Origin of the sequence: Streptomyces sp. NPDC045431 (genome assembly GCF_040646655.1) — a bacterium.
In the GTDB taxonomy this organism is placed as follows: Bacteria; Actinomycetota; Actinomycetes; order Streptomycetales; family Streptomycetaceae; genus Streptomyces.
This window is the reverse complement of sequence record NZ_JBEZAQ010000001.1, coordinates 285,645-509,101: the sequence shown is the minus strand read 5'-3', so window position 1 is coordinate 509,101 and position 223,457 is coordinate 285,645. Positions and strand designations below refer to the sequence as shown.

Sequence of the window (223,457 nt, the reverse complement as noted above, 5' to 3'; positions counted from 1 at the left end):
TGACCGGCGGCGCCCGCTCGGGCAAGTCGCTGGAGGCCGAGCGGCGTCTGGAGGCCTTCCCGGAGGTGGTGTACGTCGCGACGGGCGGCACCCGTGACGGCGACGCCGAGTGGGCGGCCCGCGTGAGCACGCACCGCAACCGGCGTCCGGGGTCCTGGCACACCGAGGAGACCTGCGAGCTCGCGCCGCTGCTGCGCGGCGAGGGGCCGCCGCTGCTGATCGACTGCCTGTCGCTGTGGCTGACGGACGCGATGGACCGGGTCGGGGCGTGGGACGACGGCACCTGGGCGGCGAGCGGTGAGCGCGCGCTGCGCGAGCGGGTCGCCGAACTGGTCGCGGCGGTGCGCGCCACGCGCCGTACGGTGGTGGCGGTGACCAACGAGGTGGGCGCCGGGGTGGTGCCCGCGAGCGCCGCCGGGCGGCGCTTCCGCGACGAGCTCGGACGGCTCAACGCGGCCTTCGCGGACGAGTGCGAGCACGTCCTGTACGTCGTCGCCGGTCAGGCCCTCGTGCTCCGCGGGTGACCGGTACTGTTCAGCGAATGAGCAGGCTGAATCTCGACGACTTCTCCGAACTGATCGAGCGCCCCGACAGCGCCACGCGGCGTGACGCCGAGGAACGCCGGGAGCGCCTCGCCGTCCCGCCCGGCCGGCTGGGCCGCCTCGACGAGCTGGGCGAGTGGCTGTCGGCCGCCCAGGGGGCCGTCCCGGTGCGGCCGATCGACCGGCCGCGCGTGGTGCTGTTCGCCGGGGATCACGGAGTGGCCGGCCTCGACGTGTCGGGCCGGCCCGCGGGCGGCGCGCACGCGCTGGTGCGCGCCGTGCTGGACGGGGCGAGCCCGGTGGCGGTGCTCGCGCGGCGGATGGACGTCCCGGTGCGGGTCGTCGACGCGGGCCTGGACTGCGACCCGGAGCTGCTGCCCGAGGACGTCGTACGCCACCGGGTGCGGCGCGGCAGCGGCCGGATCGACCTCGAGGACGCGCTGACGCCGGAGGAGGCCGAGCAGGCGGTACGCCTCGGCATGGCCATCGCCGACGAGGAGGCCGACTCGGGCACGGACCTGGTGGTGCTGGGCGACCTCAGCGTGGGCGGCACCACGCCCGCGAGCACGCTCATCGCCGCCCTGTGCGGCACGGACGCCTCCGTCGTGACCGGCCGGGGCGGCGCCGGGATCGACGACCTGGCGTGGATGCGCAAGTGCGCGGCGGTCCGCGACGCGCTGCGCCGGGCGCGCCCGGTGCTGGGCGACCAGCTGGAGCTGCTGGCGGCGGTCGGCGGCGCGGACCTGGCGGCGATGACCGGCTTCCTGCTCCAGAGCGCGGTCCGGCGGATGCCGGTGATCCTGGACGGCGTGGTGTCGGCGGCGTGCGCGCTGGTCGCGCAGCGGGCGGCGTTCCGGGCGCCGGACTGGTGGCTGGCGGGCCAGGTGAGCGGCGAGCCGGCACAGGGCAAGGCGCTGGACCGGATGGCGCTCAACCCGCTGCTGGACCACGGCGTGACCGTCGGCGAGGGCACCGGGGCGCTGCTCGCGCTGCCGCTGGTCCAGGCGGCCGCGGCGCTGGCGGCGGAGCTGCCCGAGCGGGACTGACCTCTCCGGCGGAGAGATGGGGATCACGCGGCGGCCTGGCAACTTCCCGGCCGCCGCGCCGGTCTTCGCACGTGCTCGACCTCTCGACCTCTCGACCTCTCGACCGCTCGACGCCGTGCCGACCACCCCCCTGGAGTCCCCATGCCGTTCGTCCGCCGTGCGCTGCTCCGTGAGTGGGGATCCCTGTACGCGGCGGTTCGCGCGGGGCTCGTCACCCGCGGGTGGCGGGCGATCCCGCTGACGCTGTGCGCCGTCACGCTGACCGGGCTCTTCCAGCTCGTCCAGAACCAGTCCTGGGGCTACGGCCTCATCCAGGGCATCGGCTCGGTCCGGGCCGAGGACCCGCTGTGGCTCGCGCTGCTGCGCACGCCCCTCTCCCTCTTCGTACCGGCGCTGCACCTGCCGGTGTGGGGCGCGCTGGCGCAGGTGCTGCTGGTGTTCGGCATCGCCGAGATCTGCCTGGGGCGGGCGCGCACGCTGCTCGTCGCATACGCCGCGACGCTGGCCGGGACGCTGTACGCGCGGATCGGCATCGCGCTCGGGCCGGACGCGCCGCTGGGGCTCGGGCTGCCGGCGTCGGACGCGCACGTCGTCGACACCGGCCCGTCGGCGGCGGTCGTCGGCCTGGCGGTCGTCGTGTGCCGGCGCTACGGGGCGTGGCTCACCGGCGGCCTGGTCGTGCTGGCGATGATCGTCGAGGTGATCTTCAAGAACAACCTCGCGGGCAAGGAGCACCTGGCCGCGATCGCGGCGGTGCTCGTGGCGTGCGCGGTCCGGGAGGTCCTCGCGTTCAGCGCCGCCGGTCGCCGCCCGGGCGGCGCAGTTGCTGGACGCGGTCGGGCGCTCCGGCGATCAGGTCCTGGAAGCGGTGCCTGACGGCGTTCCAGCGGCGGTCGTGGTGGTACGCGCGCAGGCCCGCCCTGGCGCGGGCGCGGGGCCTGTGGCGGTAGAGGCGGCGGGCCCACAGGGAGTCGGGGCGGGCCAGCCGGAGGGCGCCGAAGATCGCGATCGGCAGCACGAACAGGCCGATGATCGCCATCCGGAACTTCCCCTTGAAGAGGGTGACCAGCACGAAGAGGAAGTTCAGCGCGAAGTTCACGATGAGGCTGCTGCGGCTCTGCCGCTCCTCGGGGCTGACCTCGTCCACGCCGAGCGGTGAGAAGCCGAGCAGGGCGAGCAGGAGCAGCGCGGTGGTGAGGACCACGACCTCCACGCTCTTGCGGCCCTCCTCGGTCCAGTAGACGTCGTCCAGGTGGACGATGAGCGCGAACTCGTCGAGGACCAGGCCCGCGCCGATGCCGAGGACCACCGCGCAGACGATCGACGCGGCACCGTGCCGGCCGACGGCGACCGCGCCGAAACCACCGATCAGGGTGAGGACGATCCCGGGAATCACGTGGTGGATGTGGAGCCCGCCCGGGGTGACGTTGCGGAAGGGCCCCTTGCCGGCCCGGATCAGCCGGGTGACCACCCGGGTGAGCAGGAAGGTCAGGACGAAGGACGACAGGGCGAGGAGCAGGGGCAGCTTCCCCGGCTCGACGATGTTGCGGTAGAACCAGTGACCCATCCCGCTCCCTCCATGATCGCGCCTCCTAGCGACTACCCTGCGCCCGGTGACCATGCCCCGCACCCGTACACGCCTCGACGGCATACGTTTCGCCTTCGGCACCCTCACCGTGCTGCCCGTCCACGTCTCCCGCTGGGACCGCGAGGCGGCCCGCGCCGGAATGCTCGCCGCGCCGCTGGCGGGGCTGGTGGTGGGCCTGTGCGCGGCGGCGGCCGGTGGCCTGGCCCTGCTGCTCGGCGCGGGGCCGCTGCTCGCCGCGGTCGCCTCGGCGGCCGTTCCCGCCGTGCTGACGCGGGGCCTGCACCTGGACGGGCTCGCGGACACGGCGGACGGGCTCGGCAGCGGGAAGCCCGCCGAGGACGCGCTGCGGATCATGAAGCAGTCGGACATCGGTCCCTTCGGCGTCATCACGCTGCTCTTCGTCCTGCTCGCCCAGGTGGCCGCGCTGTACGAGCTGTACGGGGAGGGCTGGGCGTACGGCGCGGTCGCCGCGGCTCTGGGCGGCACGGTCGCCCGGGCCGCGCTCACCCTCGCCTCGCGCGCCTCCGTCCCGGCGGCCCGGCCCGAGGGGCTGGGCGCGGTGGTGGCGGGGACGGTGCCGGGGCGGGCCGCGCTGGGCGTGGGGGCGCTGGTGGGGTGCGCGGCCGCCGGGGCCGGGGCGCTGTTCGGCCCGTACGGCGCCCTGCGTCACGTACTGGCGGTGCTGATGGCCCTGGTGGTGGCGGAGGCGCTGCTGCGGCGCTGTGTGCGGCGGTTCGGCGGGGTGACGGGGGATGTCTTCGGGGCGGTGGCGGAGACGGCGGCGACGGTGGTGCTGGTGGTGCTGACATTGGGCTAAGGAACGTTTGAGCCACGCCGGAACCTGGTAGTCGGGGAGCGAGAACGAAGGAGAAAGATCATGGCAACCGGCACTGTGAAGTGGTTCAACGCGGAAAAGGGCTTCGGCTTCATCGAGCAGGACGGCGGCGGTCCCGACGTGTTCGTCCACTACTCGGCCATCGCCAGCACGGGGTACCGCGAGCTCAACGAGGGCCAGAAGGTTCAGTTCGACGTCACGCAGGGGCCGAAGGGCCCGCAGGCGGAGAACGTCAGCCCGGCCTGACGGGACCGCTCAGCAGGGCTCTCGCCAGGCGTCGAGCTCGTACCGCTTCAGTATCGAGCTCGTCCGCAGCCGTTCGGCCTGCGGGCAGAACGCCCGGGTCGGGAGCTCGTACTCCACGTGGAAGACGGCCTTGCCCGCCGTCAGGAAGGGGCGCAGGCGCTCGCACTCGCGGAACTGCGCGCACTGTTCATTGACCGCGAAGTCGAAGTCCTGGACCAGATCGGGGATCTGGTCCAGGTCGTTTTTCAGGCCGACGGCGAGACCGCGCTCATGGGCGAGGCGGGCGATGAGGCGGTTGTAGCGCAATTGGTCGGCGGCGGTGAGCGGGAAGCCGGTGTCGTTGGCGTACCCGTCCATGTTGTCGGGCTCCACGGCGTCGAAGCCCTTGGTCCGGCACATGTCGAGGCGGGCGGCCATCAGCGGTTCGAGGACGTCGGTGCGGCGGATGTCGAGCCAGCGCTCGCCCTTCCAGCCGTTGCCGCGCCCGATGACCTCCTGGGGGAACGTCGCGGCGTCGGGCCGCCAGTCCTCCCAGGCGCCGGTGGAGAGGTAGCAGATCACCTTGCGGCCGCGCCGGTGGAGGTCGTCGACCGTGGCGCGAGGGTGGTCGAAGCCGTCGATGTCGTACACGGGTACGTCGACGGACGGGTCGAGGCGGCCGCTGAGCTGCCACTGCCAGGGCTGCCCGGGGGCCGGCTGCCAGCGCCGCCCCTCGTGCGGTGTGGGCGGCGCCGGGTCGGAGGGGCTCGTACACCCCGTCGCGAGCAGCAGCAGCGCGGCGACGAACAGCAGGGCGCGGCGCATCACGCGCGCCTCCCGCCGCCGGCCAGGACGTGCGGCAGCGTGCCCCAGGGGTGGGAGCCGGCGCCCGGGACGGCGCACCGGACGCGCGTGGAGACGCGGGCGTCGGCGTCGGGCGGGGCGGCGTAGACGAGGTGGCAGTAGTGGTCGGCGACCGGGAGGTCGAGGGCGCGGTAGGCGTCCCAGGGGCCTTCGAAGGTGACGAGCAGGTCGGCCAGTTCGGCGTAGGCGGGGTGGGGGTGCGCCCCGTGGTTGAGGACGAGGGTGGCGGCGCCGGCCGCGCGGGCGGCCACGCCCAGGCGCCGGTAGTGCGGGGCGAGGTGCGGATCGGTGGGGACCTGGTCGAGGAAGGCGCCGTCGGCGCCGTACCAGTCGCGGTGGCGGACCAGGTCGGTGAGGACGTCGGCGTGGGGGCGGCGGCCGTAGTCGGTGTCGGTGTAGCCGAGCACGCACACCCCGGCCGCGCGCAGCCGGTCGGCGACGGTCACGAAGGCGGGGTCGGGGGCCGGGCCCGCGCCGCTCGCGGGGTTGAGCACGACGCCGTAGAGGAGCGGCGCGGCGGCGATGATGGCGTCCCATTCGGCGGGGCGGTCGGCGGGGTGCTCGTAGTAGGGCACCAGGAGGTCCACGGGCGTTTCCTTTGCGTGCTTCAGGTGCGCGTGCTTCAGGTGCGCGTGCTTCAGGTGCGCGTGCTTCAGGTGCGGTGGGTGGTCGCCCGTCCGAGCAGTACCCAGCCGAGGGCGGCCAGTACCGCGGCCGCGGCCCCGGTGACGACCGCGCCGGCCGCCTGCGGGTCGCCCGCGCCCGTCGCCAGGGCCACCGTCTGGGCCCCGGTGGCCGCCACGCACACCAGCGCCGCGCTGAGCGCCGCGCCGAACGACTGCAGCAGCAGGGCGGCCCACAGGACGGTCCCGATGAGCAGCAGCGACACCAGCCGGAGCCCGTCCAGGGCGGGCGCGCCCGGCCACAGCAGCGTCCCGCCGGCGGCGAGGGCCAGCAGGACGGTGAGGTACGCGGTGAGGCAGAGCGCCAGCGTGGTCGCGGTGGTGCGGCGGAAGGCGCGGGCGCTGGTGCTGGCCCGCAGTCCGGCGAGGCTCTCGCTGCGGAAGCGGTGCAGCAGCCATTCGGCGGGGCCCATCGAGAGCGTGAGCGCCACGGCGGAGGGCGCCGCCACCGCCGCGCCGGGCCCGTCGGCGAGGACGTCGCCGAGCGCGGCGTACAGCACGAGCCCGCCGGTGCCGAGCCCGAAGAGGCCGTACGGCAGCGACGCGGCGAGCCGGGGCGCGGCCCTCCCGGGCACGCCGGGTGCGGCGAGCGGCAGGAGCACCCGCAGCGCGAGCACCATGGCCGCGACGAGCGAGGCGAGCAGCAGGGCGGTGCGCACGGCGAGCGGCGGGTCGTACCAGAACGCGACGGGGGCGCCCGCCGCCAGCGGCAGCAGCGCGCCCAGCAGGGCCTTCTCGCGGTCGAGGACCAGCAGGACGGTCGCGGCGGCCAGGTACAGCGACTGTCCGGCCGCGAAGGCGGCGGCGCCCCACTCCCCCGGCCCGGTCGCGGCGACGGCGACGACCGCGCCCGCGAGGGCCCCGGCCGGGGCGCCGGTGAGCAGGGTGCGGGCGGCGGCCTGGCGGTCGCCGAGGCCGAGCCAGGAGTAGGCGCGGTGGGAGAGGGCCTGGTTCCAGACCCAGCCGGTGACGGCCCCGGCGAGCAGCGGAACCGTTCCGGCGGGCAGGCCCAGCGTGCCGGGCGGGCCCGCGAGGAGGGGCGCGCCGAGGACGTACGCGAGGCCGGGCAGGGCGAAGACCAGGCCGCGCAGGAGGCAGCCGCCGAGGCCGGTGTGCCACGGGTCGGTGGGCGGGCCGTCCGGTTCGGGGAAGCGGCGCTCCACGCGCGCGTAGAGGTCCTCGGCGAGGGCGAAGGAGTCGGGGCGGCCGTAGGTGAGCCGTATGTGGTCGTCCGTCATGCCGTCGGATTCGAGGATGGCGGCTATCTCGTCGGGGTGGACGGCGGCCGCTATCAAGTCCTCCAGGCGGTGGGCGAGCTCGTCGAGCGGATCGGGCGCGGCCCAGCTGGGGCGGGGGCGCGGGATCGCCGGAAGGGTGCCGGTGGCGCCGGGGGCGGGCGGGGTGAGCCAGAGGGAGCCGCTCATTCACGCCGTCCGATCGAGTTCGCGGTACCTGGGGGTCCCCCCGACGAAGGCAGGGGGCGGGTCCGGGATGCGGAGCTGGAGGGTCCAGTCGTCCGGCTCCGCCACGGGAGCCTCCGGGACCCCGGCGAGCTCCCGGTAGATGCGGCGGAAGCCGTCGACGGAGCGGTGCAGCGTGAACCGGTCGACGACCCGCTGCCGGGCCTTGCGCCCGAGCTCGGCGCGCCGTTCCCCGTCGCGCAGCAGCGCCATGACGGCCTCGGCCATGACGGCGGGTTCGCGCGGCGGGACGACGAGGCCGGTGTCGCCGACGGCCTCGCGTACCCCGCCCACATCGGTGGAGACGGTGGCGCGGCCGCAGGACATGGCCTCGATGAGCGAGAAGGGGAACCCTTCGCTGATGGAGGAGAGCATCACCACGCTGCCCGCCGCGTAGGCGGAGGCCACATCGGAGATCCGGCCCTCGTAGGCGATGCCGTCCGTGACGCCGAGCTCGGCGGCGAGCTTCTCCAGCCGGGTGCGGTAGTCCTCGTTCCCGGCCGGAACGGGCCCGAACAACCGCAGGCGCAGTTCGGGCAGTTCCGCGCGGGCGATGGCGTACGCCCGGATCAGGGTCTCCAGGTCCTTGATGGGGTCGACGCGGCCGCACCAGCTGAGGGTGGGCACGGCGGGCTCGGGGCCGGCGAGCGGGAAGGCGTGCGGGTCGACGCCGTTGTAGACGGTGCGGATGCGGTCGGCGGGGGCGCCGCCGCGCTCCTCCCAGCGCCGGTTGTACTGGTTGCAGGGCGTGATGAGGTCGGCCTTGCGGTAGCCGAGGGAGTTGAGCTCCCGGTAGAAGCCGAGCATCAGCGCCTTGACGGGCCACCGCTGGGCCTCGGTGCGGTAGCCGAGGTAACGCTCGCGGAGGTAGATGCCGTGCTCGGTGAGGAGGAACGGTACGCCGTCGAGGTGCTGGGCGGCGAGCGCGGGGAGGGTGGCGAGGCCGCTGGAGACGGCGTGGGCGACGCTGTCGGCGGGGATGCGGGCGGCGAGCGGCCTCAGCGCGTGTTCGAGGAGGTCGGTGGCGGTCAGGGCGTCGTGGACGGTGGGGCGGGCGGCGGCCGTTCTCAGGTGCGGCATGGTCCATATCCACATCAGCGACCGCAGCACCGACTCGGAGCGCAGGGCGGAGGAGAGCCGTCCGCGGCGGGCGAGCGCGGCCAGGGCGTACAGGCCCTCGCCGAAGTCGCAGCCGGCGGACGGGTCGAGTATCGAGAGCAGGAAGCGCTCGTAGGTGTCGGTGAAGCGGCGCCGCTCGCGCCCGAACAGCGGCCGCCCGCGCCCCGGCGCCGGGCCCCACAGCGGGAAGGCGGTGTGGCGGTAGACGTTGGGCGGGAGCTCCCAGGTGACGGGCTCGCGGCCGCTGCCGGTGAGGGCGAGGATCTGGAAGTCGACCTCGGGCATGCCGCGGACGAGCTGGTCGCACCAGGTGCTGACACCGCCGTGGACGTGCGGATAGGTGCCTTCGGTGAGCATGGTGACATGGCGGCCTGTGGTCGGCATTCGGTTCCCCCCCGGGAGTGAGCTCGTCAGGCGCTGGTGGCGCGGTGGCGCTGGTGGCGCGGTGGCGCTGGTGGCGCTGGTCAGGCGGTCGGCAGTGTGAGGGTGATCGCCGTCTGGAAGGTGTCGGGAGCGGTCCAGGCGGAGCGGGCCCCGGCGTAGGGCGTGCCGAACGCCGTCGTACCGAGCAGCTGCTGCTTGCGGGTGCCCCCGGGCGCGGTGACCGGGGCGGTCACGCCGGCCGGCGCCTTGACGGTGACGGTGGTGCCGATGCGGTACGCGGTGACCTTGCCGTCCGCGAGGGCCTGGTCCCAGGCGGCGCGGCGGGCCAGTTCGGTACCGATGTCGCGGTGGCGGGGGTTGACGAGCGGGGTGTTCTCCGCGAACAGGGCGCGGTGGTCGGCGAGGACCTTGTCGAGGACGGGGTAGAGGAGCCGCTCCTCGGCGAGGTTGGACTGGTGGACGTAGTGCGGGCGCGGGTCGTTGGCCATGACGTGGCCCAGCGCGGTGCGGGCCTCCTGCGGGACGATGTGCTCCGCGTACCCGGTGCGTACGTCGAGCGGCTCGTCGAGGCAGGTGGAAGCGGGGTTGGTGGCGCAGACGCCGCTGCCGCCGTCCTCCTCGGAGGTGTAGATCCAGTTGTACTCGTCGGTCATCTCCTCCGCCGTCCCGACGTTGTAGTACACGTTCATCGGGTGGCGGGGCACGGTCCTCGCGGCGCCCACGGGCCGCTGCCGGGGCTCTCGGGAGTTGTCGCTCGCGATCCAGCGGACCCCGGTGTCGGAGAGCGCCCCGGCGAGGTTCGGGTTGTCGGCGGGCTGCTGCGGCAGGGTCTTCAGGCCGGAGTGCTCGCCGGTGACGAGTTCGGCGCGGTCGACGGCGAGGCCCTTGCCGACGGCCCAGGTGTGGTTGTCGCGGATCTGGGCGGCGATCTCGGCGCGGCTCGTCCACCGGGTGTTGCCGTACGCGTCCTTGGCGCACTGCCACGGCACGGTGGAGGTGTCCTGGACGCAGCCGAGGAAGGGGTGCGTGTAGGTGTGGTTGACCCAGCGGTACTGCGCCCGGTCAGCGAGGAGCTGGGCGGTGAGCGGGTCGCTGCCGCCGTGCTCGGCCTTCCACTCCTCGCCGGAGCCCCCGTTGTAGACCATGTCGAGGGTGAGGCCGCTCGCCCGCTGCCACTGGGCGGCGTACTGCGCGTCGGCCGCGGTCATGCGGATCGGCGGCGTGCCCTCGCCGTCGCCGCCCGGGCAGTCGAAGTCGCCGGGCGTGCAGTTGCGGACGGTGTCCCAGCGGGCGTCGGGGGCGAAGACGTCGTCGACATGGACGGAAAAGTAGTTCCGGCTCTGTCCGAGGTGTACGCCCTGAGTCAGCCATTCCACGATGCCCCGGGCCAGGGCGCGGAACTGCCGCTGGTGCCGGTTGTAGGCGAAGGTGACGACGAGCTCGCGCCGCCCGTCGTGGGCGTATTCGCCGAGGAGGCTGGCCCGGCCGCCGCCGTCGCCGGTGGCCACGTCCAGGTAGCTGGTGTATCCGGCGCGGGGCCGGCCGGCGTACCCGTAACTCTCGGAGACGTCCGGGTCGTTGTCCTCGAAGACGACCGGCCCGTCGAGGTACCGGAAGGGCCCTGCCTTCCCGGCGGCGGTGAGGGCGGTCTCCACGCCGTCGAGCACGCCGGAGCGGCCGCCGTCGTCCGTGTACTCCAGGCCGACGCCGGGATGGGCCCAGGTGTACGCGTCGACCTGCGGGATCGCGTACGTCCGCTCGTACGCGGCGAGCGCGTCCCGCTCCGCCGCGGACAGCCCCTGGGGCGCCTCGTCGGGCAGCACCACGCCCTGGTACTTGGCGCGCGGGCGCCCGTCGACCGTGTCGGCGAGGAAGGCCGCGTCGATGACGGGGCGGCCCGGGTCGCCGAGGCGTACCGCGCGGTACGGCGTGCCGGAACCTTTCAGTTCGGCGGTGAGGGCCTCCACCGCGCCGCCGCCGTCGTCCACGACGAGCACCGTGAGGTCGATACGGGGCGTGGGCGCGGCCGCCGCGCCGGCCGCCGGGAGCGCGCCGGTCAGCAGCACCGCGGCCAGCAGAGCGGTCGCGGTGCGCCCGGCGCGGATTCCGTGGACGTGCATGGTCTTTCCCCCCTCGCGGGACCCGCCGGCGCGCGTGGGGGCGCCCGGGGGATCTGTGGAGATGATGCAAAGGGCCGGATCGCTCCCTTGCAGGATTGAGCAGAGTGTGACCGAGCTCTCACCCATACGGGGTGGCAAACGTGAAAGAGACACCACGGATGAGTGAATTGCCGCCGCCGTGAGCGAGACGGGAGTGCGCGCGTAGGCTCGTCCCCGGCATTCCCCGGGCCGAATTACGATGCGACGGGCAAGGTCGGCCCACCCCTCGACCGCATCTCGGCCGTGCCACGGCCGTACGCCAGCCGCACACGCCGCCCGACCACTCAAACGGAAGCGAGATTTCACCACCGTGACTGCTCTCACTCTCAGCACCGCCGGCGCGGCGACACTGCGCGCCGACGTCCTCGTCGTCGGCGTCGCCAAGAGCCCGCAGGGCGGCAAGGGGCTCGTCGTCGCACCCGGCGCCGAGGCCGTCGACCAGGCGTTCGACGGAAAGCTCGCCGACGTCCTGGAGACCCTCGGTGCCTCCGGCGCCGACGGCGAGGTGACCAAGGTGCCGTCCCCGGCCGGCCTGAAGGCCCCGGTCGTGCTCGCCGTCGGCCTCGGCCAGGCGCCCGAGAAGGACGACGAGACCTACTCCGCCGAGGCCCTGCGCCGCGCCGCCGGCACCGCCGCCCGCGCCCTCGCCGGTAAGAAGAAGGCCGCCTTCGCGCTGCCCGTCGAGGCCGTCGAGGACGCCGAGGCCATCGCGGAGGGCGCGCTGCTGGGCGCGTACGCCTTCACCGCGTACCGCGAGAAGGGCAAGGACGCCAAGGGCCCCCTCGCCGAGGTGGCGCTGCTGGGCGCGAAGCCCCGCGACAAGGCGTACAAGGCGGCGGCGGAACGCGCCGTCGCGCTCACCGAGGAGCTCAACCGCGCCCGCGACCTGATCAACACCCCGCCCAACGACCTCACCCCCGAGGCCTTCGCCGCCATCGCCACCGCGGCCGGCAAGGAGCACGGCATCAAGGTGCAGGTGCTCGACGAGCGCGCCCTCGCCAAGGGCGGCTACGGCGGCATCCTCGGCGTCGGCGCCGGTTCCGCGAACCCGCCCCGGCTGGTGAAGCTCGCCTACACGCACCCCAAGGCGGAGAAGACGCTGGCGCTGGTCGGCAAGGGCATCACGTACGACTCGGGCGGCATCTCCCTGAAGCCGGCGGGCCACAACGAGACGATGAAGTGCGACATGAGCGGCGCCGCCGCGGTGTTCGCCGCGGTCGTCACCGCCGCCCGCCTCGGCCTGGAGGTGAACATCACCGGCTGGCTGGCGCTCGCCGAGAACATGCCGTCCGGCTCCGCCCTGCGCCCCGGTGACGTGCTCCGCATGTACAGCGGCAAGACGGTGGAGGTGCTCAACACCGACGCCGAGGGCCGGCTCGTGCTGGGCGACGCGCTCACCCGCGCCTCGGAGGAGCACCCGGACGCCATCGTCGACGTCGCGACGCTCACCGGCGCGATGGTGCTGGCGCTCGGCAACCGCACCTTCGGCATCATGGCCAACGACGACGCCTTCCGCACCGCGGTCCACGAGATCGCGGAGGAGGCGGGCGAGCAGTCCTGGCCGATGCCGCTCCCCGCCGAGCTGCGCAAGGGCATGGACTCCCCGACCGCCGACATCGCCAACATGGGCGAGCGGATGGGCGGCGGCCTGGTCGCCGGCCTGTTCCTGAAGGAGTTCGTCGGCGAGGGCATCCCGTGGGCCCACCTCGACATCGCGGGCCCCGCCTTCAACGAGGGCGGCCCCTACGGCTACACCCCCAAGGGCGGCACCGGCTCGGCGGTCCGCACCCTGGTGAAGCTCGCGGAGCGGGTAGCGGCCGGCGACCTCGGCTGATCCCCCCGCTTTTTTGGGCTCGGTTCGGCTCCGGGGCGCTCAAGCCGGTGTCGACGGTCGATCGTGCTCGGTCGCTCGTCCCTCGCGACCTCCGCGCGTTCTCCCTTCCGACACCGGCGGCGCCCCTTCGCCTCACTCGCCATAGGTCCCGGGGGTGAGGCGAGGGCGTACGGCTCCGGAGCCTTGCTCCCGGGGTCGTACGCCGTCGGGGCGGGCCCGGCTCCGGGGCGACGGAATCCGTAGGTTCGTACGCGTCGGCGGCCCGGGCGCGTGGACGATCCGCCGTCTCAGAGCCTGGCCCGGCGTCTCTTGTTCCGGCAACAAGTGCGAAGATGGGTTCTCGGCAGGACAGGGCCCCCACCACAGGGCCGAAGAATCAGCGGCCGAACACCAGCCGACAGGCCGGTCATCCCCCGAGGCCGGGGGCCCGGCGACCGGCGCACATGCATGGAGGACGTGACGTGGCGAACGACGCCAGCACCGTTTTCGACCTAGTGATCCTCGGCGGTGGCAGTGGCGGTTACGCCGCGGCCCTGCGGGGTGCGCAGCTGGGCCTGGACGTCGCACTGATCGAGAAGAACAAGCTCGGCGGCACCTGCCTGCACAACGGATGCATTCCCACGAAGGCCCTGCTCCACGCCGGTGAGATCGCGGACCAGGCCCGCGAGGCCGACCAGTTCGGTGTGCTCACCACCTTCGAGGGCATCGACATCAAGGCCGTCCACAAGTACAAGGACGACGTGATCGCGGGCCTGTACAAGGGCCTGCAGGGCCTGGTCGCCTCCCGCAAGGTGACGTACATCGAGGGCGAGGGCCGGCTCTCCTCCCCCACCTCCGTCGACGTGAACGGCCAGCGGGTCGAGGGCCGCCACGTCCTCCTCGCCACCGGTTCCGTACCGAAGTCCCTCCCGGGCCTGGAGATCGACGGCAACCGCATCATCTCCTCGGACCACGCGCTGACGCTGGACCGGGTCCCGGAGTCCGCGATCATCCTGGGCGGCGGCGTCATCGGCGTCGAGTTCGCCTCGGCGTGGAAGTCCTTCGGCACCGACGTCACCGTCATCGAGGGCCTGAAGCACCTCGTCCCGGTCGAGGACGAGAACAGCTCGAAGCTTCTTGAGCGCGCCTTCCGCAAGCGCGGCATCAAGTTCAACCTCGGCACCTTCTTCCAGAGCGCCGAGTACACCGACAACGGCGTCAAGGTCACCCTGGCGGACGGCAAGACCTTCGAGGCCGAGGTGCTGCTCGTCGCCATCGGCCGCGGCCCGGTCTCCGCCGGACTCGGGTACGAGGAGCAGGGCGTCGCGATGGACCGCGGCTACGTCCTGGTCGACGAGTACATGCAGACCAACGTGCCCACGATCTCGGCCGTCGGCGACCTCGTCCCGACCCTGCAGCTCGCGCACGTCGGCTTCGCCGAGGGCATCCTCGTGGCGGAGCGGCTGGCCGGCCTGAAGCCGGTTCCGATCGACTACGACGGCGTGCCGCGGGTGACGTACTGCCACCCCGAGGTCGCCTCCGTGGGCATCACCGAGGCCAAGGCCAAGGAGATCTACGGCGCGGACAAGGTCGTCGCTCTGAAGTACAACCTCGCGGGCAACGGCAAGAGCAAGATCCTCAAGACCGCGGGCGAGATCAAGCTCGTGCAGGTCAAGGACGGTGCCGTGGTCGGCGTCCACATGGTCGGTGACCGCATGGGCGAGCAGGTCGGCGAAGCGCAGCTGATCTACAACTGGGAGGCGCTGCCGGCGGAGGTCGCGCAGCTCATCCACGCCCACCCGACGCAGAACGAGGCGCTCGGCGAGGCTCACCTGGCGCTGGCCGGCAAGCCCCTCCACTCCCACGACTGATCCGCTCAGTCCCGGGCGCGACGACCACTTACCGCAATTCGTTAGGAGCAACTGAAACCATGTCGGTTTCCGTAACCCTGCCGGCGCTCGGCGAGAGCGTCACCGAGGGCACTGTCACCCGCTGGCTGAAGGCCGAGGGCGAGCGCGTCGAGGCCGACGAGCCGCTGCTCGAGGTGTCGACCGACAAGGTCGACACCGAGATCCCCGCCCCCGCCTCCGGCGTTCTGGCCTCCATCAAGGTCGCCGAGGACGAGACGGTCGAGGTCGGCGCCGAGCTGGCCATCATCGACGACGGCTCCGGCGCCCCGGCCGAGGCCGCCGCTCCGGCCCCGGCCGCGGAGGCTCCCGCCGCGGAGGCTCCGGCCGCCCAGGCCCCTGCCGCCGAGGCTCCGGCTCCGGCTGCCGAGGCCCCCGCCGCCGAGGCTCCCGCCGCCGCTCCGGCCGGTGGTGCCGAGGGCACCGACGTCGTGCTGCCCGCGCTGGGCGAGTCGGTCACCGAGGGCACCGTCACCCGCTGGCTGAAGCAGGTCGGCGAGGAGGTCACGGAGGACGAGCCGCTGCTCGAGGTCTCCACGGACAAGGTCGACACCGAGATCCCGGCCCCGGCTTCCGGTGTGCTGCTGGAGATCGTCGTCGGCGAGGACGAGACCGCCGAGGTCGGCGCCAAGCTCGCCGTCATCGGCGCCGCGGGTGCCGCTCCGGCGGCCGCCCCGGCCCAGGAGGCTCCGGCTCCGGCCGCCGCCCCGGCTCAGGAGGCTCCGGCTCCGGCCGCCGCTCCCGCCGCGGAGGCCCCGGCCGCCCCGGCTCCGGCCCCGGCCGCTGCTCCGGCTCCCGCCGCGCCCGCCGCCCCGGCCCCGGCTCCGGCCCCGGTCACCCCGGCTCCGGCCGCCGCCGCGCCCGCCGCGCCCGCACAGCCGGCGGACGAGGGCGCGTACGTGACCCCGCTGGTCCGCAAGCTCGCCGCCGAGAACGGCGTCGACCTGTCGGCCGTCAAGGGCACCGGCGTCGGTGGCCGCATCCGCAAGCAGGATGTCCTGGCCGCTGCCGAGGCCGCCAAGGCCGCCGCTGCCCCGGCCCCCGCCGCGGCCGCTCCGGCCGCCGCCGCTCCGGCCGCCAAGGCGCCGGCGCTGGAGGCGTCGCCGCTGCGCGGTCAGACGGTCAAGATGACCCGGATGCGCAAGGTCATCGGCGACAACATGATGAAGGCGCTGCACTCGCAGGCCCAGCTGACCTCGGTCGTCGAGGTCGACATCACCAAGCTGATGAAGCTGCGCGCCCGCGCCAAGGACGCGTTCGCCGCCCGCGAGGGCGTCAAGCTGTCCCCGATGCCGTTCTTCGTCAAGGCCGCCGCGCAGGCGCTGAAGGCCCACCCGGTCATCAACGCGCGGATCAACGAGGACGAGGGCACCATCACGTACTTCGACTCGGAGAACATCGGCATCGCCGTGGACTCCGAGAAGGGTCTGATGACGCCGGTCATCAAGAACGCCGGCGACCTGAACATCGCGGGCATCTCCAAGGCCACCGCGGAGCTCGCGGGCAAGGTCCGCGGCAACAAGATCACCCCGGACGAGCTGTCCGGCGCCACCTTCACGATCAGCAACACCGGCTCGCGCGGTGCGCTGTTCGACACGGTCATCGTGCCGCCGAACCAGGTCGCCATCCTGGGCATCGGCGCCACCGTCAAGCGTCCCGTGGTCATCAACCACCCGGACCTGGGCGAGACCATCGCGGTGCGCGACATGACCTACCTGTCGCTCTCCTACGACCACCGCCTGGTGGACGGCGCCGACGCCGCCCGCTACCTGACGGCCGTCAAGGCCATCCTGGAAGCGGGCGAGTTCGAGGTCGACCTCGGCCTGTAGCCCGCCCCTCCCGGCGTACGGGACATGACGACGGCGCCCCCGGTCGGAACTCTCCGGCCGGGGGCGCCGTCGTCGCGTGAGCCGCCGCGTGACCCGTCACGTGTGCCGTCGCGTGTGCCGTCGCGTGACAGGTGTCTCGCGCCCCGGGGCAGCCATCGGCCCTGACCGGGCGGAATAATGGCGATCAGGCGATCGACCGCCGCAGCCGCGAAGGAGCCCCCATGACCCCGCCCGTCGTCCACTCGCTGCGCGACCAGATCCGCGAGCACATCGTGGAGGGCATCGTCAGCGGCCGCTGGAAGCCGGGTGAGCGCATCGTCGAGCGGCGCATCGCCACGGAGCTGGAGGTCAGTCAGACGCCCGTGCGCGAGGCGCTGCGCGAGCTGGAGAGCCTGCGGCTGATCGAGTCGGCGCCCAACAAGGGCGTACGGGTACGCAACCTGACGGCGGCGGACCTGGAGGAGAGCTACCCCGTGCGCGCCGGTCTGGAGCAGATCGCCGCCGAGCTGGCGGCCGACCGCCTGGGCGAGGACTGCTCGGCCCTGGAGCCCCATGTGGCGGCGCTGTACGAGGCGGACGCGCGGGCCGACGGGACGGCCCAGGTGCGGCACACGGTGGCGTTCCACCGGGAGCTGGTGCGCGCCGCGCGCAACAGCGTGCTGCTGCACACCTGGGAGGGGCTCGGCATCGAGGTCTTCACGGCGTTGTCGATCCGCTGGCTCGGGACCGTACAGAAGTCGTACGCGGAGGAGCACGACGAGCTCGTCCAGGCCTTCCGCCGCCGGGACCCCCAGATCGGGGTCCTGGTGAAGCAGCACGTCCTCGGCTGCGCTCCGAGGGCCTGAGCGCGCCCCTCTGCGCCACTCTTCACGCCGACGCGCACGCCCCCGCTCATTTGGGGGCGTGCGCGCTCATTCACCCTGCCCACCTGCGAAAACAAGGCACCGGGTGCCCATTTTTGTGGCACCCAATGCCGACTTTGGCCTTCTGGGAAAGATTTTTCCCCGAACACTTTGATCGATCATCGATCACGGTCGTACAGTCGTCCGCGGACTTCAACAGAGGTCCACCTCGCCCTGTCCTGCCAAGACCAAGGGCTCCACACCCCTTCGACTCCGGAAGGCGGCGATTATGACGACCGACCCGAACCGCATCCAGCCGAGCGAGCTCGACCAGCTGCCGGACCGCGACCCCGAGGAGACCGCCGAGTGGCAGGCGTCCCTCGACGCCGTCGCCAAGGCCGCCGGGCCGCACCGCGCCGCGTACCTGATGCGCCGCACCCTGGAGCGCGCCGAGGGCGCCGGTCTCGCGCTGCCCAAGCTGCTCGAAACCGACTACGTCAACACCATCCCGACCGCCGCCGAGGCCGCGTACGGCTTCGACGGCGACGAGGCGATGGAAGCGAAGATCACCGCCTGGAACCGCTGGAACGCGGCCGCCATGGTGTCGCGCGGCGCGAAGTACGGCGTCGGCGGCCACATCGCCACCTTCGCCTCCGCCGCCTGGCTCTACGAGACCGGCTTCAACCACTTCTTCCGCGGCAAGGAGGGCGACGGCTCGGGCGACCAGCTCTACATCCAGGGCCACGCCTCCCCCGGCATCTACGCCCGCGCCTTCCTCGACGGCCGCCTCACCGAGCAGCACCTGGACAACTTCCGCCAGGAGTCCGGCGGCAACGGCCTGCCGTCCTACCCGCACCCGCGGCGCCTGCCCTGGCTGTGGGAGTTCCCGACGGTGTCGATGGGCCTCGGCCCGCTCTCGGCGATCTACCAGGCGCGGTTCAACCGCTACCTGACCAACCGCAACATCAAGGACGTCTCCAACTCCCACGTGTGGGCGTTCCTCGGTGACGGCGAGATGGACGAGCCCGAGTCGACGGCGGCCCTCGCGCTCGCCGCCCGTGAGGAGCTCGACAACCTCACCTTCGTCATCAACTGCAACCTGCAGCGCCTCGACGGCCCGGTCCGCGCCAACTTCAAGATCGTGCAGGAGCTGGAGGCCCAGTTCCGCGGCGCCGGCTGGAACGTCGTGAAGTCGCTGTGGGGCACCGCCTGGGACGAGCTGTTCCAGCTCGACACCACGGGCGCGCTCGTACGCCGCCTGCGCGAGGTACCGGACGCGCAGATCCAGACGTACCAGACGCGTGACGCGGCCTACATCCGCGAGGACTTCTTCGGCAAGGAGCCGGCGCTCGTCGAGATGGCGAAGCTGCTCTCCGACGACAAGATCATCGAGTGCTTCCACCACTCGCGCGGCGGCCACGAGTCCCGCAAGGTCTTCGCCGCGTACAAGGCCGCGCTCTCCCACAAGGGCGCGCCGACCGTGATCCTCGCCCAGACGGTGAAGGGCTTCACCCTCGGCAAGGGCTTCGAGTCCAAGAACGCCAACCACCAGATGAAGAAGCTCTCGGTGGAGGAGTTCAAGGACATGCGGGACCTGCTGGGCCTGCCGATCCCGGACTCCGCGTTCGTCGACGGCCAGGTGCCCTACGGCCACCCCGGCGCCGACTCCCCCGAGGTCCGCTACCTCCAGGAGCGCCGCGCGGCCCTCGGCGGCCCGGCCCCGGCCCGCCGCGTCCACCCGGTCGCGCCGCTGCCGGCCCCGGCCGACAAGGCGTTCGCCGCCTTCGACAAGGGCTCCGGCTCTCAGTCGGTCGCGACGACCATGGCGTTCGTCCGCCTGATGAAGGACCTGATCCGCGACAAGGAGACCGGCAAGCGCTGGGTCCCGATCGTCCCGGACGAGGCCCGCACCTTCGGTATGGAGTCGCTGTTCCCGTCGCTCGGCATCTACTCGCCGAAGGGGCAGACGTACGAGCCGGTCGACCGCGACCAGCTGATGTACTACCGCGAGGCGAAGAACGGCCAGATCCTCAACGAGGGCATCACCGAGGCCGGCTCGATGGCCGACTTCATCGCCGCGTCGACCGCGTACTCCACGCACGGCGAGCCGATGATCCCGTTCTACATCTTCTACTCGATGTTCGGCTGGCAGCGGACCGCCGACCAGATGTGGCAGCTCGGCGACCAGCTCGGCCGCGGCTTCCTCGTCGGCGCCACGGCGGGCCGCACCACCCTGACCGGTGAGGGCCTGCAGCACGCCGACGGTCACTCCCCCGTCATCGCGGCGACGAACCCGGCGGCGCTGACGTACGACCCGGCGTTCGCGTACGAGGTCGCAGTCATCGTCAAGGAGGGTCTGCGCCGGATGTACGGCGAGACCGCGCCGGGCGAGGACCAGAACGTCTTCTACTACCTGACGGTCTACAACGAGCCGATGCCGCAGCCCGCCAAGCCGGAGGGCGTGGACGAGGGCATCATCAAGGGCCTGTACCGGTTCAAGGAGGGCACCGCGCCCGCCGCCGACGCGCCGCGCATCCAGCTGCTGTCGTCGGGCACGGCGATCCACTGGGCCCTGGAGGCGCAGGAGCTGCTCGCCGCCGAGTGGGGCGTGACCGCCGACGTGTGGTCCGCGACCTCGTGGTCCGAGCTGCGGCGCGACGCGCTGGAGGCCGACGCGGCGCTGCTGCGCGGCGAGGAGCGGGTGCCGTACGTCCGCCAGGCGCTGGCCGACGCGCCCGGCCCGGTGCTGGCGGTCACCGACTACATGCGCCAGGTCCCGGACCAGATCGCGCAGTGGGTCGAGCAGGACTACAGCTCGCTCGGCGCCGACGGCTTCGGCCTGTCGGACACGCGTGAGGCGGCGCGCCGCCACTTCGGCGTGGACGCCCCGTCCATCGTGGTCGCGGCCCTGGCCCAGCTGGCCAAGCGCGGCGAGGTCCCGGCCTCGGTCGTGAAGGACGCCCGCGAGCGCTACGGCCTGTAGGTCTCGTGTGCGAGAAGCCCCCCGCTCCGGCGGGGGGCTTCTTGCATGATGGGGCCATGCGCGCTGCCCGGCTGATCAAGATGGTGCTGCTCCTCCAGTCCCGCCCCGCCATGACGGCCGCCGAGCTCGCGCGCGAGCTGGAGGTGTCGGAGCGGACGATCACGCGGGACGCGCTGGCGCTCTCGGAGGCCGGGGTACCCGTGTACGCGGACCGGGGCCGCGCGGGCGGCTACCGGCTGATCGGCGGCTACCGGACGCGGCTGACGGGCCTGGCGCGCAGCGAGGCGGAGGCGCTGTTCCTCTCGGGCGTACCGGGGGCGCTGCGGGACATGGGGCTGGACGACGCGGCGTCGGTGGCCCGGCTGAAGGTGTCGGCGGCGTTGCTGCCGTCGCTGCGGGACGCGCCCGTCTCGGCGGCGCAGCGCTTCCACCTCGACGCGCCGGGCTGGTACCAGGAGCCCGAGACGCCGGAGCTGCTGCCGACGCTCGCGGAGGCGGTGTGGGACGACCGGCTGGTCTCGGCGCGCTACCGGCGGCGGGACGGCGAAGTGGAGCGGGAGCTGGCGCCGTACGGGCTCGTGCTCAAGGCGGGCGTCTGGTACCTGTGCGCCCGCGCCGAGGACGCCTTCCGCGTGTACCGGGTGGACCGGTTCACGGCCGTGGCGCTCGGCGACGACCGTTTCGTACGGGACGAGGGGTTCGACCTGCCGGGGTTCTGGGAGGAGCGGGCGGCCGAGTTCGCCCGCTCCCTGCTGCGTACGGAGGTGGTGGTCCGGCTCGGCGGGGCGGGGGCGCGGTGGCTGCCGCGGGTGACGGACCGGGCCGCCGCCCGCGAGGCGCTGGAGGCGGCCGGTCCGCCGGACGCGGAGGGCCGGGTGACGGTCACCCTCCGGGTGGAGTCGGAGGAGGTGGCGTACTCCCAGCTCCTCCAGCTGGGCCCGGAGGCGGAGGTGCTGGAGCCGGCCTCGCTGCGGGAGCGGTTCGCCGAGGCGGCGGCCCGGATGAGGGACCTCTACCGGTAGTCGTCGACGGTGGCCTGCTTCCCTCCGTGGACGACGTCGATGAAGTACCCCCAGGCGTCGGGCCGCGAGCCGTCCGTGTCGGTGAAGCCGTACACCTTGGCGAGCTGCCCGCTGGAGAGCGACTGCCCGTTCCAGCGGTGGCGGTCGGGGTCGGCGGCGAGCGCGGCGACCGCCCGGCCGACGTAGACGGGTGACTCGGCGATGGCGAAGTGCGGGTCCTTCTCCGTCCCCTCACGCCAGTTGTCCTCGCGTACGCCGAAGGCGTCGAGCATCTCCTCGGAGCGCAGGAAGCCCGGGGTGACCGCCACGGCCGTGCCTCCCACGTCCTTCAGGTCCTCGGAGAGGGCGAAGGCCATACGGATCGGGGTGGTCTTGGCGAGGTCGTAGTAGAAGTTCTCGCGGAAGCGGGTGGTGTTGTACTCGGCCGTTCCGTCGGTCATCTCGACCACCAGGGCGCCCGGGTGCCGGATCAGCAGCGGCAGCGCGCAGCTGCTGGTGATGGCGTGGCTCCGGATGCCGAGGTCCAGCATGCGCAGCCCGTCCTCCAGGTCCGTGTCCCACATCTTGACGCCGAACTTCAGCAGGTGGTCGCCGCCCCAGAGGCTGTTGACGAGGACGTCGAGCCGGCTCCGCTCCTCGTCGATGCGCGCGACCAGCGCCCGGACCTCTTCGGGTACGAGGTGGTCGGTCGGTACGGCGACGCCCTCGCCCCCGGCCTCGGTGACCAGCTCGGCGGTCTGCTCGATGGTCTCGCCGGCCCGGCCGACCTCGCTGACCTTCGTACGGGTGGTGCGGCCGGTGACGTACACGGTGGCGCCCGCGGCGCCGAGTGCGACGGCGATGGCGCGGCCCGCGCCGCGCGTGGCGCCCGCGACGAGGGCGATCTTCCCGGCGAGCGGCTTGTCGTTGCTGTGGTGCTCCGTGGTCGGCTGCGTCTTCGTCATACGACGACGGTGACAGCGAAAGGCGACACCTGCTGTCCGGATTCTTTTCGGCCGTTCCTTTCGGCCGTTCGGCGTGCGCCGCCGTCCGCCGCCCGGGATGCTGGTCCCGTGATGGACGAAACGGAGTTCTGGGAGATCATCGACACCACCCGCGCGGCCGCCGAGGGCGACCCCGAGGACCACGCGGAACTGCTGGTGGAGAGACTGCTGCAGCTCGACCCCGACTCCGTGCTGGACTTCGCCCGGCACTTCGAGGCGCGGTACAACCGCGCCTACACCTGGGACCTGTGGGGCGCGGCCGCCGTGCTGCTGGGTGGCGCGAGCGACGACGCCTTCGACTACTTCCGCTGCTGGCTGATCGGCCAGGGCCGGGAGGTGTTCGAGGGGGCGGTGCACGACCCGGACGCGCTCGCCGAGCTCCTCGACGAGTTCGACGAGGAGATCGACGGGGACGGCGAGGAGCTGGGGTACGCGGCGGACGAGGCGTACGAGCAGTTGACCGGGACCGTCGCGCCGGACCTGGGCATCCCGCCCCAGCCGCCGGAGCCGGAGGGCACACCGTTCGACTTCGACGACGACGCGGCGCTGGAGGAGCGGTTCCCCCGGCTCTGGGAGCGCTTCGGCGGCCTGTGACCGAGGGGTCCGGCGGTCAGAAGTGGGTGCCGCCGTCGATGCGGATCTCGGTGCCGGTGATGAAGGCCCCGTCCTCGGAGCCGAGCATCGCGACGACCCCGGCGACGGTCTCCGGGCCGGCGAAGCCCTGCCCGATGGCCGGGGCCAGCTTGGCGAAGAGGCTCATGTCGGCGTCCTCGGGGAGGCCGGGTCCGGTGCCGGTGGTCATGCCGGAGGCGATGGAGCCGGGTGCGACGCACACCGCGCGCAGGCCCTGCTTGCTGTACTCGCTCGCGATGGCGTGGGTCATCGCCTGGATGCCGCCCTTGGAGGCCGCGTACGCCGCCATGTAGGGGTGGGCGAAGCTCGCCGAGGTGGACGAGAAGTTGACGACGACCGGGCGGTCGCCGTCGAGCAGGGCCGGGAGGGCCTCGCGGATCACCAGGAAGGTGCCCGTGAGGTTGACCGCGATGATCCGCTCGAAGAGGTCGAGCGTCGTCTTGTGGGTGTGCTCGGAGCGCAGGATCCCGGCGGCGTTGACGAGCACGTCCAGCCCGCCGAGCGTCCCGGTCGCGGCGGCGACCCCGGCGCGTACGGCGGCTTCGTCGGAGACGTCCAGGAGGGCGGTGGTGAGCCGGTCCGCGGCGGAGGCCGCGGCGGCCTGTGCGTACGTCTCCTTCAGCCCGGTCTCGTCGACGTCCACGGCGAAGACCCGCCCGCCCTCGGCGAGTATCCGGTGGACGGTGGCCCGGCCGATGCCGGAGCCGGCGCCCGTGACGAGGACGCGGCGGTTCTCATAGCGCTGCACCATGGCGTCACGGTACGCCTCGGTGGCACGTTTTGCCATCAGCCGTCATGGCTCCGACGGTGGGGGCGGCCCGACGTACGCTGAACCCCGATGAGCACCAAGCCCGCCTCGCTGACCGAGCGCCGCAAGGCCGCGACCCAGATGGACATCGCCCGCGCGGCGGCGGAGCTCTTCGCCGAGCGCGGCCCGGACGGCACCACGGCCGAGGAGATCGCCCACCGGGCGGGGGTCGCGCTGCGCACCTTCTACCGGTACTTCCGCAACAAGCAGGACGCCGTCGCCCCGCTCCTCGCCGGTGGCGCCGACCGCTGGCGCGCGCGCCTCGCGGCGGCCGAGCCCGGCGCCGTACCCCTGCGGGAGGCGCTGGAGCGGTCGATCACCGAAGCCCTGTCCGTACCGGACGGGTCGGCGGCCGAGGGGCTGCGCTGGACCCGCGGACTCCTGCGGGCGGCCGCCGGGGACCCGGCGCTGCGGGCGGTCTGGTACCGCGCGAACCAGGAGTCGGAGCAGCGGCTGCGGCCGGTGCTGGCCGTGCTGGCGGGCGAGGGCGCGGACCCGCTGGAGGTGCGGCTGGCGGCGGCCGCGGCGACGGACGCCATCCGGGTGGCGCTGGAGGCGTGGGCGGAGACGGACGCGCCCCCGCAGGAGGCGGCCGCGCTCGCGGCGCGCTGCCTGCGCGAGCTGACCGGCGGGATGCGGCTGTTCAGTCCCCGCTGAGCAGGGCACGCCCCATGAGGACGTCGTCGACGTACCGCCCGTCCAGGTGGAACTCGCCCGGCAGGACCCCTTCGACGGCGAAGCCCTCCGCCTCGTACAGCCGGCGCGCGGGCGTGTTGTGGCCGAGGACGCGCAGTGTCATGCGGGTGGCGCCCTGGCGGCGCGCCTCGTCGCACGCCGCGCGCAGCAGCGCCCGGCCGACCCCGGCGCCGCGCGCCCAGGCGGCGACGGCGAGGCCCTGGATCTGCCGCACGTGCGCGTTGCAGGCGAGGCGGGTGGGCGGCACGATCCGTATGTATCCCGCCAGGCGGCCGTCGTCCGCCTCGGCGACCAGATAGTCGTCGGGGCGGTGGTGGGAGTCGAAGAAGGGGTCGTACGGCGGGTACGGCCTCGGCACCACGGCGTGCAGCGGCGACCAGACGGCCCGGTCCAGCTCGCCGAGCGGCCCGGCGTCGGCCGGACGGGCGGTACGGATGCGCAGGGGCGTACGCGCGTACGAGTCGGTCATGGCGGTCACTGTGCCATGCGGCCCCCTCGGGGCAGGATGTGCCCATGCGTATCGCCATCACCGGCTCCACGGGCCTCATCGGCTCCGCCCTCCTCCGCTCCCTGCGCGCGGACGGCCACGACGTCGTCCGCCTCGTCCGGCGCCCGGCGCGCGCCGGCGACGAGGTGGAGTGGGACCCCCGGCGCCAGTACGTCGACGCCGCGGGCCTCGTCGGCTGCGACGCCGTCGTCCACCTGGCGGGCGCGGGCGTCGGCGAGCGCCGCTGGACGGAGGCGTACAAGCGCGAGATCCGCGACAGCCGGGTCCTCGGTACGGCGGCGATCGCGGAGGCCGTCGCCTCCCTGGACGCCCCGCCCCGGGTCCTGCTGTGCGGTACGGCCCTCGGCTACTACGGGGACACCGGCACGCGCGCGGTGGACGAGTCGGCGCCCGCGGGCGACGGTTTCCTGCCGTCCGTCTGCGTCGAGTGGGAGGAGGCCGCGTCGGCGGCCGAGGAGGCGGGCATCCGCGTCGCCTACGCCCGTACCGGCCTGGTCGTCGCCCGCGAGGGCGGCGCGTGGGGGCGCCTGTTCCCGCTGTTCCGCGCGGGGCTCGGCGGACGGCTGGGCTCGGGCCGGCAGTACTGGAGCTTCATCTCCCTGCACGACGAGGTGGCGGCCCTGCGGCACATCCTGGACACCGCGTCCCTCTCCGGCCCGGTGAACCTGACGGCCCCGGACCCCGTCACCAACCACGAGGTCGCCTCCGCGATGTCCCGCGTCCTGCGCCGCCCGGCCGTCCTCCACGTCCCCGCCCCGGCGCTGCGGATCGCCCTCGGCGACTTCGCGGCGGACGTCCTGGGCAGCCAGCGGGTGCTGCCGCGCCGCCTCCTGGAGTCGGGCTTCCGCTTCGCCTTCCCGACGATCGACGGCGCGATCGCGCGCGTGACCGGCGAAACCGGCACGACCGGCGTGTACCCGGTGCCCGCGAGGCGGCGCGGGGCCCTCCCCTCCTCGCCCGTGACCCACGGGCAAGCCCTGCCGCGCCTCCGCCCTTCCCCCGAGCACCAAAGGCGAGTGAGCCGAAGTGGGGGTCCCCCCGCCGAAGGTAGGGGGAGCGGCGGTGTCGAAAGGGAGAACGCGCGGAGGGTCGTGAGGAACGAGCGAACCGAGCGGGGGTACCTCCCACGCCCGCAGGGCGTAGGGGGAGATCGACCGTCGACACCGCCTTAGGCGCCCCGGAGGGGAACCGAGCCCTCAAAAAAGCCGCGTGCGACCCCCGTGCACCGGTGAACCCCCGTGCGCGCGACTGACCGGTAGGTGCCGGGACTCCTACGCTCGGGCCGACTCGGGCATTCCGTCGCCCCGTTGAGGGCATGAGCCCCCCACGCACCGAACCGCCACCCCGGGGAGGGACACGTGCTCAAGCAGGAGCAGCACGCGGACGTCGTGATCGTAGGAGCCGGGCTCGCGGGTCTGGCCGCGGCTCATCAGCTGGTCAGGGCAGGACTGACGGTCAGTGTCCTGGAGGCCGCCCCTCGGGTCGGCGGACGGATGGGTACCGAGGACGTCGACGGGTTCCGGCTCGACCGGATCGGGCCGCTGCTCAGTACGGCCTGTCCGGAGCTGCGCCGGGTGCCGGGCCTCGACGGCGCGGCGCTGCGGGCGTTCCGGCCGGGGGTCGTGGTGCACAGTGACGGCAGGCTGCACCGGATGGCGTCGGCCCGTACGGGCGAGGCCCGCGCCGTGGAGCTCCGCACCGCCGAGCTCGGCGACGCGGGGAGCGCGAGGGGCGGGGCGCTCACGCGGGCGCGGGCCCTTGCGCACGCGCCCCGCACGCTGGACCAGGCCCGGCTGGGCGCGGCGCTGGGGCGGCTGGCGACGACGCCGACCGCGCGGCTGCTGGCCCGGCGGGAGCTGTCGGCGGCGCTGGCCCCGGGTGCGGGCGCGGCGGGGCGCGGGCTGCCACCGCGTACCGTCAACCGGTTCCTGCGGCCGCTGCTGTCGGCGCTGCTCGGCGACCCGGACCTCACCACGACCTCCAGCCGCGCCGCCGACCTCGCTTTGCGCGGCTTCGCGCGCGGGCGGCTGTGCGTGCCGGCGGGCGGGGCCGCGACGCTGCCGGAGCGCCTGGCGGCGGCGCTGCCGACGGGCACGGTGAAGACGGGCGTCCACGTCAAGGACGCGTCGATCAACCGGGTCGTCACCGCCGAGCACGGCGAGCTGGCGTGCCGTTCGCTGCTGGTGGCCACCGGCGCCCGCGCCGCCGCCGAACTGCTGCCGGGGCTGCGCGTGCCGGACTTCCACCCGGTGACGGTGGTGCACCACACGGCGCCCGCGCCACCGGTGACCGAGCCGGCGGCGCTGCTGCTCGACGCGGACCGCACGGGTCCGGTGGCGTACACCGCCGTCATGAGCGAGGTCGATCCGTCGCGGGCGCCGCAGGGCCGGGTGCTGGTCTCCTCGACGGTGCTCGGCGCGCCGCCGGACGGCCTGGAGGAGCGGGTGCTCCGGCAGCTGGCGGGGCTGTACGGGGTGGGCACGGCGGACTGGGAGCTGCTGGCGGTGCACCACGATCCGGAGGCCGTCGTGGCCATGCCGCCTCCGCACGATCCGCGCCGGCCCGTACGGCTGCTGGCGGGGCTGTACGTCTGCGGCGACCACCGGGACTCGGGCACCGTGCAGGGGGCCCTGTCGTCGGGCCGCCGCGCCGCCCAGGCGGTGCTGCGGGACCTGGGGGTCCCCGGTGGCCGGCCGGGGGACGACCGGGTGGCGGAGGAGAGCCGCGCGGCCGCGTGACCCCGTCGGGGCCCGGGCTCAGAGGCCCATGGCGCCGACCCGGTCGCGGTAGGTGCGTACGGCCACGGCGTCCTTGTACGGCTCCAGGCGGCGTTCGAAGTCGCGTACGTACTCGACGGCGCGGGCGGAGCGGATCTCCGACGCCTGCTGGGCGGCCTCCGCCCCCAGTGCGCACGCGTGGTCGAGTTCGCCGAGGCCGAGCCGGGACGTGGCGAGGACGACGCGGCAGAAGAGGCGGCTGCGGGCGAAGGCGGGGGCGCGCAGCTGGAGGGCGCGCTCCGCGTGCTGGACGGCGGCGCGGTACTGCTGGAGGTCCCGGTGGCAGTGCGCGGCGTCGTCGGCGAGCTCCGCCTCGTCGAAGAACCGCGCCCAGTACGGGACGTCGTCGCCGGGCCGGGCCCCTTCCAGCGCCCGCTCGGCGCGCACGAGCGCGGCGGTGCAGGCCCGGACCTCGCCGAGGACGGCGTGACCCCGGGCCTCGACGGCGTGCAGCAGCGCCTGGACGACGGGCGGCGCGGCGGAGCCGACGCCCTGTTGGGCCACGCGCGCGAGCTGCACGGCCTCGCGCCCGTGGCCGAGGTAGACGGCCTGGCGGCTCATGGTGATCAGGACGTACGAGCCGTACGCGCGGTCGCCGGCGGCCTGGGAGAGCCGCAGCGCCTGCACGAAGTACCGCTGGGCGAGCCCGTGGGCGGCGATGTCGTACGAGGTCCAGCCGGCGAGCCGGGTGAGGTCGGCGGCCGCGGCGAACAGTCTTCGCCCGACGGTCTCGCCGTAGACGCCGCGCAGCATGGGTTCGGCCTCGTGCTCCAGGTAGCGGACGAGGGCCTGGCGGGCGTGGCCGCCGCCGTACGCGTGGTCGAGGCTGCGGAAGAGCTCGCCGACGGAGCGCAGGGCGGCGACGTCGCCGCCGGTGACGCGCTGGCCGGGGGTCCGGTCGGTGGTGCGCTGGCGGGGCACGGAGGCGCGCCCCTGGGCAGGTACGCGGGGCTCGGGGGCCTGGGCCTGCGGGGGCTCGCCGCGGGCGACGCGCTCGTCGGCGCGGCCGATGAGCCAGTCACGGCTGGGGACGACGAGCCCGGCCGGGGTGAAGGCGATCTTGCGGAGCTCGGCGTGGCTGCCGGAGTCCTTGCGCCACAGGCCGCTGACGATGTCGACGGCCTCCTCGGGCGTGGCCGCGAACTCCAGCCCGGCGTACACGGGCGCGCAGGCGTCGAGCCCGAGGTCCTGGGCGGACAGCCGTCGCCCCAGACGCCGGGTGAACACCTCGGCGATCAGGGCGGGGGTGGTGCCCCGCGGCTGCTGGCCGCGCAGCCAGCGGGTGACCGAGGTCTTGTCGTACCGCAGGTCGAGGCCGTGCTCGAGCCCGAGCTGGTCGACCCGTCGGGCCAGACCCGCGTTGGAGAAGCCGGCCTCGGCGATGAGGGCGGCGAGCTGCCGGTTGGGGGTGCGCTGCGGGGGGCGATCCGTCATCAGGTGTGCGGTCTCCTGCCTTGCCTTACGGGCGGGGTGCCGACTCCCCCTTGAAACACGAAACGGCGGAACGGCGCGAATTTAACTGCCCAGGACGTCCGTACCGCCACCTTCGCCCCACATTCATCCGATCGTGTGAGGATTGGGCCCGGCACTGACGCCTGACCGTCCGGAAGGCGGGCCGAGCGACCTGCCCGCCCGCGACGACGGGCGCCGCCGTACAGTGGCGAGGGCGCGATCCGCACACGAGAGGGAGGCGTACGCCGTGAGTGAGCTGCGATTCGTCCATCTGGGATTCGGCGAGGAAGCCGTCGAGTACCAGAAGGCGTGGAACAAGCAGCGTGAGATCCACGCCGCTCGCTTCGCGGACGAGATCCCGGACACCTGCCTGCTGCTGGAGCACCCGCCCGTCTACACCGCCGGGCGGCGCACGGCCGAGAACGAGCGCCCCCTGGACGGGACGCCGGTCGTCGACGTGGACCGCGGCGGCAAGATCACCTGGCACGGCCCCGGTCAGCTCGTCGGTTACCCGATCATGAAGCTCCCGCGCCCGGTGGACGTGGTGGCGCACGTACGCCGCCTGGAGGAGGCGCTGATCCGCACGGCGGCCGAGTTCGGCGTGGAGACCACCCGGGTCGAGGGCCGCAGCGGCGTGTGGGTGCTGGGCGACCCGGTGGAGCAGCGCCCCGCGCTCGGCGGGCTCTCGCTGGACTTCGACCCCCGGCTGCAGGACGACGAGTTCGACCCGCGCCTGAACGGCCCGGAGTACGCCCCGTCCAACGCCGGCCAGCGCCGCGAGGACCGCAAGCTGGCGGCGATCGGCATCCGGGTCGCCAAGGGCGTGACGATGCACGGCTTCGCCTTGAACGTGAACCCGGACAACACCTGGTTCGACCGGATCGTGCCGTGCGGCATCCGTGACGCGGGGGTCACGTCGCTGGCGCAGGAGCTGGGCCGGGACGTGACGCTCGCGGACGTCCTACCGGTGGTGGAGAAGCACCTGCGGGACGTGCTGGAGAACGCGGAGCCGAAGCCGCGCGCGGTGGAGAAGACGGCCGCCGCCTAGGGAGTGTCCGCAAAGTAGCGTCGTCCGCCCGCGAGGGCCGCCAGGCAGACGGGACTTTGCGGACACGACCTAGGGGTCGACCGGGCGGGAATGCCGTGCACTGGCCAAAGGGTTGGCCCGACGTAACGACAGCCGCAACGAGGCCACACTTTTATCGGGCGTACCCTGGTGTTCGCCGAGGAATCGAAGCCGTAGGAGCCAGCCGTGTCCGCAGTCGCACCCGACGGACGCAAGATGCTGCGCCTGGAGGTCCGGAACAGCCAGACCCCCATCGAGCGCAAGCCCGAGTGGATCAAGACCCGGGCGAAGATGGGCCCCGAGTACAACCAGCTCCAGAAGCTCGTCAAGAGCGAGGGACTGCACACGGTCTGCCAGGAGGCGGGCTGTCCGAACATCTTCGAGTGCTGGGAGGACCGCGAGGCGACCTTCCTCATCGGCGGTGACCAGTGCACCCGGCGCTGTGACTTCTGCCAGATCGACACGGGCAAGCCGCAGGCGCTGGACCGTGACGAGCCGCGCCGCGTGGGCGAGTCGGTCGTCGCGATGGACCTGAACTACGCCACCATCACCGGCGTCGCGCGCGACGACCTGGAGGACGGCGGCGCCTGGCTGTACGCGGAGACCGTGCGCCAGATCCACGCGCAGACGGCGGACCGCGCGGCCGGCCGCACCAAGGTCGAGCTGCTGATCCCCGACTTCAACGCCGAGCCCGACCAGCTGGCCGAGGTCTTCTCCGCCCGCCCCGAGGTGCTGGCGCACAACGTCGAGACCGTGCCGCGGATCTTCAAGCGCATCCGCCCCGGCTTCCGTTACGAGCGCTCGCTGCAGGTGATCACCGAGGCCCGCGCGGCCGGCCTGGTCACCAAGTCCAACCTGATCCTCGGCATGGGCGAGACCCGCGAGGAGGTCAGCGAGGCGCTGCAGGACCTGTACGACGCGGGCTGCGAGCTCATCACCATCACCCAGTACCTGCGCCCCTCGGTACGCCACCACCCGGTGGAGCGGTGGGTGAAGCCGCAGGAGTTCGTGGAGCTGAAGGAGGAGGCCGACGAGATCGGCTACTCCGGCGTGATGTCGGGCCCGCTGGTCCGCTCCTCGTACCGCGCCGGGCGCCTGTTCCAGCAGGCGATGGAGCGCCGGAGCGAAGCCGCCGCCTGAGCGCGCCCGCGCGCCGGCGGCGTGTGAATCCGCGCACAAGCGACGACCGGTCGACGACCGGCGGATGACCGGCCGGCGACGGCCGATTCGACGCGGCCCGTACGTCCCCGCAGGTCGGGGCGGGTACGGGCCGCGTCGGCGTTCTCCGGGACGGGCGCGGCGGGGCCCTGGCGCGGCGTGAACGTTTCATCGCCGTTTGACCGGCCCGCCATGCCTTGGTAACACCAGTCTGTGATGCTGTTCGTACGCACCGCACACAGCAGTCACCCATGCTCCCGCCGAACCCGCTCCGAGGGGGGACCCACACCATGGCCCACGAGGTACGCGAGGTACGAGCCCACGCGTTCCCGTCCATCTCGTCCATCCCGCCGATCCCGGCCGTCCCGACCGTCACCGGCGCCCTGCGGACCCTGGAGGCGCTGCTGCTCGGCGCGGGCCAGCGCACGGCCCGCCGCAACGCCTGGACGTCGGTCCTGGAGGACCGCCGCCGGGCCCGCGACCGGGTCGAGGCCGAGCACGTACTGGAGGCGGTGTCGGGCCGCACTTCCTCCGCCACGTAAACTTCACAGCATGGCGAGGAAGGCAAACTCAGACGGCGCTGACGCCGCTGCGAACCCCGGGCGACTGAAGCAGATCGCCCTGACGTACAAGATGACCCGAAAGGCCGATCCGAAGGTCGGGCTTGTCGTCGCGGGCGTGGGGATCGTCGTCTTCGGCGTCCTCCTCGCGATCGGCTTCCTGATCGGCCATCCGATCTACCTCGGGATCCTCGGCTTCCTGCTGGCCTTCCTCGCGATGGCGATCGTCTTCGGGCGGCGCGCCGAGCGGGCGGCCTTCGGGCAGATGGAGGGCCAGCCGGGTGCGGCGGCCGCCGTCCTGCAGAACGTGGGCCGCGGCTGGTCGCACACCCCGGCGGTGGCGATGAACCGCAACCAGGACGTGGTCCACCGGGCGGTCGGCAAGGCGGGCATCGTCCTGGTCGGCGAGGGCAACCCGAACCGGCTGCGGCCGCTGCTCGCGGCCGAGAAGAAGCGGATGGCCCGCGTCGTCGACGTCCCCGTGCACGACGTCATCGTCGGCACCGGTGAGGGCCAGGTGCCGCTGAAGAAGCTGCGCGTGACCCTGCTGAAGCTGCCGCGGGTGCTCACGGGTCCGCAGGTGACGCAGGCCAACGACCGGCTGCGCGCGCTCGGGGACCTGATGAGCAACATGCCGCTGCCGAAGGGCCCGATGCCCAAGGGCATGCGGATGCCGCGCGGCGGTCGGATGCGCTAGCCGCGACCTACGAACGCGACCTACGAAAAAGGGGCGCCCCACCGCCGATGGTGGGGCGCCCCTCTTTCGTAGGCGTATGCGTGGGCGTACGGTCAGCCGCTCCGGACCTGCACGGCGCGGGAGAGCCGGTCGTGCAGTCCGCGCCCGTCGCGGTCCCAGATCAGCGCGGGGATCGCGAGGCAGAGCAGCATGCTGCGCAGCCACACGCGGAGGAACGGGAGCCGCTCGCCGTCGACGGAGATGACCCGCAGACCGAGGAGACGCTTGCCCGGGGTGCTGCCGATGGTGCCGACGGTGAGCACGCTGAGGACGAAGAGCACCACGATGGCCCAGTTGCCGGCCCTGGTCTGGTCACCGGGCGCGATCAGCCCGTATGCGATCACGAGGCACAGGGTCCAGTCGATGAAGAGGGCCCCGAAGCGCCGCCCGAGCGGGGCGATGGAGCCCGGTCCCTCCTGCGGCAGGCCGAGGCGTTCACCCCGGTAGCCGAAGTCCGCGCCCATCTCCTCGGCGGCCGCGCGCGGTCCGGAGAGCCACGATCCGATTGCTTGCCTGTTGTCCACGCGACCACGGTACTGTGCCCGCTTTCGATCACTTCGACCCGGGTCCTTGACGTGTTACCCGCCCGTCCGCTGGTTAACTTTCCCGAAACAAATGGGTCATGCCCGAGAAATCCCGGGTACCTAGGGTCGGAACCAGCGTGTGCCACCGCACTGGCCCCACGACCGAGCTGCAACCCCGCCCCTCCCTGGGTGGGAGTAGGAGGAGTTGGATGTTCCAGAACGCCGACGAAGCCCAGAAGTTCATCAAGGACAACGACATCAAGATGGTCGACGTCCGGTTCTGTGACCTTCCGGGTGTGATGCAGCACTTCACGATCCCGGCGACGGCGTTCGACCCGGCCGAGGAGCTCGCGTTCGACGGCTCGTCGATCCGCGGCTTCCAGGCCATCCACGAGTCGGACATGGCGCTGCGCGCCGACCTGTCCACGGCGCGGGTGGACCCCTTCCGCCGCGACAAGACGCTGAACATCAACTTCTTCATCCACGACCCGATCACGGGCGAGCAGTACAGCCGCGACCCGCGCAACATCGCCAAGAAGGCGGAGGCGTACCTCGCCTCCACCGGCATCGCGGACACGGCGTACTTCGGCCCGGAGGCGGAGTTCTACGTCTTCGACTCGGTCCGCTTCGAGACCTCGGCGAACCAGGGCTTCTACCACATCGACTCGGAGGCCGGCGCCTGGAACACCGGTGCCCTCGAGGACAACCGCGGCTACAAGGTCCGCTACAAGGGCGGCTACTTCCCGGCCCCGCCGGTCGACCACTTCGCCGACCTGCGCGCCGAGATCTCCCTGGAGCTGGAGAAGTCCGGCCTCCAGGTCGAGCGCCAGCACCACGAGGTGGGCACCGCCGGCCAGGCCGAGATCAACTACAAGTTCAACACGCTGCTGGCCGCCGCCGACGACCTGATGCTCTTCAAGTACATCGTGAAGAACGTCGCCTGGCGCAACGGCAAGACCGCGACCTTCATGCCGAAGCCGATCTTCGGTGACAACGGCTCCGGCATGCACGTCCACCAGTCGCTGTGGCAGGGCGGCGAGCCGCTCTTCTACGACGAGCAGGGCTACGCGGGCCTCTCGGACACCGCCCGCTACTACATCGGCGGCATCCTGAAGCACGCCCCGTCGCTGCTGGCCTTCACCAACCCGACGGTGAACTCCTACCACCGCCTGGTCCCGGGCTTCGAGGCCCCGGTGAACCTCGTCTACTCGCAGCGCAACCGCTCCGCCGCGATGCGCATCCCGATCACGGGCTCCAACCCGAAGGCCAAGCGCGTCGAGTTCCGCGCCCCGGACCCGTCGTCCAACCCGTACCTGGCCTTCTCGGCCCTGCTGCTGGCGGGCCTCGACGGCATCAAGAACAAGATCGAGCCGGCCGAGCCGATCGACAAGGACCTCTACGAGCTCGCCCCCGAGGAGCACGCGGGCGTCCCGCAGGTCCCGACGGACCTCGCGTCGGTGCTGAACGCGCTGGAGGAGGACAACGAGTACCTCCAGGCGGGTGGCGTCTTCACGTCCGACCTGATCGAGACGTGGATCGACTACAAGCGCACGAAGGAGATCGCCCCGATCCAGCTGCGCCCGCACCCGCACGAGTTCGAGCTGTACTTCGACCTCTAAGCCGACCCGCACGCCGCGGATCCCGTGCGAAGGCCGCCACCCCCGGAGCGGGGTGGCGGCCTTCGCCGTGAGCGGCCTCGTACAAGGTGGCATCGATCCCGGTTCTCGGGACCACTCGGCGACGCACGGAGGGGGGCGGGACGACGGCTGACGTGGGCTGCGGCTCACGCGGACAGCGCGCGCTCCAGTGGGGTGCGGAAGCGGGGGGTGATGCGTGTGCCGTTGAGCCAGGTGTGGAGGCGGGCCGCTTCCGTCTCGATGGCCGAGGTCGCCTCGCGGCCCGGGTCCGTGAGGAGGCGCCAGGTCGGTTCGCCGGTCGGGCGTTGGGTCCAGGCGCCGATGACGCGGCCGTTCCACCAGATGGCGGGGCCGATGTTGCCGCTGCGGTCGAAGAGCTCGGGGCGGTGGGCCGGGTCGAGGTACCAGTCGCGGTGCTGCCAGCCCATGGGGGTGGGGTCGAGCGCCGGGAGGAAGGCCGCCCAGGGGGCCGGGGGGTCGGTGGGGGACGTGTCGTCGGGCAGGACGTGGCCGGTCGTGTTGTCGTCGAGGTCGACCTCGACCGCTTCGACGGCCTTGAGGGCCTTGCGGACGTCCGTGACCTTCCAGCCCGTCCACCACTTGAGGTCCGCCTCCGTCGCCGGGCCGTACGCCTCCAGCCACCGGCGGACGAGCGCGGCCTGGGCCTCGGCGGGTGGCAGGTCCGGCAGCGCGGGGGCGATCGCCCAGCGGAACCGGCTGGAGGTCCAGGAGCCCAGCGGACGGGCGCGGACGACGCGGTTCTCGGTGCCGAGCAGCCGCAGCAGGCGCGTGGAGACGCTCTGCCTGGTCTCGTACGCGGTGCCGGGGGCGTACACGAACTGCTCGCGCAGGCGGGGTTCTTCGGCGGCGAGTTCCGCGGCGGTGGCCTCGCCGCGGCGGGCCAGGGCCGCGAGGGTGGACTCCTCGACGTCCGCCAGCCACGCCCCGTCGAGGGAGCTGCCCGCCGTCAGCTGCTTGAGGAGGTTGGCCCGCTCGCGGGCGGCGACCGCGTGCGTGGTGGACGACTGGACGACGGGCGCGAGGTCCGTGGGCACCACGAAGACGGTGTGGCGCATGCCGTGCATACGGACCAGGGTGCGGTCCTCGTACAGCGCCCGCTCCATGGCGGCCACCGGGCCGGCCGGGTCGGCGAGCCGGGCGCCCACCGCCAGGTACACGGTGGCCGGGTCGGTGCCGTGCAGGGCGGTGAGCGAGCGCGCCACCTCCTCGGCCGTGGCCGCGCGGGCGGCGGGCGCCAGGTGATGGCGTACGGCGAGACGCCGGCGGCGCTCCTCGGCGGTCATACGGGGGCGGGTGCTCGTCATGTAGGTGGTCCTCAGCCAGCGGGAGCGTGGGCCCGCCGCCCCGGGAGGGGCGGCGGGAGAGGGATTCAGCGGCCGGAGCGGATCAGGGTGCGCACCATGCGGCAGGTGGCGTCGGACGGGGCGTGCACGCCGAGGCGCGCCGCCGTGCTGCGTATCGTGTCGTCGTCGGCCTTGGACGGGTGGTAGACGCCCGAGTCCAGCAGGGCGATCGCCAGGCGCATGGCCTTGAGGCGGCGGTTGTGGGAGACGTACCACTCGCGGGGCCGGCCCGCCGGCAGTGGCTTCTTCTGCAGAGGCTTCCAGGGTTCGAGGGGCAGTGTCCGGACCGTGGCGACAGCCATCGGCGACCTCCTGGTACGCGGTGTGGGGGCCCTCCCCCGGGCCCTCACGAACTACCTGAATTTTACCGGCCACCACTGACAATCGGCCCTGTCCGACGGGGCTTCACAGGCGGCTCCGCCAGGGTTTCCGGTGGTGCGGCGGGTACGGTGACGGGCATGGAGATCTGGATCAATCCGGCCTGTTCCAAGTGCCGTGGCGCCCTGAAGCTGCTCGACGAGGAGGGCGCCGAGTACACCGTCCGCCGCTACCTGGAGGACGTGCCCTCCGCGGACGAGATCCGCGACGTACTGGACCGGCTCGGCCTGGAGCCGTGGGACATCACCCGCACCCAGGAGGCCGCCGCCAAGGAGCTCGGCCTGAAGGAGTGGCCGCGCGACGCCGGTGCGCGTGAGCGCTGGATCACGGCGCTGGTGGAGCACCCGAAGCTGATCCAGCGTCCGATCATCACGGCCGACGACGGCACGGCGGTGGTGGGCCGCACCGACGAGGCTGTGCGCGAGGCGATCAGCCGTTCCTGAGGGGCGGTTGAGCAAATTCCGCTTGCTACTCGTACGTAGGGGCACACACGGAACCGATCCGGCCGGCGTTCCCCCGTGCGGCCGGGGACAGGAGCCCCCCACGTGTCACGCGGAAAGACCCTCAGCGGGAAGAAGAAGCTCGCCCTCCTCATCGGCGCGGTCGTGATGTCCGGCGGTACGGCGGTGGTGATGACCGGGACCAGCCAGGCGTCCGTCGCCTGTGACGGGCTCGCGACCGCGCTGGGCAACAACGAGCAGTTCATCGCCGGTCAGCGCGCCAACCCTGACGCCCAGTCGGAGGCCCGGATCGCCAACCGGCTGGCGGTGATCGAGGAGATCAAGCGCAAGCAGGCCGCCTCCGGGTGCAAGGTGGGGCAGGGCAGCGCCGCTGCAGGCAAGGGCGGGGCCGGCGGTGGCGCCGCCGACAAGGGTGGTGCCGGTGGAGCCCAGGCCGGCGGCCAGGCCCCGGGTGCCGGAGCCGGTGGAGCCCAGGCCGGCGGCCAGGCCCCGGGTGCCGGAGCCGCTGCCGGAGCAGGTGCAGGAGCCGGTGCCGGGCAGGGCGGGCAGCAGGGCGGCGGTGGTGCCGTCGGCGAGGTCGTCTGCGCCGGGTCCACGGTGACCCTCTCCGGCGACGGCGGCGCCCCGGCCGCCTCCAGCAACCAGTTCCCCATCGGCACCAAGCTCAAGGTGACCAACCTCGACAACGGCAAGTCCACCACCGTCGAGGTCACCGCCCCCTCCGGCAGCTGCGCCCTGCTGAACGACGCCGCGTTCGAGCAGGTCCGCGAGCCCGGCAAGTTCCTGATCCGCAAGGCCCGGATCGAACGCGTGGGCTGACAAAAGCCCGAGCCGGGTCTCCGCCCGCGGTGTTACCTTGCGGAGGCCGGCCGCGGGACTCCGGTGCGACTTCCGGGACTTGCCTATGAAGCAATGATTCAGCTGTTCGCGCCCTCATTCCCCGGCCGGCACCGACGTTCGCAGCCGCCAGTACAGCAGTCCCGGGGGGAAGAGACGATGGCGGAGACCCTCTCCGACCTCATCGCGGCCGAGGACGTGCTGCTCTTCGTCAACGCCGCCGTGACGGCGACGGGCCAGCGCGAATTCCGGTCGGACGCACAGGAGCAGCGCCTGTCGCTGTCCTTCCTCCACGAATACGTACGGGTCAACTACCGGCCCCTGTACGCCGCCACCCTCGCCCTCGACATCAACGACCACAACGCCGCGCTCATCGTCGAGGCGCTGCTCCGCACGGCGGCCGAAGCGGGCGGCGCCGAGGCCAAGCGCACCGAGGGGCGGCTCATCGCGGCCCGGCTGGCCACGCTCCCGCCCCCGCGCGTGTACCGCCTCTTCCGCGCGCTGCGCGCCGCCAGGGTCAACAACCGCCGCACGCGTGCGCTCATACGCGACTGGCTGGCGGCCCGCCCCGACCCGGCGTACGACGCGGTGAAGTACCGCACCGGGATGAAGACGGCCGCCCGTCACGCCCACGCCCCGCTGCCGGGAGACGAGGTCGGGCGGTTCCTCTTCGCGTCCCGCGGCCACCTGGGGTACGACCACGCCCTCCTGGACGCGCACCACCGCGCCCAGTACGAGCAGGCGGCGGTCTACAAACTGCCCTTCACCGTCGCCGAGGGCTTCGCCGCCCGCCACGGCATCCCGCGCGAGGTCTTCCTGGAGCGCATCGCGCCCCGGATGACCCGCCTGGAGCGGCTGCGCACCCAGCGCACCGGCCCGGCCGCGGACCTCACCGCCATGCCGCTGACCCGGCTCGCGCTGTACGCGCTGTCGCTCGGCGTCGAGGAGCGGGTGGCGCGGCGCGCGGAGCTGACGGGCGCGCTGCGCGCCGCGGCGCGCCGGGCGGCGGGGCCGTACGCCGGGACATGGGGGCGGGTCGCGGCGGTCCTCGACGACAGCTACTCCGCGTCCGGCTCCGGCGAGAAGCGGCGCCGCCCGCTCGCCGTGGCACTGGGCTGCCACTTCCTGCTGGAGGCGCTGGCGACGGCGTACACGCCCCTGTGGACCTCGGGCGGCACGGACGCCCTCCTCGTACGCCCCTGGGGGCCGACACCGCTCGGTACGCGGATCCTCGACGCGCTGGAGGCGGAGCCGCAGCGGCTCGTGATCGTCTCGGACGGGTGGGACAACGCGCCGCCCGGCCTGGCCGGCGAGGTGCTGCGGGTCTGGCGCACCCGGCTCGACCCGGAGCGGCGTACCAGCGTGGTGCACCTGAACCCGGTGTACGACGCCGACGGCTTCGACGTGCGGCGCCTCGCGCCGAGCGTGCCGACGGCCGGGATCCGGGACGCGGAGGACCTGCCCGCCCTGGTGGAGGTGGCGCAGTTCGCGGAGGGGCGCACGGGGCTCGCGGAGCTGCGGGCGTACTTCGACCGGCGGGTGGAGCTGTTCCTGGAGGGTGTGTCGTGACCCGGATCGATCTGGCGGGCCTGACCGCCCGGCCCGCGCAGGTGTGGGGCGGCATCCGGCTCGTACCCCTGGTGCGGGCCGAGCCGCTGGAGGGGCTGCGCCTGCACCGGCGGGTCTACGGCGGGTACGGCGTGGTCGACATCGGCCCGCGCACCGCGTACGTGTCGTACATCCCGCACGGTCTCGTGGCGGACTGGTCCGGCGGCAAGGGGCAGCCGGCCGAGTCGGCGGCGTACGGGACCCGGCTCGGCGCGGACGACGGCGAGAGCGAGGCGCCCTGCCGCGTCCCCGTCCGGCTCCACCACCGCCTGGTCAAGGGGGAGCGGCGCACGGGGCGGGTCCGCTTCCTGCCGCTGCACCTCGCCCTGGAGGGGTACCTGGCGCTGCACTTCGGCGGCCCGTCCATCGTGTGGGACGAGTGGTCCCGGCAGGCGGTACGCCAGGGCCTGTCGCCGCGCGCGGAGGACGCGTACGCCGGGCGGCGGGTGCGCGGGCTCGGCGAGGCGCTGCGCGTCTTCGAGATCCACCCGGGCCAGTGCGGGGTGATGGTGTACGCGGCGGACGCGCTCGCCGCCGCCTTCGTCGTCCCGCACCCGGACGACTACCGCGCCCTGCACCCGTCGCTCATCGAGGACCTGTACGGCGAGACGGTGTACCAGTACGCCCTGTACGGCGCGCCGGTCCCGGAGTTCACCGCGCGCATCCCCGACACCGCCGCCCCGCGCACGCTCGCCGGTCTGCGGGCCGCGGCGCGGGCGCAGGAGCGGGCGTGGACGGAGGCGCACGACGGGCTCATGGCGCGGGACCTGCTGCAGACCCCGTACGCCTTCGAGCGGGTGCGGCGGATGGGCCCGTACGGGCTGTACCGGTTCCTGCCGCCCTTCCAGCGGGGCGGCGGGGCGGAGCAGCACATCGGCGAGCTGATCACCGACCACAAGGGGCGGACGGCCTATCTGAAGACGTTCCGGCTGTCGGAGAACCAGGTCCGGCGCGGTTATCTGCTGCGGCGGCTGGCGGACTGCGACTGGCACCTGGGGCGTACGGCGGAGGCGCTGGGCACCGGATACGCCGAGCTGGTGGCGCGTGTCCGGGCCGCCGGGTTCGGTCCGTTGCTCCACGCGCACACCGTCGCACAGGGTGTGAAGAACCGGGGGGCATAAGGGGCGTTCCGGAGCATTGCGGAAAAGCCGAGTAACACGGGGTTCACAATCGGGACACCGTCGGGAAATCCCGTGTTGCCAAGCTTCCCGGAGCGCGACACCCGCTGCACCCGAAGGATGAGGCACCCCCGTGACCATCAAGGCCGAGTACATCTGGATCGACGGCACCGAGCCGACCGCCAAGCTTCGCTCGAAGACGAAGATCCTCCCGGCAGGCGCGGCCACCGACGTCGCCGAGCTCCCCATCTGGGGCTTCGACGGATCCAGCACCAACCAGGCCAAGGGGCACTCCTCGGACCGCGTCCTGAAGCCGGTCTACGTCTGCCCGGACCCGATCCGCGGCGGGGAGAACATCCTGGTCCTGTGCGAGGTCCTCAACACGGACATGACCCCGCACGAGTCCAACACGCGTGCGGCGCTGGCCGAGGTCGCGGAGCGGTACGCCGCCCAGGAGCCGATCTTCGGCATCGAGCAGGAGTACACCTTCTTCGACGGCACCCGTCCGCTGGGCTTCCCGGCCGGCGGCTTCCCGGCCCCGCAGGGCGGCTACTACTGCGGTGTCGGCGCCGACGAGATCTTCGGCCGTGACGTCGTCGAGGCGCACCTGGACAACTGCCTGAAGGCGGGCCTGGGCATCTCCGGCATCAACGCCGAGGTCATGCCCGGCCAGTGGGAGTTCCAGGTCGGCCCGCTGGCGCCGCTGGTCGTCGCCGACCAGCTGTGGATCGCGCGCTGGCTGCTCTACCGCACCGCCGAGGACTTCGGCATCTCCGCCACCCTCGACCCGAAGCCGGTCAAGGGCGACTGGAACGGCGCGGGCGCGCACACCAACTTCTCGACGAAGGCGATGCGCGAGGGCTACGACGCCATCATCACCGCGTGCGAGGCGCTCGGTGAGGGCTCGAAGCCGCTGGACCACGTCAAGAACTACGGCGCGGGCATCGACGACCGCCTGACCGGTCTGCACGAGACGGCCCCCTGGGACCAGTACTCCTACGGCGTGTCCGACCGCGGCGCCTCGGTCCGCATCCCGTGGCAGGTCGAGCAGGACGGCAAGGGCTACATCGAGGACCGCCGTCCGAACGCCAACGTCGACCCGTACGTGGTGACCCGCCTGCTGGTGGACACCTGCTGCGAGGCCCTGGAGAAGGCCGGCCAGGTCTGATCCGCCGTCACCCGACGCACCTGGGAGGGCGTCCGCCGATTTTCGGCGGACGCCCTCCCGCGCGTACGGGGGTTTCTGCTTGAATAGCGGTATGGCCAGCCTCCGGAACACCGCCACGGGTCGCAGCGACGACCTCGAGCCGTTCTGGCCGTCCCGTCAGCACCACGACTTCGACCGGGTGTGTTGCCGCGCGAGGAACGCGTCGGCCCCCTACCGCCTCTGAAGGCCCCTCAGGTCCCTCACGCCTTCGGCCGTCGCGCAACGACGTACTCCCGTCCCTCCGCGCGAAAGAGCTGACCTCATCATGGCGAACACCCGTACCGCCGTCCCCGTCACCGCCCTCCCCCCTGTCGCACCCCTCCCCCTGCCGTCCGGCCGGCACCGGCTGCGCGCCGTCGGCCGGGACGAGGTCGTCGACGTCTCCGAGCTGATCCCGCCGGGCGCCACCTGGCTGCCCGCACCGCCGCACGCCGTGCCCGTACTGCCGGGGCAGCCGCCGATGGTCGGCTACCTCGTCCTCGTACCGGCCGAGCAGGGGGAGGCCCTGCCCGGCCCGGCCGCCGTGGTTCAGGGGCCGGTCGGCGGCCCTGTGGTCATCGACACGGTCCGCCGCACCGCCCTGGTGGACGGGCGGCCGCTGGAGCTCACGTACCTGGAGTTCGAGCTGCTGGCGCACCTGGTGGCGAACCCGCACCGCGTGCACACGCGCGACCAGCTGGTGACCACCGTGTGGGGCTACGGCCACGTCGGGGACGGGCGCACCGTCGACGTGCACGTGGCGCGGCTGCGCCGCAAGCTGGGCGCCGAGCACCGCCGTACGATCCAGACCGTACGGCGGGTCGGCTACAAGTACGCGCCCTAGGAGGCGTCCTGCGCGGCGCCCTCCGAGGCGCTCTGTCCGGCGTCCTGCGCGGCGCTCTGTGCCGTGCGCTTGGGGAACAGCCCCAGCGCCGCGTCCAGCACCAGGAACGCCAGCAGGCTGATGCCGAGCATCGGTACGAACCAGCCCACCAGCGCCGTCCCGGCCGCCAGCGGCAGGAGCAGCGTGGCCGGCACCCTGCGCCAGGCGCCGCGCGGCACGGGGCGGCCGAAGCTCAGCGTCCGCTCCTTGGTGGGCCTGCGCAGCCACCACATCCGGTAACCCCACAGGATGAGGAGGATGAGGCCCACCATGAGGGCGGCCAGGGCGAGCTGGTTGGGCAGGCCCAGGTAGACGCCCATGTGGGCGTCGATGCCGATGCGGGTGAGCTGGGCGAGGAGCGGATAGTCGGCGAACCGCAGCTCGTCCAGGATCCGCCCGTCGGCCGGGTCGACGGCGACCGAGTCGAGGTGGGCGGGGAACTGCGTGTCGGTCTCCTTGACGACGTAGCCCTTGCCGTCGGCCGGGAGGGTCACCGCGATCTTCCCGGCGACGCCCGCGGCGGCGGCCGCCTCGACGGCCTTGTCGATGCCGACGTCCGGCCCCGCCGGTGCCTGCGGCTGCTGGTGGCCGGCGCCGTGGCCCTCGTGGCCGCCGCCGTCGGTCGTGGGCGCGGCGCCGCCGAGGGTGGCGGAGACGGTGGGCGTGGTGCCGCCGAGCCGGGCCTGGAGCGCGTCGACGTTCTCGCCGGCGTAGCGCGACCAGGTCAGGCCGGTGGCGGAGAGCAGGACGAGTCCGGTCACCGCCCACAGGCCGACCGCGCCGTGCCAGGAGAGGGTACGGCGACGGGACTTGGGGCCGCGCTCGGGCAGGAACAGGGACCGCTTGGCGGCGCGCCTGCGGCCGAGCCAGAGCAGCAGGCCGCCCAGGGCGACGACCCACATCCAGCTGGCGGCCAGCTCGCTGTAGTGGCGGCCGAACTCGCCGAGCTTCAGGTCCGCGTGGAACTGGGAGAGCCAGGCCCGCAGCGGGAGGGCGCCCGAGCTGCCGTAGCTCGGCAGGTCCCCGCGTACCTCGGCGGTGTAGGGGTCGACGAAGACGGCGAGGGACTTGCCCTCCTCGACCTCCGGGCTGCTCATCAGGACGCGCGTGGTGGCGCCCTCCTCCGGTGACGGCCACACGGCCGTCACCGTCCCTTCGGGATGGGCCGTACGGGCGGCGTCCACCTGTGCGGAGAGGGGCAGGACCCGCTCTCCGACGGGGGTGCGCAGCTCGTGGTCGTACACGACCTTCTCGATCTGGAAGGAGAGGGCGTACAGCAGCCCGCTCACGGCGGCGACGAGGAGGAAGGGGGATATGAGGAGGCCCGCGTAGAAGTGGACGCGCAGGAGGAGGGGGCGCAGGGCGCCCCACGTCGAACGGTCCCGTCTGGGGGTGGTTTGTTCTGGTACGGAGGTTGTGGTGCGGTCGTCAATGGCCATGACTGTCCTAGGAGTCGGCGTTGTCTGCGTTGTCCGCAGGGGGAAGCGGCCCCCAGGTCAGACGAGCGCGGCTCCGGGGACCGTGGCGCGGGGTACGGCGAGCGCGGGCGGCCCGCGCCGCGACAGGCTGTGCGCGAGGACGACGCCGTGGTGCCCCCGTACGGGACGGGGGCGGGCGCCGCGCGGCGGGCGCGGGGCCTCGGGCAGCCGTGCGAGGGCGAGGAGCAGCCGCAGCGGCGTGAAGGCGAGGGCGCCGACGGCGTGGGCGAGCCGGAAGAACGCGGCCTCGCCACGGGCGAGCCACAGGCCGCAGACGCCCGCGGCGAGCAGGTGCGCGGCGAGCATCCCGGCGGACGCGCCGCCGAGGCCGACGGCGTCCAGGAGGGTGCCGCGGCCCGCGTCACTCATCTCCATGCCGCCGTGGCCGTGGCCGTAGCCGTGGCCGTGGCCGTGCGGGCGGCCCGCGCCGAAGGTCACGTGCAGGGCGGCCTGGAGGCCGAGGAGGCCCGTCGCGATGAAGGTCGCCCCCCTGCGGCGGGCCGCGGCCAGCCAGGCCAGGGCGGTCGTCGCGCCGAAGGCGGCGAGCAGCGCGGGCAGGGGGATGTCGTGCGCAGACATGGACGAATGCCCCACCGCGGCCAAGGTCACGCACACCGCCGCGAAAAGTGCGGCACGCAGGGCGCGCAACGGCGACCGGGGCTCCGTCATGGTCCGCTCATGCTGCCACCCCCGCGCCGCGGGCGGGAGCCCCGGGGGGCCGGAGTGCCGTCTTCCGCGATGTTCCTCCCGCAGCGGAACCGCTGGTCAGTGCAGGGGCCCACGCGGCAGAGTCGCCGTCATGAGACTTCTGATACTCGGTGGTACGGAATTCGCGGGGCGCGCGGTGGCGGAGGCGGCCCTCGCCCGGGACTGGCAGGTGACGGTGTTCCACCGGGGCCGCCACGAGCCGCCCGCGGGGGTGAGCGCGCTGCTCGGCGACCGCACCGCGCCCGACGGGCTGGGCCTCGCCTCCCTCGCGGACGCCGGCCCGTGGGACGTGGTCGTCGACACGTGGACGGACGCGCCCGTCGCCGTACGGGACGCGGCGCGGCTCCTCGCCGGGCGGGCGGGCCGGTACGTGTACGTCTCCAGCCGCTCGGTGTACGCCTGGCCCCCGGCGCCGGGGCTCGCTGAGGACGGGCCCCTGGTGGAGGGGTCCCCGGACGCGGTGGACGTGCCGTACGCCGAAGCCAAGCGCGGCGGGGAGCTGGCCGCGCTCGGGGCGTTCGGCGAGGACCGGACGCTGCTGGTGCGGGTCGGCCTGATCCTCGGGCCCGGCGAGAACGTGGGCCGCCTGCCGTGGTGGCTGGGCCGCATCGCCCGGGGCGGTCCGGTCCTGGCCCCGGGCCCGCGCGACCTGCCGCTCCAGTACATCGACGTGCGCGACCTGGCGGAGTGGACCCTGGACGCCACGGAGAGGGGGCTCTCGGGCGCGTACAACCTGGTCTCCCCGTCCGGGCACACGACCATGAGCGGGCTGCTGGACGCCTGCGTACGGGCCACCGGTGCGGACGCCGAGCTGCGCTGGACCGAACCGGAGGCGATCGCCGGCGCGGGCGTCGAGCCCTGGACGCAGCTGCCGGTCTGGACGCCGCCGGGCGAGCTGCACGACGCGATGCACCGCGCCGATGTGTCGAAGGCGCTCGCGGCGGGGCTGCGGTGCCGGCCGGTGGCCGAGACGGTCGACGACACCTGGGCGTGGCTGTGCGCGCTCGGGGGCGCCGCGCCGCAGCGCCCCGACCGGGCGCAGGTGGGGCTGAGTCCGGAACAGGAGGCCGGGGTGCTGGGGCTGGAAAGGTGAAGAAGCCGGCACGGCTGGAGTAGTACGCACCCTTTGCGGATGTGGATTTCTACGAACCCGGGCAGGGGCTGAACGGGCCGCACGCGCCTTCCGTATGGAACGGAGCGGTTCTCCCCTCCCGGGATTGGAGTTCCATGGGACGCACACGAAAACGCTCGACACTGGCCAACCGGGCGATCGCCGCCTCGGCTGCCCTGATACTGGGCGGGGGTGGGCTGGTAGCGGCCAATTTCTACGCATCCGCGGGTGAGAGCTGGTCCAGCCCGCCACCCCAGCGGCAGAACACCCTCAACGCCGGGCAGCAGATCTCCACCATCGACTGCCCCGAAGTCGCCAACGGCCTTCCCCAGGTGCCCGACGAAGCACGGGGGGAGGTGGACCGGGAACTGGCGAACATGGACAGCCAGATCACCGAGGCGTACCAGCGGTTCGCCGAGGAGAAGCAACGGATCCAGCAGGATCCCCGGTTCGCCGACAACGCCATTCTCAATCCGCTCAAGGACAAGCGGCTGGCCGCCATCGAACGGATCACCGTCGCCATCGGCCGGAACGCGGACCGCCCCGAGGGGCTGCAGAGCATGGCGCCCTGCACGCTGCGCGCGGACGACGCCAGTACGTTCGGCGGCGGTGGCGGCCAGGACCAGAATCAGAACCAGGGACAAGACGGCCAGGACGGCCAGGACGACAACCAGAACCAAGGACAAGGCCAAGGCCAGGGACAGGGACAGGGACAGGCCGGCAACGGGCCCGTCGCCGGGGACTTCGTCGACATCCAGTCCGTCCAGCCCAACGTCCGCACCCCGCGCCAGCTGAGCGGAGCCTCTCGCGGCAGCTTCGTCACCGACTGCGGCCGCAACGAGAACGGCAAGTTCAACCCGGACAACGTCATCGTCGCGCCGGGCGTGAGCAATGGCGCCCACCATATGCACGACTACGTCGGCAACCAGGCCAACGACGCCTTCGCGAGCGACGCCGACCTGGCCCGGGGGCAGACCACCTGCCGTAACCAAGGCGACAAGTCGACCTACTTCTGGCCCGTGCTGCGCCTGCAGAACGGACAGAACGAGAACGACGCCAATGCCGACGGCGGCGGGAACGACCAGAACGTCGGCGAAATCCTGACGCCCTCCCAGGTCACGATGAATTTCGTCGGCAGCCCGGTCTCGAAGGTGTCCCCGATGCCGCGCTTCCTGCGCATCATCACCGGCGACGCCAAGGCCTTCACGAACGGTGACGCCAATGCGAACGCGTCCTGGAGCTGTACCGGATTCGAGAACCGCCAGCTCAAGGACAAGTACCCGATCTGCCCGCAGGGCAGCCAGGTGGTACGCACGTTCAAATTCCAGAGCTGCTGGGACGGCCGGAACACCGACAGTGCGAACCACCGCACGCATGTCGCCTTCGCCAACGCGAACGGGCAGTGCCCCCGGGGCTTCCGGGCGATTCCGCAGCTCGTGCAGCGCATCGTCTACGACGTGCCGCAAGGGACGGTCTTCGCCGTCGACTCGTTCCCCGAGCAGCTCCACAAGCCGATCACCGACCATGGAGATTTCATCAACGTCTTCAACAGCAGGCTGATGAACCAGATGGTGAACTGCATCAACGGCGGTCGCCGTTGCGCGTGATCACTTGACGGGTGATCACGCCGATCACCATCTGATCCGTCAACCCCTTCCCTGCGCGGTCAGCTCCCGTGGTGACCCGAGTGGGACCCTTCGTGCCCTCCGTGTGAGGCACCGGTCTCCACTTCGCCACCGAGCCGGCCGCGCAGTGCTGTGACCACCTTCTGGTCGCCCGACACGACCCACTTGCGGCCCACCAGGTAGGCGCCGCCGTAGTCGTTCGCCTCGTTGATCCACTCGCGCTGGCCCCGGTCGGTGGCGAACGTGGTCAGGACGTACTTGCCGTCCTTCGTCTCACACGTCGCCTGACGCAGCTCCTTCGCGTCCGTCGAGATGTCCGGCTCGCAGGCGGCCTTCTCCGCGAGCTGCTCCAGGGTGCCCGTCGCCGTGGGCGCCGTCGGCGGCGCCGCGTCGGTCCCGCTCTCCGCCTCGCAGGCCGCGAGGAGCGGAAGGGTCAGGGATATCAGGGCGGCCGCGGCCACCCGTGCCGTGCGCGTACGCGTACGCGTTCGTCGTTCCGTGCGCATCTGGCCATCGTGCCGGTTCGCACCCCTGTTCCGGGGGCGAACCCGGGGTAACGTGCGACCCTCACGCATCTGATGGCACGTCAGCACCATGGAGGAGCGCCGTGGCCGGAGTGTCGAGACGTACGTTGCTGGGGACCGCCGGAGCGATCGGCGCGGGCGCCGCCCTCGCCGGGAACGGGCAGCACGCCATGGCGTACGGGGCGGGAGACGGGACGCGGGACGACAGCCGTACGGCGCCGGCCCGCGCCGCCCTCGCGCGGCTCCTGCCGGACCACGCGGACCAGTTCCGCCTCCGCCACCTCACCGGCGGCCCGGAGCGCTTCCGCGTCACCGGGTCACCGGGTCCCGGCGCGGCCCGCGTCGAGGTCGCGGGCACCAGCCCCGCCACCCTCCTCACCGGCGTCCACTGGTACCTGAAGTACGTGTGCGGCGCCCACCTCTCCTGGTCCGGCTCCCAGCTGCGCCTCCCCCGTACGCTCCCGCCCCCGCGCGAGCCGCTCGCGCACGAGGCGACCGTCCCGCACCGGTTCGTCTTCAACGACACGCACGACGGCTACACCGCGCCGTACGCCGACTGGGCGCGCTGGGAGCGGCTCATCGACGTCCTCGCCCTGCACGGCTTCAACGAGGTCCTCGTCACCGTCGGCCAGGAGGCCGTCTACCACCGGCTGCTCATGGACTTCGGGTACACGGACGCCGAGGCGCGCGCCTGGCTTCCCGCGCCCTCGCACCAGCCCTGGTGGCTGCTGCAGAACATGAGCGCGTACGGCGGCCCGCTCGATCCCGGCCTGATCGCCCGCCGCGCCGCGCTGGGCCGCCGCATCGCGGACCGGCTGCGCGCGCTCGGCATGGCCCCCGTCCTGCCGGGGTACTTCGGCACCGTCCCCGACGGCTTCACCGCCCGCAACCCCGGCGCCCGCACCGTCCCGCAGGGCGTCTGGGCGGGCCTGAGGCGCCCGGACTGGCTGGACCCGCGCACGCCCGCGTTCCGGCGCGTGGCGGCGGCGTTCTACCGCCACCAGGCCGAGCTCTTCGGCGACGTACGGCACTTCAAGATGGACCTGCTGCACGAGGGCGGCTCGGCGGGCGACGTGCCCGTACCGGACGCCGCCCGGGCCGTCGAGGCCGCTCTCCAAGAGGCCCGGCCCGGCGCGCTCTGGATGATCCTCGGCTGGCAGGCCAACCCGCGCCGCGAGCTGCTCGACGCGCTCGACAGGACCAAGGTCCTGGTCCTGGACGGGCTCTCCGACCTGGAGGCGGTCACCGACCGCGAGCACGACTGGGGCGGGGCCCCGTACGCCTTCGGCACCATCCCCAACTTCGGCGGCCGCACCACCCTCGGCGCCAAGGCCCATGTGTGGGCCGACCGCTTCACCGCCTGGCGCGACAAGCCGGGCTCCGCCCTGGCGGGGACGGCGTACATGCCGGAGGCCGCCGAGCGCGACCCGGCCGCCCTGGAGCTCTTCTCCGAGCTCGCCTGGCGGCGGGAGCCCGTCGACCGGGCCCGCTGGTTCGAGGCGTACGCGGACCTGCGCTACGGCGGCCGGGACGCGCACGCCCGCGAGGCGTTCGCGGTCCTGCGGGACACCGCGTACCGGATCACCAGCCGCGACGGCCGGCCCCACGACTCCGTCTTCGCCGCCCGCCCCTCCCTGGACGCCCGCTCGGGCGCCCACTACGCCACCCACTCCCCCGCCTTCGACCCCGCCGGCTTCGACCGGGCCTTCGCCGCGCTGCTCGCCGTACGGGAGCCGCTGCGCCGTTCGGACGCGTACCGCCACGACCTCACCGACCTGGGACGGCAGGTCCTCGCCAACCGCTCCTGGCACCTGATCGGACAGCTGAAAGCGGCGTTCACGCGCGAAGACCCGGACACCTTCCGCGCCCTGTCCCGGCTGTGGCTGCGGCTGATGCGGCTCAGCGACGAGATGACCGGCTCCCACCACGCGTTCCTGCTGGGGCCGTGGCTCGCCGACGCGCGCCGCGAAGGGCTGGAGCGCACCGCGCGCGTGCTCGTCACCACCTGGGCCGACCGCCCCACCGCCGACGGCGGGCGCCTCGCCAACTACGCCAACCGCGACTGGTCCGGCCTCATCGCCGACGTCCACCTCCCCCAGTGGCAGACGTACCTGGACGACCTGGAGGACGCCCTCACCCAGGGCCGCGCCCCGAAGACCTTCGACTGGTACGCGGTCGAGGAGGCGTGGACCCACGGGGCCAAGACCTATCCCGTGCGGCCCCGCAACGATCCGTACGCGACGGCGCGCAGGGTCCATGACGTCCTCGCCCGCGCGCCCTACCAGGGCGCGGTCACCGTCTCCGGTGAGCCCGCCGCGCTGCGCCCGGGCGGCACCGCGCTGCTCACGGCCGCCTTCCGGAACGTCAACGGCCTGCGCGCCACCGGCCGCGTCGGCTTCGCGCTCACGGGCTTCGGCGACCAGCCGCCCCTGGAGCTGCCGCCCGTCCCGCCCGCCGGCACCGGACACGTCTCCTGGGAGGTCACCGCCCCCGCCCGCCCCCTCTCCACCCCCGTCGAGCCGCTCCCCTACGAGCTGCGCACGACGTACGGCCCCGAGGGCGAGGAGCCGGTCACCGCCGTCCAGCGGGGCGACCTGTACGTCGCCGGGCCCCTCCCGGACGCGGCGTGGCGTACGTACGCCACCAACGGCGCGGTCTTCGGGCAGCTCGGCGACCGGTACGCGATCAACGGCGGCGGCGCGGACCTGTGGAGGTCCACCGCCGAGTTCGGCGCCCTCTACAGGGAGGGTGTCCTGGCGGAGGGAGGCGCGCTCACCGTCCGCGTGGACGCGCAGGACGCGACCGGCCCCTGGGCGCGGGCCGGGATCGCCGTCCGCGACTCCCTGACCGCGCCGCGCTCCACCGGCTTCCTCAACCTGGCGGTCACCCCCGGGAACGGCGTGGCGCTGACGTACGACTCGGACGGCGACGGCGCCGTGGACACCTACCGGCGGATCACCGGCGTCACGGCCCCGGTGCTGCTGCGCCTGTCCCGCGCGGGCGGCGCGTACACCGGCGCCTGCTCCACGGACGGCGGCGCGACGTGGCGTACGGTCGCCACGGTGCGCGTGCCGGGCGCGGCGGCCGTGCAGGACGCGGGCCTGTTCATGACCGCCGGGAACGGCGGCGGGGCGCGCGGCACGGTGGAGTTCAGCGGACTGACGGGCTGGTGACCGCGTCCGGGGGACACGGGCGCCAGGTGACCATCCCCGGATTCGCTCGTTCTGCTGAACGTGAGCACCCAGGAACTGGCTACCCCCGCCCCCGTCGACGTCGAACAGGCCGAGGCGGCGCTCGTCGAGCACTACCCCCGGCTCGTCCGCATCGCCTATCTGGTGCTGCCGCCCTCCCTCGGCCGCAACCGCCGCGTCCTGACCGCCCACGCGCTCGTGCAGCGCGCGCTGCCCCGGCGCCGCTCCCCCGGCGGCCGGGGCGCGATGCCCGGGCAGCGGCGGACGGCCGACGACGCGGTCGACCCGGGGTACGCGTACGTACGCGGCCAGGTGCTGCGCCAGGCGCTGGAGGCGGGTCTGCCGCTGAGGCGCCGGGCGTGGCCCAAGCGGGCGCAGTTGCCGCCGCTGCTGCCCCAGGTGTGGGGCCTGCGGCTGTTCCCGCGCTCCGGTGGCGCCGACGAACTGGCCTTGGACCAGCGGCTCTCGGCGCTGTCCGGGCCGGGCCGGGCGGCGTACGTGCTGCGCGGGGTGGAGCGGCAGGGCGACGCGGAGGCGTGCCGGGTGCTGAAGGCCGCCGGCGTCGAGGACCCGGAGGCGGCGCTCGCCGAGGCGGACACCGTCGAGGCGCCGGGGGAAATCAGCGCGGCCGCCCTGTTGGAGTCGCCCGAGTTCGACCCGTGCTCGCTCCAGGCCCGGCCGACGGACCTGATGCGGCGGCGCCAGCACGCCAAGGCGGCGCTGGCGGCCCTGGCGGCCGCGGTGGTGTGCGGGGCGCTCCTGGGGCTGCCGGGCGAGGGCTGGGGGCCCGACGGCGCGGCGGCTCCGGCGTACGCCCGCAACCCGGTCTCCGAGGCGGCGCTGGACCCGGCCCACCTGCGCCGGGTGGCCCCGGCCATGTGGCAGCGCTCCGCCCGTACGGACTTCTCGGTGTGGCCCGCGCGCGGCGGGCTGGTGAACGACACCGCCCTGCTGCGGCGGGCCCTCGCCGTGTGGGCGCGGCCCGGGCACACGGTGCAGGTGTCCGCGGCGCCGGGGACGCCGCCGGGGCCGCCGATGGGCCCGGCGCAGCTGCTGTTCGCCGGGGAGGTGGACCAGGCGCGGGTGGTGCTGTTCCACGACGGGCTGCGGGTGGTGCGGTACGCGGAGCCGACGGACGGTACGGCCGGGGCGGCGCTGGACTTCGTCCGTACGGACGGCGCCGACACGGCCTCGGCGGGCGCCCTGGTGGTGGGCCGCACGAAGGCCAACGTCCGCTACCTGACGGCGCCCTGGGTGCGGGATGTGGCGGTACGGGACCTGCTCAAGCCGGCCGAGGCGGCGCGTCCGCTGGAGCGGGACGCGGACGGGGTGACGAAGCCGATGCTCAGCCCGGTCGCGCCGAGCCAGTGCCGCACGTGGGACGCCCTGGAGGTGCGCGACGGCGTGACCACGCGCGTACTGACCGACCTCGGCGAGCTCACCCCCGCCCGGCTCACCTCGGGGCCGCCGTCGGCTCCGGTGGACGTGACGGACGACGCGGCGCGCGCGGAGTGGGCGCGTACGGCCTGCCTCCTGCCGATGGTGCGCTCGCACGGCGTGCGGACGGTGAACTCCTGGCGGTTCGCGCAGCAGGAGCTGCCCGCCGAGGGCGGCACCGCGCGGTGGCTGTGCACGCGCGCGGAGACCTGGCGGGGTACGGGCGGCAAGGTGCTGGCCCAGTTCCAGGCGCCCGAGGCCACCGGATCGTCCGAGCCGCACGCGGGCGCGGTCACGGCCGGCGCGGTCGTCGCGAAGGCCGACGACTCACCGGCGTGCGGGGCGCGCGATCCGCACGTCCTGGCGGGCGCGCTGTGGAAGTCGCCCGCCGGCCAGTGGTACATGGTCGCGGCCGGGAGCCCCGAGGTGGCGTCGATCGCCGTCTCCGGCGCGGTGACGGGAGCGGCGGACGAGCGGCTGCTCGCCGTGGCGGTGAAGGGGAAGCCGGCCGAGCGGGTCGAGCTCGGCGCGCGGCTCCAGGACGGCACGAGGATCAACAGCCTGCACTGAACCGTCCTCGCGCGTGCCCGCGGCTCCCTCGAACGGTCCTCCGAACAATCGCGTGCACGACCCTGTTGCCGACGGCGTACCCATCAGTACATTGACGCCATGTCTAATACGCAGGCGGTGGTTGGGGGTGCCTCCCCGGCCGAAGGCCGAGGGGGATCGTCGGAGCGGATCGAGCTGAAGGCCCGGAAGGTCTCCTTCGACTGGGAGGAGACCCCGCTCCACTGGGTTCCCGGCGACCCGTTCACCAGCCACACCATCAATGTGCTGCACCTGCTGCTCCCGGCCGGGGAGCGCTGGTTCATCCACGTCTACCGGCAGGTCCTGCCGTACATCCGGGACGACCGGCTGCGCGCGGACGTCATCGGGTTCATCGGCCAGGAGGCGGTGCACTCGCAGGCGCACGACGACGTGCTGCCGCACCTGAAGAAGCTGGGGCTCGACCCGACCCCGTACACCGCGCAGGTCGACTGGCTCTTCGAGAAGCTCCTCGGGGACCGGACGCTGCCGCCCGGCAAGGCCCGGCAGTGGTGGCTCATGGAGCGGGTGGCGCTGATCGCCGCGATCGAGCACTACACCGCCTTCCTCGGCGACTGGGTGCTGGGCGCCGAGGAGCTGGACCGGCGCGGCGCGGACCCGGTGATGCTGGACCTGCTGCGCTGGCACGGCGCGGAGGAGGTCGAGCACCGCGCGGTCGCCTTCGAGCTGTTCCTGCACGTCGACGGCGGCTACCGGCGGCGCGTACGCACGTGGGCGACGGCGTTCTCGGCGCTGGTCTTCCTGTGGCAGCGCGGAGTGCGGTTCTTCATGGAGAACGACCCCTCCCTCCTCGACGGCAAGGCGACGCTGGGTGACTTCGTCCGGCGCGGGCGGCAGGGCGTCCTGCCGTCGACCCCGGACATGCTGCGCTCCATACCCCGCTACCTGAGCCGGGCCTACCACCCCTCCCAGGAGGGCAGTACGGCCCAGGCGGTCGCCTACCTCGCCTCCTCCCCGGGCGCCAACGCATCCAACGCCGCCGGCGCCGCCCATGCCGCCCCCGCCGCCCCCGGAGGTCACTGAGCCATGCCACCCCGTCTGCGTACCGTCGTCCTCGCCACCGGCGCGGCGCTGCTGGTGAGGCGGGCCGTGCGCCGCCGCATCCAGGCGGCTCCGCTGTGGCCGCTGCCCGCCCTGGAGGAGCCCGTCTCGGGGCGGGGACGCCGGGCGTCCACCGTGCGGCGCCGCGTGCTGGTCACCGGCCGGAGCACGCCCGCCGAAGGGGTGGTCCAGCTGCGGCTGGAGGGCACCGGGCTGCCGCCGTGGGAGCCGGGCGCGCACCTGGACCTGGTGCTGCCGTCGGGGCTGGTGCGGCAGTACTCGCTGTGCGGCGACCCGGCCGACCCGGACACGTACACCGTCGCGACCCGGCTCATCGAGGACGGGCGGGGCGGCTCCCGGGAGGTGCACGAGCAGTTGCACGAGGGCACGGAGGTCGAGATCCGGGGGCCGCGCAACCGCTTCCCGCTGGTCCCCGCGGAGTCGTACGTCTTCGTCGCCGGCGGCATCGGCGTCACGCCCGTGCTGCCGATGGTGCGCGCGGCGCGGGCGGCGGGCGCGGACTGGCGGCTGCTGTACTGCGGGCGTTCGCGCGCGACGATGCCGTTCCTGGAGGAGCTGGAGCGGCTGGGGGACGTCACGGTGGTGGCCGAGGACGAGGCCGGGCTGCCGGACCTGGGCTCCTTCCTGGCGGACGTGCCCCGGGAGGCGCAGGTCTACTGCTGCGGCCCCGACGGCCTGATGGACGCGGTCGCCGCCGTCCTCCCGCAGGGCGTCACCCTCCATCTGGAGCGGTTCGCGCCGGGCGGCGCCTCCGCCGCGGGCGGTGGGGCCTTCGAGGTCGAACTGCGCCGCTCCGGCCGTACGGTGGCGGTGGCGGCGGACCAGTCGGTGCTCGCCGCCGTGCGCGCGGAGGTGCCGCACGTGTCGTACTCGTGCGAGCAGGGGTTCTGCGGGACCTGCCAGCAGCGGGTGCTGGAGGGCGAGGTCGACCACCGCGACGAGCTGCTGACGGACGACGAGCGGCACGACTCGATGCTGATCTGCGTCTCGCGCTGCCGCGGCGAACGGCTGGTGCTGGACCTCTGAGTCCGGTCAGGGCAGCAGGAGCCAGTCGGCGGCCAGCGCCGCCAGCAGGCCGGTGCCGAGCAGCCAGGTGCCGAGCCGGGTGCGGCCGTTGCGGCTGAGCTCGATCACGACGCCGCAGAGGATCATGGCCAGTCCGTACACGCCGACCACCAGCACGGAGGTGCGGCTGGCCAGCCGCAGCACCAGCACGACCGCCATGGCCACCAGGAGGACGGAGGCGGCGGCGATCCGCAGGCGCCGCGCCTGGCGCGGGCTGAGTCCGGGCCGTGGGGCGTGGGGGGCGGGCGCGGTTTCCTCGTCGGAGAGGCTCATGCCCGGCAGCGTAACGGAAGGTGTAGCGGGCACTGTTCGAAGGGACGGTTACGCTGTTCGGCATGACGACCGGGGTGCGCCGCAGGATGGGTGTCGAGGAGCGCAGACACCAGCTGATCGGTGTGGCACTGGAGCTGTTCAGCCGCCGTTCCCCCGAGGACGTGTCGATCGACGAGGTGGCCGCCGCGGCGGGCATCTCGCGGCCGCTGGTGTACCACTACTTCCCCGGTAAGCAGAGCCTGTACGAGGCCGCCCTGCGGCGCGCGGCGGACGAGCTGGCCGCCAGCTTCGAGGAGCCGCACGAGGGGCCGCTGGGCGCGCGGCTGCTGCGCGTGATGGGGCGCTTCTTCGGCTTCGTGGAGGACCACGGGCCGGGCTTCGCGGCGCTGATGCGCGGCGGACCGGCCGTCCCCGCAGGCGGAGCCTGCTCAGCAAGCACAGTCTCCACGACCCACGCGATGATCGACGAGGTGCGGCAGGCGGCGTACGAGCAGATCCTCGCCCACCTCGGCGTGACCGACCCACCCGCCCGGCTGGAGCTGGTCGTCCGGTCCTGGGTGTCGCTCGCCGAGTCGACGGCGCTGCTGTGGCTGGACGGGCGCCGCATCCCGCGCACCGAGCTGGAGCTCCAGCTGGTGCACGACTTCGCCGCGCTGGCGGCGGTGAGCGCCGCGTACGACGAGGAGATGGCGGCCCTGCTGGTCCGCATGTTCGCGGACGAGCCGGCCGACGGGCCGCTGGGCGACCTCATCGGCCGGCTGGGCGCGCTGCTGCCGGCGGTGCGGGCGCTGCCGCAGGTGCCGGCTCAGCGCCTGCGGTAGGACCTCTCGAAGTCGTGCGCCTCGGCGGAGAGGTGCACGGTCAGGCCCTCCACCGGCTTCACGTGGGAGGGGAGCAGGGCGAGGACGGCCTCCGTCAGCCGCCCCTTGACCTCGTCCGTACGGCCGGGTGCGAGCCGGATCGCGACATGGATCACCGCGCCCTCGCCGGAGCCGTCGCCCACGACCGTGTCCTCGGCGCGGCGGAAACGGGACTTGCAGTTGGTGACGCTGGTGCTGACGGTGTCGGCCACCACCGGGTGCAGGGCGAGCGCGAAGCCCCGCCGGTCGAAGGCGTCCTCCAGGGAGGCCGAGTAGTCGACTCTGATGTGCGGCATGGGCGTGGTCACTCCCGTCTCGTGTGACTCGTGCGAGTCGTGCGCCGTGTGAGTCGTGCGCCGTGCGAGTCGTGCGCCGCTTCACGATAAGCGGGCGCCCTGCCGTCGGCAGGGCGCCCGTGGTCAATCCGTCACCGATCTCCTCAGCTGCGGCTGAAAACCGCCACCGTACGGGCCGGAACCGTGAAGGTGCCCGAAGTCGCCTCGTACGACGACGTCTTGACCGCCGCGTCGGCGCCCCGCGCCTGGACCGGGTGCAGGGCGTAGCCCTGGCCGGCGAGCGCGGGCACCTTCTGGGCCTGCTCCCGCGGAGTGGCGTTGAAGACGACGACCAGGTCGCCCAGGCGCATGGTGATGACGCCCGGGGTCTCCTCCGTGCCGGAGAGCGGGAAGGAGAGCGCGGACTGGACCTGGTCGGCCGTGGCGAGGCGGAACGCCTTCTCCGTCGTACGGATCGTCAGCAGGTCCCGGTAGGCGGCGGAGGCGCCGGTGATCTGCGGGCAGCCCACCGTCAGGGAGGGCGACGACAGGAGCGGCTTGCCGAAGGACCACTTGTCCTTGTTGTCGGCGGCGGGCGGCAGGCCCCGCCCGAAGCCGTTGCCGGCCCGGCAGTCCCAGTTGAGGACGTTGAACCAGTCACCGCTGTCGTACGAGTTGCGGTCCAGCGACTTGGAGCGCAGCAGGTCGCTGCCCGCCTGGGAGAGCGCCGGGCCCTGGGAGAGGGCGGCGGTCGCCATGGCGAGGACCTGCATCCTGGCCCGGTCGTCGGGGGACGTGGCCGCCGGGAGCTTGAAGGCGAGCGCGTCGTACAGGGTCTCGTTGTCGTGGGCGTCCGCGTAGGCGAGGGCGTCGCCGGGGGCAGCGGCGTAGCCGGCGGGGGCGCCGTTGTAGTCGACCTCGGCCCCCTTGACCTTCTTCCCCGAGGTGTCGGTGAAGGTGTAGGAGGCGAGGTTGCCGGTCAGGCCGACCTTGATCAGGTCCTGGTAGTGCAGCAGGCGGGCCTTCTGCTCGGCCGGGGTGCCGTTCGCCTTCGAGGTGTTGGGGTCGGTGTAGAGGCCGGAGGCGAAGCCCTGGACGCCGGGGTCGGCGTCGAAGGGGCCGCCGCCGCGGACCGCGTCGCGCGCCCGGTCGGAGAAGGTCGCGATACCGGTGCCGGCCATGTTCTTCTGGGTGGCCTGGACGAAGCGGGCGTCATCGGCGATCTCGCCGAAGTTCCAGCCCTCCCCGTACAGGATGATCTTCTTGCCGTCGACGCCGTCGCGTTCGAGGGTGAGCTCGTCGAGGGCCTGGCGGACGGCGAGCATGTTGGCCTTGGGGTGGTGGCCCATGAGGTCGAAGCGGAAGCCGTCGACCTTGTACTCCTTCGCCCAGGTGACGACCGAGTCCACGACGAGCTTGCCCATCATCGTGTTCTCGGGCGCGGTGTTGGCGCAGCAGGTGGAGGTGGCGACGGTGCCGTCGGCCAGCAGCCGCTGGTAGTAGCCGGGCACGATCCGGTCCAGGACGGACTTCTCCGACTGGCCGCTCGCGACGGTGTGGTTGTAGACGACGTCCATGACGGTGCGCAGTCCGGCCTGGTTGAGGGACTGCACCATCCGCCGGAACTCGACCGTGCGGCGCGTGCCCTCCGGGTCGGAGGCGTACGAGCCCTCCGGGACGGTGTAGTGCAGCGGGTCGTAGCCCCAGTTGTACGCGTCCTTGGCGGCGGCCTTCGCCACGCACGCCTGCTGCTCGTCGGAGTCGGGCGCGTACGCCTTCAGGTCGCAGGCGGGCGCCGTCTGGTCGGACTTCTTCTCGGGGATGGTGCCGATGTCGAAAACGGGCAGCAGGTGGACGTACGAGGTGCCGCTCGCGGCCAGCTTCCTCAGGTGCTTCATGCCGTCGGACGTGGTGTCCGTGAAGGCGAGGTAGCCGCCGGGGTGCCGGGACGTACGGTCCGCGACCGAGAAGTCCCGAACGTGCAGCTCCTGGATCTGCGCGTCGCGCAGCGGGGTCGCGGCGGGCTTCTTCAGGGTCGCCCAGCCCGCCGGGGCGAGGGCCGGGTCGGCGAGGTCGGTGACCAGGCTGCGGGCGGAGTCGGTGGTGAGAGCGGTGGAGTAGGGGTCGGTGACCTTGTTGGTGACGACCTTCTGGACGCTGGGCGCCCAGACCGTCACCTCGTACCGGTAGGGCTTGTTCCGCCAGCTCGCCGGGCCCGTGACGGACCAGACGCCGGTGGCCGCGTCGCGCTTCATCGCCACGCGCTTGCCGTCGAGTTCGAGGGCCACGTTCTGCGCGGTGGGCGCCCAGACGGAGAGGGTGGGCCTGCCCTTGCGGAAGACGGGGCCGAGGCCGGCCTGCTGGGCCTTCGTGCCGTACAGGGCGTCGAGGACGCCCGGGATCTGGACGCCGGTCGCGGCGAGCAGGGCGCCGTTGGGGGCGCGGTGGGTGGCGATCAGCTGGCCGCGCAGGGCGTCACGCGCCCGGTCGCTGTCGCGCGGGTCGAGGGTGAAGGCCGGGTAGTCCTTGAGGTGCGGGTACGTCGCCTTCTGGGCGTCGGTGAGGGCCGACGGGGTGAGGCGCAGCCAGCGGCCCTCGTCGGAGAGGGCGCCGCCGGGGGCGGTGATGCCGCCGTCCCGGGCGTACACGAGCTGGGTGCTGGTGCCGGGGGCGGACTTCACCTTCCAGACGACGGTGTCGGCGTCGATCCACTGCGCCTCGGCCTTCGTGAGATCGAGGGCGGGTGCGGCGCCCGAGGTGGGCAGGAGGTAGCGGGTGTCGCCGGTGAGGAGCCAGACCTCCTTGCCGTACGTGCCGAAGTCGAGGGACCGGTCGGCGGGGATGTCCTTCTCGTCGCCCTTGTGGACGATGTAGGAGAGGGACGTGGCTCCTGCGGCGAGCGGTACCTCGAAGGTGAGGCCGAAGGCGTCCTTCTTCACGGGCTGGAGCGGCTTGGACCAGTCGGTGGGGGTGGCGGCGCCGGTCCAGGTGTGCAGGCCCCAGCCGTCGTAGTTCCCGTCGGGGCGGTGGTAGTGGATGACGGCCTTGCCCTGGTCCTGCGGCGGGTAGGCGCCGTCGGGGGCCTTGTCCGCCTGGCCGTCCGCGCCCTGCTTGATCCAGACCTCGCCGGTGGCGGAGAGGTCGAGGACGCGCTGCGGGCCGTCGGCGGTGCCCGCCTTCTCGACGGTGTACGGGACGGACGTCGTACCGTCCTCCACCTTGACCCAGGCGAAGGCGCCGTACGCGTCACGGCCGGTGAAGGCGGCGGTGGTGGAGCCGGTCCTCAGCTGCCAGCCGTCGTAGTCGCCGTCGGGGCGCTGGTAGTGGACGACGGCGTAGTCGCGGTCGACGGCGCTGGGCTTGCCGGGCTTGGGCGCCCGGCCGGCGGTGGTGGAGGCGAGGGCGCTCGCGGTGCGGCCGGTGCCGTCGACGACGACGGCCTTGTAGCGCAGGACCGTTCCCTCGGGGGCGGTGACGGTGTGGGTGACCTTGTACGGGGCGTGGTCGGCGGAACCGAGGACCTGCCACTTCCCGGTGCCCTGCTGGGCGGCGAAGACGACCCGGTTCAGGCCGCCGCCGTCGACGTCGGCGGTGACCTCGACGGTGCCGGTGGCTCCGGCGGCCGGGGCCTTGAGGGCGAGGGCGGGCTTGGTGGCCGGGGCCGGGACGGGCTTGCCCGCCTTGAGGACGACGGACGACAGGGCGGGGACGGTCAGCTTCAGATTCGCGCCGCTGCTCGTGACCGTGCCGGTGCCGCCGTACACGTGCCGGAAGGCCGTGTCCGGGGAGTCGGTGGTGACCTCCACGGTCTTCGGGACGGTGGCGTTGTTGACGGCGACGACGTACTCGGTGCGCGTCGTGGTGTCCGTACGGGAGAAGGCGTACACGCCCTGGCCGCTGTCGGCGTGGCGCTCGGTCTGGACGCCGTCGGCAAGGGCCGGGTGGGCCTTGCGGAGCTTTGCCAGCGCGGCGATGGAGCGGTAGAGGGGGTGGCCGGTGTCGTACGCGTCGGTGGCGTGCGTGCGGTCGGTGCCGAGCTGGTCGTCGTCGAGGTAGTCGGCGGTCTTCGACGCGAAGAGGGTCTGGCGGGCGTCCTTGTCGCCGCCCGCGCCGGTGAAGCCCTGCTCGTCGCCGTAGTAGACGACGGGGTTGCCACGGGTGAGGAACATCAGCTCGTTGGCGAGCCGGTAGCGGGCCAGGAGCTCCGTGTCGTCGGCGCCGGCGTTGTCCTGCTTCAGGAAGGTGCCGAAGCGGCCCATGTCGTGGCTGCCGAGGAAGGGCACCGACTCGTAGGCGTTGGCCTTGTCGGTGGTGTAGCGGTAGTCCTGCGCGAACAGCTCGGAGAGCTTGGCGGCGGGGCCGCCCTGCGAGGCGTACCGGCGGGCGGCGTCCTGGAAGGGGAAGTCGAGGGTGGCGTCGAGCCGGCCCCGGGTGACGTAGGGGGCGGTGACGGCCGGGTCGGACGAGTACACCTCGCCGAACATGAAGAAGTCGTCACGGCCGCGCTGGGCGGCGTACGCGTCGAGGGCGGTGGCCCACTGGGTCCAGAACTCGGTGTTGACGTGCTTGACCGTGTCGATGCGGAAGCCGTCGATGTCGAAGTCGCGCACCCAGCGCTGGTAGATCTTCTCCATGCCCTCGACGACCTCGGGGCGCTCGGTCCACAGGTCGTCCAGGCCCACGAAGTCGCCGTGCGTGGAGGACTCGCCGGCGAAGGTGGAGTCGCCCCGGTTGTGGTACATCGCGGGGTCGTTGAGCCAGGCGGGGACCTTGAGGTTCCGCTTCGCCTCGGGCACGACGGGCGCACGCGGGAAGGAGTCGAGGTCCGTCCTCGGGAAGCGCGTGGTCCCGTCGGCGTAGTCGGCGTCGTCGAAGGGGACGCCGTCCTTCGTCAGGTAGGGGAAGGCGCCCTTGGAGAGGTAGGAGGAGGACTTCTCCTTGTAGTCGACGACGTCGGCGGTGTGGTTGGTGATGACGTCGAAGAAGACCTTCATGCCCTTGGCGTGGGCCTTGTCGATGAGCCGCTCCAGGTCGGCGTTGGTGCCGAAGTGCGGGTCGACCTGGGTGAAGTCGGTGATCCAGTAGCCGTGGTAGCCGGCGCTGGCGTCCTTGCCCTCGCCCTGTACGGGCTGGTTCTTGAAGATCGGCGCCATCCAGATGGCGGTGGTGCCGAGGCCCTTGATGTAGTCGAGCTTCTCCGTCAGCCCCTTGAGGTCACCGCCCTGGTAGAAGCCCTTGTCGGCGGGGTCGTACCCGGTGGTGAGGCGCGTGCCGGTCAGCCCGCCGCGGTCGTTCTTCGGGTCGCCGTTGGCGAACCGGTCGGGCAGCACGAAGTAGAACTGCTCGCGCGTCAGGTCGTGCCGGGCCGGCTGGGCCGCGAGCGTCTTGTCCGAGGGCGGCGCGGGCGGCCTCGGCGCGGCGGCGGCCGGGAGCGCGGGCACGAGCGCGGCGAGCGTCGCCGCCGCGAGGGCGGCCGCGGCGGCGCGCGGCAGGGTTCTGGATCCGGCGGCGGATCCGGAGGGGAGCCGTATCAAGGCGGGTTCTCCTCGGGGAGGGTTAGGGAGAAGGGGCCCCGCGCCCGGGAAGCTCCGGGCGCGGGGCGTAGGGCGCGGGGCGTGGAACGGTGGGGTATCCCCTGGGGCTCAGGCGCGCCAGGTGTCGTTCAGGGCGACCTTCCCGGTGGCCGGGACGGTGGCCGTGCGGTTGGCGCCGCTCTCCCAGGTGACGTTCCCGGCGGCGTCCTTGCGGACGTACTTGTACGCGAAGGAGGTGCCGGCGGGGAGCGTCACGTCGAGCTTCCAGACGGGGTACGCGGCGGGGTCGAGCTTCAGGGCGGCGGCCGGGTTCCAGTTGCCGAGGGCGGCCTGGTCGCCGGTGACGTAGATGTTCTCGCCGGGGACGGTGGTGGCGTTGACGGCGAACGACGCGCCGCCGGCCACCGGCGTGGTGGTCCCGCCGCCGGTGCAGGTGCGCGCACCCGCGTGCAGTGCGACAGCCGTGCCCGCGCCGAGGGTGGCGGTGAACTGGCCGGAGCCGTTGACGGTCACGGTCCGGTTGGACTGGACGTCGCAGTAGTCGCCGGCGGGCAGCGACGTCTGGAAGGTGCGGGTGAGGGCGGACGTCTCGTGGTTCAGGGCCACGTACGCCTTGGTGCCGCGCCCGAAGGCGATGGCGTCGCCGCCGTTGTCCCACCAGTTCGTGACGCCCTGACCGCGGGCCACGTTCCGGAAGGCGACCATGGAGGCGACCTCGCGCCAGGAGTGCTGGCACTTCCAGCCGTCGCTGTAGCAGGCGTTCACCTGGCCGCCGGCGGGCGGGCCGGCGTCCTTGTCGGTCCACTCGTAGCCGGAGTGGACGTCCGGGGAGCCGTACGGCCAGGCCAGCATGAAGACGTTCGCCAGCGTGTAGGCGGAGCCGTTCTTGTAGTTCAGGGTGTCACCGACGCGCTCGGTGTCGTGGTTGTCGACGAAGACGGCGGACTTGCCGGACTCCATGTAGCCCCAGGCCTCGCCGAAGTTCTTCAGGTGGGCGAGGCTCTCGTTCTGGAACATCCGCTTCAGGTCGCGGGCGTAACGGAACTCCTGGACGTCGCCGTTGCCGAGGTACTCGCTGGGCGAGACGGCCTCGCCGGCGCCGTGTATCGCCTCCTGCTTCCAGTACGCGCCCGGGTTGGTCAGCTTCGCCTTGATGGCGGCGAGGTCGTTCGCCGGCATGTGCTTGGCGGCGTCGATCCGGAAGCCGTCGACACCGAGCGACAGCAGGTCGTTCAGGTAGCCGGCGATCTTGGTGCGGACGTACTCCTCGCCGGTGTCGAGGTCGGCGAGTCCGACGAGCTCGCAGTTCTGGACGTTGGCGCGGTCCTGGTAGGTGGTGATCTGGGCCGTGCAGTCGTCCATGTCCGGGGCGGAGTACAGGCCGGGGTAGCCGTACTTGGTGTACGCGCTGCCGCCGGTGCCGGTGCCGTTGCCGGCCGCCATGTGGTTGATGACGGTGTCGGCGACGACCTTGACGCCCGCGCCGTGGCAGGCGTCGACCATGTTCTTGAACGCGGCGCGGTCGCCGAGACGGCCCGCGATCTTGTAGCTGACGGGCTGGTACGAGGTCCACCACTGGCCGCCCTGGATGTGCTCCTGCGGCGGCGAGACCTGGACGTAGCCGTATCCGGCCGGGCCGAGCTGCTCGGTGCAGGCCTTCGCCACGGAGGCGAAGTTCCACTCGAAGAGCACGGCGGTGACGTCCTTGGTCCCGGGCGGCGCGGCCTGCGCGGGGGTGGGGGGCGCCGTGAGGGCGACCGCGGCCCCCGCCACGACGGTGGCGAGGGCGAGCGCGGCGGCCACGGGCTTTCTGGCCATGTTTCCTCCTGGGGAAGGGAGGTGCGGATGCAACGGTGCAGCCTCGTGCGGCAACGCGCCATGCCCGCAAGGCCTGTGGAGTTGAAGGTTCTTGCTGCAAGAAAGCAGCAACAGTTTTCGGTCGAGACCGTACGAGCCGCCCGGCCTCCGGTCAACCCCTCGGACACAGTCCGGTTACACCCTGGAAATCCGCGGGTGTCCTCGCTGCAAGCTCTTTCGCAAGCAGTTGCAGCGGTGCTACTTTCAACCAGCGCTCCGGTCCGGTCGGCCGAGGGTCCCCGTCAACCCGGGGCTCCCACGCGCCCGGCCGACCGGGCCGGTTACCCCCCTTACCGGCGCTGCGCGGTCGAACCCCGGACCACGAGCTCCGGCTGGAAGACGAACTCCGTGCGCTGCACCGGATTCCCGTCGATCTCCTCCAGCAGCGCGTCGACCGCCGCCGTCGCCATCGCCTGCACCGGCTGGCGCACCGTGGTCAGCGGCGGGTCCGTGAACGCGATGAGCGGCGAGTCGTCGAACCCGACGACCGACACGTCCCCGGGCACGTCGAGCCCGCGCCCGCGCACCGCGCGGATCGCGCCGAGCGCCATCAGGTCGCTGCCGCACACGATCCCCGTACAGCCCTGGTCGAGGAGCTCGGCCGCCGCCGCGTGCCCGCCCTCGACGCCGAACAGCGTGGACCGCACCAGCGGTTCCACCTCCTCGCGGCCGAGGCCCAGCAGCGCGCGCAGCGCCGCCGTGAAGCCTTCGGCCTTGCGGCGCGACGGCACGTACCGGGTCGGGCCGATGGCGAGGCCGATGCGCTCGTGACCGAGCTCCACCAGGTGCCGTACGGCCATGCGGGCGGCGGAGCGGTCGTCGGGCGAGACGAAGTGCGCGTCGATGTGCTCGTTGAAGCCGTTGATGAGCACGAACGGCACGCCCCGCGCGGCCAGCCGGGCGTACCGGGCCGGGTCGGCGGCGGAGTCGGCGTGCAGGCCGGACAGGAAGACGATGCCGGTGACGCCCCGCTCCTCCAACTGCTCGACGAGCTCGTCCTCGGTGGCGCCGCCCGGCATCTGCGTACACAGCACCGGGGTGTAGCCGTGAGCCGCCAGCACCTGCTCGATGACCTGCGCGAACGCCGGGAAGATGGGGTTGGTCAGCTCGGGGATGACGAGCCCCACCAGGCCGGCGCTGCGGCGCTTGAGCCGTACGGGCCGTTCGTAGCCGAGGACGTCGAGGGCGGCGAGCACCCGGGTACGGGTCCCGCCCGCGACGCCCGCCTTGCCGTTGAGGACCCGGCTCACGGTGGCCTCGCTGACACCGGCCTGCGCCGCGATGTCGGCGAGCCGCGGGGCGCCCCCTCCTCCGTCGCCCCGCGGCTCACCGGACGGCACGAAGGCCGTCACACCGCCCACCAGACGGTGGTGTCGGCGGGTACCTCGGTGGTGCCGTCGACGCTGGTGCGCACCCGCTCGCTGGCGAGCAGCATCCGGCCGGGCACCTCGATGCGTATCGCCTCGCCGGTGGTGTTGGCCGTGCACACGAAGCCGTCGCGGCGGAAGGCCAGCAGCCCCTCGGGGGCGTCCAGCCACTCCACCTCGTCGCCCGCGCCCAGCCCCGGCTGCTCGCGGCGCACCGCCAGCGCGGCGCGGTACAGCTCCAGCGTCGAGGACGGGTCGCCGGTCTGGGCCTCGACGCTCAGGGCGGCCCAGCTCGCGGGCTGCGGGAGCCAGCTGCCGCCGGCGCCGAAGCCGTACGACGAGCCGTCCACGGTCCACGGGATGGGCACGCGGCAGCCGTCGCGGAAGCCGTCCTGGCCGGTGGCGCGGAAGAACGACGGGTCCTGGCGCACCTCGTCGGGCAGGTCGGTGACGTCCGGCAGGCCGAGCTCCTCGCCCTGGTAGACGTACGCGGAGCCGGGCAGCGCCAGCATCAGCAGGGTGGCGGCGCGGGCCCGGCGCAGCCCGAGCTCCCGGTCGCCGGGCGTGCGCAGCTGGGTGCCGAGGCCGGCCGGGTTGGCGAACCGGGTGGCGTGGCGGGTCACGTCGTGGTTGGACAGCACCCAGGTGGTCGGGGCGCCGACGGGGCGCATCGCGGCGAGCGAGGCGTCGATGACCTTGCGCAGCTCGGCGGCGTCCCAGTGGGTGCCGAGGTACTGGAAGTTGAAGGCCTGGTGCATCTCGTCGGGGCGCACGTAGTTCGCGGTGCGCTCGACGGTCGGGGTCCACGCCTCGGCGACGAGCACGCGCTCGCCGTCGTACTCCTCCAGGACCTGGCGCCAGGAGCGGTAGATCTCGTGGACACCGTCCTGGTCGAAGAAGGGCATCACGTCGTTGCCGAGCAGCTTGAGCTGGTCGTGCGAGCCGATGTCGGGCAGGCCGTCGGCCTTGACGAGCCCGTGGGCGACGTCCACGCGGAAGCCGTCGACGCCCATGTCGAGCCAGAAGCGCAGGATGGAGCGGAACTCGTCGCGTACGGCGGGGTGTTCCCAGTTGAAGTCGGGCTGCTCGGGCGCGAAGAGGTGCAGGTACCACTCGCCGTCCTCGACGCGCGTCCAGGCGGGGCCGCCGAAAATGGACTCCCAGTCGTTCGGGGGCAGTTCCCCGTGCGCGCCCTTCCCCTTGCGGAAGTGGTAGCGCTCGCGCAGCGGCGACCCGGGGCCCTCGCGCAGGGCGCGCTGGAACCACTCGTGCTGGTCGGAGGAGTGGTTGGGGACGAGGTCGACGATGATGCGCAGGCCGAGCGCGTGGGCGTCGCGGATCAGCGCGTCGGCGTCCAGCAGGGAGCCGAACATGGGGTCGATGGCGCGGTAGTCGGCGACGTCGTAGCCGGCGTCGGCCTGCGGCGAGGCGTAGAAGGGGCTGAGCCAGACGGCGTCGACGCCGAGCTCCTTCAGGTACGGCAGCCGGCTGCGGATGCCTTCCAGGTCGCCCATGCCGTCGCCGTTGCCGTCGGCGAAGCTGCGCGGATAGACCTGGTAGATCACCGCGTCTCTCCACCAGCCCGTGTGCGTGCCGGTGGTTCCGGTTGCGGAGGGGGCGGGGGCAGCGAGGTGCTGGGTCATGTCTTCCCTGGAGTCATGAGGAGTGGAGCGGTGACCGGTCCGGTGTCAGGCACGGACCGGTCACCGCAGACCGGGACGGAGGTTCAGGACTTGGTGGCACCGGCGGTCAGTCCGGAGACCAGGTGCCGCTGGACGAGGCCGAAGATGACGGCGGCGGGCAGCGCGATGAGCACGGCGGCGGCGGTCAGCGAGCCCCAGTCGGCGGTGTACTGGTTGACGAAGGTCTGCAGGCCGCCCGCGAGGGTGAGGTTCTCCTCGCCCGTCATGAAGGCGGAGGCGTAGGCGACCTCGGCCCAGCCGGTGATGAAGGTGTAGAACGCCGTGACGGCGAGGCCGGGCTTGGCGAGCGGCATGATGAGCCGCCAGAAGGTGCCGAACGGGGTCAGTCCGTCCACCCGGCCCGCCTCGTCGATCTCGGCCGGGATGCCGTCGAAGTAGCCCTTCATCATCCAGGCGCAGAACGGCACGGCGACGGTCAGGTACGTGACGACCAGGCCGACCGGCTGGTTGAGCAGCCCCATCGAGGCGAGCAGGTTGTACAGCGGCACGATCAGCACCGCGACCGGGAACATCTGGGTGATCAGCAGCATCCACATCAGCGGGCGCAGGCCCGGGAAGCGGAAGCGGCTGACGGCGTACCCGGTGGTGGCGGAGATGAAGACGCCGACGACGGTGGTGATGCCGACGACGATCAGCGAGTTGCCGAGCCAGGACAGGAACTGGGTGTCGTTGACGACGTGGGTGTAGTTCCCGAGGGTGAAGTTCTTGACGAGCGAGGTGTCGAAGGCGTCGGTCTTCGGCTTGAAGGAGGTGATGACCAGCCACAGCGGCGGGAAGACCGCGATGACGGTGGCGGCCAGCAGCGTCAGGTGCAGGCCGACGGAGGCCAGCGGGGACCGCTCCTCGCGGCCGCGGACCTTGCGGGCCTTACCGGAACCGGTCTTACGGATCTGGGTCGCGGTGCTCACCACATGTCTCCCTGCTTCTTGAGCGCACGGCGGTAGACCACCGCGAAGAGCGACAGGAGCAGCAGGATCACCACGCCCCAGGCCGCGGAGGCCGCGTAGTCGCGCGGGCTGACGACGAACGAGAGCCGGTAGGCGTACGTCACGAGGATCTCGGTGGCGTCGCCGGGCCCGCCCCGGGTCAGCAGGAAGATCACCGGGAACATGTTGAAGGTCCAGATGCAGCTGAGCAGCGTGACCGTCGCGGAGACCGGCCGCAGGCCGGGCAGCGTGATGTGCCGGAACCGCTGCCAGGGGGTCGCGCCGTCCATCTCGGCGGCCTCGTACAGCTCACCGGGGATGGCCTGGAGCCCGCCGAGCAGGGCGACGAGCATGAAGGGCACGCCGATCCAGACGTTGACGGCGATGACGGAGATCTTCGCCCAGGTCGGGTCGTTGAGCCAGGAGACGGCGTCGATGCCGCCGCCCGCGAGCAGCTTGTTGAACAGGCCGCTGCGCTCGTTGAAGAGCAGCTTCCAGGTGAAGACGGACACGAAGGCGGGCACGGCCCACGGCAGGACGAGGGCCATGCGGTAGAAGGCGCGGCCCTTGATCTTCCGGTTGAGCAGGGTGGCGAGGGCCAGGCCGAGCGTGAAGGAGAGCGACACGCAGGCGACGGTCCACACCACGGTCCAGCCGAGCCGGTCCCAGAAGACGCCGTCGGTGAGGATCGCCTTGTAGTTGTCGAGACCCACGGACTGGTACGTCGCGGGAATGTGGTTGACGCCGATCGTGCGCTCGACGTTGGCTTCGTTCGCGTCGGTGAGCGACAGGTAGACGCCGCGCACGAGCGGGTAGCCGATGATCACGCCGATCACGGCGACGACCGGAGCGACCATGCTCCAGGCGTACCAGTGAGTGGTCAGCGCCCTGCGCAGCCGGCCCGGGCTCGTGGGCCCGGGGGTCTTCTCAGTGCGGCGGCCGCGGCCGCGGGCGCTGTGGGCGCCCGCGGCGGTGGCCTCCGACTGGCTGGTCTCGACAGCCATGGGTCGGTCAGCCCTTCTCACTGCTTACTTGTAGTCCTTGAGCATCTTGCGGTAGGCGTCGCCGGTCTCCTGGGCGGCCTTCTCCGGGGTGGTCCTGCCGCCCAGGACGTTGGCCATCTGCAGGCGGATCGGCTCGAAGAGCGCGTTGCCCTGCGGGATCCAGGGGCGCTCGACGGCCTTGTCGACCGCGGGCTTGAAGAACTTGACCATCTCGTTGTCCGCGACGGACGGCTGCGTGTAGACCGACAGGCGGGTCGGCAGCAGGCTGAGCTTCTCGGTGGTCTGCTGCTGGACCTTGGCGGAGCTCATGTAGCGGGCGAACTCGTACGACGCGTCGAGGTTCTTGGACCCGGCGTAGACGGAGAGGTTCCAGCCGCCCTGCGGGGAGCCCTGCGCGGCGCTGCCGGCGGGGACGGGCGCGATGCCGAGGTTGGCCGGGTCCTTGAACTCGGCGCCGGCGCGGGAGTCGGCGATGGCCCACGGGCCGTTGAGCATCATCGCGACCTTGCCGGACTTGAAGGCGTTCTGCATGTTGTTCCAGCCGTCGGAGGCGTCGGTGATCGCCGCCTTCGAGTCGACCAGGTCCTTGATGGTCGTGAACGCCTTGACGCCCGCCGGGTCGTCGATGGTGACGGCCTTGGACTTGGCGTCGACCATGTCGCCGCCCTCGCCGTACAGGAAGGAGAGGAACCAGTACGGGTCGTCGCCGCGGAGGTAGAGGCCGGTCTTGCCGGGCGACTTCTCGCTGATCTTCTTGGATGCGGCCTTGAGCTCCTCGATGTTCTTCGGGACCTCGACGCCGGCGTCCTTGAGCATCTTCTTGTTGTAGAAGAGCGCCATGGTGTCGATGACCTGCGGCACGGCGTAGGTCTTGCCGTTGAACTTGGTGGACGCGGCGGCCTGCGGCAGCCAGTCGACCTCGTTCTCGACGGCACGGGTGCCGTCCAGCGGGGCGAGGTACCCCAGGTTGGCGAAGTCGGCGACCCAGGCGACCTCGGTGCGCATCACGTCGGGCGCTCCGGAGTTGCCGCCGGCGGCGTTCTTGAACTTGGCGTTGGCCTCGCCGAACGACACGCTGACGTAGTTGACCTTCACCTTGGGGTGCAGCTTGGTGAAGCCCTCGGCCAGCGCCTTGTAGGTGGGCTTCTCCGCCTCGTTCGAGGTGTCCCAGAAGGTGACGGTGCCGGAGAGCTCGCCCGAGCTCTTCTTGCCGCCGTCGCCCTCTCCGCCGCCGCAGGCCGCCATCGTGAGGCCGAGGGCCGCGACCAGCGCGGTGGCCGCTATGCCACGCCGCATGTGAACTCCTTCAACTGATCCCGGGAAGACGAAGGCGTACTCGCCTCCTGCCGACCGCTCCCTCGCGGCGCGCCGGGCTGGCAGGAACGTAACAGGGATGAAAACTTGCCGAAAGAGCTTGCGGGAATTTTCTGCAAGCACGGGTGATCGTTACATTCGCGTGTCCCTACAGTTGCCGATACATCGCTTGACACGCCCGTACGGATGGGTTGCGGACCCCTGGAAGCCTCTGCAAGCCTTTTCAGAAGTCGTTGCAGACACATTGCAGGACCGTTTCACGCCCACTCCCACCTCGTTGCCTGTACGTAGCCCCCATCCCGGCCCACCGAGAGGGACCCGCGCATGCCCCACGAGCTCACCTCGCCCGTCCAGGCACCCGAGGACGCGTGCCTCGCCGGCGCCGCCGCAACCGGCTGGTGGCGGGACGCCGTCATCTACCAGGTGTACGTCCGCTCCTTCGCCGACAGCGACGGCGACGGCATCGGCGACCTGCGCGGCGCCCGGGAGCGGCTGGAGCACCTGGTGGAGCTGGGCGCGGACGCCGTGTGGCTCACGCCGTTCTACGCCTCGCCCCAGGCGGACGGCGGGTACGACGTCGCCGACTACCGCGCCGTCGACCCCGTCTTCGGCGGCCTCGCGGACGCCGACGACCTGGTGCGCCGGGCCCACGAACTGGGGCTGCGGGTGATCGTCGACATCGTCCCGAACCACACCTCCGACCGGCACCCGTGGTTCCGGGAGGCGCTGGCGGGCACGGGCCGCGAGCGCTACCACTTCCGCGCCGGCCGGGGCCCGGACGGCTCGCTGCCACCCAACGACTGGGAGTCGGTCTTCGGCGGCCCGGCCTGGACCCGCGTCCCGGACGGCGCCTGGTACCTGCACCTCTTCGCGCCCGAGCAGCCGGATCTGAACTGGGACCACGAGGAGGTACGGGCCGAGTTCGAGTCGGTGCTGCGGTTCTGGCTGGACCTGGGCGTCGACGGGTTCCGCGTCGACGTCGCGCACGGCATGGTGAAGGCGCCCGGCATGCCCGACATCGGCCACGGCGAGCAGGCCCGGCTGATCGGCACCCAGCAGCTGCCCTTCTTCGACCAGGACGGCGTCCACGAGATCCACCGCGCGTGGCGGCGGCTGCTCGACTCCTACGGCGGCGAGCGCATCGGCGTCGCCGAGGCGTGGGCCCCGTCGGCGGAGCGCCTCGCGCTCTACGTCCGCCCCGACGAGCTGCACCAGGCGTTCAACTTCCAGTTCCTCAACTGCCCGTGGGACGCCGACTGCCTGCACCGGGTCATCGACGACTCCCTGCGCGCCACCACCTCGGTGGGCGCCCCGACCACGTGGGTGCTCTCCAACCACGACGTCGTACGCCATCCCTCCCGGTACGGCCACGGCGAGGCGGGCCTGCGGCGCGCGCGGGCGGCCGCGCTGCTGATGCTGGCCCTGCCCGGCTCGGTCTACCTCTACCAGGGCGAGGAGCTGGGGCTGCCCGAGGTCACGGAGCTGCCGGACGAGGTGCGCCAGGACCCGGCGTTCCTGCGCGGCGAGGGCCAGGACGGGCTGCGCGACGGCTGCCGCGTGCCGATCCCGTGGACCACCGAGGGCCCCTCGTACGGCTTCGGGCCGGGCGGCAGCTGGCTCCCGCAGCCCGCCGCCTGGGGAGGCCTGAGCGTCGAGGCCCAGACCGGCGACCCGGCCTCCACGCTGGAGCTCTACCGGGGCGCCCTCGCCCTGCGCCGCACCCACCCGGCCCTCGGCGCGGGCGACGGCGTGGAGTGGCTCCCGGCGCCGCGCGGTGTGCTCGCCTTCCGCCGCCGCGCCGGTGACGCGGTCTTCGTCTGCACGGTGAACCTCGGCGGCGAGCCGGTGGAATTCCCCGTTCCGGGGCGGCTGCTGCTCGCGAGCGCGCCACCCGTGCCGCAGGGCGCCGACTTCGCGTACGCCGACTTCGCGAACACCGAGGGCAAAGTGCCCGCGCCGGCGCGCGAGTTGCCGGACGGCGCCGAGCCCGGCGACAGCGGGCGGACGGTCCTCCTCGCCCCCGATTCCTGCGTCTGGTGGGCAAGCTGACGTGCGGCCGGTACAGTCGCATCCTATGACCGCGCGGCTAGCCGACATCGCAGCCCAGGCGGGGGTCAGCGAAGCCACAGTCAGCCGCGTGCTCAACGGCAAGCCGGGTGTGGCCGCGGCCACCCGCCAGTCCGTGCTGGCCGCCCTCGACGTCCTCGGCTACGAACGGCCCGTGCGGCTGCGGCAGCGCAGCGCCGGGCTCGTCGGGCTCATAACGCCCGAGCTGGAGAACCCGATCTTCCCGGCCCTCGCCCAGGTCATCGGCCAGGCCCTGACCCGCCAGGGCTACACCCCCGTCCTCGCCACCCAGACGCCCGGCGGCTCCACCGAGGACGAGCTCACCGAGATGCTCGTCGAGCGCGGCGTCTCCGGCATCATCTTCGTCTCCGGTCTGCACGCCGACACCACCGCCGACATGACGCGCTACGACCAGCTGCGCGGCAAGGGCGTCCCGTACGTCCTGATCAACGGTTTCTCGCCCAAGGTGCAGGCCCCCTTCGTCTCCCCCGACGACCGGGCCGCGATGCAGCTCGCCGTCACCCACCTCGCCTCCCTCGGGCACACCCGGATCGGCCTCGCCGTCGGGCCGAAGCGCTTCGTCCCCGTCGTCCGCAAGATCGAGGGCTTCCGGCGCGGCATGCGCGAGCGGCTCGGGCTCTCCCCGGAGGAGACGGAGGAGCTCATCCAGCACTCCCTCTACACCCTGGAGGGCGGCCAGGCCGCCGCGACCGCGCTCATCGAGCGCGGCTGCACCGCCGTCGTCTGCGCCAGCGACATGATGGCGCTCGGCGCCATCCGCGCGGCGCGCCAGCGAGGCCTGCACGTTCCCCGTGACATCTCCGTCGTCGGCTTCGACGACTCCCCCCTCATAGCGTTCACGGACCCGCCCCTGACCACCATCCGCCAGCCCGTGCAGGCGATGGGCCAGGCGGCGGTCCGCGCGCTGCTGGAGGAGGTCGGCGGCACCCCCGCCCCGCACAGCGAGTTCGTCTTCATGCCCGAGCTCGTCGTCCGGGGCTCCACGGCCTCCGGACCCCAAGGCCGGCGGGGGGCGGACCGGCGCGGCGACGGCAGCGATGGCAGCGAGGACCCGGCTGACGGATGATCGACGCAGTGGACATATCTGGCACACTCTTGGCCCATGGGTGACACAACAGTGAGAACAATGGAAGGCCGCACGACGGCCCCCTCATCACCCATCGAGGAGCAGCGCCCCCAGGCCGCGCCCCCGCGCCGGACCCCCCTGGAGCGCCTGCGGGCCCCCCGTCGCCCCCGTATCTGGTTCGAGATCCTGCTGATCGCGGTCAGTTACGGCACGTACTCGGTGATCCGCAACGCCGTACCGGAGCAGAAGGCCCAGGCGCTGCGCAACGCCGACTGGATCTGGCGGGCCGAGCAGGCGCTCGGCATAGCGGTCGAGAAGACCGTGAACCACGCCGTCGACTCCGTGACGTGGCTCATCGTGGGCATGAACTACTACTACGCCACGCTCCACTTCATCGTGACGATCGGCGTCCTGGTCTGGCTCTACCGCTGGCACCCGGGGCGGTACGCCGCCACCCGCCTGGTGCTGTTCTCCACCACCGGTGTCGCCCTGCTCGGCTACTACCTGTATCCGCTGGCGCCGCCGCGGCTGATGACCAGCGAGAGGTTCATCGACACGGTCCTGGTGCACCAGACCTGGGGGTCGATGGCCTCCGGCGACCTGAAGCAGATGTCGAACCAGTACGCCGCGATGCCGTCGATGCACATCGGCTGGTCGCTCTGGTGCGGGCTGACCATCTACGCCCTGGCCCGGGCGCCCTGGGCGCGGATCCTCGGCTTCCTCTACCCCGTCGCCACGCTGGTGGTCATCGTCGCCACCGCCAACCACTTCTGGCTGGACGCGGTCGGCGGCCTGATCTGCCTCGCCTTCGGGTACGCGCTCGCGTCCGTCTGGTACGGCAGCGTGCCGCACCGCCTGCCCCGGTACGTGGCCGTGACCGGTGGCGCGGTCCCCCAGGCCGCGGCCCCCCAAGCCGCGGAACCGCTGGCTTCGGCGCCGCGGGCTCAGGCGGCTCCGTAGAACAGCTCCTCCACCACGGCCCGCGCGCGGCGCGTCGTACGGCGGTAGTCCTCGACCATCTCGCCGACGTGCCCGGGGCCGTACCCGAGGTAGCGGGCGACGGCCGCCAGTTCGCGCCCGTCCGAGGGGAAGGTGTCGCCGGCCCGGCCGCGGACCAGCATCACGCCGTTGCGGACCCGGGTGGCGAGCACCCATGCCTCGTCCAGCGTCCGGGCGTCGTGCTCGTCGAGGAGGCCCGCCTCGCGCGCGGCGGCCAGCGCCTGCCGCGTGCGGGTGGTGCGCAGGGCGGGCACCTCGCGCGCGTGCCGCATCTGGAGCAGCTGCACGGTCCACTCCACGTCGGACAGGCCGCCGCGCCCCAGCTTGGTGTGGAGGGTGGGGTCGGCGCCGCGCGGTAGCCGCTCGGTCTCCATCCGCGCCTTGAGCCGGCGGATCTCGCGCACGGCGCCCTCGTCCAGCCCGCCCGCCGGGTAGCGCAGCGGGTCGACCAGCTCGATGAACCGGCGGCCGAGCTCCGGGTCGCCCGCCATCGGCTCCGCCCGCAGCAGCGCCTGGCTCTCCCAGCCGAGCGACCAGCGGCGGTAGTACGCCTCGTACGACTTGAGCGTGCGCACCAGCGGGCCGCTCTTGCCCTCGGGGCGCAGGTCGGCGTCGATCAGCAGCGGCGGGTCGGCGGTCGGCAGCTGGAGCAGCCGCCGCATCTCCGCGACCACGGCGTTCGCCGCGCGGGCCGCCTCCTGCTCGTCGACGCCCTCGCGCGGCTCGTGCACGAACAGCACGTCGGCGTCGGAGCCGTACCCCAGCTCGTGCCCGCCGAAGCGGCCCATGCCGATGACGGCGAACTTCGTCGGCAGGGTCTCGCCCCACTGCTCGCGCACGGCGGCGCGCAGGGCCCCGGCGAGGGTCGCGGCGTTCAGGTCGGTGACCGCGTCGCCGACCCGGTCGACCAGCACCCCCGGATCGACCTCGGCGGGCCGGTCCTCCGTGCCGTACGAGTCGACGATGTCGGCGGCGGCGGTACGGAACAGCTCCCGGCGCCGTACGCCACGGGCCACGGCGACGGCCTGCTCGGCGGTGTCGGCGCGGCCCACCGCCGCGAGGATCTCCGGCTCCAGGTGATCGCGGCGGCGCGGCTTCAGCCCCTCCGGCGCGCCCAGGATGGCCACCGCCTCCGGGGCCCGCAGCAGCAGGTCGGGCGCCAGCCGCCCCGCCGACAGCACCCGCGCGAGGTTCTCCGCCGCCGCGCCCTCGTCGCGCAGCAGCCGCAGGTACCACGGTGTCTTGCCCAGCGCGTCGGACACCTTGCGGAAGCCGAGCAGCCCCGCGTCCGGGTCCGCCGAGTCCGCGAACCACCCCAGCAGCACGGGCAGCAGCGTCCGCTGGATCGCCGCCTTCCGGGTGACCCCGGACGACAGCGCCTCCAGGTGGCGCAGGGCCGCGACGGGATCGGCGTACCCGAGCGCCTCCAGCCGCTGCCCGGCCGCCTTGGCGCTCAGCCGCGTCTCACCGGGCGCGAGCTGGGCGACGGCGTCCAGCAGCGGCCGGTAGAACAGCTTCTCGTGCAGCCGCCGCACCACGGCGGCGTGCCGCTTCCACTCCCGGTTCAGCTCCGCCACCGGGTCGGTCCGCATCCCCATCGACCGCCCGAGCCGCCGCTGGTCCTCCTCGCCCTCCGGCACCAGATGGGTCCGGCGCAGCCGGTACAGCTGGATGCGGTGCTCCATGGCGCGCAGGAAGCGGTACGCCTCGTCCATCTGCGCCGCGTCCACCCGTCCGACGTACCCGCCGGCCGCCAGCGCCTTCAGGGCCTCCAGGGTCGTACCGCTGCGCAGCGTGGCGTCGCTGCGCCCGTGCACCAGCTGCAGCAGCTGCACCGCGAACTCGACGTCCCGCAGGCCGCCGGGGCCGAGCTTCAGTTCCCGGTCGACCTGGGCGACCGGGATGTTGTCGACCACGCGGCGCCGCATCTTCTGGACGTCGGCGACGAAGTTCTCCCGCTCGGCGGCCTGCCACACCAGCGGCGAGACGGCGTCGATGTACGCCTCCCCCAGCTCGGCGTCGCCCGCCACCGGGCGCGCCTTGAGCAGGGCCTGGAACTCCCAGGTCTTCGCCCAGCGCTGGTAGTACGCGAGGTGGCTCGACAGGGTCCGCACCAGCGGGCCGTTGCGCCCCTCGGGCCGGAGGTTGGCGTCCACCGGCCAGATGGCGCCCTCGACGGTCGTCTCGGAGCAGATGCGCATGAGGTGCGAGGCGAGCCGCGTGGCGGCCTGGAGGGCCTTGCCCTCGTCGCCGCCGTCCGCCGTCTCCCCGACGAAGATCACGTCGACGTCGGAGACGTAGTTGAGCTCGTTCCCGCCGCACTTGCCCATCGCGATGACGGCGAGCCGGCACGCGGCGGCGTCCTCGGGCGCGGCGGCCTCGGCGATGGCGAGCGCCCGGCGCAGGGTGGCCGTGGCGAGGTCGGCGAGCTCGGCGGCGGTCTCGGCCACGTCGATGGTGCCGCACACGTCGCGCGCGGCGATGGCCAGCAGGCACCTGCGGTAGGCCACCCGCAGCGCCACGGGGTCGTCGGCCCCGGCGAGCCCGCGCTCGAACTCCGCGACCCCGGGGTGCAGGTCGGCCGCCTCGTACGTGACGAGCGCCCGCCAGTCCTGCGGGTGCCGCGCCAGGTGGTCGCCGAGCGCCTCGGACGCCCCCAGCACCCCGAGCAGCCGGTCCCGCAGCGGCTTGGCCCCGACCAGCGTCGCCAGCAGTTGCCCGTCCTCCTGCGCCTCGGCGAGCCGTACGAGCCCGCGCAGCGCGAGGTCGGGATCGGCGGTGGCGCCCAGCGCGTCCAGGAGCACCGGGTTCTCGCACACGGCCGCGAGCACCGGCAGCTCCAGCAGCCGCCCGGCGGCGGAGGGGTCGGTGAACCCGTGCCGCAGCAGCCGCGTGAAGGTACTGCTCCTGCGCCCCGGCGCCGTCATGGGTCTCCCTCCACCGCGAGTAAGGGTCGCCGCCGAGCCTATCGGCCCGGGCTGGCGGGGACATGAACGCACCTGGCTTCCGGTCGGCGGCCACGTGACCGACCGCACACCGGCCCCAATGAACCCGATCACGGCAAACGCGCTCTTCTCCACCGGTTCGCCCCATCCTCCGCGTAACGGAAGCCCTCGCCCATGCCCCGCCGCCCCGCCGGTCGCCCCGCCCGCCGCCGTCTGTTCCTCGCCGCGCCCGTCGCCGTGCTCGCCGCCATCACCGGCGGAACGCTCGCGTTCACCGCCGGGTCCTCGGGCGCGTCCGACTGGCCGAGCCGGGGTGTGCCGGAGGCGCACGCGGTGAAGCCGGTGCGGACGGCCGGGGAGTCGGTGGTGCAGATCATGGCCCACCCGGACGACGACCTGTTCTTCATGAACCCGGACACCGGCCACTCCCTCGCCACCGGCCGGAGCCTGACGTCCGTCTACCTCACGGCCGGCGAGTCGGACGGCCGCAACGCCCGCCACCAGGACCCGCGCCCGCCCGCGGACAAGGCGGCGTACGCCGAGGCGCGCCAGAACGGCATCCGCGCCGCGTACGCCGAGATGGCGACCGGCAACCGCACGAGCCCGTGGGACCGCACCTCCATACGCACGGCCGGCGGCGGCCTCGCGGAGCTGGACACGCTGCGCGCCAAGCCGCACGTCAGCCTCGTCTGGCTCCAGCTGCGCGAGGCGGGCAGCATCACCGGCGACCGCCCGCACAGCCTGCACGGCCTGTGGGACGGCCGGATCGAGGAGCTGGAGTCGCAGCTGGCGGCCGGTTCCCCGGTGCGGGAGGAGTTCTCGTACAGCAAGGAGGAGACGGTCGAGACCCTCGCCGCCCTCCTCGACCGCTTCCGCCCCACCTTCGTGCGGATGATGGACCCGACGCCCGGCCACAACGACCGGACGGGCAAGCTCTCGGACCACCAGGACCACATGTACGGCGCGCGTTTCGCGCAGGCGGCCCTGGCCCGGTACGCGGACTCCCCGGGCCACCCGCCGTTCGCCGTGCAGAACTACCTGGGGTACTCGACCGGCGGCCTGCCGCACGCGCTCGACCCGGCGACGACCGAGGCGAAGCTGCGCTCGCTGAGGACGTACGCGTGGACGGACCACACCGACTACTGCGAGGACCCGGCCGGCTGCGGCGACCGCAAGGTGGCCGCGCGGCCGGCCGGACACGGCTGGGCGCAGTCGATCCGCTACACGCGCTCGGAGTCGACGACGTGGGTACAGCAGGGGCCCCGGCCCGGTGAGCTGTACGCGTTCGGCGTCCTCGACGGCCGTCTCGCGGTCTGGCACCGGACGGCCACGGCGGAGTGGACGGGCCCGGTGCTCCACGCGGGCGCGGGGCTGGACGGCGGCGTGACGTCCGTCCGGCTCCCGGACGGGCGGATCGCGGTGTTCGGCACGCGTACGGACCTGGGCGGCGAGCGCCCGGAGGCGTACCGCCGTGACGTGGTGACCGCCGTGCAGACGGCACCGGGCGGCGCCTTCGGGCCGTGGCGTTCCCTGGGTACGCCGGACCCGGACGACGCCGCGGGCACGTCGGACATCAGCGTCCCGGCGGTGCTGGTGGACCGGGAAGGCCGGGCGGCGGTGTACGTACGGGACGCGGGCCACGGCCTGAGCGTGACGTCGCAGCGGCCGGACGGGTGGACGCCGTGGCGTTCCGCGGGCGGGAAGGGCGTGCACGGCAACCCGGTGGCGGTGCACGACGCGACGGGCCGCGGCTACGTCTTCGCGGGTACGGCCACGACGGTCCTGACCTGGACGCAGGCGGCCCCCGGCGCCCCGGTGACGGGCCCGGCGGCGACCGGGCTGCCGCCGACCACGGTGGCGCTGAGCGCCACGCCGGACGGTGCCGACGGCGTACGGCTCTGGTTCCGCGAGCCGGACTCGGGCGCGGTGCGCTCGGCCCGCGTCGCGGCGGGCGGCGACGTGACGGTGCTCGGCGCCGGGGCCGGGGGCCGCGGCGGCTACGGCGCGGTGGCGGCGTCCGGCGACGGGCTGGCCCTGCGCGGGCGCGGCGGCGCGCTGTGGACGGCCCCGCTCGACGCGGCGGGCCGTCCCGCGCCCGGCTCCGGTCTCTTCGCGGGCGCCCCTGCGGCGTCCCCGTACGGCTTCGCGGCCCTCGGTCTGGACGGCCGGCTGCGCTGGACGCCCTGGGAGCGGTGAGGCCCGGGTCCTTGCCCGGGCCGACGGCGGCCAGTACGGTCCCGGTGCATGAACTGGACCCTCGAAGTCGTCCTCGTCCCGGTCACCGACCTGGACCGGGCCAAGGACTTCTACGGCACGAAGTGCGGCTTCAAGGTGGACCTGGACTCGGAGGTGGCCCCGGGGGTCCGCATCATCCAGGTGACGCCTCCCGGCTCCCGCTGCTCGATCACGCTCCAGAGCGGCATGCCCCTCGCGCCGGGTGAGCGGGCCATGGCCCCGGGGTCCCTCCAGGGCCTCCAGCTGTGCGTCACGGACATCGACGCGGCCCGCGCGGAGCTGGTCTCGCGCGGAGTGGAGGTGAGCCCGGTCCAGCACCTGGGCCCGGAGGGGTGGACGGAGGGCAAGGGCGAGACCTGGAACGCCTTCATGTTCTTCAAGGACCCGGACGGCAACGGCTGGACGGTCCAGGAGGCCCCGTCGGAGCTGTCGGAGCGCTAGTTCCGCGCGCCGGGGTCAGTAGTAGCCCTTCTGCCCGTCCAGCAACTCCCGCATCGCGTCCAGGTGCCCGGCGTGCCGTGCGGTCTCCTCCACCATGTGGATGAGCATCCACCGCAGGCTCGCCCGCCCGGACCGGGAGTGGCGTCCCGTCTCCTCCAGGGCGTGGGCCGCCACGATCTCGTTGGAGACCTCGCACTGCCGCTCGTACTCCTCCAGGAGCCGCGCGAGCGGCACGCCCTCGACCTTCATGTCGAGGTCCTCTTCGCTCTCGTCGAACTGCGGGTTCCCGTCGGCCGGTTCGCCGAGGAACAGCACCTTGAACCAGGCGTGTTCCACCCACCGCAGGTGCGACACGACACCGGCCACGGTCATGAGCGGCGAATGCGGCAGCACGGCCCGGTGCGCGTCCGCCTCGGCGAGACCCTCGCACTTCCAGCGGACGATGGCGCGCTGCGTGTCGAGCCACCCGACGAGCTGGGTCCGCTCGTCGGCGTCGAAGGGGGGCCGTACGGGACGTACAGGAGAAGAGGTCATGGGCGCGCACGCTAGCCAAGCCGGGCGTGCGCGCGCACCGGGTTTTCGCTTACGGCACCGGCGGGTTGGCGCGCGTGAGCGCCCGACGTCAGGCGCCCGGTACGGGGAGCCGGCCATCACGCTCTCCCCGCCGGCCACGGGTATCCGGGTCAGCCAGTCGTGAGGGCGAAGGGCCCGTTGTTCGCGAAGACGAGCCTGGCGAAGTTCTCGCCGATGCGGCGGTGTCCTTCGGGGCCGGGGTGGAGCCCGTCCGGCAGGGGGAACTCGTCGTGGTCGCTCGCGCCGTAGAGGTCGAGTCCGTCGAGGTAGTGCAGGTGGGGGTCCTCGGCGGACCGCTGCTTGACGATGTCGGCCAGGACGTCGCGGACGATCGTGAGCGTCAGCCGTCCGGCGGCGGTCTCGGCCGGATCACCGGTGGCCTTGAACTTCAGGGTTCCACTGGAGAGGTCCGGCATGAGAGGTCCGGGGGTGTTCTCGTGGGTCGGACACAGGACAGGGGAGACCAGGAGCAAGGGGATCGTGGGGTGGCCCTCGCGGATGGTGTCGAGGAAGCCGTGGACGGCGGGGGCGAAGGCGCGCAGGCGCATGGCGTCGCTGTTGACGACGTTGATGCCGAACTTGAGGCTGATCAGGTCGGCATGGGTGTCGCGTATCGCGCGGGCGGTGAACGGGTCGACCAGTGCACTGCCGCCGAATCCGAGGTTGATCAGCTCCACATCGCCTGCGGAGGCGGCCAGCGCGGGCCAGATGGTGCTGGGGAAGACGGCGTTGGATCCGTGGCTGATGGAGCTGCCGTGATGCAGCCACACCCGGCGACCGCTCTTCTGGGCCGGCTCGACGGGGGCGTCGGTGCGCAGGGCGATGACCTCGGTGATCTCCGTGTGCGGGAGCCAGATCTCGATGTCCTTCTCGCCGGAGGGGAGGTCGGTGAAGTGGGCGGTGCCGGCGGGGCCCGGGGTGAACTCCGCGGTCTGGGTCCGCATGTCGGTGATGGTGCGCAGGTTCCCGCCGTCCACGGTGGCCTGGGCGGTGAGGCGGCCGTCGACCAGGAGGTCGTAGACGCCGTCCGGCGGGGGCGGGTAGCCCCGGTAGACGCGTTTGGTCGGCAGGGTGTCCAGGCGGATGGTGGTGGCGCTCGTACGGAAGGCCAGCCGGACACCGGAGGGTTGAGCCTCGGCCACGGCCAGCAGGGCGTCGGGGATCTGGCGGCGCGCCCAGGCGGGCAGCCGGTGCGGCAGCAGGCCGTGGGCGGTCTCCTCCACGTCGAGGTGTCCGTGCAGGAAGTCGGCGGTGACGGGGGTGGTGATCAGGTGCTGTTCGGTGCTCATTGCCTCAAGCCTGGGGCGGGGTGTCGGGTGAGTCGGCGTGGAGAAGCTGTCGCGGGTGACGCGACCGGTCAGGTGGTGGACCGGCTCCGCAATGCGGCGTCGAGGCGGTCCAAGGTCCAGGCCCAGGACTGCTGCGCGGAGATCTCGGTGTGGTCGAAGCCGCCGGCTGCCTCCAGGGAGGCATAGCCGTGGAAGACGCTGCCCAGCATGCGGACCGCGTGCGTCTGGTCCGGCTCATCCAGCTCGTAGCCGCGCAGGATCGCCCGAGTCATCTGCGCGTGCCGGACGCCGGCGCTGGCCGCGGCGGTCTGCGGGTCGAGCCGGTACCGCGCCGCTTCGTATCGGCCGGGGTGCGCTCGGGCGTAGTCCCGGTAGGCGTTCGCGAAGGCCGTCAGGGCGTCCTTGCCCGCGCGCCCGGCCACGGCGTCGGCGACCCGGTCGGCGAGTTCCTCCAGCGCGAACAGCGCGATCCGGGTCTTGAGGTCGTGGGAGTTCTTCACATGCGCGTACAGGCTCGCCTGCTTCACGCCGAAACGCCGGGCGAGCGCGGACAGGGTCACCTGGTCGAAACCGGCCTCATCGGCGAGTTCCGCACCAGCGAGCGTCAGCCGCTCCGGGCTCAGTCCCGCGCGAACCACAACCATCACCTACTCTCAGCCCCGTCTATAGCCAGAAGCAATCTACCTATAGCCTATAGCAAACGATGCATAGCCTGAAGGTTTGGCACACTCTGCCGAAGGGGGGCCGGTGGGGTAGGTGCCGGCGACCGCGCAGGAGCCCGAGCGGCACGGCGAGCCGGTCACGGCTGCAGGATCAAAGAGACCGGCCACGCCTACGAGACCACCACCTGCTCGTGGCGCGGCTGGCGCAGCTGCGCGAGCAGCAGGCCGTACGCACGAGCAGGCCGCAGAGCCGTCGATTCCACGCCGGACGGCCCACAGGCGGCCCAGGGCCGTTGAGACAGCTCCGGGTCAGCGGCTGAGTGCCGCTGACCCGGATTGCCGTTGCTGCGGGGCACTGCGCCTGACCTGTGCCTACAGCACCGGCAGGTTCCTCCGCAGCTCGAAGGCCGTCACCTCGGAGCGGTACTCCTCCCCATCCTGCTTCTTGTTGCGGAGGAACTGACGACCCGCCGAAGCGACCTGCGACCCAACCGGCTGACCTCTGACCTGGTGCGTGCCACACCGCTACATAGCGGTCGGCGCAGCGACTTTGACCGGGAGCCCTAACCCCTGAAACGGTAGAGATCCTGGTCTCTCCAGGACCCCTGGTCTGTAGGCGCTCGGCAGAATTCGAACCTGCGACCTTCTGATCCGTAGCTCTAGCCGGATGGGTCAGCGACGGTCATACCGGCCGCGCCGAGACCACGGAGAGCCGTTGGTAGACGGGGTCGGTTAGTGGGGTTGCGGTACTGCGCTGCTGTACAGCCACAACTGACGACCGTCGACCGCGACCTGCGGCCGTCTAATCGATCAACGTTCTGACCTGCTGCCGAGCTGTCGGCAGTTGTCGACGTTGGTCACCATTGAGCGCCCTTCCACGGCCCGAGGACGGCCCGGGAGGGCGCTCTTGCGTGAGCACCGCCCTAGGAGTTCCATCTATGGATCCTTGAGGACTGGCCAGTTGGGGATCTCAACACGTGGCGTGCCCGCCCTGTGTCACGTCCTGCTACTGATGGTCATCGCCACCAAGATCGACATCATCGGCCATGCGACTCCACTCGTTGATGATTGTCTGGCTGTCAATGACTTTCTGAACTGCGGCCTGAATGCTCCTGAATTGCGGCCGGAGTCGGCGGCTTCCTTGTGTGGCGCCTTCGATGCTGTTCGAGAATTCCTGGAGCTGACTGGTTGTTGTAGCGGTGATGCCCGCCAATTCCTTGATCTCCTTGAAGAATACGCGAGCAGCCTCCCGATCTTCGGGAGAAATATCTTCCTCCGATGCGCGCCGGATGATGCCAATCACTCCGGGGTCGATAGCCGCCAGCTCGCTCCAATATTTCGACCCGAGGGCATCGACCTTCTCCACTGGCTCGGCAAGTCGCGTGGCTAGTTCCTCCGTTACGCGCATGCGACCGGCGAATCCACCACCTCTAGCGTCGGATGCTGCGAATTCCGCTGCCGCCCAGCTCGACTCTTCGCCGATGCTGGCGATGCTCTCCGAGAACTGTTGGACGGTTTCGTACCAGGCGGGGAGGGCCTCCTCCATTTCCGCCATGATCTCAATGAATCCGGGCGGTTCTTCCTCGGCCTGATTCAGTGGAGCAAGCTCGATGGGTAGGGCGGGAGGTGCTGTGTTGATGATGTCTGCAAGTCGCCGAGCAAGATCATGGACGGCTTTTCGATACGCCGGAGAATCTTCGTCCTCCAGGCGGAGTTCGCGCCAATCCACCCACTGCCGCCTTGAGATCAGCTCCACAACCTCGTCGGCTGGGTGCTCCTCGGCATCTTGCGTCAGTTGAGGAACATTGACGTAGTGGATGGGCAGCAGAAGCTCGTCCAGGCCGAGGCTGGCAGCGTGCCCCGCGAATGTGATGACTTCGCGCCTACATTCCTGGCTCATCAGGAACTTGGGTGTCACGATCGGGATGAGGAAGGTAGTGCCGGTGAGTGCGGAGTCCAGCCGCATTCTCCAGGCGTCGCCCCACTCGATTGCTTTCTTGTCGAGGAAGATTTCGAGGGGTTCGCCTGTAATGATCTCGAACGCATTGGCGATGCGTTCGGACAGTCGCACGATGCGGCCGCCGTCCAAATGATCATCGCGATGGGTGTAGCTCCAGAACCCAACGGGCTGTGCGTTAGTCATGCTACGAAAGGTTAGCGAGGCGCGTGACAGATCACTCCGGGTTTCGTAAAACGCGGTCGCGGAGTGGCTTTGGGCTGGAGCTGCTTTGGGGCGAGTGATCATGGCCCCGTAAGCTGATGGCGAGTCGGGCAGTCAGTGGACCTGCCCGTAAAGCACGACGTTGGGGCCATGATCTTGGAGGCTCGCCCCAAAGTGGCTGCCTAAAGCCGTGGAGCCGACCGCCCCAGCCACAGAGGGGTTTCTCGCCTTCGCCCGCATGCACGCAGCGCGCCGCCGGGCGCGGCCAGCCGGGGCGAAGACAGGAGGAAGCCGCGCCGCAGAGGCGGCGCGCGCCCGCGCCGTGCGCGGGCCTTGATGAAGTAGGGAAAGTTCTACCGCGCTTGGAGCAGGTGGCGTCCGTCGTGGCTGCGGACGTGCGGGCCTTCCCCGTCCAGGGCGTCCAGCAGCCGGACCGCGTAGACCTCGGACATCCGCTCGGCGACTTCTGCGGGCGTGAGCCAGTCGACTGCCAGCGCCTCTGCCGACGTGCGTTCCGAGCCCCCAGAGGGCTTGCAGCGGAACACCAGGGCGACGATGCCCCGAGCCGTGTTCTTGTAGACGCCGGTCAGCTCGTCGACCTCGACGCGGATGCCGGTCTCTTCCCAGACCTCGCGGGCGACGCCTTCCTCCGGCGACTCCGCCAGCTCCAGCACTCCGCCCGGCAGCTCCCAAGTCCCGTTGTCCGCGCGCCGGATCGCCAGCAGTCGTCCGTCCTCACGGACCACCGCCCCCGCGACGGACACGGAGTGCAGCGGCGTTGACTTGTCCTGCTGGGAACCCGTACTCATGTACAGGAGCATAGGAGGAAGAGAAGGACTATGGGAACAGCAGTAGGAGGTGGCAAGGCCGTACCCCGATACCTACAGATCGCTGACGAGATCGTTCAGCAGATCCGGGCAGGCGTCCTGAAGCCTGGTGACATGGTGCCGAGCGAGTCCGAGCTGGTGGACCGCTACGGCGTCTCCGGCGGAACGATCCGCAAGGCCATGGTGGAGGTCCGGGCCAGTGGGCTCGTCGAGACACGTCACGGCAAGGGCTCGATCGTCAAGGACCGGCCGCCCGTACGTCTACGGTCTTCGGATCGCTTCCGGGCCTCCCATCGACGGGGCGGCAAGGCCGCGTACCTCGCCGAGTCCGAGCAGGCCGGGGCGACCGCCAAGGTGAGCGTCCTCTACATCGGTCCCATGGAGGCCCCCGAGGACATCGCCGAGCGACTCGGCGTTGCGGCCGGCACTCAGGTCCTCGCGCGGCGGCGCCTCTACTTCCGCAACGGCACCCCGGTCGAGACCGCCTCGTCGTACCTCCCATGGGACGTCGTGAAGGACATCCCCGAGTTGTTCGCCGAGAACCCCGGTCCCGGCGGCATCTACGCCCGGCTCGAAGACCACGGCCACACCTTCGCCGAGTTCGTCGAGACGCTCACGGCCCGGTCGGCGGCCAAGGCCGAAGCCTCGGAGCTGGCGTTGAGCCCTGGTGCCCCCGTCGTCCACCTGGTCCGCGACGCGGTCACGACCGCGGGTCGTGTGGTGGAGGTCTGCGACACGCTCATGGCCGCTGACCAGTTCGTCTTCCAGTACCGGATCCCGGCCACCGACTAACGCCCGTTCAACGCCTCGCAGCCCGCCGCGATTTCTTCTTCGCGGCGGGTTGACTCATGTATAGGAGTGCTGCACTCTTCTGCATGTCACTCATGTACATTAGTGAAGGAGCTCAGCACTTCTAGAGGAGTGATCTCTGTGCGTCAGATTCCCGTGGACATGACCGGCACGACCGACGTACGGATGACACTGCGGGTGTCACGCGACTCCGGCCGCACATGGAGCCCCTTGACGGAGGTGCGCGTGGGGAAGAAGCCGATGATCCCGGACGGCCGCAGCTTTCCGCCGTGCACCTGCCGCAGATGCGCGCCGCAGAGCGCCATCGACGCTCTCCGGGCGATGTCGTGATGCGTTGCGCGCAGTGGCGTCGGCTGCCACTGGACCTCGCGCGGGAAGCACAGGCGAAGTCGACCGCAGAATGCCTCGACCGTGCCCTGCAATGCAGCTACCCGCACATGAAGCCGGTGAGCACTACGGCCTTCTCGACGACCTCGAGTACGGCACCGCGCTCTGGCTCCGCTGGGACGAGGCCGACGTGGAACTGGTCGTACTGCCGGACTGCCCGGCGGTCGGACCGGACCCCGACCGGGAGGGCTGCTGCCTGTTCGCCGGCCACGCCGAACAGCACACCTGGCAAGAAACGCACCCTGTGGAGTAGGGCCCATGCAGCGGCTGATCGCGAGTCCGGGCAGCGGCAAGACCCGTCGAGACGGCTTCGGGCCAGTGGCTGAGTGCCACTGGCCCGAGTTGTCGTTACCGCTCGCTACCGCGGGTGACCTGCGCTTACAGCACGGGCAGGTTCTTCCGCAGTTCGAAGGCCGTGACCTCGCTGCGGTACTCCTCCCACTCCTGCTTCTTGTTGCGGAGGAAGAAGTCGAAGACGTGCTCGCCGAGCGTCTCGGCGACCAGTTCGCTGCGCTCCATCAGGGAGATCGCCTCGCCGAGGTTCTGCGGGAGCGGCTCGATGCCCATCGCGCGGCGTTCGGCGTCGGAGAGGGCCCAGACGTCGTCGTCGGCGCCGGGGCCGAGTTCGTAGTTCTCCTCGATGCCCTTGAGGCCGGCCGCGAGGAGGACCGCGTACGCCAGGTAGGGGTTGGCGCCGGAGTCGACGGAGCGGACCTCGACGCGGGAGGAGCCGGTCTTGCCGGGCTTGTACATGGGGACGCGGATCAGGGCGGAGCGGTTGTTGTGGCCCCAGCAGATGTAGGAGGGGGCCTCGCCGCCGGAGCCGGCGGTGCGGGCCGAGCCGCCCCAGATGCGCTTGTAGGAGTTGACCCACTGGTTGGTGACGGCCGAGATCTCCGCCGCGTGGCGCAGCAGGCCCGCGATGAAGGAACGTCCCACCTTGGAGAGCTGGTACTCGGCGCCGGACTCGTAGAAGGCGTTGCGGTCGCCCTCGAAGAGGGAGAGGTGGGTGTGCATGCCAGAGCCGGGGTATTCGGAGAACGGCTTCGGCATGAAGGTGGCCTGGACGCCCTGCTCCAGCGCGACCTGCTTCATGACCAGGCGGAACGTCATGATGTTGTCGGCGGTCGACAGCGCGTCCGCGTACCGCAGGTCGATCTCCTGCTGGCCCGGGGCGCCCTCGTGGTGGCTGAACTCGACGGAGATGCCCATCGATTCGAGCATGGTGATCGCCTGGCGGCGGAAGTCCATGCCGACGTTCTGCGGGGTGTGGTCGAAGTAGCCGGAGTTGTCGGCGGGGACCGGCTTGCTGCCGTCCAGCGGCTTGTCCTTCAGCAGGAAGAACTCGATCTCGGGGTGGGTGTAGAAGGTGAACCCGAGGTCGGACGTCTTGGCGAGGATGCGCTTGAGGACGTAGCGGGGGTCGGCGAAGGAGGGCGAGCCGTCGGGCATGAGGATGTCGCAGAACATCCGGGCGGTGCCGGGCGCCTCGGCGCGCCACGGGATGATCTGGAACGTGCCCGGGTCCGGCTTGGCGATCATGTCGGACTCGTACACCCGGGCGAAGCCCTCGATGGCCGAGCCGTCGAAGCCGATCCCCTCATCGAAGGCCTGTTCGAGTTCGGCGGGGGCGACGGCGACCGACTTCAGGAAGCCCAGCACGTCCGTGAACCACAGGCGCACGAACCGGATGTCGCGCTCCTCGAGCGTGCGGAGCACAAATTCCTGCTGCTTGTCCATTTCCAACACCCATCCTCGCTGATCAGGCCAGCATGCCACCACACGGTTTCGTGCACGTTGCGAACCCATACTGCCTGCCGGGCTGTGGCGTACGTAACGGTGGCCTCGCAGACTGGGCCTTATGGACCGTGGCGCACAGGAGCTGCCCGGCACCCGCGTGCCGGACTGGCTGCGGCTGCTGCCGTGGCTGGCGCTGCTCCTCCTGGTGGTCGTCCAGCTGACCACCCCCGCCACCGTCCAGCTCGGCTTCGCGTTCGCCGTCGTGCCGCCGCTGACGTCACTGGTGTACGGGATGCTCGGCACGGCCCTGGTCTCCGGCACGCTCTTCGGGCTGCTGCTCATGCCCGCCATCCGGGCCGACGACGTCACCCAGGGGGACCTGCTGGCGTTCTCGCTCATCGGCGCGGTCAGCGTGCTCCTGGCGTGGCTGCGGGCGCGCCGGGACGCCCAGCTGGTCTCGGTCCGGACGGTCGCGGAGGCCGCGCAGCTCGCGGTGCTGCCCCCGCTGCCGGAGCGCGTCGGACCGGTGCGGTGCGGGGCGCTGTACCGGGCCGCCGAGCGCGGCACGCTCGTCGGCGGCGACCTGTACGACGTCCAGGACGGGCCGTACGGCGTGCGGGCCGTCGTCGCCGACGTCCAGGGGCACGGGCTCGCGGCCGTCGCGACGGTGGCGGCGCTGCTCGGCACCTTCCGGGAGGCGGTGCTCGACGAACCGGAGCTCGGCGGGGTGGCGACCCGGCTGGACCGGCGGCTGGTGGTCGACGCGGCGGGGCGCGAGGGCGCGGAGGCGGAGGTCTTCGCCACCGCCGTACTGCTGGAGTTCGCGCCCCCTGGGGCGGACGGGGCGGCGGGGGTCGTACGGGTGCTCAGCTGCGGGCACCCGGCGCCGCTGCTGGTGAGCGGCGAGGGGGCGCGGGAGGTGGCCGTGGAGCCGGGGTCGCCGCTGGGCCTGGGGCTCGCGGAGTACCGGCCGCCGCCCGTGGCGACCGTGGCGCTGCGTCCGACGGACGTCCTCCTCGCGCACACCGACGGCGTGACGGAGGCGCGCGACGCGACGGGGGCCTTCTACCCGCTGGTCTCGCGCGTCCCGCGCCACGTGGGCCCGCCGGTGGAGCTGGTGCGCGAGGTGTGGCGGGACCTGTCCGCGTACGCGGGCGTCATCGCCGACGACGTGGCGCTGCTGGCGCTGAGCGCGCCGGACGCGAGCGGGACGGCGGCCGTGGCCCCGTAGGCGTACGGCCGTTAACATCAGCGCCCATGGGGGGCCTGGGGCTCATACGCGTCGCGCGTCCCATGGTGCTGGTGAGCGCCGTGGTGACGCTGCTCGCCGCGCTCTTCGTCTGTCTGGGCGGGGGCGACCGCCCCGGGGCCGGGCAGGACGAGCCCCGCCGGATCACGCTCGCCGCCGTCGCCACCGAGTACACCTGCCCGTACGACCACGGCGACTGCGCCCTCTTCCCCCACCTCACCCCCGCCGTCCTCACCGCCCCGCCGCTCGATCCGCCGCGGCAGCCCGACGGGCTCGCGTGGCTCACCCAGGCGTACGCCGTCGACCGGCCGGAGCGGATCGGAGTGCGGGCGCGTGCCCCGGATCTCCATGTCCTTCAGGTGCTGCGGACCTAAGCCGCGTCCGCGGGACCCGCATACCCATCAGCGATCACCGATCACACCCCTCACGAAGGACATCGACATCATGGCTGCCAACCGCAACACCTCCAGCGCCGACCGCCGCGCCCGAATAGAGGAGATGCGCCGTGCCGAGAAGGCGCGCGAGCGCCGCAACCGCATCCTCACCATCACCCTGAGCACGGTGGTGGTCGCGGGCCTCGTCGGCTTCGGCGTGTACGTGCTCAACGAGGAGAAGGAGCAGAAGCGGCAGGAGGAGGCCGTGGCCAAGGCGCCCATCAAGGACGAGAAGTCCTGGGACGCGAAGAAGCTCGGCCGCAACCACCCCACCACGCCGGTCTCGTACCCGATGAAGCCGCCGGTCGGCGGCGACCACCACCCGGTGTGGCAGAACTGCGACGGCGACGTCTACAAGAAGCCGGTCCGCAACGAGAACGCCGTCCACTCGCTGGAGCACGGCGCGGTGTGGGTGACGTACAACGACAAGGCGCCCGCCGCCGACGTGAAGAAGCTGGAGGAGAAGGTCGGCAAGACCCCCTACACGCTGATGAGCCCGGTCAAGGACCAGGCCGGGGCGATCATGCTGAGCGCCTGGGGCAAGCAGGTCACCGTGGACGGGGCCGATGACCCGCGCGTGGACCAGTTCCTCACGAAGTACGTGAAGGGCCCGCAGACCCCCGAGCCGGGCGCCGCGTGCACGGGCGGAGTGGGCGCGCAGTGAGGCTGACCCGTACGCACCTGGCCGCCGCCGTGGCGATCGTGCTCGCGCTGCTCTTCGCCGGGGTGGCGACGGTCGCCACGGCGGGCGGCAAGGGCGGCGAGGAGGAGGCCCGGACCCCGGCGGCGGACTCGGCGGACGCCGGGTTCGCGCGGGACATGTCGGACCACCACCAGCAGGCGGTGGAGATGTCGTTCATCGTGCGGGACCGCACGGCGGACGAGGAGGTGCGCCGCCTGGCGTACGACATCGCCAACACCCAGGCCAACCAGCGCGGCATGATGATGGGCTGGCTCGACCTGTGGGAGCTGCCGAAGGTGGCCATGGACCAGGAGCCGATGGCCTGGATGGGCACGCCGTCCCACGGTTCGTCGCACAGCCCGTCCCACGGCTCGTCGCACGGTTCGGTCCACGGCTCCTCCCCCGGTGCCCAGGGGCTCATGCCCGGCATGGCGACCAAGGCGGAGCTCGACCGGCTGCGGGCCGCGAGCGGCAAGGAGGCGGAGGTCCTGTACCTCCAGCTGATGATCGACCACCACAAGGGCGGTGTGCACATGGCGCAGGGATGCGTCGACAAGTGCGAGGTGGGGGTCGAGCAGCGGCTGGCCCAGGGCATGGTCGACGCGCAGGAGTCGGAGGTCCGGCTGATGACCGACATGCTGGCGAAGCGCGGGGCGAAGCCGCGCGGCTGACCCTCGTCGGCGGCGCCCCCGTGCCCCCGTGACGGCCCACAGCGGTCGCGGGGGCACGGGGGCCGGACGAGAATGGGAAGCGCTCGGGGACGTACGGCCTTATGACCCTGCATTACGGAGGTACGCACCCCATGACCACCGCCAAGGACATCATGCACCCCGGCGCACGTTGGCTTCCCCAGCACGAGACCCTCGACCGCGCCGCGCAGCTGATGCGCGACGAGAACGTGGGCGCGCTGCCCATCGCGGACGAGAACGAGCGCCTCTGCGGCATCCTCACCGACCGCGACATCGTCGTCGGCTGTGTGGCCGAGGGCCGCGACCCGGCACGGGTGACGGCGGGCGACATGGCGAAGGGCACGCCGCGCTGGATCGACGCCAACGCGGACGTGAGCGAGGTCCTCACGATGATGAAGGACCACCAGATCCGTCGGCTTCCGGTCATCGAGAACAAGCGCCTGGTCGGCATGATCAGCGAGGCCGACCTCGCCCGGCACCTGTCGGACCGCCAGGTGGCCGAGTTCGCGGAGCGGGTCTACGCGCCGTAGCACGCGCACGCACGCACAGGAGGGGCACGGCCGGCCGGCCGTGCCCCTCCGCCGTGTCCGGGCGGACGCGGGCGGGTCGGCACAGGACATTGCGTCGCTTTGACGATTAGACTGGTCGCGTGCCTCAACTACGCCTCGCCCTCAATCAGATCGACTCGACGGTCGGCGATCTCACGGCCAACGCCGAGGCCGTCGTCCACTGGACCCGGCACGCCGCCGAGCAGGGGGCGCACCTCGTCGCGTTCCCGGAGATGGTGCTGACCGGCTACCCCGTCGAGGACCTCGCCCTGCGGTCGTCCTTCGTGGAGGCCTCCCGCGGCGCGCTGCGGGCGCTCGCCCGGCGGCTGGCCGACGAAGAGTTCGGGGAGCTGCCGGTCGTCGTCGGGTACCTGGACCGGGCGGAGAAGGCCCAGCCCCGGTACGGCCAGCCGGCCGGGGCGCCGCAGAACGCCGGGGCCGTGCTGTACGGCGGTGAGGTCGTGCTGTCGTTCGCCAAGCACCACCTGCCCAACTACGGCGTCTTCGACGAGTTCCGGTACTTCGTGCCGGGCGACACCATGCCGGTCGTGCGCGTCCACGGCGTGGACGTCGCGCTGGCGATCTGCGAGGACCTGTGGCAGGACGGCGGGCGCGTCCCGGCCGCCCGCAGCGCGCACGCGGGGCTGCTGATCTCGATCAACGCCTCGCCGTACGAGCAGAACAAGGACGACGTCCGGCTGGACCTCGTGCGCAAGCGCGCCCAGGAGGCCGGCTGCACGCTGGCGTACCTGGCGATGATCGGCGGCCAGGACGAGCTCGTCTTCGACGGCGACTCGATCGTCGTGGACCGGGACGGCGAGGTCGTCGCGCGGGCGCCGCAGTTCGCCGAGGGCAGCGTGATCCTGGACCTGGACCTGCCGGCCGCCGCCGCGGACGCGCCGGAGGGCGTGGTCGACGACGGGCTGCGCATCGACCGGGTGGTGCTGTCGGAGGAGCCGCTGCCGGCGTACGAGCCGGAGCTGACGGGCGGGTACGCGGAGCGCCTCGACGACGACGAGGAGGTGTACACCGCGCTGGTCGTGGGCCTGCGGGCGTACGCCGCGAAGAACGGTTTCCGCTCCGTGCTGGTCGGCCTGTCCGGCGGCATCGACTCCGCGCTCGTCGCGGCGATCGCGTGCGACGCGCTGGGCGCGCCGAACGTGTACGGCGTGTCGATGCCGTCCAAGTACAGCTCCGAGCACTCCAAGGACGACGCGGCCGAGCTGGCCCGCCGCACCGGGCTGAACTTCCGCACCGTGCCGATCGAGCCGATGTTCGACGCGTACATGGGGTCCCTGGGGCTGACGGGCCTCGCGGAGGAGAACCTCCAGTCGCGGCTGCGCGGCACGCTGCTGATGGCGCTCTCCAACCAGGAGGGCCACATCGTGCTGGCGCCCGGCAACAAGTCCGAGCTGGCGGTCGGGTACTCGACGCTGTACGGCGACTCGGTCGGCGCGTACGGGCCGATCAAGGACGTGTACAAGACGGCGGTCTTCCGGCTGGCGCGCTGGCGCAACCGGGCGGCGGAGGAGCGCGGGCAGACGCCGCCGATCCCGGAGAACTCCCTCACCAAGCCCCCGAGCGCCGAGCTGCGCCCCGGCCAGGTCGACACGGACTCCCTGCCCGACTACGACGTGCTGGACCGGATCCTGGAGCTGTACGTCGACCGCGACCGGGGCAAGGACGCCATCGTCGCGGCCGGTTTCGACGAGGAGCTGGTGACGCGGACGCTGCGGCTGGTGGACGTCGCCGAGTACAAGCGGCGCCAGTACCCGCCGGGCACCAAGATCTCGGCCAAGGGCTTCGGCAAGGACCGGCGCCTGCCGATCACCAACCGCTGGCGCGAGACGACGGCGTAGCGGACGGGCGGGCCCGGGGCGCCCCGGCGTCGCGGGGCGCTCGGGACCGCGCGGGACTCAGAGCGTGACGCGGGCGGCGATCGGCAGGTGGTCGCTGTCGGTCGCCGGGAGCGTCCAGGAGGCGACCGGCTCGACGCCCCGCACCAGGATCTGGTCGATCCGCGCCATCGGGAAGGCGGCCGGCCAGCTGAAGCCCATGCCGTCGCCCGCCGCGCCCTGCGTGGAGCGCAGCTGCGAGGTGACGGCGTTGAGCGAGCGGTCGTTCATGGTGCCGTTGAGGTCGCCGAGCAGGATCACCTTGTCGAGCCGCTCGCGGGCGATGGCCTCGCCCAGCGCGTCGGCGCTGTTGTCGCGCTGGTTGGCGGTGAAGCCGGCGTTGAGCTTGACCCGCACCGACGGCAGGTGGGCGACGTACACGGCGAAGTCGCCCATGGGCGCGGAGACGGTGGCGCGCATGGCGCGCGTCCAGCCCAGCCGGATGTCGACCGGGGCGACGTCGGCCAGCGGGTACGTGCTCCACAGGCCGACCGTGCCCTGGACGGAGTGGTACGGGTACCGGTCGGCGAGCGCCTTCTCGTACACCGGGACCATGGCCGGCTTGAGTTCCTCCAGGGCCACGACGTCCGCGCCGGAGGCGGCGACGCTGCGGGCGGTGCCCTCGGGGTCGGGGTTGTCGGCGTTGACGTTGTGCGAGACGACCATGAGGTCGCCGCCGGGGCCGGACTTGTCGGTGGCGAGGCCGCCGAAGAAGTTGAGCCAGACGGCGACGGGCAGCACCAGGGCGATCAGCGCGGTCGCCGAGCGGCGCAGCAGCGCGGCGACGAGGAGGACCGGCAGGAAGACGCCGAACCAGGGCAGGAACGTCTCGGTGAGGCTGCCGATGTTGCCGACGCGGTTCGGGATCTCGGCGTGGAAGATCATCAGCAGTGCGAGGAGCACCGCGCAGAGGGCGAGGAGGACGCCCCGGCGCCAGATCCCCGGATCGCGGCGCAAGCGGTCGGCCACCGACCGGACCCGGGATCCGGTGCGCTCGCGCTCCGCGCCGCCGCCGCTCCCCGTCTCCGTCACGTCCACCTGCGCCATTCCGTCGTCCTCACTGCCTTGCTTGTCGTGCTCACCGTCCCCCGGAACCCCGACCCTAGGGGATCGGGTGACGGCCGTACTGTCCCGAGGACGAGATTGCGGCGCGGCCGGGTTCCGGAGGTTGCGGTCGAGGCGGCAGCTGTGACAGAACGCGCATATTTGCGACCGTTGTGCGGCCGGTGGCGACGCAGTGCCGTGGGGAGCCCCACGCTCAGCCGCGTACCGGTTCCTCCCGCGCGTCCCCGTGCGGGGCCTGCGGCGCGGGCCCGGCGCCGTGGCCGGGGCCGTGCGGCGGCCTGCGGGCGGGCAGCACCGTGGACACCACCGCCGCGCCCACCAGCGCGGCGCCCATCGACACCACGGCCGTGAGGTGCATGGCGGCGAGGAAGGCGTCGTACGCGGCCGGGGCCAGCTCCCGCCCGGCCGCGCCGAGGCGGTCGGCGGCGGCGAGGGTGGACTCGATGGACTCCCCCGCCGCCTCGCGGGCCGCGCCCGGCGGAACCGCGTCCAGGTGCCCCTCGACGCCGTCGCGGTACGCGGTCGACAGCACCGAGCCGAGGACCGCGACCCCGAGCGCCCCGCCGACCTGCCGGAAGGTGTTGCTGATCGCCGAACCGGAACCGGCCCGGGTCCTCGGCAGCGACTGCATCACGGTGACCGTCACCGGCGGCATGACGTGCGCCATCCCGGCGCCCTGCGCGAACAGCACCAGCTCCAGGACCCAGACGGGCGTGGTGGCGTCGTAGAAGGCGAAGGAGGCGAGGCACCCGGCGATCACGAGCATGCCCGCCGTGCACACGGCCCGGGCCCCGAAGCGCGCCACCGCCAGCCGCGCCCGGGGCGCGAAGAGCAGCTGCGCCACGGCCAGCGGCAGCAGGAGCAGCCCGGCCTGGAGGGCGCTGTAGCCGCGCAGGCTCTGCAGGTAGAAGGCGGCGACGAAGGTCACGCCCATGAGCGCGAAGAACACCAGCGAGATGGCGGCGACGGCGCCGGAGAAGGCGGGTTTGCGGAAGTGCGCCATGTCGATGGCCGGGTGGTCGGTGCGCTTCTCGTGCAGGACGAAACCGGCCAGCACCGCGAGCCCGCCGAGCAGCGGCAGCAGGGAGGAGGGAGCGGTGAAGTCGGCGAGCTCGCCGCCCCGGATGATCCCGTACACCAGCAGGACGAGGCCGACGATGGAGAGGGCCACGCCCAGCGGGTCGAGCCGGCCGGGACGCGGGTCCTTGGAGTCCGGCACCAGCAGGACCATGGCGACCAGCGCGACGAGCACGACGGGGACGTTGACCAGGAAGATCGAGCCCCACCAGAAGTGCTCCAGGAGCAGCCCGCCGGTGACCGGGCCGATGGCGATGCCGAGACCGACGCTGCCGGCCCAGATGCCGATGGCCTTCGGCTGCTCGTCGCGCTCGAAGACGTTCATCAGGATGGCGAGGGTGGCGGGCATCACCAGCGCGCCGCCCACCCCCATGAGCGCCCGGTGGGCGATCAGCTCGCCCGGCGCGTCGGACAGCGCGGCGAGCGCCGAGCCCGTACCGAAGACGACCAGGCCGACGAGCAGGACCTTCTTGCGGCCGAGCCGGTCGCCGAGGAGCCCGGCGGTGAAGAGCAGGCCGGCGAAGACGAGCGTGTACGCGTTGATCGCCCACTCCAGCTCGCTCTGGGCGGCGCCGAGGCCTACGGGCGCGGGGGTGGCGATGGTCCTGACCGCGACGTTGAGGATGGAGTTGTCCAGCACGACGATGAGCAGGCTGAACATCAGGACGCCGAGGATGAGCCAGCGGCGGCGGTGGATCGCTTCCGGTACGGCGGGGGCGGGAGCGTGGGCGTCTGAGGGGGCTACGGGTTCCGGTACGGGCATGTTCCGACCGTAATAGTCCTTTTGTCACCACACGCATCCCTACCGTGACCCCTTACGCCAGTCGGAGCCAGACGGGGCCGGACGGCGCCGGGCGGCGCCGAGCGGAGTGGCCGGTGCCGGACGGAGTGGCCGGGGCCCCACTTCCCCCCACGCGGCACGAAGTGCCACCATGGACCTGGTCCGGGGACGCCGTCAGGGCGCCTCGAGATGACGAAGGAGCCGTTTTCCATGACGCTTCAGGCTGCCCAGCAGCAGCAGCGGCCCGCCGACGGCGCGAAGGCGCTGTACGGCGGCAAGGGCACCCGCCGCATCACCGTCCACGACATCGCCGCCGCCAAGGAGCGCGGCGAGAAGTGGCCCATGCTGACCGCGTACGACGCGATGACCGCTTCCGTCTTCGACGAGGCCGGCATCCCGGTCATCCTGGTCGGCGACTCCATGGGCAACTGCCACCTCGGCTACGACACCACCGTGCCCGTCACGATGGACGAGATGGCCCTGCTCTCCGCCGCCGTCGTACGGGGCACCAAGCGTGCCCTGGTCGTCGGCGACCTGCCCTTCGGCTCGTACCAGGAGGGCCCCGTCCAGGCGCTGCGCTCCGCGACGCGGCTGGTCAAGGAGGCGGGCGTCGGCGCGATCAAGCTGGAGGGCGGCGAGCGCTCGCTGCCGCAGACCGAGATGCTGGTCCAGGCCGGCATCCCCGTCATGTCGCACCTCGGCCTGACCCCGCAGTCCGTCAACACCATGGGCTACCGGGTGCAGGGCCGCGGCGACGAGGCCGCCCACCGGCTGCTGAACGACGCGAAGGCCGCGCAGGACGCGGGCGCCTTCGCCGTGGTCCTGGAGCTGGTCCCGGCGGAGCTGGCCGCCGAGGTGACGCGGTCGCTGCACATCCCGACCATCGGCATCGGCGCCGGCCCGGACACCGACGCGCAGGTCCTGGTGTGGACCGACATGGCCGGGCTGACCGGCGGCAAGGTGCCGCGCTTCACCAAGCAGTACGCCAGCCTGCGGCAGACGCTCGGCGACGCGGCGAAGGCGTTCGCCGAGGACGTGGCCGGCGGGGCGTTCCCGGCCGAGGAGCACACCTTCCACTAGGCCGTGTGCCCGAGGCCCGGCCCCCGGGCCACCAAGCCACTTCCGGTACGGACGACAGCCCGCCGACTTCCCCCATCGGCGGGCTGTCGGCATGTCGAGCGTACCGGCCCGTACGGGCCTAGCCTCGAAGGGAGGAGGCGAGACATCATGGCCGGAATCACCCACAAGAGCTTTGGATCCCCCGACGAAACACGTCCCTTCGAGGGCGACAAGGGCAAGCTCGATCTACTCACCACGGACCGCGGTCCGGTCGGCCGGGCGGTCTTCGAACCGGGCTGGCGCTGGTCCGAGCACGTCAAGCCCATCGCCGGCACGGACAGCTGCATGGCCGCCCACGCCTGCTACACCGTCAGCGGCCGGCTGCACATCGTCATGGACGACGGCACCGAGGACGAAGTGGGCCCCGGAGACTTCGCGGCCATCGAGCCGGGCCACGACGCGTGGGTCGTCGGCGATGAGCCGTGCGTCATGATCGACTGGCAGGGGTTCGCCGACTACGCCAAGCGCTGATACCAAAGAGCCGCGGCTGCGCCGTGTCGGTGGCGTATCGGTGCCGTGTCGGTGACGGCTGGTGACATGGGTCGCATGACACGACCATCCGACACCACCGCCGTCGAGGTACGCGGCCTCGTGAAGCACTACGGCGAGACCAGGGCGCTGGACGGCGTGGACCTCGACGTCCGCGAGGGCACCGTCCTCGGCGTCCTCGGTCCCAACGGCGCGGGCAAGACCACGCTCGTCCGCTGCCTGTCCACGCTCGTCGTGCCCGACGCCGGCACCGCGACCGTCGCCGGGTACGACGTGGTGCGCGAGCCCCGCGCGCTGCGCCGCGTCATCGGCCTCACCGGCCAGTACGCCTCGGTCGACGAGAAGCTGTCCGGCTGGGAGAACCTGTACATGATCGGGCGGCTGCTCGACCTGTCCCGCAGGGACGCCCGGCGCCGCGCCGACGAGCTCCTGGAGCGCTTCTCGCTCGCGGAGGCCGCGGGGCGCGCCGTGTTGACGTACTCCGGCGGCATGCGGCGCCGCCTCGACCTGGCCGCGTCCATGATCGGCCGCCCGGCGGTGCTGTACCTGGACGAGCCGACGACGGGCCTGGACCCCCGGTCCCGCAACGAGGTGTGGGACGAGATCACGCGCCTGGTCGCCGACGGTGCCACGGTCCTGCTCACCACCCAGTACATGGAGGAGGCCGAGCGGCTGGCGCACGAGCTCACCGTCGTCGACCGGGGCCGGGTCATCGCCGCCGGCCGGGTCGACGAGCTCAAGGCCAAGGTCGGCGGCCGCACCCTCCAGGTCCGGCCGGTGGACCCGGCGGACCTGCCCGCGATGGCGCGGGCTCTGGCCGACAGCGGCCTCGACGGGATCGCCGGCTCCACGGTCGTACCGGAGGACGGCCTGCTGTACGTGCCGATCCTCAGCGACGAGCAACTGACCGCGGTCGTCGGGCTGCTGGCCACGCGCGGCTTCGGCATCACGCACATCGGCACCCATCTGCCCAGCCTGGACGAGGTGTTCCTGGCCATCACGGGCGAGAAGTCGTCACCGGCCGCGGGTGCGACGGCCGGCTCGTCCAACGACTCGTCCAACGACTCGTCCACCGGTACGTCCACCGTCGAGGAGGTGACCGCGTGAGCGCGGTCGGGACCCGGGCCGCGCGGGCGAACCTGCGGCACATCGGCGCGCTGGTCCGGCGCAACGCCCTGCACCTCAAGCAGGATCCGCAGTCGATGTTCGACGTCGTCCTGACGCCGATCGTGCTCACGGTGCTGTTCGTGTTCGTCTTCGGCGGCTCGGTCGGGCTCGTCCTGGGCGGCGACCGGGACGCGTACGTCAACTACGTCGTGCCCGGGCTGATGGGGATGATGGGCCTGAACATCGCCATGGCCGTCGGCACCGGCATCAACGACGACTTCCGCACGGGCGTCATGGACCGGTTCCGGACCCTGCCCATCGCCCGGTCGTCCGTCCTCATCGCCAAGATCGTGGTGGAGATCGGCCGGATGGTGATCGCCTCGGCCATCCTGCTCGTGATGGGCTTCCTGCTGGGTCTGGAGATCCACACCTCGGTGGGCTCCCTGCTCGCGGCCGTCGGCCTCTCCGTGGTCTTCGGCGCGTCCCTGATGTGGATCTTCCTCCTGCTCGGCCTCACGATGAAGACGGCGCAGGCCGTCCAAGGGATGGCGATGCTGGTGCTGTTCCCCCTCCAGTTCGGTTCGTCGATCTTCGCGCCGCCGTCCTCGATGCCGGGCTGGCTGCGGGCGTTCACCGAGTACAACCCGCTGTCGAACCTCGCCGACGCCGCGCGCAACCTGATCAACGGCGGCCCGGTCGCCGAGTCGGTGTGGACGACGCTGGCCTGGGCGGCGGCCATCACCCTGGTGACGGCGCCCCTCGCGGTCGCCAAGTTCCGCAAGCGGACGTGACGGTGGGGCGGTGAGCGATGGGCGGCGTGTGACGGAAGGGGCGTCGGGTACGGTCTGTACGTCCCCGAGCCCAGGAGCGCCGCCCATGGCCACCGCCACGTCCCGCCACAGCGAGCGGAGGATCAGTCCGGTCTTCCTCGGTATCGCCGCCATCATGGTGGTCACCGGATGGGCGGTATGGACGGGTTTCTCGGCCAACCTGGGCCTGGCCGTCTTCCTCTTCGTCACGTCGACGTGGATCGTCTCGCTCTGCCTGCACGAGTACGCGCACGCCCGCACGGCCCTGCACGGCGGTGACATCTCCATCGGCGCGAAGGGCTATCTGACCCTCAACCCGCTCAAGTACACGCACGTGCTGCTCAGCATCGTGCTGCCGGTCGTCTTCGTCATCATGGGCGGCATCGGTCTGCCCGGCGGCGCGGTCTTCATCGAGCAGAACCGCATCCGCAGCCGCTGGAAGCAGAGCCTGGTCTCGGCGGCCGGACCGCTGACGAACGTGCTGTTCGCGATCGTGTGCACCGCGCCCTTCTGGCTGGGTGCCCTGGACGGCGTGCCGGTCCCCTTCCGCTTCGCCCTCGCGTTCATCGCGCTGCTCCAGGTGACGGCGGCGATCCTCAACTTCCTGCCTGTTCCCGGCCTGGACGGCTACGGCGTGATCGAGCCGTGGCTGTCCTACCGGGTCCGGCGGAAGGTGGAGCCGTACGCGCCCTTCGGGCTGCTCGCGGTGTTCGTCTTCCTCTTCATCCCCGAGGTGGGCGCGGCCTTCTTCGGGCTGGTCCACTTCGTCCTCGACGGGCTCTGCATCTCGGACCTGGAGACGTACTGCGGGCGGGACCTCTTCAGCAGCCTGTGGCAGGAGCAGACCCCGGCCTGCGAGGAGATCGTCAGCTGGTGACGCGCTGCGGGCGGCGGCGCCAGTAGTACCACGCCATGTTGGACGAGACGCCGGACAGCAGCACCCACACGATGCCGAGCCAGCTGCCCTGGGCGAAGGAGACCACGGCCGCGGCGACGGCGAGGGCGCAGACGACGAGGGCGTACAGAGCGAGGCGGGGCATGGGGGTCGGCTCCTGTCCGGGTGCGGGTGTTGCCCGTCCAGTGTCCCCCATGCCCGCCGGCCGCTAGATATCGGTCACGCGCAGGCCCGCGTGGGCCTTGTAGCGGCGGTTGACGGAGATCAGGTTGGCGACCAGCGCCTCCACCTGGTGGGCGTTCCTCAGCCGGCCCGCGAAGACGCCCCGCATGCCGGGGATGCGGGCGGCGAGCGCCTGGACGACGTCGGTGTCGGCGCGCTTCTCGCCCAGCACCATCACGTCCGTGTCGATCTCCTCGACCGTCTCGTCCTGCAGCAGGACGGCGGACAGGTGGTGGAAGGCGGCCGTCACCCGCGAGTCGGGCAGCAGGGCGGCTGCCTGCTCGGCGGCGCTGCCCTCCTCGGGCTTGAGGGCGTAGGCGCCGCGCTTGTCGAAGCCGAGGGGGTTGACGCAGTCGACGACGATCTTGCCGCGCAGCTCCTCGCGCAGCGACTCGAGCGTCGCGGCGTGGCCCTCCCAGGGCACGGCGACGATCACGATGTCGCTGCGGCGGGCGCACGCGGCGTTGTCGGCGCCCTCGACGCCCAGGCCCAGCTCGGCCGCCGCGGTCTCGGCGCGCTCGGCGGCCCGGGACCCGATGATCACCTTCTGGCCTGCGCGGGCGAGCCGGTACGCGAGGCCCCGCCCCTGGTCACCGGTGCCGCCGAGGACGCCGACGACGAGCCCGGAGACGTCGGGGAGTTCGTACGGATCAGTAGCAGTAGTCATGGCCCGACAGTACGGGGACGCCACCGAGCCCGCCCCGTCCGGGTGACGCCCGGCCGAAACCCTGCGCGGCGGCCCGGCCCGGGGGCATGATGCGGCGCCATGGATGCCGTACGCGTCGCACTGCTGCGTGAGGTCCTGGCCGGTACGGAGTGGCCGGCGGTGACCCGCCGGTTCGCCGGGGTGCTGCGCTCCTCGGTGGTGTCGCACGGCGGCGGACTGCTGCTGGTGGGCACGGCGGAGTACGAGCCGTGGCACCTGGCGGCGCACCTGGTGGACGAGGCGGCCTGGTCGGGGCTGCCCGAGCTGGCGCCGACGCTGGTACGCCACCGGGTGCGGCCCTCCGATCCGGCGCACCTGGCGGTGGGCCTGGGGCGGCTGGAGGCGGCCGGGCGCGGCTCGACGCTGCTGGTGGTGGCGCCGGACCGGCCGGACGGCGGCCTGCTGGAGCGGGTGCACGACGCGCGGCGGGCGGGGGCGACGGTGCTGTCGCTGGACCGCGGCGACCGTGAGGTGCACGGGCTGGCGCACGAGGCGCTGACCGTGGCGGAGGAGCAGGACGTCGACCTGGACACGGTCCAGCACCTGGTGAGCGCGGCGGCCGGTGAGAACACCCTGCCGGGCTCCTCCCGGCGGGGCCGCCGGCGCTTGCGCGACCGGCTGTCGCGGCTGGCCGACCAGCTGACCTCGCCGCCGCCGACGCGCTGGTAATCCGGTTGCCCGGGGTGACGGCCGCCGCCGACCATGGCGACTCGTGGCCCCCCGACTCTCCGCCCTCCTCCCCGACCTGTCGCCGTTGCGCGCGTCGCGGGACTTCCGGCTCCTGTGGATACAGGGCCTGGTCACCTACTTCGGCAGCTTCGCGGCGATGGTCGCGCTGCCGCTCCAGATCAAGGAGCTGACCGGTTCGCCGCTGGCGGTCGGGGTCATGGGCGCGGTCGAGCTGGTCCCGCTGGTGGCGTGCGGCCTGTACGGCGGGGCGCTCGCCGACGCCGCGGACCGGCGCAAGGTCATCCTCTCCACCGAGACGGCACTCGGCCTGCTGGCCGTGCTGCTGCTGGTCAACGCCCTGCTGCCGTCGCCGCTGCTGTGGCCGCTGTACGTGGTGGCCGCCGGGGTGGCGGGTCTGGCGGGGCTCCAGCGGCCCGCGCTCGACGCGCTGCTCGCCCGGATCGTGCCGCACGACAAGCTGACGGCTGCGGCCTCGCTGAACGCCATCCGCTGGGAGCTGGGCGCCATCGCCGGTCCGGCGCTGGCGGGGCTGCTGGTGGCCTACGGGAACCTCGCCACCGCGTACGGCACGACGGTGGTCTGCTTCACCGTCTCGGTGGCGCTGTGCCTGCGGCTCACGCCCGCGCCGCCCGCCCGCTCGGGCGGGAAGCCGTCGCTGCGGGGCATCGCGGAGGGCGCGCGCTACGCCTGGTCGCGGCCGGTGCTGCTGGGCACGTACGCGATCGACCTGGCCGCGATGTTCTTCGCGTTCCCGAACACGATCTTCCCGTTCCTCGCGGACGACCTGGACGCGGAGTGGTCGCTGGGGCTGATGTATGCCGCTGGAGCGATCGGCTCGCTGGCGCTGAACCTCACCAGCGGCTGGACCTCGCGGGTGCGGCGGCACGGGCTGCTGGTGGTGTGCGGCGCGGCCTGCTGGGGGCTGGCCATCGCCGCGGCGGGCTGGTTCTCCAGCGTGTGGCCGGTGCTGGTGTGCCTGGCGGTCGCGGGCGCGGGCGACACCCTGAGCGGGCTCGGCCGCTCGACGATCTGGAACCAGACCATCCCCGACGAGCTGCGGGGCCGGCTCGCGGGCATCGAGGTCCTGTCGTACAGCGTCGGCCCGCAGCTGGGCCAGGTCCGGGCGGGCGCGATGGCCGGCTGGACGGGGACGCGCCCGGCGTTCTGGAGCGGCGGGCTGGCGTGCGTGGCGGCGGTGGGCCTGCTCGCGGCGGCGCTGCCGAAGCTGCTGACGTACGACGCGACGACGGACGAGGACGCCCTGCGCCGCCGCGCGGCCCGGGAGGCGGCGCAGCTCCCTTAGGGCGCCTGGTCCCGGGGGGTGTCATGCCACTTCGGGTCGGTCTCCCACTCCAGGTTCCGCTCGTGCGCGGTGTCCATCGCGCGGGCGGCCTCCTCGCGGGTGGTGTAGGGGCCGAAGCGGTTCTTGGCCGGGCACTCCGGGCCCTCCTCGACCTTCTGGTGCTTCAGGCAGTAGTACCACTCGCCCGGTTTTCCGGTCGTGCGCTTCTTGAACAGGGCCATCGTCGGGCTCCTTCCTCTGACGCCATGGTGCCCCGTGCACCCTGGTTAGACTCGCTGCATGTCTGGCCAGTCGCTGCTCGTACCAGGGGAGCTGTCTCCCCCTCGTTCCGTTCCCGGGTCCATCCGCCGCCCCGAATACGTCGGAAAGCCCATGCCGGCGCCGTACACCGGCCCCGAGGTGCAGGATTCCGACACCATCGAGCGGATGCGCATCGCGGGCCGCATCGCCGCGCAGGCGATGGAGGAGGCCGCCAAGCACATCGCCCCCGGGGTGACGACCGACGAACTGGACCGGGTCGCGCACGAGTACATGTGCGACCACGGGGCCTACCCGTCGACGCTCGGTTACCGGGGCTTCCCCAAGTCGCTGTGCGCGTCGATCAACGAGGTCATCTGCCACGGCATCCCCGACTCCACCGTCCTGCGCGACGGCGACATCGTGAACCTCGACGTCACGGCGTACATCGACGGCGTCCACGGCGACAACAACGCCACGTATCTGTGCGGTGACGTCGACGAGGAGTCGCGGCTCCTGGTCGAGCGGACCCGCGAGTCGCTGAACCGCGCCATCAAGGCCGTCAAGCCGGGCCGCCAGATCAACGTGATCGGCCGGGTCATCGAGTCGTACGCCAAGCGCTTCGGCTACGGGGTGGTCAGGGACTTCACCGGGCACGGCATCAACTCGTCCTTCCACTCCGGCCTGATCATCCCGCACTACGACTCGCCCCACGCGACGACGGTCATGCAGCCCGGCATGACGTTCACCATCGAGCCGATGCTGACGCTGGGGACGCACGAGTACGACATGTGGGACGACGGCTGGACGGTCGTGACGAAGGACAGGAAGCGGACCGCGCAGTTCGAGCACACGCTCGTCGTGACGGAGACCGGGGCCGAGATCCTCACGTTGCCGTGACGCCCGGGGCGGGTAGGCTTTTTTCCGACGGACCGTCGGCAACCCGTTGACTCAGGTAAGCCTCAGCAGGAAGATCGGCGGTAGTGGCGGCCCCGGCTGCCACTTCCCGTTGACCCGGACCGGGAGGCCCGCCTTGGATGCCAGCGCCACCACCGTGACCCCCTTCTCGACGCTCATCCGTACCGCCTCGCACCAGCAGCACACGGAGGCGGAGAGCTCGCCCTTCATGAGCCACCTGCTCGGTGGCCGGCTCGGCGTGGAGGCCTACGCCCGGTACACCGAGCAGCTGTGGTTCGTCTACCGGGCCCTGGAGGAGGCCGCCGGCCCGCTGGCGGACGACCCGGTGGCGGGCCCGTTCATACGCCCCGAGCTGTTCCGTACCGCCGAGCTGGAGCGGGACCTGGCCCATCTGCGCGGCGAGGACTGGCGCACCGGCGTGAGCGCGCTGCCGGCGACCGCCGCGTACGCCGCCCGCGTCGAGGAGTGCGCCCGCACCTGGCCCGCCGGGTACGTGGCGCACCACTACACCCGCTACCTCGGGGACCTCTCCGGCGGCCAGATCATCCGGGACAAGGCCGAGCGGACCTGGGGCTTCGCGCGCAAGGGCGACGGCGTGCGGTTCTACGTCTTCGAGGAGATCCCCAACCCGGCCGCCTTCAAGCGGACGTACCGCGAGCTGCTGGACCGGGTGAACGCCGACGACCTGGAGAAGCAGCGGATCGTCGACGAGTGCAAGCGGGCGTTCGACTTCAACGGCGCGGTGTTCCGGGAGCTGGACCGGGAGTTCCCGCTCAGCGCCTGACGTCCCCGGACCTCAGCGCCCGATCTCCCGTACGCGGCCGCCGAGTTCGATGATGCCGTCGGGGCCGGGGGCCGTCAGCAGCTGCGAGCCCCGGCCCTGGGTGATGTTCAGCGCCCGGTTGAGGCGTGCCGTCAGCAGCAGGGCCGCCGCGCCGGTCGCCTCGTCCTCGTCGATGCCGTCGCCGCGCCCGGGGAAGGCCCGCGCCCGGACCCGGCCACCCGCCTCGTCCTCCCACGCCCACGCGTAGACCCACTCCCCCGGCGGCGGCACGTCGAGCGCCTCGACCTCGGTGGCCGACGCGTACTGCCGCAGCGTGCGCGGCGGCGCCCATTCCGGGCGGGCGGTGATCCAGGTGAACTCGCCGTCCTGGCGCACCCACACCTCGCCCGCCGGAGGGTTCACCACCTCCAGGTCCAGGAGCCACGCGACACCGACCAGCGGGTGCCCGGCGAAGGGGAGCCGCGTGCCGGGCGTGTAGATGTCGACGTCCCCGCGGTCGGGGTCGTCCACGAACACGGTCTCGCTGAAGCCGAGTTGCTTGGCGAGCGCCTGCCGTGACGACTCGTCGGGGCGGAGGCGCCCGTCGCGTACGACGCCGAGGAGGTTCCCGTGGCGACCGTCGGCGGCGCAGAAGACGGCCAGGACGTCCACGACGTCGCGTGCGGTGTTCATCCCGGCATTCAAGCACGGGGCGGGACACGGCAGGATGGCCCGCATGTTCGGCACCTATCTGTTCGGCCTGCGCGAGGGCTTGGCGGCGGCCGCGGTCGTCTGCGTCCTCCTGGCGTACCTGGTGAGGACGGGGCGGCGGGACGCGCTCCGGTCGGTGTGGACGGGCGTCGCCACGGCGGCGGGCCTGTCGCTCGCGCTCGGCGCGCTCCTCGAGTTCGGCGCCTACGAACTGACCCCGGAGGCGCGGAAGCTGCTGGGCGGTGCGTGCGCGGTGGGAGCGGCGGGGGTGCTGACGTGGCTGGTCGCCGGAGGGCGGGCGGGTGCGGGGGCGGTGGCCTCGGCGGCGTTCCTGGCGGTGGGCCGGGAGGGGCTGGAGACGGCGCTGTTCGTCTGGGCGACGGTCCGGGCGGCGGCGGACGAGGCGGGCTCGGCGGAGCCGCTGACCTGGGTGCTGGTGGGCCTCGCGACGGCGGCCGCGGTCGTGGGGTGGCCGCTGTTCCGGTGCGCCCTGCGGTGCGGCCCGCTCCTGCCGGTCGTGGCGGCGGGCGTCCTGGCCGGCGGCGTACGCGGTTTCCAGGAAGCGGTCGCCCCCGGTGGCGTCTTCGGAAGCGGCGCGGTGGCGTTCGACGTCTCCGCCGTGGTGCGGCCGGACAGCTGGTACGGGGCGGTGCTGCAGGGCGTCTTCGCCTTCGTGCCCGATCCGACGGTCCTCCAGGCCGGGGTGTGGCTGCTGTATCTGGTCCCGGCGCTCGCGCTGTTGCCGGCCCCGGTAGGGTTCGGACGGTCAGTGGGGGTCGAGGATCAGAAGGCAACCGATGAGAAGGCTGGGTCGGGGTCGGGCGGCGAGGCTCGCGGCGACGGTGACGGCGACCGTGGTGCTGGCGCTGACCGCGAGCGGGTGCGTGACGGTGCACGGCGAGCTGGAGGTCGTCCCGGCGGCGACGAAGGCTGAGGCCGCGCAGGCGCTGAAGGACTTCACGGACGCGTACAACGCGGCCGACAAGGCGTACGACCCGGCGCTGGACGCGGGCCGGGTCACCGGTGCGCTCGGCGCGGTCAACCAGGCGGGGCTGAAGTCGCGCTCCATCACCAGCCCCGGCGGGAACCCCGACCACCGGCCCCTGGTGCTGTCGGACGCCACCTACACGATCCCGAAGAAGGCGGGCTGGCCGCGCTGGTTCGTCGCGAACGCCGACTCCAACCGGGACACCGACCAGGGCACGGGCGACAGCCGCTGGGTGCTCGTCTTCGTGCGCAACAGCTCCCAGCAGCTGTGGGAGGTCGCGTACCTGTCGATCCTCGCGCCGAACCAGATCCCGGCGTTCAAGACGGACGCCGAGGGGTACGCGGAGCCGGTCGCGCCGGACTCCGCGGCGCTGGCGGTCGCGCCGAAGAACCTGAGCGAGGAGTACACCTCCTACCTCCACTCCGGGAAGCCCGCGCACTTCGCGGCGGGCCCGCACACCTCGGTGTGGCGGGCCGAGCGGCAGAGCCTCGCACGGCGGCCGGGGCTGTCCACGCAGTTCGTGGACCAGCCGCTGGACACGGGCGACTACGCGCCGCTCGGGCTGGCGACCGAGGACGGCGGGGCGTTCGTCTTCTTCTCGACGCGCTTCTACGACCGCCAGACGGCGGCGGCGGGCTACCGGCCCAAGGTCAACCCGGATGTGAAGGCGCTGATGACCGGCGAGGTGAAGACCACCCTCACCAAGGAGTGGGTGGCGGGCCTGGTCGCCCGGGTGAAGCCGTCCGGCGCCGCCTCGGACCAGGTCACGGTGGTGGGCCGGCTCCAGGGCGTGACGTCGGCGACGGGGTCGTAGGGGCCTGGTCTCAGCGGCTGAGGGGCCAGGCCACCGAGTGGTGGTCGTGGTCGTCGTCGAGCTGGTCGACATGGCGGGCGCAGGCGTCGGTGAGGGCTTCGAGCAGCGTCAGCGGGTCGGGCAGCGGGTGCTCGGGGCCGCGTACCCAGCCGACGCCGAGGTCACCGGGAAGCCGCGCGGGCGGGACGAGGACGTAGGAGCCGCGGCAGTGCCAGCGCAGGCCGGGGTGCTCGTCCATGGTCTCGGGGTGGCAGTCCAGCTCGCACGGCCACCACTCGTCCTCGTCCTCGGGCGTGCCCCGGGTGGCGGTGAAGAACAGCATCCGGCCGTCCCCGGACTCGGCGACCGGCCCCACGTCGACGCCCTCGCCGAGCAGCCGCTCCAACGCGGCGCGACCGGCCTCCAACGGAACGTCCAGGACGTCGTGGACCATGCCGGTCGCGGTGATGAAGTTGGCCTGCGGCTGGCCCTCGGCCCACCGCTGGATCTGCGCGCCGTCGGTGGTGGACTGCGTCTGCCAGGCGAAGGAGACCGGATGGCGGGCCGGGGTCGGACAGCCGATGCGCTCGCAGGAACAGCGGTAGCCGACGGGGTACGCGGCGGGGGCGAGGGGCAGTCCGGCGGCCGCGATGGCGAGGAGCAGGTCCTCACGGCTCGGTACGTCGGCGGCGGACTTCCTCGGACGCCGGCGCAGCCAGTGCGCGAGTTTGCTCTCCGTGCCGCGGTAGCGGCCGATACCGTCGCCCATCTATCCCCTCACACCTGGTCATGCAAGCCCTGCGGTCCCTGCCATGGTCCCACCATCCTGCGCCCCGGGTGACCGGAGTCCCCAACCGGGGTGGAGCAGCTGGGCGCGATGGGCGGGTATGCCCGAATTGATCAGCCTGCAGGACGAGGCGCCAGCCCGTGGAGGGCGTACTCGACGAGCCGGTCGGCGTACTCGTGGGTGAGCGGGAGGGTGCGCAGCAGCCAGCGGTGGGCGAGCGGGCCGACGAAGAGCTCCAGGGCGATCCGCGGGTCGATGTCCGCCCGGACGTCGCCGGCCTCCTGGGCGGCGCGCAGCCGCTTGACGTACAGCTGGAGCTGGGGCTCCAGGAGCAGCTCGACGAACTGGGCGCCGAGCTCGGGGTTGATCACGCCCTCGGCGGCGAGCGCGCGGGAGGGGGCTTCGTAGACGGGGTCGTTCATCTCGTCGACCGTGGCGCGCAGGACGAACTTGAGGTCGGCCTCCAGATCGCCGGTGTCGGGGATCTCACTGTCGGCGTCGCCGCCGAGCGCCTCGTTGGCCTGGCGCCCGAGGTCGAGGAAGGCGTCCAGGAGTACGGCCGCCTTGGAGGGCCACCAGCGGTAGATGGTCTGCTTGCCGACCCCGGCGCGGGCGGCGATGCCCTCGATGGTGGTCTTGGCGTAGCCGACCTCGCCGACGAGAGCGAGGGCGGCGGCGTAGATGGCGCGGCGGGAGCGTTCGCTGCGGCGCGTGGAGTCGGGTGCCTTGGTGTCTGCCATGGCTCTCAATCTAGCAGCCACGCGAGGCGAGACGGTTCGTCTCGAAAGGCTTGACAAGACGATACGTCTCGTATCAGTATCGGGGTGTCAGCACGGACGACGACGGAAGGAGCCCACCATGACGCGTGGCGGAAGCGGCGACATGCTCGGCGTCGGCGGCACCCGCAAGAACCTCTCCCGCGCGGCGCTGCGCGGCAGCGGCGGTGGCAGGGTCGGCCGGGGTGCCGATCCGGCGGCGCAGAAGCGGGAGTTGCTGCGCACGTTGCGGGAGGTGAAGCAGGGACGTACGGCGCGCGACGCTTCGTGAGTCCCGGGTGAACCGCCCGCCAACTCACCCGTACGGTCCACTGCGCGAAGGCTCCTCACGGCGCACCATGGCTTGCACGCACACACCGTGCGATGCCAGCCGTCCGTGAGGAGCCTTCCTTGCCTCGTGACGCAACACCCCGCCGCTACCTGATGTGCCCACCCGCGCACTTCAGGGTGACCTACTCCATCAACCCGTGGATGGACCCGGCGAAACCGGTCGACCTGCCGCTCGCCCTCACCCAATGGGAAGACCTGCGCGACCGCTACCGCTCCCTCGGCCACACCGTCGAGCAGCTGGAACCCCGCCCCGACCTGCCCGACATGGTGTTCGCCGCCAACGGCGCCACCGTCATCGACGGGCGGGTGCTGCTGGCCAGGTTCGCCCACGCCGAGCGCGTACCCGAGGCCGCGGTGCACCGCGCCTGGTTCCTGGCGCACGGCTTCACCGACATCCACGAACCCGACCACATCAACGAGGGCGAGGGCGACTTCGCCGTCACCTCCACGTACCTCCTGGCCGGGCGCGGCTTCCGCTCCAGCCCGCTCTCGCACGACGAGGCGCAGGAGTTCTTCGGCCGCCCGGTGATCGGCCTGGAGCTGGTGAACCCCCGCTACTACCACCTCGACACGGCGCTGTGCGTCCTGGACGAGGCGCGCGACGAGATCATGTACTACCCCGGCGCCTTCTCCCCGGGCAGCCGCGCGGTGCTCCGGCGGCTCTTCCCCGACGCGCTGATCGCCGAGGAGGAGGACGCGGCGGCCTTCGGGCTGAACGCCGTGAGCGACGGCAGGCACGTGCTGCTCCCCCAGGCGGCGGTGGGGCTCTTCCGGCCGCTGCGGGAGCGCGGCTTCGAGCCGATCGGCATGGACCTGGGCGAGCTGCTCAAGAGCGGCGGCAGCGTGAAGTGCTGCACGCAGGAGCTGCGGGAGTAGGGGCGCGAGCCGGGAACGGACGGACCCGGTCCGGGCGCGGGGACTCCCGCCCGGACCGGGTCCGCACCGCCGGGTCAGTCCTCCAACGTCAGCTTGAAGAAGGCGTGGTGGCCGTGGAGGACGACCTCGGCCTTGCCCTCGGCGTCCCCGTACTCACCACTGCCGCCGGTGATCGCCGAGTCGCCGCCGTGCGGGCCCCGGCCATAGCGGTCGATGATGTCGGTGAGGGTGATGCTGCCCTTGTCGGTGCGCAGGACGCGCTGGCACTGCGTCACGTACCCCTTGCGGTCCACCTTGATGGCGGTGCACTGCGCGGTGGCGTCGCCGATCTTCTTGCCGGGCTTGCCCTTGTCGTTCTCGTGCAGATGCGCGAAGACGGTCCAGTCCGCGCCCGGGCGCAGCAGCGGGCCGAACGGCTTGGTGTCCGACTGCTTCACCGCCAGCCAGTCGAGCACTTTCGTCTCGTCCTTGGCCGGTACGGGCGCCGACGCCGCCGGAGTGGCGGCGGTGAGACCGAGGGCGGCGGCGGCGAGCGCGGCGGTGGCGAGGGCGCGGAGCATGGGGCCTCCTGAGATGAGGTGAGGGGACGGCAGCGACCCCAGCTCAACCCGGCCCCGGCCGCCCGGCAACCGGCGGGGGCGCCCCCTCACCCGGGCGGTTGCCGCTTGTCACCTCATCGGAGGGTCGGCTCACTCGTGCGGGGGCGGGGGCCACGCGTCGCCCCACGCCGCGTCCCGCGCCGCCTTGTAGAGCGCGCCGTGCCGCTTGGTGACCGTGTCGCGCCGCAGCCCGTCGTCCTCGGTGCAGAGGTCGAGCAGCACCTGCCCCTTGCGGATCTGCGGCTTGCGGGTGACGCGCGCGGGCGCCGGGACGACGGGGAAGCGGGTCGCCACGACGTAGGAGAACTTCTCGTCCTCGTACGCCAACGACCCGCCCTTCACCTGGCGGTGGAGCGACGAGCGGCTGACGCGCGCCGCGAAGTGGCACCAGTCGGTGCCCGGTTCGATGGGGCAGGCGGCGCTGTGCGGGCAGGGCGCGGCGATACGCAGCCCGGCGGCGACCAGCAGATCGCGCGCCGCGATGATCCGGGCGTAGCCGTCCGGGGTGCCCGGTTCGACGATCACGACGGCCTGGGCGGCACGGGCCGCCTCGGTGACGACGGCCGCCCGGTCGGCCTCGGTGAGCTCCTTGAGGACGTACGAGACGGTGACGAGATCGCCGCTCTCCACGCGGAGCGCCCCGCTGATCCGGGCGCGCCGCCACGCCGCGCCCGCCAGCCCCGGCACCCCGGACGCGGCGGCCAGCTCGCGCCCCAGCGCCAGCGCCGGCTCGGCCCAGTCCAGCACCGTGGTCCGCGCCGCCGAGTCCCACGCCTCCGCGACGGCCCAGCTCGCCGCGCCCGTACCGCCGCCGATGTCGGTGTGCGTGCCCGGCACCCACTCCGGGGCCGCGTCCCGCAGCGCGTCCAGCGCGGAGCGCACCGCCTCGAACGTCGCGGGCATGCGGTAGGCGGCGTACGCGACCACGTCGGACCGGTCGCGCAGCACGGGCGCGTCGGTCGGGGTCGTCCCCCGGTAGCTGGCGATGAGCCGCTCGACGGCCTGCGCGGCCTTCGTCGGCGGGAGCCCGTCGAGCAGCCCGGCCAGCGCGTCGCGCAGGGCGCCCGAGACGGAGGCCGATGCGGAGACCGGAACGGAAGCCGGAACGGAGGCCGAGACGGAGTCGGAGGGGGACGGGGAGACGTTCACCGACCCATCGTAGGCGGCCCCCGGAGGTGCCCCGCGTTGCTAGGCTGGCCGCCCTGATCCGGGTGGGCGGGCTCACGGGGGGACCATGAGACAGAGGATCGTGCGCATGGCCCTGGTGGCCGGTGTGACCGTCCTGGCCCTGCTCCTCCTCCTCGCCACCTGCGGTGGCGGCGCCGACGACCCGAAGGGCACCCCGAAGCCGGCCCGGACCGCCACCGGCAGCGCCGCCCCGGCCGCCCCCGTCACCCGGTTGACCGTCCCCGCCGCGTACGACACCCACCGCGGCTGGGAGCTCCCCGACGTCTCCGCCGGGTACGTCGTGGACCCCGCCACCGGCCTGGTCGCCTACCTGGAGCCGGTGGGCGAGGCGCGGTACCGCCTGCGCACCGTCGACGCCACGACCGGCCGGCCCCGCTGGACGGGCCGCCCGTGGCACCCGCTGGGCGGCCCCGGCGACGTACCGCGTCTGCTGTCCCTCGCCAAGGACGGCCGGCGGTACGTCGTGGCCTGGTCGTACGGCTCGCTCCGCGGCGACCCGCTGACGCCGGCGAGCAGCTTCGTCTCCCTCGACGTATACGACGCCGCCGACGGCGCCCGGCGGCGGGTGGAGGTGCCGTGGCCGGACGCGCCGATAGTGACCGCCACCGGGCCGGGTGTCGTCGTCAGCGACGGCAAGGCGAGGAGCACGGTCGTCGCGCCGGACACCGGCGAGGTCACCACCGTCGCGCCGGAGGCGCTCGGGTATCCGAAGGGCTGCCCGGAGTGCCGCACCCTCACCGAGGTGCGGGGGATGACCCCCAAGGGCCTGCTGGTCAGCGGCGCCCGGAGCTTCTGGGTGCGCGGCGGCTGGGCGAGCCGCGGCCACGCCCCCTCGGGCGCCGACCCGGCGAGCGGGGTGCCGACCTCGCTGACCCCGGGGCACGTCCTGGCCCGCTGGCAGCACAAGAAGGGCGCCCGGCGGGCGGCCACGCACGAGCTCTGGGCCGTGCACGACGTGACCACCGGCGCGCCGCTGGTGCAGACGGAGTGCCGCAAGCCCGCGATCGAACCGGGCGAGCACCCGAGGGCCGTGACCTCGCCCGGCGCGCGGTACCTGGCCGCCGGAAGCCTCGCCTTCGACCTGGACGCCCGCACCGGCCGCTGCTTCGAGAACCCCGACGGCACCAGCCCGCTCACCCTCACCACGGTCACCGACGACGGCGTGGTCTACGGCGCGGGCAGCGCGCGCAGCCCGTCCGACGCCCTGGCGGGCGGCGGCAACCCGGTCCGGATCGACCTGGCCACCGGGGTGCCCCAGGCGCTCCCGCCGAACGTACGGCTGCCGGAGGCGGAGGTGGCGGGCGTGGGACTGTTCCGCTGGACGGACCCGGCGGACCGGGTGCACCTCGTCGCGTACGCGGAGAAGGGGTAAGGCCTCAGGTCTCCTTGCGCCCGGGGCGGCACAGCAGCAGGAAGCAGCCCACCGCGCCGACCGCGCACACCAGCTGCACCACGGCCATCGGAACGGCCGTCCGCTCCCCGGCGATGCCGACCAGCGGGGAGGCGACCGCGCCGATCAGGAACGACGACGTACCGAGCAGCGCGGAGGCGGAGCCCGCGGCGTGCGGGGTGCGCATCAGCGCCTGGGAGTTGGTGTTGGGCATGGCCAGGCCCATCGCCGACATCAGGACGAACAGCCCGGCGGCGACCGGCACCAGGCCGACGGGCCCGAAGACGCCGCTGGTCATGAGGAGCAGGGCGAGGGCGGCCAGCGTGAGCACCGAGAGGCCGAAGGCCAGCACCTTGTCCATGCTGACCCGGCCCACCAGCAACTTGCCGTTGATCTGCCCGACCGCGACGAGGCCGACGGAGTTGAGCCCGAAGAGGAGGCTGAAGGTCTGCGGGGACGCCCCGTAGAGGTCCTGGACGACGAAGGGCGAGGCCGAGATGTACGCGAACAGCGCGGCGAAGGAGAGCGATCCGGCCAGCATGTAGCCGGTGAAGACCCGGTCGGCGAGCAGCCCGCGCATGGTGCGCAGCGCCTCGCCGACGCCACCGCCGTGCCGCCGCTCCGGGGGCAGCGTCTCGCCCAGCCACTTCCACACCACGAGCGTGAGCAGCACCCCGACGGCGGTCAGGACGTGGAAGACGCCGCGCCAGTCGGTGAGCCGCAGCACCTGCCCGCCGATCAGCGGGGCGATGATCGGCGCGGCGCCGGAGATCAGCATGAGCGTGGAGAAGAACCGGGCCATCTCGACCCCGTCGTACAGGTCCCGCACCACCGCCCGGGCGATCACGATGCCGGCCGCGCCGGCGAGGCCCTGGAGCAGCCGGAAGGCGATGAGCAGCTCGATGCCGGGCGCGAAGGCGCAGACGGCGGTGGCGGCGACGTACACGATCATGCCGATGAGCAGCGGGCGGCGGCGGCCCCACTTGTCGCTCATGGGACCGGCGACGAGCTGGCCGAGCGCGAGGCCGGCGAGACAGGCGGTGAGGGTGAGCTGCACGGTGGCGGCGGGCGCGCCCAGGGCCTTGGTGACCTCCGGCAGGGCCGGGAGGTACATGTCCATGGAGAGCGGCGGCAGGGCGGTGAGCCCGCCGAGGACGAGCGTGACGAGGAGGCTCGCGCGGCGCGCGGCGGCCGTGACTCCCCCTCTCGTCGGTGCCGTGGTCTCGGCGCCTTCGGTGCGTATGTGGCTGGGGCCGCTCTCCGGCATCACGTCTCCTCGTTCGCGGGCTGGCTCAGCGCCCATGCTCGCAGGTCGACGGCAATGGTTGAAACCTCAAGAGCTGGAGGCGGGCCCCCGCCGGGGGCGGCCCCCGCCGGGGTCATACCGGCCGGGGTCATACCGGCCGGAGGCCCGGATTCCCCGACTCCGTCACGAACGACGCGGCGGTGGTGACGGAGGCGCCCGGGGTCGTCACCGCGGAGACGGTACGGAAGTCGGCGCGGGCGTGTCCGGGCGTGAGCGTGACCCTGAGGTAGCCGCGGCGGCCGTTGTAGAACCGCAGGTGCGGGTTGGCGCGGGTGAGGTTGTCCCAGTTGGCGGGCTTGTCGGCGCCGTCCCGGCCGCTGCTGACGGAGGTGGCGACGAGCTCGGTGCCGACCGTGCGGGAGGCGGGGTCGTCGAAGTCGGCCTTGAGGTCGAAGGCGTACCCGACGTGCACGTCGCCCGTCAGCACGACGAGGTTCTCCACCCCGGCCGCCTGGGCCCCGTCGAGGATGCGCTTGCGGGAGGCGGGGTAGCCGTCCCAGGCGTCCATGGACAGCTTGAAGTCGGGCCCGGGGACGTTGCGCCGCCGGGCGAAGGTGACCTGCTGCGGCACCACGTTCCAGATGGCGCCGGAGTCCTTCCAGCCGTCGAGGAGCCAGCGCTCCTGCTCGGCGCCGGTCATGGTACGGGCGGGGTCCTCCGACTCCGGGCCGGGGGTCTGCCAGCCGTCGCCGTAGGCCTGGTCGGAGCGGTACTGGCGGGTGTCGAGGATGTCGAACTGCGCGAGGTCACCGAAGCGCAGCCGCCGGTACAGCCGCATGTCGGCCCCGGTCGGCCGCTGCGGGGTGCGCAGGGGCTGGTTCTCCCAGTACGCGCGGTAGGCGGCGGCCCGGCGCAGCAGGAACTCCTCCGGCGGTACGTCGTTCTCGGGGGTGCCGCCCGCGTAGTTGTTCTCGGTCTCGTGGTCGTCCCAGGTGACGACGAAGGGGTGCGCGGCGTGCGCGGCCTTCAGGTCCCCGTCCGTCTTGTAGAGGGCGTACCGCAGGCGGTAGTCCTCCAGGGTCACCGTCTCCCGGTTGAAGTGCGCGGGCAGCTGCCGGTCGGTGTAGCGGCGGTGGCCGCCCGCCGCGTCGACGGCGTACTCGTACAGGTAGTCCCCGAGGTGGAAGACGGCGTGGACGTCCTCTTCCGCGAGATGCCGGTACGCCGTGAAGTACCCGTCGTGGTAGGCCTGGCAGGACGCGGCCGCGAGCCGCAGCTCCCCGACGCGGGCGGCGGCGTGCGGCGCGGTCCTGGTGCGGCCGACGGGGCTCAGCCAGGCCCCGGCGCGGAAACGGTAGTAGTACGGGCGCCCGGGAGCGAGGCCGCCCGCCTCGACGTGCACGGTGTGGTCGAACTCCGGGTGCGCGGTGGCGTGGCCGCGTCTGGCGATCCGGGTGAACGCCTCGTCGTGTGCGAGCTCCCAGCGCACCTGGACGCGGGCGCGCGGCAGGCCGCCGCCGGGTTCGTACGGGCTGGGCGCGAGGCGCGTCCACAGCAGGACGGAGCCGGGCAGGGGGTCGCCGGAGGCGACGCCGAGCGTGAAGGGGTCCTCGGTGATCTTCCGGGCGTCGAGCTCGGCGGCGCTCGCCGCGCCCGCGGCCGGCAGGTTCACGGCGAAGGCGAGGGCGGCGGCGGCCCCGGTGACGGTGAGGAAGCGGCGGCGGTCGACGTGGCGGGCGGCGGCGCGCAGTTCGGCGGTCATGCGCTCAGTGCACCGGGCCTGGTTGTCGCGTCCACAACATCCACATGTCGGCCATATGAGTTCCAGGTGCCGGACCCTCCCGTACGCTGCGGCCCCATGAACGCTGTACGGAGGATCGCGGTGGTGACGGGCGCGGGCTCGGGCATCGGCCGGAGCGTGGCGCTGGCGCTGGCGGAGGACGGCTGGTCGCTGGCGCTGGCGGGCCGACGGGCCGAGCCCCTGGAGGAGACGGCGGCACGCGCGGGCGAGGGGGCGGAGGTGCTGTGTGTCCCGACGGATGTCACCTCCCCCGACGCGGTGGCTGCCCTCTTCGCCGCCGTACGCGACCGGTACGGCCGCGTCGACCTGCTCTTCAACAACGCGGGCAGCTTCGCGGGCGGCGGCACGCCGGTCGAGGACCTGGACCACGACACGTGGCGGTCGGTCGTCGACGTCAACCTGACGGGCGCGTTCCTGTGCGCCCAGGCGGCGTACCGCCAGATGAAGGAGCAGTCGCCGCAGGGCGGCCGGATCATCAACAACGGCTCCATCTCGGCGCACGTGCCGCGCCCGCACTCGATCGCGTACACGGCGACCAAGCACGCCATGACGGGCCTGACGAAGTCGCTCTCGCTGGACGGCCGCCCGTACCGCATCGCCTGCGGCCAGATCGACATCGGCAACGCGGCGACGGAGATGACCGAGCGCATGCAGGCCGGCATCCTCCAGGCGAACGGCACCCTGGCCCCCGAGCCGGTGATGGACGCGGCGGACGTGGCCCGGACGGTGGCGCACATGGCGGCGCTGCCGCTGGAGGCGAACGTCCAGTTCGCGACGGTCATGGCCACGGCGATGCCGTACATCGGCCGCGGCTAGGGTCCGGGGAACAAGCGCAGGTGACGGTCGCGTTGGGACGGACATGACGATCACTTCGCGCTCCGCCGAGGTCCTGCGCTACACGGCGTTCTCCGCCGACCCCGAGGGGGGCAACCCGGCCGGGGTGGTCCTCGACGCCGCCGGGCTCGGTGACGCGGACATGCTGGCGATCGCCGCCGAGCTCGGGTACAGCGAGACCGCGTTCCTGACGCCGCCGCCGGAGGAGCTCGACGGAGCCGGCGCGGGGCGGGCGTTCACCATCCGCTACTTCAGCCCCAAGGCGGAGGTGCCGTTCTGCGGGCACGCCACCGTCGCGACGGCCGTCGCGCTCGGCGAGCGCCTGGGGCCCGGGGACCTGGCGTTCGCCACGCCCGTCGGGACCGTGCCGGTGACGGTGACCGAGGACCGCGGGGCCCTGCGGGCCACGCTCACCAGCGTGGAGCCGCGCGTCGAGGAGGTCTCGCCGGCCGACGTCCGCGAGGCGCTGGAGGCGCTCGGCTGGTCACCCGCCGAACTGGCCGCCGCCCTGCCGCCCCGGATCGCCTTCGCGGGCGCCCGCCACCTGGTGTTGGCCGCCGCGACCCGGGCCCGCCTGGCGGACCTGGCGTACGACTTCGACCGTCTCGCGACGCTGATGCGCCGCCTGGACCTGACGACGGTCCAACTGGTGTGGCGCGCCTCGCCGACGGTGTTCCACGTCCGCGACCCGTTCCCGGTGGGCGGCGTCGTCGAGGACCCGGCGACGGGCGCGGCGGCGGCCGCCTTCGGCGCGTACGCCCGCGAGGTGGGCCTGGTGCCCGAGGCGGCGGTGCTCACGCTCCACCAGGGCGAGGACATGGGCCGCCCGGGCGTCCTGACCGTCGAACTGCGCGCGGGCGAGGACCGTGTCCGCGTGAGCGGCGCGGGAGCGCGGATCATCGGGTAGCAGGTGCCTCAGGAGGGCTGCCACCCCCCGATGAGCATCACGACGAAGAGCAGCGGCAGGACCTGGAGCAACGCGGCGACGCGCCCCTTGCCCAGCCACAGCAACACCCCCAGCGCGACGGTCAGCCCCGCGCAGACGAGCAGGTCCTCCACCGGCGGCTCGACCCGCCCGCCCCCGCCGACGGCCGCCGCCCATTCGTTCATGCCGACGTCGAGGAACGCGTACCCGCAGATCAGCACGTTGAAGGGCAGCGCGGCCAGGAAGAGCCCGAGATTGCGCATCCCGGGCCGGGGCCGGGACACGGATGCTTCGCTCATGCGTCCCACCGTGCCGCCGTACCGCCCACGGCGAATGAGTACGCGTACCCAGCCGGGCCTGAGTACGGCGTGCGGCAGCGCAGCGGAGGGGCTGCGGACGAGGGACGGCGGACGAGTTGCGCCGAACGGGACACCGGACACCCATGAGGTCGTGGAAGCCCAATCTGTGGAATCCCCCCTCCAACTGTGAACGTCCTGTGTAGTTTGAGCGGCTCTCAGTTCACCGCCCCTGGAGCCCCGATGACGCCACCGCCGCCGCCCGGCTACCCGCAGCAGCCCCCGCCGTATCCGTATGCGCCTTCGCCGGTCCGCCGCTGGTGGCAGCACCCCGCGCTCATCATCACAGCCTTGGTCCTCATCCCGCCGGGTGGCATCGCGCTCGCCTGGCTCAGCGGCTGGAGCCGTACGAAGAAGATCGTCGCCACGGCGCTCTCCGGCGTGTGGTTCCTGGCGATCGTCCTCAGCGACCCGCCGAAGGAGCCGCAGGCCGACGCGAAACCCGCCGCGACCAGGAGCACGGCGCCGACGACTCCGGCACCCGGCACCACTCCGAGCCCGGCGGGACCGCCCAGTTACGTCGGCAAGAACCTCAAGGACGCCCGCGCCGCGGCAGACGCCGCCGGGTAGGACTCCGTCTCGCACGACGCCTCGGACAAGGACGCCGGCCAGTGGGACGACGACAACTGGCGCGTCTGCTTCCAGACTCCGGCGGCGAAGAAGTCCGGCAAGCCCACCTTGGACTTCGGCGTGGTCCGCGTGGAGTGGCCGTGCCCCGCGAAGGACGGCGAGCCGATCCCGTTCCCGAAGATGCCGAAGGTCGTCGGCCTGACGTTCACGAAGGCGTCCGAGACGCTCAAGCCGATCGGCTTCGAGGAGATCGAGCCGCAGAGCGCGTACACCGACGTCACGCTCCCCGCCTCCGTGGACGACTGGAAGGTCTGCTTCCAGGAGCCCGAGGAGGGCAAGGAGATCGAGTCCCCGAAGACGACCACGGCGTACCTCAAGCTGACCGCCCCCGGTACCGCGTGCCCGACGGACGAGCACACCGAACTGCATCCCGACCCGACGACGCCGCCGCCCAGCACCGGCGACGACTCGGACTCCTCGTCGTCCGGCGGCTCCTCGTCGTCCGGCGGCTCGACCGGCTCCGGCGGGGGCGGCAGCGCCTACTACAAGAACTGTGACGCGGCCAAGGCCGCCGGCGTGGCACCCATCCGCAGCGGTGAACCCGGCTACCGCAAGGGCCTCGACCGGGACGGCGACGGCATCGCCTGCGACCGCTAGCCCCCGGCCCCGGCAAGCCCCCGCCCCTGGCGGGGGCTTCGTCGTTCGTACCCCCGGCACGGTACGGCTCGCGTCACCGAAGGGCCCCACCCGTACCGGATCGAGGGAAGCCTCCCGCTGCGCCGGGAGCACCGGCTCGTCCGAGCACTACCCTCCGGCGCATGGACGATGAACCGCTGTCCCAGTGGGCCGAGCGCCGCGACGCGCGGATCGGACAGCTCCGCGCCGTGCCGCTCGTGAGCGGCGACGGGCCCCGTGGGTCGCATCTGAACCCCGACGCACCGCGTGCGATCCAGCGGTGGAACGGGCACATGTGGGAGCCCCACGGTTTCGCGACCGACCTCGCGGAGGCGAAGCGGGTGCTGTTCCCCGACGCCGAGACGGCGCCTGTCGAGGCGCCGACGCCGAAGCTCGGGCCCGGGACCGGGAGGCACCGGAAGCCGCAGGCTCCGCGGTAGGTGTGGGGCAGACGAGTCGGGCTGTACGCCGGGTTCTGTGCCCCGGGACCTCGCGGTCGTCGGGGCGACGGCCATCCATCTAGGACCGGCGTTGCCGCCGGCCTCGTGCGGTCTACCCGCGGACTCGGGCGGGCAGCCCTCGAACGTCCGCGCAGAGACACCGGGGTGTCTCCTTTTGACCTTGCTCCAGGTGGGGTTTACCTAGCCGCCTGGGTCACCCCAGGCGCTGGTGGTCTCTTACACCACCGTTTCACCCTTACCGAGGACCGAGGTCCCCGGCGGTCTGTTTTCTGTGGCACTGTCCCGCGGGTCACCCCGGGTGGCCGTTAGCCACCACCCTGCCCTGTGGAGCCCGGACGTTCCTCGGGGGGATCCAGGATCCCCACGCGGCCGTCCGCCCGGCTCGTCTGCCGTGTCGACCATGGTACCCGGCTGCCGCGACGCCGGGACCGGACGCCTTGACCTTGCCGCAGCGTCAACGTTTGTACTGGCCCCATGCGAATCGGAGAGATCGCCGCCCTCGTCGGGATCACCACGCGTGCGGTGCGGCACTACCACCACCTGGGGCTGCTGCCCGAGCCCCCGCGGCGGGCCAACGGCTACCGCCAGTACGGGCTGCGCGACGCCGTGCTGCTCGCGCGGATCAGGCGGCTGACCGAGCTCGGGCTCGGGCTGGAGGAGGTGCGGGACGTGCTCGCCGACGACGCGGGGCGTGAGCTCCTCGACGTACTGGAGGAGCTGGACGCCGACCTGGCACGGCAGCAGGCGGAGATCGGGGCGCGGCGGGAGCGGCTGCGGGTGCTGCTGGGGCGGGCGCGGGCGGGGCGGCTGCCGGTCGAGGGGCCGGTGTCGCCGGGGCTCGCGGAGCTGTTCGGGGACATGGCCCGGGCCTCCGCCGCGCGGCCCGGGCCCGAGCCCGCGATGGCCGCGCGGGACCGCGAGGTGCTGGCGCTGCTGGAGAGCGTGGCGCCCGGAGAGGAGGGGGAACGGCTGGTGGAGGCCATGCGGGCGGTGACGCTGGCGCCGGGGGCGATGGACCGGGCGTACGAGGTGTACGAGCGGCTGGACGCGCTCGCGGACGCCGCGCCCGATGACGTACGGGTGGAGGAGGCCGCGCGGGCGCTGGCCGGGCTGCTGCCGGACGGGATGGTGCCGGAGGCGGCGGAGACCGAGGACCGGGCGCTCATGGACGTGTTCTTCGCGGACTTCGCGCCCGCGCAGGCCGAGGCCCTCCGGCGGGCGCTGCGGATCGTCAGGGAGCAGGGGCGGTGAGGCCTGTGGTGGCGCTCGTCCGGCATGAGGCGCGGCTCCTGGCGAGCCTCGCGCGGTGGGTGGCCAGGCGGCCGGACGGGGTCGGCGGGGCGGACGTCCTGGGCGTCTTCGGGCACGCGCGGGACCAGGCGGCGTACATGTACGGCTTCGCCTTCGTGTGCGCCGTCGAGACGGTGGGCATGGCCTGCCTGCTGGCGCCCTGGCCGGTGGTCCACCAGGTGTTCCTGGTGCTGGACGTGTACACCGTGCTGTTCGTGCTGGGGCTGCACGCCGCGTCGGCGACCCGGCCGCACGTGCTGACCCGCGACGCGCTACGGGTACGGCAGGCGGGGCACGTGGACGTGGTGATACCGCTGGAGCGCATCGCGTCCGTACGGCATGAGCTGCTCTTCTCGCACCCGAAGGAGGAGGGGGCACTCCAGCTGGCGGTCGCGTCGCAGACATCCGTCACGATCGAGCTGGCCGAGCCCGTCACCGCCGTACGGCTGCTGGGCGGGCGGTACCCGGTGCGTACGGTGCGCTGCCACGCGGACGACGCGCGGGCGCTGGTGGCCGCGGTCAGGCGGGCGCGAACAGCGCTTTCGCCCGGCCCGGGTCGGCCTGGGTGAGCCGTACGCGCAGCCGCTCGCCCAGCGGGAGGGGGCGCGTGCCGCCTTCGACGCGGGCGACGACCGCCGGGTCCTGGAGGTGGACCGTGCCGACGGCCGGGTCCCGGTCGTGGACGTCGACGACGTACGCGTCGAAGACCTCGCCGACGTGGTCCTGGAGCAGGGCCGCCTCGACGAGGTCGACGCACTCCCGCTCGACGGTGCCCGCCCGGCGCGTGCCCGCGGCCATCTCGTCCGGGAGCGCGGGCAGGGCGGCGCGTACCCACTCGGGGGGCTCACGGCCCGCGGCGGCCGCGAGGCAGAGCTCGCCGGCGTAGCGGTCGACGAGCCGGCGCAGCGGCGCGGTGCAGTGCGTGTACGCGTCGGCGACGGCGGCGTGGACGGCCGGCTCCGGCAGCTTCCCGCCGTCGAAGACGGTGTAGCCGGCGCCGCGCAGGAGCGTGGTGCAGTCCTGGAGGAAGGCGGCGTGACGGGGGTCGCGCGGGTCGAGCGAGCGGACGAGGGCGGCGTACGAGACGTGGTGCGGCCACGCGATGCCCAGCGCCTTCGCCGAGTGCCGCAGCCGGGCCACGGCGCCGGAGGGCGCGGTGGGCAGGGTGCGCAGGATGCCGGTGCCGGCGGCGGTCATGAGGTCGGCGGCGGCCATGCCGGTGAGGAGGGAGATCTGGGCGTTCCAGCCGTCGGCGGGGCGCGGGGCGCGGTACTCCAGGCTGTAGGTCCCGTCCCGGTCGCTCCGGGTGACCTCCTGCTCGGGGACGTTGAGGGAGATCCCGCCGCGCTCGGCCTCCAGGCGTTCGCGCAGGATCCCGATGTCGCGCAGGAGGGCGATGGGCTCCTCGGCGGTGCCGGTGTCGATCTGCTCCTGGACCTCGGCGTAGCCGAGGCGGGCGCGGCTGCGGACGAGGGCGCGCTCGACGTCGGTGGCGACGGGGTGGCCGTACGCGTCGAGGTCGATGCGCCAGAGGAGGGCGGGGACCGGGCGGCCCGGGAGGAGGCTGGCGGCGCCCTCGGAGAGGACGGGGGGATGGAGCGGGACGCGGGCGTCGGGGAAGTAGAGGGTGAGCACGCGGCGGTGGGCTTCGGCGTCGAGCGCGCCGCCGGGGGTGACGAAGGCGGCGACGTCGGCGATGGCGTAGTGGACGCGGTAGCCGCCGTCGGGCCGGTGGGCGAGGTGCATGGCCTGGTCGAGGTCGGTGGAGCCGGGCGGGTCGACCGTGAAGAACGGGATGTCGGTCGCGTCCCGGGCCGGCAGGCGCGGCGCCTTGGCGGCGGCCTCGGCCTCGGCGAGGACGGGGGCCGGGAAGGCGCCGGGGACGTCGAGCCGGGCGCGCAGCGCCCCCAGCGCGGCCCGGAGGGGAGCCTCGGCGGCGCCGGTGACGCGGATCTGGCGGCGGGGCATGGACCGAGCGTAGGCCGCGAGGCGGGGGGCGGCACGTCGGCGCCTTGCGGCGCATCAGCGGCCCGCGGCACCTCGGTGGCCCGCGGGGCGGGGGCGGCACGTCGGCGCCTTGCGGCGCATCAGCGGCCCGCGGCACCTCGGTGGCCCGCGGGGCGGGGGCGGGGCGGCATGCGGCACGTCGGCGGCCCGCGGGGGCGGGGGCGGCATGCGGCACGTCGGCGGCCCCGCGCCGTCGTCTCGTACGCTGGCGCGGGGGCCGCACCCCCTTTTCGTACGTGACGAAGGAGAACCACCGTGCTCGTGCTGTTGCCGCCCTCCGAGGGCAAGGCCGCTTCGGGGAGCGGAGCGCCGCTGGAGCCGGGCGCCCTGTCGCTGCCGGGGCTCGCCGGGGCGCGGGCCGCCGTGCTGGACGAGCTGGTGGAGCTGTGCGCGGCCGACGAGGACAAGGCCCGCGAGGTGCTCGGGCTCAGCGAGGGGCTGCGCGGCGAGGTCGCCAAGAACACCGGGCTGCGGACGGCGGGGGCGCGACCGGCCGGGGAGATCTACACGGGCGTGCTGTACGACGCGCTGGGCCTGGCCACGCTCGACGGGGCGGCGCGCGAGCGGGCACGGGAGTGGCTGCTGGTGTTCTCGGGGCTGTGGGGCGCGGTGCGCGTGGACGACCGGATCCCGTCGTACCGCTGCTCGATGGGCGTGAAGCTGCCGGGGCTCGGCGCGCTGGGCGCGTACTGGCGTACGCCCATGGCCGCGGTGATGCCCGAGACCGCCGGGGACGGGCTGGTCCTGGACCTGCGGTCGGCGGCGTACGCGGCGGCGTGGAAGCCGAAGGGCGAGGTCGCGGGGCGCACGGCGACGGTGCGGGTGCTGCACGCGCCGACGCGCAAGGTGGTGAGCCACTTCAACAAGGCGACGAAGGGCCGGATCGTACGGAGCCTCCTGGAGAACGGGGCCGCGCCCGGCTCACCGGCCGAGCTCGTGGAGGCGCTGCGGGACCTGGGGTACGTGGTGGAGGCGGAGGCCCCGGCGAAGGCGGGGAAGGCGTGGCAGCTGGACGTGCTGGTGGACGAGATCCACTGAGCGCGCTGTAGCGCTGTTGCGCTGTAGCGCTGTTGCGCTGTTGCGCTGTGTGCAACGTTCGTTGCGGAATGCGCCGGCCCTCGGGAGGATGCCGGGATGACCCCGCCTTCCGTGCTGGACCTGGCCGCTGCCGCCACCGTCGTACCCGTCGTCGTCCTCGACGACGCCGCTGACGCCGTACCGCTGGCGCGCGCTCTGGTCGCGGGCGGGCTGACGGCGATCGAGGTGACGCTGCGTACACCGGCGGCGCTCGACGCCATCCGGGCCATCGCCGACGGCGTACCGGACGCGGTGGTCGGCGCGGGCACGGTGCTCTCGGCGCGCGGCGTGGCGGACGCGGTCGCGGCGGGGGCACGGTTCCTGGTGAGCCCGGGCTGGACGGACGGCCTGCTGGGCGCGATGGAGGCGTCCGGCGTGCCGTACCTGCCGGGGGTGTCGACGGCCTCGGAGGTCGTCGCGCTGCTGGAGCGCGGGGTCGGCGCCATGAAGTTCTTCCCCGCGGAGGCGGCGGGCGGCACGGCGTACCTGCGGTCGCTGGCCGGCCCGTTGCCGGGGGCGCGCTTCTGCCCGACGGGCGGCATCTCGGCCGCCTCGGCACCCGCCTACCTCGCCCTGCCGAACGTCGCCTGCGTCGGCGGCAGCTGGATGCTGCCGCCGGACGCCCTCGCGGCCCGGGACTGGCCGCGGGTGGAGTCCCTGGCGCGCGAGGCGTCGTCGCTGCGGGATATGTCCTTGGGCTAGGACTTGCCCATGCCGGCGACGAACTCGTCCCAGGTGGCGACCGTCTTCGCCGGGGGCGCGGTGACCGTCGGGACGGCGCCGAAGTCGGAGTACTCCTCGGTGAGCTGCTGCTGTCCCTTGGGGGTCGTGCCGGATTCCTGGGCCTTGAGGACGAGGTCGTCCTTGCCGACCCACATGTCGATGACGACCGACTTCATGCCTTGCTTCTTGGCGAGTTGGACGTAGGAGTCGCGGACGTCCTTCTTCATGGCGGGGCCGTCGTACGAGGCGAGCCGGTCGAGCACGACCGTGCCGCGGTAGTGGTCGGCGGGGCGGCCGGCCACCTTCTCCTCGGCGACCCACGCGGTGGAGTCGGTCGCGGCGAGCGCGCCCGCGAACTCGGTGATGTAGCCCGCCGCACGGGACTGCCCCGCGTCGCCGTCGTCGGCACCGCCGAGGTCCATGGTGTACCAGCTCTTGCCGGGGATCGCGTCCGTCTTCACGTAGACGTTGCCGCCCGCGAAGATCATGTGTTGCGACCCCGTGGCCGACTTCGTCTTCATGTCCGTGGCCGAGGGCTTCCGCTGGAAGAGCATCTCGGACCGGCTGCCCGGGTCGTCAGGGCCATGGCCCGTCTGGATCGTCTTGTACGACGGCTGGGCGTCCATCTTCTCGGCCGCGGCCATCAGCACGGCACGCGGATCGGTCCGCCTGCTGTCGTCGTCACTCCGGCTCCCGCCACCGGCGCGGTCGGAACCGCCCTTGCCCTGACCTGCGTCGCCACCGCATCCCGTCAGCACCATCGTGAGCGCCGCCCCCGCGGCTGCCAGCACGATGCCCCTCCCCTTTGCCTGCACAGGCCACATTCCTTCTCAGTTGTCCGGCATTCTTCGCGATCTTAGCCGTTTGCGCAGGTCGGACCATGTGCAGCGGAGGTCGGGCGGGGTGGAGCGGGTCCCGGAACCGGGGGCCCGGGGGCTCCGCCCCGGGCCCCGGTTTCGGGGCGGGTCAGCGCAGGTGCGACGTGTCGTTCAGCAGCCGGACCGAGGCGTTGCCGTCCTTGTAGTACGCCACCGCCGAGAGCGACGCCGCCGAGAGTTCCATGCGGAACAGGGACTCCGGCGGGGCGCCCAGGGCCAGGCGGATGAGGGTCTTGATCGGGGTGACGTGCGTGACCAGCAGGACCGTGCGGCCCGCGTAGCGGGCCGTCAGCTCGTCGCGGGCCGCCGCGACCCGGCGTGCCGTCGCCGCGAAGGACTCGCCGCCCGTGGGGGCCGACTTGGCGGAGGACAGCCAGGCGTCCAGGTCGTCGGGGTACCGCTCGCGGACCTCCGCGAAGGTGAGGCCCTCCCAGGCGCCGAAGTCCGTCTCGCGCAGGCCGTCCTCGACGCGGACGTCCAGGCCCAGCCGCGCCGCGACCGCCGCGGCCGTCTGGCGGCAGCGCTGCAGCGGCGACGAGACGATGTCCTGGATCGTGCCGCGCGCCGCCAGCGCGGAGGCGACCGCCTCGGCCTGGCGCAGGCCCACCGCCGAGAGCTCCGGATCGCTGCCGCCGCTGCCCGAGAAGCGCTTCTCGGGGGTGAGCGCCGTCTCGCCGTGGCGCAGGAGCACGAAGGTGGCCGGTGCGCCGAGGTCCGCGGACGCCGCCCAGCCGACCGGGGGCGTGGAGTGCGCCGCGGCCTCCGCGGCGGCCGCCGTCGCCACCGCCGAGACGCTCGTCGGCTGGGCGGGCACCGCCGAGACGCCGGCCAGTGCCGCCCGCGCCTTCGCCGCGCCGGCCGTCGCGTCGCCGACCACGCGGGCCGCGCCCGCGTCGAGGGCGGCGACCGACGCCGACGGCTGCCACTGCTTGCCGCGCTTGCCCGCGTCCATCGCCTCGTTCGCGAGCCGGTCCGCGTGCTTGTTCTTCTCGCGCGGGATCCACTCGTACGTCACCTGGGACGCGGGGAAGACGCGGGCGGCCTCCGCCGCGAGCGGCTTCATGTCCGGGTGCTTGATCTTCCAGCGGCCGGACATCTGCTCCACGACGAGCTTGGAGTCCATCCGTACGCGGATCTTCGCGTCGGGCGCCAGCTCCCGCGCCGCCTTGAGCCCGGCCACCAGGCCGCGGTACTCCGCGACGTTGTTCGTGGCGACGCCGATGTACTCGGCGGTCTCGACCAGGGGTTCCCCGGACACCGGGTCCAGGACGACCGCCCCGTACCCGGCCGGACCCGGGTTGCCCCGGGAGCCGCCGTCCGCCTCGACGATCAGCTCGCGCAGCTCGGCGGCGGGCATCAGACGCCGGACTCCGCCGTGCGGACCAGGATGCGGCGGCAGTTCTCGCACCGCAGGACGGTGTCCGGGGCGGCGGCCCGCACCTCGTTCACCTCGGTGATGTTGAGCTCGATGTGGCAGCCCTCGCAGCGGCGCTGGTACAGGCGGGCCGCGCCGACGCCGCCCTGCTGCTCGCGGATCTTCTGGTAGAGCTTCATCAGGTCGGCGGGCACGGACGCGGCCACGACCTCGCGCTCCTTGGCGACGGACGCGGCCTCGCCGTCCAGCTCCTGCAGCGCCGCGTCGCGCCGCGCGGTCGCGTCGTCGGCCTTGCCCTGCACGGAGCCGACCCGCTCGGTGAGCTCGGCGACCCGCTCGTGGGCGGACTCGCGGCGCTCCATGACCTCGAGGACGACGTCCTCCAGGTCGGCCTGGCGCTTGGCGAGGGAGACGATCTCCTTCTGGAGGTTCTCCAGGTCCTTGGGGGAGGTGATGGCGCCGGAGTCCAGCCGCTGCTGGTTCCGGACGGCGCGCTGGCGCACCTGGTCGACGTCCTGCTCCGCCTTGGTCTGCTCGCGGGCGCAGTCGCTCTCCTCCGTCTGCGCGGCGACGAGCAGGTCACGCAGCTGGGTGAGGTCCTTGGTCAGCGACTCGATCTCGGCGTGCTCGGGCAGCGACTCCCGCTTGTGGGCGATCTGCGACAGGCGCGTGTCGAGGGCCTGGACGTCGAGGAGGCGGATCTGGTCGGCGGGCGCGGCGTTCAGTTGGGGGCTCCAGAGGAAGAGTGGTGGGACCAGGGGTCGGTGACCGTCTTGGAGACGTGGACCCGCAGGTCCCAGCCGTGGCGGTCGGAAATCTCGTCGAGCTGGGCGGCGGCCAGCTCGCACCAGGGCCATTCGGTGGCCCAGTGGGCGGCGTCGACCAGCCCGAGCGGCGTGTGCTGCGTGGCCTCGGAGGCCGGGTGGTGGCGCAGGTCGGCGGTGAGGAACGCGTCGACCCCGGCGGCCCGTACGGCGTCGAAGAGGCTGTCGCCGGAGCCGCCGCTGACGGCGACGGTACGGACGAGGGCGTCGAGGTCGCCGGCGACGCGGATGCCCTGCGCGGTGGCGGGGAGCCGCTTGGCGGCGCGGGCCGCGAAGTCGCGCAGGGTCTCGGGCGGGTCGACCTCGCAGATCCGGCCGAGGCCGGTCTCGGGGACGAGCGGCCCGGTGACGCGGAGGTCGAGCGCGCCGGCGAGGGCGTCGGAGACGCCGGGCTCGGCGGTGTCGGCGTTGGTGTGCGCGACGTGCAGCGCGATGTCGTTCTTGATGAGCGTGTGGACGACGCGGCCCTTGAAGTGGCCGGCCGCGACCGTCGTCGTACCGCGCAGGTAGAGGGGGTGGTGCGTGATGATCAGGTCCGCGCCGAGGGCGAGCGCCTCGTCGGCGATCGGCTGGACGGGGTCGACGGCGATCAGGACGCGCGTGACCTCGGCGTCGGGGTCGCCGCAGACCGTGCCGACGGCGTCCCACTGCTCGGCCCGCTCGGGGGGCCAGAGGGCGTCGAGCTCGGCGATGACTTCAGACAGACGGGGCACGTAGGAAAGGCTACCTGCCCGGCACGCCCCGCCGCCCTGGCCTGTGGACAACCCCGCTCGCCCGTGCAGCGGCGCCCCCTGCGGCCGCCGCGCCGCACCCCGCACGCCCTGCTCTCAACACTCCCCCTGCTCCCCCAGCACATCCGACCCCGCCCCCTCAGGCGAATCGGGACATCGCCACCCTTATAGGTGAAGCAGCGCGACACGCGCGGTTCGGTCCGGCGTACGAAAACTACTTTCAGTCGCCGGAGGTGACGAGTCGATGACTGTCTGTGCCATCGATACCGCCGGGCGTACGGGATTCACGATCGCGGCGGACGGTACCTACGCGGCGCGGCTGGCGGGTGACGGCGAGGCGCTGTACCCGGAGCGGTGGACCCTGGACGGCCCGGAGCCGTACGCGGTGCCGCTGCCGCTCTCCCAGCCGGAGGACCCGCACGCGCAGTTGCTGCCGCTCGCGGACGGACGGGTGCTGATCGGTCGCCGCACGGGCGAACGGCACACCTTTTCCCTGCTGTACCCGACCGGGCCGGGCACCGGCCAACTGCCGCTGGGTGCGGTCGAATCGCCGTCCCTGCGGCTGCTCCCGCCACCTCCGGGCGGTACGCGCGCGTACGCCCTGACGGTGGGCGAGTACTCCTCCAGCGTCTGGCTGGTGGCGGGCGGCGCGTTCGGCCCGGAGCACGTCGCGGAGGTCAAGGGGCACTGTACGGGCGGGGTCTGGCTGGACCGTACGGGGCGGCTCCTGGCGCTGGACCGGCAGCTCGACGGCGGTCCGGTCAAGGCGGTCGCGGTCGACCTGGAGCGGGGCGGGGAGGTGACCCCGCTGCTCCAGATCACGGAGGCGAGCGAGGACCGGCTGCTGCTGGCGGACGCGGACAGCGGCCTGCTGCTGATCCGCTCCGACGCCCCGTCACCGGGCCACGCCCGGCTGGGCTGGGGCGTCCTCGGCAGCACACTGCCGGTCCGCTTCCCCGATTGCCTGCGCCTGGCCGACGCCGCCGTGACGCCGTTCGCCGTCCAGCCGGGGCAGATGCTGACGCCGGAATCCTGCGCGGTGGCGCTGCGCATCGACGCGGCGACCGGCAGCTGGGTGGGCGTGTGGCGGCCGTCCGGGCGGCGGCTGCTCCAGCTCCCGGCACCGGCGGGCTGGTTGACGGGCACGGGCCTGTGGACGCGGGACGGCGTGCTGCACCTGCCGTACGTCGCCGGGTCCGTACGGTGCGGGCTCGCGCGGATCGCACCGGACCCGGAGGCGCTCACACAACCGCCACAGCCGGAGTCCGCGGAGGGGGAACCGCCGGGGCGCGAGGTGACTCCTGGTGTGTGCAAACCGGTTCCGCTGCAACAGGCACCGCTGCAGGGAGCATCACCGCAGGGAGCACCACCGCAGGGAGCACCACCGCAGGAAACGCCGCTGCGAGGGGCAGCGCCGCAAGGGGCACCACGGCAAGGAGCACCGTTGCAAGGGGCGCCGTTGCAGGGGGCGACGCTGCTGCGGCGGACACCTCTGACCGGCCCGACGGCCCGCGGCTAGACTCACGGGCCGCATATGTCAGCGATCACTACGGGGTGAACTTCCTACATGTCTGAGGCCATGACCGACACGACCCACGCGACGCGACCGCAGGGGAACGCCGGCGGCTCCGGAAAGCACCGAGGGGGCGCGGCTACGACGGAGGACCTGTCCTCCCAGCCGCACGGCCGCCACCGCAAGGTCCCGAACCAGGGCACCGCGGCCTGACGGCTCGTCGCACGCAAGGAGGGCCGCTCCGGGGAGATCCCCTGGAGCGGCCCTCCTTCTCATGTGCCGTTCGGCGGCCTCAGCCGCTGGAGCAGGCGGTCGCCGTCCAGCGCGCGCACAGCCCGCGCCATGGTGCGTACGTGGATCTCCTTCTCCTGCCGCTCGTACATCGCGGACAGGCCGTCCCGCAGCGCCCGCGCCTCCGCCACGAGCGCCTGCGCTGCCCTCAGCGCCGTGTACGTCTCCGTCGTACGCGACGGATTGGCACCGCCGAGGCGCTTCAGGGCGGCGAGGTACGCGTCGACGACCCGGCTCTCCGCCTCGGTGAGGGCCGGAATCCCCGGCGCCGGTTCATCCGGGACCATCACGGCGCCAGCTGGCTGTCGCGCGTCGAGATGATCTGGTCGACGAGGCCGTACGCGAGGGCGTCCTCGGCGGTGAGGATCTTGTCGCGCTCGATGTCGTCGCGGATCTTCTCGATCGGCTGGGTGGAGTGCTTCGCCAGCATCTCCTCCAGCTGCGTACGCATCCGCAGGATCTCGTTGGCCGCGATCTCCAGGTCGGAGAGCTGCTCACGGTCGGTGCCGCCGGACGGCTGGTGGATCAGCACGCGGGCGTTCGGCAGGGCCATCCGCTTGCCCGGCGTACCGGCGGCGAGGAGGACGGCCGCGGCGGAGGCCGCCTGGCCCATGCACACCGTCTGGATGTCCGGCTTCACGAACTGCATCGTGTCGTAGATCGCCGTCAGCGCGGTGAAGGAGCCACCGGGACAGTTGATGTAGAGGGCGATGTCCCGGTCCGGGTCCATGCCCTCCAGACAGATCAACTGGGCCATGAGGTCGTTGGCCGAGGCGTCGTCGATCTGCACGCCCAGGAAGATGATGCGCTCCTCGAAGAGCTTCGCGTACGGGTCGTACTCGCGCACGCCCTGGGACGTGCGCTCCACGAAGTGCGGCAGCACGTAGCGCGCCTCGGCGGACTTGTAGAGCGTGCCCGGTTTCACCATGTCGTCGTCCCCTCACTGGTCCAGCGTACGAGTCAAAATGTACAGGACGTACAGAACATAGAATGGGGGAATGGCTTATGAGATTCCGGTGACGCAGGCCCGGGCGGAGCTCGCGGATCTGATCAACCGCGTGGTCTACGGCGGCGAGCACGTGGTCCTCACCCGCCACGGCAAGCCGCTCGTGGCCCTCGTGACGGCCGCCGACCTGGAGCGACTGAAGGCCGGGGACACCCAAGAGGGCACACCGGAGGTCACGCCGGAGGAACCGGAGCGGATCATCGGGACCGTGTCGTCCCTGTCCGAGGCCCCGTCCTCCGTCGGCGAACAGAGCCAGTGGGGCCTCACCGCGCATACGGAGATGTAGGGGTCCGGCGGCTCCCGGACCGGATCCTCAGGCCATCAAGCCCTCAAGCCCGTAAGTCCGTAAGCCCTCACTGGTCCGTCGTCGTGCGGCGCGGCAGCCACAGCACCATCAGCACCGCGCCCGCCAGCAGGATCCCGGCGCCCGCGCGGAAGGCGAGCGCGTAACCGGCGGTCAACGCCTCCGGGCTCGTACCGCCGGAGGTGCGGGCCGCGGCGAGCGTCGACAGGGCCGCGAGGCCCAGGGCCCCGCCCATCGTGCGGGACGTGTTCACCAGGCCCGAGACCAGCCCCGCGTCGCCGGGGGCCGCGCCCGAGGTGGCCAGCGAGGCCAGCGGGGTGATGACCAGCCCGATGCCGAGCATCATCAGGATGCCCGGGCCCATGATCATCGTCAGGTACGCGCTGTGGGCGTCCATCAGCGACTGCCAGCCGAAGCCGGTGGCAGCGATGAGCGTGCCGAGCACCGCGAGGTTCCGCGCGCCGGTCACCGCCATCAGCCGCGGCGCCAGCTTGGCGCCGACGAAGACGCTGAGGGAGCTCGGCACGAGCGCGAGGCCGGCCTCCAGCGGGGTGTAGCCGAGCACGTTCTGCGCGTACATCGTCATGAAGAACCACATGGCGAACGACGCCGAACCGTTCACGATCATCGCCACGTTGGCCGCCGACACCGCCCGCGAGCGGAAGAGCTTCAGCGGCATGAGCGGCGCCGCCGTACGCGCCTCCACCGCCACGAAGGCCCCCAGCAGCACCAGTCCGCCCAGCAGCGGCACCAGCGTCTCGGCGGCGCCCCAGCCGGCCTGTTCGGTCTGCACGATGCCGTACGCGACCGCCGCCAGGCCGCCGGTGACGAGCACCGCGCCCGGCAGGTCCAGCCGCCGCGCGCCGCCGCCCTGGCTCTCGCGAACCCACAGCGCGGCGCCGATCAGGACCAGGGCCCCGACGGGCACGTTGATGAGCAGCACCCAGCGCCAGGACAGCAGGTCCGTCAGTACGCCGCCGACCAGTCCCCCGGCGGCGCCTCCCGCCGCGCCCACAGCCGACCAGGTACCTATCGCCCGCGTCCGCGCGGGTCCGGCCGGTACGGCCCCGGTCACGATGGTCAGCGTCGCGGGCGCCAGCACCGCCGCCCCGAGCCCTTGCACCGCACGGGCGGCGAGCAGCTGCCACCCCTCCACCGCGAGCCCGCCCGCCACGGACGCGGCCGTGAACAGCCCGAGCCCGACCAGGAACACCCGCTTGTGCCCGAACAGGTCCGCCGCCCGCCCGCCGAGCAGCATGAACCCGGCAAAGGCGATGGTGTACGCGTTGAGCACCCACTGGAGCCCCAGCGCCGAAAGGCCCAAGTCCGCGCGCATGGACGGCAGCGCCACGTTCACGACGGAGACATCCAGCACGACGAGGAACTGCCCGGCACAGGCGGCCAGCAGGACGAGCCAAGTGCGGGCACGGGTCGGGGTGGTGGCGCTGGTGGCTGTGGTGGCGGAGTCGGGGGTCTGGGTGTCGGGGCGCGGCTGGACCATGCGTGTCATGGTCGCAGCTGCGGTACGGGGCGTACATCGGGCCTTCGACGTACGACCCGCCCTACGTCAGAAGTCCCCTTCGGCCGCCGCCGCGACGAACGCCGCGAACGCCGCCGTACCGACGGCGAAGGCGGGACCCTCGGGGTTCTTGGAGTCGCGGACGGCGACGCGGCAGGGCTGGGCGGCGATCTCGACGCACTCGCCGCCGGTGTCACCGCTGTAGGAGGACTTGCGCCAGGCGGCCGCGCCGAGGGGGGCGCACTCGATGCAGTCGCCACCGTTCGTGCCGCTGTAGGACGACTTACGCCACTCTGCGCCCGTCAGGTCCTGGTTGATGCCCATAACGTTCCTCCATTACGCGAGCGATCAGCGCCGCCGACTCCTCCGGGGAGAAGGCTGTGGCTTGCAAGCGAGCGTATCCGACCGAACGCTCCCTGATCACTTGCGGATTGGCCGTCATATGGCCCGAGTCGTAGCGCTCGGCGTAGAAGATGTCCGGGTCGTCTTCAAAGCGAAGAAGGTTGAACGAGCCCATCATTCCAGTGTGCTGACCGGCCGAGAAGGGCAGGACCTGGACATTGACCCACTGATGGTCCGCGAAACTCAACAAGTGCGCGAGTTGACCTCGCATGACCTCGCGATCGCCGACCTGCCTGTGCAACAGGGCCTCGTCCAGTACCACCCACACGACGGGCGGGTGCTCCTTCGTCAGTATGCGCTGCCGCTCCATTCGCGCCGCCACCATTTCGTCGACCCCCTCCGGGCAGTCGACAGCGAGTAGAGCTCGTGCGTACGCCTCCGTCTGGAGCAGGCCATAGACCGCCTGCGCCTGGTACGTCGAGATGTACGTCGCCCGCGCCTCCATCTCCGCGTACGGCTGGAACCAGTGCGGCAGTTGGCTTCGCAGCACCAGCCCGATCAGGCGCGTGAAGGTCCCGCCCGTCTTCAGCGCGGCGTCCAGGCGTTCCGACAGGTCGCGGGTCGGGACCTTCTTCGTCGTCTCGATCTGGCCAATCAGGGAGCCCGTGCAGAAGACCATGCGGCCGAGCTCTCCCTGCTTGAGACCGGCCTCCTCCCTCAGGCGGCGGAGTTCGGAGCCGTAGAAGTCCAGCGGTGAGGCGCTGGGATCGAGGACGCGGATGTTGACCATGTAGCGGCCACCCCCAAGTTCACGCCGAGCGGCGTTCATTTCGTTCTGTAGCCGAGCGTAATCAGGCGACCGCACGCTGGTGGCATGAATCACGCAAGTCACCCCCAGGAGGGGGACCTTGAGACCGGCTACCGCATGGGCTTCACCGTGGGTGAGCACTCCGCCCGTCACATGCGGCGCATCCTGCGCACCTTCCTCATGCGATGGGGGCTGGCCGAGCTGACCGACGCGGCCGAGCTGGCGCTGACGGAGCTCGTCGCCAACGTCGTACGGCATGTGCCGGGGCGCCGCTGCACGGTGCTGATCCTGCGGCGGCCGGAGGGGCTGCGGGTCGAGGTCACGGACGGCCTGGACCGACCGCCGCTGCCGGTCGAGGCGGGGGACGCGCTCGACGAGGGCGGGCGCGGGCTGGTGCTGGTCGAGGCGGTGACGGAACGCTGGGGCACGGTGCCGCTGGCCGCCGGGAAGACGGTGTGGTTCGAGTGTGACGCCAAGCCGCCGCGCGAGGGCGCGACTTCGGTCTGACCGTCGCTCCATCCGGCGGCTGTCGGAGCAGCCGCCGGGCGGGTCGTACCGCCATGAGGCCGCCTAGCAGGTGACGCCCAGGCAGATGGTCTGCAGGAGGGTCAGCAGGTCCGTGCACCCGCACGTCGCGGCGAACGGGTCTCCGCCGATGCCGACGGGCTCCGTCTCGGGAAGGGCGTGGAGCCGGGCCAGCAGTTCGAGATCCTGGTTTTCCATGGGTTTCTCCTTTCTCAGGCCGGCGGCTGGACCATCCAGTGCCGGGGCGAGGGGTGGCTCAGCCGGAGGAGGAAGGCCAGGATTCCGGCGCTCCCGTCGCTCCAGCTGGTGGAGACGTCCCCGTACTCGTTGGGGAAGACCACGTGGCCGTCTCGGTGGGCCCGTTCGGCGAGGATGAGGCGGGCCAGGTCCTCGGCCATGGCGCGGTAGGCGGGGTCGCCCGTGGCGTCGGCCATGTCGAGGAGGAAGTCGCCGTTGCCCGCGAGTCCGTGGCACTGAGTGAGCGGGGCACGGGAGGCCTGTTCCACCACCGCGTGCGCGGCGCGGCGGGCGGGCTCGCCGTACCGGTCGTCGCCGGTGGCCCGCCACAGCCGGACGAGGAAGGTGCCGATGCCCGAGGCGCCGTGGCACCAGTACGGGGCCGTGGGCGGGTCCCCGTACTGGGTGGGCCAGTGGGTCGCCGCGCCGACGCGTACGGCGTGGGCCAGCAGCCCTTCGCCAGCCTCCACGGCGAGCTCCCTGTGCGCGGGGCGGCGCGAGACGGCCGAGGCGGCGAGGAGGAAGCAGCCGATGCCGGCCGTGCCGTGCGCGAAGCCGAGGTAGCGCTTCCCGGCCGCCCGGGAGGCGGCCTCAGCGGGGACCGCCCAGCTCACGCCGGGCTTGTCGCGGCGTACGGCGGCGGTCAGGCGGTCGGCGGCGTCGACGGCCAGTTCGGCGAAGCGCGGATCGCCGGTGCGGTGCCAGAGGTGGAGGGCGGCGAGGCCGCTGCCCGCCGTGCCGTGGGTGACGTCGTGGCTGGGCGTGGACCGCTGCGGCGCCAGGGCCAGGGCCACCGCGTGGTCGGTGAGCCTGCGGTCGTCGAGGGCGCGTCCGGCGTCGTACAGGGCCCAGGCGGTTCCGCGACCGCCGAAGTGCAGGCCGGGGCGGGGGGAGCCGGTGTCGGCGCGGACGGCGATCCAGTGGCCCGCCGTGGAGAGCACTTCGGGCAGGCGGGGGTCGCCGGTGAGCTCGAAGTACCGCGTGAGGACGGCGAGGACGCCTGCGGCGCCCTGCTGCACGGTGCAGGGGTCGCTCTCCCCGGCCCCGGTAGTGCACCAGGCTGTGCGGGGCGTACGGCTGGTCGGACGGGATGCGGGGGCCGGGAAGCCCGGCGGTAGCCCGGTGGAGTTCTTCGGCGAGCCGGACGGCGTCGGCGTCGGAGCGCGGGTAGACGGTGACGAACTTGCCCGCGCTTCCCCGGGGTGTGGCGCGGGAGTTGAGCGCGCCCACCTGGTCGAGCGACCGGGCGAACTTGAACGCCGACTCCTGGCGCAGCAGGACGTCCAGGGCCTTTTCAAGGACCGCCGGGGCGGAGGCGACCGTGGCCGACAGGTGCAGCTTCCAGCCCTGTGCGCGGGGCGTCCCGGCCTCAGGGGCGACGTGGCACCACGTCTCGTCCGTGGCGGCGGTCCAGCGCTCGGCGGTGCCCGTGGCGCGCAGCGCTCGGTGGAGGAGGGCCTCCAGCTCGGTTTCGGGTGGGGCGCCCGTCGCGGCCTTCGTGGCGGTTTCCAAGGTCGTACTCGTCATGCGTGCCCCTCCCAACGGTGAGAACCGCTGGTAGGGGGCGTGCCCGATGACATAGGCATACCAACGCCACCCCGGCCGGGATCATCCCATCCGGTAAGCGCGCACCGCTGCTCTCCCGCCCGGGGGCACGCTCCGGCGCAGAGGGAGGCGCCCGACCGGGCGGCGGGTGGCCGCGCCTACGATGTGACCGCTCAGTAGGCACATCGCCCGCCCAGCACACCCGTCCACACCACCAGCCCAGGAGGAAGCCGTGGCCGCTACGCCCAAGCCGGAGACGCTCGCCGCGTTCGAGGCGGCCAAGGGCTTCATGCCCGTACGGGAAGGGCTGGCGCTGTACGCGGCGGCGGCCGAGGCGGCGGGACTGGGGCTGCCGCTGCTGGAGGTCGGCACGTACTGCGGGCGCTCGACGATCCTGCTGGCGGACGCGGCGCGGGCGGCGGGCACGGTGGTCGTCACGGTCGACCACCACCGGGGCAGCGAGGAGCAGCAGCCGGGGTGGGAGTACCACGACCCGACGGTGGTGGACCCGGAGATCGGCCTGATGGACACGCTGCCGACGTTCCGCCGCACGCTGCACAAGGCGGGCCTGGAGGAGTACGTGGTCGCCGTCGTGGGGCGGTCGCCGCAGGTGGCGAAGGTGTGGGCGGGCGAGGTGGGGCTGGTCTTCATCGACGGCGGCCACACCGACGAGCACGCGACCGCCGACTACGAGGGCTGGGCGCCGCGCGTTGCGCCCGGCGGGCTGCTGGTCATCCACGACGTGTTCCCGGACCCGGCGGACGGCGGCCAGGCCCCGTACCGGATCTACCTGCGGGCGCTGGAGTCCGGCGCGTTCACGGAGGTCTCGGTGACGGACTCGCTGCGCGTGCTGCGGCGCACGGCCGCGTGACCCGGTGACGCCGTGACCCCGTACTCGCTCGCCTTCTACGTGGACGTCGTCACCACCGGCACCGTGCTGGGCGTGCGGCCCTCGGACTCCCCCGAGCGGGTCGCGGAGGTCCTCGGGACGGACTTCGCGGAGAACCGCTTCGGCCCGTGCGACATGTTCCGCGACCACGGCCTGGTCGAGTTCTTCTGGGACCGGGCCTCCGCCGGGGAGCCGTGGTCGGGCCACCACCTCACCCTCCAGGTGCACCGCCTGGCGCACGGCGGGAGCCGGCTGGTGAACGGGGCCGTGCGGGCGCGGTACGGGCGGTTCACGCCGAGGCTGCGGTTCGCGAAGCTGCGGCGCCTGCTGGAGCGGCGCGGCGTCCCGCTGGTGGAGGTGCCGGAGGACCCGGCGAACACCCCCTACTACCGGCGGTTCCGGCAGCCGGGCTCGGGGGTGGAGGTGTCGGTCATCGGCACGTACGGGGAGTACAGCACGCCGGACGCGCTGCGGGTGGGCGACGTGTACAGCATCCAGGCCACGGCGGCGGCGCACAGCGTCGCCGCCCGCACGGCGGGCTCAGCCCCTCCCCCGCCCGCCGCGCCGCTCGCCGCACCGCCCGCCGCACCGCGGTCCTCCAGGACGTGACCGGCTGGATGCGCCGTGCTCCGCGCCGGGTGGTGGCGCTGGCCCTGGCCGTCGCCGCCGGTCTGCTGTTCGTCGGCGCCGTCTCCCACGGCGTCGACCTCCTCCGGCACGGCGTGCGCCCGTACGACTGGGCACCGGGTTGGCTCAACCTCTACTGGTCCTCGCTCGCCCTCTTCGACCTGCTCGCGGCCGCGCTCCTGATCGGCGGCAAGCGCCGGGGCGTGGACCTCGCCTGCGCCATCATGGCGACCGACACCGCCGCCAACTGGTACGCGTGCTACGGCATCCTGCACAGCGGCTTCGCCACACAGCCGGGGCTGCAGCGCCTCACCCTCTTCGCCGCCCTCGTCCTCGGCACCGCGCCGTTCCTCCGACGCCGCCTGCCGTACGCCGCCGTACGCACCGCCTAGCATCGGTGCGTGCACGACGACCACAGCCCCTCCCCCGCCCGCCGCGCCGCCCGCCGCGCCGCCCGCCGCCGCCGTACCGCGGTCCTCGCCGCCGCCGGAGCCCTGATCGCCGCGACGGCCGGCTGCGGGGCGGACGGAGCCGACGCGAAGGCGCCTCGGCCGGGAGCGACGCCCTCGCCGACGGCCTCCGCCTCCGCGCCGACGGCCGCCGCTCCCCTCGCGGGCAAGGTCGTCGTCATCGACCCCGGGCACAACCCCGGGAACTTCTCCCATCCCAAGGAGATCGCCGCGCAGGTGGACATCGGCACGAACCGCAAGGAATGCGACACCACCGGCACCGCCACCGCCTCCGGCTACACCGAAGCGGCCTTCACCCTGGATGTTTCACACCGTCTCCGCACTCTCCTCCAACAGCAGGGCGCCACGGTGCGCCTCACCCACGACGCCGACCGCCCCTTCGGCCCCTGCATCGACGAACGCGCCCGCGTCGGCAACGACGCGAAGGCCGACGCCGTCGTCTCCGTCCACGCGGACGGCTCCGCCGTCGGCAACCGCGGCTTCCACGTCATCCTTCCCGCGCTGGTCAAGAGCGGTACGGCGGACACGGCACGCATCGTCGGCCCCTCCCGCGCCCTCGGCGAGCGCGTCGCCGCGCGCTTCGCGGCGGCCACCGGCAGCGCGCCCGCCAACTACGTGGGCGGTGGCGACGGTTTGGACGTACGGAAGGATCTCGGTGGACTGAATCTGTCGACCGTGCCCAAAGTGTTCGTCGAATGCGGCAACATGCGTGACCCGAAGGACGCCTCATTGCTGACGGATGCCGCGTGGCGGCAGAAAGCGGCCCGGGGGATCGCGGACGGGATCAGCACCTACCTACGGGACTAGCCCGGGCGGACGATAGATTCATCCGTACGATGGGGCCGCCCCCGTGTGCTTCGCGCCACCCCCGCATCCCGACGACACAACCGACGAAGGACTTCTACACGTGAACATCCGCTCCCTCACTCGAGGCGATGGCGTGGTGATCGGAGCAGCGGTGGTGCTGTTCATCGCCTCGTTCCTCGGCCTGACCCCCGGCGTCGACTGCCCCCAGGGGATCGACTGCTCCAAGTTCGACAGCCCGAACGCCTGGGACAGCCTGGGCCTTCTGATGAGCATGTTCCTCTCCGGCGTCATCGCCGCCGCGCTCATCGTCGTCGGTCGTGCCATGCCGGGCCGCAAGGTCGCGGGCATCGACCTGGGCCAGTTCGGTGTCGCCTTCGCCGTCTTCTCGCTGTGGACGGCCTTCTGGACCATCATCGACATGACGGCCGACGCCGGTGCGGGCATGATCCTCGGCCTGCTGTCCACCATCGTGCTGGCCGCCGCCGCCGTCGCCGCGCCGCTCGTCCCCGCCCTCAAGGCCCCGCTCCTCGGCGCCCCGCGCCCCCAGCAGCCGCAGCCGTACGGCGGCCAGCCGGGCCAGCCGCAGGCCGGTTACGGCTACCCGGGCGCGCAGCAGCCGCCGTACGGTGGCCAGCCCGGCCAGCCCCAGGGCGGCTACGGCTACCCCGCCGCCCAGCAGCCGGGCCAGCCCCAGCCGGCGCAGGGCCAGCAGCCGCAGCAGCCGCAGGCCGAGCAGCACACTCCGGCGCCCGCTCCGGCGGCCGCGACCGCGGCCCCCTCGGACTTCTCCCCGTTCTGGTTCGCGGTCCCGGTCGCGCGCCCGCTGTACGCGGAGGACGGCTCGCCGACGCCGATCGCCGAACTGGCGCCCGGCACCTGGTACCTGGCGGTGGAGCAGCGCGGCCAGGGCCTGGTGGCCCAGACGCAGGACGGCCGGCGCGGCGTGCTCCAGGACACGACCGGCATCCAGCGCGGCTGAGCAGCCCGCTCCGTACGTGAAGAACGGCCCTCGCCCTTGCGGGTGGGGGCCGTTCACGTTTGGGCTCGGGGCCGAGCGGCAACCCGTACCGCATGTCTCCCCGTCATCGGAACGGAAGCGCGCAGGCGGCGACCGCCATAGCGGTCCTCGCGGATGTCCTGGCCGCCATCATCGCCCTGTGGATCCTGATGTACCTGCTGGAGGCCAACCGGGCCAACGACCTGGTGCAGTTCGTCCAGGGCGCGGCCCGCTGGCTCGCCGGCTGGTCCCACGACCTGTTCACCTTCGACGCGGCCTGGCTGCGCGTCGTCGCGGGGTACGGCCTCGCGGCGATCGTGTACGTCTTCGCCGGGCACCTGCTGGCGGACCGGCTGCGCCGGTACTAGGGGATGTCTAGTCGATCTTGCCGGGCTCGCGACGCCTGGTGCCGCGCCCTGATCCGGCCTGATCGGCAAGACACCCCCTAGGGTGCCCGGCTCCGCCGAACTCTTCACTTTAGGGAACCGCTTGGAGTCCCTTGCACGTCACATGGCATGCTGACACGATCTGCCGCGGCATGACAGTGCGTGAAACGGGGGCTTTGCGCTGTGGGTTACACCATTCCCGAAGGCGTCGACACGATGCTCGACATCGTTGGCGTCGGCTGGCCGAACGTCGACGAGGACGCCTACCGCGACATGGCCACGGCGCTGCGGGAGTTCGCCGAGGACGCCGACGACGACGGCCACGCGGCCCACCAGCACATCCAGCGGCTGCTGTCCACCGGGCAGAGCGAGTCGCTGACCGCGCTCGACAAGCACTGGTCCAAGGTGCAGGGCAAGCACGCGGACCTGGCGAAGGCCGCCCGGCTCGTCGCGGACGCCCTGGACCGGGTGGCCGACATCATCGTCGCCCGCAAGATCGCCGCGGTCGGCGAACTAGCCGACCTGTGCGCCACGGTGGGCATCACCCTCGCCTTCGCCCCGGTCACCGCCGGCCTGTCCACCCTGCTCGCCGGTGCGAAGATCGCCGCCACCCGCATCGCCTTCAAGAAGATCCTCAAGGAGATGGCCGAGGCGGCCGTCGCCGAGATCGTCGCGGTGCTCACCCAGCCCGCGGTCGCCGCGATCGAGAACGTCGTGGCGGACCTGGCGATCCAGACCGCGCTGAACGTCACCGGCGTCCAGGACGGTTACAACACCGGCCAGACCGTCCAGGCCGGCAAGGACGGCCTGCAGATCAACTCCGCCGGCGGCGCGGGCGGCGGGCGCGGCGGCGGCCCGGTGATCGACCACGACGCCCACGGCAAGGCCGGCGGCAACCTCACCGACGTACAGATCGCCATGCAGGGCAAGACGCGCGGCAAGCTCGGCAAGGCCAAGTCCCACCACGGCCGCGCCAAGGGCAAGGACTCCCTCACCGCCGTCCTGGACACCACCATCGAGGGCGTGACCGAGAAGCTCGGCAAAGCCCTGGACGACCTCGGCGACCACATCGGCAAGAAGCTCCCCGACGCCATCAGGGGCGGCTCCAAGACCCACCGGGACACCGACCAAGGCGTCCACGACGACGCCAAACGCGTCAAGTCACCGACCGGCAAGGACGACGGCGGGCTGGACGGGCAGCGGGGCAAGTCGGGGCCGGCGGGGCGGCGGGGAAACGATCAGAAGCCGCCGCGGCTGAACGCCGACTCGCTCGGGAAGGCGAAGAACAACCCCCGGCTGGCCGGTGCGTCGCAGAACAGCAAGCCGTGGTGCAACGACCCCGTGGACGCGGCGTCCGGGGAGATGTATCTGCCGCAGACGGACCTGACCCTGCCATCGGTGTTGCCCCTGGAGCTTTCCCGCACCCATCTGTCGGGGTACCGCTTCGGCCACTGGTTCGGTCGTTCCTGGGCCTCCACGCTGGATGAGCGGCTGCAGCTGGAGGGTGACGGCTCGGCGCTGTGGGCCCGTGAGGACGGCACCGTACTGCTGTACGGGCGGCTGCCGCAGGCGGTCGGGGACGAGGTGTGGCCGCAGGAGGGCCCGCGCCTGCCACTGGTGCGCCTGGAGGCCGACGACGGCGCGCCGCCCGCCTTCGCCGTCCGCGACCCGCGCACCCGGGTGCTGCGTCGCTTCACCGCGGCCGAGCCGCCCACGAGCGTGTTCGACCCGGTGGTCGTGTGCTGGCTCGAGGAGATCGGCGACCTCAACGGCAACGCGATCGAGATCGTCAGGGACTGCGACGGCGTACCGGCCGCTGTGGTCCACTCCGGGGGCTACGAGGTCCGGATCGACACGGCCCCGTTGCGTGGAGACGACGGCCCTCGTCGGGTTACGGGCCTGTCCCTGGTCACCGCGGACGGCCCGGTGCGCGTACTCGCCTTCGGCTACGACCTGGCCGGCAACGTGGACGCGGTCACCAACTCCACAGGTGTGCCCCTGCGCTTCGCCTACGACGAGGACGCGCGCATCGTCTCCTGGACCGACCGCAACAACTCCACCTTCCGCTACGTCTACGACGAGCGGGGCCGGGTGGTGGAGACCGCCGGCCCACAGGGATACATGTCGGGGCGGTTCACCTACGACACCGAACGGCGGGTGACGCGCTACACCGACTCCACCGGCGCGACCACCGTCTTCCACCTCAACGAGCTGTCACAGGTGGTGGCCCTGACCGACCCGGCGGGCCATACCGTCCAACAGACCTGGGACCGGTTCGACCACCTGCTCTCCCGCACCGACGCCCTCGGTGGGACCACGCACTTCCGGTACGACGACGCGGGCAATCTCGTTTCCGTCGAACTGCCCGACGGCAGCCGTTCGACGGCGGAGTACAACGACCTCAACCTGCCGGTCCGTGTCACCGGGCCCGACGGGGCCCAGTGGGTGCAGGAGTGGGACGAGCGGGGCAACCGCACCCGGGTGACCGAGCCCGACGGCGCGACGACCCTCTTCACCTACGACGCCCACGGCGCCGTCGCGTCGGTCACCGACCCGCTGGGGGCGGTGCAGACCCTGGTGAACAACGCGGCCGGGCTCGTGGTCTCCGTGACGGACCCGCTCGGCGCCCGGCACCACATCGCGTACGACTCGTTCGGCCGCACCGCCTCCATCAGCGACCCCATGGGCGGGACGACGCACCTCACCTGGACGGTCGAGGGGCAGCTGAAGTCCCGTGTGGAGCCGGACGGCACCGGCGAGGAATGGACGTACGACGACGAAGGCAACTGCCTGACCCACACCGACGCCCTCGGCCAGGTCACCCGGTTCACCTACACCGATTTCGACCTCCTGACATCCCGCGTCTCCGCGGACGGGGCGCGGCACACGTTCACCTACGACACCGAACTCCGCCTCACCCGTGTCACCGACCCGCAGGGTCGCACCTGGGACTACGTCTACGACGCCTGCGGCGCTGTGGTCTCCGAGTCCGACTTCGACGGCCGTACCGTGCACTACCGCTACGACGCCGAGGGCCGCCTCGTGGGCCGCACCAACTCCATGGGCCAGACGATCGAGTACGCCTACGACCGGATCGGCAACCAGATCCGGAAGACCGTGGACGGCACCACCACCCTCTTCGAGCACGACGAGGCCGGTCGCCTCACGCGGGCCGTGAGCCCCATGGTCACCCTCACCTACGCGTACGACCGGGCGGGCAGGATCACCGGTGAGTCCGTGGACGGACGCACCCTCACGAGCCGGTACGACGACGCGGGCCGCCCGGTGCTGCGCGTGACCCCGGCCGGCGTCACCAGCGCCTACCGCTACGACGCCGCGGGAAACCGCACCGCCATCGAGTCGTCAGGGCGGACACTGTCCTTCTCGTACGACGCCACCGGCCGGGAAACGGCCCGTCACCTCGCCCCGGGCACCGTACTCACCCACTCCTGGGACGTGTCCGGCCGGCTGACCGGCCAGTCGCTGGGCGCCGCCCTGAGCCGCTCGTACACCTACCGGGCCGACGGCCTGTTGACCGCCGTCTCGGGACCGAACACCGGCCGTCGCACGTTCGACCTCGACCCCGTGGGCCGCGTCACCGGAATCCACGCCTCCCAGTGGAACGAGTCGTACGCCTACGACGACGCGGGCAGGCAGACGCATGCCGAGTGGCCCGACGGGCAGCCGTCGTCCGAAGCGCGGGGCGAGCGGGAGTACACAGGAACCCTTCTCCGCCGCGCGGGATCGGTCCACTACGAGTACGACGCCGCGGGCCGCGTGGTCCTGCGCCGCAAGACCAGGCTGTCACGCAAGCCGGACGTCTGGCGCTACTCCTGGGACGCCGAGGACCACCTGACGGAGGTCATCACTCCGGACGGCACCCGGTGGCGCTACCTGTACGACCCCCTCGGGCGCCGCGTCGCCAAACAGCGCCTCGCCCCGGACGAGCGGACCGTCGCCGAGGAGACCCGCTTCGTCTGGGACGGCGCGCACCTCGTGGAGCAGACCACGCACACCGTCGGCACCTCGGAGGACATCACCCTCACGTGGGACCGCGACGGCGCGCACCCCGTGAGTCAGACCGAAAGCAAGTCCCGCGTCGACGACACCGAAGACCCGCTCGACCAGCGCTTCTACTCCATCGTCACCGATCTCGTCGGCACGCCGACGGAACTCGTGGACCCGTCGGGCGAGATCGCCTGCCGGATGCGCAGCACCCTGTGGGGCGTCACGACATGGAACCGCGACGCCTCGGCGTACACCCCGCTGCGCTTCCCCGGCCAGTACTTCGACGTCGAGACGCAGCTGCACTACAACGTCTTCCGTCACTACGACCCCGCAACGGGCCTCTACACCAGTCCGGACCCCCTGGGCCTGGACGCGGGACCCGACCCGCACCGCTACGTCCTCAACCCCCTGCACGCGTTCGACTACTTCGGACTGCAACAGCTGACGTGCAAGGAAAACGCGAAGTTGCTGCGTGAGAACATGACGCGCGAGGGCCGGGCACCGTCCGCAGGACAGGCGGCGGCACACCTCGTGCCCTCCGGAGGGTCGCGCCGTCAGTGGGCTCCGGGAGCGAGGAGCCGTGCGCTGCTGGAGAAGTACCACGTGAACATCAACGACGCGGCGAACGGAGTGGGGCTGACTCATCCGAAACCTCACAACTACACTCACCGCGGGGCGTTTCTCACGCGGCTCGATCAGCACCTGCAGTCATTGGTCAGGGATATGCAGGCGGAAGGTCGGGGCACGAGAGCGATTCGCAGCGCTCTGCGTAGCGAGTTGCGCGCCATCGGCAAAGAGGTCGTGGAGGAGCTCAAGAGTGGCAAACCGGGACAAGGTGCTGTATGGACGGCGTGACCATGGCTGACACATCACAAAACCCTCGGCGGGTGTACCGGCTGCTGCCCGCCTTGGGGGAGTTCCGCATTCTCTTTCTCGACGAAGCTCTGACGAAGATTCTGCCCTGGCAGCGCAGCGGCCGCCCCGAGGACCTTCCGGAAGAGTTCACAGGAGAGTGGAACGGAGACCCGGCCCTGCGGGTGACCGAATTCCCCTCGGCCGCCAGGGACGCCCCCGTGCTCGGCCGCCGCATCGCGGATGCCCTGCACGAGGAGCTCGTGTCGGCAGGCAGGCTTGTACCACTGCGCACCGATGACCCCGACAGCGGAGAATTCTTCCTCTACGCGGTCGAGGCCGTCGTGGACTGCCTGGACACGCGGCGGTCCTCCAAGCCGAAGAAGTCGACGGGGCAGATCAAGCAGGCCGTCTTCCGGCCGGAGGCCCTGCGCTACGACGTGCCCGCCTTCCGCGTCCCGGAATGGTCCAGAGCCGTCTACTGGAACGGGTGGGCCGTCGACCGGCTGCGCGAGCTCCTCGGTGACGACCTCGAAGCCCGTCTGGTGTGGTCGGAGGACCCCGGCCTCACTCCACACCCCGACCCCATGGGCTTCTAGGGTGCGGCTGTGACCCCGCACGTCGAGCGCCTCGCCGAGGTCATCCCGCCGCCCGCCGCGTCGGAGCCGAAGAACTGGCCGGAGGTGGAGGCCACCCTGGGCAGCAAGCTGCCCAGGGACTACAAGGACTTGGTGGAAGCCTTCGGCGGTGGCGTCTTCGACGACGCTGTCTGGCTGCTCGAGCCCCACTGCGCCCATCCGTCGTACGACCTGCTCAAGGAGAACGCGGGCGGCCGCCGTGGGGCGCTGGAGCGCAGTGGCTCCAAGCCCCCAGAGCTGGACGAAGAAGGCAGCGACGTCATCACCTGGGCCCTGACGGAGGACGGCGCGACCCTCTACTGGCTCGTCCGCCCCGGGCAGGAACCGGACGACTGGACCGTCATGGTCAACGAAGGCCGCGGCCCGGACTGGGAACGCTTCCCCATGTCCTGCACGGCGTTCCTGGAGGGAATCCTGGTCACCGGGGAGATCGAGTCGGACATCCTCCACGACCTCCCCGCCGACGGTCACGGCTTCCGGCCGAGCTCGGACTTCCTGTAGGCACCCTCAAGGACGACACGCATGAACATCGAACTCCTGCCGCGCGACGGCGCGGGGCCCTTCCGGCTCGGCCTGTCGGTCGAAGAGGCGCGGCAGACGGCACGGGAACTCGGCCACCTCACGCACCGCACGGAGGGAAACGCCGAGCCGGGACAGATCGTCCTCACGCACGAGGAATCCGGGTTCGATCTCGTGCTCGGATTCACCCGAGGGCTCCTGAGCCAGGTGGAACTGTGGCGGTTCCGCAACGAGGACGCCGACGTGCGCGTCACGCTGGAGGCCATCGACGTCTTCCGCACACCGCACGAGGAGCTGCAACAGCGCCTCGTGGACCGGGGATACGCGGTGGAGGAGAACGACCTCGGCTTCGACGCCGTGCCCGACCTCGGCATCATCTTCGCGAACGAAAGCAGCTACGAATACCCCACCGACGAGGAGGGCGACCCCCTCTATTACGACTACGTCCTGGTCTCGGACGAGACTCGCGCCCGATGACCGCCTACGTTCACCCTCGCCGGGTGTACCGACTGCTGCCCGCCCTCGGCGAGTTCCGGACGCTGCTCTTCGACACCGGCCTGGGTACGGTCATGCGCTGGCAGCGCACCGGCGATCCGGCGCACTTCCCTTCGGAACTCCGTGGGAAATGGATCGGAGACCCGGCCTTGCGGGTGACCGACTTCCCTTCGGATTACCCGGGTGCCCCGGTGCTGAGCCGACGCATCACAGACGCTCTGCACGGCGATCTGACGGCAGCTGGAAGGTTCGTGCCCGTCCGTACCGACGACCCGGAGGCCGGAGAATTTCTTCTCTACGCCGTCGAGGCCGTCGTGGACTGCCTGGACACGCGACGGTCTTCGAAGGCGAAGAAGACGACCGGAGACATCAAGAAGGCCGTCTTCCGGCCGGATGCCGTCGCCTATGGCCTCCCCGCCTTCCGCATCCCGGAAGCACCCAAGGTCGTCTACTGGAACGGCTGGGCGGTCGACCGGCTGCGCGAGCTCCTCAGTGACGACCTCGAAGCCCGCCTGGTGTGGTCCGAGGACCCCGGCCTCACGCCGCACCGCGATCCCATGGGCTTCTAGGAGGCGGGAGAGGCACATGGACGACGCACCCCTTGCCGCCGTGCTCATCGCCGAAGAGGAGTTCCCCGGGATCGACCTCCACGCCCATGACGCCTGGCTGGTGCGCGACGGCGCGGTCTGGCTCGTGGCGGAGGCCGGCGACGAGATCGTCGTGGGGCGTGTCGCCGAGGACCCGGCCCGCGTCTTCGCCGAGCGGCGCCGCTGGCCGGTTCCCCGCGCGGGGCGGGGCCATGGGTTCGCTTCCCCGCTTCCGGACGGCGGGCTCGCGGTGAGCGGCGGAGACACCGTCACGGTGTACGCGGCGAGCGGACAGGTGCGCTGGACGTACGAGCACCAGCCCTGGGCGGATCAGCGCACCGCCTCCGCCGCCTGCACCGCCGACGCGTCGGGGCACCGGCTCATCGCCACCATGGCCGGCCCCATGGAGGCCGGCGAGCCCTATGGCGGTGACCTGTGTGTGGCCCTGGACCTGTCCGACGGCCGGCGACTGAGGGAGGCCGTGCTGCCGTCGGCCTCGGCGGGCTACGTCTTCCAGCAGTCCCTCACCGATCCGGGACGCCTCCTGCTGAACGCGGCGCAAGGGGACACGTTCTTCTCGCTCGTGGTCACCTCCACACAGGGCGTTCTGCGCGCGGAGCCGCTGGGCCTGGACGACGAACTGTTCGCCGGGGTCGGCATGCACGGGGCCGTTCTGAAGCTCGACGTGGGCGGGGCCTGGCTCAGTCGGTACGAGCCGGGCCGGGCCGACGTCAGTGTCGATGCCGAGGATGTCCTTCCCGAGGACCTGGTCTTCGCCGGTCACCGTCCCGGCTTCCTCGACGAGGGCCGGGTCCTGGTGGCCGTCGCCGAGGAACAGGGTTCCGCCGAGACCCGGCACGTGATCCTGGACGGCCGCACCCTGCACCCGGTCGCCGAACTGGACTACCCCGGCACGGACTGCTTCGACCCGCTGGCGCTGGGCGACGGCACGTGGCTCACCGTGGAGGGCGATACCGTCCGGCGCTGGCGCACCGGTGCCCACTGAACTCGTGGCGACAGGCGCCGGACCTACCCGCAGCAGTCCGGTTCCAGGCCGCGCGGCAGGCGTTCGCCGCCGAAGACCGCGGTGGTCGCCTCGTCGCCGCCCAGGGCCGCGACCGCGAGCAGCAGGGAGCCCGCCGTCCAGGTGGTGAGCTCCTCCGGCCAGACCGCGCGTTCGCCTTCGAAGACGTACCCCGTCCAGTACATGCCGCCCTCGGCGCGCAGGTGGCCGATGGACTGGAGGATCTCCAGGGCCCGGTCGGACTCGCCCATCGCCCAGAGCGCGAGGGCCAGTTCGCAGCTCTCGCCGCCCGTGACCCAGGGGTTCGGCACGACGCAGCGCACGCCGAGGCCCGGGACCACGAAGGCGTCCCAGCCGTTCTCGATGCGCTCCTTGGCCGCCGCGCCCGTGACGGCGCCGCCGAGCACGGGGTAGTACCAGTCCATCGAGTAGCGGCTCTTGTCGAGGAACCGCTCCGGGTGGCTGCGGATGGCGTGGCCCAGCGCGCCCGCCGCGAGCTCCCAGTCGGGCTGCGGCTCCTCGCGCTCCTCGGCGATGGCCAGGGCGCAGCGCAGCGCGTGGTGGATGGAGGAGGAGCCGGTCAGCAGCGCGTCGGTGACGGGCGTGCCGTCCGCCTCGCGCTTCCAGCCGATCTGGCCGCCGGGCTGCTGGAGGCGCAGCACGAACTCGACCGCGGCGTAGACGGCCGGCCACATGCGGTCGAGGAAGGTGTCGTCGCCGGTGGCGAGGTAGTGGTGCCAGACGCCGACGGCGACGTACGCGACGAAGTTGGACTCGCGGCTCGCGTCGGTGACCTGGGTGTGGTCGCCGTCGTGGTAGGCGGCGTACCAGGAGCCGTCGTCGTTCTGGTGGCGGGCGAGCCACTCGTAGGCGCGGGCGGCGGCGGCGTGTTCGCCGGCCGCGTCCAGGGCCATGGCCGCCTCGGTGTGGTCCCAGGGGTCGAGGTGGTGGCCGCGGAACCACGGGATGGCGCCGTCCTCGCGCTGGACGGCCATGATCGCGGCGACGGTCTCGGCGGCCTGCTCGGCGGTGAGGACGCCGGGCAGGACGAGGTGCTCGGTCCTCTCGGGGCTCGTCACGCGGTCTCGGCCTCGGCCTTCGGGAGGTGGGGCTTGGTCGCGTACGCCACGAAGCTCTTGCCCAGGACGGGGTTGAGCGCCCGCTCGGCGAGGCGGGTGGCCAGGGGCTTCTTCATGATGTCCCAGACCAGCAGCTTGTGGTACGCGCGGACGGGCAGCGCCTTGTCGTTGTCGACGCCGAACGCGCACTTCAGCCACCAGTACGGCGAGTGCAGCGCGTGGGCGTGGTGGGTGCCGTACGGCCGGAGCCCGGCCTCCCGGATCTTGGCGAGCAGCTCGTCGGCCTTGTAGATGCGGATGTGGCCGCCCTCGACCTCGTGGTACGCGTCCGAGAGCGCCCAGCAGACCTTCTCGGGGCCGTAACGGGGGACGGTGACGGCGATGCGGCCGCCGGGCTTCAGCACGCGGACCATCTCGGCGAGCACGCCCTTGTCGTCGGGGATGTGCTCCATCACCTCGGAGATGATCACGACGTCGAAGGACTCGTCGGGGAAGGGCAGGTTGAGGGCGTCGCCCTCCATGGCGGTGGCGGTGGCCCCGGCGGGCGCCTCCCCGGCCTCCTTCATGGCCGCGAACCACTTGGCGACCTCGCGGATCTCGTCGCCGTTCTGGTCGAGGGCGACGACCCGCGCCCCGCGCCGGTAGCACTCGAACGCATGCCGCCCCGCCCCGCAGCCCAGGTCGAGCACACGGTCGCCGGGGGCGAGCGGGAAGCGGGTGAAGTCGACGGTCAGCACGGGGACGGCCTGCTTTCACGGAGGAGGGGGAGCGTGCGGAGGAGGAGGGGGCGAGGCGTACGGGGGCGGGTCACCGGCGGGCTCCGCGCGCCGCGATCGCCTCGCGGTACAGCTCGGCCGTGCCCTGGGCCGCGCGGGCCCAGGTGAACCTGTCCAGCACCCGGGCGCGGCCCGCCGTGCCGAGCCGGGTGCGCAGGGCGGTGTCGCCGAGGAGCCGGCCGAGGGCGGCGGCGAGCGCGCCCGCGTCGCCGGGCGGCACGGCCAGGCAGGTCTCGCCGTCGGGGCCCGCGACCTCGGGGATGGCCCCGCCGGTGGTGGCGACCAGCGGGGTGCCGGTGGCCATGGCCTCGGCGGCGGGCAGCGAGAAGCCCTCGTACAGGGAGGGCACGCACGCCACCTGGGCGCCCCGGTAGAGGTCGACGAGCTCGGCGTCGGTGACGCCCTTGACGAAGCGCACCGCGCCGTCGAGGCCGTACCGCTCGATGGCCCGCGCGACGGGGCCGTCCTCGGCGCGCTTGCCGACGACGACGAGGTGGGCGTCGGGCTGCTCGGTGCGGAGCTTGGCGAGCGCCTCCACGAGGTGGACCAGACCCTTGAGGGGGACGTCCGCGCTGGAGGTGGTGACGATGCGGCCCGGGACCTCGGGGACGGACGGGTCGGGCGACCACAGGTCGGTGTCGGCGCCGATGTGCACGACCCGGATGCGGTCCTCGTGCACGCCGAGGTGCTCGACGATCTCGTCCCGCGAGGAGCCGGAGACGGTGAGGACGGAGGGGAGGCGGCGGGCGACGCGCTTCTGCATGCGCGTGAAGGCGTACCAGCGGCGTACGGAGGCGCGGCGCTTCCAGTCCTGCGCGGCGTCCAGCTCCAGCTGCCGGTCCACCGTGATGGGGTGGTGGATGGTGGTGACGAGGGGCGCGCCGAGGTCACCGAGGAGGCCGTAGCCGAGGGTCTGGTTGTCGTGGACGACGTCGAAGTCGCCGCGGCGGGCGGCGAGGTGCCGGCGGGCGCGCAGCGAGAAGGTGAGCGGCTCGGGGAAGCCGCCGGTCCACATGGTGGCGACTTCGAGGGCGTCGATCCAGTCGCGGTACTCGTCGCGCCGGGGGGTGCGGAAGGGGTCGGGCTGCCGGTACAGGTCGAGGCTCGGCAGCTCGGTGAGGCGCAGTCCCGTCAGGTCGTCGCCCTCGTCGAGGACGGGGTAGGGCTGGGAGCCGATCACCTCGACGGTGTGCCCGAGGCGGGCGAGCTCGCGCGACAGGTGCCGTACGTAGACGCCCTGGCCGCCGCAGAAGGGGTTTCCCTTGTACGTGAGGAGGGCGATGCGCAGCGGGCGGTCTTCGCCGCCGGTGACACCGCCGCGGGGGCCTGCTTCTATGGCCTCAGCGGTCACTCGCGGCCCCCTTCTTGCCTGCATTTCGCCGGAGCGTAACCGGTCGCGCTAATCTAGAACAAGTTTCAGACTTGACGGTTCAAGGAGCTTTGAATCTACCCGCAGGTAGCGCCGCTGTGAGGGCCGGAACAGGTGATTCACACCACGGCGCCCGCCCTCCTGTCGCGTACCACCACACGCGTACCGAACGGACCACATGACAGCGGAAGACAGACCGGCGTCGCCGCCGTCGGCCGAGCGCCGGGCGCCGCTGACCGAGCGCCAGGAGGCGCGCCGCCGCCGCATCCTGCACGCCAGTAGGCAGTTGGCGAGCGGGGGCGGTTTCGACGCCGTTCAGATGCGCGAGGTCGCCGAGGCCGCCGGGGTCGCGCTGGGCACGCTGTACCGCTACTTCCCGTCCAAGATCCATCTGCTGGTCGCCACCATGCAGGACCAGCTGGAGCACCTGCACGCGACCCTGCGCAAACGCCCGCCGGCCGGCGAGACCCCGTCCGCGCGGGTCGCCGAGACCCTGATGCGCGCCTTCCGCGCCCTTCAGCGCGAACCGCAGCTCGCGGACGCGATGGTGCGCGCGCTGACGTTCGCGGACCGCGGCGTGAACCGCGAGGTGGACACGGTCTCGCGGCAGACGACCGCGATCATCCTGGACGCGACGGGCCTGGAGCGCCCGACCCCGGAGCAGCTCTCGGCGGTGCGGGTCATCGCGCACACCTGGCACTCGGCGCTGATCACGTGGCTGGCGGGGCGGGCGTCGATCGCGCAGGTGAGGCTGGACATCGAGACGGCGTGCCGCCTGATCGACGTGACCTCACCCGACGCGACCTAGGGCCTGTCTTACTGCTTGCCCGACTCCCCCTCCCTCAGGTAGCTCGCCCGGCCGTCGTCGTCCACGTCGAAGGGGGCCTCCGGGATGACGCAGAACTCGTTCCCCTCGGGGTCGGCCATGACGAGGAAGCCGCCGGCCGCGTACGCGTCGAGCCGCCGGCCGCCCAGCGCCTCGATGCGCTCCCGCTCGGCGGCGGGGTCCGGCGAGGCGAGGTCGAAGTGGATGCGGTTCTTGACCGCCTTCGGGGCGTCGACGCGCTGGAAGCCCATTCCGGGGCCGTCGCCCCGGTCGAGCCAGACGTACGGACCGGTCCTGGCCACGATCGGCCGGCCCAGGAGCCGGGACCAGAAGGAGGCGAGCCGCTCGGGGTCGCGGCAGTCGACGATGAGGTCCTTGATCTTCGGGCGTGTGTCCGTCATCCCCCGATGCTCGCAGACGGGCACCCCGGTACAGTGGGCCCGTCGTCATCACGCCCGTACGGGGGGAAGCCGGTGCGAATCCGGCGCTGACCCGCAACCGTGAACCGCCGCCCAGGTGGTGAGCCGGATCGCCCCGTGCGCGTACATGTTCGGCTCGTGTCACCGGGAGCGACCCGCCCCGGTGGCCGGCACCGTCGAGGAATGCGGAGCCGGAGCCTGGTGCCCTTCCGTGTGCGCCGGTCCCCGCCCCGCCCGTCCCGGACAAGACCGCGCAGGAGAGGCCACCCAGCCATGACCACCGTTCGCCGCCGCGGCACCGCCGCAGCGCTCGCCGCCACCGCCGTGCTGTGCGGGGGCGGCGCCGGGACCCTCGCCGTCGCCCCCGCCGCGCAGGCGGCGCCGTCGCCGTCGCCGTCCGCCGCCGCTCTGCCCGCCGGGCTGTACGGCACGAAGGACCCGACCTACGACGGTGTCTGGCGGCAGTCCTTCGCCTTCCTGGCGCAGAAGACGAGCGGCGTCGACCCGGCCGACCAGGCCGTGGACTGGCTGCTCCGGCAGCAGTGCGACGACGGCGCCTTCGCCGCGTACCGCCCCGACCCCGGCAAGCCCTGCGACGCCGCGACCGTGCTGGACACCAACGCCACCGCCGCCGCCGTCCAGGCGCTCGCCGGGCTCGACAAGCCGGAGGCGGCGGACGGCGAGACCGACCCGGTCACCAAGGCCCTGCGGGCGGGCGTCCACTGGCTCAAGGGCGTACAGAACAAGGACGGCGGCTGGAGCTACAACCCGGGCGGTGCCAGCGACGCCAACTCCACCTCGATCGTCATCGGCGCCCTCGCCGCGGCGGGCGAGAAGCCCGGCACCGTGAAGTCGGCGGACGGCAGGAGCCCCTACGACGCGCTCGTCGGCTTCGCCATCCCGTGCTCCGCGAAGGACGCGGGCGCCGGCGCCTTCGCGTACCAGCCCGACCAGAACGGCAAGCTCGTCGCCAACGCCGACGCCACCGCCGCCGCCGTACTCGCCGGGCTCGGCAAGCAGGCCCGCACGCGCGGCGCCGAGCCCGGTCAGCCGCCGACCTGCGAGGCCGCCGCCAAGCCGACCGCCGAGCGGGTCGCCCGCAACGGCGCCGCCTACCTCGCCACCGCCCTGGCGAAGACCGGACACCTGGACCTGCCGCCGATGCCGGGCGCCGAGACCACCGCCCCCGCGCCCGACTTCGGCAACACCGCGGACGCGGTCGTCGCCCTCGGCGCCGCCGGGCACGGCGACAAGGCCGCCGGCGCGGTGGCGTGGCTGAAGAAGAACGGCCCCGCCTGGGCCGCCCAGAACGGTCCCGCCGCCTGGGCCCAGCTGATACTCGCCGCCCACACGGTCGGCGCCGACACCCGCGACTTCGGCGGCGTCGACCTCGTCCAGCGGCTCAACGCCACCGGCCCCACGCCGGAGTCGACCGACGAGACGCGGGCCAAGCAGGAGCACGAGAACAAGGAGTCGGGCGAGAACACCGGCTTCGGCGTCTGGCTCGTCGTCGGCGTCTTCCTCTTCGCCGGTATGGGCATCGGCTTCCTGATCAGCGGCCGCAACAAGAACCGGCAGCCGTGATGCGGGCCCTCGGCCGCCTCGGAGCCGTCCTCGGTTCCGCCCTCGCGCTCGTACTGCTCGGCCTCGCCGCCGCCCCCGCCCACGCGGCCGACTACCGCTACTGGTCGTTCTGGCGGACCGGCCCGGGCGGCGGCTGGGCGTTCGCGACCGAGGGCCCGGCCACGGCCCGGCCCGTCGACGGCGAGGTGAACGGCTTCCGCTTCGCGGTGAGCAGCAACTCCTCGACGGCGGCGACACCGCGCCACGCGGCCGACTTCGTCACCGTCTGCGAGGGAACGCCCCGCAAGGAGGACACCAAGCGGGTCGCCGTCGTCGTCGACTTCGGCACGGCGGCGGACGCCCCGGAGGGGACCCTTCCGCCGTCCCCGGACCAGCGGGCGGCGTGCGCGCAGGTCCCCGAGGACGCGACGAGCGCGGAGGCGCTGGCGGCGGTCGCCAAGCCGCTGCGGTACAGCGGCGACGGGCTGCTGTGCGCGATCTCCGGGTACCCGAGGACGGGCTGCGGCGAGCAGGTCGAGCCGGACCAGGCGGGGCGGGACACGCTGACCGTGACCGCCCGCCCGAAGGCGGAGGAAGAGGAAACGGGGGACGGCGGGCCGTCCCTCGGGCTGGTCGCCGGGGCCGCCGCCGTGCTGGCGCTGGGCGCCGCCGCCGTCGTACAGGCCCGCCGCCGGCGCCGGTGAGGCGTCGCCGATGACGCTGCGCGCACCCGAGGCGCACCGGAGCAACGCGCTGCACGCCGGGGCGTGGTGGCTGTGGGCGCTGGGCCTGGCCACCGCCGCCTCGCGCACCACCAACCCGCTGCTGCTGGGGCTGCTCGTCGGTGTGGCCGGCTATGTGGTGGCGGCCCGCCGCACCGACGCGCCCTGGGCCCGTTCGTACGGCGCCTTCGTCAAGCTGGGCCTGGGCGTGCTCGCCATCCGGCTGGTGTTCTCGGTGCTGCTCGGTTCGCCGATCCCGGGGACGCACGTGCTGCTCACGCTGCCGGAAGTGCCGCTGCCGGAGTGGGCGCGAGGCATCCGGATCGGCGGCCGGGTGACGGCCGAGCAACTGGTCTTCGCGCTGTACGACGGGGCCAGGCTCGCCACGCTCCTGATCTGCGTGGGCGCGGCGAACGCGCTCGCCAACCCCTCCCGGCTGCTGAAGTCGCTGCCGGGCGCGCTGTACGAGGCGGGGGTCGCGGTGGTCGTCGCGATGACGTTCGCGCCGAACATGGTCGCCGACGTGGCCCGGCTGCGCACGGCGCGGCGGCTGCGCGGACGCCCGACGGGCGGGGTGAAGGCGCTGCTGCAGATCGGGCTGCCGGTGCTGGAGGGCGCGCTGGAGCGGTCGGTCGCCGTCGCCGCGTCGATGGACGCGCGCGGGTACGGCCGCACCGCACGGGTGCCGCGCGCGGTGCGCCGCGTGACGGCGGTGCTGACGCTGGGTGGGCTGCTGGGCGTGTGCGTCGGCATGTACGGGATGCTCACCGCCGAAGGCGACGCGTACGGCCTGCCGTTCGTCGCCGCCGGTCTGCTGGCGGCGCTCGTGGGTCTGCGCCTGGGGGGCCGGCGTTCGGTACGGACCCGGTACCGGCCGGACCGGTGGGGGGTGCGCGCCTGGCTGGTGGCGGGGTCGGGCGCGGCGGTCGGCGGTCTGCTGGCCGTCTGGGACGAGACGGTCCTGCGCCCCGGGGTCGTACCGCTCGTCGCACCGGAGCTGCCGGTGTGGCCGGCGCTGGTCATCCTGCTGGGCCTGGTGCCCGCGTTCGTAGCCCCCCTTGCCCCCTCGCCGAAGAGGTTGTCGTGATTCGCTTCGAGAACGTCTCCGTGACGTACGACGGTGCCCGGGACGCCACCCTGCGGGACGTGGACCTCACCGTCCCCGAGGGCGAACTGGTGCTGCTGGTCGGCCCGTCCGGGGTCGGCAAGTCGACGCTGCTGAACGCGGTGTCGGGGCTGGTGCCGCACTTCACGGGCGGCACCCTGCGCGGCCGGGTCACCGTCGACGGCCGTGACACGCGCACGCACCGGCCGCGCGAACTCGCCGACGTCGTCGGCACGGTGGGCCAGGACCCGCTGGCGCACTTCGTCACCGACACCGTCGAGGACGAGCTGGCGTACGGCATGGAGTCGCTGGGACTGCCGCCCGCCGTGATGCGCCGCCGCGTGGAGGAGACGCTCGACCTGCTGGGCCTGGCGGAGCTGCGCGACCGACCGATCGCCACGCTGTCGGGCGGCCAGCGCCAGCGCGTCGCGATCGGGTCCGTACTCACCCCGCACCCGAGGGTGCTGGTGCTGGACGAGCCGACGTCGGCGCTGGACCCGGCGGCCGCGGAGGAGGTCCTCGCAGTCCTCCAGCGCCTCGTGCACGACCTCGGCACGACGGTGCTGATGGCCGAGCACCGCCTGGAGCGGGTGGTGCAGTACGCCGACCGGGTGGCGCTCCTGCGGGCGCCCGGCGAGCCGGTGCTGCTCGGCCCTCCGGCGGACGTGATGGCGGTGTCGCCGGTGCACCCGCCGGTGGTGTCGCTGGCGCGGGTGGCGGGCTGGTCGCCGCTGCCGCTGTCGGTACGGGACGCCCGGCGTCGTGCGGGGGAGCTGCGGGAGCGGCTGGCGGGGGCGGAGCCGCCCGTGCGGGTGCCGGGGGCCGAAGCGCCCGTGCGGGTGCCGGGGGCGGAAGCGCCCGTGCGGGTGGCTCCGCCCGTGCCTGAGCCGGAGCCCGCCGGTGCGCCCGGTCCCGGTCTCCCGCGGAAGACGCGCTTCGGGTGGGGGCGGCGCCGTACCCCCGAAACCCCCGCCGGTGCGGCGGCCGCCGGGCTCGTCGCCGCCGAGGGCCTGCGGGTGCGGCGCGGGCACGCGGAGGTGCTCCGGGGCGTGGACCTGGTGGTGCGCGGCGGCGAGACCGTGGCGCTCATGGGGCGCAACGGCGCCGGGAAGTCCACGCTGCTCGGGGCGCTCGTCGGGATGGTGGAGCCGTCGGGCGGCCGGGTGCTCGTGGGCGGGCGCGTGCCGCACCGCACGGCGCCGCGCGCGCTGGTCCGGCAGGCCGGGCTCGTCCCGCAGGAGCCGCGCGATCTGCTGTACGCCGACACCGTCGCCGCCGAGTGCGCGGCGGCCGACGCCGACGCGGGGGCCGCGCCCGGGGCGTGCCGGGCCCTGGTGGCGGAGCTGCTGCCGGACGTCGCCGACGACACGCATCCGCGCGACCTCTCCGAGGGGCAGCGGCTCGCGCTCGCGCTGGCCGTCGTCCTCACCGGGCGGCCGCCGCTGCTGCTGCTCGACGAGCCGACCCGGGGCCTCGACTACGCGGCCAAGGCGCGGCTGGTCACCATCCTGCGGGGGCTGGCGGCCGACGGCCACGGCATCGTGCTCGCGACGCACGACGTGGAGCTCGCCGCCGAGCTGGCGCACCGCGTGGTGATCCTCGCGGACGGCGAGATCGTCGCGGACGGCCCGGCGGCCGAGGTCGTGACGTCGTCGCCGGCGTTCGCGCCGCAGGTCTCCAAGATCCTTGCCCCACAGAGGTGGCTGACGGTCGCGCAGGTGGAGGCGGCGCTGTGAGGACGGAATCGCGGCCCCGCCCGCGGCGGGCCCTGCGCCTCGGGGTCCGGTCCGCCGCCGCGCTCGCGCTGATCACGGTCATCGGCGTGATCGCGCTCGGCTGGCCGCTGCTCGCGGACGGCGCCTCGGGTCTGGCGACCCGCGCGGACGACGCGCCGTGGCTCTTCGCGGTCCTGCTGCCGCTGCTGGTCGCGGTCGTCGTGGCGACCATCGCGGACCAGGGCATGGACGCCAAGGCGGTGGCGATGCTCGGCGTGCTGGCCGCCGTGGGGGCGGCGCTGCGCCCGCTGGGCGCGGGGACGGCGGGCCTGGAGCCCATGTTCTTCCTCATGGTGCTGAGCGGGCGGGTCCTCGGTCCGGGCTTCGGCTTCGTCCTCGGCGCCGTGACGATCTTCGCGTCCGCGCTGCTCACGGGCGGGGTCGGGCCGTGGATGCCGTTCCAGATGCTGTCGATGGGCTGGTTCACGATGGGCGCCGGGCTGCTGCCGGGCCCGGACCGGCTGCGCGGCCGGGGCGAGGTGGCGCTGCTCGCGGCGTACGGGGCGCTGGCGTCGTTCGCGTACGGCCTGGTCATGAACCTGCAGGGCTGGGTCATCCTCCAGGGCATGAGCAGCGGGATCTCCTTCCATCCCGGGGACCCGCTGCACGAGAACCTGGTCCGGTTCCTCGCCTACTGCGCGGCGACCTCGCTCGGCTGGGACCTGGGGCGGGCCGTGCTCACGGTGGTGCTGACGGTGACCATCGGATCGACGGTCCTGAAGGCGCTGCGGCGTGCGACCCGGCGGGCGAACTTCGAGGCGCAGGTCACATTCGAAGGCCCTCAAAGGGGTCGGAAAGGGCTGGAAAGGGGCCTTCCGGAGTGAGGTGACCCATAGGACGTAGGTCACTTACGACGGTCGGTAGTAGCCGGTTCCGGGGCGTCGGACAGCCCGGATCTGCCCGTGGCGACGTGCGCGAACGGCCTCGGCGCCCCGGGGGCGTACGGCCTCCGTCTCCGGTGCCGGGTAGTACCGGGGGGCGTTGCACCACCCCCGCCGCGGCTGCTTCTCTGGTGGACGTCGCCGGGCGCCGCTCGCATCGCAGCGGGTCGCAGCGCCCCTGGCAGCCTCTCCCCCGCCCTCCTGGCGCGGTACCGGCCTGCCCGGGCGACACCCCCTGTCCCCGACGTTAGGTCTCCTACGTGTTCCGCTCGATCGCCAGCCGTTTCTCCGCCCGCCACAAGTCCGTCGCCGCCGGTGCAGCCGTGCTGCTCGGTGCGACCGGCGCGGTGCTGGGTACGACTGCCCCGGCTTCGGCCGCCTCCGCGCAGGACATCGCCAAGAAGATGGTCCCGGCGGGCCAGTACCAGTGCTTCAGCAAGATCGTGGAGCACGAGTCCGGCTGGAACCCGTCCGCGACGAACGCCTCCTCCGGCGCGTACGGCCTGGTCCAGGCGCTCCCGGGCTCGAAGATGGCGTCCGCCGGCGCGGACTGGAAGACGAACCCGGCCACCCAGATCGAGTGGGGCCTGGACTACATGAACGACCGCTACGGCAGCCCGTGTGGCGCCTGGAACTTCTGGCAGGCCAACCACTGGTACTAAATCCAGCTGGTTCGGACAGGCCCCGGTGCACCCGCACCGGGGCCTTCCCGCGTGTACGTTCGGCGCCATGACACACGATCAGACACAGGATCCGCAGGTCCGGTGGAACGCCGTGGCCGACTACCTCACGGACATGCTGGCGCCGCCGGACGAGGCCCTGTCCGCCGCCCTCGCCGCGAGCGAGGCCGCGGGCCTCCCCGCCATCGCCGTCACCCCGGCCGACGGCAAGCTCCTGCACCTGCTGGCCCGTACGCAGGGCGCGCGCACCGTCCTGGAGATCGGCACGCTCGGCGGCTACAGCGCCATCTGGCTGGCCCGCGCGCTGCCGGCCGACGGCCGGCTGATCACGCTGGAGTACAACCCCGTCCACGCCGACGTCGCCCGCGCGAACCTCGCGCACGCCGGGCTCGACGGCGTCGCCGAGGTGCGTACGGGCGCGGCCCTGGACACCCTGCCGGTGCTGGCCGAGGAGGGCGCGGGCCCCTTCGACCTCGTCTTCATCGACGCCGACAAGCAGAACAACGCGCGGTACGTGGAGTGGGCGCTGCGGCTCACCCGGCCGGGCAGCCTCATCGTCGTGGACAACGCGGTGCGCGGCGGCGCGATCCTCGACGAGACCAGTACCGACCCGGCGGTGCGCGGGAGCCGCGAGATGTACGACCTCGTCGCCCGCGATCCGCGTCTGGACGCCACAGCGGTGCAGACCGTCGGCCGGAAGGGCTACGACGGCATGCTGCTGGCCCGGGTGGTGGCCTGACCATGACGACCACGGCCCTGTGGACCATGGAGGACGAGCGGTACGACACCGCCGACGCCACCGCGCTGCGGCGCGACTACTACGGCGAGGTCGCGAGCCGCTACTGGGGCCGGCCCGCCACCGCCGCCGAAATCGACGAGGGCCTCGCGGGCGACGGTGTGGAGCTGCTCACGCCGCCCACGGGCCGGTTCCTGGTCGGCCGCCTGGCCGGGGAGCCGGCGGCCTGCGGCGGCGTGCTGATGCTGGACGCCGAGCGCGCCGAGCTGACCCGCGTCTTCATACGCCCGGCCTTCCGCGGCACCGGCGGCTCGGGCCTGCTGCTCGCCGCGCTGGAGTCCGCCGCGCGCGGGCTGGGGGCCTCGCGCATGGTCCTCAACACGCGCCTGGACCTGGTGGAGGCCCGCGCGCTGTACACGCGACACGGGTACCGCGAGATCCCGGCGTACTGCGAGGGCCCGTACATGGAGATCTGGTACGGCAAGGAGCTCGGTTGATCTCCGCCCAGGGCGAAACAGGCCGGGTCCGCGTGAGGAGCGGTGCTTGGGTGGCGGGATGGACATTCTGGTACTGGGCGGAACGGCATGGGTGGGGCGGGAAGTATCACGGCAGGCGATCGAGCGCGGTCACCGGGTGACGTGCCTGGCCCGCGGTGAGAGCGGGAAGACCGCGGCCGGGGCGGAGCTGGTCGCCGCCGACCGGCGCGACCCGGCGGCGTACGAAGCACTGCCGGACCGGATGTGGGACGCGGTGGTCGAGGTGTCGTGGCAGCCGGCCTTCGTCCGGGCGGCGCTCGAGGCGCTGGGCGGCCGGGCCCGGTACTGGGCCTACGTCTCCTCCATCAGCGCCTACGCCTCCCATGCCGAGCCGGACGCGGACGAGTCCGCCGCCCTCCTCCCGCCGACCGACCGCGGCGAGGTCGACCGCGCGCTGTACGGGGAGGCGAAGGTCGCCTGCGAGCAGGCGTCCAGGGCCGCCGTGGGCGACCGCCTGCTCATCGCGCGCGCCGGGCTGATCGGCGGCCCGGGCGACCACTCCGGACGCACCGGTTACTGGGTGGCCCGCGCCGCCCGCGACCCGCACGGCCCGCTGCTGGTGCCCGACGCACCGGACCTGCCGACCCAGGCGGTCGACGTACGGGACCTCGCCGCCTGGCTGCTCGACTCGGCGGAGAGCGGGCGCACGGGGACGTACGACGCCGTCGGCCCGGTCGTTCCGTTCGCGGAGTGGATCGAGCTGTCCCGCGCCCTCGGCGGCCACACCGGCCCGGTCGTCACGGCCGATTCGGCGTGGCTGCGCGCGCAGGGCGTCAACGAGTACATGGGCGAGGAGTCGCTGCCGATGTGGCTGGTGAACCCGGACTGGCGGGGCTGGTCGGCCCGGAGCGGCGCGGCGGCGCACACCGCCGGGCTCCGCCACCGCCCCCGCGCGGAGCTGCTGGCCGACACCCTGCGCTGGGAACGCGAGGAGGGCCTGAACCGGGCCCGCCGCGCGGGCCTCAGCGCGGGGCGGGAGCGCGAGCTGCTGGAGCGCCTGGGCTGACCGTCGGCGACGGCGGTCGGTGCCGCGCGCACCGGCTCGGTCCTCCGCGCGGGCCCGGCGACCGGGGCTCGTACGGCGCGCGAGCCGCGCCCGCGCCGACCCGGCGGCCCGTGCGGCGGCCTCAGCCGCCCTGCGCCCGCGGGGCCGCGTGGTTGCGGCGCGGTTCCGGGGAGCGGGGGCGCTCCCGGGTGGAGCCGCACAGTTCGGACGTCAGCTGCTCGACCAGCTGGACGAGGTCCGTGGGCCGTTCCGGGCCCCACCAGTCGCCGAGGAGCTCCGCGAGGGACTCCTCGCGGGCGCGGGCCAGGCGGGCGGCGACGTCCACGCCCGCGTCGGTGAGGATGAGCTGGAGGCCCTCGCGGCGTACCAGGCGACGTTCCTCCAGCTGGCGGGCGGCTTCGGTGATGGCCCTGATCGGGACGGGCGTGGTGTCGGCGAGCCGCGCGGGCTCGACCGTGCCGTGCCGCCGGACCCGCAGCAGCAGCCAGCTCGCGGCGGGCAGGAGGTCCAGGCCCGCGCGGGCGGTGATCTTCTCGTAGACCGCTTTGCGGCCCTCGCGGGAGCCGAGCACCGACAGGGCGCGGGCGCACTCCTCGTACGAGGACCGGGTCACCGGGTTGGAGGCGAGGGTCTCGCTGGCGTCGGGCGCGGTGACCGAGCCGCGCAGCCGGTCCTCCTTCAGCAGCCAGGCGACGAGGAAGGCGAGGAGCACGACGGGCGCCGCGTACAGGAAGACGTCCGTGATGGACGTGGCGTACGCGTCCAGGACACCGGTGCGCAGGTCGGGCGGGAGTGCGGCGATGGCGCGCGGGTCGGCGGCGAGCTGGTCGGGCCCGGCACCGGGCGGCAGCTCCTGCCCGGCCAGCGCGTCCCGCAGCCTGCCGGTGAGCAGGTTGGTGAAGACCGTGCCGAAGACGGCCACGCCGAAGGAGGCGCCGATGGAGCGGAAGAAGGTGGCCCCGGAGGTGGCGACGCCGAGGTCCTCGTACCCGACGGCGTTCTGCACCACCAGCACCAGGACCTGCATGACCAGGCCCAGGCCGGCACCGAAGACGAAGAAGTACACGCTCATCTCCGCGTCCGAGCTGGTCTCCTCCAGCCGGTGCAGGAGGACCAGCCCGAGGGCGGTGACGGCCGTCCCGGCGAGCGGGAAGACCTTCCAGCGGCCGGTGCGGCTGACGAGCTGCCCCGAGAGGGTGGAGGTGAGCAGCATGCCGAAGACCATCGGCAGCATGTGCACGCCCGACATGGTCGGCGAGACGCCCTGCACGACCTGGAGGAACGTCGGCAGGTAGGTCATCGCGCCGAACATCGCGAAGCCGACGATGAAGCTGATGACCGAGACGAGCGTGAAGGTGCGGATCCGGAACAGCTTCAGCGGCAGCACCGGTTCCGCGGCGCGCTTCTCGACCCGGAGGAACCACAGGAGCAGCACGGCGCCGAGCACGGCGAGGCCGATGATCTGCGGCGAGCCCCACTCCCAGGTGGTGCCGCCGAGCGAGGCCACGAGCACCAGGCAGGTGGCGACGGAGGCGATGAGGAAGGTGCCGAGGTAGTCGATGGTGTGGCGGGTGGGGCGCGCCGGGATGTGGAGGACGGCGGCGATGACGAAGAGCGCGACGATGCCGACGGGGAGGTTGATGTAGAACACCCACCGCCAGGACAGGTGCTGGGTGAACAGCCCGCCGAGCAGCGGCCCGAGGACGCTGGTCGCGCCGAAGACGGCACCGAAGAGGCCCTGGTAGCGGCCGCGTTCGCGCGGCGAGACGATGTCGCCGACGATCGCCATCGACAGCACCATCAGACCGCCGCCGCCGAGGCCCTGGACGGCGCGGAAGAGGATGAGCTGCGGCATGTTCTGGGCGATGCCGCACAGCGCCGAGCCGATGAGGAAGAGGACGATCGCGGACTGGAAGAGCTTCTTCCGGCCGTACTGGTCGCCGAGCTTGCCCCACAGCGGCGTCGCGGCCGTGGCGGCCAGCATGTAGGCGGTGACGACCCAGGAGAGGTGCTCCATGCCGCCGAGTTCGCTGACGATCGTCGGCAGGGCCGTGGAGACGATGGTCTGGTCGAGCGCGGCCAGCAGCATGCCGAGCAACAGGGCCCCGATCGCGACCAGGACGGTGCGATGGCCGAGGCCTTCGCCCGGGGCGGGGCCGGGGCCGGCGGCCGGGGTGCTCACTTCCTGTGCCATCGACATCCTCTCCCTGTCCCTGTTCCCGGTGTGGGTCGGTCGGTCGGGTCCGTCGCGTACCCCCTCTTTCCTCTCCCATCCTGGGCGTTCTGGCCCGTTATGGCCTGCCGAACGGGACGCGGCCGGATTCCGGCGGCCGGAAGTGGCTGCATAATCGCTGGCAGTTTCAAGGGGAGGGGACCCACGTTGACGGGACAGGTGTGTCCTGAGTGCGGTACGGCGCCGGCGGGCAGCGGGATGTGCGGTTGCGCCGCCGACGGTTTCGAGCTGCGCATAGGCCCGTACGTGAACCTCGACGCGACGTCCGGCCATGACGCCGCCGGGCCGACGGCGGCGATGCCGCTGTACACGGAGCCGTACGCCGAGCCCTACGCCGATGCGCACGCCGAGCCGTACGCCGAGCCGTACGCGGCGTACGCAGGCCAGGAGCAGCCCGACTGGGCGCCGCACGCTGCGCCGCCTCCCGCTCCGGCCCCGGCCCCGGTCCCGGTCCCGGTCCCGGCGTACGAACCGGAAGCCGACACGGAAGTGGAAACGGAAGCGGAAGCGGAAGTGCCGAGGGACGAGCAGGTCCTCGGACCGCGCCGCTCCCGGGCCCGCGAGCGCGAACAGCGCCGGACCCGGGCCGGGAGCTCCCGCACCGCGCTGGGCGCGGCGGTGGCCGTGGTGGCGGTGGCGTGCGTGGCCACGCTCGCGAGCGGCCTGTTCGAGGGGGACGACGAGTCCGACCGCGTCCTGCCCGACCTCGACGTGAGCGCGCCGGCCTGGCCCAGCGCCCTGCCGGACGGGCCGTCCGCCGACCCCTCCGTCTCCACCCTCCGGTCCGGCTCCGCGGCCGGTACGGCCTCGGCGTCGCCGTCCGCGTCCGCCTCCGCGTCCCCGTCGGCGTCCGCCTCCGCCTCGGCCTCCGCTTCCGCGTCCGCCGGTACGCCCTCGGGGGCGTCCTCCGCCACGGCCCCGGGCGCGTCGGGCCCGGGCGGCGGCGGGCGCCCCTCGCCCGCCCGCACCAACGGCCAGGTGCCCGCCGCACCGAATCCGGAACCCGAACCGGAGCCCGAGCAGGCGCCGACCCTGCGCCGCGGCGACCGAGGCCCGGAGGTCAGCGAGCTCCAGTACCGGCTGCGCCAGGCCGGGCTGTACGACGGCCCCATGAACGGCCGCTACAACGAGGCGGTGGAGGAGGGCGTGTACCGCTACCAGTGGGCGCGCGCCATCGAGGAGGACGACTGGGGCGTGTACGGGCCGGCGACCCGCCGGGCCCTGGAATCGGAGACCACCGGACGCTGAGGCGCTGAGGTGAACCCCGGGCTGGCGCTGGGGCCGCTTTGTTTTGTATCGTTGAGGAACAAAGTGGTCCCGCCCGTACTCCCTGACCGGCGGGCGGGCCACTTCGTACCGCTTCGTACTGCCTCGTGCCCCTTCATGCGGTCTCGTATCGCGTCCGCGCCCCCTGCCTCCGTGGAGCCCTTCCATGACGACGCCCGCCGCGCCCGCCACCACCCTCCTGACCACCCGGGCCCTCCTGCTCGACATGGACGGCACCCTCGTGAACTCGGACGCCGTGGTGGAGCGCTGCTGGCGCCGCTGGGCGCTCCGGCACGGGCTGGACCCCGAAGAGGCCCTCAAGGTGGTGCACGGCCGCCAGGGCTACGCGACCATGGCCGTCCTGCTGCCCGGCCGGCCCATGGAGCAGAACCACGCCGACAACCGCGCCATGCTCGCCGAGGAGACCGCCGACCTCGACGGCGTCGTGCCCATCGGCGGCGCCCCCGCCTTCATGGACGCCATCGCCGCGCTCCCGCACGCCCTCGTCACCTCCGCCGACGAGAAGCTCGCCCGGGCCCGGATGGGCGCGGCCGGCCTGCGCATGCCGGACACGCGCGTGACCGCCGAGCGCGTGGGCGCGAGCAAGCCGGACCCGGAGGGCTTCCTCAAGGGCGCCGCCGAGCTGGGCTTCGACCCGGCCGACTGCGTGGTGTTCGAGGACTCCGAGGCGGGCATCGCCGCGGGCCGCGCCGCCGGGATGCGCGTGGTGGGCGTGGGCCCGCGCGCGGGCGCCTTCGCCCCCGACGCCCTCGTACCGGACCTGTCGCACGTACGCGTGGAGGCGGACGGCGCCGATGGCACCATCCGCCTCCACATCACGGCGTTCACGGCGTAGGAGTCGGGCGGCGGTCGGCGGTCGGCGGCCGGATCGCCGTCCGCGCTCACGGCCCGTCGCCCGGCGGGCTACGGCGCCAGCGCCTCGTACAGGCTGAAGCCCGCCAGCGCCAGCATCAGGCAGGCGGCGACCTTGGTGATCAGCCGCAGCGGCACGTACTTCATGAGCGTGCGGCCGCCCAGGATGCCGATTCCGGCGACCGCCCACAGGGCCAGGACGGCGCCGAGGCCGACGGAGAGCGGGCTGTCGTAGCGGGCGGCGAGGTTCGCGGTCATGATCTGCGTCAGGTCGCCGAACTCCGCGACCAGGATCAGCATGAAGCCCGCCCCGGAGACCTTCCAGAAGGACTGGTCGGCCGGGGCCTTGATCTTCTCCTCGCCCTCGTCGCCCTTCTTCAGCAGCAACACCGCCGCCCCGCACAGGAACAACACGCCCACCAGCGCCTGCACCAGCCGGTGCGGCAGCAGGGTCAGCACACTGCCGGCGGCGACGGCCAGGGCGACGTGGACGGCGAAGGCCGCGGCGACACCCGCGAAGACGTAGGAGGCGCGGTAGCGCGTGCCCAGCATGAGCCCGGCGAGCGCGGTCTTGTCGGGAAGCTCGGCGAGGAAGACGACGCCGAAGGTGATCGCCGTGATGGTGAGGCTGAGCACGGATGGTTCCTCAATCGGTCGGGCACCGCCGCACCGAGAAGAGACGTGTCAGGGGTCGCTTCGGCACGGCGGCACCATGGGCATGTCGGGCATGTTTCATGGCACTGCTGTTGCCGAAGGTCTCGCTGGCGGGCCCCTGACGAGGCCGCCTCCGGGCGCCGGCCGGGCGCGTGGCCCAGCAGTATGTCGACGTTCCGGCGAAGAGCTACTCCCCTTCTGCTCCGTCCAGGGTACGGGATCCTCATCCCGGGGGCCGCTCGCGGAGCTCCTCCCGGTGCAGCTTCCCGCGCGCGATCAGCTCCAGCACCGCCGCCACCGCGACCGCCTGCACCGCCATCAGCCCCACCAGCACGAACAGCTGCACCGCCCCCGCCTCCAGCGGCGCCGCGCCGCCCAGCAGCATCCCCACGAAGGCGCCGGGCAGGGTGACGAGCCCCACCGTCCGCGTCTGGTCGAGCCCCGGCAGCAGGGCGTCCGCCGCCGCCTCCCGCGCGACCTCCAGCCGCGCGTCGCGCTCCAGCAGCCCCAGCGCGAGCCCCGCCTCCACCTCGCCGTGGCGCGTGGCCAGCTCGTCCAGGGCGCGGCGCCCGCCGAGCACGGTCGCGGTGAGCGCGCCGCCGATGAGGATGCCGGTGACCGGGATCAGCGCGATGCCCTTGACCGGTACGAGCCCGGTCAGCAGCAGGGCCGCGACGACCGGGACGACCCCGGCGGCGATCGGCACGGCCGCCCACCACCAGGTGCCGTTGGGCGTGACCCGGCGCCCGGCGGTGCGTACGGCGACGGCGTACATCAGCAGCAGGAAGGCGAGCAGCAGGGGCACGGCCCGGACGACCCAGCCGATGACGAAGGAGACGGCGGCGAGTTGCACCGCCGCCCGGACGCCCGCGGTGACGGTGTCGCGCGGCGGCCGGAGCCGGGCGACGGCCACGACGGTGGCGGCGACGGCGAGCAGGACGGCCAGAACAGCCGCGAACGTGGCGTTGACGGGCAGCAGCACACGTCAACCCTAAAGCCGGACAAGGCAGGTGCCGGGACGTCAGAAACCGGGCACACCTCTTGATGTGACGTGCACACGTCGCCACTCTGTAACCCGGCGCATCCCCCGGGGAAACCTGGCGCCACCACGATGACCGAGCGCCCGAACGGGCGAGCGGCCAACACCCCCACATCCCAAGGGAGTCACCCATGTCCGGTGTCATGTCCGGTGTCTACGCGCGTCGAATAGCCCGTCGAACCGCCCTGCTCACCGCCTCCGCCGCCCTCACCGCCACCGGCGTGCTGGCCACCGCCCCCACCGCCCAGGCCGCCCCGCCGACCCCGATCAGCGCGGCCACCGCCCGTACGTACCTGGGCCAGCTCACGGTCCGGGCGGAAGGTTCCTCCAGCGGCTACAGCCGCGACCTGTTCCCGCACTGGAGCACCCAGTCCGGCACCTGCAACACCCGCGAGGTCGTCCTCAAGCGCGACGGCGTCAACGTCGTCCAGGACTCCTCCTGCGCTGCGGTCAGCGGGAGTTGGTACTCGGAGTACGACGGCGCCACCTGGAAGGCCGCGTCCGACTTGGACATCGACCACGTCGTCGCCCTCGCCGAGGCCTGGCGCTCGGGCGCCAGCGGCTGGACGACCTCCCAGCGTCAGGCGTTCGCCAACGACCTCGCCCGTCCGCAGCTCATCGCCGTCACCGACGACGTCAACCAGGCCAAGAGCGACCTCGACCCGGCCGAGTGGCTGCCGCCCCGCACCGCGTACCGCTGCACGTACGCCCGGATGTGGGTGCACGTGAAGCACCACTGGAACCTCAGCGTGGACACGGCCGAGAAGAGCGCGCTGCAGTCGGTCCTCAACGGCTGCTGAACCGCGGGACCGCCGGACCGCCGACACCGGGCCTCCGTCGTTCCGTACCGTAGGGGGTACGGGGCGACGGAGGACGCCGGGCGAGGAGGCCGCACATGGCAGCCGGACTACGACTGGGGCCGGTACTGCGGTACGTCGACTGGAACGGCGGCGGCCGCGCCACCGTCTGGGTCGAGACGGACCGCCCCTGCACGGCCGAGGTCCGCTGCGCCGACGGCGCCGACGGCGAGACCCGCACCTTCCGGGTCGCCGGCCACCACTACGCGCTGGTCCAGGTCACCGGCCTGTCGCCCGGCACCACGACCCCGTACGAGGTGCTGCTGGACGGCCACCGGGTGTGGCCGCCGGCCGATGCGCGGTACCCGGCGAGCACCATCACCACGCCCGGCGCGGGCGGCACCGACCCGCTGCGGATCTGCTTCGGCTCGTGCCGCTGGTCCGCGCCGCCGGGCGACGGCAAGGACCCGGTGGGCCCGGACGCGCTGGACAAGCTCGCCGCCCGCCTGGCCGCCGACCCCACCGCCGAGCGCCCCGACGTGCTGCTCCTCATCGGCGACCAGGTGTACGCCGACGAGACGTCCGCCGCCACGCGCCGACGGCTGGGCGCCCGCCGCGACCTGCGCGAGCCGCCGGGGGAGCAGGTGGCGGACTACGAGGAGTACACCTACCTCTACGACGAGTCCTGGCAGGACTCGGGCGTGCGCTGGCTGCTGTCCACCGTGCCCAGTTGCATGATCTTCGACGACCACGACGTGGTTGACGATTGGAACACCAGCGCCGCCTGGGTCGCCGACATGCGCCGCACGGGGTGGTGGCGGGATCGGATCCTCAGCGGGCTGATGTCGTACTGGGTCTACCAGCACCTCGGCAACCTCTCCCCCGACGAACTGGACGCCGACCCGCTGTACGCGGCGGTGCGCGTGGCGCCCGACGGGACGGAGGTGCTGCGGCGGTTCGCGGCGGAGGCGGACGAGGACCCGGCGCGGGTGCGGTGGAGCTACCGGCGGGACTTCGGGCGGACGCGGCTGCTGATGGTGGACACCCGGGCGGGCCGGGTGCTCGACGAGCGGCGGCGGGCCATGCTCGACGAGGCGGAGGAGCGGTGGCTGCGCGACGAGGCGCTGGCCGACCGGGCCGCCTGCGACCACCTGCTGATCGGTACCTCGCTGCCGTGGCTGCTGCCGCCCCTGATGCACGACGCGGAGGGCTGGAACGCGGCGCTGTGCCGGGGTGAGCGGGGGGCGCGCTGGGCGCGGTTCTCGGAGGCCGTGCGCCGGAAGGCGGACCTGGAGCACTGGTCGGCGTTCCCGGAGTCGTTCGAGCGGCTGGCGCGGCTGCTGGCGGAGGCGGGCAGCGGGCCGGACGCCCCGGCGACGGTGTGCGTGCTGTCGGGCGACGTGCACCACGCATACGTCGCGGAGCCGGTGTGGCGCGAGGCGGCGCCGCGCTCCCGGGTGCTGCAACTGACCTGCTCGCCGGTGCACAACCGCATCCCGGGCTCGCTGCGCTGGGGGTTCCGCTTCGGCTGGAGCGGGGCGGGGCGGGTGCTCGGGCACGTGCTGCGGCGCCACGGGCGGGCACCGCGCCCGGTGGTCGACTGGCGCCGCACGGGCGGGCCGTGGTTCGGCAACCAGCTGATGACGCTGACGCTGCGCGGGCGCTCGGCGCGGCTGCGGTTGGAGCACGCGCGGGAGGGGGGCGGACTGGTGACCGTCCAGGAGGAAGCGGTGACGCGGGGCGCGTAAGGGTGCGCCGCCGCGCCTGTGAACGTCCGGTGAATGTCCCGTACAGGCATGCCGCGATCCCGCACACAGCGGACAGTGAAGCTCTCACCAAGGCTTCGGCGGGGGCGGCGGCACCGGCATGATGAGCGTTCCGCTTGCCGCACCCGCCTGCCTGGGGAGTCCGTGTCTTGTCCGTTCCGCCCGCACTCGCCCCTGCCATAGCCCTGGTCGGCGCCGGCCCCCGCGGTACGTCGGTGCTGGAGAGGCTCTGCGCCTCCGTGCCGGAGCTGGCCCCAGGAGCCCCGCTGACGGTCCACGTCGTCGACCCCGCCCCGCCGGGCGCCGGGCGCGTCTGGCGCACCGACCAGCCCGCCGAGCTGCTGATGAACACGGTCGCCTCCCAGGTCACCGTCTTCACCGACGACAGCGTGCGCTGCGAGGGCCCGATACGCCGGGGGCCGAGCCTCTACGAGTGGGCCGCCACCCGCTCGTACGGTCTCGGCCCCGACGACTACCCGACGCGCGCCTGCTACGGCGCCTACCTGGAGTGGGCGTTCACGCGCACGGTGCGCGAGGCGCCGCCGGAGGTGACCGTACGGGTGCACCGGGCCCGGGCCGTGCGCCTGACGGACGGCCCCGACGGGCCCGACGGGCCGCAGACCCTGGAGCTGGACGACGGCACGGCGCTGACCGGCCTCGCCGCGGTCGTCCTCGCGCAGGGTCACCTGCCGTCGGCCGCCGGCCGGACGGAGGCGGAGCTGGGCGCGTACGCGGAACGCCACGGCCTGCGCTACTTCCCGCCCGCCAACCCCGCGGACCTCGACCTCTCCGGCCTCGCGGCCGGGGAGCCGGTGCTGCTGCGCGGCCTCGGCCTCAACTTCTTCGACCACATGGCACTGCTGACGGAGGGCCGCGGCGGTACCTTCGAGCGGACGGGCTCGGGCTCCGGGCTGGTGTACCGCCCGTCGGGGCGCGAGCCGCGCCTGTACGCGGGGTCACGGCGCGGTGTGCCGTACCAGGCGCGCGGCGACAACGAGAAGGGCGCGTCGGAGCGGCACGAGCCGGTGCTGCTGACGCCGGACGTCATCGAGACGTTCCGCAAGCGGGCGGAGGCGGGCGATCCACCGGACTTCCTGGCCGAGGTCTGGCCGCTGGTGGCGCGCGAGGTGGAGACGGCGTACTACGAGAAGCTGCTGCCGGCCCGCTCGGGCACCACCGCCCTCGGGTTCCGCACCCGGTACCTGGCCGACCCGGAGGCGGCCCTGGACGCGTACGGCGTGGCCGCAGCCGACCGCTGGTGCTGGGACCGGCTCGCGCGCCCGTACGGCGACGAAACGTTCCGCTCGCCGGCCGAACACCGCGCCTGGCTGCTCGCGTACCTGCGCCGGGACGCCGCCCAGGCGGCGCTCGGCAATGTCACGGGCCCGCTGAAGGCGGCGCTGGACGTGCTGCGCGACATCCGCAACGAGCTGCGGCAGATCGTGGACCACGCGGGCCTGTCGGGCGCGTCGCGCCGCGACCACCTCGACCGCTGGTACACGCCGCTGAACGCCTTCCTGTCCATCGGCCCGCCGCGCCGCCGCATCGAGGAGATGGCGGCGCTCATCGAGGCGGGGGTGCTGGACGTGGTCGGCCCGCACCTGCGCGTCCGCACCGAGGCCGGCACCTTCGTCGCGGAGTCACCGGAGGTGCCCGGCTCGGCCGTGGCGGCGACCGCCCTGATCGAGGCACGGCTGCCCGAGCCGGACCTGCGCCGTACCGGCGACGCCCTCCTCGCGGACCTGCTGGCGACGGGCGCGTGCCGTACGCACGTGGTCGACGGGTACGACACCGGCGGCCTGGACGTCACGCCGCGCCCGTACCGCCTGATCGACCGACACGGGCGGGTGCACCCGCGGCGGTTCGCGGTGGGCGTGCCGACGGAGGGGGTGCACTGGGTCACGGCGGCGGGCGCCCGGCCGGGCGTCGACTCGGTGACCCTGTCGGACGCGGACGCGGTGGCGCGGGCGGCGCTGCAGGCCGCCGCGCGACCTGACACAGTCCGATTGTTGAAGTTGCAAGCAATGGTGAGGGCGACCTAACCTGGGGCCTCATCGGTACGTCCCCGCCGAACAGGAGCACCCCCATGTCCGCACCCGTGTCCCCGCCCCCGTCCACCCCCACGTCCAGGTCCAGGTCCACGTCCACGTCCAGGTCCACGTCCACGCTGACGGACCGCCTCGACCAGGCCCGCCCCTACGCCCTCGGCCTGTTCCGCGTCGTCGTCGGCCTGCTCTTCCTCTGCCACGGCGCCGCCTCGCTCTTCGGCGTCCTCGGCGGCGCGGTCGGCGGCGGCACCGTCCCGGCCGGCGCCTGGCCCGGCTGGTACGCGGCGGTGATCCAGCTCGTCGGCGGCGCCCTGGTGCTGGTCGGCCTGGGCACGCGGACGGCCGCCTTCCTCGCCTCGGGCTCGATGGCGTACGCGTACTTCGCGGTCCACCAGCCCATGGGCCTGTTCCCGCTGGAGAACGGCGGCGAGGCGTCGGCGCTCTTCTGCTGGGCGCTGCTGCTGCTGGTGTTCACGGGCCCGGGCGCGCTGGCCCTGGACGCGCTCTTCACCTCGCGCGGGTCCGCGGCCGTGGCGCAGGAGTTCGGCAGGACGGAGGCGCACGCGGGCGCGGACGAGCGCGACAAGAAGGGCGACCCGGTCGCCGTCTGACACCCCGCCGGGCGTACGCTCTGGGCCTGTGCAGCCGCCCTGCGGCGCGGGACCGGGGAGTGAAGTGCTCGAAAGCGTGGGGTCGCTGACCGCCGACCCATGGATCTACGCGGCCGTCGCCGTATCCGTCGTCCTCGACGTCTTCCTGCCGGTCCTGCCGAGCGGCGTCCTGGTCGTCACGGCCGCCACCGCCGCCGCCACCGGCACCGGTTCCCTGCTCACCCTGACGCTGTGCGCGGCGGCCGCCTCCCTCGCCGGCGACCTCGCGGCGTACGCCCTGGCCCGGCGCGGCGGCGCCCGCCTCGACCGGGCCATCGCCCGCTCGCGCCGCCTGACCACCGCGCAGGAACGTCTCGGCGCGGCGCTTGCCCGCGGTGGCGGCCTCCTCGTCGTCCTCGCGCGCTTCGCCCCGGCGGGCCGCTCGGTGGTCTCCCTGGGCGCGGGCGCGGCACGCCGCGAACCCGGCGAGTTCCTGCCGTGGTCGGCGCTGGCCGGCGTCGTCTGGGCGACGTACAGCGTGGGCCTCGGCTACCTCGGCGGCCAGTGGCTCGGCGCCACCTGGACGGCCGTGGCGGTCTCGGCCGTGGCGCTCGCCCTGGCCGGCAGCCTGGCGGCCTACGTCATGCGGCGCCCTGCTCCTGCTTCCTAGGGCTCCTGGAGCCGCGCACCTCGAGGTCGTCCAGCAGCGCGCGGGTCGCCTCGGCGACCTGCTCCACGGCCCGCTCGAACACCTCGCGGTTGTGCGCGGCGGGGACGTGGAAGCCGGAGACCTTGCGTACGTACTGGAGGGCGGCGGCGCGGATGTCCTCGCCGGTCGCCTCGTGGGAGAGCGCGGGCGGGCGGAGGGTCTTGATGCTGCGGCACATGCCTCCAGTCTGCCCCCGCGCCGCTTCAGCCGCCGCGCCGCTTCAGCCGCCGCGGCGTTCCCGCTCCCGCTGCTCCTCCCTGAAGCGCTCGGCCGGGTACGTGGCCCAGTCCGCGCGGTGCAGGTTGCACCGCGCGACCCCGACCATGGCCAGCCGCCTGCACGTGCCGCCGTCCTTGGTCGGCGCACCGCACGGGGACTGCGTACGAGCCATGACTCTCGCCTCCTGCTTCTCCGACGCCAAGGTCCCCCTCCTCCAGCGTGGAACCTCCCCCTCCGCTCCGGCAGGGCGCGCGCCCGATGCGGCCACGGCACGCTCCGTCGCGCACGCGGGCCGGGCGGTCGCGTGCGCGACGGCGGCGACGGGCGGCGCGCGGGCGGCTTAGGGTGGGCGGATGCGACGATCACGGTGTGACCGCCGGGAGCGCACCCCCGGAGCGAGGACCGGCGCCGAGTGAAGCCCGATCTGCCGCACCTCCCCTACGACCCGGAGGGGGACCGCACGCCTCTGCGCTGGGTTGTCGGCGTCCCCCTGGTGATCCTCGACGTCCTGATGGCGGGACTGTGCTTCGCGGCCTACCGCACCCAGCCCCAGGGGGTCTGGGACGACGGCGCCTACGCCGGCATCGACGCCGTCTGCCTCTTCGTCCTGTTCCTCGGCTTCTGGGCCGTCCTCCTCGCCCTGCTGCCCTCGCGGCGCCGCGTGCTGGGCCGGTGGTGGCTCGTACCGCCCCTCGTGCTGATGCTCCTGGTGGTGGTGCGGGCGGCCACGGTCTGATCGCGGCCGCCGCGGGGCTCCGCCCGTGCGGAGGAGACCGTGCGGACCTACGCTCGAAGGGGACCCACGTAACGGACCGACGTACTCCGCATCAGGGAGGCAAGCACCATGTCCAAGCGAGGAAACAAGCGCCGCGCCCGCAAGAACCGCAAGGCGAACCACGGCAAGCGCCCCAACTCCTGACCACGTCGGCGGCGTTGTCAGTGGCGCCTGCCACCATGGCCGCATGAGCCACGTGATCACCCGGAAGACCATCACTCTGAGCAGCACGCTCGCCTATCTGCGGGGCGGCGAGCCGACCGACCACCAGCGGCGCATGCTCGACGAGATGCGGCAGCACGCCGAGGCCACCCAGCGACGCCTGGACCACCAGGACATCGACTGGGGCCTCACCGTCCCGCAGGCCCTGGAGCACCTGGTCGCCGGACGGGCCGACGCGGAGGGCCCGTACGTGGGCAACGCCTACTACACCGCGCTGCTGTCCATCATCGAGTGCACCGGCTCCGACCCCATCGACGTGGGCGTCTATTCCAAGCCGTCCACGTTCTTCGGGCGCATGGACGACGAGCTCGCCCGCCTCGGAGTCCCCACCGAGCTGCTGCCGCACCGCATCCTCTACGCGGACCTGCCCGACGGGATCCCGTTCCCCATCCCGGGCCCCGTGGACGGCTACCCGGCCATCGGCCACCTCCCCCTGTCGAAGGCCAAGGCGGTCGCCGACGCGTACACGGCCGTACTGGACCGCATGGACGACGCCTTCACGTACGACGCCAAGCGCCTCATCGAGATATTCGAGACCGAGCACGAGGAGTGGCAGAGCGCCCTGAGGTACGGCCACACCATGGACACCCTGCTGTTCTGGATCAGCGGCTGAACCCACGCTGCCGACGCCTGCTACTGTGCCGCCGAGTGCAGACCGGTCAGAGAACCCTCGAGGTCCGCGGTCAAGGGGGGCGGGCACAAAGGTCCCCGGAAGCCATCTCGGGACTGTGTCGCAGGCCGCAATCCCGCCCCCCTCAGCTCAGCCCACGGTTCACGGGCCGCGGTTCGCAGTTCACGGCAACGGCAACGGCAACGGCAACGGCCCAGGGGCCACAACTCACAGGTCACAGCTCATGTGACGGTGGCGGACATGACGACACGCAAGACGGACAGGACCCGAGAACCCCGGCTCCCCGACATCCGGCTGCCTCCGCTGCGGCCGTACGCGGACGGCGCGCTCGCGGTGGACGAGGCGTACGACGAGCTGGAGTTCACCGACGTCGACCTGCACGGGCAGAACGGGCGGGGCGCCCGCTTCACGGAGTGCGCCCTGATCCGGTGCTCACTGGACGAGACCTCCCTGCGGCGGGCGCGGTTCGCCGACTGCCTCCTGACGAGCGTCCGCGGGATCGGTGTCGACCTCGCCGAGGCGTCGCTCCGGGATGTGGAGCTGGCCGACGTGCGGTTCGGCGGGCTCCAGTTGCACGGCGCGACACTGGAGCGGGTCGTCGTACGCGGCGGCAAGATCGACTACCTGAACCTGCGGCAGGCCCGGCTGAAGGACGTGGTCTTCGACGGCTGCGTACTGGTCGATCCCGACTTCGCGGGGGCGCGACTGGAGCGGGTGGCCTTCCGCGACTGCGCACTGCGGCAGGCCGACTTCAGCGGCGCCCTCATGGCGGACGTGGACCTGCGGGCGGCCGGAGACCTGGACATCGCGCGCGGCGTCGACCGCCTCTCCGGCGCGGTGATCAGCCCGTCCCAACTGCTCGACCTCGCGCCGGCGTTCGCGGCACAGCTGGGCGTACGGGTGGAGGCGATGCCGGTCGACGGCGCGCGGTGAGCGCGTCAGTCGATACCGACGGTGAACGTGGAGGTGCTGCCGTCCGCGGCCGTCAGGGTGACCGGTCCGAACGTGATGATCAGGACGGAGTTGCTCCCAGGGGCCCGGTAGTAGCCGGTCGCCCCGGTGATCCGGACGGCGACGGCCACGAGGGCGGAGGCGGTCGACTCGTCCGCGTCGATCTCCGGCTGGGCGAGTCCCCCGTGGCCGTGGGTCTCGGCCCAGTCCCGGAACGTCCGGCGTCGCGGCTCATGCCGGGAAGGATGCTTTCGCTCGCCCAGGCCCACAGCCAGGAGCGTGACGACGGGCTGAAACTGCCGAGGATCTGGGCGGGAGCCGTCGCGGTCCGGTCGGGGAAGGTCCAGGTGATGAGGCCGGTCTCCTGGTCCAGGCCCCACCGGTCGGCCGACCCCAGCCCCCAGGACATGTGTGCGCGAGCCGACTGCTCGATCATGTCCTCGCCCTGCAGCAGCAGCTCGCTCAGGTCGGCGGCTTGAGGCGCGGCCTGACCCTGTGCCGCGCTCTCCCGCTTGCCGACCCGCTTGAACATACCCATGCCGTGGTCTGCCAGTGAGCAGGGACGACGGCGCCCGCCGGGAGGGTCAGTCGAAGAGGGCGACGAGCCCGTTGACCCAGATCGCGAGGAAGGCGAGGACCGCCACCAGGCAGCCTGCCCCGGCCAGGACGCCGGAGACGGACCACCCGCCGTCGCCCTTCTCCGCCTCGGACACCTCCTCGTCGAACGGCACCGCGTCCCAGTCGACGTCGCGCCCCACGGCCTCGGAACAGGCTGCTCGTACCGCCGCCAGCTGCTCCCGCGCGAAGGCGGAGGGGGCGAGGGACTCAGGGCCGCGCCAGGCGAGTGCGCGCATGCGCCACAAAGCCGTGCGGTAGCGCGCCTCGAAAGCGGCGGTCTCGGCCTCGTCCCGGTCCTCCTCGAGGTACATCCAGCGGCCGGCTTCCGCGGCGTCGCCGTAGAGCCGGTACACCTCGGCCAGGCGCCGGCGCAGCGCCAGGTCGTTCGGGAAGGACGACACCAGTCCGCGCAGGCGCTGGCGCGCGACGGGCACACGGCCGACGGCCAGGTCGGCCTCGACCCGGGCGAGGGTGTCTCTCAGGGGCATGAACGTATGATCGGCTACCGCGGCGGCCGCCGTCGAACCGGTTTCAGCGGCAGAGCCCCATGATGAGGTCGTCGAAGTCGGGGAACTCCGACGCGGCCTGCTCGATCACGGCAGCCGCCGGCGCCCGGTGGTTCGGTGCCCAACGCTCCGCGACGGCCGTCAGTTCGCGATGGGGGCGGGGACCCCGGTCGGACGCGTACGGGGTGGCCGCCTCCCAAGGGCCGAAGCCGTCGGCCAACAGCCACAAGAAGGCGCCCAGATCGCGTGCGACGACGCCGGTCTCCCCTTCGGAGCCGAGGAAGACGACGGGCTGCTCGACCAGCGGCCGGCCGGGCCGGACCAGCCACACCGCCGCGTACCCGCCGGAGCCGTCCTGCCCGAACACGCGGAAGTGGTCGCCGTCCACCTCGCCGTTGCCGGTCCACGCCCGAAACCAGTCGGTTGTCTCCTCGGCGCAGAGGAAGGCTTCGAAGGGCTCGAAGTCGACGCCGTCACCGTCGGCGTAGTCGAACCCGACCGCCAGCGCGGCGGCGAGCGCGGAGGGGAACTGCCGGTCTGCGCACGCTGTCACGCCGAACAGACTAGCGAGGGGCCCGCGACGCCAGCCGGACCACCTCGTGGGCGAAGCGCTCAGCGAGTCGGACGGCGTGGGTGGCGCTCTCCCGCTGGGCCGTCACGGAGAAGGTGTGGGTGCCGGCGTACGAGGTGAAGGCGGCCAGGACGCCCATCCGGGGCGGGAGGCAGGAGACCACGTGCAGCGCGCCGACCCGCCGGCCGGTCAGACGCAGCGGCGCCTCGCTGAGCCGGAAGTTGGAGCAGGAGACGGTGGCCATCCGGGGGTTCGCCATCAGCCACTCGCCGACGGTGTCCAGCGCCCGCGGCCCGAGACGCGAGCCCAGCGCCGTCACCAAGGACAGCCCTCCCCTCGCCCGCCCGCGCGCCTTGTTCACGGCCATGGCGCGGTGCACCGCGCGCAGACGGCCGACGGGGTCGTCCACCTCCAGGGGGAGCCGCAGCCGCACCGACGACACCACATTGCCCAGCCGGTGCTCCAGCCCCAAGTGCGGCCGCAGGTCGACCGGCACCGCCGCGTACGCCCTCACCGGCGGCCACGCCCCGGGCCGGCGGGCCGGCACCGCGCGCAGAGCCCCCGTGAAGGCGGCCAGCACGACGTCGTTCACGGTCACCGTCGCCTCGCCCGCGGCGCGCCGCGCCCGCTGCACCACGTCGTCGTCGACCGTGGACCAGGCCGCAGACCGGCCCGTCCCTGTGGGGCGGCGCGTGACGGACGCGGGGACGACGACCCCGCGCAGGCACGCGACCTCCTCCCGGAGGCGCCGTGCGAACCGCGGACCGCACTCGGTCTCCCGGGCGGCGGCGACCTGTTCACCGGTGAGTCCACCGGCGTCGTCGCACAGCAGACGCATCACCGTGCCCACCGACGAGCCGTCCAGCAGGGCGTGGTGGACGAGGAACACGAGCGTCTGCCGACCCTCCTGCCACGGCAGCAGGCGCACCTCCCACAGCAACCCCCCGGGCCGCTCGGGCAGAGCCCGCTCCAGCAACGAGGACACCACCCCCGGCAGGGACCCACCCGGCGGAACCCGCAGCGCGGACACCGGCGGCGACTCCTCCCCGCGCCCCGCCGCGCACCACCGATACGTCCCGTCGTCGGCGGCGCTCCACCACAACCGCCCGACGTTCCTCCACCGCCGCGCCACCAACTCCGCGACCTCCGGCACGGACAGGGGCGCCCCCTCCACGGAGAGAACGGCGGCAAGGGTCCACGGCATGCCATGCCGCCGCTGAAGACCGGCCAGCATCGCGTCCACCGGCGACATCGCCACGAACATGCCCGCTCCACCCGATCCGCCCCGCCCGAAACGGCAACACCCGAGACCAGCCGTCCCGCAGAGACACCGTCGACTCCGGGGGAGCCACTCTAGGGCCGAGCCTCGTCGCCTACGCCTGCTCCATGGCGCAGGGAGTCGTCCGCATTGAGTGGGGCTCTGCAGAACTGCGCCGAGAGGACTGGTACCTCATCTTCCCGGCCGTGAGCGGCATCGCCGTCGCTGCCGGACAGAGATGCGAAGACCCCCAGCCATGATCGGCTGGGGGTCTCTGTGCACTGGTGGGCGCGGACGGTTTCGAACCGCCGACATCTGCTTTGTAAGAGCAGCGCTCTACCCCTGAGCTACGCACCCGTGGAGTGAGGCAACAGCGTACATCGCTCCCTGGTGTGTCCTGCAAACCCGTGGCAAACCCGTGGCCTGAGGCGTGGCCGGCCACAGTGACGTGCGGGGGTTGTCCCTACCCCGGGAAGGGTGGGTCCCCGGATCGCGGTCGGGCGCGCGGTTACGTAGCGTAAAGGGGACACAGCAGCTCTACCTGGGGGTTCATCGTGACCGGACGCCGTACGCGTCGCCGTATTCGTACTTTTGCCGCCGTCGGCGGGGCCGCGCTCGTCGCGGTGGGGGTCACCGGGTGCGGTGAGGCCGATGTGGCGGGCGCGCCGGTCGAGAGGAAGGTGTTCGCGTTCGAGGGGGAGGTGCTGACCATCGACTCGGAGAACTCCGAGCTGGTGCTGGTGTCGGCCGATGTGAAGGACGTGGAGGTCAGCCGGCAGATCGACGGGTGGGTCGTCGCGGGCGAGGGGCCCACGCCGACTTGGCGGCTGGAGGGCGGGAAGCTCACGCTGCGCGTGAAGTGCGACGCCGTGATCAGCGACTGTCAGTCGCGGCACGAGGTGAAGGTGCCACGCGGGGTCGCCGTCACCGTGCAGGGGGACAACGGGAGCGTGAGCGCCGACGGGTTCCGTACGGCGCTGAAGGTGCAGGCCGACAATGGCCGGGTCGTCGTGAGGGACGCCACGGGGCCGCTGGAGCTGCAGAGCGACAACGGCGAGATCGTCGTGGAGCGGGCCGTGTCGAAGAGCGTGATCGCGCGGGCGGACAACGGCGTGATGCGGCTCGCGTTCGGGGCGGCGCCTCAGCGGGTGGAGACCACCAGTGACAACGGCGAGATCACGGTGGAGCTGCCCCGCGGGAAGACCGCGTACGCCGTCGAGACGCGCAGTGACCACGGCGAGGTGAAGGTCGACGTGCCCCGCGACGGGAGCAGCCCTCACATAGTCAAGGCACGGAGCGACAACGGGCACATCACCGTGCGAACGGCGGACTCGCCGCGCTGACCGGGCGGATCCGGTGCACCGACGGAGCGAACTGAACGGCCCGTGTGTTCGTCCTTACCTGGTGGGAGAATGACCGGGCAGGGGCGGACACGGCACGGGAGCGGGATGTGACGGCGACACACGCGCGGCGGTACGCGACGGACGTCCTCGCGCTGGTGCTGCTGCCTGTGCCGCTCCTGATCGCCGCCGCGCCGGCCGCCTTCGCGGGCGGCGGCACCCGGCGCTGGTTCGGCGGGCGGGGCGACAGCCGGAGGGCCGAGGCGCAGGCGGCCAAGGATGCCGCGGCCGCGGCGTTCTACGAGCTGGACAGTGCGCAGCGGGACCTGCGGATCTCCATCGAGACGATCACCGCGGTCGACGGGTCGCCGCCCGCGCGGCGGGCCGTGGACGACTTCGCGGAGCTCGGACGGCGCATCGACGAGGTGAGCCACGCGTACATCACGGCGGTGGACGCGTACGACCTGGACCGGGACGACCTCGACGGCTCCACCGCCGCCAGGGCGCGGGGCGAGCTGGACCGCGCCAAGGACGAGCTCGTGCGGGTCAAGGGCGAGCTGGACCGGTTCGAGCAGGGGCTGCGGCCCTTGCTCGACCAGGCGGAGACGCAATTGTCGCGGCTGGCGCCGGCGGTGGAGCGCGCGCGGGCGGCGCTGCTGTCCGCGAGCACCGCTCTCGACGCGGTGCGCGGCTCCGGCATGCGCGCGGACGATCTCGCGGCGCGGCTCGCCTCCCTCGCGCCCGAGCTGACCAAGCTCAACGAGGGCGCGGGCCGGCACGGTGTCGCCGAGACGCTGCAGCGCGCCGACCGGGTCGTACGCGACGCCGAGGCGGTACGCGGGGAGGCCGAGCGGCTGCCGGAGCGTGCCGCCGAGATGGCCAAGCGGCTCGTCTCCCTCCGCACCCGCGCGCAGGCGCTCGGCAACCGCGCCGCCTCCGTGGAGCCGGTCCTCAGTGAGCTCCGCCGCCGGTTCACCCTCGCCTGCTGGCAGGACCTCCAGCCCGTCCCCGAGCAGGCGGCGCGCGGCGTCCGTCAGGCGGAGGAGAAGCTGGAGGAGGCGGCCAAGGCTCACGCCGAGCAGCGCTGGGCGGACGCCACCGCGCTCCTCGGCACGGTGCGGGCGGTGCTGAACAGCACCGACGAAGCCGTATCGGCCGCCGGTGAGCGGCTGCGGCGGCTCGACGCCGTGGCGGGGGATCCTCAGCAGGAGATCGAGCGCACCCGCTTCGCCATCCGCGACGCCCAGCGCCTCGCCATGGCCGGCCGCAACACCCCCGATCCCCGTCACGCGCGCCCCCTGGACGACTCGGTCGCCCGACTGGAGCGGGCCGTCGCCGGGCTGGAGGCGGGCCCCCACCCCGACTACTGGCACTTCCTGAAGGAGACCGAGGCCGTGCGGGCGACCGTGGCGCACGTGGTGGAACTGATCAGGGAGGAGCGCGCTGGGGGCGGCGGGACTCCGGGCGCCGGCAGGCGAGGGGTCTGAGCCGGACGGGCTCCGCACGGGCGTACGCCTCGTTAACCTGGGTCCATGCCTCGTTACGAATACCGCTGCCGCAGCTGCGGCGACACCTTCGAGCTGAGCCGGCCCATGGCCGAGTCCTCCGCTCCCGCCGCCTGCCCCGCCGGGCACGACGACACCGTCAAGCTGCTGTCGACCGTCGCCGTCGGCGGCGTCGCCTCGAAGGGGGCCGCGCCCGCACCGGCCGCCGGCGGTGGCGGTGGCGGTGGGTGCTGCGGCGGCGGGTGCTGCGGCTAGCCGGAGGCCGCGGCCTCCCGGAGGTTTCGGCGGAGGCGGCGGGGAAGGCTTCAGGGTCCCTTCAGCCACCGGTCCCTAGCGTGGCTCCATGGAACGCTGGATCAACAGCCTCATGGACACGCTGGGCGCGCCAGGCGCCGGAGTGGCCATCGCCCTGGAGAACCTCTTCCCGCCGATCCCGAGCGAGGTGATCCTCCCGCTGGCGGGCTTCGCCTCCGCCACCGGCCGGATGAGCCTGACCGCCGCGCTGCTGTGGACCCTCGCCGGCTCGGTGATCGGCGCGCTCGCGCTCTACGGTGCCGGGGCGGCGCTCGGCCGGGACCGTATGGTCTCCCTCGCCGTGCGGCTGCCGCTGGTGAAGGCCGCCGACATCGAGCGGACGGAGGCATGGTTCGCCCGGCACGGCACCAAGGCGGTGTTCTTCGGGCGGATGATCCCGGTCTTCCGTTCCCTCATCTCCGTTCCCGCCGGGATCGAGCGGATGCCCCTCCCCCTCTTCCTCGTGCTGACGACGGCCGGCAGCGCGATCTGGAACACCGCCTTCGTGCTCGCCGGTTACGCCCTCGGCGACAACTGGGCCGACGTCACCCGCTACGTCTCCCTCTACTCCACCGCCGTGCTGGTGACGGCAGCGGGCGCGGTCGTCGTCTTCGTGGCCGTACGGCTGCTCAGGCCGGGTACGGGAGCGCGGCGGAGCGGATGAAGCGGCGCAGGATCTCCTCGCCCGCGACGACGCCCTTCTCCTCCAGCACGTCGACGTGGTCCGCGCTCCAGCCCGTGTCGGCGAGCTCCCCGTGGCCCGGCCGCCAGGCCCGGTCGGCGGCGAGCAGCAGGTCCGCGTCGAGGAGGGAGTCCCCCGCCGCCAGGACGCGGGACGCGCCGGTGCGTCGGGCCACTTCCCGCATGGCCGCGCTCTTGGTGAGCGGCTTCGGCACGGCGTACACCTTCCGGCCCTGGAGGGACACGGTCCAGCCGCGCTCCTCCGCCCACTCGGCGAGCTCCTTCACCCAGCCCGCCGGCAGCAGGGCGCGCTCGACGACGAGGTAGGCGAAGAGCTCCTCGGCGACCCGCTCCTTGAGCAGCCAGGCGGGGTCGGCGGCGGCCAGCAGGTGGGCACGGACCTCCTCCAGCGTGGCGCACTCGTCGGCGAGGCGGCCGGCGACCGTGCGCTGCCAGCCGGCGTCGGTGACGCCGTCGACGAGGAGGTGCCCGCCGTTCGCGCAGATCGCGTACTCCGGCGCCGGGCCGGGGAGTTTGATGCGGTGGTACTGCTCGCGCGTGCGGGTGGTGGTCGGTACGAAGACGGCGTGGCGCGGCAGGTCGGCGAGGAGCGTGGCGGCGGCCTCGGTCACGTACGACAGCGGCTTGTGCTGGTAGACCTCGACGCAGAGCAGGCGCGGCGCGTCGGCGTCCGGCATGGTCAGGCCGAGGGCGGCGGGCGAGTAGATGAGGGTGCGGTCGAGGTCGCTGGCGACCATCGTCACGGCGGTCATCGGCTAGAGACCGCCTTGCCGTCGGCGCCGGTGGCGCCCCGCGTGTACTGGGGGTGGATGAGGCCGACGCACGTGTACGGCAGGCCGTCGACCTCCTCGACCGGTACGCCGCGCTGGTGGGCGAGGAGGCGTACGTGGTCGAGGTCGGCGCCCGCGCCGCGCTGGGCGAGGATCTTCCAGGGGACGCGGCGCAGCAGGACGCGCGTGGTCTCGCCGACACCCGGCTTGACGAGGTTGACGTCGTGGATGCCGTACGCCTCGCTGATCCGCTCGACTGCCGCCCAGCCCTCCCAGGTCGGGGTCCGGTCGGTGGCGAGGAGCTCCTTGACGTCGGCGTCGACGGCGTCGGTCACCTCCTCGAAGCGGGCGGTGACGGTGTCGAGGAAGTCGCGGGAGACGTCCGCCGCGGCGAGCTCGCGGTAGTACTTGGCGCCGTGGTAGTCGGCCGGGCCGACCAGGTCGGCGCGAAGCACGGTGCGCGATATCAGCCCGGAGACGGTGGAGTTGAGGCAGGCGGAGGGGATCAGGAAGTCCTCGCGGGTGCCATAGGTGCGCACGCAGGAGCCGGGGTCGGCGAGGACCGCGATCTCCGGGTCGAAGCCGGGGAAGTCGCTCAGCGCCTCGGCCAGTTCGCGGGTGATGGCGCCCTTGCCGGTCCAGCCGTCGACGAAGACGACGTCGGCGGGGTTGTGGTGGGCGGCGAGCCAGCGCAGCGCGTTGGCGTCGATGCCGCGGCCGCGCACGATGGAGACGGCGTAGTGGGGCAGGTCCAGGCCGTGGCGGTGGCGCGCCCAGCGGCGCATGAGGACCCCGACGGGCGTGCCGGCGCGCGCGAGCGAGACCAGCACCGGCCGCGGCGACCGCTCCGCGAGGACGGTCTCGGTGACGGTGCCGACGGCGCGGGCGATGCGCACAGCGGACGCGGTGAGCGCGGCCCGGTACAGCTCCTGGTACTGCGGCGTCGGCTGGTACTCGACGGGCAGCGACTCGGCGTAGTGCGCGCCGCCGCGCTGGATCGCCTCCTCCCGCTCCTCGGTGGGCGCCTCCAGCTCGACGTCGGAGAGGTCCTGGAGGAGCCAGCCGACCTCGTCCGGGGCGTAGGAGGAGAAGGCGGGGCCGCGGAGGGGCTCGGGCAGCATGAGGTCCGTTTCGGATTCGGATGCGGAGTTGGATGGGGAGTCGGATGCGGGGTCGGGTTCGGGTTCCGGGACGTACGACGGTACGACGGCGAGCACGACGCGCGGTATGTGGGCGGCGAGTTGGGCCAGCAGCCCGTCCGGGGCGTGCAGGGCGGGCGTGTCGGCGGCGGAGTCGACGACGGCGACGACGGCGTCGAAGCCGGCGCCCGCGACGTTGTAGACGTACCGGTCGCCGGGCCCGTCGGCAGGGTCGTCGTGGGCGGGGAAGACGAGCCGGGTGCGTATGGCGTAGCCGGGGTCGTCGACGGCGAGGACGGGCGAGCGGGTGGTGGTGGAGTAGCGCACCTCGGGGGCTCCGGCGCGCCGCTCCAGGGCGACGGCGAGCGCGAGGGGCGCGTACATGAGCTCCTCGGAGCCGAGGACGAGCACGCGGGGTGGAGTATCGGGGCCCGCGGGGATGGAGGCCGGCGCCGGCAGGTCCAGCGCTTCCGCGAGGCGTTCCGCCATGGCCGGGAGCGCGGCGTCGAGGCGGGCGCGGTGGTCCGGCGTGAAGCCGTGGCGGCCGCCGTCGGGCACTCCGGCGGGCCAGCCGAGTTCCACGCGGCGCACCGCGCCGGGGCTCGCGGCACCGGGCGTACCGACCGGCGACGCGGGCGGCGGGTACGCGGCGACCAGCGCCTGGCCCCGTTCCAGTACGCCCTCCGGCAGGCGTACGGTGCCCGAGGCCAGCGCGACCAGGTCCACCCGGGCGCCGATCTCGGCGGCGAAGGCGGACAGCCGGGCGCGGTCGTCGGGGGCGCGCATGTCGACCAGGGCCACGATCACGTAGCGGTCGCGCGGGTGGCTCTCGTGGAGGGCCCGCACCGTGTTGAGCACGGTGTTCCCGGTGGAGAACTCGTCGTCGACCAGTATCAGCGGCCCGCCGCCCGCCAGCAGCTCCGGGTCCTCGGGCAGCAGGAGGTGCGAGGTGGCGTGCGAGTGGGACTCCTCGAAGCCGCCTGCGCGCGGGACCCCCGGCACCGGGCGGCGCGTGGAGTGCAGGTACGGCGCGACACCCAGCCCGTCCGCGACGGAGTGGCCGAGGCCGGTCGCGGTCTCCGCGTAACCGAGGACGACGGCGCGCCGGGCCTCGGCGGGGCCGAGGAGTTCACGGACACGGACGCCGAGGTCGTAACCGGAACGCCACACCACCGTCGGGCTCTGCGGTACGTGCTTGCCGAGCACGTTCGAGACGAGCAGGTGCGCTCGCTTGGGGTTGCGGCGCAGGGCCAGGCCCAGCAGCTCGCGCAGCGCGGGGTCTCCGTCCAGTTCGACGCCCAGCCGCTCGGCCACCCATGTGCCCGACCACACCACGTCGTCGTTCCCCCTCACGGCCCTCACAGGCCCAGTCCGGCGGTGAGCAGCTCCACGAAGCCGACGTCCTCCCTGGCGACGCCGAACACCTCGGCGCGCTGGAGGGTCCGCTCGGCCCAGGCGCGGTGCGGCTTCACCTCGTTCATCTTGTTCGTGTACGCGGAGCGCAGCACTCCGCCGCCGCCCCGCTCCGGCCGCAGGATGTCCTGCGCGTCGCTGAACTCCTCGTGGCTGACGACGGACAGCGCGTGCACCGGCATCACATGCGACGGGTGGATGCAGGTCTTGCCGAGCAGGCCGTTGGCCCGGTCCAGTTCGATCTCGCGCAGCAGCCCGTCGAGGTCGTGCTCGATCAGCGCGGTGCGCAGCTCGTCGGCGCGCTGCTCCATGAAGGGGCTGCGGCGCAACTGTGGCTTGAACATGCGCTCGCCGAGCCGGAAGTACTCCCACACCGGCCCGGTGATGGTGAAGCCGGTGCCGTCGGAACGGCCGAGCACGTTCACCACGTCGCCGATCACGCCCGCGACGATCTGCACGTCGTACGCGGTCATGTCGGGCGAGCGGCGCAGCCCGTACGCGGAGCAGAAGTCGGTCACGCCGAGCCGCAGTGCCAGCACCCGGTCGCGGTACTTGTCGACGATCCGGCCGATGCCGGTCAGCGTCTCGGCGCGGGTCTCCAGGTGGAGCAGCTCGGGCGATTCGAGGACGGGCATGGCGAAGAGCCGCCGCCCACTGGCGGACTCGGCGTCCGTGAGCGCCTCCAGGAACGCCGCGCCACGCTCCTCCGTGAACTTCGGTAGTACGAATCCGGACAACAGTCGGCCGGCCTCGCCGAGCCGCCGTACGAGGTCGGATATCTGCGCGGGCTCGCGGACCCGGACGAAGAGCAGGGGTGTTTCCGCGCCACGCGCGTGCAGGTCGGTGAGCTGCCGGACGAGGTTCTCCTCAGCCCCTTCCACCTCACCGTCATCAATGGAATCCTCCAGGCACAGCACCATCGATACGACCCCGCGCCCCACCTGTTTCAGTACATCGCCGGCGAGGTGCGGACGCGTGGCAGGGCTGTAGAGGGTGGCCCCGAGGGCCGCCGCCAGGAGTTTCGCCGGCGAGTCCGCGGTGAACTCGCACGGCTGCCGGTGGAAGAGTCCGGCCCGGGCAGCGGACGGGATGTGCCCGAAATGACGCATATAACTCCCCGAACTGCCCTGAGGGCCGTGATGACATGTGGCCGGTAATAGTACGTAGAGACGGGTGTCGTGGGTTCCCCGCCGTCATGAACTTCAGGTAACTCGTCTGCTTATCGCCCCCGTATGCGTCCGCACTCCCCCGCCCCCCGCGTTGTCCGGCCCGTGGGACGCCAGGCAGGATGGCGGGCATGACGCACGCCATGCTGAAGGGCTCGAACGTCCCGCTCGACGCCGCGGCCGTACGGGCCGTACTGTGCTGGACCCCCGGTCCCGGGGTCCCCGACGTGGACGCCTCCGCCCTGCTGCTCGGCACCGACGGGCGGGTGCGTTCGGACGAGGACTTCGTCTTCTACAACCAGCCGCGCCATCCGTCGGGCCTGGTCAGACGGTTGTCGAAGAAGCGCGTGGCGGAGGGTCTGACCGACACGGTGGAGGCCGATCTGTCGGCGCTGGACGCGTCGGTGGACCAGGTGGTCCTGGCGGCGTCGTCGGACGGGGACACCTTCGACCGCGTACGGGATCTGCGGATCCTGCTGTACGACGCGGGCGCGGGCGCGGCCGGGGAGCCGCTGGCCGTCTTCGAGGTGAAGCCGGAGACGGGCGAGGAGACCGCGATCATCTGCGGTGAGCTGTACCGGCGCGGGGATGGCTGGAAGTTCCGGGCGGTGGGGCAGGGATATCCGACAGGCCTGATCGGCCTCGCGACGGCCTTCGGGATCTCGGTGGACGAGGAGGAGTCGGGGGGTGCGGAGCCGGCGGCGCCGGGCGAGCAGCCGGAGCCCCGGGCGACGACGCCGGAAGCGGCGGCGGCATCCGCGGCGGCACCCACCCAGGTGCAGACACCCGCGCCCTCGTCGGCGCCCAGCGCGCCTCCGGTGCCGAACGCGCCCCCGGCTCCCACCTCGCCTCCGGCGTACGGCTATCCGCAGCCCGGCTCGGCGCAGCCCGCCTACGGCTACCCCCAGCCGTCTTCGGCCCCGGCCGCGGCTCCGGCCCCGGATCCGGCGTACGGGTATCCGCAGCCCGGCTCGGCGCCCGCGCCTCAGCCCGCGTACGGCTATCCGCAGCCGGCCGCCGCCGCGGCCCCCGCGCCGGACCCGGCCTTCCGGCTGCCGCCGATGGGGCCGCAGTTCGTACGGACATGACGTGCGTGACGTGACGTGACGTGCGTGACCTGCGTGGCGTGTGTGACCTGGCGGTGATGTGCGCGGCGCGCGGCCTCAGACCTTGCCCGCCTTGAAGCCGCGCCCCCACTGCAGACCCCACCCGTACAGCCGGTCCAGTTCGGCCTGGAAGCCGTAAACGAACCGCACCTCTCGCCGTACCGTCAACTCACCCTTGACGTTCTCCAGCAGGAACACCGCGCAGGAGCGGGCCTGCGGGGCCCGCTCGTCGAGCTCTATCTCGATGCGCGGGCCGTTGCTCGGGTAGAGCGTCATCGTGGCGTGCGTACGGTCGAACGCCGGCGTCTGGTCGTAGATGTAGACGAAGAACAGCAGCCGCTTGATCGCGTCGCGGTGGTCCAGGTTGACGAAGATCGTCTCGCCGGACGGCGCACCGAACCGGTCGTCGCCGCTGAGCTTCACGTACGGCGGTGAGTTGAGGTCACCGAAGAAACCGCCCAGCGGCTGGACCACGCCCTTGCTGCCGTCGGCCATCTCCCACAGGCAGCCGATGTCGAGGTCCACATTGGCCACGCCCTGGGTGTGAGCCTGGACCACCTCGGGTTTGAAGAGCTTGGAGGGGTTGCGCAGCAGCCGGCCGCTCTGCTTGGAGCGGCCCTCGATGTCGGAGGTGCGCATCCGCCAGGAGAGGTTGACGCGCAGGTTGCCCGTGGCGGCGCCCTGCTTGGTGAGCGAGACGGACGGACGCCGCTTGGTGAGGTCGATGGAGTTCGTCGCGGCGCTGCCGGAGTCGAACTGCGCCGCGTTGTTCCGCCACAGGTTGTCCCAGAAAGCCATGCCCCGCCCCTCGTCGCTTCTCCTGACGTACGCCGCGGGGCGGCCGGGAGCACCCGGCCGCCCCGCTCAGAGCGTTCCTCGTTGCCGAGGTCGTCACACTCCGGACGGGACCTCGGCCTTCTTGTCGTCCGGTCCCGCTCCTCCTTCGGCCGCCAGCCGCTTGTTGCGGCGGACGGAGGAGAGGAAGGAGGCGGCGATCAGGAACACACCGATGGTGCCGGTGATGAGCTCGCTGATCTCGTGCTGGATCGTGATGAGCAGGATCACGGCGAGGGCGCCGATGGCGTAGTGCGCGCCGTGCTCCAGGTAGACGTAGTCGTCCAGCGTGCCCTGGCGGACCAGGTAGACGGTGAGCGACCGGACGTACATGGCGCCGATGCCGAGGCCGAGCGCCATCCAGAAGATCTGGTTGGTGATGGCGAAGGCGCCGATGACACCGTCGAAGGAGAACGACGCGTCCAGCACCTCGAGGTACAGGAACAGGAAGAAGGCGGCCTTGCCGGCCAGGCCGACCGCCGAGACCGGCTTGCCCTGCTGCTTGGCCTTCTCCTCCTGCTCGTGCTCGCGCTCCTCCTCTTCCTCCAGCTTGTTCTCGAAGTAACCCGACAGGCCGCCGACCACCAGGTACGTGATCAGGCCGGCGACGCCGGAGAGGAGCACCGTGGCCGACTTGTCGACGTGTCCGGCGCTGGTGTGTGCCTGGGTGGCGAAGGTGATGGCGCTGACCAGAAGCGCGATCAGCGCGATGCAGACCGACAGCATGTCGACCTTGCCGAGCTTGGCGAGCGGGCGCTCCAACCAGCCGAGCCACTTGATGTCGCGGTCCTCGAAGATGAAGTCGAGGAAGATCATCAGCAGGAACATGCCACCGAAGGAGGCGATCGCGGCGTGCGCGTCGGTGACGAGGTTCTTGTACTGCTCGGGCTGCTGCAGGGCCAGCTCGACCGCTTCGATCGGACCGACCTTGGCGCTGATGGCGACGATGACGACGGGGAAGACCAGCCGCATGCCGAAGACCGCGATCAGGATGCCGATCGTCAGGAAGATCTTCTGCCAGAAGGCGTTCATCTTCTTGAGGATTCCGGCGTTGACGACCGCATTGTCGAAGGACAGCGAGATCTCGAGGATCGACAGGATCAGTACGACCCCGAACGCCTCCCACCCCCACTGCCAGGCGGCGAATGCGAGGCCGAGCGCCGTGACGGCGAACGACCAGCCGAAGGTTTTCAGAACCACTGGCTACCCCATCGTGTTTTAAGTACGGGTACGGGACTCCCCCGCGCCGTGCGCGCCGGGTTTTGAGCCGACCCGGAGCAGTGCTTTAGGAAACATTGACCCCGAAGTCTAGAGCGATGCCCCGGAGCCCCGACGCGTACCCCTGCCCCACCGCCCGGAACTTCCACTCGCCGCCGTACCGGTACAGCTCGCCGAAGATCATCGCGGTCTCGGTGGAGGCGTCCTCGCTGAGGTCGTAGCGCGCGAGCTCCTGGCCGTCGGCCTGGTTGACCACGCGGATGAAGGCGTTACCGACCTGGCCGAAGGTCTGGCCACGCTGGTCGGCGTCGTGGATCGAGACGGGGAAGATGATCTTGTCGCAGTGGGCGGGCACCTGCGAGAGGTTCACGATCAAGGACTCGTCGTCGCCGTCCCCCTCGCCCGTCAGGTTGTCACCGGTGTGCTCGACGGAACCGTCGGGGCTGGTGAGGTTGTTGTAGAAGACGAACCATTCGTCGCCCAGCACCCGGCCGTTCTGGCAGAGCAGCGCGCTGGCGTCGAGGTCGAAGGGCGCTCCGGTGGTGGAGCGCGCGTCCCAGCCGAGCCCGATCAGCACCTGGGTGAGGTTGGGTGCGGCCTTGGAGAGGGAGACGTTGCCTCCCTTGGCGAGCGTGACGCCCATGACGGTGGTCCTCCCCTGAGGTGTACTGCCGTGTACTGCCTGTACTGCCGTGTACTGCTCAATGAGGCACGTCCGGCGCCGCACGCGGGAAGCGTGCGGCGCCGGACGAGACTGCGCGGCGGGTGTCGCCGCGGGCTCAGACGTTGACGCCGAAGTCCTGTGCGATGCCGCGCAGGCCCGAGGCGTAACCCTGGCCGACGGCGCGGAACTTCCACTCGGTGCCGTGGCGGTACAGCTCGCCGAAGACCATGGCGGTCTCGGTCGAGGCGTCCTCGCTGAGGTCGTAACGGGCGATCTCGGCGCCGCCGGCCTGGTTCACGACGCGGATGAACGCGTTGCGGACCTGACCGAAGGACTGCTGGCGGTTCTCGGCGTCGTAGATCGACACCGGGAAGACGATCTTGGCGACGTCGGCGGGCACGCCCGCGAGGTTCACCTTGATCTGCTCGTCGTCGCCCTCGCCCTCACCGGTGAGGTTGTCACCGGTGTGCTCGACGGAGCCGTCGGCGCTCTTGAGGTTGTTGAAGAACACGAAGTCCTGGTCGTTACGGACCTTGCCGTCCTCGCCGGTCAGGATGGCGCTGGCGTCGAGGTCGAAGTCCGTCCCGGTGGTGGTGCGGACGTCCCAGCCCAGACCGACGGTGACGGCCGTCAGGCCCGGGGCCTCCTTGGTCAGCGAGACGTTGCCGCCCTTGCTGAGGCTGACTCCCACGAGTCCCTCCATTGGTTTCCAGGGGCAGCGCCCCCGTCGTGCGTTGGCATCGGATCAACGACTGGATCCTAGTGACCGGTTCCCGAGACGAGCAGGCTCTTGGCCTGAAGAGTTCAGAGGGTGTCGAGCGCCTTGATGTACTCGTTCAGGTCACGGGCGTCGGGCAGGGCGTTGACGACGGTCCAGCGCACCACGCCCTCCTTGTCGATGATGAAGGTGCCGCGCACCGCGCAGCCCTTCTCCTCGTCGAAGACCCCGTACGCGCGCGACACCTCGCCGTGCGGCCAGAAGTCGGACAGCAGCGGGTACTCCAGGCCCTCCTGCTCGGCGAAGACCCGCAGCGTGTGGATGGAGTCGTTGGAGACGGCCAGCAGCTGGGTGTCGTCGTTGACGAAGGCCGGCAGCTCGTCGCGGAGCGCGCAGAGCTCGCCCGTGCACACGCCGGTGAAGGCGAACGGGTAGAAGAGCAGCACCACGTTCTTCTCGCCGCGGAAGTCGGAGAGGCGCACGGTGCGCCCGTGGTTGTCCTTCAGCTCGAAGTCGGGGGCCTTGGTGCCGACGGTGATCGGCTCAGCGGCACGGGTCGCCTCGATCGTCATGAAAACGCAATCCCTTCCAGTGGGCATCCGGTGGCATCCCGGCGGCTTCCGGTGGCCCGGTGGCTGCCGGTGAGCGCGGGCGGGCCGGGCGGGGCTCCGGCCGGGTCCACCCTACGCACAGGGCCCCCGGCCGACGGTGTCGGCGGGGGCCCTGAGAGCTCTCGAGTGAGTCGGCGGGGTCAGCGCTTGGTACTGGTCTTGGCCGCCTTCGGCGTGATCAGCCGACTGCCGGTCCAGTCCTTGCCCCAGCTGATGCTCCGGGTCTGGGAGAGGCCGGCGGTCTGGGCGGCCTCATTGATGTCGCTGGGCTCGATGTAGCCGTCCCGGCCGGTCTTGGGCGTCAGGAGCCAGATCTCCCCACCCTCGTCGATCAGACCGATGGCGTCCACCAGCGCGTCCGTGAGGTCGCCGTCCTCGTCACGGAACCACAGCAGCACGACGTCGGCGACGTCGTCGTAGTCCTCGTCGACGAGCTCCTGGCCGGTGACGGCCTCGATTGCCTCACGGAGCCCCTGCTCGACGTCATCGTCGTAGCCGATCTCCTGGACCACCTGTCCGGGCTCGAACCCCAGCTTCGCTGCCGGGTTGGTCCGCTCCTCCGCGTGGTCCGCGGTCGCGCTCACGGCTTGCCTCCTGATCGTGTTTTTGGGAAATGCTTCGGCCGCGCGCGTACGCGAGGCGTTGGCCGTAGTCCACACGTGCTGGGCGGATCGCGCAAGTACCCGGCGGCCGAGACCGCCGAAACGGTGACTTTTGGGGCCGTCTCGCCCCAACTCCAGGTACCGCTCCACCCGCGCCCGTCATGCAACCGCGGCTCTTGACCCACTTTAGGGGCTTCTGCTCCCTCCTGGCGCCCGCAGAGGATCGATCATCCCGCCGAACGCAGGGCCGAATCGGGCGTAAGGTTGCGATTCACCCCGGATCTTGGTCCGGGACTCCCCCCGGGGTTACCTCACAGTAGAGATGACGTTTGCCTCCACGGGGTAGACGATGGTGGCGGCGCGACCGTACTACCGGCCCTTCCCCGTAGGCTCCACCGACCAGAAGGAACAGCGTGGCTTCCGGATCCGATCGCAACCCGATCATCATTGGCGGCCTTCCCAGCCAGGTCCCGGATTTCGATCCCGAAGAGACCAAGGAATGGCTGGACTCGCTCGACGCCGCCATCGACGCACGCGGCCGTGAGCGGGCCCGCTATCTGATGCTGCGCCTCATCGAGCGGGCCCGCGAGAAGCGCGTGGCCGTGCCCGAGATGCGCAGCACGGACTACGTGAACACCATCGCCACCAAGGACGAGCCGTTCTTCCCCGGCAATGAGGAGATCGAGCGCAAGATCCTCAACGCCACCCGCTGGAACGCCGCCGTGATGGTCTCCCGCGCCCAGCGCCCGGGCATCGGCGTCGGCGGGCACATCGCCACCTTCGCCTCCTCCGCGTCCCTCTACGACGTGGGCTTCAACCACTTCTTCCGCGGCAAGGACCAGGGCGACGGCGGCGACCAGATCTTCTTCCAGGGGCACGCGTCGCCCGGCATCTACGCCCGCGCGTTCCTGCTGGACCGGCTGACCGGGACGCAGCTCGACGGCTTCCGCCAGGAGAAGTCGAAGTACCCCGACGGCCTGTCCTCGTATCCGCACCCGCGGTCGATGCCGGACTTCTGGGAGTTCCCGACGGTCTCCATGGGCCTGGGCCCGATCGGCGCGATCTACCAGGCGCGGATGAACCGCTACATGCACGCGCGCGGCATCGCCGACACCTCCAAGTCGCACGTCTGGGCCTTCCTGGGCGATGGCGAGATGGACGAGCCGGAGTCGCTCGGCCAGCTGTCGATCGCCGCCCGCGAGGGCCTGGACAACCTGACCTTCGTCGTCAACTGCAACCTCCAGCGGCTCGACGGCCCGGTGCGCGGCAACGGCAAGATCATCCAGGAGCTGGAGTCGCAGTTCCGCGGCGCCGGCTGGAACGTGATCAAGCTGATCTGGGACCGCTCCTGGGACCCGCTGCTGGCCCAGGACCGCGACGGCGTGCTGGTCAACAAGCTGAACACCACGCCGGACGGACAGTTCCAGACGTACGCCACGGAGACCGGCTCGTACATCCGGGAGCACTTCTTCGGCGGCGACCACCGGCTCCGCGCGATGGTCGAGAACATGACCGACCACCAGATCCTGATGCTGGGGCGCGGCGGCCACGACCACCGGAAGATCTACGCGGCGTACAAGGCGGCCGTGGAGCACCAGGGCCAGCCGACCGTGATCCTGGCGCAGACGGTCAAGGGCTGGACGCTCGGCCCGAACTTCGAGGGCCGCAACGCCACGCACCAGATGAAGAAGCTGACGGTCGACGACCTGAAGCGCTTCCGCGACCGGCTGCACCTGCCCATCGCCGACAAGGAGCTCGAGGACGGGCTGCCGCCGTACTACCACCCGGGCCCGGAGTCCGAGGAGATCCAGTACATGCACGACCGCCGCAGGGCGCTGGGCGGGTACGTCCCGACCCGTGTCGTGCGGGCGAAGCCGCTGGCGCTGCCGGACGACAAGGCGTACGCGGCGGTGAAGAAGGGCTCGGGGCAGCAGTCGATCGCGACGACGATGGCGTTCGTCCGCCTGCTGAAGGACCTGATGCGGGACAAGGAGCTCGGCAAGCGGTTCGTGCTGATCGCGCCCGACGAGTACCGCACGTTCGGTATGGACTCCTTCTTCCCGAGCGCCAAGATCTACAACCCGCTGGGGCAGCAGTACGAGGCGGTCGACCGCGAGCTGCTGCTCGCGTACAAGGAGTCGCCGACCGGGCAGATGCTGCACGACGGCATCTCGGAGGCGGGCTGCACGGCCTCGCTGATCGCCGCCGGGTCGGCGTACGCGACGCACGGCCAGCACCTGATCCCGGTGTACGTCTTCTACTCGATGTTCGGTTTCCAGCGGACCGGCGACCAGTTCTGGCAGATGGCCGACCAGCTGTCGCGCGGTTTCGTTCTGGGCGCGACCGCTGGGCGTACCACGCTGACCGGCGAGGGCCTGCAGCACGCGGACGGCCACTCGCAGCTGCTCGCCTCGACGAACCCGGCCTGTGTCGCGTACGACCCGGCCTACGGCTACGAGATCGCGCACATCGTCAAGGACGGTCTGCGCCGCATGTACGGGCCGGACAGCGAGGACGTCTTCTACTACCTGACCGTCTACAACGAGCCGATCCAGCACCCGGCCGAACCGGCGGACGTGGACGTCGAGGGCATCCTCAAGGGCCTGCACCGCATCAGCGCCGGTGCGGCGGGCGCGGTCCCGGCGCAGATCATGGCGTCGGGCGTCGCCGTGCCGTGGGCACTGGAGGCGCAGCGGATCCTCGCGGAGGAGTGGAACGTCCGCGCCGACGTGTGGTCGGCGACCTCGTGGAACGAGCTGCGCCGCGATGCCGTCGCGGTCGACGAGCACAACCTGCTGCACCCGGAGGAGGAGCAGCGCGTCCCGTACGTGACGCGCAAGCTGTCCGGCGCGGAGGGGCCGTTCGTGGCCGTCTCCGACTGGATGCGGTCGGTTCCGGACCAGATCGCGCGCTGGATCCCGGGCCCGTACACCTCGCTGGGCGCGGACGGCTTCGGCTTCGCGGACACCCGGGGGGCGGCGCGGCGGTACTTCCACATCGACGCGCAGTCGATCGTGCTGGCGGTGCTGACCGAGCTGGCGCGGGCGGGCAAGGTGGACGGTTCGGCGCTGAAGCAGGCCATCGACCGCTACCAGCTCCTCGACGTCTCGGCGGCCGACCCGGGCGCGGCGGGCGGCGACGCGTAGGCACCCCGGCGAACGCTCCGGCGGTAGGTGCCCCGGCGGTAGGTGCGGGGGGACTGCGTCTCCCCGCACCCGCCTAGCATTCCGGACATGAACGAACGCTGGGAGGCGCGCACCCAGGCGCCGCTGCTGGGGCTCGCCGTCGCGTTCGGCGTGGCCTACGCGATACCGATCGTGGCGCCCGACGCCGCCCCATGGGTCCACCAGAGCTGTCTGGTGGTGGAGTGGGTGGTGTGGGGCGCCTTCGCCGTGGACTACGTCGTACGACTGGTGCTGGCGCCGGAGCGGTGGCTCTTCGTACGCCGCCACCCGCTGGACCTGGCCGCGGTCCTGTTGCCGCTGATCCAGCCGCTGCGGCTTTTGCGGCTGGTCTCCACCCTGCTGCTGGTCGGGCGGCGGGCCCGGATGGCGCCGCAGATCACGCTGACCACGTACGTGGCCGGCGCGGTGGTGGGGCTGATGATGTTCGGCTCGCTGGCCGTGCTGCACGTGGAGCGGGACGCGCCGGACGGGAACATCAAGACGCTGGGTGACGCCGTCTGGTGGTCGTTCACTACGATGACCACCGTCGGGTACGGCGACCACGCGCCGACGACCGGGCTCGGGCGCGTGCTGGCGGTGGGACTGATGCTCTCCGGCATCGCCTTGCTCGGTGTCGTCACCGCCAACATCGCGGCGTGGTTCATCTCCCGCTTCGAGCGGGACGACGCGGAGGAGCGCCGCCAGACGGCGCTCCTCGAAGCCCTGACGCAGGAGGTCAAGGACCTGCGAGCGGAGGTCGCCCGCCTGTCGGCGGGCGTCCCGCCCCAGCGCCACGCCCAGGCACCCTCCGATCGGCCTTGAGGTCCCGCGCCGCGCGATCCGGCCCGGTCCGCCACCACGTCCGGCCGCGTGACCGGGGGTTCCACGCGCTGGGGTCCGGGTACCCCGGCTCATGATTCCCAGACCTTGAAAGCCCGTACCTGGTACGGGGATTCGGGCACCCAGGTCCCGCCGCCCGGATACGTCTCGAACTCGCCGGTCTCCGCGCACTCGGCCGACTGGTACGTGGTGACGGGCCGTCCGGTGCGGTTGGCGACGGCGGTGGCGGTGGTGCCCGCGGGGAGCGGGACGCAGCTGTCGATGTCGACGCCGGTCAGCTCGTACGTCTGCCGGCCGCCGCGGAAGTCCTGCTTCGGCCACAGGCACAGCTGGCCGGTGTCGCATGGTCCGAGCCGCGGTGCCACGGCGGCCGCGGGGGCGGTGGTGACGGTCGCGCCGGCGCTGGCCGGCAGGGCGAGCCCCACCGCGCACGCGGCGAGCGCGGCGGCGGTGGAGGCGAGCAGGACGGTGGCGTAGGTACGCATGACGGGTCCCCCGTTACGTGTCGTGACGATCACTTGGCTATAGCGTGACGCAGCGTGATCGTGGGGCGGAAGGGGGCCCGGCTGCATTCACCCGATCGTGTGGCCGACCGCCGCGGGGCACACCTCGGGTCCCGGCAGACGTGTGCTGCCGGGGCCCGAAGTCACCACATCGATAAACCACACCGATAAACCGCACCGATAAACCGCACCGATAAGTGGGGAGCGGCGGCGGTGTCAGATGTGGGCGGCGCCCGCGCCCGCTTCGGCGTTCTCGCCGCGCTTGGTCAAGGTCGCGACCAGGGCCGCGACGACCGCCACCAGGCCGGCCACCGTGAACGCCATGCCCATGCCCGACATGAAGGTGTCGTGGATGACCCCGCCGATCCGGTCGGCCATATCCGGCGTCATACCGGGCGCCTTGGCCAGCTCGGACGGGACCATGCCGAACTCCGCCGCCTCCTCCAGCCGCGGGTCCGGCGGGACCGGGATGCCAGCCGCCTTCCAGTTGCCCGCGAACTCGGCGCTGACCTTGGAGGACATCACCGCACCCAGCACCGCCGTGCCCAGCGCGCCGCCGACCTGCATCGCGGCCTGCTGCAGACCACCGGCCACGCCGGAGAGCTCCAGCGGGGCGTTGCCGACGATGACCTCTGTCGCGCCCACCATGACCGGCGCGAGGCCGAGGCCCAGCAGGGCGAACCACAGCGACATCGCGAGCGTGCCCGTGCCCGACGTGAGCGTGATCATGCCGAACATGGCCGCGGCGGTGCAGACCATGCCGCCGACCAGCGGGACGCGCGGTCCGAACTTGGTGATGAGCGCGCCCGCCAGCGGCGAGGAGACGATCATCATCGCGGTCAGCGGCAGCAGGTGCAGTCCGCTGTCGACCGGGCTGAGCCCCTTGACGCCCTGGAGGTAGAACGTCACGAAGAAGAGGCCGCCCATGAAGGCGAAGGCCATCAGGACCATCAGCACGACACCCGCGGAGAGCGGGACGGAGCGGAACATGCCCAGCGGGATGAGAGGTTCCTTGACCTTCGTCTCCCAGACGGCGAAGAGCGCGAAGAGGACCACGGCGCCGAGCATGCAGAGCCAGGTGTTGCGTCCGCCCCAGCCCCAGGACTCGCCGGCCTTGATGAGACCGAAGACGAGCGACCCCATCGCGCCGGACAGCAGCAGGATGCCGACGACATCGAACGACCGCGGGGCGTTCTCCGCCCGGTGGTCCCTGAGGATCAGCACGCCGAGCACCAAGGCGACGACGCCGACCGGCACGTTGATGAAGAACACCGACTGCCAGCTGACGTGCTCGACCAGCACGCCGCCCAGGATCGGGCCGCCCGCGGTGGACGCGCCGATGACCATGCCCCAGATGCCGATGGCCATGTTCAGCTTCTCGGCCGGGAACGTGGCGCGCAGCAGGCCGAGCGCGGCCGGCATCAGCAGCGCGCCGAACAGGCCCTGGAGCACACGGAAGGCGATCACCAGGGCGATCGAGTCGGACATCCCGATCGCGGCGGACGCCCCCGCGAAGCCCGCGATACCTATGAGGAAGGTCTGGCGGTGGCCGAAGCGGTCACCGAGCTTGCCGGCCGTGATGAGCGCGACGGCGAGCGCGAGGAGGTAGCCGTTGGTGATCCACTGCACGTCGGCGAGCGACGCGTTGAGGTCCCGCTGGATCGCGGGGTTGGCGATGGCGACGATCGTGCCGTCGAGCGCGACCATCATCACACCCACGGCAACAGCGAAGAGAGTTAGCCATGGATGGCCGCGCAGCCCCTTACCGGGTGCCCCTGGGGAGCCCTGGCCCTGCGGGCCCCCCGGACCCTGCGACGGCGTCTTGACGGTGGTCTGACTAGTCATACCGGGAGGCTAATGTCAGCGACTGACAATTGACAAAGCAATTCACACGCCGGTAACTGTCATATCGCTCACAGGTACCCTGAGCTGGTGAAAGTGTCGAGACAAGGGCCATCAAGTGACGGTTGAGCAGCCGCCCGTCGTGGGGTTGCGCGAGCGGAAGAAGCAGCGCACCCGGGACGCCCTCGTGCGCGCCGCGCTGGAGCTCTTCACCACCCGGGGGTACGAGGGGACCACCGTCGACGAGATCGCCGCCACCGTGGACGTCTCGCAGCGCACCTTCTTCCGCTACTTCGCCAGCAAGGAAGAGGTCGCCTTCGCCGTCCAGCACATGGTCGAGCGGCACTTCGTGACCGCGCTGTGCGACCGCCCCGCCCACGAGGCCCCGCTCGACGCCCTCCGCAACGCCCTCCTGTCCGCCTGGGACACCATCGAAGAGGCCATCACCGAGGTCGTCCCGGTCGAGTTGTACCTGCGCACCTTCCAGGTGATCGAGTCGACGCCCGCGCTCCTCGCCGTCCATCTGCGCCGCTCCATCGAGATGGAGGAGAACATCGCCCGGCTCATCGCCGACCGCGAGGGGCTGGACGTGGACGCGGACCCGCGGCCGCGCGTCGCCGTCGCCGCGTTCAGCGGCGTCATGCGGATCACCGGCCAGTTGTGGGGCCGCGGGGAGGACGCCTCCCTGGAGGCGATCCGCGCCCTCACCGAGTCCTATCTCGACCACCTGGGCCCGGCCCTCGCCGGCGCCTGGCGCGACCCGGCCCACTCGGGCGCACCTGCCTCGTAGCCGGACACGCAGAACCGCGGCGTACGCCTGGGCCGTGGCGTACGCCTGGGCCGTAGCGGGTGCGTACGCCGCCGGAGCCGGGCGCGCCGTCGCATGCGCCCGGGCGCACAGGTGCGCGGGGCGCGCACAGTGGGTGACCGCGCTTCCCCGCATTCCCTCCCCTAAGCGTGATCCACGTCACCCGTTTCGCGAGGCCCCACGCGCTTCTCCTAGGGTGTCCCGCAGTGACTTCCTTCGACTCCTCTCCCACGCTCACCGTCTGGCGCACTTTGCTCGCTCTCGCGGTGGTTTTCATCCTCCTCATGACCACCGGCTGGACGGCGATACGCCCCCAAGGGGCGCCGGGAGAGCCGCGCGAGGCCGCGCTGGCCGCATGGCGGAATGGCCGGATCGGTACGCATGAGCTGCCCGACCCCGAGGCGCCGCCGGGCGTGATCGCGGCGTTCTTCCGGGCGCTCAAGGCCCCGCAGCGGGAACGGCTCGCCGCCGAGCACCCCCTCGTCGTGGGCAATCTCGACGGCGCGCCCGTCACGCTGCGCTACCGCGCCAACCGCTACGCCCTCGGCCGGGCCCTCGACGTCGAGCGCAAGCGGGCGGCGGACAGCCGGCTGTCCGCCGCCGGGCACCAGGAAGCCCTGCGCCGCGCGCACCGGTTCACCTCCCTCATGGGCGACGGGCGCCAGATCCTCTCCTTCGACCCGTCCGGCAAGGGCCGCGTGGCCCAGGTCTTCGGTGACCTCGACCGCGCCGAGCGCGTCTCGGTGATCGTGCCCGGGGTCGACACCAACCTGATCACCTTCCAGAAGAGCGCCCGCAAGTACACCGCCCCCGTCGGGATGGCCCAGTCGCTGTACGCCGCCGAACGCGCCGCCTCCCCCACCACCCCTACCGCCGTCATCGCCTGGGCCGACTACACCTCGCCCGTGGGGGTCGGCATGGACGCCGCCACCGGGCGGCTCGCCGCCGACGGCGCGGTGCGGCTGGTGTCGATGACCGGCGCGCTGCCCGGGGACTCGCGGGTCTCGCTCTTCTGCCACAGCTACGGCTCCGTCGTCTGCGGTGTCGCCGCGCGCCGCCTGCCCGAGCGCGTCTCCGACGTCGCCGTCGCGGGCAGCCCCGGCATGCGCGCCGAGAGCGCCGCCGCCCTCGGCACCCGCGCCCGCGTGTGGGCCATGCGCGACGCCGACGACTGGATCGCCGACGTGCCGTACCTGGACGTCGGCGGACTGGGCCACGGGGCCGACCCGGTGGCGCCGGAGTTCGGCGCGCGCGTGCTGTCGGCGTCCGGTGCCGTGGGCCACGCCGGGTACTTCGAGCCGGGCACCAAGAGCCTCGAGAACTTCGCGGCGATAGGCGTCGGCGCGTACGACAGCGTCAGCTGCGCGGGCGGCGGCAGTGGCGAGAACAGCCACAGCGACCACAGCGACGGACGCGGCGGACGCGACGGGCGAGACGACGGCGACAGCGGTGGCGCGCGTGGCGCCGACGACGCCTGCCGCAGTGGAATCTCCGGTTCGAGCGCCGCCTGACGCGCGTAGAGGCGCGCGCAGTGTGGCGCACATCGGAACTTTCGAGGGGCGACGCGCGGGCGCACGCCGCATACGATGAGGCGCATGGGTGATGTGCTGGCCGGAATTCATGCTTCCTGGGAGTTCGAAACCGACGCCGTGCTCATCCGCTTCGAACGGGGGATACGCGCACCGAAGCTCTTCCAGACGCTGCGCGAACGACGCATTCCCCACGAGGCGTTGGCGTCGGTGACCCTCTCCCCGGGCAAACGCGGCACCGTCGTGCTGCACGCGGTACCGAGACCGGGCGCCGATCCGCTGATGGAGGCGGCCGCCGGCCAGCTGAAGGAGGGCATCGACCCCTATCGGCTCGTCCTGCCCGCCGACAGCGAGACCCTCGCCGAGTACTACGCGGACGAACTGCGCGCCCAGCTCGGGCCGCGCGCGGGCGAACCCGCCGAGCGGTTCCTGGTGGCGGCCCCCGAGGCGCCGCTCCAGTTCAAGGCGTACGACGGGAAGGCGTCCTTCGACGGGAGCCAGGTGGCGTTCCGGTGGTTCTGGACCGGTGCCTCCTCGGCCAAGTGGAAGGCCGGCGACCAGTCCTTCTCCGTACGGGAGCTCGCTGGCGTCGAGTGGCGCTCGCCCGATGTCCTGGACGGTTACCTCCGGCTGCTGCGGCGCGGCCACACCCCGGAGCCCCAGGCGGACCAGGACCCGGCCGCCGTCGTCTTCGGCCTCGGGTACGGGCCCGTGCACGAGTCGCTGCCCTTCGCGGCTGCGGTGCTCGCGGCGGTACGCGACGGAGGTCGGGACGGGAGCAGGGACGGTTCCGCGGCCGTGGGCCCGGCGACCGTGCCCGTGCCGGTGACCGTGGGAGCCGGGCGGCGCGACCCGGCGGACATCGCGGAACGCATCCGGCACCTGGGGGAGCTGTACCAGGCGGGGCTGGTGACCGACGAGGAGTTCACGGCGAAGAAGGCGGAGCTGCTGGCGGAGCTGTGAGGCACGGCAGGGCTCTGAAGCATGGCGAAGGCTGTGAGGCACGGCAGGGCTCTTAAGCATGGCGAAGCTCTGCGGCACGGCGGAGCTGTGAGGCATGGCGGAGCTGCACCGCCGGGCCTGGACACACAGGCGTCAGGCGTCGGCACGACCACCCGATACTTCGGGGGGCTTGCCGCCTGATACCCCGGTATGACGCGGCCGCACACGCCGCTGCCTAGGCTGATCCGTCATGCCCACCCTCCCGACGCCCTCTCCCCCTCCCCCTCCCCCTCCCTCATCCGCGCCCAAGCCTCCACCCCCACCCCGGCTGCGCGATGCCGCGCGCGCGTCCCTGCGTGCGCTCGGGACCGCGCTCATCACCCCCACCCGGCCCGGCGCGCCGCTGTTCGCGCACGCCGGGGCGTCGTGGCTCCGCCGTCTCCCGTACGCCGTCGCCCTCGTGTTCGTCGCGGTGCTGCTGCCCGTGACGGCCACCGTCCTCGCCCAGAACTACGAGCTGAACGGTGCGCTCGCCGGAGCCCTCGCCACCGCCCAGACCGCCCCGCTGCTGCTCGCCGTGGGCCGGCCGCTGCAGGCCTGGTGGATCATCGGGGCCGCCGACGTGGCCGGCGCGCTGCTGGTGCTCGGCGCGGGCCAGGCGACGGGGCGGCTCTGGCCGTGGACGCCGATGGTCGTGGTCGGCTACCTGGTGCTCATGGTGGCCGTGGGGTTGCGCGAGTCGCGGCGCACGCTCCTCGGCGTGTGGCTGGTGACGGGCGCGGCCGGATTCGCCTTCGAGCTGGTGTCGGAGCGGCGGGCCGGCGCCGTCCACCTGCTGCTGTTCATCCTGACCGGGGTGATCCTGCTGCTGACGGGGACGCTGCGGGAACGCCGCGACGCGCAGCGGCGGCTGGCCGAGCAGGAGACGATCAGCGAGGCCGAGCGTGCCCGGCGCACGCTCCTGGAGGAGCGGGCCCGGATCGCGCGCGAGCTGCACGACGTGGTGGCCCACCACATGTCGGTGATCACGGTGCAGGCGGACTCGGCGCCGTACCGGATCGAGGGGCTCCCCGAGGCGGCGCGCGAGGAGTTCACGACGATCGCCGCGTCCGCGCGCGAGTCGCTGACGGAGATGCGGCGGCTGCTGGCGGTGCTGCGCAGCGACGGCCGGGAGGGAGGGGACGGTACGGAGGGTACGGGCGCGGGCGCGGGGGTCGAACGGGCTCCGCAGCCCGGGCTGAACCGGCTCCAGCAGCTCGTCGAGGCGACCGTACGGGCCGGGGTGCCGGCCGAGTTGTCGCTGCCGGCGGCCTCGGCGCTCGGCGCCGTACCGCAGGCGGTGGACCTCTCCGCGTACCGGATCGTGCAGGAGGCGCTCGCCAACGTGGTGCGGCACGCGCCCGGGGCGCCGACGCGGGTGTCGGTGACGTCGGCGGACGGCTGGCTGACGGTACTGGTGGTCAACGGCCCGCCCGGGGATCCGATGTCGTCGGCGCGGAGTCGGCGGGGTCCCGTGGAAGCGCCCGGGAGCGGCACCGGGCACGGACTGGTCGGCATGCGCGAGCGCGTACGGTTGACGGGCGGCACGCTGGACACCGGGCCGCTGCCGGACGGGGGGTACCGGGTGGCGGCCCGCATGCCCCTGAGCGTGAAGGAGCATGTGTGACCATCCGCGTGATCATCGTCGACGACCAGGCCATGGTGCGGGCGGGGTTCGCCGCCCTGCTGTCGGCACAGCCGGACATCGACGTCGTCGGCGAGGCGGCCGACGGGCGGGCGGGCGTCTCCGTGGCCCGTTCCACGCACCCCGACGTCGTCCTGATGGACGTGCGGATGCCGGAGATGGACGGGCTGGCGGCGGCACGCGACGTGCTGAACCCGCCGCCCGGTGTGGACGTCCACCGCCCGAGGGTGCTGATGCTCACCACCTTCGACGTGGACGACTACGTGTACGAGGCGCTGCGCGCCGGGGCGTCCGGCTTCCTGCTGAAGGACGCCCCGCCGGCGGACCTGATCGCGGCGGTACGGGTGGTGGCGGCGGGCGAGGCGCTGCTCGCACCCTCGGTGACGCGCCGTCTGATCGCCGACTTCGCCGCGACCCGGCCCGCCCCGCGCCGGAACCACTCCCTCCGCCTGAACGGTCTGACGCCCCGTGAGACGGAGGTCCTGGAGCTGGTCGCCCGGGGCCTGTCGAACCAGGAGATCGCGAGCCACCTCGTCCTCGCCGAACAGACGGTGAAGACGCACATCGGCCGGGTGCTGTCCAAGCTCGACCTGCGGGACCGGGCGCAGGCCGTGATCTTCGCGTACGAGTCCGGGCTGGTGACCCCCGGCGACGCGCACCGCTGACCACCCACCACCCACTGCCGACGCCGCCACCCCGTACCCCGGTATCACCCCGTGGATGGCTCCGCGGGGTGACGCTCCGGTCTGGCCCGCGCCCCTACCTTCCTCCCGCCGGACAGGGCGAAGGAAACAGAGGGGGGCGCGATGCGCCGGTACACGAAGACGTACACGAAGACGTCCACGAAGACGCGCGCGAAGACGCACCGGAAGACGCGCCGGAAGGCGTACAAGAGGGCCGCGATCACCGCCGTGCTGGTGCTGGCCGCCGTGGCCGGGACCACCGGGTGGGCCACCGGAGGGGCCGGCGGCGGACAGCAGGCCGTGACCGGGCCACCGCCGGGTACGGCCGCGTGGCGAGCGGATACGTCGCTGGGGCGGGAGCTGCCCGACCCGGCCACGGCGACCCCCGCGCAGGTGGCCGCCTTCTTCGGCGGACTCAGCGCCGCGCAGCGGCACGACCTCGCGCGGCGCCACCCGGGCGTGGTGGGCAACCTGGACGGTGCGCCCGTGGCCCTGCGGTACGAGGCGAACGCCCTCTCCGTACACCGTGACGCGCGGTACGCCCGACTCGCCGGGCGGCAGATCCTGGCGTTCGACCCGCGCGGCCGCGGCCAGGTCGCCGAGGTGTACGGGGACCTGGCGCGCAGCCGGCACATCGCGGTCATCGTGCCCGGCTCGGACATCGACGCGGGGACGTACGACCGAGCCACCGACCCGTACGGCACGCCTGCCGGGATGGGGAAGCAGCTGCGCGGGGCGACCACGGACACGGCCGTCATCGCCTGGACCGGGTACACCACGCCCGTCGGCATCGGGCTGGACGCCGCCACCGGCGACCTCGCCGAGGCCGGGGCCGAGCGGCTGGTCCGGCTGACCGACGGACTCGCGGCCATCGGCGCTCCCGAACCCGCCGTGTTCTGCCACAGTTACGGCTCCGTCGCGTGCGGCCTGGCCGCCGAGCGGCTCAAGGCGAAGGACCTCGTCGTGCTCGGCTCCCCCGGCATGCGCGCCGAGAACGTCGCCGACCTCCACACCACGGCCCGCGTCTGGGCCGCCAAGGATCCGTCGGACTGGATCGACGACGTCCCGAACGTCCAGGTCCTCGGGGTCGGCCACGGCCCCGATCCGGCCGACCCCGACTTCGGCGCCCGAGCCGTGCCCGCCGCCGACGCGGACGGCCACACCGGTTACTTCGCACCCGGCACGCGGTCGCTGCACGCCTTCGCCGCCATCGCCGAAGCGGACGTGGACGCGGACACGGACACGGACACGGACACGGACGCCATCACGGACGCGGACGTGAAAGTGGACGGGGGGCGCGCACGATGAGCAGGCTCCTCGACCTCGCCTCGCGCATCGAAGGGCGCACGCCCGCGCATCGCGACCGCGCCATCGACGGGTTGCGCGCCCTCGCCCTCCTCGCCGTACCCCTCGGGCACTGGCTCCTCGGCGGCTTCACCCTCGACGGTGACGGGGGCCTGCACAACGCCAGTCCCCTCACCGCCTTCGGGTTCTTCGCGCCCGTCAGCTGGGTGCTGCAGATGCTCGGCATCTTCTTCCTGGTGGGCGGCTACGCGTCCGTCCTGTCGTACCGCAGGCGCACCGGCTCGGCGGCCGCGTGGCTGCGGGGGCGGCTCGCCCGGCTCGGCCGGCCGGTGCTCGGGGTCGCCGCGGTGTGGGCGGTGCTGCTGCCGGTGCTGTACGCCGCCGGCGTGCCCGCCGCCACGCTGCGCACGGCGTCGACGCTGGTCGTCCAGCCGCTGTGGTTCGTCGGGGTGTACGCGGTCGTCACCGCCCTCACGCCCTTCTGCGTGCGGGCCTCGCGCCGCCTCGGTGCCTGGGCGGCGGCGCCGCTGCTCGGCTGGGTCGCCGCCGTCGACCTCCTGCGCTACGGGCCGTACGCCGACGCCGACGCCGTGGCGTCCTGGCTCGGCATGCTCACGATCCTCCCCGGCTGGCTCTTCGCGTACCAACTGGGCGTCTCGTGGGGCGAGCAGCGGCTCGTCCGGCGGCACGCGTGGGGGCTGCTCCTCGGCGGGGTGGGGCTCTTCGCGGTGCTGCTCGGCTTCTTCGACTACCCGGCCTCGATGGTCGGCGTGCCGGGCGAGGCCCGTACCAACTCGCACCCGCCGTCGCTGCTCGTCCTCGTCCTCGCCGCCGCGCAGAGCGGCGCCGCGATCCTGCTGCGCGACCGGCTGGACGGGCTTCTGCGGCGGCCCGCCCTGTGGGCGCCGGTCGTGGTCGTCAACCTCTCGGCGATGACGATCCTGTGCTGGCACCAGACGGCGATGCTCGCCGCGGCCGTACCGGTGTCCCTCACCGCGGGCACGCTGCCGGGCCTGACGGCCGCGCCCGACACCCTCGGGTGGGTCGGGGCGCGGCTCGCCTGGCTGCCGCTCTTCGCCGGGCTGCTCGTCGTCATCGGGCGGTACGCGCGCGGCTTCGAGTCGCCGTGGACGAGGGCCGGCACAGCCCTCCGTACGGCGGCGGCGCTGCTCGCGGCCGGGTTCGCGGTGTTCGCACTGAACTGACCACGCACCCCGGCCGCCTGCCGCGGCCGACCAGCCCTCTCGGACGGCCAGCGCCCTCGGACGGCTAGCCCTCGCGGGCGGCCGACGTGAACGTCATGTCGGCGTAGCGGTCCCCCGCCACCCGCTCGGCGATCGGCTCCAGCAGCTCCAGCTCCTCGGCGCCGAGCGTGATCCGGGTGGCCGCGGCGTTCTCCAGCAGGCGGGCCCGCTTGCGCGTGCCGGGGATGGGCACGACGGTGAGGCCGTGCACGGACGCCCGGTGCTGCACCCACGCGAGCGCGACCTGAGCCGGCGTCACCCCGTGCGCCTCGGCCACCTTCCGTACCGGGGCCAGCAGATCGGCGTTCCGCTGGGCGTTCTCGCCGGAGAAGCGCGGGTGGCTCTTGCGGAAGTCGTCGCTCGACAGGTCCTTGACCGCGTCGACGAACACCCCGGCCAGGAAGCCCCGGCCGAGCGGCGAGTACGGCACGAACGCCACGCCCAGCTCGGCGGCCGCGCCCACCGCGCTGCGCTCGACGTCGCGGCTGAACAGCGACCACTCCGACTGCACCGCGGCGATCGGGTGCACGGCGTGCGCCTCGCGCAGCTCGGCGCCGGTCACCTCGCTCAGGCCCAGGTACTTGACCTTGCCCTCCTTGACCAGTTCGGCCATGGCGCCGACGGTCTCGGCGAGCGGCACGGCGGGGTCGCGGCGGTGCATGTAGTAGAGGTCGATGACGTCGACGCCCAGGCGGCGCAGGCTGCCCTCGACGGACGACCTGATGTACGCGGGGTCGTTGCGGATGCCCCGGTACGTCGGGTCGTCGGTGCGTACGATGCCGAACTTCGTGGCCAGCGTGATCTCGTCGCGGTGCGCGGCGACGAACGGCGCGAGGAACTCCTCGTTCGCACCCCGCCCGTAGACGTCGGCGGTGTCGATGAGGGTGACGCCCGCCTCCAGCGCGGCGTCCAGGGTGTCGCGGGCCGCCGCCTCGTCGGTGGCGCCGTAGAACTCGCTGATGCCCATGGCGCCGAACCCCTGGACACCGATCTCGGGGCCGTCCGCGCCACCCAACCGTACCGTGGCGATCTTCTCGATGCTGCTGTCGCTATTGCTCTTGCTGGTGCTGTTGTTGGTGCTACCGGTGCTGCTCATCAGGCTGTCAGGCCCTCTCCGGCGTCCTGTCGTGGACGCCCGCGTAATAGTTGATCTTGTGGTCGAGTACGGCGAGGGTGTCCCGGAGCTCCGCGATCCGCGCCCGCACGTCCCGGCGCGTCCGCTCCAGCAGTTCCTGCCGCTGCTCGACGGTGTGCTCGCCCTCGCGCACCAGCTCGGCGTACCGCACCATGTCGGCGACCGGCATGCCGGTCAGCCGCAGCTTGCCGACGAACGTGAGCCAGTCCAGGTCCCGGTTGGTGAACCGGCGCTGTCCGGTGTGCGAACGATCGATGTGCGGCATCAACCCGATCCGCTCGTACCAACGCAGCGTGTGGGCGGTGAGCCCGGTCCACTCCGCGACTTCGCTGATCGTGTAGCGGTCCCGGCCGTCGGGGCGCGGGTGCGGCGGCGGCGCGGAGACGCAGACCTCGATGTTCGGCGTCCGTACGGGGGTGCTTGCGATCACCGTCATGCCCCCACGCTAGGAGGTTGGAGTGCACTCGAAGCAAGGAGATTCCCGGGCAAGATCCAAGACGGAATCGCGGGCGCATTCGAACGAGGCGCCGCCGACGATACGCTCGTACGCATGCAGAGCCTGGCGATGATCGAGAACTGGCCCGTCCCCACCGCTGCCGCCGCCGTCGTACGCGCCGACGGCACGACGGCCGGAGCGCACGGCCCCACGGGGCGGCGCTTCCCCCTGGCCTCGGTCACCAAGCCGCTCGCCGCGTACGCCGTGCTCGTCGCGTACGAGGAGGGGGCCGTCGAGCTCGACGAGCCGGCGGGGCCCGAGGGGTCCACGGTGCGCCACCTGCTCGCGCACACGTCGGGGCTGGCGTTCGACGAGCACCGCGTGATGGCGGCGCCGGGCGCGCGGCGGATCTACTCGAACGCCGGGTTCGAGGTGCTGGGCGACCATGTGGCCAGGGCCACGGACATCCCGTTCGCGGAGTACCTGCGCCAGGCGGTGCTGGAGCCGCTCGGCATGAAGGACACGGCCCTGGAGGGCTCGCCCGCGAAGGACGGCGTCTCGACCGTCGACGACCTGGTGCGGTTCGCCGCCGAGGTGCAGGCGCCGCGGCTGCTGGACCCGCGGACCGTGCTGGAGGCGATGTCGGTCGTCCACCCGGGGCTGACCGGCATCCTGCCGGGGTACGGCCACCAGAGGCCCAACGACTGGGGCCTCGGCTTCGAGATCCGGGGCGCCAAGTCGCCGCACTGGACGGGGGCTTCGTCGTCGCCGCGGACCTTCGGGCACTTCGGGCAGTCGGGGACCTTCCTGTGGATCGACCCGGACGCCGGGTGGGCGGGCGGGAACGGCACAGGCGCGGCGTGCGTGGCGCTGACCGACCGGGCCTTCGGGCCGTGGGCGACCGAGGCGTGGCCCCCGTTCACGGACGCGGTGCTGGCGGAGCTGCGCGCCCCGGCCTGAGCGCCCCGCCTCTTCACGCGTCGCGCCGCACCGGCCTGAGCGCCCCGCCTCCTCACGCGTCGCGCCGCACCGGCCTGAGCGCCCCGCGCCGTTCCCTCAGCCCGACATCTCCCACACCAGCACCTCGCACGCCTCCAGCGCCACCAGCTCCAGGCCCTCCGCGCCGGTGATCCGGGCCGCGTCGCCGTGGCCGAGTTCCTCGCCGGCCAGCCGTACCCGTCCCCGTACGACATGCGCGTACACGAAGGGCGCGTCCGGGACCGCCGTACGCTCGCCCTCCGCGCTCAGGCGGCGCACGTGCAGCTTGGCGCCGGCCGCCGGCACCGCGTACGGCGTCGAGTCGGCGATGCCGGGCACGGTCTCGTACGACGGCTGCCCGCCCGGCTCGAGTGGCGCGAGCCACATCTGTACGAAGGTGAGGGGTACGTCACCGTCGTTGCGCTCCTCGTGCCGCACCCCGCTCGCCGCGCTGAGGTGCTGGACGTCGCCGGGGCGCACCACCGACGCGTGCCCGGCGGAGTCGCGGTGCGTCAGCTCGCCCTCGACGACCCAGGTGACGATCTCGGTATGGCTGTGCGGGTGCTCGGCGAATCCGGCGCCGGGGGCGAGCCGCTCCTCGTTGCAGGCGAGGAGCGCGCCGAAGCGCAGGTTGTCGGGGTCGTAGAAGCGCCCGAAGGAGAAGGCGTGCAGGGTGGCTATGCCGGCCGCCGGGTCGCCGCCGGCGTACCTCTCGTCAGCGCGCTGAACGGAAATCACAAGGCCAACGGTAGACCGGCTGGTCACTCCCCCGTCCCGATAAGGCAGTCTTGTCCCGTGCCTGAACCCGCTGCGAACGACGCCCACCCGCACTCCGCGACCCTCAAGCGCCTGGAGCAGTCCTCCGGGCGGCTCGCGGCGAACGCCATCGCCCGTATGGACGAGACGCTGCCGTGGTACCGGGCGATGCCGCCGGAGAACCGGTCCTGGATCGGACTGGTCGCCCAGGCGGGTATCGCCGCGTTCACGGAGTGGTTCCGGCACCCGGAGACCCCGCAGGCCATCTCCACCGACGTCTTCGGCACGGCGCCGCGCGAGCTGACCCGGGCGATCACGCTGCGCCAGACCGTCGAGATGGTGCGTACGACGATCGAGGTCATGGAGTCGGCGATCGAGGAGGTCGCCGCCCCCGGTGACGAATCGGTGCTGCGCGAGGCGCTGCTCGTCTACGCCCGGGAGATCGCCTTCGCGACGGCGCAGGTGTACGCACAGGCGGCGGAGGCGCGCGGCGCGTGGGACGCGCGGCTGGAGTCGCTGGTCGTCAACGCCGTGCTGTCGGGCGAGGCGGACGAGGGCGCGGTGTCGCGGGCGGCCGCCCTCGGCTGGAACTCGCCGGAGCACGTGTGCGTGATCCTCGGCACCGCGCCGGACGGCGACAGCGAGCTGACGGTGGAGGCGATCCGCCGGGCGGCCCGCCACGCCAAGCTCCAGGTCCTCACCGGGGTGCTCGGCTCCCGGCTCGTGGTCATCGCGGGCGGCAGCGACAACCCGCTCCACGTGGCGAAGGCGTTGATCGGCCCGTACGCCGCGGGCCCGGTCGTCGCGGGGCCGATCGTGCCCGACCTGCTGGCGGCGACCCGGTCCGCGCAGGCCGCGGCGGCCGGACTGAAGGCCTGCTCGGCGTGGCAGGACGCGCCGCGGCCGGTGCTGGCGGACGACCTGCTGCCGGAGCGCGCGATGGCCGGCGACCCGTCGGCGCGCGAGCAGCTGGTGGAGGAGATCTACAGACCGCTGGAGGAGGCGGGCTCCGCGCTCCTGGAGACGCTCAGCGTCTATCTGGAGCAGGCGAGCAGTCTGGAGGGCGCGGCCAGGATGCTGTTCGTGCACCCCAACACCGTGCGCTACCGGCTCCGACGTGTGACGGACGTCACCGGCTGGTCGCCGTCCGATGTCCGCTCGGCGTTCACCCTGCGGATCGCCCTGATCCTCGGGCGGCTTGCCGAGGCGGACACGCAGGCGTGAACCGCCCCTAGACTTTGTCGAACACCAACAATTCACCCGACGGTTCTTCGTCCCAGTCCCCACGGGCGGTGGGAGCCGTCCACAAGAGAGAGTGTGAGGGTGCTCGTACTCGTCGCTCCCGGCCAAGGCGCTCAGACGCCCGGCTTCCTGACTCCCTGGCTCGACCTCCCCGGGGCCACCGACCGTGTCGGCGCGTGGTCCGAGGCCATCGGGCTCGACCTCGTCCACTACGGCACGAAGGCGGACGCGGACGAGATCCGCGACACGGCCGTGGCCCAGCCGCTGCTGGTGGCGGCCGGTCTGCTGTCGGCCTCCGCCCTCGGTGACGTGACGCCGGGCGCCGTGGCCGGCCACAGCGTCGGCGAGATCACCGCGGCGGCGTTCGCGCGGGTCCTCGACGAGACCGCCGCGCTCCGCTTCGTCCGGACGCGTGGCCTGGCGATGGCCGAGGCCGCCGCCGTCACCGAGACGGGCATGTCGGCGCTGCTCGGCGGCGACCCGGAGGTCACCGTTCCGCACCTGGAGAAGCTGGGTCTGACCCCGGCGAACGTCAACGGCGCGGGCCAGATCGTCGCCGCCGGCACGATGGAGCAGCTCGCGGCGCTGGAGGCGGACAAGCCCGAGGGCGTACGCCGCGTGGTGGCGCTCAAGGTCGCCGGCGCGTTCCACACGCACCACATGGCACCCGCGGTCACGGCGCTCCAGCAGGCGGCAGACGGTCTCGACCCGGCCGACCCGGTGGTGCCGTACGTGTCGAACAAGGACGGGCGTACCGTTGCCACGGGCGCCGACGTCGTCGCCCGCCTGGTGGGGCAGGTCGCCAACCCGGTCCGCTGGGACCTGTGCATGGAAACGTTCCAGCAGCTCGGCGCGACCGCGCTGGTGGAGGTGTGCCCCGGTGGCACCCTGACCGGCATCGCCAAGCGCGCCCTGCCGGGTGTCGCGACCCTCGCGCTGAAGACGCCGGACGACCTCGACGCGGCGCGCGCGCTCATCGCCGAGCACGCCGGCCCGGCCGCGTGACGCACGCCCCGACGACGACGCCCGCCTGACAAGGAGCCATAGAGCATGGCGAAGATCAAGCCCAGCCAGGGCGCCCCGTACGCACGGATCATGGGCGTCGGCGGCTACCGCCCGACCCGGGTCGTGCCCAACGAGGTGATCCTCGAGACGATCGACTCGTCCGACGAGTGGATCCGCTCGCGCTCCGGCATCACCACCCGCCACTGGGCCTCCCCGGAGGAGACCGTGACGGCGATGTCGGTCGAGGCGGCCGGCAAGGCCATCGCGGACGCCGGGGTCACCCCGGAGCAGATCGGCGGCGTCATCGTCTCCACCGTCTCGCACTTCAAGCAGACGCCGGCCGTCGCCACCGAGATCGCCGACAAGATCGGCGCGGTCAAGCCGGCGGCGTTCGACATCTCGGCCGGCTGCGCCGGCTTCGGCTACGCCCTGACCCTCGCCAAGGGCATGGTGGTGGAAGGTTCCGCCGAGTACGTGCTGGTCATCGGCGTGGAGCGGCTCAGCGACCTGACCGACCTGGAGGACCGCGCGACGGCCTTCCTCTTCGGTGACGGCGCGGGCGCGGTCGTCGTCGGCCCCGCCAAGGAGCCCGCGATCGGCCCGACCGTGTGGGGTTCCGAGGGCGACAAGTCCGAGACCATCAAGCAGACCGTCGCCTGGACCGATTACCGCGACGGCACGGTCGAGAAGTTCCCGGCCATCACGCAGGAGGGCCAGGCGGTGTTCCGCTGGGCCGTCTTCGAGATGGCGAAGGTCGCCCAGCAGGCGCTGGACGCCGCCGGCATCACGGCGGCCGACCTGGACGTCTTCATTCCGCACCAGGCCAACATGCGGATCATCGACTCGATGGTGAAGACCCTGAAGCTGCCGGAGCACGTCACGGTCGCCCGTGACGTGGAGACCACCGGTAACACCTCGGCCGCCTCGATCCCGCTCGCGATGGAGCGGCTCCTGGCGACCGGTCAGGCGAAGAGCGGCGACACCGCGCTCGTCATCGGCTTCGGGGCGGGTCTCGTGTACGCCGCGACGGTCGTTACCCTCCCCTAGGCACTGTTCGGAGCTTTCCCCGGAGACATCCGGACGAACTCGGACGAACAGTCCACCCCCTCTGAGAAACACCCTCTGAGAAACACCCTCTGAGGAACACACCGAAGGAGCGCCACATGGCCGCCACTCAGGAAGAGATCGTCGCCGGTCTCGCCGAAATCGTGAACGAGATCGCCGGCATCCCGGTCGAGGACGTCCAGCTGGACAAGTCCTTCACCGACGACCTGGACGTCGACTCGCTGTCCATGGTCGAGGTCGTCGTCGCCGCCGAAGAGCGCTTCGACGTCAAGATCCCGGACGAGGACGTCAAGAACCTTAAGACGGTCGGCGATGCTGCCGACTACATCCTGAAGCACCAGGGCTGATCGGTCCGCCACCCGGCGGTGGCGCCGTATTCACGCATACCTCATACACGTGGAGAAAGAATTCCTGTGAGCCCGACCAATCGCACCGTGGTCGTCACCGGTATCGGCGCAACCACACCGCTGGGTGGCGACGCCGCCTCGACCTGGGAAGGTCTGCTGGCGGGTCGCTCCGGCGTGAAGCCCCTGGAGGGCGACCGCTTCGCCGACATGCCCGTCCGTATCGCGGCCCCCGCGGCCGTCGACCCGGGCGAGGTCCTGCCCCGTCCGCTCGCCCGCAAGCTGGACCGCTCGGCGCAGTTCGCGCTGATCGCGGCCCGCGAGGCGTGGGCGGACGCCGGTTACAGCGCACCCGCCGGCGAGGACGAGAAGGTCCGGCCCGAGCGGCTGGGCTCCGTCATCGCCTCCGGCATCGGCGGTGTGACCACCCTGCTCGACCAGTACGACGTGCTGAAGGAGAAGGGCGTACGCCGCGTCTCCCCGCACACCGTGCCCATGCTGATGCCCAACAGCCCCTCCGCCAACGTCGGCCTGGAGGTGAACGCCCAGGCGGGCGTCCACACCCCGGTCTCGGCCTGCGCGTCGGGTGCCGAGGCGATCGGCTACGCGGTCGAGATGATCCGCACCGGCCGCGCCGACGTGGTCGTCGCGGGCGGCACCGAGGCGGCGATCCACCCGCTGCCGGTCGCCGCGTTCGCCAACATGATGGCGATGTCCAAGAACAACGACGAGCCCGAGAAGGCGTCGCGCCCGTACGACAAGGGCCGTGACGGCTTCGTCCTCGGCGAGGGCGCGGGTGTCGTCATCCTCGAGTCCGCCGAGCACGCCGCCGCGCGCGGCGCCCGGGTCTACTGCGAGGTGCTGGGCCAGGGCCTGTCGGCCGACAGCCACCACATCGCGCAGCCCGAGCCGACGGGCCGCGGGATCGCCGTCGCGCTGCAGAACCTCCTGGACACGACGGACCTGAAGCCGGCCGAGGTCGTGCACCTGAACGCGCACGCGACGTCCACCCCGCAGGGTGACGTCGCCGAGGTGAAGGCGCTGCGCAAGGTTTTGGGAGACGACCTGAGCCACGTGGCGATCTCCGCCACCAAGTCGATGACCGGCCACCTGCTGGGCGGCGCGGGCGGTATCGAGACCGTCGCGACGGTCCTGGCGCTGCACCACCGCCTCGCCCCGCCGACGATCAACGTCGACGAGCTGGACGAGGAGGTCGACGCCGACATCGTCCGCGACGAGCCGCGCTCGCTGCCGGAGGGCACGATCGCCGCGATCAACAACTCCTTCGGCTTCGGCGGCCACAACGTGGTGCTCGCCTTCCGCACGGTCTGACGAAAACAGGTCTGACGAAAACAGCGGTACGCGACCGGGCCCGTCCCCTGCGAGGGGGCGGGCCCGGTCGCGTACCGCGTACAGCCGTATGTGCGGGAGGTCAGACCACCTGGTGGAGCCAGCGGACCGGGGCGCCCTCACCGGCGTAGCGGAAGGGTTCGAGCTCGTCGTCCCACGGCTTGCCGAGCAGCTTGGCGATCTCCGCCTCCAGCTGGGTCTCGCCCTGGGCGGAACGGGCCAGGGCGGCGCGGAGGCGGTCCTCGGGGACCAGGATGTCGCCGTGGATTCCGGTGACGGCGTGGAAGATGCCCAGCTCGGGCGTGGCGCTGTACCGCTCGCCCTCCGCCGTCGGGCACGGCTCGGCGGTGACCTCGAAGCGGAGCATCTGCCAGCCGCGCAGCGCCGAGGCCAGCTTGGAGGCGGTGCCCGGTTCGCCCCGCCAGGAGAATTCGGCCCGCCAGGTGCCCGGAGAGGCCGGCTGCCGGATCCAGTCCAGCTGGACCCGCCCGCCGAGCACACCCGCGACCGCCCATTCGACGTGCGGGCACAGCGCGCGCGGTGCGGAGTGTACGTACAGGACTCCACGTGTCGTCACCGGGACCTCCAGTGTGGGACGAGGTTCGCCTTTCCCAGCGGCCTCAGTAAACAGCATCGGGAGCGAAACTCCGCAAAAGGGACAGCATGTGACGTGATGTAATTTACCGGAGCCGGTCGGCAAAGGCGCCTCAGGTTCGACGGGGAAAAGCTACCGTGCGCCGGGCGGCTCGGTATGACGTACGGTCGGTCCCGGTGGCCGTCGACACCAAGCTTTCACTCGCCAGGACGCCGACGAAAGGGCCAGGGGGATGCCCGCCGTGAACAAGCGTTCCGCCGCCGCCCGCTGGGGGGCGGCGGTCCTCGTGATGGCCGCGTGCGCCCTCGCCGGGTGCGGCAGCCCGCCCGCCCCGGCCGGTACGGGGACGGCGCCCCCGCGCTCCTCCGCCTCCCCCTCCGCCTTCCCGTCACCCTCCCCGTCCCCGTCCCGGTCGGACGCGTGGGACCGCAGCCCGGCGTCCCTCGCCGCCGTGGGCGACTCGATCACGCGCGGTTTCGACGCCTGCGCCCTCCTCGCCGACTGCCCCGAGGCCTCCTGGGCGACCGGTACCGACGAGCGGGTGAACAGCCTCGCCTCGCGGTTCGGCGTCACCCACCGCTGGAACTTCGCCCGCTCGGGCTCCCGGATGGCGGACCTGCCCGAGCAGATGGCCCGGGCCGCGGCGCAGCGGCCGGAGCTGGTGGCGGTGATGGCGGGCGCCAACGACGCCTGCCGGGACACCACCGATCTGATGACCCCGGTCGCCGACTTCCGTGCCTCCTTCGAGGAGGCGATGCGACGGCTGCGGGCGACCGCGCCCACGGCGCGGGTGTACGTGTCGAGCGTGCCCGACCTCAAGCGCCTCTGGTCCACCGGGCGCGGCGACGCGATCGGCGCCCGCGTCTGGGAGCTGGGCCTGTGCCGCTCGATGCTCGGCGACGCACACGACCTGTCGGCGGCGGCCGAGCAGCGGCGGGCCCGGGTGCACGAGCGGGTGGTGGCGTACAACACGGTCCTGCGGGACGTCTGTGCCGAGGACCCGCGCTGCCGGTACGACGGCGGTGCGGTGTTCGCGTACCGCTTCTCCGCCGAGCAGCTGAGCCCGGACTGGTTCCACCCCAGCAGGGACGGGCAGCGGCTGCTGGCCGAGATCGCGTACCGCACGGTCACGGCTGAGCGTCCTCCGTCACACCACCAGTGAGGCGCTCAGGCGCCGGTCCGTGACCGAGCGGCCGGCCTCGATCGCGTACGTCCCCGGGACCACGGACCACCTCCCCGCCGCCTCGTCCCAGATCTCGAAGGTGCGGCGCGGCAGCGGGACGTCCACGCCGACGGCCTCGCCGGGGGCCGCCTCGACGCATCCGAAGCCCGCCAGCCGGCGCGCCGGGCCCTCGGCGCCCCCGGTCGCCGGGGCGGCGGCGTAGACCTGGACGACCTCGCGGCCGGGGCGGGTGCCGGTGTTGCGGATCCTGACCGTGGCGTGGTCCGGGGTCACGTCGAGGGACTCGTACTCCCAGGTGGTGTAGCCGAGGCCGTGCCCGAAGGGGTACGCGGGCGTGGTGCCCGACCGCTCCCAGGCGCGGTAGCCGATGAAGACGCCCTCGGCGTAGGGCAGGCGGCCGTCGGTGGGGGTGACCTCGGTGACGGGTGCGTCGGTGAGGCGGGCCGGCCAGGTGGTGGGCAGACGGCCGCCCGGTTCCTCGGCGCCGAGGAGGACGTCGGCGAGCGCGGCGCCGCCCTCCTGGCCGGGGAACCAGCTGAGCAGGATCGCGGCGACGTCGTCGCGCCACTCCATCTCGACCGGGGAGCCGGCGTTGACGACCACGACGGTGTTCGGGTTGGCGGCGGCCACGGCGCGTACGAGGTCGTCCTGACGGCCCGGCAGCTTCAGGTCGCGGCGGTCGAAGCCCTCGGACTCGACGCGTTCGGTGGTGGCGACCACGACGACCGCGGTGTCGGCGGCGCGGGCGGCCCGGGCGGCCTCCGCGATCAGCTCGTCGGGGTCGCGGCGCGGGCCGAGGTGGACGAAGGAGAACATCACGCCCGGCAGCGGGGCCGCGTGCTCGCGGTCGAGCGGGTGGAGGAGGGACACCTCGACCGGGACGCCCTCGGTGAGGGTGACGCGGCCGCGTTCGGTGGGCGCGCCGAAGAACGCCTCGAAGGGGTCGGACTCGTCGCTCATCTCCTGGACGCCGTCGTAGAGCACCTCGCCCGCGACGGTGAGCGTGAAGGCACCGAGGCCACGCGTACCGAAGGCGTGTTCGCCGCTCTCGCGGGGCGTGAAGGTGCCGGTGACCTCGACGCTGTGGAGGGTGTCGTAGGTGACGCCGTCGGGCAGGTCGTCGCCGATCCACTGCACCTGGCCGCTGGGCAGCGAGCCCTCGCCGAGGACGCGGCCGTCGGCGTCCCGGCAGACGGCGCGCAGGGTGAAGCCGGGACCGGCGGGGCCGAGTTCGTCGCTGGGGTCGGCGCCGATCGCGTACGTGAGGCTGTCCGGCGGGAGCGCGGCGGTGAGGCCGTCGAGCGGGGAGACGGTGTGTTCGGGGAACACCTGTGCGGAGCCGCCGCCGAGGACGCGGGCGTCGCGGGCGGCGGCGCCGATGAGGGCGACGGTGCCGCCACCGGGGAGGGGCAGCGCGCCGCGTTCGTTGCGTACGAGGACGAAGGAGCGGCGGGCGATCTCGCGGGCGAGGGCGTCGCCGTCGACGGGCTCCGGCAGGCGGGACTCCGGAACGGCCGGTTCCGCGCCGTCCAGCGCGCCGACACGGGCGGCGAGGCGCAGTACGCGGCGTACGGCGTGGTCGACCGTCTCCTCCGCGACCTCGCCGGCGCGGACGGCGGCGGCCAACGCCTCGCCGTACACGGTGTGGGGGCCGGGCATGGCGACGTCGAGGCCACCCTCGATGGCGCCCTTGGTGGAGCGGGCGGCCATCCAGTCGGACACGATGAAGCCGTCGAAGCCCCACTCGCCGCGCAGGACGTCGTTCTGGAGGTGGGCGTGCTCGGTCATGGTGACGCCGTTGACCTGGTTGTAGGCGGCCATGACACCCCAGGGGCGGGCGTTCTTGACGATCGCTTCGAAGGGGGCGAGGTAGAGCTCGCGGAGCGGGCGCGCGGCCACGATGTTGTCGACGGTGAAGCGGTCGGTCTCGGCGTCGTTGGCGACGAAGTGCTTGACGGTGGTGCCGACGCCGCCGTCCTGGACGCCGAGGACGTAGCCGGTGCCGATCTCGCCGGTGAGGTACGGGTCCTCGCTGTACGCCTCGAAGTGACGGCCGCCGAGCGGCGAGCGGTGCAGGTTGACGGTGGGCGCGAGGAGGACGTGGACGCCCTTGCGGCGGGCCTCCTGGGCGAGGAGGCGCCCGGCACGGCGGGCGAGGACCGGGTCCCAGGTGGCCGCGAGGGCGGTGGGGGACGGCAGGGCGACGGAGGGGTCGTCGGCGGTCCAGCGGACGCCGCGTACGCCGATGGGGCCGTCGGACATGACGAGGGAGGCGAGGCCGATCTCGGGGAGGGCCGGGAGCGACCACATGTCCCGGCCGGCCAGCAGCCGGGTCTTGGCGTCCAGGCCGAGCTTGCGGAGCGCGGCTTCCACCACCTGTTCGCGGGCTTGCTCGGCGGCTTCCACCTCCTGTTCGCGGGCTTGCTCGGCGGCCTGCTTGGCGGCCTG

Annotated in this window: 210 protein-coding genes, 1 tRNA gene, 1 other RNA gene, 3 pseudogenes and 1 riboswitch (1 of these 216 only partly in view); of the genes and pseudogenes, 126 read left to right on the top strand and 89 right to left on the bottom strand. The window is 72.7% G+C overall.

The window, feature by feature from the left end:
- The 3 genes from AB0A69_RS02285 to AB0A69_RS02275 all read left to right on the top strand — a co-directional run.
- Positions 1-524, top strand: partial view of a bifunctional adenosylcobinamide kinase/adenosylcobinamide-phosphate guanylyltransferase gene (locus AB0A69_RS02285; protein WP_361414394.1) — the end only. 676 nt of this gene lie to the left of the window's left edge; the window shows 524 of its 1,200 coding nt (coding positions 677-1,200); its start codon lies off the left edge, out of view; it ends in the stop codon at positions 522-524.
- Between the two features lie 17 nt (positions 525-541).
- Complete coding sequence (gene cobT, locus AB0A69_RS02280; protein WP_361414392.1) at positions 542-1,588, top strand: nicotinate-nucleotide--dimethylbenzimidazole phosphoribosyltransferase; 1,047 nt, start codon at positions 542-544, stop codon at positions 1,586-1,588.
- 141 nt (positions 1,589-1,729) lie between these two features.
- Positions 1,730-2,464 carry a hypothetical protein gene (locus tag AB0A69_RS02275; protein WP_361414390.1) on the top strand — a complete coding sequence of 245 codons (735 nt, stop codon included), beginning with the start codon at positions 1,730-1,732 and terminating at the stop codon, positions 2,462-2,464.
- Here the strand turns inward: AB0A69_RS02275 and AB0A69_RS02270 are convergent.
- Positions 2,379-3,155: a hypothetical protein gene (locus AB0A69_RS02270; RefSeq protein WP_361414389.1), complete on the bottom strand. Its 777-nt coding sequence runs from the start codon at positions 3,153-3,155 to the stop codon at positions 2,379-2,381. The two genes, AB0A69_RS02275 and AB0A69_RS02270, sit on opposite strands and share 86 nt — an antisense overlap.
- Before the next feature lie 52 nt (positions 3,156-3,207).
- Between AB0A69_RS02270 and cobS the strand changes: the two genes are divergently transcribed.
- Both cobS and AB0A69_RS02260 read left to right on the top strand, forming a co-directional pair.
- Positions 3,208-3,993, top strand: a complete 786-nt coding sequence (gene cobS / locus AB0A69_RS02265) for an adenosylcobinamide-GDP ribazoletransferase (RefSeq protein ID WP_361415169.1) — start codon at positions 3,208-3,210, stop codon at positions 3,991-3,993.
- A 60-nt stretch (positions 3,994-4,053) separates the two neighbouring features.
- Entirely contained in the window at positions 4,054-4,257 is a 204-nt protein-coding gene (locus AB0A69_RS02260; RefSeq protein ID WP_361414387.1) for a cold-shock protein, read from the top strand.
- A 9-nt stretch (positions 4,258-4,266) separates the two neighbouring features.
- On the opposite strand, the gene AB0A69_RS02255 is transcribed toward AB0A69_RS02260, so the two are convergent.
- The 5 genes from AB0A69_RS02255 to AB0A69_RS02235 form a co-directional block, all read right to left on the bottom strand.
- Complete coding sequence (locus tag AB0A69_RS02255) at positions 4,267-5,061, bottom strand: endo alpha-1,4 polygalactosaminidase (RefSeq protein ID WP_361415167.1); 795 nt, start codon at positions 5,059-5,061, stop codon at positions 4,267-4,269.
- Positions 5,061-5,687, bottom strand: coding sequence for a spherulation-specific family 4 protein (locus tag AB0A69_RS02250; RefSeq protein ID WP_361414385.1), 627 nt, complete (start codon positions 5,685-5,687; stop codon positions 5,061-5,063). Before AB0A69_RS02250 ends, AB0A69_RS02255 begins: the two co-directional genes overlap by 1 nt.
- Positions 5,688-5,752: 65 nt before the next feature.
- Positions 5,753-7,207 carry a hypothetical protein gene (locus AB0A69_RS02245; RefSeq protein WP_361414383.1) on the bottom strand — a complete coding sequence of 485 codons (1,455 nt, stop codon included), beginning with the start codon at positions 7,205-7,207 and terminating at the stop codon, positions 5,753-5,755.
- Positions 7,208-8,746 carry a GT4 family glycosyltransferase PelF gene (gene pelF, locus AB0A69_RS02240; protein ID WP_361414381.1) on the bottom strand — a complete coding sequence of 513 codons (1,539 nt, stop codon included), beginning with the start codon at positions 8,744-8,746 and terminating at the stop codon, positions 7,208-7,210.
- Between the two features lie 80 nt (positions 8,747-8,826).
- Complete coding sequence (locus AB0A69_RS02235) at positions 8,827-10,866, bottom strand: hypothetical protein (protein ID WP_361414379.1); 2,040 nt, start codon at positions 10,864-10,866, stop codon at positions 8,827-8,829.
- Between the two features lie 349 nt (positions 10,867-11,215).
- Between AB0A69_RS02235 and AB0A69_RS02230 the strand changes: the two genes are divergently transcribed.
- The 6 genes from AB0A69_RS02230 to AB0A69_RS02205 all read left to right on the top strand — a co-directional run bounded on the left by AB0A69_RS02230 (position 11,216) and on the right by AB0A69_RS02205 (position 21,301).
- Positions 11,216-12,739: a leucyl aminopeptidase gene (locus tag AB0A69_RS02230; RefSeq protein WP_361414377.1), complete on the top strand. Its 1,524-nt coding sequence runs from the start codon at positions 11,216-11,218 to the stop codon at positions 12,737-12,739.
- Between the two features lie 461 nt (positions 12,740-13,200).
- Positions 13,201-14,589 carry a dihydrolipoyl dehydrogenase gene (lpdA, locus tag AB0A69_RS02225; RefSeq protein WP_361414375.1) on the top strand — a complete coding sequence of 463 codons (1,389 nt, stop codon included), beginning with the start codon at positions 13,201-13,203 and terminating at the stop codon, positions 14,587-14,589.
- Between the two features lie 59 nt (positions 14,590-14,648).
- Positions 14,649-16,454, top strand: coding sequence for a 2-oxoglutarate dehydrogenase, E2 component, dihydrolipoamide succinyltransferase (sucB, locus tag AB0A69_RS02220; protein WP_361414373.1), 1,806 nt, complete (start codon positions 14,649-14,651; stop codon positions 16,452-16,454).
- A gap of 221 nt (positions 16,455-16,675) precedes the next feature.
- The gene (locus AB0A69_RS02215) at positions 16,676-17,299 is read left to right on the top strand and encodes a GntR family transcriptional regulator (protein WP_355366572.1); all 624 of its coding nucleotides are present in this window, start codon (positions 16,676-16,678) and stop codon (positions 17,297-17,299) included.
- Positions 17,300-17,585: 286 nt separating this feature from the next.
- The gene (gene aceE / locus AB0A69_RS02210; RefSeq protein WP_361414371.1) at positions 17,586-20,279 is read left to right on the top strand and encodes a pyruvate dehydrogenase (acetyl-transferring), homodimeric type; all 2,694 of its coding nucleotides are present in this window, start codon (positions 17,586-17,588) and stop codon (positions 20,277-20,279) included.
- Positions 20,280-20,335: 56 nt separating this feature from the next.
- Positions 20,336-21,301, top strand: coding sequence for a YafY family protein (locus tag AB0A69_RS02205; protein WP_361414369.1), 966 nt, complete (start codon positions 20,336-20,338; stop codon positions 21,299-21,301).
- On the opposite strand, the gene AB0A69_RS02200 is transcribed toward AB0A69_RS02205, so the two are convergent.
- Positions 21,292-22,245, bottom strand: coding sequence for an SDR family oxidoreductase (locus tag AB0A69_RS02200; protein WP_361414367.1), 954 nt, complete (start codon positions 22,243-22,245; stop codon positions 21,292-21,294). The genes AB0A69_RS02205 and AB0A69_RS02200 overlap by 10 nt on opposite strands.
- 111 nt (positions 22,246-22,356) lie before the next feature.
- Between AB0A69_RS02200 and AB0A69_RS02195 the strand changes: the two genes are divergently transcribed.
- The gene (locus tag AB0A69_RS02195) at positions 22,357-22,878 is read left to right on the top strand and encodes a DUF4240 domain-containing protein (protein WP_361415165.1); all 522 of its coding nucleotides are present in this window, start codon (positions 22,357-22,359) and stop codon (positions 22,876-22,878) included.
- A 16-nt stretch (positions 22,879-22,894) separates the two neighbouring features.
- On the opposite strand, the gene AB0A69_RS02190 is transcribed toward AB0A69_RS02195, so the two are convergent.
- The gene (locus tag AB0A69_RS02190) at positions 22,895-23,665 is read right to left on the bottom strand and encodes an SDR family oxidoreductase (protein WP_361415163.1); all 771 of its coding nucleotides are present in this window, start codon (positions 23,663-23,665) and stop codon (positions 22,895-22,897) included.
- A 90-nt stretch (positions 23,666-23,755) separates the two neighbouring features.
- On the opposite strand from AB0A69_RS02190, the gene AB0A69_RS02185 reads away from it, so the two are divergent.
- Positions 23,756-24,382: a TetR family transcriptional regulator gene (locus AB0A69_RS02185; RefSeq protein ID WP_361414365.1), complete on the top strand. Its 627-nt coding sequence runs from the start codon at positions 23,756-23,758 to the stop codon at positions 24,380-24,382.
- Here AB0A69_RS02185 and AB0A69_RS02180 read toward each other — a convergent pair.
- Positions 24,369-24,890: a GNAT family N-acetyltransferase gene (locus AB0A69_RS02180; protein ID WP_361414363.1), complete on the bottom strand. Its 522-nt coding sequence runs from the start codon at positions 24,888-24,890 to the stop codon at positions 24,369-24,371. The genes AB0A69_RS02185 and AB0A69_RS02180 overlap by 14 nt on opposite strands.
- Before the next feature lie 44 nt (positions 24,891-24,934).
- On the opposite strand from AB0A69_RS02180, the pseudogene AB0A69_RS02175 reads away from it, so the two are divergent.
- Together AB0A69_RS02175 and AB0A69_RS02170 are read left to right on the top strand one after the other, a co-directional pair.
- Positions 24,935-25,807: pseudogene (locus AB0A69_RS02175) on the top strand (TIGR01777 family oxidoreductase); the annotation flags it as partial.
- 480 nt (positions 25,808-26,287) lie between these two features.
- Entirely contained in the window at positions 26,288-27,667 is a 1,380-nt protein-coding gene (locus tag AB0A69_RS02170) for an NAD(P)/FAD-dependent oxidoreductase (RefSeq protein WP_361414361.1), read from the top strand.
- 18 nt (positions 27,668-27,685) lie between these two features.
- On the opposite strand, the gene AB0A69_RS02165 is transcribed toward AB0A69_RS02170, so the two are convergent.
- Positions 27,686-29,140, bottom strand: coding sequence for a regulator (locus AB0A69_RS02165; RefSeq protein ID WP_361414359.1), 1,455 nt, complete (start codon positions 29,138-29,140; stop codon positions 27,686-27,688).
- 265 nt (positions 29,141-29,405) lie between these two features.
- On the opposite strand from AB0A69_RS02165, the gene lipB reads away from it, so the two are divergent.
- The 4 genes from lipB to AB0A69_RS02145 all read left to right on the top strand — a co-directional run bounded on the left by lipB (position 29,406) and on the right by AB0A69_RS02145 (position 32,639).
- Entirely contained in the window at positions 29,406-30,206 is an 801-nt protein-coding gene (gene lipB, locus AB0A69_RS02160; protein WP_361414357.1) for a lipoyl(octanoyl) transferase LipB, read from the top strand.
- Between the two features lie 204 nt (positions 30,207-30,410).
- Complete coding sequence (lipA, locus tag AB0A69_RS02155; RefSeq protein WP_361414355.1) at positions 30,411-31,364, top strand: lipoyl synthase; 954 nt, start codon at positions 30,411-30,413, stop codon at positions 31,362-31,364.
- 308 nt (positions 31,365-31,672) lie between these two features.
- Positions 31,673-31,924, top strand: coding sequence for a hypothetical protein (locus tag AB0A69_RS02150; protein WP_361414353.1), 252 nt, complete (start codon positions 31,673-31,675; stop codon positions 31,922-31,924).
- Between the two features lie 10 nt (positions 31,925-31,934).
- A complete protein-coding gene (locus tag AB0A69_RS02145) occupies positions 31,935-32,639 on the top strand; it encodes a DUF4191 domain-containing protein (RefSeq protein ID WP_361414351.1) in 705 nt (234 codons plus the stop codon).
- 92 nt (positions 32,640-32,731) lie between these two features.
- Here the strand turns inward: AB0A69_RS02145 and AB0A69_RS02140 are convergent, their stop codons facing one another.
- On the bottom strand, positions 32,732-33,202 hold the full coding sequence (locus tag AB0A69_RS02140) for an RDD family protein (RefSeq protein ID WP_361414350.1): 471 nt from the start codon (positions 33,200-33,202) through the stop codon (positions 32,732-32,734).
- Positions 33,203-33,411: 209 nt separating this feature from the next.
- On the opposite strand from AB0A69_RS02140, the gene glnA reads away from it, so the two are divergent.
- Complete coding sequence (gene glnA, locus AB0A69_RS02135; RefSeq protein WP_361414348.1) at positions 33,412-34,821, top strand: type I glutamate--ammonia ligase; 1,410 nt, start codon at positions 33,412-33,414, stop codon at positions 34,819-34,821.
- 164 nt (positions 34,822-34,985) lie between these two features.
- Here the strand turns inward: glnA and AB0A69_RS02130 are convergent, their stop codons facing one another.
- Both AB0A69_RS02130 and AB0A69_RS02125 read right to left on the bottom strand, forming a co-directional pair.
- The gene (locus AB0A69_RS02130; RefSeq protein ID WP_361414346.1) at positions 34,986-36,164 is read right to left on the bottom strand and encodes a winged helix DNA-binding domain-containing protein; all 1,179 of its coding nucleotides are present in this window, start codon (positions 36,162-36,164) and stop codon (positions 34,986-34,988) included.
- A 65-nt stretch (positions 36,165-36,229) separates the two neighbouring features.
- On the bottom strand, positions 36,230-36,505 hold the full coding sequence (locus tag AB0A69_RS02125; RefSeq protein WP_361414344.1) for a hypothetical protein: 276 nt from the start codon (positions 36,503-36,505) through the stop codon (positions 36,230-36,232).
- Between the two features lie 156 nt (positions 36,506-36,661).
- Here AB0A69_RS02125 and AB0A69_RS02120 point away from each other — a divergent pair, with 156 nt between their 5' ends.
- From AB0A69_RS02120 to AB0A69_RS02095, 6 genes are all read left to right on the top strand, one after another.
- On the top strand, positions 36,662-37,024 hold the full coding sequence (locus tag AB0A69_RS02120; RefSeq protein ID WP_361414342.1) for an arsenate reductase family protein: 363 nt from the start codon (positions 36,662-36,664) through the stop codon (positions 37,022-37,024).
- Positions 37,025-37,126: 102 nt separating this feature from the next.
- Entirely contained in the window at positions 37,127-37,861 is a 735-nt protein-coding gene (locus AB0A69_RS02115) for a hypothetical protein (protein ID WP_361414340.1), read from the top strand.
- A gap of 177 nt (positions 37,862-38,038) precedes the next feature.
- A complete protein-coding gene (locus AB0A69_RS02110; protein ID WP_361414338.1) occupies positions 38,039-39,448 on the top strand; it encodes a hypothetical protein in 1,410 nt (469 codons plus the stop codon).
- Entirely contained in the window at positions 39,445-40,608 is a 1,164-nt protein-coding gene (locus tag AB0A69_RS02105; protein ID WP_361414336.1) for a hypothetical protein, read from the top strand. Before AB0A69_RS02110 ends, AB0A69_RS02105 begins: the two co-directional genes overlap by 4 nt.
- Before the next feature lie 130 nt (positions 40,609-40,738).
- Entirely contained in the window at positions 40,739-41,773 is a 1,035-nt protein-coding gene (gene glnII, locus AB0A69_RS02100) for a glutamine synthetase (protein ID WP_361414334.1), read from the top strand.
- A gap of 304 nt (positions 41,774-42,077) precedes the next feature.
- Complete coding sequence (locus AB0A69_RS02095) at positions 42,078-42,635, top strand: winged helix-turn-helix domain-containing protein (protein ID WP_361414332.1); 558 nt, start codon at positions 42,078-42,080, stop codon at positions 42,633-42,635.
- Here AB0A69_RS02095 and AB0A69_RS02090 read toward each other — a convergent pair.
- Entirely contained in the window at positions 42,632-44,113 is a 1,482-nt protein-coding gene (locus AB0A69_RS02090; RefSeq protein ID WP_361414330.1) for a PepSY domain-containing protein, read from the bottom strand. The two genes, AB0A69_RS02095 and AB0A69_RS02090, sit on opposite strands and share 4 nt — an antisense overlap.
- 57 nt (positions 44,114-44,170) lie before the next feature.
- A complete protein-coding gene (locus AB0A69_RS02085) occupies positions 44,171-44,731 on the bottom strand; it encodes a hypothetical protein (protein ID WP_361414328.1) in 561 nt (186 codons plus the stop codon).
- Positions 44,732-44,951: 220 nt separating this feature from the next.
- Here AB0A69_RS02085 and AB0A69_RS02080 point away from each other — a divergent pair, with 220 nt between their 5' ends.
- Together AB0A69_RS02080 and AB0A69_RS02075 are read left to right on the top strand one after the other, a co-directional pair.
- Complete coding sequence (locus AB0A69_RS02080) at positions 44,952-45,953, top strand: NAD-dependent epimerase/dehydratase family protein (protein ID WP_361414326.1); 1,002 nt, start codon at positions 44,952-44,954, stop codon at positions 45,951-45,953.
- Between the two features lie 134 nt (positions 45,954-46,087).
- Positions 46,088-47,578 carry a DUF1996 domain-containing protein gene (locus AB0A69_RS02075; protein ID WP_361414324.1) on the top strand — a complete coding sequence of 497 codons (1,491 nt, stop codon included), beginning with the start codon at positions 46,088-46,090 and terminating at the stop codon, positions 47,576-47,578.
- 59 nt (positions 47,579-47,637) lie between these two features.
- Here AB0A69_RS02075 and AB0A69_RS02070 read toward each other — a convergent pair whose 3' ends face one another.
- Entirely contained in the window at positions 47,638-48,102 is a 465-nt protein-coding gene (locus AB0A69_RS02070) for a hypothetical protein (protein ID WP_361414322.1), read from the bottom strand.
- A gap of 101 nt (positions 48,103-48,203) precedes the next feature.
- On the opposite strand from AB0A69_RS02070, the gene AB0A69_RS02065 reads away from it, so the two are divergent.
- The 4 genes from AB0A69_RS02065 to AB0A69_RS02050 all read left to right on the top strand — a co-directional run bounded on the left by AB0A69_RS02065 (position 48,204) and on the right by AB0A69_RS02050 (position 55,442).
- Positions 48,204-51,293: an alpha-N-acetylglucosaminidase gene (locus AB0A69_RS02065; protein WP_361414320.1), complete on the top strand. Its 3,090-nt coding sequence runs from the start codon at positions 48,204-48,206 to the stop codon at positions 51,291-51,293.
- A gap of 51 nt (positions 51,294-51,344) precedes the next feature.
- Positions 51,345-53,318 carry a hypothetical protein gene (locus AB0A69_RS02060; RefSeq protein WP_361415161.1) on the top strand — a complete coding sequence of 658 codons (1,974 nt, stop codon included), beginning with the start codon at positions 51,345-51,347 and terminating at the stop codon, positions 53,316-53,318.
- Positions 53,319-53,417: 99 nt separating this feature from the next.
- Complete coding sequence (locus tag AB0A69_RS02055; protein WP_361414318.1) at positions 53,418-54,377, top strand: metal-dependent hydrolase; 960 nt, start codon at positions 53,418-53,420, stop codon at positions 54,375-54,377.
- Positions 54,378-54,380: 3 nt separating this feature from the next.
- On the top strand, positions 54,381-55,442 hold the full coding sequence (locus tag AB0A69_RS02050; protein ID WP_361414317.1) for a PDR/VanB family oxidoreductase: 1,062 nt from the start codon (positions 54,381-54,383) through the stop codon (positions 55,440-55,442).
- A 6-nt stretch (positions 55,443-55,448) separates the two neighbouring features.
- Here AB0A69_RS02050 and AB0A69_RS02045 read toward each other — a convergent pair whose 3' ends face one another.
- A complete protein-coding gene (locus AB0A69_RS02045; protein WP_361414315.1) occupies positions 55,449-55,754 on the bottom strand; it encodes a hypothetical protein in 306 nt (101 codons plus the stop codon).
- Positions 55,755-55,816: 62 nt separating this feature from the next.
- On the opposite strand from AB0A69_RS02045, the gene AB0A69_RS02040 reads away from it, so the two are divergent.
- Positions 55,817-56,575 carry a TetR/AcrR family transcriptional regulator gene (locus AB0A69_RS02040; RefSeq protein WP_361414313.1) on the top strand — a complete coding sequence of 253 codons (759 nt, stop codon included), beginning with the start codon at positions 55,817-55,819 and terminating at the stop codon, positions 56,573-56,575.
- Here the strand turns inward: AB0A69_RS02040 and AB0A69_RS02035 are convergent.
- The 8 genes from AB0A69_RS02035 to AB0A69_RS02000 form a co-directional block, all read right to left on the bottom strand.
- Positions 56,560-56,910 (bottom strand): 5-carboxymethyl-2-hydroxymuconate Delta-isomerase, encoded by a 351-nt coding sequence (locus tag AB0A69_RS02035; RefSeq protein ID WP_361414311.1) that lies wholly within the window; start codon positions 56,908-56,910, stop codon positions 56,560-56,562. The genes AB0A69_RS02040 and AB0A69_RS02035 overlap by 16 nt on opposite strands.
- A 143-nt stretch (positions 56,911-57,053) precedes the next feature.
- Complete coding sequence (gene pulA, locus AB0A69_RS02030) at positions 57,054-62,420, bottom strand: pullulanase-type alpha-1,6-glucosidase (RefSeq protein ID WP_361415159.1); 5,367 nt, start codon at positions 62,418-62,420, stop codon at positions 57,054-57,056.
- A 111-nt stretch (positions 62,421-62,531) separates the two neighbouring features.
- Positions 62,532-64,241: a carbohydrate-binding module family 20 domain-containing protein gene (locus tag AB0A69_RS02025; protein ID WP_361414309.1), complete on the bottom strand. Its 1,710-nt coding sequence runs from the start codon at positions 64,239-64,241 to the stop codon at positions 62,532-62,534.
- A 329-nt stretch (positions 64,242-64,570) separates the two neighbouring features.
- Positions 64,571-65,644: a LacI family DNA-binding transcriptional regulator gene (locus AB0A69_RS02020; protein WP_361415157.1), complete on the bottom strand. Its 1,074-nt coding sequence runs from the start codon at positions 65,642-65,644 to the stop codon at positions 64,571-64,573.
- Positions 65,629-67,290: a glycoside hydrolase family 13 protein gene (locus AB0A69_RS02015; protein ID WP_361414307.1), complete on the bottom strand. Its 1,662-nt coding sequence runs from the start codon at positions 67,288-67,290 to the stop codon at positions 65,629-65,631. The genes AB0A69_RS02020 and AB0A69_RS02015 overlap by 16 nt, the downstream gene beginning before the upstream one ends.
- Positions 67,291-67,373: 83 nt before the next feature.
- The gene (locus AB0A69_RS02010; protein WP_361415155.1) at positions 67,374-68,240 is read right to left on the bottom strand and encodes a carbohydrate ABC transporter permease; all 867 of its coding nucleotides are present in this window, start codon (positions 68,238-68,240) and stop codon (positions 67,374-67,376) included.
- 14 nt (positions 68,241-68,254) lie between these two features.
- Positions 68,255-69,280: a sugar ABC transporter permease gene (locus AB0A69_RS02005; protein ID WP_361414305.1), complete on the bottom strand. Its 1,026-nt coding sequence runs from the start codon at positions 69,278-69,280 to the stop codon at positions 68,255-68,257.
- A gap of 24 nt (positions 69,281-69,304) precedes the next feature.
- A complete protein-coding gene (locus tag AB0A69_RS02000; RefSeq protein ID WP_361414303.1) occupies positions 69,305-70,576 on the bottom strand; it encodes an extracellular solute-binding protein in 1,272 nt (423 codons plus the stop codon).
- A gap of 342 nt (positions 70,577-70,918) precedes the next feature.
- Between AB0A69_RS02000 and AB0A69_RS01995 the strand changes: the two genes are divergently transcribed.
- The 3 genes from AB0A69_RS01995 to AB0A69_RS01985 are packed head-to-tail and all read left to right on the top strand — an operon-like array spanning position 70,919 to position 74,708.
- On the top strand, positions 70,919-72,643 hold the full coding sequence (locus AB0A69_RS01995) for a glycoside hydrolase family 13 protein (RefSeq protein ID WP_361414302.1): 1,725 nt from the start codon (positions 70,919-70,921) through the stop codon (positions 72,641-72,643).
- A 25-nt stretch (positions 72,644-72,668) separates the two neighbouring features.
- On the top strand, positions 72,669-73,748 hold the full coding sequence (locus AB0A69_RS01990; RefSeq protein ID WP_361414300.1) for a LacI family DNA-binding transcriptional regulator: 1,080 nt from the start codon (positions 72,669-72,671) through the stop codon (positions 73,746-73,748).
- Positions 73,749-73,784: 36 nt separating this feature from the next.
- A complete protein-coding gene (locus AB0A69_RS01985; protein WP_361414298.1) occupies positions 73,785-74,708 on the top strand; it encodes a phosphatase PAP2 family protein in 924 nt (307 codons plus the stop codon).
- On the opposite strand, the gene AB0A69_RS01980 is transcribed toward AB0A69_RS01985, so the two are convergent.
- Complete coding sequence (locus AB0A69_RS01980) at positions 74,693-77,674, bottom strand: bifunctional [glutamine synthetase] adenylyltransferase/[glutamine synthetase]-adenylyl-L-tyrosine phosphorylase (RefSeq protein WP_361414296.1); 2,982 nt, start codon at positions 77,672-77,674, stop codon at positions 74,693-74,695. The genes AB0A69_RS01985 and AB0A69_RS01980 overlap by 16 nt on opposite strands.
- A gap of 192 nt (positions 77,675-77,866) precedes the next feature.
- Here AB0A69_RS01980 and AB0A69_RS01975 point away from each other — a divergent pair, with 192 nt between their 5' ends.
- Positions 77,867-79,888 carry a PIG-L family deacetylase gene (locus AB0A69_RS01975; RefSeq protein ID WP_361414294.1) on the top strand — a complete coding sequence of 674 codons (2,022 nt, stop codon included), beginning with the start codon at positions 77,867-77,869 and terminating at the stop codon, positions 79,886-79,888.
- A 48-nt stretch (positions 79,889-79,936) separates the two neighbouring features.
- Positions 79,937-80,368 carry a VOC family protein gene (locus tag AB0A69_RS01970; protein ID WP_361414292.1) on the top strand — a complete coding sequence of 144 codons (432 nt, stop codon included), beginning with the start codon at positions 79,937-79,939 and terminating at the stop codon, positions 80,366-80,368.
- Positions 80,369-80,383: 15 nt separating this feature from the next.
- On the opposite strand, the gene AB0A69_RS01965 is transcribed toward AB0A69_RS01970, so the two are convergent.
- The 5 genes from AB0A69_RS01965 to AB0A69_RS01945 all read right to left on the bottom strand — a co-directional run bounded on the left by AB0A69_RS01965 (position 80,384) and on the right by AB0A69_RS01945 (position 85,874).
- Positions 80,384-80,902: a DinB family protein gene (locus tag AB0A69_RS01965; protein ID WP_361414290.1), complete on the bottom strand. Its 519-nt coding sequence runs from the start codon at positions 80,900-80,902 to the stop codon at positions 80,384-80,386.
- Positions 80,903-81,051: 149 nt separating this feature from the next.
- Positions 81,052-82,230, bottom strand: coding sequence for a GDSL-type esterase/lipase family protein (locus AB0A69_RS01960; RefSeq protein ID WP_361414288.1), 1,179 nt, complete (start codon positions 82,228-82,230; stop codon positions 81,052-81,054).
- A gap of 68 nt (positions 82,231-82,298) precedes the next feature.
- On the bottom strand, positions 82,299-82,868 hold the full coding sequence (locus AB0A69_RS01955) for a WHG domain-containing protein (RefSeq protein WP_361415153.1): 570 nt from the start codon (positions 82,866-82,868) through the stop codon (positions 82,299-82,301).
- Between the two features lie 1,030 nt (positions 82,869-83,898).
- Positions 83,899-85,035, bottom strand: a complete 1,137-nt coding sequence (locus AB0A69_RS01950; RefSeq protein ID WP_361414286.1) for a TIR domain-containing protein — start codon at positions 85,033-85,035, stop codon at positions 83,899-83,901.
- A 371-nt stretch (positions 85,036-85,406) separates the two neighbouring features.
- Positions 85,407-85,874 carry an NUDIX domain-containing protein gene (locus AB0A69_RS01945; RefSeq protein WP_361414284.1) on the bottom strand — a complete coding sequence of 156 codons (468 nt, stop codon included), beginning with the start codon at positions 85,872-85,874 and terminating at the stop codon, positions 85,407-85,409.
- Positions 85,875-85,892: 18 nt separating this feature from the next.
- On the opposite strand from AB0A69_RS01945, the gene AB0A69_RS01940 reads away from it, so the two are divergent.
- On the top strand, positions 85,893-86,672 hold the full coding sequence (locus AB0A69_RS01940) for a GntR family transcriptional regulator (RefSeq protein WP_361414282.1): 780 nt from the start codon (positions 85,893-85,895) through the stop codon (positions 86,670-86,672).
- A gap of 143 nt (positions 86,673-86,815) precedes the next feature.
- Here AB0A69_RS01940 and AB0A69_RS01935 read toward each other — a convergent pair whose 3' ends face one another.
- Complete coding sequence (locus AB0A69_RS01935; RefSeq protein WP_361414280.1) at positions 86,816-86,995, bottom strand: hypothetical protein; 180 nt, start codon at positions 86,993-86,995, stop codon at positions 86,816-86,818.
- A gap of 116 nt (positions 86,996-87,111) precedes the next feature.
- Here AB0A69_RS01935 and AB0A69_RS01930 point away from each other — a divergent pair, with 116 nt between their 5' ends.
- Positions 87,112-87,330, top strand: coding sequence for a hypothetical protein (locus AB0A69_RS01930; RefSeq protein WP_361414278.1), 219 nt, complete (start codon positions 87,112-87,114; stop codon positions 87,328-87,330).
- A 125-nt stretch (positions 87,331-87,455) separates the two neighbouring features.
- Here AB0A69_RS01930 and AB0A69_RS01925 read toward each other — a convergent pair whose 3' ends face one another.
- On the bottom strand, positions 87,456-88,817 hold the full coding sequence (locus AB0A69_RS01925) for a glutamine synthetase family protein (RefSeq protein WP_361414276.1): 1,362 nt from the start codon (positions 88,815-88,817) through the stop codon (positions 87,456-87,458).
- A gap of 121 nt (positions 88,818-88,938) precedes the next feature.
- Between AB0A69_RS01925 and AB0A69_RS01920 the strand changes: the two genes are divergently transcribed.
- From AB0A69_RS01920 to AB0A69_RS01895, 6 genes are all read left to right on the top strand, one after another.
- A complete protein-coding gene (locus tag AB0A69_RS01920) occupies positions 88,939-90,048 on the top strand; it encodes a PP2C family protein-serine/threonine phosphatase (protein ID WP_361414274.1) in 1,110 nt (369 codons plus the stop codon).
- A 26-nt stretch (positions 90,049-90,074) separates the two neighbouring features.
- Positions 90,075-90,440 carry a hypothetical protein gene (locus AB0A69_RS01915; protein ID WP_361414272.1) on the top strand — a complete coding sequence of 122 codons (366 nt, stop codon included), beginning with the start codon at positions 90,075-90,077 and terminating at the stop codon, positions 90,438-90,440.
- Positions 90,441-90,510: 70 nt separating this feature from the next.
- A complete protein-coding gene (locus tag AB0A69_RS01910) occupies positions 90,511-91,164 on the top strand; it encodes a DUF3105 domain-containing protein (protein ID WP_361414270.1) in 654 nt (217 codons plus the stop codon).
- Positions 91,165-91,166: 2 nt separating this feature from the next.
- Positions 91,167-91,853: a DUF305 domain-containing protein gene (locus AB0A69_RS01905; protein WP_361415151.1), complete on the top strand. Its 687-nt coding sequence runs from the start codon at positions 91,167-91,169 to the stop codon at positions 91,851-91,853.
- A gap of 131 nt (positions 91,854-91,984) precedes the next feature.
- On the top strand, positions 91,985-92,401 hold the full coding sequence (locus AB0A69_RS01900) for a CBS domain-containing protein (protein WP_361414268.1): 417 nt from the start codon (positions 91,985-91,987) through the stop codon (positions 92,399-92,401).
- Between the two features lie 119 nt (positions 92,402-92,520).
- Positions 92,521-94,278: an NAD+ synthase gene (locus AB0A69_RS01895; protein ID WP_361414266.1), complete on the top strand. Its 1,758-nt coding sequence runs from the start codon at positions 92,521-92,523 to the stop codon at positions 94,276-94,278.
- 57 nt (positions 94,279-94,335) lie between these two features.
- On the opposite strand, the gene AB0A69_RS01890 is transcribed toward AB0A69_RS01895, so the two are convergent.
- On the bottom strand, positions 94,336-95,361 hold the full coding sequence (locus AB0A69_RS01890; RefSeq protein WP_361414264.1) for an endonuclease/exonuclease/phosphatase family protein: 1,026 nt from the start codon (positions 95,359-95,361) through the stop codon (positions 94,336-94,338).
- A 211-nt stretch (positions 95,362-95,572) separates the two neighbouring features.
- Positions 95,573-97,219: an MFS transporter gene (locus AB0A69_RS01885; protein ID WP_361414262.1), complete on the bottom strand. Its 1,647-nt coding sequence runs from the start codon at positions 97,217-97,219 to the stop codon at positions 95,573-95,575.
- 228 nt (positions 97,220-97,447) lie between these two features.
- Between AB0A69_RS01885 and panB the strand changes: the two genes are divergently transcribed.
- The 5 genes from panB to AB0A69_RS01860 all read left to right on the top strand — a co-directional run bounded on the left by panB (position 97,448) and on the right by AB0A69_RS01860 (position 101,638).
- Positions 97,448-98,317, top strand: a complete 870-nt coding sequence (gene panB / locus AB0A69_RS01880; protein WP_361414260.1) for a 3-methyl-2-oxobutanoate hydroxymethyltransferase — start codon at positions 97,448-97,450, stop codon at positions 98,315-98,317.
- A gap of 147 nt (positions 98,318-98,464) precedes the next feature.
- Entirely contained in the window at positions 98,465-98,827 is a 363-nt protein-coding gene (locus AB0A69_RS01875) for a cupin domain-containing protein (protein WP_361414258.1), read from the top strand.
- Positions 98,828-98,902: 75 nt separating this feature from the next.
- Positions 98,903-99,952 carry an ATP-binding cassette domain-containing protein gene (locus AB0A69_RS01870; RefSeq protein WP_361414256.1) on the top strand — a complete coding sequence of 350 codons (1,050 nt, stop codon included), beginning with the start codon at positions 98,903-98,905 and terminating at the stop codon, positions 99,950-99,952.
- Complete coding sequence (locus tag AB0A69_RS01865) at positions 99,949-100,743, top strand: ABC transporter permease (RefSeq protein ID WP_361414254.1); 795 nt, start codon at positions 99,949-99,951, stop codon at positions 100,741-100,743. Before AB0A69_RS01870 ends, AB0A69_RS01865 begins: the two co-directional genes overlap by 4 nt.
- Positions 100,744-100,828: 85 nt before the next feature.
- Complete coding sequence (locus AB0A69_RS01860; RefSeq protein WP_361414252.1) at positions 100,829-101,638, top strand: site-2 protease family protein; 810 nt, start codon at positions 100,829-100,831, stop codon at positions 101,636-101,638.
- On the opposite strand, the gene AB0A69_RS01855 is transcribed toward AB0A69_RS01860, so the two are convergent.
- Positions 101,628-101,852, bottom strand: a complete 225-nt coding sequence (locus AB0A69_RS01855) for a hypothetical protein (RefSeq protein WP_361414250.1) — start codon at positions 101,850-101,852, stop codon at positions 101,628-101,630. The two genes, AB0A69_RS01860 and AB0A69_RS01855, sit on opposite strands and share 11 nt — an antisense overlap.
- Positions 101,853-101,864: 12 nt before the next feature.
- Positions 101,865-102,545 carry an NADPH-dependent F420 reductase gene (gene npdG, locus AB0A69_RS01850; protein ID WP_361414248.1) on the bottom strand — a complete coding sequence of 227 codons (681 nt, stop codon included), beginning with the start codon at positions 102,543-102,545 and terminating at the stop codon, positions 101,865-101,867.
- A gap of 99 nt (positions 102,546-102,644) precedes the next feature.
- Here npdG and AB0A69_RS01845 point away from each other — a divergent pair, with 99 nt between their 5' ends.
- Both AB0A69_RS01845 and AB0A69_RS01840 read left to right on the top strand, forming a co-directional pair.
- Positions 102,645-103,253, top strand: a complete 609-nt coding sequence (locus AB0A69_RS01845; RefSeq protein ID WP_361414246.1) for a hypothetical protein — start codon at positions 102,645-102,647, stop codon at positions 103,251-103,253.
- 43 nt (positions 103,254-103,296) lie between these two features.
- Positions 103,297-104,577 (top strand): MFS transporter, encoded by a 1,281-nt coding sequence (locus tag AB0A69_RS01840; RefSeq protein WP_361414244.1) that lies wholly within the window; start codon positions 103,297-103,299, stop codon positions 104,575-104,577.
- Here the strand turns inward: AB0A69_RS01840 and AB0A69_RS01835 are convergent.
- Entirely contained in the window at positions 104,574-104,798 is a 225-nt protein-coding gene (locus tag AB0A69_RS01835; RefSeq protein ID WP_361414242.1) for a hypothetical protein, read from the bottom strand. The two genes, AB0A69_RS01840 and AB0A69_RS01835, sit on opposite strands and share 4 nt — an antisense overlap.
- Before the next feature lie 58 nt (positions 104,799-104,856).
- Between AB0A69_RS01835 and map the strand changes: the two genes are divergently transcribed.
- Positions 104,857-105,714, top strand: a complete 858-nt coding sequence (map, locus tag AB0A69_RS01830) for a type I methionyl aminopeptidase (protein ID WP_361414240.1) — start codon at positions 104,857-104,859, stop codon at positions 105,712-105,714.
- A 133-nt stretch (positions 105,715-105,847) separates the two neighbouring features.
- Positions 105,848-106,516 carry a biliverdin-producing heme oxygenase gene (locus AB0A69_RS01825; protein ID WP_361414238.1) on the top strand — a complete coding sequence of 223 codons (669 nt, stop codon included), beginning with the start codon at positions 105,848-105,850 and terminating at the stop codon, positions 106,514-106,516.
- A 12-nt stretch (positions 106,517-106,528) separates the two neighbouring features.
- Here AB0A69_RS01825 and AB0A69_RS01820 read toward each other — a convergent pair whose 3' ends face one another.
- Positions 106,529-107,188 (bottom strand): PhzF family phenazine biosynthesis protein, encoded by a 660-nt coding sequence (locus AB0A69_RS01820; RefSeq protein WP_361414236.1) that lies wholly within the window; start codon positions 107,186-107,188, stop codon positions 106,529-106,531.
- A gap of 43 nt (positions 107,189-107,231) precedes the next feature.
- Here AB0A69_RS01820 and AB0A69_RS01815 point away from each other — a divergent pair, with 43 nt between their 5' ends.
- Together AB0A69_RS01815 and AB0A69_RS01810 are read left to right on the top strand one after the other, a co-directional pair.
- Positions 107,232-108,140 carry an FTR1 family protein gene (locus AB0A69_RS01815; RefSeq protein WP_361414234.1) on the top strand — a complete coding sequence of 303 codons (909 nt, stop codon included), beginning with the start codon at positions 107,232-107,234 and terminating at the stop codon, positions 108,138-108,140.
- Positions 108,049-109,008, top strand: coding sequence for a hypothetical protein (locus AB0A69_RS01810; RefSeq protein ID WP_361414232.1), 960 nt, complete (start codon positions 108,049-108,051; stop codon positions 109,006-109,008). Before AB0A69_RS01815 ends, AB0A69_RS01810 begins: the two co-directional genes overlap by 92 nt.
- A 10-nt stretch (positions 109,009-109,018) precedes the next feature.
- Here AB0A69_RS01810 and AB0A69_RS01805 read toward each other — a convergent pair whose 3' ends face one another.
- Entirely contained in the window at positions 109,019-109,756 is a 738-nt protein-coding gene (locus AB0A69_RS01805) for a bifunctional DNA primase/polymerase (protein WP_361414230.1), read from the bottom strand.
- Between the two features lie 131 nt (positions 109,757-109,887).
- Positions 109,888-110,514, bottom strand: a complete 627-nt coding sequence (locus tag AB0A69_RS01800) for a TetR/AcrR family transcriptional regulator (protein ID WP_361414228.1) — start codon at positions 110,512-110,514, stop codon at positions 109,888-109,890.
- Between the two features lie 118 nt (positions 110,515-110,632).
- Here AB0A69_RS01800 and AB0A69_RS01795 point away from each other — a divergent pair, with 118 nt between their 5' ends.
- The gene (locus AB0A69_RS01795) at positions 110,633-110,821 is read left to right on the top strand and encodes a DUF6243 family protein (RefSeq protein ID WP_361414226.1); all 189 of its coding nucleotides are present in this window, start codon (positions 110,633-110,635) and stop codon (positions 110,819-110,821) included.
- Positions 110,822-110,913: 92 nt separating this feature from the next.
- Positions 110,914-111,756, top strand: a complete 843-nt coding sequence (gene ddaH, locus AB0A69_RS01790; protein ID WP_361414224.1) for a dimethylargininase — start codon at positions 110,914-110,916, stop codon at positions 111,754-111,756.
- Positions 111,757-111,830: 74 nt separating this feature from the next.
- On the opposite strand, the gene AB0A69_RS01785 is transcribed toward ddaH, so the two are convergent.
- Together AB0A69_RS01785 and AB0A69_RS01780 are read right to left on the bottom strand one after the other, a co-directional pair.
- A complete protein-coding gene (locus tag AB0A69_RS01785) occupies positions 111,831-112,316 on the bottom strand; it encodes a hypothetical protein (RefSeq protein WP_361414222.1) in 486 nt (161 codons plus the stop codon).
- Between the two features lie 129 nt (positions 112,317-112,445).
- Positions 112,446-113,414, bottom strand: coding sequence for a small ribosomal subunit Rsm22 family protein (locus tag AB0A69_RS01780; protein ID WP_361415149.1), 969 nt, complete (start codon positions 113,412-113,414; stop codon positions 112,446-112,448).
- 175 nt (positions 113,415-113,589) lie between these two features.
- Between AB0A69_RS01780 and AB0A69_RS01775 the strand changes: the two genes are divergently transcribed.
- Positions 113,590-114,915: a hypothetical protein gene (locus AB0A69_RS01775; protein WP_361414220.1), complete on the top strand. Its 1,326-nt coding sequence runs from the start codon at positions 113,590-113,592 to the stop codon at positions 114,913-114,915.
- A gap of 4 nt (positions 114,916-114,919) precedes the next feature.
- On the opposite strand, the gene AB0A69_RS01770 is transcribed toward AB0A69_RS01775, so the two are convergent.
- Both AB0A69_RS01770 and AB0A69_RS01765 read right to left on the bottom strand, forming a co-directional pair.
- A complete protein-coding gene (locus tag AB0A69_RS01770) occupies positions 114,920-116,200 on the bottom strand; it encodes a Bcr/CflA family multidrug efflux MFS transporter (RefSeq protein WP_361414218.1) in 1,281 nt (426 codons plus the stop codon).
- A 127-nt stretch (positions 116,201-116,327) separates the two neighbouring features.
- Positions 116,328-117,941 carry an alkaline phosphatase D family protein gene (locus AB0A69_RS01765; protein WP_361414216.1) on the bottom strand — a complete coding sequence of 538 codons (1,614 nt, stop codon included), beginning with the start codon at positions 117,939-117,941 and terminating at the stop codon, positions 116,328-116,330.
- A gap of 96 nt (positions 117,942-118,037) precedes the next feature.
- Here AB0A69_RS01765 and AB0A69_RS01760 point away from each other — a divergent pair, with 96 nt between their 5' ends.
- Both AB0A69_RS01760 and AB0A69_RS01755 read left to right on the top strand, forming a co-directional pair.
- On the top strand, positions 118,038-118,796 hold the full coding sequence (locus AB0A69_RS01760; RefSeq protein ID WP_361414214.1) for an SDR family oxidoreductase: 759 nt from the start codon (positions 118,038-118,040) through the stop codon (positions 118,794-118,796).
- Positions 118,797-118,839: 43 nt separating this feature from the next.
- Positions 118,840-119,721 carry a PhzF family phenazine biosynthesis isomerase gene (locus tag AB0A69_RS01755; protein WP_361414212.1) on the top strand — a complete coding sequence of 294 codons (882 nt, stop codon included), beginning with the start codon at positions 118,840-118,842 and terminating at the stop codon, positions 119,719-119,721.
- An 8-nt stretch (positions 119,722-119,729) separates the two neighbouring features.
- Here the strand turns inward: AB0A69_RS01755 and AB0A69_RS01750 are convergent, their stop codons facing one another.
- Entirely contained in the window at positions 119,730-120,038 is a 309-nt protein-coding gene (locus AB0A69_RS01750) for a hypothetical protein (RefSeq protein ID WP_361414210.1), read from the bottom strand.
- Positions 120,039-120,278: 240 nt separating this feature from the next.
- Here AB0A69_RS01750 and AB0A69_RS01745 point away from each other — a divergent pair, with 240 nt between their 5' ends.
- The 3 genes from AB0A69_RS01745 (at position 120,279) to AB0A69_RS01735 (ending at position 121,780) form a co-directional block, all read left to right on the top strand.
- Positions 120,279-120,665 (top strand): hypothetical protein, encoded by a 387-nt coding sequence (locus tag AB0A69_RS01745; RefSeq protein ID WP_361414208.1) that lies wholly within the window; start codon positions 120,279-120,281, stop codon positions 120,663-120,665.
- A gap of 108 nt (positions 120,666-120,773) precedes the next feature.
- Positions 120,774-121,322, top strand: a complete 549-nt coding sequence (locus AB0A69_RS01740) for an excalibur calcium-binding domain-containing protein (RefSeq protein WP_361414206.1) — start codon at positions 120,774-120,776, stop codon at positions 121,320-121,322.
- A 161-nt stretch (positions 121,323-121,483) separates the two neighbouring features.
- Positions 121,484-121,780 carry a DUF6087 family protein gene (locus tag AB0A69_RS01735; protein ID WP_361414204.1) on the top strand — a complete coding sequence of 99 codons (297 nt, stop codon included), beginning with the start codon at positions 121,484-121,486 and terminating at the stop codon, positions 121,778-121,780.
- Between the two features lie 8 nt (positions 121,781-121,788).
- On the opposite strand, the gene rnpB is transcribed toward AB0A69_RS01735, so the two are convergent.
- Positions 121,789-122,186: RNase P RNA component class A (gene rnpB, locus AB0A69_RS01730), an RNA gene on the bottom strand.
- Between the two features lie 89 nt (positions 122,187-122,275).
- Here rnpB and AB0A69_RS01725 point away from each other — a divergent pair.
- Positions 122,276-123,052, top strand: coding sequence for a MerR family transcriptional regulator (locus AB0A69_RS01725; protein ID WP_361414202.1), 777 nt, complete (start codon positions 122,276-122,278; stop codon positions 123,050-123,052).
- On the top strand, positions 123,049-123,660 hold the full coding sequence (locus AB0A69_RS01720) for a hypothetical protein (protein ID WP_361414200.1): 612 nt from the start codon (positions 123,049-123,051) through the stop codon (positions 123,658-123,660). Before AB0A69_RS01725 ends, AB0A69_RS01720 begins: the two co-directional genes overlap by 4 nt.
- On the opposite strand, the gene AB0A69_RS01715 is transcribed toward AB0A69_RS01720, so the two are convergent.
- On the bottom strand, positions 123,611-125,059 hold the full coding sequence (locus AB0A69_RS01715) for an RNB domain-containing ribonuclease (protein WP_361414198.1): 1,449 nt from the start codon (positions 125,057-125,059) through the stop codon (positions 123,611-123,613). The genes AB0A69_RS01720 and AB0A69_RS01715 overlap by 50 nt on opposite strands.
- 294 nt (positions 125,060-125,353) lie before the next feature.
- Here AB0A69_RS01715 and yaaA point away from each other — a divergent pair, with 294 nt between their 5' ends.
- Positions 125,354-126,136 carry a peroxide stress protein YaaA gene (gene yaaA / locus AB0A69_RS01710; protein ID WP_361414196.1) on the top strand — a complete coding sequence of 261 codons (783 nt, stop codon included), beginning with the start codon at positions 125,354-125,356 and terminating at the stop codon, positions 126,134-126,136.
- A 96-nt stretch (positions 126,137-126,232) separates the two neighbouring features.
- A complete protein-coding gene (gene eda, locus AB0A69_RS01705; protein WP_361414194.1) occupies positions 126,233-126,877 on the top strand; it encodes a bifunctional 4-hydroxy-2-oxoglutarate aldolase/2-dehydro-3-deoxy-phosphogluconate aldolase in 645 nt (214 codons plus the stop codon).
- Here the strand turns inward: eda and AB0A69_RS01700 are convergent.
- From AB0A69_RS01700 to AB0A69_RS01685, 4 genes are all read right to left on the bottom strand, one after another.
- Entirely contained in the window at positions 126,874-127,689 is an 816-nt protein-coding gene (locus AB0A69_RS01700; protein WP_361414192.1) for a hypothetical protein, read from the bottom strand. The genes eda and AB0A69_RS01700 overlap by 4 nt on opposite strands.
- Positions 127,690-127,864: 175 nt before the next feature.
- Entirely contained in the window at positions 127,865-129,133 is a 1,269-nt protein-coding gene (locus tag AB0A69_RS01695) for a bifunctional RNase H/acid phosphatase (RefSeq protein ID WP_361414190.1), read from the bottom strand.
- Entirely contained in the window at positions 129,133-129,876 is a 744-nt protein-coding gene (locus AB0A69_RS01690; RefSeq protein WP_361415148.1) for a C4-type zinc ribbon domain-containing protein, read from the bottom strand. The genes AB0A69_RS01695 and AB0A69_RS01690 overlap by 1 nt, the downstream gene beginning before the upstream one ends.
- The gene (locus AB0A69_RS01685) at positions 129,873-130,688 is read right to left on the bottom strand and encodes a Nif3-like dinuclear metal center hexameric protein (RefSeq protein ID WP_361414188.1); all 816 of its coding nucleotides are present in this window, start codon (positions 130,686-130,688) and stop codon (positions 129,873-129,875) included. Before AB0A69_RS01685 ends, AB0A69_RS01690 begins: the two co-directional genes overlap by 4 nt.
- Positions 130,689-130,950: 262 nt before the next feature.
- Here AB0A69_RS01685 and AB0A69_RS01680 point away from each other — a divergent pair, with 262 nt between their 5' ends.
- The gene (locus AB0A69_RS01680) at positions 130,951-132,225 is read left to right on the top strand and encodes a hypothetical protein (protein ID WP_361414186.1); all 1,275 of its coding nucleotides are present in this window, start codon (positions 130,951-130,953) and stop codon (positions 132,223-132,225) included.
- Positions 132,226-132,285: 60 nt separating this feature from the next.
- Positions 132,286-132,432 (top strand): hypothetical protein, encoded by a 147-nt coding sequence (locus tag AB0A69_RS01675; RefSeq protein ID WP_361415223.1) that lies wholly within the window; start codon positions 132,286-132,288, stop codon positions 132,430-132,432.
- 59 nt (positions 132,433-132,491) lie between these two features.
- Here the strand turns inward: AB0A69_RS01675 and AB0A69_RS01670 are convergent, their stop codons facing one another.
- Together AB0A69_RS01670 and AB0A69_RS01665 are read right to left on the bottom strand one after the other, a co-directional pair.
- Positions 132,492-132,797, bottom strand: a complete 306-nt coding sequence (locus tag AB0A69_RS01670; protein ID WP_361414184.1) for a hypothetical protein — start codon at positions 132,795-132,797, stop codon at positions 132,492-132,494.
- On the bottom strand, positions 132,797-133,438 hold the full coding sequence (locus tag AB0A69_RS01665) for an ATP-dependent Clp protease proteolytic subunit (RefSeq protein ID WP_361414182.1): 642 nt from the start codon (positions 133,436-133,438) through the stop codon (positions 132,797-132,799). Before AB0A69_RS01665 ends, AB0A69_RS01670 begins: the two co-directional genes overlap by 1 nt.
- Before the next feature lie 70 nt (positions 133,439-133,508).
- On the opposite strand from AB0A69_RS01665, the gene AB0A69_RS01660 reads away from it, so the two are divergent.
- A complete protein-coding gene (locus AB0A69_RS01660; RefSeq protein WP_361414180.1) occupies positions 133,509-133,802 on the top strand; it encodes a type II toxin-antitoxin system Phd/YefM family antitoxin in 294 nt (97 codons plus the stop codon).
- A gap of 67 nt (positions 133,803-133,869) precedes the next feature.
- Here the strand turns inward: AB0A69_RS01660 and AB0A69_RS01655 are convergent, their stop codons facing one another.
- The 3 genes from AB0A69_RS01655 to AB0A69_RS01645 form a co-directional block, all read right to left on the bottom strand.
- Positions 133,870-135,321 (bottom strand): MFS transporter, encoded by a 1,452-nt coding sequence (locus tag AB0A69_RS01655; protein WP_361414178.1) that lies wholly within the window; start codon positions 135,319-135,321, stop codon positions 133,870-133,872.
- 66 nt (positions 135,322-135,387) lie between these two features.
- Positions 135,388-135,663, bottom strand: a complete 276-nt coding sequence (locus AB0A69_RS01650; RefSeq protein WP_361414174.1) for a DUF397 domain-containing protein — start codon at positions 135,661-135,663, stop codon at positions 135,388-135,390.
- Positions 135,623-136,471 (bottom strand): helix-turn-helix transcriptional regulator, encoded by an 849-nt coding sequence (locus AB0A69_RS01645; protein ID WP_361414171.1) that lies wholly within the window; start codon positions 136,469-136,471, stop codon positions 135,623-135,625. The genes AB0A69_RS01650 and AB0A69_RS01645 overlap by 41 nt, the downstream gene beginning before the upstream one ends.
- An 84-nt stretch (positions 136,472-136,555) precedes the next feature.
- Between AB0A69_RS01645 and AB0A69_RS01640 the strand changes: the two genes are divergently transcribed.
- Positions 136,556-136,996, top strand: coding sequence for an ATP-binding protein (locus tag AB0A69_RS01640; RefSeq protein ID WP_361414168.1), 441 nt, complete (start codon positions 136,556-136,558; stop codon positions 136,994-136,996).
- A gap of 63 nt (positions 136,997-137,059) precedes the next feature.
- Here the strand turns inward: AB0A69_RS01640 and AB0A69_RS01635 are convergent, their stop codons facing one another.
- Both AB0A69_RS01635 and AB0A69_RS01630 read right to left on the bottom strand, forming a co-directional pair.
- Positions 137,060-137,212, bottom strand: coding sequence for a VenA family class IV lanthipeptide (locus tag AB0A69_RS01635; protein WP_361414164.1), 153 nt, complete (start codon positions 137,210-137,212; stop codon positions 137,060-137,062).
- Positions 137,213-137,226: 14 nt separating this feature from the next.
- A pseudogene (locus AB0A69_RS01630) lies at positions 137,227-138,778 on the bottom strand (lanthionine synthetase LanC family protein).
- Between the two features lie 307 nt (positions 138,779-139,085).
- Here AB0A69_RS01630 and AB0A69_RS01625 point away from each other — a divergent pair.
- The 12 genes from AB0A69_RS01625 (at position 139,086) to AB0A69_RS01570 (ending at position 151,077) form a co-directional block, all read left to right on the top strand.
- Positions 139,086-139,667 carry a class I SAM-dependent methyltransferase gene (locus AB0A69_RS01625; protein ID WP_361415146.1) on the top strand — a complete coding sequence of 194 codons (582 nt, stop codon included), beginning with the start codon at positions 139,086-139,088 and terminating at the stop codon, positions 139,665-139,667.
- Positions 139,668-139,679: 12 nt separating this feature from the next.
- Positions 139,680-140,294: a hypothetical protein gene (locus AB0A69_RS01620; RefSeq protein WP_361414161.1), complete on the top strand. Its 615-nt coding sequence runs from the start codon at positions 139,680-139,682 to the stop codon at positions 140,292-140,294.
- Between the two features lie 8 nt (positions 140,295-140,302).
- Positions 140,303-140,704, top strand: a complete 402-nt coding sequence (locus AB0A69_RS01615; RefSeq protein WP_361414158.1) for a hypothetical protein — start codon at positions 140,303-140,305, stop codon at positions 140,702-140,704.
- 9 nt (positions 140,705-140,713) lie between these two features.
- Complete coding sequence (locus AB0A69_RS01610) at positions 140,714-141,589, top strand: N-acetylmuramoyl-L-alanine amidase (RefSeq protein WP_361414155.1); 876 nt, start codon at positions 140,714-140,716, stop codon at positions 141,587-141,589.
- 100 nt (positions 141,590-141,689) lie between these two features.
- Entirely contained in the window at positions 141,690-142,568 is an 879-nt protein-coding gene (locus tag AB0A69_RS01605; RefSeq protein ID WP_361414152.1) for a hypothetical protein, read from the top strand.
- 92 nt (positions 142,569-142,660) lie between these two features.
- A complete protein-coding gene (locus AB0A69_RS01600; RefSeq protein ID WP_361414149.1) occupies positions 142,661-142,954 on the top strand; it encodes a hypothetical protein in 294 nt (97 codons plus the stop codon).
- 234 nt (positions 142,955-143,188) lie between these two features.
- A complete protein-coding gene (locus AB0A69_RS01595) occupies positions 143,189-147,835 on the top strand; it encodes a DUF6531 domain-containing protein (RefSeq protein WP_361414146.1) in 4,647 nt (1,548 codons plus the stop codon).
- A gap of 2 nt (positions 147,836-147,837) precedes the next feature.
- Positions 147,838-148,431, top strand: coding sequence for a hypothetical protein (locus AB0A69_RS01590; protein ID WP_361414143.1), 594 nt, complete (start codon positions 147,838-147,840; stop codon positions 148,429-148,431).
- 9 nt (positions 148,432-148,440) lie between these two features.
- Positions 148,441-148,971: an SMI1/KNR4 family protein gene (locus tag AB0A69_RS01585; protein ID WP_361414141.1), complete on the top strand. Its 531-nt coding sequence runs from the start codon at positions 148,441-148,443 to the stop codon at positions 148,969-148,971.
- Positions 148,972-148,992: 21 nt separating this feature from the next.
- On the top strand, positions 148,993-149,466 hold the full coding sequence (locus AB0A69_RS01580; RefSeq protein ID WP_361414138.1) for a hypothetical protein: 474 nt from the start codon (positions 148,993-148,995) through the stop codon (positions 149,464-149,466).
- Between the two features lie 23 nt (positions 149,467-149,489).
- The gene (locus AB0A69_RS01575) at positions 149,490-150,053 is read left to right on the top strand and encodes a hypothetical protein (RefSeq protein WP_361414135.1); all 564 of its coding nucleotides are present in this window, start codon (positions 149,490-149,492) and stop codon (positions 150,051-150,053) included.
- Positions 150,054-150,069: 16 nt separating this feature from the next.
- On the top strand, positions 150,070-151,077 hold the full coding sequence (locus tag AB0A69_RS01570) for a hypothetical protein (RefSeq protein ID WP_361414132.1): 1,008 nt from the start codon (positions 150,070-150,072) through the stop codon (positions 151,075-151,077).
- Between the two features lie 23 nt (positions 151,078-151,100).
- Here the strand turns inward: AB0A69_RS01570 and AB0A69_RS01565 are convergent, their stop codons facing one another.
- The 3 genes from AB0A69_RS01565 to AB0A69_RS01555 all read right to left on the bottom strand — a co-directional run bounded on the left by AB0A69_RS01565 (position 151,101) and on the right by AB0A69_RS01555 (position 154,301).
- Complete coding sequence (locus AB0A69_RS01565; protein WP_361414130.1) at positions 151,101-152,174, bottom strand: prenyltransferase; 1,074 nt, start codon at positions 152,172-152,174, stop codon at positions 151,101-151,103.
- Entirely contained in the window at positions 152,171-152,911 is a 741-nt protein-coding gene (locus AB0A69_RS01560) for a class I SAM-dependent methyltransferase (RefSeq protein WP_361414127.1), read from the bottom strand. The genes AB0A69_RS01565 and AB0A69_RS01560 overlap by 4 nt, the downstream gene beginning before the upstream one ends.
- Positions 152,912-152,981: 70 nt before the next feature.
- Positions 152,982-154,301: a glycosyltransferase family 4 protein gene (locus AB0A69_RS01555; protein ID WP_361414124.1), complete on the bottom strand. Its 1,320-nt coding sequence runs from the start codon at positions 154,299-154,301 to the stop codon at positions 152,982-152,984.
- A 196-nt stretch (positions 154,302-154,497) separates the two neighbouring features.
- Between AB0A69_RS01555 and AB0A69_RS01550 the strand changes: the two genes are divergently transcribed.
- Positions 154,498-155,127, top strand: coding sequence for a TetR family transcriptional regulator (locus AB0A69_RS01550; RefSeq protein WP_361414121.1), 630 nt, complete (start codon positions 154,498-154,500; stop codon positions 155,125-155,127).
- A gap of 8 nt (positions 155,128-155,135) precedes the next feature.
- Here AB0A69_RS01550 and AB0A69_RS01545 read toward each other — a convergent pair whose 3' ends face one another.
- On the bottom strand, positions 155,136-155,546 hold the full coding sequence (locus AB0A69_RS01545; RefSeq protein ID WP_361414118.1) for a VOC family protein: 411 nt from the start codon (positions 155,544-155,546) through the stop codon (positions 155,136-155,138).
- A 32-nt stretch (positions 155,547-155,578) separates the two neighbouring features.
- Positions 155,579-155,701, top strand: a riboswitch (cobalamin riboswitch).
- 136 nt (positions 155,702-155,837) lie between these two features.
- On the opposite strand from AB0A69_RS01545, the gene AB0A69_RS01540 reads away from it, so the two are divergent.
- From AB0A69_RS01540 to AB0A69_RS01500, 9 genes are all read left to right on the top strand, one after another.
- A complete protein-coding gene (locus tag AB0A69_RS01540; RefSeq protein ID WP_361414115.1) occupies positions 155,838-157,148 on the top strand; it encodes a prenyltransferase/squalene oxidase repeat-containing protein in 1,311 nt (436 codons plus the stop codon).
- Entirely contained in the window at positions 157,148-157,831 is a 684-nt protein-coding gene (locus AB0A69_RS01535; RefSeq protein WP_361415144.1) for an SCO2322 family protein, read from the top strand. The genes AB0A69_RS01540 and AB0A69_RS01535 overlap by 1 nt, the downstream gene beginning before the upstream one ends.
- 10 nt (positions 157,832-157,841) lie before the next feature.
- Entirely contained in the window at positions 157,842-158,936 is a 1,095-nt protein-coding gene (locus AB0A69_RS01530) for an energy-coupling factor transporter transmembrane protein EcfT (RefSeq protein WP_361414112.1), read from the top strand.
- Positions 158,933-160,690, top strand: coding sequence for an ATP-binding cassette domain-containing protein (locus AB0A69_RS01525; RefSeq protein ID WP_361414109.1), 1,758 nt, complete (start codon positions 158,933-158,935; stop codon positions 160,688-160,690). Before AB0A69_RS01530 ends, AB0A69_RS01525 begins: the two co-directional genes overlap by 4 nt.
- Entirely contained in the window at positions 160,687-161,553 is an 867-nt protein-coding gene (locus AB0A69_RS01520; RefSeq protein ID WP_361414106.1) for an ECF transporter S component, read from the top strand. Before AB0A69_RS01525 ends, AB0A69_RS01520 begins: the two co-directional genes overlap by 4 nt.
- A gap of 317 nt (positions 161,554-161,870) precedes the next feature.
- Positions 161,871-162,272: a transglycosylase SLT domain-containing protein gene (locus tag AB0A69_RS01515; RefSeq protein WP_361414103.1), complete on the top strand. Its 402-nt coding sequence runs from the start codon at positions 161,871-161,873 to the stop codon at positions 162,270-162,272.
- Positions 162,273-162,339: 67 nt separating this feature from the next.
- Positions 162,340-163,029, top strand: a complete 690-nt coding sequence (locus AB0A69_RS01510) for an O-methyltransferase (RefSeq protein ID WP_361414100.1) — start codon at positions 162,340-162,342, stop codon at positions 163,027-163,029.
- 2 nt (positions 163,030-163,031) lie between these two features.
- The gene (locus AB0A69_RS01505; RefSeq protein WP_361414097.1) at positions 163,032-163,523 is read left to right on the top strand and encodes a GNAT family N-acetyltransferase; all 492 of its coding nucleotides are present in this window, start codon (positions 163,032-163,034) and stop codon (positions 163,521-163,523) included.
- A 58-nt stretch (positions 163,524-163,581) separates the two neighbouring features.
- Positions 163,582-164,568, top strand: a complete 987-nt coding sequence (locus AB0A69_RS01500) for an NAD-dependent epimerase/dehydratase family protein (protein ID WP_361414094.1) — start codon at positions 163,582-163,584, stop codon at positions 164,566-164,568.
- Between the two features lie 121 nt (positions 164,569-164,689).
- Here AB0A69_RS01500 and AB0A69_RS01495 read toward each other — a convergent pair whose 3' ends face one another.
- Positions 164,690-166,762, bottom strand: coding sequence for an MDR family MFS transporter (locus AB0A69_RS01495; protein ID WP_361414091.1), 2,073 nt, complete (start codon positions 166,760-166,762; stop codon positions 164,690-164,692).
- 186 nt (positions 166,763-166,948) lie between these two features.
- Here AB0A69_RS01495 and AB0A69_RS01490 point away from each other — a divergent pair, with 186 nt between their 5' ends.
- Both AB0A69_RS01490 and AB0A69_RS01485 read left to right on the top strand, forming a co-directional pair.
- Positions 166,949-168,049, top strand: a complete 1,101-nt coding sequence (locus tag AB0A69_RS01490; RefSeq protein WP_361414088.1) for a peptidoglycan-binding domain-containing protein — start codon at positions 166,949-166,951, stop codon at positions 168,047-168,049.
- Between the two features lie 184 nt (positions 168,050-168,233).
- Positions 168,234-168,923, top strand: a complete 690-nt coding sequence (locus AB0A69_RS01485) for an HAD-IA family hydrolase (RefSeq protein ID WP_361414086.1) — start codon at positions 168,234-168,236, stop codon at positions 168,921-168,923.
- A 68-nt stretch (positions 168,924-168,991) separates the two neighbouring features.
- On the opposite strand, the gene AB0A69_RS01480 is transcribed toward AB0A69_RS01485, so the two are convergent.
- Together AB0A69_RS01480 and AB0A69_RS01475 are read right to left on the bottom strand one after the other, a co-directional pair.
- Positions 168,992-169,576, bottom strand: coding sequence for a TMEM165/GDT1 family protein (locus tag AB0A69_RS01480; protein ID WP_355354629.1), 585 nt, complete (start codon positions 169,574-169,576; stop codon positions 168,992-168,994).
- A gap of 241 nt (positions 169,577-169,817) precedes the next feature.
- The gene (locus AB0A69_RS01475) at positions 169,818-170,576 is read right to left on the bottom strand and encodes an ABC transporter permease (protein ID WP_361414082.1); all 759 of its coding nucleotides are present in this window, start codon (positions 170,574-170,576) and stop codon (positions 169,818-169,820) included.
- Between the two features lie 200 nt (positions 170,577-170,776).
- Here AB0A69_RS01475 and AB0A69_RS01470 point away from each other — a divergent pair, with 200 nt between their 5' ends.
- The 5 genes from AB0A69_RS01470 (at position 170,777) to AB0A69_RS01450 (ending at position 176,504) form a co-directional block, all read left to right on the top strand.
- Positions 170,777-171,433: an HNH endonuclease family protein gene (locus AB0A69_RS01470; protein WP_361415142.1), complete on the top strand. Its 657-nt coding sequence runs from the start codon at positions 170,777-170,779 to the stop codon at positions 171,431-171,433.
- A gap of 95 nt (positions 171,434-171,528) precedes the next feature.
- Complete coding sequence (locus AB0A69_RS01465; protein WP_361414079.1) at positions 171,529-173,178, top strand: alkaline phosphatase D family protein; 1,650 nt, start codon at positions 171,529-171,531, stop codon at positions 173,176-173,178.
- Positions 173,179-173,345: 167 nt separating this feature from the next.
- On the top strand, positions 173,346-175,238 hold the full coding sequence (locus AB0A69_RS01460; RefSeq protein ID WP_361414076.1) for an FAD/NAD(P)-binding protein: 1,893 nt from the start codon (positions 173,346-173,348) through the stop codon (positions 175,236-175,238).
- Between the two features lie 125 nt (positions 175,239-175,363).
- Positions 175,364-175,855 (top strand): DoxX family protein, encoded by a 492-nt coding sequence (locus AB0A69_RS01455; RefSeq protein ID WP_361415140.1) that lies wholly within the window; start codon positions 175,364-175,366, stop codon positions 175,853-175,855.
- A 64-nt stretch (positions 175,856-175,919) separates the two neighbouring features.
- The gene (locus AB0A69_RS01450; RefSeq protein WP_361414073.1) at positions 175,920-176,504 is read left to right on the top strand and encodes a VTT domain-containing protein; all 585 of its coding nucleotides are present in this window, start codon (positions 175,920-175,922) and stop codon (positions 176,502-176,504) included.
- Here the strand turns inward: AB0A69_RS01450 and AB0A69_RS01445 are convergent.
- On the bottom strand, positions 176,476-176,721 hold the full coding sequence (locus AB0A69_RS01445; protein WP_361414070.1) for a DUF2277 domain-containing protein: 246 nt from the start codon (positions 176,719-176,721) through the stop codon (positions 176,476-176,478). The genes AB0A69_RS01450 and AB0A69_RS01445 overlap by 29 nt on opposite strands.
- A gap of 42 nt (positions 176,722-176,763) precedes the next feature.
- Positions 176,764-176,934 carry a hypothetical protein gene (locus tag AB0A69_RS01440; RefSeq protein WP_361414067.1) on the bottom strand — a complete coding sequence of 57 codons (171 nt, stop codon included), beginning with the start codon at positions 176,932-176,934 and terminating at the stop codon, positions 176,764-176,766.
- A 240-nt stretch (positions 176,935-177,174) separates the two neighbouring features.
- Here AB0A69_RS01440 and AB0A69_RS01435 point away from each other — a divergent pair, with 240 nt between their 5' ends.
- The 3 genes from AB0A69_RS01435 (at position 177,175) to AB0A69_RS01425 (ending at position 179,323) form a co-directional block, all read left to right on the top strand.
- Entirely contained in the window at positions 177,175-177,498 is a 324-nt protein-coding gene (locus AB0A69_RS01435; RefSeq protein WP_361414064.1) for a hypothetical protein, read from the top strand.
- Between the two features lie 226 nt (positions 177,499-177,724).
- Positions 177,725-178,372: a hypothetical protein gene (locus tag AB0A69_RS01430; RefSeq protein ID WP_361414061.1), complete on the top strand. Its 648-nt coding sequence runs from the start codon at positions 177,725-177,727 to the stop codon at positions 178,370-178,372.
- 258 nt (positions 178,373-178,630) lie between these two features.
- Entirely contained in the window at positions 178,631-179,323 is a 693-nt protein-coding gene (locus AB0A69_RS01425) for a pentapeptide repeat-containing protein (protein WP_361414058.1), read from the top strand.
- A 5-nt stretch (positions 179,324-179,328) separates the two neighbouring features.
- Here AB0A69_RS01425 and AB0A69_RS01420 read toward each other — a convergent pair.
- From AB0A69_RS01420 to AB0A69_RS01400, 5 genes and pseudogenes are all read right to left on the bottom strand, one after another.
- Positions 179,329-179,750 (bottom strand): annotated as a pseudogene (locus AB0A69_RS01420) (DUF6882 domain-containing protein).
- 175 nt (positions 179,751-179,925) lie between these two features.
- A complete protein-coding gene (locus tag AB0A69_RS01415) occupies positions 179,926-180,447 on the bottom strand; it encodes a DUF6584 family protein (RefSeq protein WP_361414055.1) in 522 nt (173 codons plus the stop codon).
- A 43-nt stretch (positions 180,448-180,490) separates the two neighbouring features.
- The gene (locus tag AB0A69_RS01410) at positions 180,491-181,018 is read right to left on the bottom strand and encodes an SMI1/KNR4 family protein (RefSeq protein ID WP_361414052.1); all 528 of its coding nucleotides are present in this window, start codon (positions 181,016-181,018) and stop codon (positions 180,491-180,493) included.
- Positions 181,019-181,028: 10 nt separating this feature from the next.
- Positions 181,029-182,300, bottom strand: coding sequence for a WS/DGAT domain-containing protein (locus AB0A69_RS01405; RefSeq protein ID WP_361414049.1), 1,272 nt, complete (start codon positions 182,298-182,300; stop codon positions 181,029-181,031).
- 276 nt (positions 182,301-182,576) lie between these two features.
- Positions 182,577-182,651: transfer RNA gene (locus tag AB0A69_RS01400), tRNA-Val, on the bottom strand.
- Between the two features lie 197 nt (positions 182,652-182,848).
- On the opposite strand from AB0A69_RS01400, the gene AB0A69_RS01395 reads away from it, so the two are divergent.
- The 4 genes from AB0A69_RS01395 to AB0A69_RS01380 all read left to right on the top strand — a co-directional run bounded on the left by AB0A69_RS01395 (position 182,849) and on the right by AB0A69_RS01380 (position 186,097).
- Positions 182,849-183,637, top strand: coding sequence for a DUF4097 family beta strand repeat-containing protein (locus tag AB0A69_RS01395; protein WP_361414046.1), 789 nt, complete (start codon positions 182,849-182,851; stop codon positions 183,635-183,637).
- Between the two features lie 107 nt (positions 183,638-183,744).
- On the top strand, positions 183,745-185,121 hold the full coding sequence (locus AB0A69_RS01390; protein ID WP_361414043.1) for a hypothetical protein: 1,377 nt from the start codon (positions 183,745-183,747) through the stop codon (positions 185,119-185,121).
- 45 nt (positions 185,122-185,166) lie between these two features.
- Positions 185,167-185,394, top strand: coding sequence for a zinc ribbon domain-containing protein (locus AB0A69_RS01385; RefSeq protein ID WP_361414040.1), 228 nt, complete (start codon positions 185,167-185,169; stop codon positions 185,392-185,394).
- 88 nt (positions 185,395-185,482) lie between these two features.
- Entirely contained in the window at positions 185,483-186,097 is a 615-nt protein-coding gene (locus AB0A69_RS01380; RefSeq protein ID WP_361414037.1) for a DedA family protein, read from the top strand.
- Here AB0A69_RS01380 and AB0A69_RS01375 read toward each other — a convergent pair.
- The 3 genes from AB0A69_RS01375 to AB0A69_RS01365 are packed head-to-tail and all read right to left on the bottom strand — an operon-like array spanning position 186,063 to position 190,566.
- Positions 186,063-186,887, bottom strand: coding sequence for an HAD family hydrolase (locus tag AB0A69_RS01375; RefSeq protein ID WP_361414034.1), 825 nt, complete (start codon positions 186,885-186,887; stop codon positions 186,063-186,065). The genes AB0A69_RS01380 and AB0A69_RS01375 overlap by 35 nt on opposite strands.
- The gene (locus tag AB0A69_RS01370; protein ID WP_361415138.1) at positions 186,884-189,376 is read right to left on the bottom strand and encodes a phosphoribosyltransferase; all 2,493 of its coding nucleotides are present in this window, start codon (positions 189,374-189,376) and stop codon (positions 186,884-186,886) included. The genes AB0A69_RS01375 and AB0A69_RS01370 overlap by 4 nt, the downstream gene beginning before the upstream one ends.
- Before the next feature lie 26 nt (positions 189,377-189,402).
- Positions 189,403-190,566, bottom strand: a complete 1,164-nt coding sequence (locus AB0A69_RS01365) for an HpcH/HpaI aldolase/citrate lyase family protein (protein WP_361414031.1) — start codon at positions 190,564-190,566, stop codon at positions 189,403-189,405.
- A 179-nt stretch (positions 190,567-190,745) separates the two neighbouring features.
- Between AB0A69_RS01365 and AB0A69_RS01360 the strand changes: the two genes are divergently transcribed.
- On the top strand, positions 190,746-191,711 hold the full coding sequence (locus AB0A69_RS01360; RefSeq protein WP_361414028.1) for a TerD family protein: 966 nt from the start codon (positions 190,746-190,748) through the stop codon (positions 191,709-191,711).
- Between the two features lie 75 nt (positions 191,712-191,786).
- Here the strand turns inward: AB0A69_RS01360 and AB0A69_RS01355 are convergent, their stop codons facing one another.
- From AB0A69_RS01355 to AB0A69_RS01330, 6 genes are all read right to left on the bottom strand, one after another.
- On the bottom strand, positions 191,787-192,527 hold the full coding sequence (locus tag AB0A69_RS01355; RefSeq protein ID WP_361414025.1) for a Tellurium resistance: 741 nt from the start codon (positions 192,525-192,527) through the stop codon (positions 191,787-191,789).
- Between the two features lie 93 nt (positions 192,528-192,620).
- On the bottom strand, positions 192,621-193,763 hold the full coding sequence (locus AB0A69_RS01350; protein WP_361414022.1) for a DUF475 domain-containing protein: 1,143 nt from the start codon (positions 193,761-193,763) through the stop codon (positions 192,621-192,623).
- A gap of 85 nt (positions 193,764-193,848) precedes the next feature.
- A complete protein-coding gene (locus AB0A69_RS01345; protein WP_361414019.1) occupies positions 193,849-194,424 on the bottom strand; it encodes a TerD family protein in 576 nt (191 codons plus the stop codon).
- Between the two features lie 136 nt (positions 194,425-194,560).
- Positions 194,561-195,136, bottom strand: coding sequence for a TerD family protein (locus AB0A69_RS01340; RefSeq protein WP_361414016.1), 576 nt, complete (start codon positions 195,134-195,136; stop codon positions 194,561-194,563).
- A gap of 113 nt (positions 195,137-195,249) precedes the next feature.
- Positions 195,250-195,735 carry a peroxiredoxin gene (locus AB0A69_RS01335; protein WP_361414013.1) on the bottom strand — a complete coding sequence of 162 codons (486 nt, stop codon included), beginning with the start codon at positions 195,733-195,735 and terminating at the stop codon, positions 195,250-195,252.
- Between the two features lie 179 nt (positions 195,736-195,914).
- Positions 195,915-196,358: a DUF3052 domain-containing protein gene (locus AB0A69_RS01330; protein WP_361414010.1), complete on the bottom strand. Its 444-nt coding sequence runs from the start codon at positions 196,356-196,358 to the stop codon at positions 195,915-195,917.
- A gap of 431 nt (positions 196,359-196,789) precedes the next feature.
- Here AB0A69_RS01330 and aceE (AB0A69_RS01325) point away from each other — a divergent pair, with 431 nt between their 5' ends.
- Positions 196,790-199,522 carry a pyruvate dehydrogenase (acetyl-transferring), homodimeric type gene (aceE, locus tag AB0A69_RS01325; protein WP_361414007.1) on the top strand — a complete coding sequence of 911 codons (2,733 nt, stop codon included), beginning with the start codon at positions 196,790-196,792 and terminating at the stop codon, positions 199,520-199,522.
- 87 nt (positions 199,523-199,609) lie between these two features.
- Positions 199,610-200,362, top strand: coding sequence for a potassium channel family protein (locus tag AB0A69_RS01320; RefSeq protein ID WP_361414004.1), 753 nt, complete (start codon positions 199,610-199,612; stop codon positions 200,360-200,362).
- Between the two features lie 89 nt (positions 200,363-200,451).
- Here AB0A69_RS01320 and AB0A69_RS01315 read toward each other — a convergent pair whose 3' ends face one another.
- Positions 200,452-200,865 carry a peptidase inhibitor family I36 protein gene (locus AB0A69_RS01315; RefSeq protein ID WP_361414001.1) on the bottom strand — a complete coding sequence of 138 codons (414 nt, stop codon included), beginning with the start codon at positions 200,863-200,865 and terminating at the stop codon, positions 200,452-200,454.
- A gap of 234 nt (positions 200,866-201,099) precedes the next feature.
- Positions 201,100-202,728, bottom strand: a complete 1,629-nt coding sequence (locus AB0A69_RS01310) for an MFS transporter (RefSeq protein ID WP_361413997.1) — start codon at positions 202,726-202,728, stop codon at positions 201,100-201,102.
- A gap of 115 nt (positions 202,729-202,843) precedes the next feature.
- On the opposite strand from AB0A69_RS01310, the gene AB0A69_RS01305 reads away from it, so the two are divergent.
- From AB0A69_RS01305 to AB0A69_RS01275, 7 genes are all read left to right on the top strand, one after another.
- Positions 202,844-203,515 carry a TetR family transcriptional regulator gene (locus tag AB0A69_RS01305; RefSeq protein ID WP_361413994.1) on the top strand — a complete coding sequence of 224 codons (672 nt, stop codon included), beginning with the start codon at positions 202,844-202,846 and terminating at the stop codon, positions 203,513-203,515.
- 224 nt (positions 203,516-203,739) lie between these two features.
- The gene (locus AB0A69_RS01300; RefSeq protein ID WP_361413991.1) at positions 203,740-205,044 is read left to right on the top strand and encodes an alpha/beta hydrolase; all 1,305 of its coding nucleotides are present in this window, start codon (positions 203,740-203,742) and stop codon (positions 205,042-205,044) included.
- An 84-nt stretch (positions 205,045-205,128) separates the two neighbouring features.
- On the top strand, positions 205,129-206,025 hold the full coding sequence (locus AB0A69_RS01295) for a DUF4429 domain-containing protein (RefSeq protein WP_361413988.1): 897 nt from the start codon (positions 205,129-205,131) through the stop codon (positions 206,023-206,025).
- Positions 206,026-206,254: 229 nt separating this feature from the next.
- Positions 206,255-207,670, top strand: coding sequence for a histidine kinase (locus tag AB0A69_RS01290; RefSeq protein ID WP_361413985.1), 1,416 nt, complete (start codon positions 206,255-206,257; stop codon positions 207,668-207,670).
- A complete protein-coding gene (locus AB0A69_RS01285) occupies positions 207,667-208,353 on the top strand; it encodes a response regulator transcription factor (protein WP_361413983.1) in 687 nt (228 codons plus the stop codon). The genes AB0A69_RS01290 and AB0A69_RS01285 overlap by 4 nt, the downstream gene beginning before the upstream one ends.
- A 141-nt stretch (positions 208,354-208,494) precedes the next feature.
- Positions 208,495-209,679, top strand: a complete 1,185-nt coding sequence (locus AB0A69_RS01280) for an alpha/beta hydrolase (RefSeq protein WP_361413980.1) — start codon at positions 208,495-208,497, stop codon at positions 209,677-209,679.
- Positions 209,676-210,881 (top strand): acyltransferase, encoded by a 1,206-nt coding sequence (locus AB0A69_RS01275; protein ID WP_361413976.1) that lies wholly within the window; start codon positions 209,676-209,678, stop codon positions 210,879-210,881. The genes AB0A69_RS01280 and AB0A69_RS01275 overlap by 4 nt, the downstream gene beginning before the upstream one ends.
- Before the next feature lie 64 nt (positions 210,882-210,945).
- On the opposite strand, the gene AB0A69_RS01270 is transcribed toward AB0A69_RS01275, so the two are convergent.
- Positions 210,946-212,016, bottom strand: coding sequence for an aldo/keto reductase (locus AB0A69_RS01270; RefSeq protein ID WP_361413973.1), 1,071 nt, complete (start codon positions 212,014-212,016; stop codon positions 210,946-210,948).
- Between the two features lie 7 nt (positions 212,017-212,023).
- Positions 212,024-212,491 (bottom strand): MerR family transcriptional regulator, encoded by a 468-nt coding sequence (locus AB0A69_RS01265; RefSeq protein ID WP_361413971.1) that lies wholly within the window; start codon positions 212,489-212,491, stop codon positions 212,024-212,026.
- A 114-nt stretch (positions 212,492-212,605) separates the two neighbouring features.
- On the opposite strand from AB0A69_RS01265, the gene AB0A69_RS01260 reads away from it, so the two are divergent.
- On the top strand, positions 212,606-213,451 hold the full coding sequence (locus tag AB0A69_RS01260) for a serine hydrolase domain-containing protein (protein ID WP_361413968.1): 846 nt from the start codon (positions 212,606-212,608) through the stop codon (positions 213,449-213,451).
- Between the two features lie 96 nt (positions 213,452-213,547).
- Here AB0A69_RS01260 and AB0A69_RS01255 read toward each other — a convergent pair whose 3' ends face one another.
- Positions 213,548-214,207 (bottom strand): pirin family protein, encoded by a 660-nt coding sequence (locus AB0A69_RS01255; RefSeq protein WP_361413965.1) that lies wholly within the window; start codon positions 214,205-214,207, stop codon positions 213,548-213,550.
- Positions 214,208-214,264: 57 nt separating this feature from the next.
- Here AB0A69_RS01255 and AB0A69_RS01250 point away from each other — a divergent pair, with 57 nt between their 5' ends.
- From AB0A69_RS01250 to fabF, 5 genes are all read left to right on the top strand, one after another.
- Entirely contained in the window at positions 214,265-215,449 is a 1,185-nt protein-coding gene (locus AB0A69_RS01250; RefSeq protein ID WP_361413962.1) for a helix-turn-helix domain-containing protein, read from the top strand.
- 99 nt (positions 215,450-215,548) lie between these two features.
- Entirely contained in the window at positions 215,549-216,472 is a 924-nt protein-coding gene (locus tag AB0A69_RS01245) for an ACP S-malonyltransferase (RefSeq protein WP_361413959.1), read from the top strand.
- A gap of 45 nt (positions 216,473-216,517) precedes the next feature.
- Positions 216,518-217,519 (top strand): ketoacyl-ACP synthase III, encoded by a 1,002-nt coding sequence (locus AB0A69_RS01240; RefSeq protein WP_361413956.1) that lies wholly within the window; start codon positions 216,518-216,520, stop codon positions 217,517-217,519.
- 116 nt (positions 217,520-217,635) lie between these two features.
- A complete protein-coding gene (locus AB0A69_RS01235) occupies positions 217,636-217,884 on the top strand; it encodes an acyl carrier protein (RefSeq protein ID WP_018486956.1) in 249 nt (82 codons plus the stop codon).
- 66 nt (positions 217,885-217,950) lie between these two features.
- Complete coding sequence (gene fabF, locus AB0A69_RS01230; RefSeq protein WP_361413952.1) at positions 217,951-219,213, top strand: beta-ketoacyl-ACP synthase II; 1,263 nt, start codon at positions 217,951-217,953, stop codon at positions 219,211-219,213.
- A 100-nt stretch (positions 219,214-219,313) separates the two neighbouring features.
- Here fabF and AB0A69_RS01225 read toward each other — a convergent pair whose 3' ends face one another.
- Positions 219,314-219,808, bottom strand: coding sequence for a DUF3145 domain-containing protein (locus AB0A69_RS01225; protein WP_355355736.1), 495 nt, complete (start codon positions 219,806-219,808; stop codon positions 219,314-219,316).
- A 250-nt stretch (positions 219,809-220,058) separates the two neighbouring features.
- On the opposite strand from AB0A69_RS01225, the gene AB0A69_RS01220 reads away from it, so the two are divergent.
- Entirely contained in the window at positions 220,059-220,988 is a 930-nt protein-coding gene (locus tag AB0A69_RS01220) for an SGNH/GDSL hydrolase family protein (protein WP_361413949.1), read from the top strand.
- Here AB0A69_RS01220 and AB0A69_RS01215 read toward each other — a convergent pair.
- Positions 220,974-223,415, bottom strand: a complete 2,442-nt coding sequence (locus AB0A69_RS01215) for a glycoside hydrolase family 3 C-terminal domain-containing protein (protein WP_361415136.1) — start codon at positions 223,413-223,415, stop codon at positions 220,974-220,976. The two genes, AB0A69_RS01220 and AB0A69_RS01215, sit on opposite strands and share 15 nt — an antisense overlap.
- Positions 223,416-223,457: the final 42 nt, after the last annotated feature.

Coding starts and splice junctions, on each gene's coding strand:
- sucB (WP_361414373.1), top strand. CDS start 14,649: ATGTCGGTTTCCGTAACCCTGCCGGCGCTCGGCGAGAGCGTCACCGAG.
- AB0A69_RS01615 (WP_361414158.1), top strand. CDS start 140,303: ATGCGCCGTGCTCCGCGCCGGGTGGTGGCGCTGGCCCTGGCCGTCGCC.
- AB0A69_RS01625 (WP_361415146.1), top strand. CDS start 139,086: ATGCCCGTACGGGAAGGGCTGGCGCTGTACGCGGCGGCGGCCGAGGCG.
- AB0A69_RS01990 (WP_361414300.1), top strand. CDS start 72,669: ATGACCGCGCGGCTAGCCGACATCGCAGCCCAGGCGGGGGTCAGCGAA.
- AB0A69_RS01670 (WP_361414184.1), bottom strand. CDS start 132,797: ATGGTCCCGGATGAACCGGCGCCGGGGATTCCGGCCCTCACCGAGGCG.
- AB0A69_RS02035 (WP_361414311.1), bottom strand. CDS start 56,910: ATGCCGCACATCAGAGTCGACTACTCGGCCTCCCTGGAGGACGCCTTC.
- AB0A69_RS01295 (WP_361413988.1), top strand. CDS start 205,129: ATGGGTGATGTGCTGGCCGGAATTCATGCTTCCTGGGAGTTCGAAACC.
- AB0A69_RS01925 (WP_361414276.1), bottom strand. CDS start 88,817: ATGGACAAGCAGCAGGAATTTGTGCTCCGCACGCTCGAGGAGCGCGAC.
- AB0A69_RS01870 (WP_361414256.1), top strand. CDS start 98,903: ATGACACGACCATCCGACACCACCGCCGTCGAGGTACGCGGCCTCGTG.
- AB0A69_RS01975 (WP_361414294.1), top strand. CDS start 77,867: ATGCCCCGCCGCCCCGCCGGTCGCCCCGCCCGCCGCCGTCTGTTCCTC.
- AB0A69_RS01235 (WP_018486956.1), top strand. CDS start 217,636: ATGGCCGCCACTCAGGAAGAGATCGTCGCCGGTCTCGCCGAAATCGTG.
- AB0A69_RS02110 (WP_361414338.1), top strand. CDS start 38,039: ATGGCGGAGACCCTCTCCGACCTCATCGCGGCCGAGGACGTGCTGCTC.
- AB0A69_RS01650 (WP_361414174.1), bottom strand. CDS start 135,663: ATGGGCATCAACCAGGACCTGACGGGCGCAGAGTGGCGTAAGTCGTCC.
- AB0A69_RS01950 (WP_361414286.1), bottom strand. CDS start 85,035: ATGACTAACGCACAGCCCGTTGGGTTCTGGAGCTACACCCATCGCGAT.
- AB0A69_RS02080 (WP_361414326.1), top strand. CDS start 44,952: ATGAGACTTCTGATACTCGGTGGTACGGAATTCGCGGGGCGCGCGGTG.
- AB0A69_RS01815 (WP_361414234.1), top strand. CDS start 107,232: ATGTTCGGCACCTATCTGTTCGGCCTGCGCGAGGGCTTGGCGGCGGCC.
- AB0A69_RS01260 (WP_361413968.1), top strand. CDS start 212,606: ATGCAGAGCCTGGCGATGATCGAGAACTGGCCCGTCCCCACCGCTGCC.
- AB0A69_RS01310 (WP_361413997.1), bottom strand. CDS start 202,728: ATGACTAGTCAGACCACCGTCAAGACGCCGTCGCAGGGTCCGGGGGGC.
- AB0A69_RS01695 (WP_361414190.1), bottom strand. CDS start 129,133: ATGCCCGCCGCCGAGCTGCGCGAGCTGATCGTCGAGGCGGACGGCGGC.
- AB0A69_RS01510 (WP_361414100.1), top strand. CDS start 162,340: ATGACACACGATCAGACACAGGATCCGCAGGTCCGGTGGAACGCCGTG.
- AB0A69_RS01415 (WP_361414055.1), bottom strand. CDS start 180,447: ATGCCCCTGAGAGACACCCTCGCCCGGGTCGAGGCCGACCTGGCCGTC.
- AB0A69_RS01360 (WP_361414028.1), top strand. CDS start 190,746: ATGGCGGGCATGACGCACGCCATGCTGAAGGGCTCGAACGTCCCGCTC.
- AB0A69_RS01715 (WP_361414198.1), bottom strand. CDS start 125,059: ATGCCCCGCCGCCAGATCCGCGTCACCGGCGCCGCCGAGGCTCCCCTC.
- AB0A69_RS01335 (WP_361414013.1), bottom strand. CDS start 195,735: ATGACGATCGAGGCGACCCGTGCCGCTGAGCCGATCACCGTCGGCACC.
- AB0A69_RS02260 (WP_361414387.1), top strand. CDS start 4,054: ATGGCAACCGGCACTGTGAAGTGGTTCAACGCGGAAAAGGGCTTCGGC.
- AB0A69_RS02270 (WP_361414389.1), bottom strand. CDS start 3,155: ATGGGTCACTGGTTCTACCGCAACATCGTCGAGCCGGGGAAGCTGCCC.
- AB0A69_RS02050 (WP_361414317.1), top strand. CDS start 54,381: ATGCCACCCCGTCTGCGTACCGTCGTCCTCGCCACCGGCGCGGCGCTG.
- AB0A69_RS01365 (WP_361414031.1), bottom strand. CDS start 190,566: ATGCGTCATTTCGGGCACATCCCGTCCGCTGCCCGGGCCGGACTCTTC.
- AB0A69_RS01845 (WP_361414246.1), top strand. CDS start 102,645: ATGGATGCCGTACGCGTCGCACTGCTGCGTGAGGTCCTGGCCGGTACG.
- AB0A69_RS01745 (WP_361414208.1), top strand. CDS start 120,279: ATGACGCCACCGCCGCCGCCCGGCTACCCGCAGCAGCCCCCGCCGTAT.
- AB0A69_RS02095 (WP_361414332.1), top strand. CDS start 42,078: ATGGCGAACACCCGTACCGCCGTCCCCGTCACCGCCCTCCCCCCTGTC.
- AB0A69_RS01755 (WP_361414212.1), top strand. CDS start 118,840: ATGACGATCACTTCGCGCTCCGCCGAGGTCCTGCGCTACACGGCGTTC.
- AB0A69_RS01675 (WP_361415223.1), top strand. CDS start 132,286: ATGACCGACACGACCCACGCGACGCGACCGCAGGGGAACGCCGGCGGC.
- AB0A69_RS01500 (WP_361414094.1), top strand. CDS start 163,582: ATGGACATTCTGGTACTGGGCGGAACGGCATGGGTGGGGCGGGAAGTA.
- eda (WP_361414194.1), top strand. CDS start 126,233: ATGACCCCGCCTTCCGTGCTGGACCTGGCCGCTGCCGCCACCGTCGTA.
- AB0A69_RS02275 (WP_361414390.1), top strand. CDS start 1,730: ATGCCGTTCGTCCGCCGTGCGCTGCTCCGTGAGTGGGGATCCCTGTAC.
- AB0A69_RS01735 (WP_361414204.1), top strand. CDS start 121,484: ATGGACGATGAACCGCTGTCCCAGTGGGCCGAGCGCCGCGACGCGCGG.
- AB0A69_RS01445 (WP_361414070.1), bottom strand. CDS start 176,721: ATGTGCCGCAGCATCAAGACCCTCCGCCCGCCCGCGCTCTCCCACGAG.
- AB0A69_RS01535 (WP_361415144.1), top strand. CDS start 157,148: ATGCGGGCCCTCGGCCGCCTCGGAGCCGTCCTCGGTTCCGCCCTCGCG.
- AB0A69_RS01785 (WP_361414222.1), bottom strand. CDS start 112,316: ATGCTCCGCGCCCTCGCCACCGCCGCGCTCGCCGCCGCCGCCCTCGGT.
- AB0A69_RS01470 (WP_361415142.1), top strand. CDS start 170,777: ATGTCCGGTGTCTACGCGCGTCGAATAGCCCGTCGAACCGCCCTGCTC.
- AB0A69_RS02150 (WP_361414353.1), top strand. CDS start 31,673: ATGGCCCACGAGGTACGCGAGGTACGAGCCCACGCGTTCCCGTCCATC.
- AB0A69_RS01725 (WP_361414202.1), top strand. CDS start 122,276: ATGCGAATCGGAGAGATCGCCGCCCTCGTCGGGATCACCACGCGTGCG.
- cobT (WP_361414392.1), top strand. CDS start 542: ATGAGCAGGCTGAATCTCGACGACTTCTCCGAACTGATCGAGCGCCCC.
- AB0A69_RS02200 (WP_361414367.1), bottom strand. CDS start 22,245: ATGACGAAGACGCAGCCGACCACGGAGCACCACAGCAACGACAAGCCG.
- AB0A69_RS02040 (WP_361414313.1), top strand. CDS start 55,817: ATGACGACCGGGGTGCGCCGCAGGATGGGTGTCGAGGAGCGCAGACAC.
- AB0A69_RS01590 (WP_361414143.1), top strand. CDS start 147,838: ATGGCTGACACATCACAAAACCCTCGGCGGGTGTACCGGCTGCTGCCC.
- AB0A69_RS02130 (WP_361414346.1), bottom strand. CDS start 36,164: ATGACGAGCACCCGCCCCCGTATGACCGCCGAGGAGCGCCGCCGGCGT.
- AB0A69_RS01935 (WP_361414280.1), bottom strand. CDS start 86,995: ATGGCGCTCTGCGGCGCGCATCTGCGGCAGGTGCACGGCGGAAAGCTG.
- AB0A69_RS02120 (WP_361414342.1), top strand. CDS start 36,662: ATGGAGATCTGGATCAATCCGGCCTGTTCCAAGTGCCGTGGCGCCCTG.
- aceE (WP_361414371.1), top strand. CDS start 17,586: ATGACGACCGACCCGAACCGCATCCAGCCGAGCGAGCTCGACCAGCTG.
- AB0A69_RS01995 (WP_361414302.1), top strand. CDS start 70,919: ATGCCCCACGAGCTCACCTCGCCCGTCCAGGCACCCGAGGACGCGTGC.
- AB0A69_RS01765 (WP_361414216.1), bottom strand. CDS start 117,941: ATGACCGCCGAACTGCGCGCCGCCGCCCGCCACGTCGACCGCCGCCGC.
- AB0A69_RS01345 (WP_361414019.1), bottom strand. CDS start 194,424: ATGGGCGTCACGCTCGCCAAGGGAGGCAACGTCTCCCTCTCCAAGGCC.
- AB0A69_RS02245 (WP_361414383.1), bottom strand. CDS start 7,207: ATGAGCGGCTCCCTCTGGCTCACCCCGCCCGCCCCCGGCGCCACCGGC.
- AB0A69_RS01290 (WP_361413985.1), top strand. CDS start 206,255: ATGCCCACCCTCCCGACGCCCTCTCCCCCTCCCCCTCCCCCTCCCTCA.
- cobS (WP_361415169.1), top strand. CDS start 3,208: ATGCCCCGCACCCGTACACGCCTCGACGGCATACGTTTCGCCTTCGGC.
- AB0A69_RS01220 (WP_361413949.1), top strand. CDS start 220,059: ATGCCCGCCGTGAACAAGCGTTCCGCCGCCGCCCGCTGGGGGGCGGCG.
- AB0A69_RS01770 (WP_361414218.1), bottom strand. CDS start 116,200: ATGCCGGAGAGCGGCCCCAGCCACATACGCACCGAAGGCGCCGAGACC.
- AB0A69_RS01485 (WP_361414086.1), top strand. CDS start 168,234: ATGACGACGCCCGCCGCGCCCGCCACCACCCTCCTGACCACCCGGGCC.
- AB0A69_RS01890 (WP_361414264.1), bottom strand. CDS start 95,361: ATGGCGCAGGTGGACGTGACGGAGACGGGGAGCGGCGGCGGCGCGGAG.
- AB0A69_RS02125 (WP_361414344.1), bottom strand. CDS start 36,505: ATGGCTGTCGCCACGGTCCGGACACTGCCCCTCGAACCCTGGAAGCCT.
- AB0A69_RS02205 (WP_361414369.1), top strand. CDS start 20,336: ATGCGCGCTGCCCGGCTGATCAAGATGGTGCTGCTCCTCCAGTCCCGC.
- AB0A69_RS01600 (WP_361414149.1), top strand. CDS start 142,661: ATGTCTCCCCGTCATCGGAACGGAAGCGCGCAGGCGGCGACCGCCATA.
- AB0A69_RS01570 (WP_361414132.1), top strand. CDS start 150,070: ATGGACGACGCACCCCTTGCCGCCGTGCTCATCGCCGAAGAGGAGTTC.
- AB0A69_RS01530 (WP_361414112.1), top strand. CDS start 157,842: ATGACGCTGCGCGCACCCGAGGCGCACCGGAGCAACGCGCTGCACGCC.
- AB0A69_RS02015 (WP_361414307.1), bottom strand. CDS start 67,290: ATGACCCAGCACCTCGCTGCCCCCGCCCCCTCCGCAACCGGAACCACC.
- AB0A69_RS02195 (WP_361415165.1), top strand. CDS start 22,357: ATGGACGAAACGGAGTTCTGGGAGATCATCGACACCACCCGCGCGGCC.
- AB0A69_RS01835 (WP_361414242.1), bottom strand. CDS start 104,798: ATGGCCCTGTTCAAGAAGCGCACGACCGGAAAACCGGGCGAGTGGTAC.
- AB0A69_RS01265 (WP_361413971.1), bottom strand. CDS start 212,491: ATGACGGTGATCGCAAGCACCCCCGTACGGACGCCGAACATCGAGGTC.
- panB (WP_361414260.1), top strand. CDS start 97,448: ATGACGCTTCAGGCTGCCCAGCAGCAGCAGCGGCCCGCCGACGGCGCG.
- AB0A69_RS01640 (WP_361414168.1), top strand. CDS start 136,556: ATGAATCACGCAAGTCACCCCCAGGAGGGGGACCTTGAGACCGGCTAC.
- AB0A69_RS01405 (WP_361414049.1), bottom strand. CDS start 182,300: ATGTTCGTGGCGATGTCGCCGGTGGACGCGATGCTGGCCGGTCTTCAG.
- pelF (WP_361414381.1), bottom strand. CDS start 8,746: ATGCCGACCACAGGCCGCCATGTCACCATGCTCACCGAAGGCACCTAT.
- AB0A69_RS01275 (WP_361413976.1), top strand. CDS start 209,676: ATGAGCAGGCTCCTCGACCTCGCCTCGCGCATCGAAGGGCGCACGCCC.
- AB0A69_RS01750 (WP_361414210.1), bottom strand. CDS start 120,038: ATGAGCGAAGCATCCGTGTCCCGGCCCCGGCCCGGGATGCGCAATCTC.
- AB0A69_RS01580 (WP_361414138.1), top strand. CDS start 148,993: ATGAACATCGAACTCCTGCCGCGCGACGGCGCGGGGCCCTTCCGGCTC.
- AB0A69_RS01240 (WP_361413956.1), top strand. CDS start 216,518: ATGGCGAAGATCAAGCCCAGCCAGGGCGCCCCGTACGCACGGATCATG.
- AB0A69_RS02185 (WP_361414365.1), top strand. CDS start 23,756: ATGAGCACCAAGCCCGCCTCGCTGACCGAGCGCCGCAAGGCCGCGACC.
- AB0A69_RS01680 (WP_361414186.1), top strand. CDS start 130,951: ATGACTGTCTGTGCCATCGATACCGCCGGGCGTACGGGATTCACGATC.
- npdG (WP_361414248.1), bottom strand. CDS start 102,545: ATGACTACTGCTACTGATCCGTACGAACTCCCCGACGTCTCCGGGCTC.
- ddaH (WP_361414224.1), top strand. CDS start 110,914: ATGCCAGCCGTCCGTGAGGAGCCTTCCTTGCCTCGTGACGCAACACCC.
- AB0A69_RS02235 (WP_361414379.1), bottom strand. CDS start 10,866: ATGCACGTCCACGGAATCCGCGCCGGGCGCACCGCGACCGCTCTGCTG.
- AB0A69_RS01940 (WP_361414282.1), top strand. CDS start 85,893: ATGGGAACAGCAGTAGGAGGTGGCAAGGCCGTACCCCGATACCTACAG.
- AB0A69_RS01380 (WP_361414037.1), top strand. CDS start 185,483: ATGGAACGCTGGATCAACAGCCTCATGGACACGCTGGGCGCGCCAGGC.
- AB0A69_RS01635 (WP_361414164.1), bottom strand. CDS start 137,212: ATGGAAAACCAGGATCTCGAACTGCTGGCCCGGCTCCACGCCCTTCCC.
- AB0A69_RS01795 (WP_361414226.1), top strand. CDS start 110,633: ATGACGCGTGGCGGAAGCGGCGACATGCTCGGCGTCGGCGGCACCCGC.
- AB0A69_RS02070 (WP_361414322.1), bottom strand. CDS start 48,102: ATGCGCACGGAACGACGAACGCGTACGCGTACGCGCACGGCACGGGTG.
- AB0A69_RS01280 (WP_361413980.1), top strand. CDS start 208,495: ATGCGCCGGTACACGAAGACGTACACGAAGACGTCCACGAAGACGCGC.
- AB0A69_RS02165 (WP_361414359.1), bottom strand. CDS start 29,140: ATGACGGATCGCCCCCCGCAGCGCACCCCCAACCGGCAGCTCGCCGCC.
- AB0A69_RS01960 (WP_361414288.1), bottom strand. CDS start 82,230: ATGAGCACCGAACAGCACCTGATCACCACCCCCGTCACCGCCGACTTC.
- AB0A69_RS01425 (WP_361414058.1), top strand. CDS start 178,631: ATGACGACACGCAAGACGGACAGGACCCGAGAACCCCGGCTCCCCGAC.
- AB0A69_RS01665 (WP_361414182.1), bottom strand. CDS start 133,438: ATGGTGAAACCGGGCACGCTCTACAAGTCCGCCGAGGCGCGCTACGTG.
- AB0A69_RS01970 (WP_361414292.1), top strand. CDS start 79,937: ATGAACTGGACCCTCGAAGTCGTCCTCGTCCCGGTCACCGACCTGGAC.
- AB0A69_RS01550 (WP_361414121.1), top strand. CDS start 154,498: ATGACAGCGGAAGACAGACCGGCGTCGCCGCCGTCGGCCGAGCGCCGG.
- map (WP_361414240.1), top strand. CDS start 104,857: ATGTCTGGCCAGTCGCTGCTCGTACCAGGGGAGCTGTCTCCCCCTCGT.
- AB0A69_RS01875 (WP_361414258.1), top strand. CDS start 98,465: ATGGCCGGAATCACCCACAAGAGCTTTGGATCCCCCGACGAAACACGT.
- AB0A69_RS01385 (WP_361414040.1), top strand. CDS start 185,167: ATGCCTCGTTACGAATACCGCTGCCGCAGCTGCGGCGACACCTTCGAG.
- AB0A69_RS01885 (WP_361414262.1), bottom strand. CDS start 97,219: ATGCCCGTACCGGAACCCGTAGCCCCCTCAGACGCCCACGCTCCCGCC.
- AB0A69_RS01945 (WP_361414284.1), bottom strand. CDS start 85,874: ATGCTCCTGTACATGAGTACGGGTTCCCAGCAGGACAAGTCAACGCCG.
- AB0A69_RS01595 (WP_361414146.1), top strand. CDS start 143,189: ATGCTCGACATCGTTGGCGTCGGCTGGCCGAACGTCGACGAGGACGCC.
- AB0A69_RS02145 (WP_361414351.1), top strand. CDS start 31,935: ATGGCGAGGAAGGCAAACTCAGACGGCGCTGACGCCGCTGCGAACCCC.
- AB0A69_RS01805 (WP_361414230.1), bottom strand. CDS start 109,756: ATGGGCGACGGTATCGGCCGCTACCGCGGCACGGAGAGCAAACTCGCG.
- AB0A69_RS01980 (WP_361414296.1), bottom strand. CDS start 77,674: ATGACGGCGCCGGGGCGCAGGAGCAGTACCTTCACGCGGCTGCTGCGG.
- AB0A69_RS01375 (WP_361414034.1), bottom strand. CDS start 186,887: ATGACCGCCGTGACGATGGTCGCCAGCGACCTCGACCGCACCCTCATC.
- AB0A69_RS01545 (WP_361414118.1), bottom strand. CDS start 155,546: ATGACGGACACACGCCCGAAGATCAAGGACCTCATCGTCGACTGCCGC.
- AB0A69_RS01645 (WP_361414171.1), bottom strand. CDS start 136,471: ATGGTCAACATCCGCGTCCTCGATCCCAGCGCCTCACCGCTGGACTTC.
- AB0A69_RS01430 (WP_361414061.1), top strand. CDS start 177,725: ATGAGCCACGTGATCACCCGGAAGACCATCACTCTGAGCAGCACGCTC.
- AB0A69_RS01855 (WP_361414250.1), bottom strand. CDS start 101,852: ATGGGGGACACTGGACGGGCAACACCCGCACCCGGACAGGAGCCGACC.
- AB0A69_RS01930 (WP_361414278.1), top strand. CDS start 87,112: ATGCAGCTACCCGCACATGAAGCCGGTGAGCACTACGGCCTTCTCGAC.
- AB0A69_RS01965 (WP_361414290.1), bottom strand. CDS start 80,902: ATGACCTCTTCTCCTGTACGTCCCGTACGGCCCCCCTTCGACGCCGAC.
- AB0A69_RS01495 (WP_361414091.1), bottom strand. CDS start 166,762: ATGGCACAGGAAGTGAGCACCCCGGCCGCCGGCCCCGGCCCCGCCCCG.
- AB0A69_RS02215 (WP_355366572.1), top strand. CDS start 16,676: ATGACCCCGCCCGTCGTCCACTCGCTGCGCGACCAGATCCGCGAGCAC.
- AB0A69_RS02055 (WP_361414318.1), top strand. CDS start 53,418: ATGTCTAATACGCAGGCGGTGGTTGGGGGTGCCTCCCCGGCCGAAGGC.
- AB0A69_RS02075 (WP_361414324.1), top strand. CDS start 46,088: ATGGGACGCACACGAAAACGCTCGACACTGGCCAACCGGGCGATCGCC.
- AB0A69_RS01775 (WP_361414220.1), top strand. CDS start 113,590: ATGAGACAGAGGATCGTGCGCATGGCCCTGGTGGCCGGTGTGACCGTC.
- AB0A69_RS01355 (WP_361414025.1), bottom strand. CDS start 192,527: ATGGCTTTCTGGGACAACCTGTGGCGGAACAACGCGGCGCAGTTCGAC.
- AB0A69_RS01985 (WP_361414298.1), top strand. CDS start 73,785: ATGGGTGACACAACAGTGAGAACAATGGAAGGCCGCACGACGGCCCCC.
- AB0A69_RS01540 (WP_361414115.1), top strand. CDS start 155,838: ATGACCACCGTTCGCCGCCGCGGCACCGCCGCAGCGCTCGCCGCCACC.
- AB0A69_RS01440 (WP_361414067.1), bottom strand. CDS start 176,934: ATGGCTCGTACGCAGTCCCCGTGCGGTGCGCCGACCAAGGACGGCGGC.
- glnA (WP_361414348.1), top strand. CDS start 33,412: ATGTTCCAGAACGCCGACGAAGCCCAGAAGTTCATCAAGGACAACGAC.
- AB0A69_RS02025 (WP_361414309.1), bottom strand. CDS start 64,241: ATGGCCAGAAAGCCCGTGGCCGCCGCGCTCGCCCTCGCCACCGTCGTG.
- AB0A69_RS01270 (WP_361413973.1), bottom strand. CDS start 212,016: ATGAGCAGCACCGGTAGCACCAACAACAGCACCAGCAAGAGCAATAGC.
- AB0A69_RS02255 (WP_361415167.1), bottom strand. CDS start 5,061: ATGCGCCGCGCCCTGCTGTTCGTCGCCGCGCTGCTGCTGCTCGCGACG.
- AB0A69_RS01800 (WP_361414228.1), bottom strand. CDS start 110,514: ATGGCAGACACCAAGGCACCCGACTCCACGCGCCGCAGCGAACGCTCC.
- AB0A69_RS01915 (WP_361414272.1), top strand. CDS start 90,075: ATGGGGGGCCTGGGGCTCATACGCGTCGCGCGTCCCATGGTGCTGGTG.
- AB0A69_RS01910 (WP_361414270.1), top strand. CDS start 90,511: ATGGCTGCCAACCGCAACACCTCCAGCGCCGACCGCCGCGCCCGAATA.
- AB0A69_RS02045 (WP_361414315.1), bottom strand. CDS start 55,754: ATGAGCCTCTCCGACGAGGAAACCGCGCCCGCCCCCCACGCCCCACGG.
- AB0A69_RS01900 (WP_361414268.1), top strand. CDS start 91,985: ATGACCACCGCCAAGGACATCATGCACCCCGGCGCACGTTGGCTTCCC.
- AB0A69_RS01660 (WP_361414180.1), top strand. CDS start 133,509: ATGGCTTATGAGATTCCGGTGACGCAGGCCCGGGCGGAGCTCGCGGAT.
- AB0A69_RS02005 (WP_361414305.1), bottom strand. CDS start 69,280: ATGGCTGTCGAGACCAGCCAGTCGGAGGCCACCGCCGCGGGCGCCCAC.
- AB0A69_RS01920 (WP_361414274.1), top strand. CDS start 88,939: ATGGACCGTGGCGCACAGGAGCTGCCCGGCACCCGCGTGCCGGACTGG.
- AB0A69_RS02180 (WP_361414363.1), bottom strand. CDS start 24,890: ATGACCGACTCGTACGCGCGTACGCCCCTGCGCATCCGTACCGCCCGT.
- AB0A69_RS01820 (WP_361414236.1), bottom strand. CDS start 107,188: ATGAACACCGCACGCGACGTCGTGGACGTCCTGGCCGTCTTCTGCGCC.
- AB0A69_RS01655 (WP_361414178.1), bottom strand. CDS start 135,321: ATGGTCCAGCCGCGCCCCGACACCCAGACCCCCGACTCCGCCACCACA.
- AB0A69_RS01860 (WP_361414252.1), top strand. CDS start 100,829: ATGGCCACCGCCACGTCCCGCCACAGCGAGCGGAGGATCAGTCCGGTC.
- AB0A69_RS02085 (WP_361414328.1), bottom strand. CDS start 44,731: ATGTCTGCGCACGACATCCCCCTGCCCGCGCTGCTCGCCGCCTTCGGC.
- AB0A69_RS01320 (WP_361414004.1), top strand. CDS start 199,610: ATGAACGAACGCTGGGAGGCGCGCACCCAGGCGCCGCTGCTGGGGCTC.
- AB0A69_RS02090 (WP_361414330.1), bottom strand. CDS start 44,113: ATGGCCATTGACGACCGCACCACAACCTCCGTACCAGAACAAACCACC.
- AB0A69_RS01315 (WP_361414001.1), bottom strand. CDS start 200,865: ATGCGTACCTACGCCACCGTCCTGCTCGCCTCCACCGCCGCCGCGCTC.
- AB0A69_RS02000 (WP_361414303.1), bottom strand. CDS start 70,576: ATGCGGCGTGGCATAGCGGCCACCGCGCTGGTCGCGGCCCTCGGCCTC.
- AB0A69_RS01760 (WP_361414214.1), top strand. CDS start 118,038: ATGAACGCTGTACGGAGGATCGCGGTGGTGACGGGCGCGGGCTCGGGC.
- AB0A69_RS01465 (WP_361414079.1), top strand. CDS start 171,529: ATGGCAGCCGGACTACGACTGGGGCCGGTACTGCGGTACGTCGACTGG.
- AB0A69_RS01505 (WP_361414097.1), top strand. CDS start 163,032: ATGACGACCACGGCCCTGTGGACCATGGAGGACGAGCGGTACGACACC.